The organism is Janthinobacterium sp. GW823-FHT01H08 (genome assembly GCF_058797855.1).
On sequence record NZ_CM179504.1, the window covers coordinates 5523560 to 5752922 of the forward strand.

Below are 229363 nucleotides of genomic sequence, written 5' to 3' on the forward strand. Positions count from 1 at the left end.
CTCGCCCGCGTGCTGGCGCCGCGCCCCATCATCCTGCGCCTTCAGAAAGGGCAGCAGGGACTTTTCAAAGCGCCCGCGCCAGGCAGGATAGTCCGCCACGGGCGGCGTGTCGGCCAGCGCGATGGCCTGCCCTTCCAGCATGGCGGAGGGCGGGAAAAACAGGTCGGCCGGGTGGATGCGCTCGGCGCCCAGCAGGGTTTGCAGGTCGCGGTAGTAGGGGAACAAACGCGCCGGCTGCGGCGGCGTGCCGGCCACCAGGTCTTCCAGATATTCGGTCAGGGCCTGATACAGTGCGGCGATGATCTGCGCATGGTCCAGCGTGTATTCGAGGCTGCCGTCGCGAAAGCGCGCCAGCGCCCGTTCCGCGCCGTCCGTCAGCAGGCTGGCGCCGGCCACGTCCACCATCACCAGCGCGCCATGCGCCTGGTGCAGGTGCGAGCGCGCATGCTGCAGGGCCGTGGCGCGTTCCTCGCGTTCGCGGCCGCCCGCTTCGAACAGGGCCGTTTTCGAGCGGCCCAGCGCTTCGCGGATTTCCACCATCACCCAGGACAAAGGTTCGCTGTCGAACGGCTTGGACTGCTGTGGACTATCTGGTGTGCTCATGCATGCCTCGGTAAGGAAATCGCCCTGGCTTGGCGCGACGTTCAGGCGGCGACGCGGAAGCGCGACACCGAGTTTTTCAGTTCCTGCGCCAGCATCGACAGTTTATGGATCGACTGCGCCGTTTGCTGCGTGCCGTCCTGGGTCTGCTCCGTCACGCTCAGGATATGCTGGATATTCAAGGCCACGCCGCTGGCCGAACCGGCCTGCGTACCAGTGGCGAACGAGATGCCCTGTATCAGTTCGGCCAGGTGTTTCGACACCTGGCTGATGTCGTTCAAGGCCGCGCCGGCCGCGTCGGACAGGCGCGCGCCCTCGACCACGCCCTGCGTGGACGTTTCCATCGCCCGCGTCGCATCCTGGGTATCGGCCTGGATGGTGCGCACCAGCGCGCCGATCTGCTTGGCGGCCGCGGCCGAGCGTTCGGCCAGGCGCTGCACTTCCTCGGCGACGACGGAAAAGCCGCGCCCCGCCTCGCCGGCCGATGCGGCCTGAATGGCGGCGTTCAGCGCCAGCACATTGGTCTGCTCGGTGATGTCGGAAATGAGCTCGGTGATTTCGCCGATTTCCTGCGACGATTCGCCCAGGCGCTTGATGCGCTTGGACGTATCCTGGATCTGCTCGCGGATTTCATGCATGCCCTTGATGGCGTTTTCCACCGCCGTCGAACCCTGCTGCGCCGCCGCCACCGACTGGCGCGCCACGTCGGCCGAGACGCTGGCCGACTTCGACACGTCGGTAATCGCATTGGCCATCTTGACCACGGTGGCGCTGACGCCCTGGATTTCGCGCGACTGCTGCTGCGACGCGATCAGCAGCTTGCTGGAGATGCTTTGCGCCTGCGTCGAGGCGCGGTTGACCTGTTCGGCCGTCGCCGTCACCCGTCCCACCAGGCCGCGCAATTCCTCGACCGTGTAGTTGACGGAATCGGCGATGGCGCCCGTGATGTCTTCCGACACGGTGGCCTGCACCGTCAGATCACCATCGGCGACCTTCTGCAATTCGTTCATCAGGCGCAGGATGGCCGCCTGGTTCTGGTCATTCCTGGCCTTCGCCGCTTCCTCTTTTCCCTGCGACTGGAGGCGCAGGATTTCCGCCTCCTGGCGCCGCCGCTCGGCGTCGCGCGTGCGGTTGACGGAGTCCTGCAGCAGCACCCTGCCGATGCCGGCCGCCGCGATCAGGGTCAGCAACACGCCGCCGACCATCATCCAGAAGGCCATGCCCAGGGTTTCCTGGTTCACGTGGTACATCTGCTGCAGCAGGGTCAAACGCTGGCGCAGGTCTTCGTTCTCGTTGAAGATCAGCTGTTCGGCGCTTTTCGCCGAACTGAATTTATCGAGCCGGTCGAGTATCGACGACACCAGCTTCTGGTAAGTGTCGAAACTGGCTTTCAGCGCCACCAGCCGGTCGCGCAGTTCGGCGTCGCGCGTGGGCGCCAGTTGCAGCGGCACGCTGCCATTCAGAAGCCCTTCGACGGCGGTGCGGAAATACGTCGTGTCGCGCCCCAGCGAAAACGCCGTTTCCGAGCTGATGCTGCCCGACGACAGGAACTCGCTGGCGCTGCGGCTCATGCGCTGGCTCAGCATCATCAGGCGGCCGATGACGGCCAGGTCGCGCGCATTGCCGCCGCGCTGCACCTTCAGGGCCGCGACTTCCTCGGTCTGCGCCAGCAGCGCCGGCGACAGCGCGTTCAATTGCTGCAAGGTCTTGTCGAATTCGCCCAATTCAGGTTTCAGGCGCAGGATGGTGCTGGCCGCGCGGTCGCTGCTGGCCCACTTCTTGCGCGCGTCGGCCACGGCCGCCAGCAGGGCGGAACGCGACTCGCCGATATCGCGGCCGTGATACGTCCCGCCGCGCAGCATCAGGCGGAAATCCTGGTTCAGTTCATTGCGGCTTTCCTCGAGCTGGCGGAACGCTTCCGGATTGCCTTGCACGGCGTTCGGCGCGGCCTTGCCGATGCGCTGCGAATGCATCAGCGCATCGCTGGCCAGCTGCGTCTGCGCCGAGGCGATATTGCCGCTGCGCGTGTTCAGTCCCACGAACAGCAGGCTGGCGGCCAGACTCAGGGCCATCACCGTCGACAGGATGCTCAGCTGCTTTTGCAGCGGCAAATGGCCGATCAGCGGCAGCTTCAAGTCGCGTACCGGCGTGCTGGCCAGCGACTTGCGCCGTCCCAGCGCGTCGCGCAGGCGCAGCGGCAGGTCGGCCGCCGATGCCGGCTCGCCGGGCGCGTGCTCCGCTTCGGGCATGGCGGCCGCCAGGATGGGGGAATGGGCGCCCATCAGCAAATATCCTTGTAGTCGGCGAGGCCGCCAAAGCCGGCATCGAGGAAGCGCTCCGCTTGCGCCAGCTGCGCCAGGTCCAGGCGCAGCCACTGCTGCCCTTCGCTGTCGCGCAGCGCCTGCGCCGCCCACGACGCCGGTGCATGCGGCACGGAGACGGGCTGCATCGTGCGCAGCTGGCGCAAGCCCAGTACGCGCTCGACCAGCAGTGCGCAATTGAGGCCCAGGCGCGGAGAAAAAGTGATGATGCGGCAGTGATTGCCGGGTGCGCAAGCCGGTTCGCCCATGTAGCGGGCCAGGTCGACGACGCCCGTCAGGCGTCCGCGCATGGCCGCCAGGCCCAGGTACCAGTCCTGCGCCAGCGGCACGCCCTGGATCTGCACACCGGCGGCAATGACGATTTCACCAAGCTGCGTCAGGTCGAGCAGGCAGGGCCGGCCACCGAGCATCACGCCCAGTTCCTTGCGCGCCGCCAGCGCGCCGCTGCGCGCAGCCTGTATCCGCTCGATCAATTGCAGCTGATACTGGCGCAAGCGCCCCTGCCGCGCGCCCGACTCGAAGGATGGCACGGCGGCAGCGGCAGGCGCAAAGGCCGTTGTGGACACGCCGAGACCTGGCATCGTTTGCATGCTCAGGAAAGCGCGGCGATCTTGGCCAGCAGCTCGGCTTCGACCACCGGCTTGACCAGGTAATCGCGCGCGCCCTGGCGCAAGCCCCAGATGCGGTCCGTTTCCTGGCTCTTGCTGGAACAGATAATCACCGGCACGTCCTGCAGTTCGGGATCGCGCGCAATCGCGCGCGTGATCTGAAAGCCATTCGCACCGGGCATCACCACGTCCATCAGGATCAGGTCGGGCCTGGCCTCTTTGAGTTGCGCCAGCGCGTCGGCGCCGTCCTGCGCCGTGAGGACGGCATAACCGGCACGCACCAGCATCTCGCTCAGGTAGTAGCGTTCTGTCGGCGAGTCATCGACGATCAGAATTGTGTGTATGGCCATCTGCTTCCTTGCTGCGTTGTCAATCAATAAAAACACTTACTCAAAATGCCCGGCCAGGTGCAGCCGCACGGCCTCCAGCAGCGCCTCGCGCGCCAGCGGCTTGACCAGGCAGGCGCTGGCGCCCGCCATGGCGCCGCGCGCCCGGTCGAACAAGCCTTCCTTCGACGACAGCATCAGCACCGGCGTGGCGTGATACGCGGCGCTGGCCTTGATCAGCGCACAGGTGCGGTAGCCGTCCAGGCGCGGCATCATAATGTCGCACACGATCAGCGCCGGCTGGCAGTCGGCGATCTTGGCCAGGGCCGCAAAGCCGTTTTCCGCCACCACCACGCGATAACCGGCCTCGCCCAGTATCTTCGCGGCCGCGCTGCGTATCGTCGCGCTGTCGTCGATGACGAGTACCGTGACGCCGGCACACACGGCATCGGACGGCGCCTCTGGCAAGGAAGATCGCGTCATGTGATTATTCGACAATTTTTCATACCATAGCACAGGCAGCCGCGACACCTGCGTGCGGCAGCGGCATCCCGTGGACCTGATTGATTACAGCGCTACCATCTCGAAATCATCCTTGCGCGCACCGCATTCAGGACAGGTCCAGTTCATCGGAACATCGGCCCAACGCGTGCCGGGAGCGATGTCTTCGTCGGGCAAGCCGGCCGCTTCATCATAAACCCAGCCGCAAATAAGACACATCCACGTTTGGAATTGCTGCGTTGTTTCGTTGCTACTCACGTTCTGCCACCCTTCAATCAAGTAAAATGCTGAATTAGGTATCTTAATCTACCCGCCGTGCAAAACCAAACTTCTCCCCTCATATTAAGCTTCGGCGTGTCCGATCCGGTCGGCGCGATCGGTATCCAGGCCGATCTGGCCACGTTTTCAGCCTTCGGCTGCCATGGCCTGTCGGTCACCACGGGCCTGCTGATCAGCGATACGGCGCGCGTGGAAGACGTGCAGGCGGTCGACCCGGACTGGGTTTCCGACCAGGCGCGCGTGCTGCTGGAAGACATGTCCGTGGCCGCCATCAAGATCGGCGCGCTGGGCAGCGTGGAAAACGTCACGGCCATCGCCGAAATCGTCTCCGACTATCCAAACGTGCCGCTGATCCTCGATCCCTTCATTTCGGCGCTGCCGGAACAGGGCATGGACGACGAGGACATCCTCACGGCCGTGCGCCAGCTGCTGATCCCGCAAACGACCCTGCTGGTGCTCTCGCCGGTGGAGCTGGAGCGCCTGGCCGAGACCTGGCGCGACGCCGACCCGGACGACACCCTGCAAAACGACGTCGATTACCTGGTGGCGCTGGGCTGCGAATACGTGCTCGTCACCGGCATGCCGGCCGATGCCAGCAAGTCCGGCACGGGCGAAGGCAAGCTGCGCGCCAATACCCTGTTCGGCGAGGACGGCGTGGTGCGCCACGACGAATGGCAGCACTTGCCAGGCATCTTCAACGGCGCCGGCAGCACCCTGTCGGCGGCGGCCACCGCCCTGCTGGCCCTGGCCGAAAACGAAGACGACGTGCCGCAGGTGGTCGTGGCGGCGCAGGAATTCACGGCCGGCGCGCTGGCGCACGCGCAGCGCCACGGCATGGGCAAGCTGGTGCCGAACCGGCTGTTCCGGCAGCAGCGCCAGCGCGGCGCCCAATAATCCCGTCCAGACAAACACAGACGACACAGACAACGATCCACTCTCAAGGCACGATTATCATGACGACGACTTCACAGAACGACATCCTGTTTGCCCGCGCACAAAAAACCACGCCAGGCGGCGTCAACTCGCCCGTGCGCGCCTTCCGCTCCGTGGGCGGCACGCCGCGCTTCATCACGCGCGCCGAAGGCCCGTACTTCTGGGACGCGGACGGCAAGCGCTATATCGACTACATCGGCTCCTGGGGCCCGGCCATCGTCGGCCACGCCCATCCGGAAGTGGTAAAGGCGGTGCAGGATGCGGCCGCGCTGGGCCTGTCGTTCGGCGCGCCGACCGAAGGCGAAGTGTTGATGGCCGAGGAAATCACGCGTCTGGTGCCGTCGATCGAGCAGGTGCGCCTGGTGTCGTCGGGCACGGAAGCGACCATGAGCGCCCTGCGCCTGGCGCGCGGCGCCACGGGACGCGACAAGATCGTCAAGTTCGAAGGCTGCTACCACGGCCACGCCGATTCGCTGCTGGTCAAGGCGGGCAGCGGCCTGCTCACCTTCGGCAATCCGACGTCGGCCGGCGTGCCGGAAGATTTTGTCAAGCACACCCTGGTGCTCGACTATAACAACGTGGAACAGCTGAAGGACGCCTTCGACAGCTTCGGCGCGGAGATCGCCTGCGTCATCGTCGAACCGGTGGCCGGCAACATGAACCTGGTAAAAGCCACGCCGGCATTCCTGCAGGCGATGCGCGAGCTGTGCACGCAGCACGGCGCTCTGCTCATTTTCGATGAAGTAATGTGCGGCTTGCGCGTGGCCCTGGGCGGCGCGCAGGCGCTGTACGGCATCCAGCCCGACCTCACCGCGCTGGGCAAGGTGATCGGCGGCGGCATGCCGGTGGCGGCCTTCGGCGGCAGCGCGGCGCTGATGCACAACATGGCGCCGCTGGGCGCCGTCTACCAGGCCGGCACCTTGTCCGGCAACCCGGTCGCCGTGGCGGCCGGCATGGCCACCCTGAAACTGATCCAGCAGCCTGGCTTCTACGAGCAGCTGGGCGCCACGGCCAAGCGCCTGGCCGAAGGCCTGACCGCCGCCGCCAAGGAGGCAGGCGTGGTGTTCTGCGCCGACTACATCGGCGGCATGTTCGGCATCTACTTCAGCGAAACACCGCCGACCAGCTACGCGGAAATGATGGCGGGCGACCGCAGCAAGTTCAACGCCTTCTTCCACGCCATGCTGGACGAAGGCGTGTACTTCGCGCCCGCCGCCTTCGAGGCGGGCTTCGTCTCGGCGCAGCACGATGACGCCGTCATCGACGCCACCATCGCTGCCGCGCGCAAGGTCTTTGCTAAATTAGCATAAGCACAATCAGACGGTCGCGGTGTCCATAACCGCGGCCACCAGCGCCGGCAGCCTGGCCATGTCGTTGAACACGACATGCGCGCCGGCCGCTTTCAACCTATCTTCCTGGCCGGCGGCGATATGCCCGCCGCCGATGAATCCCAATACCGTCATGCCCGCCGCCACGGCGGCCGTCACGCCCGTCACGCTGTCTTCCAGCACCAGGCACTGGCTCGGCGGCACGCCAAACGCGGCAGCCGCCGCCAGGTAGACGCCCGGATGCGGCTTGGCATGGCCCACCAGGTCGGGCGTAAACACGCGCTTGTCGAACAGCGGCGCCATGCTGGTCCGCTCCAGCGCCGACAGCACGCGCGCGCTGACGCTGTTCGAGGCCACGGCCTTGGGCAGCGCAATGGCGGCCAGCGCCTGCGCCACGCCGGGCACGGCGCGCAATTGCGCGTCGCAAGCGGCATCGACGGCGTTGCCGATGGCCATGATCTCGTCGGCCGGCAATTGCGGCAAGCCCAGCTCCTTGTAGATATCCTGCATCAGCGGCACCAGGCGCTGGCCCAGGCGCGGCTCGATCAAGCCTTGCAGGGTGACGCCCTCGGGCAGGTTCGGCAGGCGCGGCCCCAGCAACTCCAGCAGCGCTTGCAGGGCCACGGCTTCGCTGTCGATCAGCACGCCATCGCAGTCGCTGATCAGATGGGTAAAGCGCGGTGGGGTGATGGCGGTATCAGGCATGGACTCTCCAGAAGACAACGGTGACGGGAAATGCGGCGGCCGGCCGGCCAAGGCTGGCATCGCAACGATCATAGGTGGAACAGGCGGACGCTGCCACGCAGAAAATGGCTCAATGACGATACTTTTCTGCAAAAGGCAGACTACGGGGAAAAGACTGGCTCAACACAGGCAACGTAGATACCAATTCAATACCACGCAATACCAGTGATTATCGCTGATTTTTGAATTTGCTGCGCTCGCCTTGAAACCGGGACGCGGGAGCGTCCCGGCAAGAGGGCTTATTTCAGCCAGCCGCGGTGGCGGAAGTACAGGAAGGGCGCGATGGCGCTGGTGATCATCAAGCCCCAGGCCCATGGATAGCCGAACGACCATTCCAGCTCCGGCATCAGCTTGAAGTTCATGCCGTACACGCTGGCGATCAGGGTAGGCGGCAGGAAGGCCACGCTGGCCACCGAGAATATCTTGATGATCTTGTTCTGGTTGATGTTGATGAAGCCGACGGTGGCGTCCATCAGGAAGTTGATCTTGTCGAACAGGAACGAGGTGTGGCCATCGAGCGATTCGATGTCGCGCAAAATCTGGCGCGCTTCCTCGAACTGCTCGGAATTGAGCAAACGGCCGCGCATCAGGAAGCTCACGGCGCGGCGCGTATCCATCATGTTGCGGCGGATACGGCCATTCAAATCTTCCTCGTGGGCAATGGCATTCAGCGCTTCGGCCGCGTGCGCATCGGTAAATTCCTTTTGCAGCACACGCGTGCTGACTTCTTCCAGGTTCTGGTAGATGCCTTCGAGCACGTCGGCCGAATATTCGGCATCGGTGGCGTACAGGTCGAGCAGCACGTCCATGTAGTCGGCAATCGAGCCGGGCCGCGAACGGGCGCGCATGCGCACCAGGCGGAACACGGGCAAGTCGTCCGTATGCATGGAAAACAGGATCTTGCGGGCCAGAATGAAGGCCACGGTGATGACGCGCGACGGGCCGTCGTCCTCTTCGCGCAAGAAATCCGTGCGCAGGTGCAAGTCGCCGTTTTCCGCTTCGTAATAGCGGGCCGACGCCTCAATATCCTTGACTTCGTCTTCGCCCGGCAGGGTGACGTTGTAGATGGCCTTGACCCAGGCCCGTTCATCATCGGTGGGGTCGGTCAGGTCGACCCACACCGGTTCGGCATTTTCGAGGTCTGCGCGGCTGTCGATCGGCACCTGGTTGAGCCGGCCATTCTGTAATACAAAGACATTGATCATGCGCGCTCTCAGCCGGATGTGGGGTTATCGTGATGTGCTGGCGCTGGCGCCAAAAATGAAAACAGCGCAAGTGTACCCGCAAAGGCCTTTTCACGACCACCCCCGGCACGGCTTTTTCACGGAAAAAGTGCGGCGGTGCACCAAGGGAGGCGATTAAGATCGCTGCGCCGCAATAGTACCAATCAGGCAGCTTTAACTTTATGCAAAGGAATCGCCCCGCCATCAAGGCAATTCCGCCGCCCCCATGCGGCGCAGAATCACGCCCGTGCGCCGGTTCAGATAACCGGTGTCGCGGTGACGGTCGTAAAAGCGGGGGTTCGGCAGCATCACGGCCAGTTTCGCCGCCTGCGCCGCGCTCAAGCCCGCCGCGCTGACCTTGTAATAGTGGCGTGCGGCCGCCTCGGCGCCGAAGGTGCCCATGCCAAATTCCACCACGTTCAGATAAATCTCGAAAATGCGCTGCTTTTCCATCAGGTTTTCCAGCATATACGTGATGATCAGTTCCTGGCCCTTGCGCACATAGCTGCGCGAACCGGACAGGAACAGATTCTTCGCCAGCTGCTGCGTGATGGTGGAGCCGCCCGCCACGACTTTCTGCTTCTTGCTGTTCTTTTCATATGCCTTTTGCAAGGCTTCCCAGTCCACGCCTTCGTGCTCGGAAAAATTCGCGTCTTCCGAGGCGATGATGGCCCGTTTCAGATTGTTCGAAATGCGGTTGTACGGCACCCACGTCTGCTGGATCGTGGCATTCGGATTCTTTTCCTGCAAGACAGACAACTGTTCGCGCATGAAAGCCGTGCTGGACGGGTTATGGTCGACCCACCACCAGATTTGCAGGAAGAAATACAGTTGCACGACGATAAAGGCCAGCACGGGCACGATGAACAGCCACTTGATCCAGCCGTAGCCACGGCCGCTCTTGCGCGCGCCCTTCTTGCCGGCGCTCACAGGCTGCCCCGCAATTGCGCCAGCAAGTCCTGCGTCTGCGGCCGCACGCCGCGCCACACGTAAAACGCTTCAGCCGCCTGCTCCACCAGCATGCCCAGGCCGTCGCGCACCTGCGCGCCATGCTGGGCGGCAAAGTCCATGAAGACGGTGGGCTGGGCGCCATACATCATGTCCAGCGCCAGGGTGTGGCTGCCGAAGATACCGGGCGGCACGGGCGGCAAGTCGCCCGCCAGGCTGGCCGAGGTGGCATTGATGACGATATCGAAGACGCCGTCGGGCTGCGTGAAGCCGCCGGCGCGCAGTTGCTCGGGCTGCGCCAGCGCATCGGCAAACTGCGCCACCAGCGCTTCGGCCGTGGCCACGGTGCGGTTGGCAATGAACATTTCCTGCGGCCCCTGTTCCAGCAAGGGCAGCACGACGCCGCGCGCCGCGCCGCCCGCCCCCAGCAGCAGGACGCGCTTGCCGGCAATGCTCACGCCCGCATTGCGCACGATGTCGGCCACCAGGCCCGCGCCATCGGTATTTTCGCCAAGAATGATGTCGCCATCAAAACGCAGGGTATTGACGGCGCCGGCGGCCCTGGCCCGCGGCGTCAGCGCGGTGGCCAGCGCGCACGCGTCGAGCTTGAAGGGCACCGTCACGTTCGCGCCCTTGCCGCCCTCGGCCGCAAACGTCCGGGCGGCCAGCGCAAAGCCGTCGAGCGGCGCCAGCCGGCGCTCGTAGACCAACGCTTGTCCTGTCTGCAGGGCAAACGCGGCATGGATCAGGGGGGACTTGCTGTGGGCGATGGGATTGCCGAAGACGCAATATTGATCGGGGTTCATCTCTTGCTTGTTCAATTGCTGCCGCCAGTCAGGTTAGCTTCCATTTTTTCTTCGCGGGTAAATTTGAAACGGGTGATGACGACCCACAGGTCATCTTTATCACTCGACAACATATTCGGCGGGAAACGGCCGAACGGCGCAGCGCGGCGCACGATGGCCAGGGCCGCCGCGTCCAGCGCGGGATTACCCGAGCTTTTCTCCACGCGGACGCCGCCCTCTTTCTGGTAAATCGTGCCGTCCTGAAAGATGGGGATGTAGACGACCAGTTCGCCATACATCTTGCGGCCATTGTTTTGCGGGAAATTCAGGGTGCCGATTTCCTCGATACGCTTTTGCAGGGTCTTGTAATACATGGCATAGCCGACCTCCTGCGTACTGGGCGTAATAAAGGTCTTGCGCGGGCGCTTGTTCTGGTCTTCCACGGTCTGGCTGATCTCGGCTGCCATGCGGGCGATGGCCTTGCTGCTTTCCATCAAGTCCGAACCGGAGGCCAGGGGATTGGGCTTGTCTTTTTCCGTGACGGGCGCGGCGCTGTAGGGCGTCGGTTTGGCCGCCTGCGTCAGCAGTTCCTGCTGCTTCTGCTCCAGCTCGGCGATGCGCCGGGCGCTGGCCTTGACGCTGTCGCCCTCTTCCACCTTGCGCATGTCGGGCAAGGGCGACTTGGCGCGGCCCTTGTCGGCCTGACCACCGCCATCGAGGTTGGCTTGCGCCAGGGCATCTGCCTTCAGCGGCTTGTCCGCATGCTTGGCATTGACCAGTATCACTTCCAGGCCGGGATCGGTGGCGACGGCCCGCTGCGGGGCCGGGGCGACAAAATGCATCGCCAGCAAGGCGCCGTGCGCCAGCAGCGATACCGCCACGGCGATCATCAGGAAACGATTCTCTCGAAAAGACTTCACGCGCAACCCAGTTAGCAACAAGCACACCATACAAGATGGCTGAATTCTACGTCAAAGGGCGACGCGGGAAACAGTTTTAGTCCCGTTTTTCACGCCGCCCCGCAGCCTTACTTGACCTCGGGCTCGCTGACCACGTCTTCGCTGGCCAGTTCCGCCACTTCCGCGTCCGCGTCGCTGACCTGGTTCGCCGCTTCCGGCGAAGCTTCTGCCGCCGCGTCGCCCTCTTCCGCACCTTCGTCGCCCGATTCCTCTTCGTAGTCGAGCTCGGCATCGGCCGCCGCATCGGGCACGGCGGCGATTTCCAGCAACCGCGCTTCGATGCTCAGGTCGACTTCATCCCAGCGCAAGAGATCCAGCTTGACCTGCGCACCGCGCGCCACCGATGGCATGCCCGGCAGCTTGATGACCAGCGGAATGTCAACCAGGCGCAGGATTTCATCTTTCAGCACGACGGCATCGACCTGGCGCGCGTTTTCCTGGTGCAGCCAGCGCAAGCACCAGTAGCGTTCCATATTCGACTGGAAATCGCCATACGCGGCATACGCGGCGTCGAAGGCCGAGACGATGGCGAACAGATTCGCATCGCGCGGCTTGAACGGGGCCACCAGCGGCGCCGTCACGCCATGCTCGGCGCAGGCGATGATTTGCCACTGGTTCACCAGGTCCGTGTAGCGGCGCAAGGGCGAGGTGCTCCACGCGTATTGATCCACGCCCAGGCCCTGATGCGGCGCCGCATGGGTGACCATGCGCACCTGCATCTTTGCCGCCCAGCTATTGCCGCTGCCGCCGCCCTGACTGCGGTAGATGCCAGGCACGCCATGGTCGTGCAGCATCTTGCCCCAGGTACTGTTGGCAAAGATCATCAATTCGGCGACGATCTTGTCCAGCGGCGCGCCACGCTTGCGGCGCGCCACGGTGACGATGTCGTTTTCCACATAAAAGTTGAAATCGACGCGGTTATTCTGTTCCGGCTTCAGGCCAAACGCTTCGCGCTTCTTCATGCGGCCCTGTTCCAGCTGCTGCGCCCATTGCCACAGGATGGCGAAGTCGGCCTTGTGCGGATAGTCGCCTTCGCCGCTGGCCAGGGTTTCCTCGTTGACAAGGTCGTCGAGCTGGTTGTGGCGCAAGTTGCTGGCAATCGGCACCAGCTCGGCGCGCGTCTGCGTGCTGACGACGGCCCAGTCGGCTTTCGGGTCCAGGGTCGCGTACAGCGACAGGGCCGGGCACGTCGTGCCTTCCGCCAGGGTAAACGCATTGACGATTTCGTCCGGCAGCATGGTGATCTTATCGCCCGGCATGTAGACGGTCGACATGCGCTGGCGCGCCATCTTGTCGATCACGTCTTCCGGACGGATGCCCAGGCCCGGCGCGGCGATGTGAATACCCACTTTCACGGTGCCGTCCGGCAAGGGCTGCACGGAAAACGCATCGTCGATCTCGGTGGTGGTTACGTCGTCGATCGAGAAGGCGGCCACGTCGGCCAGCGGCAGCTTGGCTGTCACGGACGGCACAGGGACGCTCGGGAAACCGGCGCCCTTGGGGAAATTTTCGAAGAGGAACTTCGACAGGTGCAAGTCTTTCGGCGAAGCGATACCACCGACGGCCAGCATCAGGCGCGGCGGCGTCGTGTGCAATTCCGTGCACGCCGCTTCCAGCGCCTTGTATTCAATCGTGTTCTTGTCCGGCTTGAACAGCAATTGCAGCACCATGGGCTGCATCGAGGCGGGCAAGCGGTTCTGTTTCAGTTCTTCCACATAGCCTGCCTGCACCAGGGCCTGCTGCTTTTTCTTTTCGATGCCGGCCAATGCCGCCTTCAAGGACGCTTCCGGCGCCGCCTTGTAGCGGCCACGGCCCTTCTTGTAGAAATACACGGGCGCCGAATGCAGGGCGAGGATCAGGCCGGCCGCTTCCGGCGGCAAGGGGGCATGGCCGAAATACTCGGCGCCCAGCTCGGCAAAGCCGAACTCGTCTTCGCCCGCCACTTCCCACAGGAAATCGAGGTCGATTTCGGCGGCAACGGCCTTGGCTTGCTCAAGCAACTCGGCCGGGGCCGGCTTTTCATACTGCAGCAGCACATCCTTGACCTTGACCTTGGTGCGCTTGCCGCTGGCCATTTCGACCTGGTACGCTTCACCCGCTTGCGACAGGACCGTGCCGACCTTGAAATCGCCGGATTCTTCAAAAAATAGATTCATTATTATGCTTTGTTTATTAGTGTGTCGGTTGCAGCGGTGCGAGCGACGGACGTCAACTCGAGCACCGCCGGCAAAAATACTTCTGTTACCAGCAGCAAGCCCTGGTGACGCTGGTACAGGCAGCGGCGGGCAAAAAACAGCGACTTGGCATCAAAGCGCCGCCCTTCCAATGCCAGTGCCGCCTGCGCCCGCTGCACCAGCGGGTGCCCGGCACGCAAGCGGGCAAATTCCAGTGCACCGCGGCGTACCATGCGGTCGCCAAACAGCGTCGTGCCCAGCGAGCGCTCGCCCAGCGCCGAAAACAGGGGCCAGTCCGTGGCCGTCGCCTGCATGGGCACGACGGTATGGCCAAACACGGCCGGTCTGTTATCACAACGCAACAGCACTTCGCGCTCCCATACCCGGCCCGCGCGGTGCAAACCAATGATGGCGGCCTCGTCGCTCAAGCAGCGTGCCGTTTCCTGATGCAAACATTGCACGCGGAACGCCTGGCTGTGCGCTTTCAGCTTGGCCGTCAGCGAACCGCCGCCCGTGAGCCAGTGGCGCAGGGCCGGCGGCGCATTGACGGCATTGACGTGCGCATGCCATTGCGCCTGCCGCAGCGAACCCGGCCTCACTGGGCAGAGTCCGCGTCGATGCCGCAAAAGGCCAGCACGGGCGCCACGTATGCGGCAAATTCGCTGATGCCATGGTCGCTGCCGTCGATGACGCACTGCCGCGCCCCCTGATAATGCGCCACCATGTCGCGGTAGTCGAGCACTTCATCGCCGGTGGCGGCAATCAGGAAATAGCGTTGCGGCTCAGTAATTTTCTCTACAGCAAAGGTTCCCAGCTCGGCGATGTATTCGCGCTTGAACTCGAATGGCTTGTCCGAATGGAACTCCGTCGTCACGCCCACATGCTGCTCCAGGTCGATCAGGGGCACGATGGCAGGATTGAGCAGCACGGCGCGGCAACCGAGCCGCTCGGCCAGCCAGGTGGCGTAATAGCCGCCCAGCGAGGAGCCGATAATCGTCAGGTCGGCCGGCGCCACGTCTTTCACTAATGACAAAGCCAATTCAATGGCCAGCTTGGGCGAGGCCGGCAACTGCGGGCACAGCCATTCAGCTTCGCGGCCCAGCGCCTGCATCTGCGCGGCCAGCAGGCGCGACTTCATCGACAGGGGCGACGAGCGAAATCCATGCAGGTACAGAATCATCGGCCCAGCGCCTCCAGCAATTTCTGGTGCACGCCGCCAAAGCCGCCGTTGCTCATGACCACGATCTGGTCGCCTGGACGGGCGCTGGCGGCCACGGCGGCCACGAGGGTATCGATGTCTTCAAAGGCGCTGGCAATCTTGCCCAGCGGCGCCAGCGCGTCGCCCAGGCTCCAGCCCAGCGCGGCATGACCGCCAAAACCGAAGACCAGGTCCGCATCCTTGAGGCTGCCCGGCAACGCCTCTTTCATGGCGCCCAGCTTCATGGTGTTCGAGCGCGGTTCCAGCACGGCCAGGATGCGGCCGCTGTCGCCAATTTTTTGGCGCAGACCGCCCACGGTGGTGGCAATGGCCGTCGGATGGTGCGCGAAATCGTCGTACACGGTGATGTCGTTGACCACGCCGCGCACTTCCATGCGGCGCTTGACGCTCTCGAACGTGGCCAGCGAAGCGCACGCCTGGGCAATGGGCACGCCCACGTGACGCGCGGCGGCGATGGCGGCCAGCGCATTGCTGCGGTTGTGCTTGCCCGTGAGTGCCCACGCCACATGGCCTTCCTGCCGGCCATTGAAATACACGTCGAAGCTGCCATCGGCCTGCTCTTGCAGTTGCCAGTTGGCATCTTGACCAAAACTTTCCTGTTCGCTCCAGCAACCGCGCGTCAGCACGCGCTGCAGCGACGCTTCGTCGCCGTTGTACACGAGGCGGCCGATGCCGGGCACGGTGCGCACCAGGTGGTGGAATTGCGTCTCGATCGCGTGCAGATCGGGGAAGATGTCGGCGTGATCGTATTCCAGGTTATTCATGACGGCCGTCTTCGCGTGGTAATGCACGAACTTGCTGCGCTTGTCGAAGAAGGCCGTATCGTATTCGTCGGCTTCGATGACGAAGAAGTCCGACTCGGCGCTCTTGCCGTCGATCTTGCCGGACAGGCGGGCGGAAATGCCAAAATTCATCGGCACGCCGCCGATCAGGAAGCCCGGCGCGTAGCCCGCGTCTTCGAGTATCCAGGCCAGCATGGCTGATGTTGTCGTCTTGCCATGCGTGCCGGCCACTGCCAGCACCCACCGATTGCGCAGAATGTGTTCGCCGATCCATTGCGGGCCCGATACATAGGGCAGGCTGCGGTTGAGGATTTCTTCCACCAGCGGGTTGCCGCGCGAGACCACATTGCCAATCACATACAAATCCGGGTTCAGCTTGGTCTGTTCCGGATCGAATCCTTGGATCAGTTCGATTCCCTGCGATTCCAGCTGAGTGCTCATCGGCGGATAGACGTTGGCATCGCAACCGGTGACTTTATGGCCGGCTTCCTTGGCCAGGACAGCCAAGCCGCCCATGAAGGTACCGCAAATACCGAGAATATGAATATGCATGTGATCAGTGCGAAAGGTGCACGCTTAAGTAAGTAAGACGGTGAGATAAAAAACAGCAAGTGCAGGATTTTACCTGACGCCATGACTTTTTCCGCTTCGGAGTATCATCTCGCTCATGACGAACGATGCATTTGACGATAGCGCGCAGTTGCGCCTGGAAATCGCCGCCGCTGCCGCGCGCCTCGTGGCGCAGGATGGCGCCGACTATGGCAGCGCCAAGCGCAAGGCGGCGCGGCAAGTCCTCGGTGACGCGCCGAACCTGACCAATGTACTGCCTGACAACGACATGATCGAAGAACAGGTGCGGCAATACAATGCCCTGTTCCTGGCCGACAGCCAGCCGGCGCGCCTGTTCCAGCTGCGCACGATTGCGCTGCAGGTCATGGAAGCGTTGCAACAATTTCATCCCCTGCTCAGCGGCCCCGTGCTCAATGGCACGGCCGGCCCCCATGACGAGATCTATCTGCAGCTGTTTGCCGAGAGCGCCAAGGAAATCCACATCTTCCTGCTGAATAAAAATGTCGTGCTCGACATGTCGGAAAGCCCGCATTTCAAGGGAGCGCGTTATGATGCGGTCGAGACAGCCAGTTTCTTGTGGAAAAACGAAGGCGTGCACGCCGCCATGTATGAGCTCGACGATATGCGCGGCGCGCTGAAAGCCAAGGCGGACGGCAAGGTGCTGCGCACCGATATCGCCGGGCTGCGCAGCCTGCTGGCCGCCAGCCTTGCCGATGGCGTGCCGGCCGCCGACTAACATTGATATAGATAAAGTTATGACAAAAAAGAATTGGATCGCCTGCGCCATCGTCGCGCTGATGTTTGGCGGCATGGGCGCCTACGTCGGTTTAAGCAAGGAAAAAGCGAAAGCAGCGGGACCGCTGACGACCACGATCGCGCCAGGCGCGACGGGCCCCGTCAACGAGCTGTATGCGCTGTCCTTGCCGGACGCGGCGGGCGCCACGCAAGCCTTGTCGCAATGGAAAGGCAAGAATTTGCTGGTCAATTTCTGGGCGCCGTGGTGCCCTCCTTGCGTGGAAGAAATGCCGGAGTTATCCGAAGTGCAAGGCCACTATGCGGCAAAAAACCTGCAGGTGATCGGCATCGGCATCGATTCGGCCAGCAATATTGCTACTTTTGCCAGCAAGTTCAAGATTGCCTATCCCGTGTATGTCTCCGGCATGAGCGGCACCGACCTGTCGCGCCATTTTGGCAATGCCACGGGCGGTTTGCCCTTTACGGTGCTGATCGGCGCCGATGGCGAAGTCAAAAAGACCTATCTGGGCCGCTTGAAATTTGATCAGTTACGCGCCGATCTGGATAAATTGTAAATTCGGAGCGTGCTTTTTTCTCTTGCCAATGCGTATCTTTGGCGGCAAAATGCGGAACTTTCGCTAAAACGGTCTTCCATACATGGCAAAAAACCTCCTTCTGCTCAACGGTCCCAACCTGAATTTGCTGGGAACGCGCGAGCCTGAGGTCTACGGCGCCAGCACCTTGGCCGATATCGAACAGGCAGCAATGGCGCAAGCCATGGCGGCCGGTGCCGACCTGGTCTGCTTTCAAAGCAACCACGAAGGCGCGCTGATCGACCGCATCCATGCCGCGCGAGCGGAAGGGATCGATGCCATCGTCATCAATCCGGGCGGCCTGACCCATACCAGTGTTGCCTTGCGCGATGCGCTGGCCGGGGTCGCCATCCCGTTCGTGGAAGTCCATATCTCGAATATTTATCAACGCGAAACGTTTCGACATCACTCATTTCTCAGCGCGATCGCGCAGGGGACGATCTGCGGGCTAGGTATCGATGGATATCGGTTTGCCATCGACTTTGCGCTTAAAAAACGTTAATCTACGCGATCTGCACGCATTTAGCGCGGCGATAGGCTCTTGGACATCACCGCATCACTCATAAAACAAACTACATTCCTAGGGGTTTTACATGGATCTACGAAAACTCAAGACCTTGATCGACCTGGTCGCCGAATCGGATATCGCAGAGCTGGAAGTTACCGAAGGCGAAAGCAAGGTTCGCATCGTCAAATCGTCGGCCATGCCGCAAAACCAGATGGTCATGATGCAGCCGCAAGGCATGCAAGCCCAATACCAGCCAGCCGCGCCAGCCGCCGCTCCCGCTGCGGCACCTGCCGTCGTGGTCGCCGCCGAGCCAACGGGCTATGTGGTCAAGTCGCCGATGGTCGGTACCTTCTACCGTTCCTCCGCTCCTGGCAGCGCCGCCTATGTTGAAGTGGGCTCGACCGTCAAGGAAGGTGATACCCTGTGCATCATCGAAGCGATGAAGCTCCTGAATGAAATCGACTCCGATAAAGCCGGCGTCGTGACCCAGATCCTGGTCGAAAACGGCCAACCGGTCGAATTCGGTCAACCCTTGTTTGTGATCGGCTAAAACCCAGTCCACACGGCCGGCAACGGCCGTTTGCAGTTTTAGCCCCTCACACTTGTTGTTTCGCCGGCTCGCCGGCTCTCACAGACATACGCGAACCTACCATGTTTGAAAAAATCCTGATTGCCAACCGTGGTGAAATTGCCCTCCGTATTCAGCGCGCCTGCCGCGAAATGGGCATTAAAACGGTTGTAGTCCACTCCGAAGCCGACAAGGACGCGAAATACGTCAAGCTGGCCGACGAATCCGTTTGTATCGGTCCGGCACAGTCGACCCTGAGCTACCTGAACATGCCCGCCATTATCAGCGCCGCTGAAGTGACGGATGCGCAAGCGATTCACCCAGGCTACGGCTTCCTGTCGGAAAATGCCGACTTTGCCGAACGCGTCGAGAAATCGGGCTTCGTCTTCATCGGCCCCCGCTCCGAATCGATCCGTCTGATGGGCGATAAAGTATCGGCCAAGCAAACCATGATCAAGGCTGGCGTACCGTGCGTACCCGGCTCCGAAGGCGCGTTGCCGGACGATCCGAAAGCGATCGTGCAAATTGCCCGCAAGATCGGTTACCCGGTCATCATCAAGGCCGCCGGCGGCGGTGGCGGACGCGGCATGCGCGTGGTGCACACGGAAGCGGCCCTGATCAACGCCGTGGCGATGACCAAGACGGAAGCGGGCACGGCTTTCGGCAACCCTGAAGTGTATATGGAGAAGTACCTGGAAAATCCGCGCCACGTGGAAATCCAGATCCTCGCCGACGAACACAAGAACGCCGTCTGGCTGGGCGAGCGCGACTGCTCCATGCAGCGCCGCCACCAGAAAGTGATCGAAGAAGCACCAGCGCCGGGCATCCCGCGCAAACTGATCGAGAAAATTGGCGACCGTTGCGCCGAAGCATGCCGCAAGATCGGCTACCGCGGCGCCGGCACGTTTGAATTCCTGTACGAAAACGGCGAGTTCTATTTCATTGAAATGAATACCCGCGTGCAAGTGGAGCATCCCGTCACCGAGATGATCACCGGCATCGACATCGTGCAGGAACAGATCCGCATCGCCGCCGGCGAAAAACTGCGTTTCCGCCAGCGCGACGTCTTGCTGTCGGGTCACGCCATCGAGTGCCGCATCAATGCGGAAGACCCGTTCAAGTTCACGCCATCGCCAGGCAAGATCGTGTCCTGGCATGCGCCGGGCGGCCCTGGCATCCGCGTCGACTCGCACGCCTACGCCGGCTACTATGTGCCGCCGCATTACGACTCGATGATCGGCAAAGTGATCGCTTACGGCGCCACGCGCGAACAAGCGATCCGCCGCATGCAGATCGCCCTGTCCGAAATGGTGGTCGAAGGCATCAACACGAATATCGCCCTGCACCGCGAACTGATGATCGACGCGCGCTTCATCGAAGGCGGCACCAACATTCACTATCTGGAACAGAAACTGGCCGACATGCCGGACCTGGGCAAGAACCTGAATGGCGGCAGCCCCAGCATCGCCAAGAAGTCCGAAATCAAGGCGGGCGCATGAGCTGGACGGAAATCGTCATCGAAATCGCCCGTGACAACGCCGAGGCCATGTCCGACGCGTTGATGGAAGCGGGTGCCCTGTCGGTATCGGTGGAAGACGCCGATGAAGGCACGGATGCCGAGCAGCCGCTGTTTGGCGAGCCCGGCATGGAACCGAAGGAAGCGGCGTGGGAACGCAGCCGCGTGGTGGCGCTGACGGACGTCGACGCAGACCAGGCCGCCATCGTGGCCGCCGCTGCGCAAGCGGTCGGCATGACGGAAGTGCCCGCCTTTAGCATGCGCCCCGTGGAAGAGCAGGACTGGGTGCGTTTGACCCAGTCGCAATTCGCCCCGATTCACATCGGCAAGAATATCTGGGTCGTGCCCAGCTGGCACGAGGCACCGGACCCAAGCGGCCTGATCCTGGAACTGGATCCGGGCCTGGCCTTCGGCACGGGCAGCCACCCGACCACGCGTCTGTGCATGGAATGGCTGGAAGCCCATCCTGCCCCAGGCAAGACCGTGCTCGACTACGGTTGCGGTTCCGGCATCCTGGCCATGGTGGCCAAGAAACTCGGTGCGCAAACGGTGGCCGGCGTCGATATCGACCCGCAAGCGATCGAATCGGCGCGCGACAATGCCGAGCGCAACCAGTGCGAGATCGAATATTTCTTGCCAGACACGTTTGCCACGTCGGCACACGCCACGGCCAAGTTTGACATCGTCGTCGCCAATATCCTGTCGAGCCCATTGAAGCTGATGGCGCCGATGCTCTCGGGCCGTGTCGCCGACGGCGGCGCGCTGATCCTGTCCGGCGTGCTGGCACGCCAGGCGGAAGAAGTGGCCGCTGCCTACGCGCCATTCATCGAGCTGGGCGTATGGGCCGAGCAAGACGGCTGGGTGGCCCTGCATGGCCGCCTGGGTGCAACGCAAGCGCCTGCGCCCCGCGCGGAAGGTGCATAAGCACAGCAATGGCCCTCGCCACCAAATGCCCCCATTGCAACACGATATTTCGGGTCGCTGCTGACCAGTTGAAGTTACGTGGGGGCATCGTGCGCTGTGGCACGTGCAGGGAAGTGTTTGACGGCAATGCCGCGCTGGTCGATCCAGCCGCGGCATCGCCGTTTTTAACATCCGCTCCCGGTACTGCCGCCCCGCCGTCAAGCAGTTATCTGGCCGACAACAGCCTGCCGTCCGCCACGGACGACGAACCCATCTACTCCCTCGACTTCGACACCTCGTTTGACCCGTTTGGCATCCTGCCGGAAACGGCGAAGCTCAAGGACGACGCGGACGATGGCGAGCACATCGAGCTGGACCTCGACGTCAGCCTGCCTGAAGAGGCAGCAGCCGACGCACCGCCCGAACTCCCCGAAGAAACACCGGCAAAAACACCGGCCGAGCTGCCCGAAGCACCGTTGCCCCAGCCAATGGCGCCCTTCAAGCGCCGCCAGGTCGATGACGCGCCCGCCTTTGCCACGTATTTGCGCGACAGCCGCCGCGAACCGAATCTGGAAACTGGCGCCGCAGCGGCGGCGCCCGCGACCGAAAAAGTCAGCCTGGACAAGCCCATGCCGCCTGCGCCTGCCGCAGCCAGCCCCGCGCGCCGCGAACCCACGCTGGCCGACCATGCCTTCACGCCGCGGCCCGCCGCCGTTGCGCCGGCGCCAGCCGATGAGCAGGAAGAACCGGTCCTGCCGCCAGCCGACGACGAACCGGCTTTCGTCACCCAGGGCCGGCGCCGCGAACAGAGCAGCAAGGCCCTGCGCGTGGCCATGGCCGCCGGCTCGGTGGTACTGCTGCTTTTATTATTCCTGCAGGTAATGACCACCTTCCGCAATCCGCTGGCGGCGCAATTTCCGCAGTGGAAGCCGACCCTGGTCACGCTGTGCAAGCTCAGCGGCTGCCAGGTCGACTTGCCGGCGCAGATCGAGGCGCTGGCCATCGAGCAGGGCGAGCTGCAGACCCTGAAGGAACAGACGTTTTCCTACGTCTCGCTGCTGCGCAACCAGAGCCGCAGCGTGCAAGCCTGGCCCAGCATCGAACTGATTCTCAACGACGCGAACGACAAGCCCCTCTTGCGCCGCGTGATCGCGCCGCGCGACTATCTGCCGGCCGCTATCGACGTGAACACGGGGTTTGCGCCGCGCTCGGAACAAACCATCAAACTGTATTTTGCATTAGACCAGCTCACGGCGTCTGGCTACCATATCGCCATCTTTTACCCTTAACAGGCACTATCATGACCAAAACATCGCTGATCTGCGGCTCGCTTGCCACCGACACCATCATGCAATTCCCTGGCCGCTTCGGCGAATCCCTGCTGGCCGACCAGCTGCACAAGGTGAACGTCTCCTTCCTCGTGCCCACCATGCGCACGGAGTTCGGCGGTTGCTCGGGCAACATCGCCTACAGCCTGAAAATGCTGGGCGGCGACCCGCGCATCGTCGGCGTGATGGGGCAAGACAGTGCCGCCTACCTGGAGCGCCTGCAAAAGCTGGGCATTTCCACCGCCAACATCCTGATCAAGGCCGACAGTTACAACGCGCAGTGCTTCGTCACGGCCGATGCGGACAACAACCAGATCAACGCCTTCCACCCGGGCGCCATGTCGTTCGCGCATGAAAACCCGATCGCCAATGCAGGCCCGGCCAAGGTCGCCATCATTTCACCGGACGGCGACCAGGGCATGCTCAAGCACGCCGCCGACCTGGCCGAGCTGGGCATTCCCTTCATGTTCGACCCGGGCCAGCAGTTGCCACGCTTCAATGGCGAACAGTTGATCGACTTCATCAACAAGGCCACGTATGTATCGGCCAACGATTATGAGATGGAAATGTTGATGGAACGCACGGGCTTGACCCTGCCGGACATCGCCAGCCGCCTGGAAGCGCTGATCGTCACGCGTGGCGAAAAAGGGTCGGAGATCTATACGGACGGCAAGCGCATCGACATTCCTGTCGTGACCGCCAAGGAAGTGCTGGACCCGACCGGTTGCGGCGACGCCTACCGTGCCGGCTTGCTGTTCGGCATCACCAACGACCTGGGCTGGGAAACCAGCGGCCGTCTGGCCAGCTTGCTGGGCGCCATCAAGATCGCCACCCAGGGCGCGCAAAACCATGTGTTTACGCCGGAGAGCATCGCCGAGCAGTTCGAAGCGGCATTCGGTTACCGCTATTAATATGTAGGTCGCAGGTCGGGTTGGCGCGGTAAACCGCGCGTCATCCGACAACATCGCTGGCATGGCAAGTGGGGATGTCGGCTTACGCTACGCTAAGCCAACCTACGCCCTCACATCACCATCATCGCAGCACAATAATCATCCCCACCAGCACTTGCGCAATCTGCAACAGGATCAGCGCCACCAGCAGCGACAAATCCAGACTGCCCACCAGGGGCACCACCTTGCGGATCGGACGCAGCAGCGGCTCGTTCAGGGCCCGTACGAACGGCGCCAGCGGCGCATGCGGGTTGACCCAGCTGAAGATGGCTTCGATGATCAGCAAGGCCATGAAACCGTAGAGTATCCATTGCAGGAAGCGTTGCAGCGACTTGAGCAGCACCACTTCGACGGGAGCGCCGGAAATAAACAGCACCGAGCTGGCCAGCAGCACGATCAGGAAGGCGCCGATCAGGCTGGCCCAGTCATACCCGCCCACGCCCGGTACCACGCGGCGCAGGGGGCGCACCAGCCAGTCGGACAATTGAAACGTGAATTGCGCCACCGACGAGGGCGGCCGCACGCGCACCGCCTGCATCCAGAAGCGCAGCAGCAACACGCCGCCCAGCAAGGTGGCGATGGTATCAACGATCAATGTAAGGATAACGATCAGCACGACTAATTCTCCAAAAAAAAACCGCTGTGTGATTGAGTCACACAGCGGCGTGTTGCCTCATCCAGGCACCCGTATCGTTGGAATTACGATGGGCGGGTGCTGGTTGGGAATGGCCAGGCTGCAGCCGGTGCCAACACGGTTTTTGCTACAGGTGCGATAGGTGCCGATGGCTTGGCGACAGGAGCTGCCTTCTTCGGTGCGGCCTTTTTAGGCGCGGCCTTCTTGGCGGCTGGCTTGGCGGCCACGGCGGCTGGTGCCGCTGGAGCTGCTGCCGGCGCTGCTGCTGGTGCGGCTGCCACGACTGGTGCTGCGGCTGGCTTGGCGGCAGGTTTCGCTGCTGCTTTTGCTGCCGGCTTGGCCGCTGGCTTGGCTGCAACTTTTGCTGCCGGCTTCGCTGCTACCTTGGCCGCTGGCTTGGCTGCAGGTTTTGCTGCTACCTTGGCGGCAGGTTTCGCTGCTGCTTTGGCGGCTGGCTTCGCTGCGACCTTGGCCGCTGGCTTGGCTGCCGCTTTTGCTGCCGGCTTCGCTGCCACCTTGGCTGCTGGCTTGGCTGCGGCCTTCGTTGCTGCCTTGGCTGCTGGCTTCGCCGCTACCTTGGCCGCTGGCTTGGCTGCTGCCTTAGTTGCTGGCTTGGCTGCCGGCTTCGCTGCGACCTTGGCCGCTGGCTTGGCTGCCGCTTTTGCCGCTGGCTTCGCTGCTGCTTTTGCTGCTGGCTTGGTCGCTGCCTTGGCTGCTGGCTTGGCTGCTGCCTTGGCGACGACTTTTTTCGCTGCTGGCTTGGCGGCCGCTTTGGCGGCCGGCTTCGCTGCTGCCTTGGCTGCAGGTTTCGCTGCGGCTTTTTTCACTGCTGGCTTGGCGACAGCTTTTGCTGCTGGCTTCGCTGCGGCTTTGGCGGCCGGCTTGGCTGCAGGTTTTGCTGCGGCTTTTTTCGCTGCTGGCTTGACTGCTGCCTTGGCGGCCGGCTTGGATGCTGCCTTGGCTACAGGTTTCGCTGCGGCTTTTTTCACTGCTGGCTTGGCCGCTGCTTTGGCGGCTGGTTTTGCCGCGGCTTTTGCTGCTGGCTTGGCCGCTGGTTTGGCTGCGGCTTTTTTCGCTACAGGCTTGGCTGCTGCCTTGGCTGCAGGTTTTGCTGCGGCTTTTGCTGCTGGCTTGGCCGCTGGTTTGGCTGCGGCTTTCGCTACTGGCTTGGCAGCCACTTTTGCTGCAGGCTTGGCTGCGGCTTTGGCGGCCGGTTTTGCTGCTGGTTTCGCTGCGGCTTTGGCAGCTGGTTTAGCGGCAACCGTCTTCGCTGCGGCTGCCGGCTTCTTCGCGGCAGGAGCAGCCTTGGCGGCTGGTTTCTTTACTTCTGATTTCTTAGCGGCTGTTGCCATTTGTCTCTCCTTCATCTGAGATGAGAAATTTAAGCTACAAGATTTAAACCCGTCCGACCCACCACAGGGATAGGCCAGGCGAATTATTCATCGGCACAAACGGTCGTTTGCGCTAATGAATTCGGCACCAGCTGAACTGCTGCAACTCCTCACGTTTGCAGCACTTCAGCCATCGTCGGTGCCACCCTGCTTTATCTCGCAGCTGGTGGCAAAGTCTGAATTCGGTCATTCGTTTTCGATGCCGTGCGTTTTTTCGCTCCTCGCATCGCGCTCGCCACAACACCGATGCGTCAAATAAAAAACCGCCATGCCTGAAAAAATTCGGGCACGGCGGCAGACGAAAACGGTGTGGTTTTGTGCATATCCGTGTAAATCTGTATCCCTGTTTTGCGAGGTTTTTTCGCTACCGCGCTGGTTAAAAAACCCCGCATTCTAACGCTCGCATTTGCAATCTCATAAAGTACACGAAAACCTTGTCAATGCGCAACCGGCACGACACGTTTTCGCCCGCTTTTTTGCACGATACGCGTGCTATCGCACAATCGCGCGGCAAATGCCGCCGCCAGCGTCTCCGGAAATGCTTTTTCGGGTGTGCGATGCGGCCATGCGCGGCATCCGGAAATCCTGGCGCAGGCCTCGTCGCATGCACCGATGATGCGCGCATTTTTGCGCCGCCACGCACGCAAAAAAAAAGCGCCGTCACGATGACGGCGCTTGTTGGCGTAGCCTGAAAAAGGATTACTCCCAGTTCAGCGCACCACCCGTTTGATACTCGGTCACGCGGGTCTCGAAGAAGTTGCGTTCCTTCTTCATGTCGATCATCTCGCTCATCCACGGGAATGGATTTTCTTCCTGGGCGAACAGCGGCTCGATGCCGATCTGCTGCGCGCGGCGGTTGGCGATGAAGCGCAAATAGCCCTTGAACATCGGCGCGTTCAGACCCAGCACGCCGCGCGGCATGGTGTCTTCCGCGTACGCGTATTCCAGTTCCACGGCCTTCATGAACAGGTCCTTGATCTCTTCGCGGAAGGCGGCCGTCCACAGCTGCGGGTTTTCCATCTTGATCGTGTTGATCAAGTCGATGCCGAAGTTGCAGTGCATCGATTCGTCGCGCAGGATGTACTGGTACTGCTCGGCCGCGCCCATCATCTTGTTCTGGCGGCCCAGCGCCAGGATCTGCGTGAAGCCGACGTAGAAGAACAGGCCTTCCATCAGGCAGGCAAACACGATCAGGGATTTGAGCAGCTTCTGGTCGTTTTCCACCGTGCCGGTAACGAAGGCCGGGTCGGTCAGGGTGTTGATGAACGGGATCAGGAATTCATCCTTGTCGCGGATCGACTTGACTTCGTTGTAGGCGTTGAATATCTCGCCTTCGTCCAGACCCAGCGATTCGACGATGTACTGGTAGGCGTGCGTGTGGATCGCTTCCTCGAACGCCTGGCGCAGCAGGTACTGGCGGCACTCGGGCGCCGTGATGTGGCGGTAGGTGCCCAGCACGATGTTGTTGGCGGCCAGCGAGTCGGCGGTAACAAAGAAGCCCAGGTTGCGCTTGACCAGGCGGCGCTCGTCGTCCGTCAGGCCGTTCGGGTTTTTCCACAGCTCGATATCGCGCTGCATGTTCACTTCCTGCGGCATCCAGTGGTTGGCGCAGCCGGCCAGGTATTTGTCCCACGCCCACTTGTACTTGAACGGCACCAGCTGGTTGACGTCCGTCTTGCCGTTGATGATGCGCTTGTCGTCGGCATTCACGCGGCGCGCCACTTGCTCGGCGTTCGCTTCGGACGGCTCGGCGCCGGCCGGCAGGTTCAAATCGGTATTTCCCAACGGCGCTTGCTGCGCCGGACGCGGCACAGCTGCCGACGTGGTTTCATCATCCCAAGACAACGACATATTCTTCTTCCTTTCCATGCCGGCGAGCCGGCGATCCGCAACAGGCCCGTTGAATCGGACAATGCGGACATTGACAACATTGAATCAGCCCAGAAGTTCTGGGCTGACAACTAAAATCTTACTGGCAGGCTTCGCACTCTTCGAAACCGTCATCACCGGGACGCAGATAGCAGGCTTCGCCATCGGCGTCATCCGCCGCCGCTGCCACTACCGGCGCCACGGTCACTGCTGCTGCCGCCACAACGGCTGCCTGGGCGCTCTGTGCGCTGGCCGACATGCCGCCGTCGACTGCCACGGCGTTCAGCGCGCCCGTCTTGGAAGTCGATTTCTCCATGTGGGTGGCGGCGATGGTGCGCAGGTAGTAGGTGGTTTTCAGGCCACGCAGCCATGCCAGCTTGTAGGTCTCGTCGAGTTTCTTGCCCGAAGCGCCAGCCATGTAGATGTTCAGCGACTGGGCCTGGTCGATCCACTTCTGGCGACGCGAAGCCGCTTCCACCAGCCAGCTTGGCGACACTTCAAAGGCGGTGGCGTAGATGTCGCGCAGGTCTTGCGGGATGCGGTCGATCTTCACCAGCGAGCCGTCGAAGTATTTCAGGTCCGAGATCATGACTTCATCCCACAGGTCGCGCGCCTTCAGGTCGCGCACCAGGTAACCGTTGATCTCGGTGAATTCGCCCGACAGGTTCGATTTCACGTACAGGTTCTGGAACGTCGGCTCGATACAGGCCGAGACGCCGATGATGTTCGAAATCGTCGCCGTCGGGGCGATCGCCACGCAGTTCGAGTTGCGCATGCCGAACTTGGCGATGCGCTCGCGCACCGGCGTCCAGTCCATGGCCGACGAGGAATCGACTTCCAGGTAACCGCCGCGCTCTTCGGCCAGCAATTTGACCGAGTCTTGCGGCAGGATGCCGCGGTCCCACAGCGAACCGGCGTACGATTCATAGCGGCCGCGCTCTTCGGCCAGTTCCGTCGACGCCAGGTAGGCGTAGTAGCAGACGGCTTCCATCGAGGTGTCGGCAAACGACACGGCGGCGTCCGAGGCGAACGGCACGCGCATCATGTGCAGGCAGTCCTGGAAGCCCATGATGCCCATGCCGACCGGACGGTGGCGCATGTTCGAGTTGCGCGCCTTGCCGACGGCGTAGTAATTGATGTCGATGACGTTGTCCAGCATGCGCATGGCGGTGCGGATGGTCTTGGCCAGCTTGACGTGATCGAGCTTACCTTCCTTCATGTGCGCCGGCATGTTCACGGAACCGAGGTTGCAGACGGCGATTTCGTCAGGGCCCGTGTTCAGCGTGATTTCCGTGCACAGGTTCGAGCTGTGGACGACGCCGACGTGCGACTGCGGGCTGCGGATGTTGCAAGGATCCTTGAACGTGATCCATGGGTGGCCCGTTTCAAACAGCATCGACAGCATCTTGCGCCACAGGTCCAGCGCCGCGATCTTCTTGAAGACGCGGATTTCGCCGGCGGCGGCCTTGGCTTCGTAGCCCAGGTAAGCCTGTTCAAAAGCCTTGCCGACCTTGTCGTGCAAGTCAGGCGTGTCCGACGGCGAGAACAGGGTCCAATCGCCTTTTTCCATGACGCGCTTCATGAACATGTCGGGAATCCAGTTCGCCGTGTTCATGTCGTGCGTGCGGCGGCGGTCATCGCCCGTGTTCTTGCGCAGGTCGAGGAATTCCTCGATGTCCATGTGCCAGGTTTCCAGGTAGGCGCAGACGGCGCCCTTGCGCTTGCCGCCCTGGTTGACTGCCACGGCCGTGTCGTTGACCACTTTCAGGAACGGCACCACGCCTTGCGACTTGCCGTTGGTGCCCTTGATGTGGGCGCCCAGGGCGCGCACCGGCGTCCAGTCGTTACCCAGGCCGCCGGCGAACTTGGCCAGCAGCGCGTTGTCCTTGATGGCGTCGTAGATGCCTTCGAGGTCATCGGAGACGGTGCTCAGGTAGCACGACGACAGCTGCGAGCGCAGGGTGCCCGAATTGAACAGGGTCGGGGTCGAGCTCATGAAGTCGAACGAGGACAGCAGGCTGTAGAACTCGATGGCGCGCGCTTCGCGGTCCGCCTCGTTCAGCGCCAGGCCCATGGCCACGCGCATGTAGAACGCCTGCGGCATTTCGATGCGCACGTCCTGGATGTGCAGGAAGTAGCGGTCGTACAGGGTTTGCAGGCCGATGTAGCCGAATTGCAAGTCGCGGTCGGCGACGATGGCTTTGGCCAGGCGCTCCAGGTCGAAACTGGCGAGCACCGGATTCAGCAGCTCGGCGGCGATGCCCTTGGCGATATATTGCGGGAAATACGTCAGGTATTCGGCGGCGGCGGCCGCTTGCGGCACTTCCTTGCCGAACACTTCCTTGCGCACCGTGTGCAGCAGGATGCGGGCCGTGACCTGGCTGTAGGCCGGGTCTTTTTCCATCAGCGCGCGCGCCGCCAGGATGGCCGACTTGTGCAGCTCTTCGACGGGCACGCCGTCGTACAGGTTCTTCACCGTTTCAGCCAGGATGGCGTCGGCATCGACGTGCTTTTCCAGGCCGGCGCAGGCGGCGTTGATCAGGTCGCGCACTTCCTGCATGTCCAGCAGGCGGCGCACGCCGTTGTCGGTGACATTTAATTGTGGTGCGGAAACTTGTGCGGACGCGCCTTGCGCTTCCTTCTGCAGGCGGCGCTCTTCCATGTGCTTGGCGCGGTACAGCACGTAGGCACGCGCCACGTCGTGCTCGCCCGAACGCATCAGCGACAGTTCCACCTGGTCTTGCACGTCTTCGATATGGAAGGTGCCGCCGCCCGGATGGCGGCGCACCAGCGCGGCGACGACGCCGTCCGTCAGTTGCTCCACCAGTTCGCGGATGCGTGCCGAGGCGGCGCCCTGGCCGCCGTTAACGGCCAAAAACGCCTTGGTCATGGCGATGGCGATCTTCGAAGGCTCAAATGCCACCACCGCGCCGTTGCGGCGGATGATGCGATAGTCGCCCAATGCCGCGCCCGTGCTCGCCACGCTGTTGGCCGCGCCTGGCGCTGGCGATACTGGCGTTGGATGGATGGAAATATCTTGTGGTGATTGCATTGAAGCTCCCGTTGTCAGCTAAAGTCAGCCTGCAGTTTTGCTGCCGCGTGTGTTGTTGAATAGAACGCCCGATGGTCAGGGTTTTTTCAGGTATTTGTTGCTAAATAGTAAATTTATAATGCATAAAACAGGTCAGTATCCATAGCGCCACACCGTACTGCCCGGCTGGCGCGAAACACGATCAAGGGTGATAAACCGCCAGTTCCAGTGCTTTATCAGCAATCTGGGTAGCTTTGATAATAATTCTGAAAACGTCTGTGATGGCACTAGATATAGTCTTTACATCCAACTTCTGCACTAATTGTAGTGCCCATCGAAGGGCGATGCAATAGTTTTCCAGCATCCGCCGGCGTAATTTTTTGTATTTTCATATACGATTTCGGTTGACTTTTCAGGGCATGGATGGAAAGCCCAATCCCCGCGAAGTAAGCGCTAACGCAGGCTGCCCGCGCAGGGTTTCCAGCCAGCACTCTTGATAAAAATGCCAGTCAAAAAACGGCCCCGGATCCGTCTTCCTTCCCGGTGCGATATGCTCGTGGCCGCGCACATGGGACAGCCCGTGGCGCGCCACCAGCGCCGCCGTCAGCGCCGCCAGCACATGGTATTGCCGCCGCTGGAAAGGCACATCGTCCGCGCCCTCCATTTCGATACCGATGGAATAGCCATTGCACTGCGGGCGTCCTTCGAACACGGACGCGCCCGCATGCCAGGCACGTTGATCAGTAGAAACATATTGCAACAACGCACCATCGCGCCGCACAAAAAAGTGCGCCGACACCTGCAAGCCACGCAGGTCGGCGAAAGAAGGATCGGCATTATAATCTACCCGGCCCGTAAACAAGTCCGACACATGCGGCCCGCCAAAGCGGCCACCCGGCAAGCTGATGTTATGAATCACCAGCAAGTCGACTTGCGCACCGTCCGGACGCGCATCACAGTACGGCGAGTCATAGCGCAGCGCGCCGTCGCACCAGCCGTCTTCATCTATCGTCCATCCGCTCATCAAGTAATGCTTCCTGTATCGTCAATTTCTGCATGCGGTAACGCAACTGGCGCACGCTCAGGCCCAGCTGACGCGCCGCCCGCGCGCGGTGATAACGCGCCTGGACCAGCGCCTGCATGATCATGTCGCGCTCGGCCTGACGCAAATACACGTCCAGCGGCAGGACCGGGCCCACGCCATATGCCGCCATGCCGGGCAGGCACAGTTGCCGTTCCGGCAAGTCCGGCAATGCCGGCGCCGCCCGCAACGGCATGCTGCCCGGCGCGGATGGCAAGGCCAGCCCGTCGAGCGCGATCACGCCGCCGTCGGCAAAGGCCAGCGCCCGCTCCAGCACGTTTTCCAGTTCGCGCACATTGCCGGGAAACGCATACGCGGCCAGGGCCGCCAGCACGGGCGGCGCCAGGCTCACGGCCCGGCGTGGCGACAGGCGCGCCAGGATCACCTCACATAATACCTGCAGATCGCCGCGCCGTTCGCGCAACGGCGGCAGCGCCAGTTCGATCACATTGAGGCGGTAAAACAGATCCTGGCGAAAGGTGCCGGCGGCCACGCCGCGCGCCAGGCCATGCTGGCTGGCGCACAGGATGCGCACATCGACGGCTTCGTCGGCACTGCCGCCCAGCTTGCGCACGCGGCGCTCCTGCAGCACGCGCAACAGTTTCACCTGCATGGCCAGCGGCAGGTCGTCAACTTCGTCGAGCAGCAGGCTGCCGCCATGGGCCGCCTGGAACAAGCCCTGGCGCTCGTGCAGCGCGCCCGTGTAGGCGCCCGGGCGGCAGCCAAAGAATTCCGCTTCCATCAGCGCTTCGGGTATGGCGCCGCAGTTGACGGCGATAAACGGGAAGCCGGCGCGCGCGCCCTGCGCATGGATGGCGCGCGCCGCCAGTTCCTTGCCCGTGCCCGATTCGCCGCGGATGGCCACCGGCGCGCCGCAGCGGGCGATGCGGCTTATCTGCGCGCGCAGCGCCTGCATGGGCAAGGAATTACCGCTCAGTTGCGGCGCCGGCGGCATGCCGGTGGTGGTCACGGTCTGCTGGCTGGTGCGGGGACTGGACATGGGAGCGCGCCTTTCTGCAATGGCGGTGGCGAACCGCCTGCTGCAGATGCTACGCCGGACGAATGCCGGAGGTCGTTACGATACGGATGAGCAACGCGCGCGAAGCTGCGCGCTTGCCCTTACACGGTGGCGTGCGCGTGGCTGCAGTAATCGTGACCCTTGGCCTGCACGTTTTCCGAGGCCGGATAGTAGACGCCGCAATGGGCGCAGCACAGCATCAGCTCGGCATCGGGCAATTCCTGCGGCCGGCCCGGCGGCGCAAACGGATTCGGCGGCTGCTGCGCGCGGGCGCGCTGCTGCATGCCCCGGATCTTGCTGCGGATAGCAAACAGCACCAGGAACACCAGCGCCAGCCAGAATAAAACACGTGTCATGCGAATCCTCGGTGTAAAACCACTTCCAGTACAAAACGGCTGCCGACATAGGCCAGCAGCAAGGTGGCGAAACCGGCCAGGGTGAAGCTCAGGGCCGTCTTGCCGCGCCAGCCGCGAAAGCGGCGGCCCGCCAGCAGGGCGGCAAACAATAGCCACGACAGCATGGTAAACACGGATTTGTGATCCCAGTTGAGCGCCTTGCCAAATAATTGCTCGGAGAACACGATGCCCGACAGTACGGTCAGGCTGAGCAAAATAAAACCGAGGCCAATCATGCGGAACAGCAGCTTTTCCATCGTCAGCAAGGCTGGCAGCTGGTCCAGCGCGCTGCCGATGAAGCCGCGGCTTTCACTGCGCGTATGCAGCCGCGATTCCTGCAGCGCCATCAGCACGGCGTGAAAGGCGGCGATCGTCAAGGTGCTGTAGGCGAGCACGGCCACGGCGATATGCCAGCCGAAGACAGCCGACTTGCCTTCCATGCTGACCTGGCTGCCGGGAAAGGCCCAGGCCAGGCCGATGGCGATGACGGCGCTGGGCATGACCATGCGGCGCAGTCCGTCCAGGCTGAAATTGCGGTTCTCTATCCAGTAGGCGCCGACCGAAACCCATAGCGCGGCCGACAGCATGGCGGAAAAACCGAAGCGCAAGGTGCCCGGCGCCATCAGGTCGAACCACAGGGTGGCGGCGTGCGCCAGCCAGGCGACGCCGGTCAGGCCGGCAATGAGCCGGGCACGGGACGAGGGAAGCACCGCGCACGCCGCATACAACAGGGCGGCGATGAAAAAGAAATAGATCTGCATAGTTTAAGTTTACACCATAGCCGGCAAGCGCGATTCAAGCGACAGTATGGGCTGCAGGCAATTCGCCACCAGCCGATACCGCAAGCCTGCCATGATATCGTGCCTCGGGCGCGGCGGGGTGGCGCACCCTCAAGATTTCGGCAATCTTTCCTTCCATGTACGGTCGCCGCGTCGCGGCCACGTTGCCATCTGGATGAGCCAGCCCTATAATTATGTCCATAGAGCAACAATCTTTCACTTTTCGCCACCTGCCCCCATCGCCATGTTTTCTTTCAAAAAAATTTCCTGGACCTGTCTGCTGCTGGCCGCCTGCACTATATTAAGCGGCTGCATGAAAGATGCGCCGTCACAATCCACGTACGAAGAGTATTTCCGTACCTCGATCCAGGGCTATGACCTGTACAAGGAGTACTTCGACATCGCGAAGCTGGAAAAGCTCAATGGCTGGAAAGAGAACGAGCAATATGAAATCAAGGGCTCGGCCGTGCTGCGCGCCAAGGTGAGCTACCTGGAATTGCTGGCCGACGTGGCCGACAAGCTCGAAGCGCAGGCCAAGACGGACGGCTCCGTGGGCATGACCATGGGTTTGGGCCTGATGGCGCGCGGCATGGGCGGCGAAAACAAGGTGTTCCGCGAATTCTGGACGCAGCAGCAGGAAAAGAAGGCGATTCCCGCGCCGCTGCTGGCGCGCCAGGCGGCGATGACGGCCGAGCGTTTCGAGAACCTGCTGCAATGGTCAGACCAGCTCGTGCAAGACAATTACGGCGCCATCATCAGCCGCCAGCTCAAGAAGGGCGATGAACTGACGCGCATCTACACCTTGAGCTTCCGGCAGACGGAAAAAGGCTGGATGGGTTTTAACGCCCGCTAAGGCCACGCCTCCACAAAAAAAACCTCCGCGCCATCGCTGGCACGGAGGTTTTTTACATGGTTGCCTGATTTACTTCACGTTCAGGCTCTTTTTCGCCTGCTCCAGCAAGTCCGTCTTGACCCAGTCCTTGGCCACAGGCGGTTTCGTCATGCGGCCCACGCCCGTTTTCACCATCACGTCCGTGGTGACCTGGATATGCTCGGGCGAGATGTCGTACGAATACGGCGAATTACTGATCGCGTCGTCGAAGTCATCCTTCGTGATCTGACCGCGGAACACGACTTCACGCACATACTTTTCCGCCGTCGCCTTGTTGTCGATAAAGGTTTTCGTCGCTTCGACGAAGCAGCGCATGAATTTTTCCGCCACGGGACGGCGTTCCTTGTAGAACTTTTCCGTCATCACCATGGTCCGCACGGGCTCGCCGATCGGCGTGTCGTACGGTTTGATGACTTCGGTGCCAAAGCCCTTGTTGATCGCCTGCGACGATTGCGGCTCCGACTGCATCATGGCGTCGATATTCTTGCCCATCAGCGCCTGGTTCAAGTCGGCGTAGGCGAGGAACACCAGCTGCACGTCCTTGCCCTTGGTTTCCGAATACGTCAGGCCCGCCTGCGACAGCTCGGCCAGCAGCAGCACTTCCTGGATGCCGCCGCGCGTCACGCCCACGCGCTTGCCCTTGAGTTCCTTGACGCTGGCGATCTTTTGCCCGGCGCCCGCCACCAGGCGCGCGCCACCCTTGGCAAAACCGGCCACCACATAGATCGGCGCGCCGCCGGCGCGGCCGGAAATGGCCGCTTCGGATGCCGTCGCGCCCACGTCCAGCTCGCCCGCGATAATCGCCTGCATCACATCGAGGCCCTTGGCGAAGACATGCTCTTCGACCTTGATGCCGCACTTGGGCGCGATTTCCTTGATGTACGACACGGCGCCGTAATGGGCGAATTTCAAGTTACCCAGGCGCACGACTTCCTGCGCCTGCGCCTGCACGGCGCCCATGCCGAACGCCAGCATGAGGGCGGCGGCAATACCGGTCTTCAAGGTTGATTTTTTCTGCATCGGGTTCTCCTGTGGTGGTTGGTATGTGCCCGCAAGGGCACAGCTATGCGAAACACGGCTTCTTATTATGGGGAGATAGTACCGTGTGTTGAGTCAGGAGCAATCTTTTTTATGGAAAGCCTGCCTTGGCGCTGTTGCAGCAGCGCAAAGACAGGCGAATCCGGGAGCAGCAAGCCCGGCTGCATGAAGCGTTACTGTCCCGCCAGCGCCACCACCGGATCGAGTCCCGACGCCTTGCGCGCCGGCATGAAGCCGAACACCAGCCCCGTCACCACGGCGCAGGCAAAGGCCCCGGCGATGGCGCTCAGGGAAAAGATCACCGGCACGTCCCAGACCAGCAGCAGGCCTGCCACCGTCACGCCGACCACGATGCCGGCCACGCCGCCCACCACCGACACCAGCACGGCTTCGGTGAGGAACTGGCGCAGGATATCGCGCCGGCGCGCGCCCGTCGCCATGCGGATGCCGATTTCGCGCGTGCGCTCGCGCACCGTCATCAGCATCACGTTCATGACGCCGATGCCGCCCACCACCAGCGAGACGGCGGCGATCAGGCTGAGCATCATGGTCATGTTGTCCTGCGTCTTGGCTTCGGCGGCGATCGACGCGGCCGCATTGCTGATGCCGTAGTCGCGGATGCGGTGGCGCTCGAACATGGTGGCGTCGACCGCCGCCTCCACCTCCGTCACGCGCTTGACGTCGTCCACGGCCATCACCGTGTACGTCGGCTCGCGCTGGCCGAAGACGCGGATGCCGGCCGTGGAAAACGGCAGCAGCAGCACGTCGTCTTCATCCTTCTCGCCCGTCAGCGCGCCTTTCGCGCTCATCACGCCGATCACCTGGAACGGCACGTTGCCGATCAGGATGCTCTGCCCCACGGGGTTGGGCACGTCGGGCATCAGCTTTTCGGCCAGGTGCGCGCCCAGCACGGCCACGGTGGCCATCTCGCGCTCGTCTTCCTCGGTAAAGAAACCGCCCTTGGCCACGGGCCAGGTCTGGATCTGCGGCAGGGCCGGCCCCGTGCCGCGCACATAGGTCTGCACGTCGAGGTTACCGTGGCGTATCACCTTGTTGCCCGTGACATTCGGCAGCACGTGGGAAATGCCCGGCACGTCCTTGAGCGCATCGAGGTCGGCCAGGGTGATGCTGCGCCCGGGGATGCGCGAGCTTTCGCCGCGCGACGCCATGTACAGCAGGTTCGAGCCGAAGGCGCCCAGTTGCGCCATCACTTGCTGGCGCGTGCCCAGGCCGATGGCCAGCATGACGATCACGGAAGCGACGCCGATGACGATGCCCAGCAAGGTCAAGCCCGTGCGGAAACGGTTGATCCACAGCACGCGCCAGGCGGCGCGCGCCGCGTCGAGCAATTCCGTGCCCAGCGACGCGCCCGTGTCATGGGCGGCGCGCGACATGTCCAGCGGCGGCAGGGCCGTCGATGTGGCGGGAATGGCGATGGCGCCCGAGTCCGCGATGATTTCGCCGTCGCTGATCTCGATCACGCGGCGCGCCTGGGCCGCCACCTTGCGGTCATGCGTGATGAGGATGATGGTATGGCCCGCGTCGGCCAGTTCGCCCAAGAGGGCCATGACTTCGGCACCGCTGCTGCTATCTAACGCCCCCGTCGGTTCATCGGCGAGGATGATGCGCCCGCCATTCATCAGGGCACGCGCGATCGACACGCGCTGCTGCTGCCCGCCCGACAATTGATTCGGCCGGTGGTCGAGCCGCTCGCCCAGGCCCAGGCGCTTGAGCAGCGCTTCCGAGCGGGCGTGGCGGGCCGCGGCCGGCATGCCCGCGTACAGGGCCGGCACTTCCACGTTTTCGCGCGCCGATTCGGTGGCGATCAGGTGATACCCCTGGAAGACGAAACCGAACGCTTCGCGCCGCAGCCACGCCAGTTCATCGGGATTCAGGCTGGCCACGTCCTGGCCGGCGAAGCGGTAAGTGCCGTCGCTGGGCCTGTCCAGGCACCCAAGCAAGTGCATCAGGGTCGATTTGCCGGAACCGGACGCACCGACGATGGCGACGAATTCGCCGGCGCCAATCGACAAGGTCAGACCGCGCAGCACTTCCACGGCCGGCGCGCCATCGTGGCCGCCGTAGCGCTTGCGGATGCCTTGCAATTCAATCAACGGCGCCGCTTGGTCCGGCTGTCCCGCTTGTCCCAGCGACGCGGCCTCACTCATGGCACTCATAGCTGGAACCTGCTGCTGCCGCTGCCGGCCGGCTGTTCGCCCGTGACCAGCAATTCGCCTTCGCGCAAGCCTTGCAGCACTTCCGCGCTGAGGCGGTTGCGCACGCCCACGGTGACGGCGCGCGTATCGACCTTGCCGTCCGCATCCATCACGCGGGCCGTGAACTGCCCCGGCTTGGCGCCTTCTTCCGTCGATGGTTTCAGGGCCGGCAAGGGCACGGCCAGCACATTGTTCGCCGCGGCCGTGACAAACACCACTTGCGCCGTCATCTGCGGCATCAATTCGCCATCGGCGTTATCGACGTCGAACAGCACGGTATACAAGATCACCTTGCTGGTCGACGGCGCCAGGGCCGTGCCGGCGGCGGCACCACCGGGCACCGGCGGCGCGGGCAGCACTTGCCGCACCTTGCCGCTCCAGCGCCGCTGATCGCCGCCCAGGGTGGTGAAGTAGACGGGCATGTCCGGGCGCACGCGGCGCACGTCCGCTTCCGACACTTCCGTCCATACCGTCATGGCCGACAAATCGGCGATACGCAGAATGTTCGGCGTCTGGTAGGTGGCGTTCAGGGTTTGCCCTTCCTTCGCGTCCAGGCCCACGACCTTGCCGGCCATGGGCGCGTAGATGCGCGTATAGCCGAGGCGCGCCTCGTCCGCCTTCAGGCTGGCCTGCGTCTGGTCGATCTGCGCCTTCAGGTGGTCGATCTTGGCGCCGGCCGAGGCCAGGGTGGCTTCGGCCGTCTCCAGGTCGGCCAGCGGCGTCGAATCGAACTTGGCCATCTGCTTCTGGCGCACGTGCTGCTGGCCCGCCAGGCGATGCTGCGCCTGCTGGTCGGCCAGCTGCGCGCGCAAGCCCGCCAGCGCGGCACGGCCCGCGTCGACCGTGGCTTGCTGCACGCTGGGGTCGATCTCTGCCAGCAACTGGCCTTTTTCCACGGCGCTGCCGGGCTGCACGTGCAGGCGCGTGATCTGGCCCGACACCTGCGCACCCACGTCGACATAGGTTTGCGGCTGCAGGGTGCCGATGGCCGTGACGCTGGCCTCGATATTGCCGCGCTTGACGGGCGCCGTGTCGAACACGGTTTTCGGACCGCGCGTTGCCCATAGAAAGCCGGCGCCGAACAGCGCCAGCAAGACCACGCCGCCGAGGATGCGGGCGCGGCGCGAAGGCAGGCGGGCCGCCATCAGGAAGCCGCCTTGCGGTTACAAGTACAGTAAAACGGTGTCGCCAAACGTGAAAAATACATCGGTCTATCCTTGAAAATAGCGGTGGACATCACCGCAGGAACGTCACAAGACCTGCCAGCGCGGCGACGGCTGCCAGCAGGGAACTACGCAACAGCAATCGGGGCGCATATGGCAGCAGCAGGGCCACCAGCAGCGCGCCGGCCGAAATGAACCCCAGCCAGGCGACGACGCCGACGGTGGCGCTCCAGCCGGCCACGCAAGGCCAGATGGCCAGCGCCAGCAGGACGGCACCCGCCAGCTGCAGCGCGCGCCGCACGTTCGGCGCCGCGTCCCTGCCCCAGACCTGGCCATGGTGGCGGTCCATCGCCAGGGAGAGGCTGGCCATGCCCGCATACGACAGGCCTAGCGCGCACAGGATGGTGTTAATCATGACTGTCCTTCCGTAGTGACGTGCAGGCTGACCGATGGTGTTTCCTTGCTTGCCGTCTTTTTGAGCGGTTTTTCCTTGCGCTGGTGAACTTTCCACGCGCCCCAGGCGGCCAGCAGGCCGAAGGCCATGCTGGCCAGCTCCACGCCGGCGCTTTCCCAGTCGCCGCGCGCGATCTGCGCCGCCAGGTTGTCGCCCGTGCTCAGGACATTGAGCACCGGCAGCAGCAGGCACAGGGCGGCCAGCAAGCCCAGTTGCTCGATCCACGCGCGCTTTTCCGCGCGCACGCAGGCGTGCACGAGCATCAAAAACCACACGCCGAAGAAGGCGCGCACTTCCCAGCCGGCGCGGTGCTCGAGGCCGACGGGGATCAAACGGTTCGCCCACAGGAAGCCCACGCAGGCGATGGACAGGCCGGCAATCGCCGCCACGTTCAGGCATTCGATGACGCGGTAGACGCGCTGCGTGTAAGCGCCGAACTCGCCGCCCGACTTCTGGCGGCGCTTGACCATGAACATGATCGCGCCCGTGCCCATCATGGCCGTGCCGGCCAGGCCGCAGAAGAAGTACAGCCAGCGCATGGGCGTGCCGCCAAAACCCACCATGTGCAGATTCGACATGACGGAGCGCGTCAGGCCCGCGCCGCCCGTGTCGGACGCTCCGGGCAGGCGCAAGGCGGTCTGCTCGCCCGTGGCCAGCGCATAGCAAGCCCTGCCCGTGTTGGCGCTGATGCGTTCCATCGTGTCCGTCTCTTCATTCCAGCCGTACATGCACACGCGCATGGAGGCGTCGTTCGGATTGTCCAGCACCACGGCGCGGATTTCCTGGCCGATGGACTGTTCGGCGCGCAGCGCGAACGCTTCCAGCGCGGGAATGGCCAGCGGCTGGCCCGTCTTCACGGGTTTGCCCGCGTCGTTCCAGTCGCTCAAAAAGGCTTTCTTGGGATTGTCCATGCCGTATTGCGCGGCCACGGGGGCCGGCACATAGTCATCGCTGAAGAATGACAGGCCCGTGTAGGCGATCATGAACTGGAACGGCAAGGTCAGCACGGCCACGGCGTTGTGCGCGTCGAGCCACGAGCGCTGGCCCTTGGCCGGGCGGAAGGTGAAGAAATCCTTGAAGATGCGCTTGTGCGTGATGACGCCGCTCACCAGCGCCACCAGCATGATCATGGTGGTGATGCCGACGATCCAGACGCCGATGCGCCCCGCGTGCAGCTCGTAGTGGAAATCGACGAAATGGTGGCCGCCGATGGTTTCCCGTTCCGTTGCCTCGCGCGCATGTTCGATGACGGCGCCCGTCAGCGGATCGAGCTCCGCCGAGCCATAGCCGCCGCTGGGCTGGAACCAGTAGGCGGACAGGCCGTGGCCGGGACGCTGCACGGGCCAGATTTCCCACATGTCCGCCTTCGGATGTTCCTTGGCCATGAAGTCGAGCGCCAGCTCCAGGCGGTGGCCACGGTCCGTGACCTTCGGCAACGGCGGATCGTTCGCATGCGCCGCTTCTTCCAACGCGTGTTCGGGCGTCATCCAGTGCCCGATCGGGTCGTCGAAGACGGCCAGGGTGCCGGTCAGGAAGATGGCGAACAGCAGCCAGGAAATCCACAGGCCGCTCCACGTATGCAGCCAGGCCATGGCCTGGCGCAGGCCGCCCTGCTGCGGCGTTTTCACCACTTTGTCTGCCTTGACGGCGTTCATGCGGCACCCCGCGACAGCAGCAGGCCGATGCCGCCGCACAGGATCGCTGGCAACAGCATGCCCAGCCAGGCGCGGCGCAGGTCCTGCACGGCAAAGACCCAGATCACGGCGCAGGTGTAGACGACAAAGGCGCTCAGGGTCGCCGTCAGCACGGCTTCGGCGCGCGACAGCGGCAGCACGGCCGCCAGCAGCACGGCCACGCCGGACGTGAGCGCATAGCCGCCAAAGACGGCGGCAAGCACGCGCGAAAACAACATCATGTTGGCCGACTTCATCATCGCGGCACTCCCCGTGGCATACGCCGGCTCACGCCATTACTGGCGTGGGCCAGATTCAACTGCACATCCATAAGCCATGCATCCTTCATCAAGATAGGTCATTCAAAAGTGATTGTTTACAGTTTGTAGTTCAATGTCAGCATCACGTTGCGCGGCGCCCCGACCAGGTTGCCGAAGACATCGGAATAGATGCTCTGGTAATAGTGCTTGTCCAGCGCATTGTTGACGTTCAGGCGCAGCTCGGCGCGGCTGTCGATCTGCCAGGCCGCGTTCAGGCCCACGATCGCGTAGCGGCCCTGGCGCAGATGGTAGGTGCCGTCGCTCGACTCGGTCGCGCCCTGCCCGTACACCGACGCGCCGACGCGCCAGCCCTGTGCGGCGCCGGACAGGCGGTAGCTGGTGGCCAGCTTGAGCTGCTGGCGCGGATAGCGGCTGTTGAAATCCTTGCCGATATTGGCCGGATCGCTGTCGCGCGTGAATTGCGCCTTCACATACGTAAAACCGGCCGACAGCTGCCAGTCCGGCGTCAGCGCGCCCGCCACGTCCAGCTCCACGCCTTCGCTGCGCACTTCGCCCGACGCGCGCTGGCAATAGCCCCAGGTGCTGCCGGGGCAGGGATTCGGGCCGGCCAGGTCGTCCACGCCGCGGTTCTGCTGGCGGATCTGGAACACGGCCGCGCTGGCATTGAGGGCGCCGCCGAAGTATTCGCCTTTCACGCCCGCTTCATAGTTGGTGCCGCTGATCGGTTTCAGGGGCCGCGCATTGGCATCGGTGGACGCCTGCGGCTGGAAGATCTCGGTCCAGCTGGCGTACACGGAATGCTGCTTGTCGAGGTCATACACGACACCGGCGTACGGCGTGAATTCGCGCGCCACCGAGTAGCCGGCATCGTCCTTGTACCAGCTCACGCGCCCGCCCAGCACCAGCGACAGCGGCTCGGTCAGGCGCAGGCGCGTGCCCGCATACACGCCGCTTTGCTCGGTAATGCTGGCCGTGCGCCACTGCGCGTAATTGATGACGGGGCGCGCCACGCTGCCCGCATCCCAATTGAACGGGTCGAGCACGGGCGCAGCCGCGCCCCAGCTGTACGGCGCCCAGCCGCCATAGCTGTTTTTCGACGAACGGCGGTGGCTGGCGCCGACCGTCAGCTCGTGCTCGCGGCCGAACAGGCTGTAGCTGCCGCTGGCATAGGCGTCATAGCTGGTGTTGGCCAGTTCGGCGCGGTAGCTTTGCGAATTGAAACGCAGGGTGTCGCCGCGGCGGTTGATGCCGGAAAACGTCGTGTCGATCTCGGGCGTCTTGCGCGTGGCCGCCAGCTTGGCCTTCCAGCCGTTGGCGAAGCGGTGTTCCAGTTCGGCGAAGATGGTTTTATCGGTCTGGCGCCAGCCGTCGAAATCGCTGCCCAGGTAGGTGGAACGGGGCAAATTCAAAAAACGGCCGTCGGTGGCCGTCACCACGCCCGTCGAGACGCCGTCGTTGTCCGTCTTGCGGTAATGCGCGCCCACCGTCAACGTGGTATCGGGACGCAGATCGGCCTCGATGATGCCGTACAGCTGGTGATTGCGTCCATGCAGCACGTCGACAAAATCCTTCTTGTCCTGCACCGTGACGACCATGCGCCCGCGCAGGGTCTTCGCTGCGTTGAGCGCGTTGGCCGCATCGGCTTCCAGGCGGTAGTTGCTCCAGCTGCCGATGCTGGCCGAGAACGACGCTTGCGGCGTGGCCGTCGGGCGCTTGCGCACCATGTTGATGGCCGCGCTGGGCGTGCCGCTGCCCGTCATCAAGCCCGTGGCGCCGCGCACCACCTCGATGCGGTCATAGATGGCCAGGTCGTCATTGTCGCCATTGAACGTGCCGTTCGCGCCCAGGCTGGTAGGCAAGCCGTCGAACAGGATGTTGTCGATTGGAAAGCCCCGCGCGCTGAAACTGCCCGAATCGCCCGTAAAGTTGCCTTTTTGCATGACCAGCCCCGTGATCGACTGCACGGCGTCGTCCAGGGTCGTGATGCCCAGGTCGTCGATCTGCTGGCGCGTCAGCACGCTGACCGACTGCGGCGTTTCGCGCAGCGACAGGTTCAGCTTGGTTGCCGTGTTGCTCACGCCCGTCGTGTAGGAGCCGCTGCCTTCCGTCGTCGCATCGCGCCCCGCCGTGACGGACACGCCGAGCATGGTTTGCTCGGTCGCGGGAATGGCTGGCGCCTGCTGCGCCAGCGCCGGCAGGCTGGCGGCCAGGCACAGGGCCGCAGCGGCTTGCGCCAGCGGACGCAGTGAGGAGTGAGAGGATGGCAAACTGACAAAAGGCAAAGCGTGCGACATGAAAGTTCCTGATAGTAATGGCGTCATGAGACGGTAAAAAACAGGCGCCTACCTTGTAGGTGCCGCGAAAACGAAAAACGGGCAGCCGGATGGCTAAATATTTCTGCGCAGCGTGCTATGACGCCGGCTCGACGCTGACCCAATAGCGCGTGCGGCTGCGGACCTGCACCGGCAGCGAGTTGGGCAGCATGTTCAAAATGCGCTGCGTGTCGGCCAGCGGGAACACGCCCGACAGGCGCAGCTGGGCCACTGCCGGCGCGCAGTCGATCACGCCGGGGCGGTAACGGGCCAGGTCGGCCAGGAAATCGCCCAGGGTCACGTCGTCGACGATCAGCTGCCCGCGCGACCAGGCATGCGCATACGCAGCGATGGCGTGCGGCGCGTCCAGCGTCTGGCGGGAAAATGCCACGCCGCGCCCGGCCGCCAGCAGCATTGGCGCGCCGGCACTGTCGCGGGGACGGATTTCCACGGCGCTTTCCAACACGTCCACCGTGCTGTAGTCATCTTGCTGGCGCACGGCAAAGCGCGTGCCCAGCGCGCGCACCAGGCCTTCGCGCGTGGCCACCACCAAAGGCGCGGCGCTGCCGGCACCGTGGCCGCTGGCCACGAGGATCTCGCCGGCCAGCAGTTCGATCAGGCGGCGGCTGGCGTCGAAACGCACGTTGACTGCCGATCCCGTATTCAGGCTGAGCACGCTGCCATCGTCCAGCACCACCTCGCGCCGCTCGCCCGTGGCCGTGCGGTAGTCGGCACGCAGGGTGCGCACGCCGTCCCAGGCGCCCGTCTGCGCGGCCAGCATGCCGCCGCCGGCCGCCACGCCCAGCCACGCCAGCACCTGGCGCCGCTTGCCGTTGACGGCTTTGCGCTGCGTGCCGGCCAGCGCCTGCGCGGCCGCGCCACGGTGCAAGCCGTTGAAGCGCCGCGATACCGCTTCGATATGCCGCCAGGCCCGTTCATGTTCCGGGTCGGCGGCGCGCCAGCGCTGCCAGGCGGCCTGCTGCGCTTCGCTGGCCTCGCTAGACATCAGCACGGTCAGCCACTCGGCCGCCTGCTGCTGCACGTCCTCGCGGATGGCTGGCGGTGCCGCCGGTTCTGCCGCCGTGCTCATGCCGGCAGCGAGAAAAACACCTGGCGGTTGGCGCGCGTCAGGTATTGCTTGACCGAGCTGGCCGATACGTTCAGGCGCGCGGCGATCTCGGCATAGCTGAGGCCTTCGAGCTGCGCCAGCAAGAACGCCGTGCGCACGGGACCCGGCAAGCCGTCGAGGGCCAGGTCGATCTCCTGCAAGGCTTCCAGCGCCAGCAGCCGCGCTTCCGGCGCGGGCACCACCTCGGGCGGCAGGCAGGCGAGCGCCTCCAGGTAGGCGTCTTCCAGCACTTGCCGGCGGTAGCGGTGCGCCACCAGGCGGCGCGCGACGGTGGCGAGAAAAGGCCGCGCTTCGCGGATCTGCGGCGCGGCACCGTTGGTGAGCACGCTGATAAAGGTGTCTTGCGCCAGATCCGCCGCGTCGCCCGCATTGCCCAGCTTATGCCGCAGCCAGCCCTGCAGCCAGCCGTGATGGCTGCTGTAGAGCGCGTGCAGGTCTTGTTGCTGTGCAAAATCGGCGGCCGACATGGCATCCCTTTCCGGTCTGGCGCGACGCGCCCACGAATGTAAATAAGAATTATTCTCATTTTAACCGTGTTTTTGACTTTCATGCAATCGCGGCATTGGCAGAAATACCAACTCATTCAAAAGCCGGCCAACCGCCAGGCGCTGCTGCGCGGGACCGCCAGCCACCCGCGATAAGGTAAAATGACGGCCATCGTCCGGCTTGCGCCGCCCACTCCCAAGCTTTTCATTGCAGGTTCATCATGCTAGATAATCTCACCCAACGGCTTGCCAAAGTCGTCAAGACCATGCGCGGCGAGGCGCGCCTGACCGAAGCGAACACCGCCGACATGCTGCGCGAAGTGCGCCTGGCGCTGCTCGAAGCCGACGTCGCCCTGCCCGCCGTGCGCGAATTCATCGCCAAAGTCAAAGAAAAAGCCATGGGCGAGGATGTCATTTCCTCGCTGACGCCAGGCCAGGCCCTCGTTGGCGTGGTGCAGCGCGAGCTGGCCGCCCTGATGGGCGCCGACCTGGGACCGGAAGCGTCGCAGATCAGCTTTGCGCAGCAGCCGCCCGCCATCATCCTGATGGCCGGTCTGCAAGGTGTGGGTAAAACCACCACCGTCGGCAAGCTGGCGAAGTACCTGAAGGAAGAAAAGAAGAAGAAAGTGCTGACCGTCTCGGCCGACGTGTACCGTCCCGCCGCGATCGCCCAGCTGCAATCGGTCACCGCCCAGGTCGGCGCCGACTTCTTCCCGTCCACCAGCACGGACAAGCCGGTCGATATCGCCCTGGCCGCGCTGGACTGGGCGAAAAAGCACTACCACGACGTGCTGATCATCGATACGGCGGGCCGTCTCGGTATCGACGAAGAGATGATGCGCGAAATCGCCGCCATCCACGGCGCCGTGAAACCGATCGAAACCCTGTTCGTTGTAGACGCCATGCTGGGCCAGGACGCCATCAACACGGCCAAGGCCTTCAATGATGCGCTGCCGCTGACCGGTATCGTGCTGACCAAGCTCGATGGCGATGCGCGCGGCGGTGCGGCCCTGTCCGTACGCCACATCACGGGCAAGCCGATCAAGTTTGCCGGTGTGTCGGAAAAACTCGACGGCCTGGAAGCATTCGACCCGACCCGCATGGCCAACCGCATCCTCGGCATGGGCGACATCCTCGCCCTGGTGGAAGAAGCGCGCAAGGGCGTCGACAGCAAGGCGGCAGCCGACCTGGCGCAAAAGATCAAGGTCGGCGGCAAGTTCGACATGAACGACTTCAAGGCGCAGCTGGGCCAGATGAAGAAAATGGGCGGCATGGCCAACCTGATGGACAAGCTGCCGGCCCAGTTCCAGCAGGCGGCAGGCGGCAAGAACATGGATCAGGCCGATAAACAGGTGCGCCGCATGTGCGGCATCATCGATTCGATGACGCCGCAGGAACGCGCCAAGCCTGAACTGATCAAGGCCACGCGCAAGCGCCGCATCGCCGCCGGCGCCGGCGTGCAGGTGCAGGAAGTGAACCGCATGCTGACGCAATTCGAGCAGATGCAGACGATGATGAAGAAATTGTCGGGCGGCGGCATGATGAAGATGATGCGTTCCATGAAGGGCATGATGCCTGGCATGAGGTAGTAGAAGGCTTCAAAATCCGCTGCGCGGTGGTCCTTGCGGCCGGCGATGCTCACCGTACTAAAGTACGGTTGCGCTTCTCCGCCACAAATCACCTCCGCTCGCTGTGATTTTGAAGGCCTTTTTTACGCCGCGTATCGAAAGTCGATAGATCAAAAAACACCGTTTCAAATAATGCCGGATTGCATTTTCATGTGTCCGGCATCACGCTTCCCGCCCTCCGCAGCGCCCCTCCCCGCATAGCCAGCAACCATGCCATTTACGGGTAAAAACCCCGTTCTGCGCTCCCAAGCGGTGCGCCCGGGCGACAGCATTGCCATTTCCCTGCTTTTTCCTCGTGAAAACGTGAAAAACACTTGCATACAAGGTAAATCCACACCAATATTAGCCGTGCGATTAATTGCGCAATTTCCCATGTGTTTGTTAAGGAGGCTCGAAGATGGCAACAGCCAAAAAAACCCCAGTAGCAGCGCCAGCCAAAGCAGCAGCAGCCAAGCCTGCAGCCGCCAAGAAAGCAGCACCCGCAGCCAAGGCAGCAGCTAAACCAGCAGCGGCGAAGAAAGCGGCAGCACCGGCAACACCACGCAAGCCAAACGCAGCATTCATGAAAGCAATGACGCCATCGAAAGATCTGGCCGCCGTTGTTGGCGCAGCACCACTGCCGCGCACGGAAGTGACCAAAAAGGTATGGGATTACATCAAAAAACTCGATCTGCAAGATCCGGCCAACCGCCGCATGATCAATGCGGACGACAAGCTGAAAGCTGTTTTCGGCGGCAAAGCCCAAGTCTCCATGTTTGAAATGACGAAACTGATCTCCGATCATTTGAAATAATCAGATACGCACAGGGCGTCTACGCCGTGTGAGTGCCCCGCCGCTTTACTGCGAGCGGGGCATTTTTTTGCTGCGGGGTCAACCATGTTGTCGGATGACGGTCTTTCAGACCTAATCCGACCTACGTCCGCCCCATTCACCCGGGGTCAACCCCTCAACACCGTTAATACAGAGCCCTGCGCCAACGCTGCCGGGGGTCTGACCCCAGCCTTTATTTGACTTCCCACTGCTTCCAAGCCGCCCTTACCGCATTCGGATACTCGGCCCGGCCCCGGCTGCCGTTATACCGGCCCAGCGCCAGGTACAAATCGCCCTTTTCCATATCCAGGTACATGCGCAGGATCGCGCAGCCGTAGCGCAGATTCGTCTGCATGTGGAACAGCTTGCTGCGGTCGCTATCACCGATGACGCCCGTCCAGAACGGCATCACCTGCATGTAGCCACGCGCGCCGGCCAGCGAGACGGCATATTTGCGGTAGGCCGACTCCACCTGGATCAGGCCCAGCACCAGCGCCGGTTCCAGGCCCGCGCGGCGCGACTCGTACCACACGGTTTCCAGGAATTCCGTGCGCAGCTGCGCGTCCGGCAGCTTGCGCTGCAGACGTGACGACATCTGCGCCAGCCATTGCTGGTAGCGCTGCAGGTCGGCGGGCGTGACAAATTTGGGCTGCGGCGGGCGTTCGTCGCGGATCGCATGCGACAGGGCCAGGCGGACGGAGTCGGCCAGCGCCTCCTCTTTCTGGTTGCCGGCCTGCGCAAAGGAAACGCAGGCCAGGCCGGCGGCCAGCGCGAGCGCGCCGGCCGCCTTGCTTACCGATAAGCGCTTCACTGCGCCATTTGGCCCTGGATGAAGGCAACGATCTCGTCCGGCGCAACGCCGGTCGCTTCCGCATCGCGGCGGCCCTGGTATTCCAGCTTGCCTTCTTTCAGGCCCCGCTCGCCGATGACGATGCGGTGCGGCACGCCAATCAGTTCCCAGTCAGCGAACATGGCGCCAGGGCGCAAGCCGCGGTCGTCGACGATGACGTCCACGCCGGCGCCTTGCAGGGCCGCGTACAGCTTCTCCGTCTCTTCCTTGACCAGTTCGCTGCGGTCCATGCCCATCGGGCACAGCACGACTTCGAACGGCGCGATCGAGGCGGGCCAGATGATGCCCTTGTCATCGAAGTTCTGTTCGATGGCGGCGCCCAGGATGCGCGTCACGCCGATGCCGTAGCAACCCATCTGCAGCGGCGCAGGCTTGCCGTTTTCGTCGAGGAAGGTGGCTTTCATGCTTTCCGAGTACGCCGTACCCAGCTGGAACACGTGACCCACTTCGATGCCGCGCTCGATGGCCAGGGCGCCCTGGCCGTCCGGCGACGCGTCGCCGGCGACGACGTTGCGCAAGTCGGCCACGATGGCAGGCTCGGCCACGTCACGGCCCCAGTTGGCGCCCGTGTAGTGGAAACCGGCGTCATTCGCGCCGCAGACGAAGTCGCTCATGTGGGCGACCGTGCGGTCCGCCACCACGGTGACCGGTGCCTTCGTGCCGATCGGGCCCAGGTAGCCGGGAATGGTGCCGTAGACTTCCAGGATTTCCGCTTCCGTCGAGAAACGGTGACCGGCCAGGCCGGCAACCTTGCCCACCTTGATCTCGTTCAATTCATGGTCGCCGCGCAGCAGCAGCATGAAATGCTGTTTCGTGATTTTTTCATCCTTGCCCGTCGTTTCCACCGTCAGGGCGATGGTTTTCACGGTGCGCGACAGCTCCAGGCCCAGCAGGGCGGCCACGGTTTCGCACTTGACGGTGTCCGGCGTGGCCGTTTTCGTCAGCGCCTGGCTGGCAGCCGGGCGCTCGCCCGCTGGCGGCAGCGCTTCGGCCGCTTCCATGTTGGCGGCGTAGTCGGAGGTCGGGCAGTACACAAGCGCGTCTTCGCCCGTGTGGGCGATGACGTGGAATTCATGCGAACCGGAACCGCCGATGGCGCCGTTGTCGGCCGCCACGGCGCGGAATTTCAGGCCGAAACGCGTGAAGATGCGCGTGTAGGCGTCAAACATGACCTTGTACGACGCCTGCATGCCGGCCAGGTCGCGGTCGAACGAATACGCGTCCTTCATGGTGAATTCGCGGCCGCGCATCAGGCCGAAACGTGGGCGGCGCTCGTCGCGGAACTTGGTCTGGATGTGATAAAAGTTCAACGGCAACTGGCGGTAGGACTTGATTTCCGTGCGCACGACGTCCGTGATGACTTCTTCCGACGTGGGCTGGATCGCGTATTCGCGGCCGTGGCGGTCTTTCACGCGCATCAGTTCGTCGCCCATCTTGGTCCAGCGGCCCGTTTCCTGCCACAGTTCGGCCGGCTGCACGAGCGGCATCAGCAGTTCGATACCGGCGGCTTTGTTCATCTCGTCACGGATGATGGCTTCCACCTTGCGGATCACGCGCAAGCCCATCGGCATGTAGGTATAGATGCCGGAACCGAGGCGTTTGATCATGCCTGCACGCATCATCAATTGGTGGCTGACGATTTCCGCGTCAGAAGGTGCATCTTTAAGTGTGGAAATAAAAAAACGGGAGGCGCGCATAACGGTGAATTCTTTTTAAAAAGAGAGGGTTATAATCAACCTAATTTTAAAGGATTAGCTGGCTGATGCGTCCATACTTTACACAAATGCGCTCAATTGGTGCGATTCCGGCGCTTTTCGCACCCCGAAAAGGTCACCGGCTTGCGAAGTTGTGGGTAATTATGTAAAAAAGGACGCTCGGTCGCAGAAAGTTTGAGGTGCATTATGCTCGACCGTGAAGGGTTTCGGCCCAACGTCGGCATCATCCTGCTAAACGCCCAGAACGAGGTGTGGTGGGGCAAGCGGGTGCGCGAGCACTCATGGCAGTTTCCGCAAGGCGGTATCAAATATGGCGAAACACCGGAACAAGCCATGTTTCGCGAACTTGAAGAGGAAATCGGACTCAGACAGGAACACGTCAAAATTGTCGGCCGCACCCGCGACTGGCTGCGCTATGAAGTGCCAGACCACTTCATCAAGCGCGAGATTCGCGGCCATTACCGTGGCCAGAAGCAGATTTGGTTTCTGCTGAGAATGTGCGCGCGCGATAACGACGTCAATCTGCGCCTGACCGACCATCCCGAGTTCGACGCCTGGCGCTGGCATGAATACTGGGTCCCGCTCGATGTCGTCATTGAATTTAAACGCGATGTGTACCAGCGCGCCTTGCAGGAGCTGTCCCGCTTCCTGACCTGGCCCGTGCATGGCAACGCACAGCAAGCGCATCGCCACACGTCGCGCTACCTGCGCCAGCCCCATGCGCCACGGGCACAGGACGGCGCGGCACTGGCCAAGCCTTGCGACGGCATCGCCGCCGAAGGGTGTACGCCGGAGCTGATCTTGCCGGGCAAGGAGTAGTCCGCCGCAATGAACGCACGCTCCCACGCAAAAGGGGCAGCCTGAACAGGCTGCCCCTTTTTTCATGCCGGCAGGAAACTCCCCTGCCGGTCAGGCTGGCTTAGTTTGCCGCCGGCGCTGGCGCAGCAGCGGGAACGTCGAGCGTGATGGCTTTCAAGCCCAGGATATTGCTGCTGTAATGGCGGATCTTGTTGGCCAGGGCCGGGTCGTTGTTCAGCTTTTGACCGTACGACGGCACCATTTCCACCATCTTCGCTTGCCATTCCGGCGTGGCCAGGCGGCTCTTGAAGGCCGTTTGCAGCACCTTGATCATGATGGGCGGCGCGGTCGAGGCGCCTGGCGAAGCACCCAGCAAGGCGACGATGCTGCCATCGGCGGCGCCGACGACTTCCGTGCCAAACTGCAGCAAGCCGCCTTTGACAGGGTCATCCTTGACGATCTGCACGCGCTGGCCGGCGTTTTGCAGGGTCCAGTCTTCCATCTTGGCGTTCGGCAAGTATTCGCGCAGGGTCTTCAGGCGGTCTTCCGGCGTATTCATGACCTGTTCCACCAGATACTTCGTCAGCGGAATATTGTCGTAGCCGGCTTGCAGCATCGGTTTCACATTGCCCGTGCCGATCGAGGCAGGCAAGTCGATCCACGAGCCGTTTTTCAGGAACTTCGTCGAGAAGGTGGCAAACGGTCCAAACAGCAGGGCTTTCTTGCCATCAATGATGCGCGTGTCCAGATGCGGCACGGACATCGGCGGCGAACCGACGGACGCCTTGCCGTAGACCTTGGCCGCATGCGCCGCCACCAGTTCCGGATTGGTGGTCACCAGCCATTGGCCGCCCACCGGCACGCCGCCGTAGCCCTTGGCTTCAGGAATACCCGATTTTTCCAGCAGCGGCAGAGAACCGCCGCCGGCGCCGATGAAGACGAACTTGGCGCGCATGGTCTTTTCCTTGCCGGCAGCCAGGTCTTTCACCGTCACGTTCCACACGCCGTCGGCGCCGCGCCGGATGTCTTCCACCTGGTGGCGCAGGTGCAGCACCATGCCGTGGCTGTCCGTCAGGTATTTCACGAGACCGCGCGTGAGGTTGCCGAAATTGACGTCGGTACCGATCTCCATGCGCGTCGCCGCCACTTTCTGGCCCTTGTCGCGCCCTTGCATGACGAGCGGCGCCCATTGCTCGATCTGCGCCTGGTCTTCCGAGTACAGCATGCCCTTGAACAGGTTTTCCTTTTGCAGCGCGGCGTAGCGCTTCTTCAAAAAGGCAATATTGTCGTCGCCCCACACAAAGGCCATGTGCGGCACGTTGTTGATGAAGGTTTGCGGCGCACCCAGGTGCTTGTTGGCCACCTGATAGGCCCAGAATTGCTTGGAAATTTCGAATTGCTCGTTGATGGCAACGGCTTTCTTGGTCTCGATGCTGCCGTCGGCCGCTTCGGGCGTGTAGTTCAGTTCGGCAAATGCCGAGTGGCCCGTGCCTGCGTTGTTCATCGCGTCCGAGCTTTCGGCGGCCACGGAATCGAGGCGCTCGACCATTTCCATCGTCAGCGAGGGATCGAGTTCCTTGAGCATGCTGCCCAGGGTGGCGCTCATGGTGCCGGCGCCGATCAGCAGCACGTCGACCGGTTTTTCGGACGAGGCCGGAGGGGTCTTGTTACATGCCGCCAGGATCAGGCACGACATCAAAAGTAATAGCGATTTACGCATACGTAACTCCGTTTATGAATACTGAAGGATGATTCTTGCGCGCCACCGTGGCGGCACCATCGCTGTGTTGAATGAAAAACAGCCGGCCAGCCGGAACGCCAGGGCGGCCGGACAGGTCAAGGTTGATGGTGATAGGCATGCTGCCGCGCTCCGGGATAAGCCAGGAGCAAGATCTGGTGGCAAAGGTGCGGGCAATGGAAGCACGCAATGGCAACAAAATCGCCGTCGTGTCCAGAGCAAATATCAAGAGCGGCGATTTTATCACCGTTATTTGGCGCCGCCGGGCCGTGGCGGTAGTGGATAATACTTACTGCAGGGTATTAAATTGCGGTGACTATCGGGTCACGAAAGCGGACGCCGGACGGCAAAAAGGGCATCCCCGATGCCTTGAATTGACGTACGCGGTACAATGCCGGCTGCCCCTTAGCCACAGTCCTACAGCCATGTTCAACCCCTCTTCCGACGACGTGCGCCGCTTCTTTTGCGACACCTTGCGCAAGCACCGCGCCCACGAAATCCTCACGCCGATGGAAGCCATCGCGCTCGACTGGATCCTCGAACATCCCGAGTATGAAAACGAGCTCTCCGACGTCGAAGCGGCGCTGGCGCGCGATTACTCCGTCGAAGGGGGCCAGGCCAATCCTTTCCTGCACCTGTCCATGCATCTGTCGATCACGGAGCAGGTACAGGTGGACCAGCCGCGCGGCATCCGCCCGGCCGTCCAGCAACTGACCCAGCGCCTCGATTCGGCCCATGCGGCCCAGCACGAAGTGATGGAATGTCTGGGCCAGATGATCTGGGCTTCGCAGCGCTCGGGCTTGCCGCCGGATACGGACGCGTATATCGACTGCGTGCGGCGCCGCTGATCAGGTAGTATCATGTTGCCAAGAAACTCAGCCACTGAAGGATATCTTGGCCCATCACACCATTCTCGTACTCGGCGGTTACGGTTTTTTCGGCACGCGCATTTGCCAGGCGCTAGCCGGCAACCAGGATATCCATCTGCTGGTGGCCGGGCGCGACGCCGCCAGGGCCAGGGCACTGGCGGCGCAATTGGGCTTGCCGCCGCGGCAAGCACTGGCGCTCGATGCCGATGCACCTGATCTGGCGCGGCGCCTGGCCGAACTGGGCGTCGATACGCTGATCCATACCGCCGGCCCGTTCCAGGGCCAGGATTACCGCGTCGCCGATGCGGCGATTGATGCCGGCGCCAACTATATCGACCTGGCCGACGGCCGCGATTTTGTCGCCGGCATCGCCAGCCTCGACGACCTGGCGCGCCAGCGCGGCGTGTTCGTCACCAGCGGCGCCAGCTCGCTGCCAGCGCTGTCCTCAGCCGTGGTAGACCGCTACCTGCCGCGCTTTCGCCAGCTCACATCGATCCGCCACGGCATCGCCTCCGGCGCCCGCGCGCCGGGCATCGCCACCATGGCCGGCATCTTCTCGTACTGTGGCAAACCGTTCCAGCGCCTGGTTGCCGGCACCCAGCAGACCACGCACGGCTGGCTCGACCTGAAGCGCCACCGCTTTGCCGCGCCCGTGGGACGGCGCTTGCTGGGCAGCTGCGACGTGCCCGACCTGGCGCTGTTCCCGCAACGCTATCCGGGCCTCGACACCGTCACTTTTCACGCCGGTTTTGCCGGTGCGCCCGGCCATCTGTTCGTCTGGGCCGCCGCGCAACTGGTGCGCCTGGGCCTGTTGCGCAGCCTGCTGCCGCTGGCCAGGCCATTGCACGCCATCAGCCAATGGGTGGAACCGCTGGTCAGCGACAAAGGCGCGATGTTCGTGACGCTGCAAGGCACGGGACTCGATGGCCTGCCGCTGACGCTGACCTGGCAATTGCTGGCGGCGCAAAACCACGGCCCGCATATCCCGTGCGGCGCGTCGATCGCGCTGGCGAACCGGTTGGCCGGCGCCAGCAGCGGTGGCGCGCCGCTACCGCGCGGCGCGATGCCCTGCGTCGGCCTGCTCACGGTGGAAAATTACCTGGCCGCGCTGCAAGGCCATGACGTGACCGAGGTACCGGCATGAGCTGGTACCTGTTCGTCAAATGGCTGCACATCCTCAGCGCCACCATCCTGTTTGGCACTGGCATCGGCATCGCTTTCTTCAAGTGGATCAACGACCGGGATGGCGAGGTGCGTGCGATCCGCCTGTCGGCCGAAAAGACCGTGCTGGCCGACTGGCTGTTCACCACGCCGGCCGTCATTGTCCAGCCGCTGTCCGGACTGGCCCTGGCGCACCTGGCCGGCTATCCGATCCTGTCCGGCTGGGTCCTCGCCTCGATGCTGCTGTATGCGGTGGCCGGCGCCTGCTGGTTACCCGTGGTATGGCTGCAGATCCGCATGCGCAGCCTGGCCCGCCTGGCTGATGACACGGGCACACCGCTGCCGCGCCTGTACTGGTTCTATGCGCGCTGCTGGTTCTGGCTTGGCGTGCCCGCATTTGCCGCGCTCATGCTGGTCTACTGGCTGATGGTTGCCAAGCCCGCGCCATGACGCCAGCCAAGCTGCAAGGGCTGTACTGGGCCATGCGCCTCGGCATGGCCTTTATCTGGCTATGGACGGCGTTTGTGTCCTGGTATCTGTATCCGCATGCCGAATCGCTCGCATGGCTGCGCCGCAGCGGCATCACGCTGCATACGGAACACGTGTTTGCCGCCTCCTGCCTGGCCGACCTAGCCATGGGCATCGCCTCGCTGTTCCATGCCAGGCCGTTGCTATGGTGGACGCAGTGCGCGCTGGTGGCCGGCTATACACTGGTGATCGCCGTCTTCCTGCCGGAATTCCTGATACACCCTTTCGGGCCGCTGACGAAAAATATCCCGCTGGTCGCCGGCCTCGTCTTCCTGGCCATATATGAAAAAAGCCGTGGCTAGCACGGCTTCGGGAGATCGATCAACAACACTCGGCGGCGCAGCAACCGATCAGGCTGGCCGTACCGCCTGTGGCAGCGCGGGTGCCTTCGCCTTGTCCAGCAAGCCCAGCACCACCTGCAGCGCCATGGCGACGGCGCCGACGATGAACACCACGTCGCCGAAGGTGCGTATCCAGCGCAGGTTCTGCAACAGCGGCTGCTGCATGAAGCCTTCGCTGCGCGCATACCACAGGCCTTCCGTCACGCTGGCGTGGAACTGGATGATGCCAATCGGCAGCAAGCTGGTAAAGATCATCAGCGCCAGTCCCCCGTTCAAACCCCAGAACGCCGTCTTCATCAACGCAGGGCTGAAGCGGTAGTCGGGCCGCAGATAACGCAGCACCAGCAAGGTAAAGCCCAGCGCCAGGAAGCCGTACACGCCGAACAGCGCCGCATGCGCATGCACGGGAGTCGTGTTCAAGCCCTGGATATAGTACAAGGCCACGGGCGGGTTGATCATGAAGCCCAGCACACCGGCGCCCAGCATGTTCCAGAAGGCGACGGCGACAAAGCACATCATGGGCCAGCGCAGGTTTTCCATCCATGGCGCGCGCTCCTTCAGGCGCCAGTTTTCCCACGCTTCATGGCCCAGCACGATCAACGGCACCACTTCCAGCGCGCTGAAGCTCGCGCCGATGGCCATCACGGGCGTGGTGGTGCCGGCAAAGTACAGGTGGTGGAAAGTGCCGGGTATGCCGCCGAGCATGAACAGCGAGGCCGACGCCAGGCTGGCCGTCGTGGCCATGCGCACCGACACCAGGCCCAGGGTCGAGAAGATGAAGGCCAGCGCCGTGGTGGCGAAGACTTCGAAGAAGCCTTCCACCCACAGGTGCACCACCCACCAGCGCCAGTACTCCATCACCGATAAATGCGTGCGCTCGCCGTAGAACAGGCCGGCACCGTAGAACAGGCCGATGGCGCCCACGGACGCGGTCAGCAGCGCCAGCAGGTTCCTGTCGCCGCCCGGCTGGCGCAGGGCCGGCACGACGCCGCGCAACATCAGCACGAGCCACAGCAGAATGCCGACGAATTTGCCGATTTGCCACAGGCGTCCCAGGTCCACATATTCATAGCCCTGGTGGCCGAGCCAGAAATTCCACTCGGGCGGCATCACTTGCGCGATGGCCAGGTAATTGCCGATGAACGAGCCGACGACGACCGCGACGAGGGCCCAGAACAGCACGTCGACACCGAGGCGCTGCCACTTGGGGTCCTTGCCGCCATTGATCAGCGGGGCGAGGAACAGGCCGGCGGCCAGGAAGCCGGTGGCAATCCAGAACAGCGCGGCCTGGATATGCCAGGTGCGCGTGAGCGCATACGGGAACCAGCGCGACACGTCGATGCCGTAGAACTGCTGTCCTTCCACCGTGTAGTGCGCCGTAAAGCCGCCGATGAAGACCTGGAAGATGAACAGCGCCACCACGAGGAACAGGTACTTGCCCAGTCCCCGCTGCGAAGGCGTCAGCGCGAAAGTGGTGAGTGGATCGCGCGGACCGGCCGCCGGCAGCGCTTCGTCGTGGTCGCGCAAGAAGGCCCAGCCCCAGACGAGGAAGCCCACGCCGGCCAGCAGCACCACCACGCTGGCGACCGACCAGACGAGGTTTTCGCCACTTGGCTGGTTGCCGATCAGCGGTTCGTGCGGCCAGTTGTTCGTATAGGTCACTTTCTGGCCCGGACGCTCGGTGGCGGCGGCCCACGCCGTCCAGAAGAAGAACTGCGTCATCTGCGCGCGCCGCGCGGCGCTGGGCAAGGTGTTTTCCTTCATGGCGAAATGCTCGCGGCTGGCGTGCAGCGCAGGCGCGTCCGAGAACAGCTGGTCGTAATAGTGCGCCGTGCTGGCGATGGCTTGCACGCGGCGCGCCGACAGATGCAGCACTTGCGCATCATCGGTACGGTTGCCGCGGTATTCCAGCTTGAGCGCTTCGCGCAGCGCCGCCTGCGCGGGGCCGTCGAGCGCCGCGTATGCCTTGCCATGCTGCTCTTGCGCGGCCAGTTCCAGCCAGGCCGTCAATTCGCGGTGCAGCCAGTCGGCCGTCCAGTCGGGCGCCTGGTAGGCGCCGTGGCCCCAGATGGAGCCCAGCTGCATGCCGCCGACGGATTGCCAGGCCGTCTGGCCGTCGAGGATGCCCTCGCGGTCGAACAGCTGCCGGCCATCCTGCGCCAGCACTTGCGCGGGAATCGGCGGCGCGTGCCGATACACTTCCGTGCCGTAGTAGCCGAGCAGCAAAAACGTCACGATCAGCACACCGATCAGGGTGAACCAGAGTTTTTTGTAGGGACCCATGGGTCTTTCCTTTGTCAGTGCACCACGGCCGGCGCAAAGCGCTCGAACAGGATATTGTTTTCAGTATGGATGTGCGCCATCAGATCTTCGCGGAAGGTGCGCAGGCCCGTGTACAGCGCGCGCCAGGTGGTGCAGGCGCCACCTGGTGCGGTGATATCGTTCGTCATCGCCTCCATGGCGCGCAAGGCCACGCCATGGTCGTCGTGCTCCATGCGCATCACGTTGATGGGCGCGCCGGCCCGGGGGCCCTGGCCGCGCACGATCATGGGGAACAGCACGTCTTCCTCCTTGCGCATATGGCTTTCCAGTTCCTGCGCCATGGCCGACAGGTGTTCCGCCAGCCCGTGCGGACAGTCGGCGCGGTCGCCATGCACCTGCTCGACCTTGCGCGCCAGGCGTATCAGCTCGGGCAGCTGCTCGCGGTGCACGGCGTGGTAGCGCGCCAGGATGTGTTCCACCAGCTCGGCGGCCGGGGCGTCCTGCCAGTCACGCTCGCCGCTGGCGTCAATCCGTCCGGCCAGCACTTGCAGTTCCTCGACGATGGGCGCCGTGTCCACGCCGGCCGCTTCAGCCGCCGCGCGCAGGGTCTTGTTGCCGCCGCAGCAGAAATCGAGGCGGTGCGCATCGAACAGGCGCGTGGCGCCGGGGATGCGGCGGGCCAGCTGGCCCAGGGATAGGTCGATCATTTCCATAGCAATTCCTTGATGATGAATGGGGGGTTGTTTTATTGGACGGCGCCCGCGTGGTAGACGCCGGGCACGGCTTCGCCCGTCACTTCCAGCACGCCCACGGCGCCCTTGCCGGCGCGCGACAGCGCATGGTCGACCAGCAGATAGCTGCCAGGGTGCTGCACCTTGAGTTCGACGATGGTCGCGCCGCCCGGTGCGACGAGCGTGGTTTGCACGTCGTTTTTCGGGCTGCTGATCGAGCCTTCGCTGTACACCTTGTCGAAGATCTCGCCGATGATGTGGAATGATGAAATCTTGTTCGGGCCGCCGACACCGAAATAGATGCGCACGGTCTCGCCGACTTTCGCCTGCAGTTTGTGCGTCTTGCTCAGGGCGCCCACTTCGCCGTTGAAGACGTAGTAGTCGGGCAGCTCATTGGCCATTTTTTCCAGGTTCGGTTCCTGGTGCACGGGGGCGCCGTGCGGACGGCCCGTGTACATCTCGCCCTGCATCACGTAATACTCGCGGTCGACTTTTGACAGGCCGCCTTCCGGTTCGACGAGGATCATGCCGTACATGCCGGCCGCGATATGCTGCGGCACCAGCGGCGTGGCGCAGTGGTAGACGAACAGGCCCGGATTGAGCGCCTTGAAGGTCACCGTCTTTTCCTACCCCGGCGCCACCTGCGTGTGCTGTCCGCCGCCATGGCCGCCCGTCACCGCGTGCAGGTCGATCGAGTGGATCATCTTGCTGTCCTTGGCGTTGAACAGGGTCAGTTCCACCGTGTCGCCCACCTTCGCGCGCAGCATCGGGCCCGGCACTTGCCGGTTGAAGGTCCAGTAGGTAAAGCTGGTGCCGTCATCGAGCTTGCCCGGCAGTTCCACCGTCTCCATCCGGTATTTCAGGGTTTGCGGCGCGCGCGCGCCGATGGCGGAAGGCACCTGCGCCGGATTGGCGGCCACGCTGACGGCCGATGGATCGGGGCCGCGCATCGGCGACGGCGCGGGCGTGTACAGGGCCAGCGCGGCGGCCTGGCTCGATTCGCCGGCAGCGCTGCCGGCGCCAGCGGCCTTCGGTGCCCCGGCTTCGGCCAGCGAGGTGCCGGCGACTTCCAGCTTGCCTTCCATGCCGATCTGGCGGTGGCCGGGAATCGAGCAGTAATAGGTGAACGTGCCGGCGCGCGTGACCTTGAAGCGCACGGTGGTGCTGCCGCTATTGGCGCTGAACTTGTTTGATGCCACGTTCAGTTCCGGGATCAGCAGATCGTGCTCGGCGCCTTCGCCGCTTTTCAGCACGAGTTCGACCGTGTCGCCCACCTTGGCCGCCAGCACGGGGTTGACCTGGCCCTTGGCATCGATGAACACCATCTTGCCGTCGACGATATTGGTTTGCAGTTCATAGCGCTTGACCACGGCGGCGGCAGAGGGTTGGCTGACAGCGGCCGCAGTGGCGGCGGCGCTGGCCGGCAGGCTCACCTGGGCTTGCACGGACAGGGGTATGGCCAGTACGCAGACGGCGGCGGCAATGGCGCGGAGGGAGGGAGTCGTTTTCATCAGGCTTTCCTTGGTCTTGTATGCCGGTTCGGCACCCTTACCTAGGCAAACGGTGTGCCAGGAAAAACTTGTTTTAAATCAACGATTTGAAAAATGCAGGGTCGATATGACCCTTTTCAAGCGTGGTCCGTTGTACCCTGCATGGTACTTATGACCACCACCGCCATCCACCTGCTGCTGCTCACCGACCTGGTCGCCGACCTGCCCGTGGCCGTGCGCCTGCAGCGCCTCGTGGGCAGCCTGCGCGCGCACTTCGGCTGCGAGGCCGTGGCCTTGCTCAAGCTCGATGGCGAGCACCTGCGCCCCGTGGCGATGGCCGGCCTGGCCAGCGACGCGCTGGGACGCCGCTTCGCCGTCGCCGACCATCCGCGCCTGGCCGCCATCCTGCAGCGGCGCGGCGTGCTGTGCTTCCATCACGACAGCTCGCTGCCCGATCCCTACGACGGCCTGATCGCCGAGCGGGCCGGCGAACCGCTGCCCGTGCACGACTGCATGGGCATGGCGCTGGACCTGGAAGGCGAACGCTGGGGCGTGATCACGCTCGACGCGCTGCGGGTGGGCACCTTCGATACGCAAGCGCAGCGCGACCTGGGCGAGCTGGCCTGCGCCATCGAGGCGGCCGTGCGCGTCACGCGCCTGGAGACGGAAATCCGCGCCCTGCGCCTGTCGGGCGGCGCCATGCTGGCCGATGCGCAGGCCCCGCGCGAGGAACACGACTTCGTCGGCCAGAGCAGCGCCATCACGCATTTGCTGCACGAATTGCAGGTGGTCGCCGATGCCGAGCTGCCCGTGCTGCTGCTGGGCGAGACGGGCGTGGGCAAGGAATTGTGCGCGCACCGCCTGCACCGGCTGTCGCGCCGCGCCGGCAAACCATTGATCCACGTCAATTGCGCGGCCTTGCCGGAATCGCTGGCCGAGAGCGAATTGTTTGGCCATGTGCGCGGTGCGTTTTCCGGCGCCGTCAGCGACCGGCCCGGGCGTTTCGAGGCGGCCGAAGGGGGCACCCTGTTTCTCGATGAAGTGGGGGAATTGCCGCTGTCGATACAGGCCAAGCTGCTGCGCACCTTGCAAAATGGCGAAATCCAGCGCCTGGGCGCGGACCGGCCGCGCCGGGTCAACGTGCGCGTGATCGCCGCCACCAACCGCAGCCTGCGCGAACATGTGCGCGACGGCTCGTTCCGCGCCGATCTGTACCACCGTTTATCCGTCTATCCCGTGCCGATTCCGCCGCTGCGCGAGCGGGGCAACGACGTGCTGCTGCTGGCGGGCGGTTTCCTGGAACTGAACCGCGCGCGCCTGGGCTTGCGCAGCCTGCGCCTGTCGGCCGCGGCGGAAAACGCCCTGTGCCACTACCGCTGGCCCGGCAACGTGCGCGAACTGGAACATGTGATCAGCCGGGCCGCGCTGAAAGCCGTGATCCGCGGCGCGGACCGCAAAGAGATAGTAACGCTGGAAACGGATATGCTCGACCTCGATGCGCTGGAAGCGCCGGCCGGCGCGGACGCGCTGCCGCCAGTGCTAACTGCGTGCACGATGCCGGCGGCGCCGCTGTCCATGCATCAGATCGTCGAAGCGAGCCAGCGCCAGGCCATCCGGCAAGCGCTGGCGTTGCATCAGGATAACTGGGCCGCCGCGGCGCGGCAACTGGGGCTCGACGCCAGCAATCTGCACAAGCTGGCGCGCCGGGTCGGACTGAAAGCCTGAACCGAACTCAAACGTAAATTCAAACTCAGCGGTGGGTCACCAGGGTGGTCGGCAGGCTGTGCAGGTAGGCGGCCAGGTCCTTGATGTCCTGGTTGCTCAGCGGCTTCACCTGGCCCGTCATGATGGCGTTGTTGCGGCCGTTGGCCTTGTCGCCCCGTTTATACGCCGTCAAGGCGTGTTCCAGGTAATCCCTGTGCTGGCCCGCCAGTTTCGGGTAGGACGGGTCGATGGGCGAACCGTAATCCTTGCCGTGGCAGGTGGCGCAGCTGTATTTTTCGGCCAGGGCCTTGCCCGTGTTGATATTACCGGCGGCGCTGGCGGAAAACGAGACGGTGGCGCAAACGAGGGCGGCGAGTAGTGTTTTCATCATCTGGCTGGTCCTCAGTTCGGCTTGGCTTGTTGCGCATAGTACGCGGCGACATCGGCGATATCCTGGTCGGACAGGCTGCTGGCGATGCCCTTCATGCTGGGGTGCTTGCGGTCGCCCTTCTTGTAGGCTTGCAGCGCATTCTCGATATATTTTGCCGGCTGGCCGCCGATCATCGGCACCTGGAACACTTCGGGGAAGGTCGCCTTGTAACCGGGGATGCCGTGGCAGCCGATACACATTTCCACCTTGGCAGGGGCTGCCTTGGCGTTTCCTACAATGTCAGCCGCTGTGACGGCATTTGCTATGCCGGCAAGCACGAGAAGTGCAAATATTTTTTTCATAGTGGCAATGTGAACAAAGGTAATCGGAGAAACGCCAGAGCTGGTTTTTATTGATTTTATGTGTTGACAATTAAGGTTGACAATTAATCTGCTGCTTGCCGATTCTAGCCAAGATATTCTTGCAAGTCCACCTATAAAACCCGCATTGTCGGCAGGCAGGCACAGGCCGTCCGCGTGGCAGCGCGCCACAGTTCTGTTTATACTCACCATTTCCCTACTTTGGCAGACCGCTCATGCAAGCACAGCACACCCAGCAAGGCCAACGCTTCGAAGGTTCCGACAGCTATGTCGCCACCGCCGACCTGAAACTGGCCGTGAATGCGGCGCTGACCCTGCAACGCCCGCTGCTGATCAAGGGCGAACCGGGCACGGGCAAGACCATGCTGGCCGAGGAAGTGGCCGCCGCGCTGAACATGCCGCTGATGCAATGGCATATCAAATCGACCACCAAGGCGCAGCAGGGCCTGTACGAATACGACGCCGTGTCGCGCCTGCGCGATTCGCAGCTGGGCGACGAGCGCGTGCGCGACATCCAGAACTATATCGTCAAGGGCGTGCTGTGGCAGGCATTCACGGCGCCCGAACCGGTGGTGCTGCTGATCGATGAAATCGACAAGGCCGACATCGAATTCCCGAACGACCTGCTGCGCGAACTGGACCGCATGGAATTCTATGTGTATGAGACGCGCGAAATGGTCACGGCGCGCCACCGACCGCTCGTCATCATCACCTCGAACAACGAGAAGGAATTGCCGGACGCCTTCCTGCGCCGCTGCTTCTTCCACTACATCAAATTCCCGGACAAGGACACGATGGAGCAGATCGTCGCCGTCCACTACCCGCACCTGAAACAGGAATTGCTGGCGCAGGCGCTGCAAACCTTCTATGAAGTGCGCGACGTGCCGGGCCTGAAGAAAAAGCCGTCGACGTCGGAATTCCTCGACTGGCTCAAGCTCCTGCTGGCCGAGGACATCCCAGCCGAAGCGCTGCGCAGCAAGGACAACAAGGCCGTCGTGCCGCCGCTGCACGGGGCGCTGCTGAAAAACGAGCAGGACGTGCACCTGTTCGAGCGCCTGATGTTCATGTCGCGCACCAACCGCTAAGGAGCGCCGGTGAACGATATCAGCTCCGACAAGGTCTTCGTCCCCCTGGAACTGCACGGCATCCGCCTCGAGGCACTGGCGCCGCACCACGCGCCCGGCTTGCGCGCGGCGGCCATGGATGGGGAACTGTGGAATCTGCGCGTCACCTCCGTGCCCGAGCCGGACCAGGTGGACCAGTACATTTTCAAGGGCATCGAGATGCGCCCCACGCGCTTCGCCTTTGCCGTCATCGACGCGGCCAGCGGCGAGGTGCTCGGCACCACCAGCTATCACGACGTGGTGCCGGCCATCGGACGCCTGGAAATCGGCTACACCTGGTATGCGAAGCGCTGCCAGCGCAGCCACGTCAACACCACCTGCAAATTGCTGCTGCTGGCGCACGCCTTCGATAACCTCGGCTGCGCGCTGGTGGGCCTGCGCACCGACAATTTCAACCACGCCTCGCAGGCGGCCATCGAGCGCCTGGGCGCGAAAAAGGATGGCGTGCTGCGCCACCATGCGCTGCGACGCGACGGCACCGTGCGCGACACCGTCATGTACAGCATCACGCGCGGCGAGTGGCCGGAAATTGCCGCCCACCTGCGCTACAAGCTGGCGCAGCGCCCCATCGCCGCACTGCCCCGCGCGGGAGAGCGGGCGCCATGCTGATCGATTTCTTCTTCACGCTCAAGGATGCGAAGATTCCCGTCTCGATCAAGGAATTTCTGACCCTTCTTGAAGCGCTGCAAAAGAACGTCATCGACGCCTCGATGGACGATTTCTACTATCTGGCGCGTTTGACCCTGGTCAAGGATGAAGCCCATTTCGACAAGTTCGACCGCGCCTTTGCCCAGTACTTCAAGGGCGTCAATGCGGCCTTCGACACGAACGCGGCGATTCCCCTCGACTGGCTGCTCAAACGCATGCAGCGCGAGCTGTCCGAGGAACAAAAGGCGCAGCTGGAAAAATTCGGCTACGACAAGCTGATGGACCGCCTGAACGAGCTGCTGAAGGAGCAGAAGGAGCGCCACGAGGGCGGCAGCAAGTGGATCGGCACGGGCGGCACCTCGCCGTTCGGCAATGGCGGCACGAATCCGGAAGGCATCCGCATCGGCGGCAAGGGCAGCAACCGCACGGCCGTGAAGGTGTGGGAAGCGCGCAGCTACAAGGATTACGACGGCGAGCGCGAACTGGGCACGCGCAACATCAAGGTAGCCTTGCGCCGCCTGCGCAAATTCGCGCGCGAAGGCGCGGAAGATGAGCTGGCGCTCGACGCCACCATCGCCGCCACGGCCAACAACGCGGGTTACCTCGACATCAGGATGCGGCCCGAGCGCAAGAACCGCATCAAGGTGCTGATGCTGTTTGATGTGGGCGGCAGCATGGACGACCATATCGAGCGCACCGAGGAACTGTTTTCGGCGGCGAAGACGGAATTCAAGAACATGGAGTTCTTTTACTTCCATAACTGCGTCTACGACTATCTGTGGAAGAACAACCGGCGCCGCAATGCCGAGCGTTTTCCCACCTGGGACGTGCTGCGCAAATATCCGCCCGACACCAAGCTGATTTTCGTCGGCGACGCCACCATGAGCCCCTATGAAATCCTGCAGCCGGGCGGCAGCGTGGAATACAACAACGAGGAAGCGGGATCGACGTGGCTGGCGCGCTTTACCCAGGCGTTCCCGAAATTCATCTGGCTCAACCCCGAAGCGGAAGGATTGTGGCAGTACCGCCAGTCGATCGGCGTGATGCGGCAGTTGATGAACAACCGCATGTTCCCCCTGTCGATCGACGGGCTGGAACGGGGCATGCGTCTGCTCAGTAAATAAAAGCACGCAACAAAAAGTCCATGGCGGCATGAGGCCGCCATGCCGTACACTGCGACACGGCACTACCGTGCGGAGCATCTCCGCCGCGGGCGGGTACCATACGCCGATACCAGCCCTGCCCCACCCTGCTGCATCCCGTGCGCGGCCGCCATGGTCGCGACACTGTTCGATTGCGCACATCGTGCGCGCCTTCTGCTCCGGTAGAATCGGCGCATCGCTCTGCGCAAACCATGCACCACCGCTGCACCAAGACCTTGCCGCGCCAGCCCCCGTGCTGCCGGCCGGTGCCAGCGCCATTTTCAAAGGAATGAGCATGCAAAGTCTGATCTCGATCGCCGCCGACCTATCCTGGCCGTTCGCCATTACCCTGGCCTGGGTAGTGGGCGAATTCGGCCACCGCTGGACGGGCCTGCCGCGCATCAGTTTTTACGGCGTGATCGGTTTCGTCCTCGCGCAGACGCAGGTAGGCATCCTGCCGCAGACGGACGCCGGCCCCATGCTGGTGCTGGCCGACGTGGCCTTCGGCCTGATCCTGTTCGAGGTCGGCTACCGCATCAACCTGCGCTGGCTGAAGAACAATCCGTGGATCGCCGTCACGGGCCTGGTCGAATCCCTGCTGACCTTTGCCGTCGTCTACTTCATCGGCATCGAATTCGGCAGCACCTCGATGACGGCGCTGCTGCTCGCATCTCTCGCCATGTCCACCTCGCCGGCCACCATCATGCGCGTCATCAACGAGGAACGCAGCTCGGGCCAGGTCACGGAACGCATCGTCCACCTCACCGCCCTGAACTGCGTGCTGGCCGTCTTCACGTTCAACATCATCGTCGGCTTCTGGATGTTCCAGAGTTCCACCGACCTGATCGAGGCGAGCAGCAGCAGCGCCGCCGTGCTGGCCGCCTCCGTGGCCGCCGGCACCGTCTTCGGCATCGTCGTGCCGGCCATGCTGCGCCGCCTGGGCAACATGGCGCAGGACGCCACCGTGGCGTTCGCGCTGTCGGTGATGCTGCTCGTCGCCCTGACCTACACCACCAGCCTGTCGCCGCTGCTGGCCACCCTCACCTTCGGCCTGGTGGCGCGCCACCGCAGGGTCGCCTTCAGCCAGGCGCAGCGCAATTTCGGCGCCATGGGCGAGCTGCTGACGGTGCTGCTGTTCGTGTATGCCGCCTCGACCCTGGAATGGGCCAGCGTGACGGCCGGCGCGGGACTGGCCCTGGCCGTCGTCGGCGGACGATTGCTGACGAAGGTCGCCGGCGTAGCCGCGTTCTCGCATGTGAGCGGCATTTCCTGGCGCAAGGGCGTGCTGACGGGCGTGGCCCTTACGCCCGTCTCCGTCTTCATCATCCTGCTGCTCGAACACGCGCGCCAGCACGGCGTGAACTTCGGCGACGAATTGAACGCCCTGGCCGCCATCACCCTGGGCCTGGAACTGATCGGCCCCGTGCTGGTGCAGCGCGTGCTGATGCTGGCCAAAGAAACCCACGAAATCAAGGAGCGCTAAATGCCGCTGGAACCCTTTGGCCAATCGGCCGCGCTGACCTTCGGCGTCGAACTCGAACTGCAACTGGTGAACCTGTCGGACTATGACTTGACGGCCGCCAGCCCCGACCTGCTGCATCTGCTGAACAAGAAACCGTTTCCCGGCAACGTCACGCCGGAAATCACCGAGAGCATGATCGAGATTAACTCGAGCGTGCACACGCATCACGGCCCCCTGCTGGAGCAATTGCAGGAAATCCGCGACACCTTGATCACGGCCGGCGACAAGCTCAATATCGGCATCGCGGGCGGCGGCACGCACCCGTTCCAGCAATGGTCGTCGCAAAAGATCTTTTCCAAGCCCCGCTTCCAGGAGATTTCGGAACTGTACGGCTACCTGGCCAAGCAGTTCACCATCTTCGGCCAGCACGTGCACATCGGCTGCGCCTCGGGCGACGACGCCATGTTCCTGCTGCATTCGCTGAACCGCTACATCCCCCACTTCATCGCCCTGTCGGCTTCCTCGCCCTATGTGCAGGGCCGCGATACCCTGTTCGATTCGGCCCGTTTGAATTCCGTGTTCGCCTTCCCCATGAGCGGGCGCGCGCCGTTCACCCTCAGCTGGGACCAGTTCTCCAACGAGTATTTCGCCAAGATGGAGAACACGGGCATCATCAAGAGCATGAAGGATTTTTACTGGGACATCCGTCCCAAGCCGGAATTCGGCACCATCGAACTGCGCGTGTGCGACACGCCGCTGACGGTGGAGCGGGCCGCCGCGCTGGCCGCCTACCTGCAGGCGCTATGCCGCTACCTGCTCGAACGCCGCGAAACCCCGCCCGTGGAAGACGATTACCTCGTATATAACTACAACCGCTTCCAGGCCTGCCGCTTCGGCCTCGATGGCGCCATCACGCATCCGAAAACCTACGAAACGATGTCGCTGCGCGAAGACATCATGACCACCCTGCGCAAGATGGAACCGCACGCCGAGGCGCTGGGCAGCACGCCGGCCCTGAAACACCTGTCGGACGTGGCCAAGCAGTGGAGCGACGCGCAATACCTGCGCAAGCAGCACAGCCTGCAGGGCAGCGCCGAGGGCATGGTCGATTCGGCCATCCGCTGCTTCCGTGGCGAGCCGATGAACTACTGACGTTGCTGCCTGGTAACGTTGGTCGGATTAGCGGCGTAGCCGCGTAATCCGACAACATCGTTAGCGCCGGTGGTGGCGTCGGATTACGCGCTTGCGCGCTAATCCGACCTACCGGTCATCAACCAAAAAACCACAGCGCGCCTGCCCGTCATTTACAGCCGCCGTCCCCGCTTGTTACAATGAGAATGATTCTTATTATTGTTTAAAAACGCAAGGGGAATGCGATGCCGCTGGCAGAGCCGCTACAACGCCAGGACATCGCGACACTGTATGCCGATCACCACGGCTGGCTGCAGGGCTGGCTGCGCAAAAAACTCGGCAGCACGGCGTGCGCGGCCGATGTGGCGCACGATACTTTCATGCGCCTGCTCGACCGCGAAGACGCCATCGCCGCGCGCGAGCCGCGCGCCTTTCTCGCCACCGTCGCCCAGCGCGTGCTGTTCAACCATTACCGCCGTCAGAAACTCGAACAGGCGTACCTCGACGTGCTGGCCCAGCTGCCGCCCCTGCATGCGCCCTCGCCCGAGGAGCGCGCGCTGCTGCTGGCCACCGTGTTTGAACTGGACCGCATGCTCGACGGCCTGCCGCCTCCCGTCAAACGGGCTTTTTTACTGCGCCAGCTCGACGAACTGCCGCAGGAAGACATCGCGCGCCAGCTCGGCATCTCGCTGGCGACAGTAAAACGCCATCTGCAGCGGGCCGGCAGCGCCACGCAGGCGTGGCAGCAGCTGCAAACGCAGCACGAACACCTGCCGCCCGCTATGCACGCGACCCTGCTGCGCGCCTGCGTGCAGGCGAACGCGCCGCGCCGCCATGCCGTCAAGACCCTGGCCCTGCTGCTGGCCTGCGGCGCCTCGCTGTATGCATTCGAACGCCGTGGCCCGTGGCGCGGCTGGACGGCCGACTACCGCACGGGCATCAACCAGCGCCGCGTCGTAACCCTGGCCGATGGCACGCAGCTCACGCTCAACACCAACAGCGCCGTGAATATCGCTTACGACGGCGCACAGCGCCGCATCGACCTGCTGGCCGGCGAAATCTTCATCGTCACCGGCAAGGATGCGGCGCAGCGGCCGTTCTTCGTCGGCACGCCGCACGGCAGGCTGCAGGCGCTGGGCACGCGTTTCACCGTGCGCCTGCACGAGCAATACGCCAGCGCCGGCGTGCTCGAAGGGGCCGTCGCCGTGCTGGCCGGTGACGGCAGCCAGCGCCTGCTGCTGCGCCCCGGCGAAGGCGCCCATTTCGACAGTGACGGTTATCACCGCCAGGCGCTGGCGCCGTATGGCGGCGCGTGGCTGAATGGCATGCTGGTGGCGCGCGACATGCGCCTGGCCGATTTCCTCGCCGAGCTGTCGCGCTACAGCGAGCAGCCGCTGGCCTGCACGCCCGCCGTCGCCGGCTTGCGCGTCTCCGGCTCCTACCCGCTGGCCGACGTCGATGCCATCGTCGACGCCGTCTGCGCCAGCCTGCAACTGCGGCGCAATACTGTCACGCGCTTCTGGGGCCGGCAAGTCGTCAGGATCGAACTCGCGGCGCGCTAAAAAATACTTTCTGCAAAGTGAGCTGTTTCGCCGTGCTCGCGTGACCTGGAAGATAGGCAGTCTCCATCTTGCGCATCCACGAAAGGTTTCATTCCATGCACCACGCTTCGCGTTCCCTCCTCACCCGCACCGTCCTGGCCTGCGCCCTGTCGCAGATCGGCATGGTTCTCATCCTGCCGGCGCTGGCCCAGGCACAAAGCCGGCAAGTGCGCGTCTACAGCATTCCGGCCGGCGCGCTGGGCGACGTGCTGACGCGCTTCGGCAGCGAGAGCGCCATTTTATTGTCGTTTTCCAGCGACGCCACGCAGGGCTTGCGCAGCGCCGGCCTGCAAGGCAGCTACAGCCTGCACGATGGTTTCCGCGTGCTGCTGGCCGGCAGCGGCCTGCAAGCCGTGCCGCAATCGAATGGCGGCTACCTGCTGCAGAAGATCCCCGCCGGCGCGGATACGCCCACGGCGGACAGCCGCGGCATGGCCGTCATGAGCGGCGTCACCGTGGTGGCGGCGGCCGAGCGCAGCGCCGCCACCAGCGGCACGGGCAGCTACACGGGCGGCCCCGCCAGCGGCGCCACGGGTCTGGCCCTGACGCAGCGCGAAACACCGCAGTCGCTGACCATCGTCACGCGCCAGCAGATGGATGACCAGAACAGCAACGCCGTTTCCGACGTCATGAAGAACGTCAATGGCGTGAGCGTGCAAAACTACGACAGCGACCGCTGGAGCTTCCAGGCGCGCGGCTTTGCCGTCACCAATTTCCAGTACGACGGCGTATCGGCCATCTATGACGGCGTCTACGACTGGGGCACGACCAACAGCGACATGGCCATCTACGACCGCATCGAAGTGCTGAAGGGCGCGACGGGCCTGATGAGCGGCTCGGGCGACCCTTCGGCCACCGTCAACATGGTGCGCAAGCGCCCCACCGCCAGCTTCGAGGGTTCGGCGACCCTGGGCGCGGGATCGTGGGACAACTACCGCGGCGAAGCCGATGTCTCTGGTCCCCTGAACGACAGCCGCACGCTGCGCGGCCGTCTGGTAGCCGCCTACCAGGACAAGCACTCCTACCTGGACCGCTACACGCAGAAAAAATCCGTCGCCTACGGCATCATCGAGGCGGATCTGACACCCCTCACCCTGCTGACGGCCGGCTTCACGCACCAGGATTACAAGCCGCGCGGCTCCACCTGGACGGGCTTCCCCGTGCTGTTTGCCGACGGCAGCCGCACGGATTTCCCCACTTCGTGGAACCCGGCCACCGACTGGAGCCGCCGCGACATGCAGAACACCACGCTGTTCACGTCGCTCGAACACAGCTTCGCCAACGAGTGGAAGGTGAAATTGAGCGCCAACCAGCTGCGCAGCAAGCATGACAGCGTGCTCGGTTCTGCCAGCGGCGGCAATCCCGATCCTGTCACAGGCGCAGGCACGTTTTTCTTCATGGGCAAATACAAGGGCGACCGCCGCCAGACCACCGTCAACGTCGACGCCAGCGGCCCGTTCACGGCCTTCGGCCGCCGCCATGAAGCGATGCTCGGCTACTCCACCTCGACGGCAAAGCAGGATGGCCCCGTCTACGAATCGGTCTACCCGCCCGTGGAAGGCAGCTATTTCGACTGGCGCGGCCAGTATGCGGAACCCGCATTTAGCCGCCTGGGCAACGACAACGACAGCACGCGCCAGAGCGGTCTGTATGGCGCCGTGCGCCTGCATCCGGCCGACGCGCTGTCCGTCATCGTCGGCGCGCGCGTGAGCAACTACAAGCAAGAGACGGACCGCAGCTTCTTCGACCCCAAGACTGCGCGCATCACCTCGCGCATCGAGGAAACCAACGTCATCACCCCGTATGCGGGCGTCGTGTATGACCTCGACAAGACCTATTCCGTGTTCGGCAGCTACACCAGCATCTTTGCGCCGCAGAGCAACCGCGACGTGAACCGTAATTTTCTGTCGCCCGTGCGCGGCAAGGGTTTTGAAGCAGGCGTGAAGGCAGAATATTTGGATGGCAAGGTCAATGCCAGCGCCGCCCTGTTCCAGATCCGCCAAAGCAACGTGGCCGGCCCTGCGGGCGAAGTCAACGGTGAGGCCGTGTTCAAGGCCATCGATGGCGTCACCAGCCGCGGCGTGGAAATGGAAGTGACGGGCGAAGTGATGAAGGACGTGAAGCTGAGCGCCGGCTATACCTATGCGCATGTGCGCGACGCGGATGGCAAGGACGTGTTTTCCACCATGATGCAAACCACGCAGCCTGCCCATTTGGTGCGCGTGCAAGGCTCGTGGCGCCTGCCGGCCAGCCTGGACAAGCTGACCGTCGGTGGCGGCATCAACTGGCAAAGCAGCTACGACGGCAATATCTGGAATCCCGCCATCGAGGACAATGCACGCATCAAGCAGGGCGGCTACGCGCTGGTCAACCTGATGGCGCGCTACGAGATCAGCAAGAACGTCACGGCCAGCCTGAACGTGAACAACCTGCTGGACAAGAAGTACTTTACGGGCCTGGGCCTGTTCCAGACGGGCTTTTACGGCGAACCGCGCAACGTGATGTTCACCGTGCGCACGAAGTTTTAACCAGCAAGTTTTAACTCACTGCCGTACAGCGCCAGCGCCCAGGCTGGCGGGCGCAGTTCCAGCGCCAGGGACAGGTAAGCGGGATCGAAGCGCGCCGCCAGCAAATACACATTGGCGGCGCCCTTGGTCTCCCAATTTCCCGTAAATCCCTTTTCGCCGGCCGCCGCGCGCTTGCGGTCGAAGGGCACGGCGCTTTTCGCGAACTCCTCGTGCGTCTTTTTGCCCTGCGCATACGGCGCCAGCCAGGCCAGCGCCTCGGCCAGACGCCGCGCTTCCGGCGCGCCATACCAGTCGTCGCCATGCGCCTGCGCCATCAGGGCCGTCGTCAGCAGCGGCTCCAGGCTGTAGGTGGTGTAGTGCAGGGCGTCGCGCTGCTCGAAGTCGAAGGGCACGCCGCCGGCGCCGATATTGCGCGGCACGTGCGCCAGGAAGCGTTCCTTCGCCCGCGCGACCAGCAGGGCGTCGCCCGTGACATACGCGGCGGCCGTGCCGATCTTGATGCGGTGGCTGTGCCAGTTGTTGCGCGCCGTGGAGGGGCCGCCCACCTTGACGGGATCGCTCAGATACCCGTGCGCCAGGGTGCGGCAAAACGCCTGCACCTGCTCGCGCTCGATGCCGTTCAAGCGCTCCTGTACCAGGTCAAATCCCATCAGCAGGCTGGCCAGTTCCGTCTCGTCGACGGGGCTGAACGAGGGCTGATAGCTGCCGCTCCAGGCCAGCAGCAGCTGGCGCGCCGCCTCGAAATGCGGCATCTCGCCCGACAGCCGCCAGGCCAGCGCCTGCAAGCGCGCCTGGCGCCAGTCTTCCTGCGCCTGCTGGCTGGTCTCGCGCCCGCCCTCTCCCTTCAGCAAGCCGCCCGTGCGCACTTCCGCCATCAGGTGCACGGGCCGCGCAGCGTCCTTGCGCGCCGCCTTGACCACCTGTTCGGCGATGGCCGGCGCCACCCGCGCCTTGAGCATGCGGGCACGCGCGGCGGACGTCAACGCAAACGGCAGCGCGCCCTCGTGCGGGCGCGGCGCCGCGCGCAAGCCCGCCAGGGGCAGCGCCAACAGGCCGGCCAGCACAGCGCGCCGGCGGATCAGGTGCGTACTCAAAACCGCGTCTCCCGCGCCGCGCGCAAAAAATTATCGAGGATGGGCGTGCAATCGAGCAGCTCGACGCCGCCCGCCGAATGGAATTCCGGGTGCCACTGCAAGCCCATGACGAAGCGGGCACGCTGGTAGCGGATGGCCTCGACGATGTTGTCCCCTTGCGAATACGCTTCCACGGTGACGTCGCGCCCCAGATCCTTGACCGACTGGTGGTGGATGGAATTGACGAGCGCCTCGCCCGCCTTCGGAAACATGCCCGCCAGGGACGAGCCTTTCGGGAAGACGATGGTGTGGCGGTGGCGGTCATACAGGTCGTTGACGTGGGAGGCCGCACCTTCCACGTCCGAGGCGATGTCCTGGTACAGGGTGCCGCCAAAGCCCACGTTGATCAGTTGGCAGCCGCGGCAAATGCCCAGCACGGGTTTGCCCGCATCGACGAATTCGTGCAGCAGTTCCAGCTCGTACAGGTCTCGCGCGCGGTCGCCGTTCCATTCGGGCCGCGTGGCCGCCTCGGAATACGTCTGCGGCGAGACGTCGGCGCCGCCCTGCAGCACCAGGCCGTCCAGATGGCGCGCATAGTGGCGCAGGGTGATATTGCTCGGGTGTAGCTGGCCGCTGGTATTGACCGTCGGGATCATGAACACCAGCACGTCGCGCGACATGACCCACTGGGCAATCGACTCTTCCAGGTATTGCAGGTTCTTGCTGCGCAGGCCAGTGGCGCCCGGCTCGGGGTGGAAAATGCGCGCCGAGATGCCGATGCGCAGGGTGCGCCGCATGAAGTCGCGGCTGGCCTTGTCGCGCATGGAGCGGTAGCGCGACGAGATCACACGCCAGGCCAGCGCCAGCGGCGTGTCGTTATCCTTCAGGTAGCGCGGCGCGGCATCGCGCGCGCGGTGCTCATCATCGGGCGCCCGGCGGCCCACCCGGTCGGGCCGGGACGGCGTTGGCGCTGCGGGATCGGTGGAAGGGGGATGCAGGGGATCTTTTTCGTCTGACATGGCAAGGCTGACTGAAAGCGGAGACGTTTTCAATATAAACCCCTGTCTCCGAAAGCACGATTCAATTTTGTAACAAAAGCCCACGCCCGGGGCATCTGCGCAACACAGCGGCGTCCAATGCATACAGTCCGTTTACGCCAGCAGCCCCGCTTTTTAGAGAATCTTTACGCCCCCGCTGCTAATCTTGAACGTACCTCAACCACCGCTGCAAAGCCACCATGGAACCCCATTCACGCATGCCATCGCATCAAGCACTGCCCCACCGCCACCCCCGCCTGCCCACCTTCCTCATGCACATCACAGTCGACAAAGCCTGCCTGGCCGAGCTGCGCCGGCTGGTCGTCAGGACCTGCGGCGGCATGCTGTCGTTCATGCGCATCGAGGCGGTCGACCACGCCGAGCGCATGAAAGTCTGGCTGTGCGTCACGGAACCGGCCCTGCGCCTGACCATGGATGCCGTCATGCGCCTGCTGCCGGCGGCGGAATTTGGCCGCATCAGCCAGGGGAAATCGCTATGAACCAGTACTCCTGCGAGCAGGCGATGTCGTCATCGCGCATCACCGCGCACTTCCAGGGCATCTGGGTGCCGATGGTCACGCCATTTTGCGACGGCGATGGCGACATCGACTTCGATGCGGCCCAGCAGCTCGCATGCGAATTGGCCGCCAGCGGCATCGATGGCCTGGTGGTATGCGGCACCACGGGCGAAGCGGCCATGCTGAGCGCCGCGGAACAGACCATGCTGCTCGACAGCGTGCTCGAAGCCGTCGGCCCCCGTTTCCCCGTCGTGATGGGTATCGGCGGCAGCGATACGCGCAGCGTCGTCTCCACCGTGCAGCGCTACAACGACCATCCGCTGGCCGGCCTGCTCATCTCGGCGCCCGCGTATGTGCGCCCGTCGCAGGACGGCATCGTGCGCCACTTCCAGGCCATCGCCGCCGCCACCGACCAGTCCATCGTGCTGTACAACGTGCCGGCCCGCACGGGCGTCAATATCGAACCGCAAACGGCGGCACTGCTGGCGCGCGACTCGCACTTCGTCGCCATCAAGGAAGCGGGCGGCAAGCTGCAGCAGCTGGGCGAACTGCTGCTCGACACGCGCCTGGACGTGCTGTGCGGCGACGACGCGCTGCTGCTGGCCAGCCTGTCCATGGGCGGCCACGGCGCCATGTCGGCCGCCGCCCAGGTGCGTCCCGACCTGTATGCGCAGCTGTACCACCTCGTCAGGCAGGGCCGCCACGGCGCCGCGGGCGCCCTGTTCAAGACCATGCTGCCCGTCATCCGCCTGCTGTTTGCCGAACCGAATCCCGCTCCCGTGAAGGCAGCCCTGGCCATGCAGGGCAAGGTAGGCGACGCATTGCGCCTGCCGATGACGCCCATGTCGGCCGCCGGCCAGGCCGCCCTGGCCGAAGCGCTGGAGCCCCTGATGGAACTGCCCGCATGGACCGCGAGCGACAGGGATGCGCCGCGCGAAGGCTGTCTGCTGCAGCTGGTTTCCCCCGCCAACATCATGCCAGCCGTGCGCCAAGATGATCATCGCCATCACGGATGAACGCGGGGGCATGGAGAAATCCATCCTGGCCGGACGGCTGGCCGCCTCGCGCGCGCTGGCCGGCCGCAAGGTGCTGCTGCTCGATGCCGATCCGCGTCAGGGCGCCATGGCGCAAGCCAGGAACATGCACGACGGCGCCATGCACGGCAGCCTGACGCGGCCGCGCCTGATGGCGCGCGCCATCAGCGCCAAGGGCTTGCAGCCAGAGCTGGAGCACCTGGTGCACTGCTACCACGACATCGTCATCGACAGCGAAGGCCGCGACTCCATGGGCAGCCGTTCGGCCCTGATCGCCGCGCGCGTGCTGGTGGTGCCGCTAGCCGGCGTCGCCGACGCCGGCGCGCAGGCGGGCCTGGCGCGCCGCATCGCGCACGCGCGCAGCGTCAATCCGGGCCTGCGCGTCCTGCTGGCAGCGGACTCGCAGGCCGCACCCGCCCATGCCCTGGCCGCGCAGATTCCAGCCGCCCGCGTGGTCGGCCTGGGGCAGCTGTATTGCGCCGTCTTCGACAACCATCACCGCGCAGCATAGCTCTCGACAGCTGGGGTCAGACCCGACGGGTCTGACCCCGTGGCGCAAAAAAGGCGGCGCATGCGCCGCCTCTCCCTTCCGTCAATTAAAACGTCTTGCTGACCGTCAGCTGCAGCGCCGTCTTGCCCATGAATTTGCCATTCACGGGCGAGGCATACGCCGCCTTGCCCGCGTTCGTGCCGATCACGGCCAACGCGCCCGAAACAAAGCCGAAGTCGCGCGTGACGCCCACTTTCCAGTCCGTGTAGCTCGATGCATCATTGTTTTTCACTTTCTGGTGGCCCGCATGCAGGTTGCCGGTCCAGCCGTTCGTCAGGTCGATATTCGCGCCGATATCGAAGTAGCCGCTGTTCTTGCTGTTGACGATGCCGAACAGGTTCGAGACGGCGTGCGAATATTTGATATAGGCGGGGCCGTAAGACAGCTGGCCGTAGACTTCCTGCGTGTCCGCGTCGGCCAGGCCGGCGACGTGCTTCAAGCCGTTGTCGGCGTACACATAGGCGAGCACGCCCACGTCATAGCCGACATCGCCGCCCAACTGGCCGCGCTTGCCCGCATACAGATCGACTTCCACGTCGCCGCTGCCGCCCGCATCCTTGGTCCACTTGATGGTGGAAGCCCAGGCGCCCGCATACAGGCCCGTCGGGTTATTGACGTAATCCACGCCGCCCTGCAGCGCGGGCTTCAAGCGCGTCTGCGAGATGCCCCGGTAACGGTAGTCGGACACGCCGGCCACGTTGAAACTGACTTCATTGTCGGGCTTGGCCTCTTCCGCGTGGGCCAGGCTGCCGGTAAAGGCGGTCGCGACGGCAAGTGCAAGTAGCATTTTATTCATGGTTTTTTCTTCTTCATGGGTGGTATGGGCCTTTGCCAACATGGCGCAGCTGGCCCGCCGCTGCAAAAATTCGCTGCAAAAATTTAAAGTAAAGCGTCCCCCCGGCGCGCGCGGCGCCTGTTTTCAAACAGGGGAAATAACAGGAGTTAGAGCGGCAGCAGCAAGCGGTAACCGACGGCCGTTTCCGTCAGCAGGTACTGCGGCTGGGCCGGATCGGCTTCCAGCTTCTGGCGCAGATGGCCCATGTAGATGCGCAGGTAATGGCCGTTTTCGCTGTTCGACGGCCCCCACACTTCGCGCAGCAGCTGCGGATTGGTGACCACCCTGCCAGCGTTCTTTACGAGCACCGACAGCAGGCGGAACTCCGTCGGCGTCATGTGCACCAGCTGCTTGTTGCGCGTCACCAGCCGGTCCTTCAGGTCGACGCGCACGTCGCCGAACTGCACCACGCCATCATCGCTGGCGGCAGGCTGGCGCTGGCGGCGCAAGGTGGCGCGCACGCGGGCCAGCAGCTCGCCCACGCCGAACGGCTTGGTCAAGTAGTCATCGGCGCCGGCATCGAGCGCGCGGATCTTGTCCTGCTCGTCGACCCGCGCCGACAGCACGATGATGGGCACGGCCGACCATTTGCGGATGTCGGCGATGAAATCGATGCCGTCGCCGTCGGGCAGCCCCAGGTCCAGCACGATCAGGTCGGGCCGGCGCGTGCCCGCGTCGATCAGGCCCCGCTGCATGGTGGCCGATTCGAAAATCTGCCAGCCCTCGTCTTCCAGCGCGGCGCGCACGAAGCGGCGGATTTGCGGTTCATCCTCGACCAGCAAGGCGGTGGCGGAAGGTTCGTTCATGTTGGTTTTCCTGTTTCATGGTCGTTGGCGTCATCGAGCTCGATCTCCGGCGGCGCCGGCGGCGTGCCCAGCGGCAGGCTGAAGACGATGGCGGCGCCCTGCCCCGGCGTGTGGGGCTGCGCATGGATGGTGCCGCCATGAGCTTCGACGATGGCGCGGCAAATGGCCAGCCCCAGCCCGACGCCCGGCTTGTTCGATTCGCGCTCGCCGCGCGTGAATTTTTCAAAGATGGCTTCTTCGCGGCCGGGCGGCAGGCCCGGGCCATCGTCAAGCACCGTCACCTGCAGGAACTGGCCATGCACGCCGGCGGCGACCGTGATGGTGCTGCCGGGCGGCGTGTACTTGGCCGCGTTTTCCAGCAGGTTGCACAGCACGCGCTCGATCAGCACGGCATCGTAGCGCACCAGCGGCAGGTCCGGCGCCAACCGTGTCTGCACGGCGTGCTGCTGCAATTGCGGGCCGCTGGCGCGCAGCGCGCTGCCCACCACTTCTTCCAGCGCCTGCCATTGCAAATTCAGGCGCACCTGGCCGCTCTCGATGCGCGCCATGTCCAGCAGGTTCGCCACGAGGGCGCTCATGCGCACGGTTTCGGACTGCAGCGAGCGCGCCATGTCCAGCTGCGCGGGCGACAGCGCAGGCCGGGACAGCGCCAGCGATTCGGCCAGGCCCACCAGCGACGTCAAGGGCGTGCGCAAGTCGTGCGACAGGGCCGCCAGCAGCGAATTGCGCAGCCGCTCCGATTCCATCTGCAGCAGCGCGCCCTGCGCCACGTCGATGTAGTGCACGCGTTCGAGGGCGATGGCCGCCAGCGCGGCAAAGGTATCGAGGTGCTGGCGCTGTTCCGGCACCAGCAGCCAGCGACCATGCGCTGGCGCCTCCAGGGGCAACAGCGCCAGCACGCCCCGCGTACGCATCGGCGCGATCAGCGGCAGGTAGAAAATGGGCGAAGCCGGCAAGGTATCGGTGCCCGTTCCCGCCGCCTGCGCATGGTCGAAGGCCCACTGCGCGATGCCGATATCGAGCGGTTCGCCGCCGTTCGCGGCCTGCAAGCTGCCCTCGTCATCGGGCAGCAGCAAGGTGGCGCGCGCGCGGAACGCCCGTTCGATGGCGCTTTTCGTGATGTCGAAAATCTGCTCCGTCTGCAGCACGCCGGACAATTCGCGCGAGAATTCGTATAAGGCGCGGGCGCGCGCTTCGCGGTGCGAGGCCACGCGCGCCTGGAAGCGCAGACCGGCCGTCAGGTGGCCCGTGATCAGGCCCACGGCCAGCATCACGCCAAACGTGATCACATACTGGAAATCGCCCACGGCAAACGAGAAACGGGGCGGCACGAAGATGAAATCGAAGCAGGCCACGCCCACCAGGCTGGCCAATGCCGCCGGCCCGCGCCCCAGGCGCACGGCCAGCAGCACCACCGTCAGCAAGGACAGCATGGCGATGTTGGCCAGGTCCAGGTAGGGCTGCAGCGGCACCGAGGCGAGGGCCGTGCCCAGGCTGGCGCCAGCGGCCAGGATATAACGCCAGTGACGCGCGGGCCGGCGCGGCGCGTCCGCGTCGTCGCCCGCCGCGCGCCGGGGCGCCGCATCGGCCGGCGGCAAGCCCACCTCGATCAAATCGATATCGGGCGCCAGGCTGGCCATGCGGGCGGCCGGCGGCGCCTGCCACAGGCGCGCCAGCGCACGGCCGCGGCCACGGCCCACGATGACTTTCGAGATATTCGCGCCGCGCGCATACTCGACCACGGCGCCGGCGATGTCGGCGGACGGCACAATGGCCGTGCGCGCGCCCAGGTCCTGCGCCAGTTTCAGGGTTTTCAGGATGCGTTCGCGCTGGCCCGCCGGCAAGCGCTGCAAGCGCGGCGTTTCCACGTACAGCGCGTGCCATTCCGCGTTCAGCTGGCTGGCCAGGCGCGCCGTGCTGCGGATCACGTGTTCGCCCCCCGCGTGCGGTCCCACGCAGGCCAGCAGCGCGGCGCCCGTCTTCCATACGGGGTTGATCGATTTTTCAACGCGGTAGGCCTGCACGTCATCCTGGATCCGGTCCGCCGTGCGGCGCAAGGCCAGCTCGCGCAGGGCGATCAGGTTACCCTTGCGGAAAAAATGCTGCGATGCGCGTTCGGCCTGCTGCGGCTGATACACCTTGCCCTGCTTCAGGCGGCGCAGCAGTTCATCGGCGGGGATATCGACCAGCACCACTTCATCGGCGCGGTCGAACACCGTGTCGGGCAGGGTCTCGGCCACGCGCACGCCCGTGATCCCGCCCACCACGTCGTTCAGGCTTTCCAGGTGCTGCACGTTCACGGTCGACAGCACGTCGATGCCAGCCGCCAGCAATTCCTCGACGTCCTGCCAGCGCTTCGGATGGCGCGAACCGGCCACGTTCGAATGGGCCAGTTCATCCATCAATATCAGCGGCGGCGCGCGGCGCAGGGCCTCGTCCAGGTCGAACTCGTACAGGGTCTTGCCCCGGTACTCGATGGCTTTGAGCGGAAGCACGGGCAAGCCGTCCAGCTGGGCCGCCGTATCCTGGCGCCCATGCGTCTCCACCACGCCCACCAGCAAGTCCTGGCCGTCGGCCAGCAATTTGCGCGCGGCCGCCAGCATCGCGTAAGTCTTGCCGACGCCGGCCGAGGCGCCGAAATAGATGCGCAGCCGGCCGCGCGCGGCTTTCTGTTCCTGCGCCTGCACTTGCGCCAGCAGGGCATCAGGGTCGGGGCGTTGGCTGTCGTTGGGGAGCATGTTGTATTTTAATCTTCTTGGGCATTGTAGGTCGGATTAGCGCGTCCGAAGGGCGCGCGTAATCCGACAACATCGTTGGCCTGGCTGGGGCTATGGGTGATGTCGGCTTACGCTGCGCTAAGCCGACCTACGCCGACCTGCGCCTTATTTTGCCATTGCGTCAAGTAGGTCGGATTAGCGCGCAAGCGCTTCATCCGACGACATCATTGGCCAAGCCGTGCACGATATCGACCTGCACGCCTTTGCCAGCTTACTTTGCCATGGCATCCAACGCCAGATTCAGTTCCAGCACATTTACGCGCGGTTCGCCGAAAAAGCCGATATACGCGGTTTTCTGCACCTTGGCGATGGCGTTTTCCACCTGCGCCAGCGGCACGGCGCGCACGCGGGCCACGCGGGGCGCCTGGTACAGGGCACCCGCCAGGCTGATTTCCGGGTCCAGGCCGCTGCTCGACGCCGTCACCAGATCGACGGGGATCGGCTTGCGGTTGCCGGGATCGGCTGCCTGCAGGGCGGCGATGCGCGCCTTGACGGCGTCCACCAGGGCCGGATTGGTCGGCCCCTGGTTCGAGCCGCCCGAACCGGCGCCGTTATTGGCCATCGGCGCGGTGGCCGACGGCCGGCCCCAGAAATACTTGGGCGAGGTAAAGGACTGGCCGATCAGCATCGAGCCGACGGGCTTGCCCCCACGCTCGACGATGCTGCCGTTGACTTCATCGTTGAAGGCCAGCTGGCCGATACCGGCCGTGGCAAACGGATAGACGACGCCGCAGATCACGGTCAGCGCGGCAAACAGGACCAGGGCGGGACGGACGATAGTGCTCATGATGGTTCCTTTAGACTAAATTGAGGGCGGACAGCAGCATGTCGATCAGCTTGATCCCGATGAAGGGCAAAATAATCCCGCCCAGGCCGTAGATCAGCAGGTTGCGGCGCAACAGGCTGGCCGCGCCGATGGCCCGGTACTGCACGCCTTTCAGCGCCAGCGGAATGAGCACGACGATGATCAGGGCATTGAAGATCACGGCCGACATGATGGCCGAGGCGGGGCTGGCCAAATGCATGATGTCGAGCGCCTTCAATTGCGGATAGGTGCCCACGAAGGCGGCCGGGATGATGGCGAAGTACTTGGCGATGTCGTTCGAGATCGAGAACGTCGTCAGCGAACCGCGCGTCATCAGCATCTGCTTGCCGATTTCAACGATTTCCAGCAGCTTGGTCGGGTTCGAATCGAGGTCGACCATGTTGCCCGCCTCCTTCGCCGCCTGCGTGCCCGAGTTCATGGCCACGGCCACGTCGGCCTGGGCCAGCGCGGGCGCATCGTTGGTGCCGTCGCCCGTCATCGCCACAAGGCGGCCTTCGGACTGGTAGCTGCGAATCAGTTTGAGCTTGTCTTCCGGCGTCGCTTCGGCGAGGAAATCGTCCACGCCCGCTTCGGCGGCAATCGCGGCCGCCGTCAGCTTGTTGTCGCCCGTGATCATGACGGTCTTGATGCCCATGCGGCGCAATTCCGCGAAGCGCTCCTTGATGCCGCCCTTGACGATATCCTTCAGTTCCACGGCGCCCATGACGCGGCCGTCGTCCACCACCACCAGCGGCGTGCTGCCGCGGCGCGCGATGTCGTCGACGGCGCGTCCCACCTCGGCCGGATACGGCTGGCCCAGCGCTTCCACATACTTTTTCATGGAATCGGCCGCGCCCTTGCGCAACTGGCGCACCTGCTGTTCGCCCGGGATATCCACGCCGCTCATGCGCGTCTGCGCCGTGAACGGGACGAAGGTGGCGTGCAGGCTGGCCATCTCGCGTTCGCGGATATTGAATTTCTGCTTGGCCAGCACGACGATGCTGCGCCCTTCCGGCGTTTCATCGGCCAGCGAAGCCAGCTGCGCCGCATCGGCCAGCTGCTGTTCCGTCACGCCGGGCGCCGGCACGAAGCTCGACGCCTGGCGGTTGCCCAGGGTGATGGTGCCCGTCTTATCGAGCAGCAGCACGTCCACGTCGCCGGCCGCTTCCACGGCGCGGCCCGAGGTGGCGATCACGTTGGCCTGCATCATGCGGCTCATGCCGGCCACGCCGATGGCCGACAGCAGGCCGCCGATGGTGGTCGGAATCAGGCACACGAGCAGCGCGATCAGCACGGTGATCGTCACCGGCGTGCCGCTGCCGGCCGCCGCCACGGAAAACAGCGAGTACGGCAGCAAGGTCACGGTGACGATCAGGAACACGATCGACAGGGCCACCAATAAAATCGTCAGGGCGATCTCGTTCGGCGTCTTCTGGCGCTTGGCGCCTTCGACCATGGCGATCATGCGGTCGATGAAGGCTTCGCCCGGGTTGACGGAAACGCGCACCAGCAGCCAGTCGGACAGCACGCGGGTGCCGCCCGTGACGGCGGAAAAGTCGCCGCCCGATTCGCGGATGACGGGCGCCGATTCGCCCGTGATGGCGCTCTCGTCGACGGAGGCCACGCCGGCCGTCACTTCGCCGTCGGCGGGGATCACGTCGCCCGCCTCGACCAGCACCGTCATGCCCTTGCGCAGGTCGGTCGCCGGCGTGGGCAGCCAGGAGGTGCCGTATTTCGGCGTCTGCATTTTCTTCGCCATCACCGTCTGCTTGAGGGCGCGCAGCGAGGCCGCCTGGGCCTTGCTGCGGCCTTCGGCCAGCGCTTCGGCGAAGTTCGCGAACAGCACGGTAAACCACAGCCACACGGCGACGGCGACGATGAAGCCGAACGGCGCTTCACCCTGGCCACCGCTGATCCCGGCCTGGGTCGCCAGCAAGGTCGTGATGATGCTGCCCACATAGACGACGAACATCACGGGGCTGCGCCATTGCGTGCGGGGGTCGAGTTTTTTGAACGCATCGACGATGGCGGGGCCAATCAGTGCGGAATCGAACAAAGTCAGGCTTGTGCGTGACATGGTAGCCTCTTATTTGATGAAAAGTTGCAGGTGTTCGACGATCGGGCCCAGGGCCAGCGCGGGAACGTAATTCAATACACCAACCAGCACGACGACGCCGATCAGCAGGCCGATGAACATGGGGCCGTGCGTGGGCATGGTGCCGGCGTTGGCCGACAGGCGCTGCTTGGCCGCCAGCGAACCGGCCACCGCCAGCACGGGCACGATCACGCCGAAGCGGCCGAACCACATGGCGATCGCCAGCATCACGTTGTAGAACGGCGTGTTGGCGGACAGGCCCGCAAACGCGCTGCCGTTGTTGTTGGCCGCCGACGTGAAGGCGTACAGGATCTCGGAGAAACCGTGCGCGCCCGGATTGGCCACGCCGATCTTGCCCGGTTCGACCATCACGGCGATCGCCGTGCCCGTCAATACGAGGGCTGGCGTAATCAGGATGGCCAGCGACACCATCTTCATTTCATACGCCTGGATTTTCTTGCCCAGGTATTCAGGCGTGCGGCCTATCATCAGGCCGGCGATGAAGACGGCCAGGATGGCGAACATCAGCATGCCGTACAGGCCCGTGCCCACGCCGCCGAAGACCACTTCGCCGAACTGCATCAGCAGCAGCGGCACCATGCCGCCCAGGGGCATGTAGGAGTCGTGCATGGAATTGACGGCACCGCACGACGCGGCCGTCGTCACCGCCGCGAACAAGGTCGATGAGCTGATGCCGAAGCGCGTTTCCTTGCCTTCCATATTACCGCCCGATTGCAGGCTGCTGGCCTGCTGGTCCACGCCCAGCGATTGCAAGGCCGGATTGGCTTGCTGCTCGGCGCTCATCACGCCCGCCGTCATGACGACAAAGATCAGGGTCATCGCGGCCAGCACGGCCCAGCCCTGGCGCATGTCGCCCACCATGCGGCCGAAGGTGAAGCACAGGCCGGCGGGAATGATGAAGATGGCCAGCATCTGCAGGAAGTTCGACAGCACGGTCGGGTTTTCGTACGGATGCGAGGAATTGGCATTGAAGAAGCCGCCGCCATTCGTGCCCAGCAGCTTGATCGACTCCTGCGACGCGACGGGGCCCATGGCGATCGTCTGCGTCGTCGCCACTTGCGCTTCCATCACGGGTTTGCCGGCGGCGTCCAGCACGGGCTGGCCGTCGGCCGTCACCTTCGGCGTTGCATACGCCACGTGATCGAGCAGGGTCACTTCCTTATAGGCGGAAAAATTCTGGATCATGCCTTCGCCCATGAAGACGACGGACAGGGCCAGGGACAGCGGCAGCAGGATGTACAGGGTCGAGCGCACCAGGTCGACCCAGAAATTGCCGATCGATTTGCCCGAGCGCGAGGCGAAGCCGCGCACCAGCGCGAAGATCACGGCGATGCCGGTGGCCGCCGAGAAGAAGTTCTGGCAGGCCATGCCCAGCATCTGCGTCAGATAGCTCATGGTCTGTTCGCCGCCGTAGCCCTGCCAGTTGGTGTTGGCGACGAAGCTGACGGTGGTATTGAACGAGGAATCGGGGCTGACGGCGCCCAGGCCCTGGGGATTGAGGGGCAGGAAGCCCTGCAGGCGCTGCAGGCCGTAGACGAAGACGGCGCCCACCGTGTTAAACACGATCAGGGCGATGGCATAGCTTTTCCAGCCCATGGCCTTGTCGGCGGGCAGGCCGGACCAGCGGTACAGCAGATTTTCCAGCTTTTGCAGCCAGCCCAGGCCGCGCACGGGGCCATCGCCGGCCACCCTGGCCATGTACAGGCCCAGCGGATAGCCAGCGGCCAGCAGCACGGCCAGGAAGGCCACCAATAACAGTATCGATTGCGTCGTCATCACAGTTCCTCCGCCTTCAGCAGCGCCACCAGCAAATACACGAGCAGGCCGGCCGAGACGACGGCGCCCAGCACATAAAACGCGTTCATTTGACGCTCCCTAATTTGTCGCAGGCGACGGCAAAGCCGGCCGCCACGACGAAAAACACGGCAATCAAGCCGAGATACACGAGATCCATTCCCACCCTCATTCAGGTTTGTTTTGATAGTGAGCAGATTAGCCAAAAGGGTCTAAAAAATTCGTAAAGACTGGGAAGGCAGCTGTAAACAAGATGTAAAAAAGGCCGCTTTACCGCATAAAATCCATCACAATTGGCGCAAAACCCCGCGCGCGGCGCACTGTTGTTGCCTTGGAGTAGCGCTATTGCTCGCCGGACAAGATAGAATGCGCGAGCGTCCGCACAAGGACGCCAAGCCTGCCGCACTGCCCTCCCCCAGTGACGCTGGACGGGATATACTGTATATTCATACAGTTATCGCCGCCGCTGTCATTGCGCCCGCAGTGCCCTGGCCTGGCGTTCCAACCACTGTCTTTACTTAGCTTGAACACGTATGGCCACTAAAAAACCAGCATCCGACTACAGCGAATCATCCATCCGTGTCCTGAAAGGACTGGAACCCGTCAAGCAGCGCCCGGGGATGTACACCCGCACTGAAAATCCGCTGCACATCATTCAGGAAGTGATCGACAATGCCTCCGACGAGGCGCTGGGCGGTCATTGCACGCATATCGCCGTCACGCAGAACACGGATGGCAGCATCACCGTCGAAGACAATGGCCGCGGCATTCCCGTCGGCCTGCACCCGGAAGAAGGCGTGCCGACGGTGGAAATCGTGTTTACACGGCTGCACGCGGGCGGCAAGTTCGACAAGGGTTCGGGCGGCGCCTACGCGTTCTCGGGCGGCTTGCACGGCGTCGGCGTGTCCGTCACCAATGCGCTGTCGACGCGCCTGGAAATCACCGTCTGGCGCAAGGAAAGCGACGGCAACGGCTTGCACCACATGGTGTTTGCCAACGGCGACGTGATCGAGCCCCTGAGTTCCCGCCCCGCCCCGCGCGACGGCAAAAAATCCGGCACGCGCGTCACCGCCTGGCCCGATGCGAAATACTTTGATTCGCCGAACATCTCGCAAACGGAACTGCAACGCCTGTTGCGCTCGAAAGCCGTGCTGCTGCCGGGCGTGACCGTCACGCTGACCAACGCGAAGACGGGCGACACGCAAACGTGGCAGTACGCGGAAGGCTTGCGCGGCTACCTGACCGAAACGCTGGCGCAGGTATCGAATGGCGAAACCCTGATTCCCCTGTTCGAAGGCGCGCAATACGCTGGCCCGGACTCGGAAGGCTTTGCCGAAGGCGAAGGCGCGGCCTGGGTCGTGGCTTGGACGGAAGAAGGCGCCATCGTGCGCGAATCGTACGTCAACCTGATTCCCACCTCGAATGGCGGCACGCACGAATCGGGCTTGCGCGACGGCCTGTTCGGCGCCGTGAAAAACTTCGTCGAGATGCACTCGCTGCTGCCCAAAGGCGTGAAACTGCTGCCGGAAGACGTGTTCGCGCGCGCATCGTTCGTGCTGTCGGCCAAGGTGCTGGACCCGCAATTCCAGGGCCAGATCAAGGAACGCCTCAATTCGCGCGACGCCGTGCGCCTCGTGTCGACCTTTACCAAGCCGCCGCTGGAACTGTGGCTGAACCAGCACGTCGACTACGGCAAGAAGCTGGCCGAGCTCGTGATCAAGCAGGCGCAGTCGCGCCAGCGCTCGCTGCAAAAAGTGGAAAAGAAAAAATCCTCGGGCGTGGCCGTGTTGCCGGGCAAGCTGACCGACTGCGAATCGTCGGACATCGCGCGCAATGAACTGTTCCTCGTCGAGGGCGACTCGGCGGGCGGTTCGGCCAAGATGGGCCGCGACAAGGAATTCCAGGCGATCCTGCCCCTGCGCGGCAAGGTGTTGAACTCGTGGGAAACGGACCGCGACCGCCTGTTCGCCAATAACGAGATCCACGACATTGCGGTGGCCATCGGCGTCGATCCGCACAGCGTGGGCGACTCGCCCGACCTGTCGGGCCTGCGCTACGGCAAGATCTGCATCCTGTCGGACGCGGACGTGGACGGCTCGCACATCCAGGTACTGCTGCTGACCCTGTTCTTCAAGCACTTCCCCGTCCTGATCAACAAGGGCCACATCTGCATCGCCCGTCCGCCGTTGTACCGCGTGGACGCGCCGGCGCGCGGCAAGAAGCCGATGCAGAAAATCTATGCGCTCGACGATGGCGAACTGCTGGCCATCGAGGACAAGCTGCGCAAGGAAGGCGTGAAACAGGGCGCCTGGTCGATCTCGCGCTTCAAGGGCCTGGGCGAGATGAACGCCGAACAGCTGTGGGAAACGACGATGAATCCGGACACGCGCCGTTTGCTGCCCGTCACGCTCGGTGAAATCGACCACATGGCCTCGGCGTCCCGCTTCAATATGTTGATGGGCAAGGGCGAGGCGGCAGGACGCCGCGCCTGGATCGAGGAACACGGCAATGAGGCGGAGGCGGATATCTGATGATCATCGGCATCGACCTGGGCACCACCAACAGCCTGGTCGCCATCTGGCGCGACGGCAAGGCTTCCATCATCCCGAATGCGCTCGGTGAACACCTGACGCCGTCATGCGTGAGCATCGATGACGACGGCACCGTGCTGGTGGGCCGCGCCGCGCGCGAACGGCTGCAGACGCACCCGCAGCTGACGGCGGCCGTCTTCAAGCGCTACATGGGCAGCGAAAAGAAGATCACCCTCGGCACGCAGCAATTCCGCCCGGAAGAACTGTCGTCGATGGTGCTGCGCGCGCTGAAGGAAGATGCCGAAGCCTTCCTGGGCCACAAGGTCGAGGAAGCCATCATCACCGTGCCCGCGTATTTCAGCGATGCGCAGCGCAAGGCCACGCGCATCGCCGGCCAGCTGGCGGGCCTGCGCGTGGAGCGCCTGCTCAACGAGCCGACGGCAGCCGCGCTGGCCTACGGCATCCGCGACAAGGAACAGGAAAGCAAATTCCTCGTCTTCGACCTGGGCGGCGGCACGTTCGACGTGTCGATCCTGGAACTGTTCGAAGGCGTGATGGAAGTGCGCGCCTCGGCCGGCGACAATTTTTTGGGCGGCGAAGACTTCGTCACCGTGCTGGTCGACGCTTTCATGGAAGGCAGCGGCCTGCGCGACGCCGTCGGCAGCCGCCTGCTCGACCCGCGCCAGCAGCAGCTGCTGCGCGACGAAGCCGAACGCGTCAAGCGATTGCTGTCGGACCAGCCGTCCGTGCGCATGGCCACGCGCTACCAGGACAAGGAATACAGCTGGGAGATCGGCGAAGACAAGCTGGCGCAGTTGTGCGAACCGCTGCTGGCCCGCCTGCGCCTGCCCGTGGAACGGGCGCTGCGCGACGCCACCATCCGCGTGGCGGAATTGAATGAAGTGGTGCTGGCCGGCGGCGCCACGCGCATGCCGCTGGTGCGTAAACTGGTCTCGCGCATGTTCGGCCGCTTCCCCGCCATCCACCTGGACCCGGACGAAGCCGTGGCGCTGGGCGCCGCCGTGCAGGCGGGCCTGAAGATGCGCGACGCGGCCCTCGACGAAGTGGTCATGACGGACGTGGCGCCGTATTCGCTGGGCATTTCGATTTCGCGCCAGGTCGGCGCGAACCAGTATGAGGGCGGCCATTACCTGCCCATCATCGAGCGTAACTCCGTGGTCCCCGTCTCGCGCACGGAAAACATCACCACCATCCACGACAACCAGAAGGAAATCAACGTGGCGATCTTCCAGGGCGAGTCGCGCCTGGTGGCCGACAACGTCTTCCTGGGCAAGATCAGCTTCCCGATCCCCGCGAAAAAGGCGGGCGAGATCGGCATCGACGTGCGCTTCACCTACGACGTCAGCGGCGTGCTGGAAGCGGAAGTGACGGTGCTGGCCACGCAGGAACGCCACAAGATGATCATCAGCGACAATGCGGGCGTGATGACGCCGGAACAGATCGAGCAGCGCTTTGCGGAACTGGCCGACCTGAAGATCCACCCGCGCGAGCAGATGGAAAACCGCACCCTCGTCACGCGCGCCGACCGCCTGTATGAACAGTCGCTGGGCGACGTGCGCCAGTACCTGGCGGCGCACACGGCCAATTTCCAGGCCGCGCTGGAAACGCAGGACCCGGCCACCATCCGCAAAGCGCGCCAGGCGCTCGACGAGGTGTTGCGCCAGGTCGAGAGCGAGAGCTTCCTGTAAATGGACGGCGGCATGCACAACGGCCAGCGCGGCCTGTGGGAGATCCTGGGCACGGAGCCGACCGGCGACGAGCGCGCCCTCAAGCGCGCGTATGCGAAGCGCCTGAAGGTGACGCGGCCCGAAGACGATCCGGCCGCCTTCCAGGAGCTGCGCGAAGCGTATGAATACGCGCTGCGCCATGCGCACCTGTTTGCTGATGAACTGCCGGAAGCGCAAGCGGCCGAAGCGGCGGTGGCGCAAGCGCCAGAAGCGCCGCCCATGGAACCGGCCGACCTGTGGGGCGTCATCGACGAGCCCGCGCAGCAGGCGCCTGCGGAACTGTGGGGCGTCATAGCCCAGGACCAGGCACCGCCGCCGGAACTATGGGGCGTGCTCGCCACCGATCCGGCGCAGGAAGCGGCCAATCTGTGGCAAGGCTGCCTGGCATGGATGCGGCATGCGGATGCGGGCGACGCGCTGGCCCGCATGCTGCAGGACGACGCCATGCTGAACCTCGACGTGCGCGAGGAATTCGAGCTGTGCGCGCTGCGCTATTGCGCCAGCGCCGGCTATGACCTGGCGCTGCGTCAGGCCCTGTTCGAGCAGCTGGGCTGGGAGCACGACTTTTCCTACCTGGCGCGCAGCCATGCGGACTTGGTGCGCAGTGCCGTGCAGCGCTACCGGGCGGACCGCTCGTTCGCCCATTTCAGCGACAACCGCGACAGCTACCCCGGCCTGGACTGCATCATGTCGCAGCAGGCACCAAGCGCCTATGCGCGCCAGCTGTTCGACCAAAAATTCACGCTGCAGCTGCGCGAACTGCTGCACGCGATACGCTGGCAGCATGGCGAGATGCTGGCCTACAAGCTCGATACGGACCTGTTCGAGCAGTGGGAACACGCCGTGCATGGCAAACGCTACTTCAAGCAGACGGCGCTCGCGTCGGGCGGCCTGGGCTTCGTGCTGCACTTCATACTCGCGGGCGTGCTCGATGCGGCCGGCTTCAAGCTCGGCGACGCGGCCGCCTATGCCAGCCTGCTCGGTTTCCAGGCGCTGGCCTTTACTCTGCTGGCCATGCATGCCTTGCGCTGGCCGGCGCCCCTGTTCGCGCGCCTGGATTCGCTGCAGGAAGCGCTGCAGGACCGCCTGCCCGTGCTGTGGCAGCGGCCCGGCTTGCGGCAACTGGGCTGGATCGCGCCCTATCTGCTGCTGACGCTGATGCTGTTCCTGCCCGAACGCAGCGAGACCGTGCGCCTCGTCACTGCGGCCGGCTTGTGCGCGTCGGCCCTGCTCGCGTATGCGATGAACCGCCAGCTGCTGCATGGCATGCTGCTGCTCCTGGTTCTGGGCATGTCGCTGTTCGCCGCCATGTTCATGAGCGGCAAGGGCCAGTCGGCGCTGGCCATCGGCGACGCCATGCCGATGATGTTTTGCCTGGCGGCGCTGGCTCTGCGCAGCGCCACCGGCCTGTATGGCGATTGCGGCTGGCCGGAGGCGCTTTTGCCCCGCCTGCGCGCGGCATGGCTGATCGGCTGTGCGGGCCTGCTGTCCTTGCTGTATGTGCAGCAGCTGCCGGCCGCCCTCGTGGGCGCCGCGCTGTATGCCTGGTCGTGCGCCGGCCTGCTGTTTTCCCCCACCGATTTCAAATGGAAGACGATCTGGCCGGTGGTGCTGGTGCCGTCCCTCGCCAGCGTCGTGCTGGCCGGCCAGGCCCCGGCCATCCGCGCCATGCAGATGATGCACAACAGCGTGGAACTGGCCCTGGCCGTGCTGTATTTCACCATGTGCTACATCTACAAGACCTACGGCAAATCCTTTTCCAAATCCGGGCTGTCATAATCGCCCCCATGAATTCAACCGCAACCACTTAACACCGAAACAAGCGCCATGTCCACACAAACCAATTTATTTGACGATGCCCAGCCTGAGCCGATCGAGCCGGATGAACCGGTATTCGACGGCGAAGCGCTGACCCTGTCCACCTTTGCCGAGCGCGCCTATCTCGATTACGCCATCTCCGTCGTCAAGGGCCGCGCCCTGCCCGACGTGTGCGACGGCCAGAAACCCGTGCAGCGCCGCATCCTGTATGCGATGAATGAGCTGGGCTTGAATTCCACGGCCAAGCCGCGCAAATCGGCGGCCGTGGTCGGCGACGTGCTGGGTAAATTGCATCCGCACGGCGACCAGTCCGTGTACGACGCGCTGGTGCGCATGGCGCAGGATTTTTCCTTGCGCTACCCGCTGATCGACGGCCAGGGCAACTTCGGCTCGCGCGACGGCGACGGCGCCGCGGCCATGCGTTACACGGAAGCGCGTCTGACGCCGATCGCCAAGCTGCTGATGGATGAAATCGGCATGGGCACGGTGGACTTCCAGCCCAACTATGACGGTTCGACGGAAGAACCGAAGCTGCTGCCGGCGCGCCTGCCGATGGTGCTGCTCAATGGCGCCTCCGGCATCGCCGTGGGCCTGGCGACGGAAATCCCGTCGCACAACCTGGCCGAAGTGGCGAAAGCGGCCGTCGCCATGATCCGCGATCCGAAGATGACGCACGCCGAGCTGATGGCCATCATGCCCGGCCCCGACTTCCCCGGCGGCGGCCAGATCATCACGCCGCCCTCGCAGATCGCCGACATGTACGCGAGCGGCCGTGGCAGCATGAAGGTGCGCGCGCGCTGGAAGATCGAGGAACTGGCGCGCGGCCAGTGGCAAGCCGTCGTGACGGAACTGCCGCCGGGCACCTCCTCGCAAAAGGTGCTGGAAGAAATCGAGGAACTGACCAATCCGAAGATCAAGCTGGGCAAGAAGGCGCTGTCGCCGGACCAGGTGGCCCTGAAGGCGCTGATCCTCAATTCGCTCGACACCATCCGCGACGAATCGGGCCGCGCCGCGCCCGTGCGCCTCGTGTTCGAGCCGAAGTCGAAAAACCAGGACCAGACGGAATTCATGCTGATGCTGCTGGCGCATACGTCGCTGGAATCGTCGACCTCGATCAACCTGGTGATGATCGGCGGCGACGGCCGTCCGCGCCAGAAAGGCCTGGGCGACATCCTGCGCGAGTGGATCGATTTCCGTTTCGAGACCGTCACGCGCCGCACCGGCTACAAACTGGGCAAGGTCAAGGACCGCATCCATATACTGGAAGGACGCGAAGCGATCCTGCTCAATATCGACAAGGTGATCCAGATCATCCGCAATTCGGATGAGCCGAAAGCGGCCCTGATCGAGGCGTTCAAACTGTCCGAGCGCCAGGCCGACGATATCCTGGAAATCCGTTTGCGCCAGCTGGCGCGCCTGGAAACGATCAAGATCCAGCAGGAACTGGCCGAGCTGCGCAAGGAAGAAAAATCGCTGCAGGACCTGCTCGACAACCCGGGCTCGATGAAGCGCGCCATCATCCGCGAAATCGAAGCGGATGCCAAGCAGTTCGGCGACGCGCGCCGTACCCTGATCGAGGAAGCGCAGAAAGCCGTGGCCGAGCAAAAAGTGGTCGATGAGCCGGTCACCGTCATCATCTCGGAAAAAGGCTGGGTGCGCGCGCGTACCGGCATCGGCCACGATGCGGCGCAGTTCACCTTCAAGGCGGGCGACAGCCTGCATGGCGCCTTCGAGTGCCGCACGGTCGACACCCTGCTGGGCTTTGGCAACAACGGCAAGATCTACTCGGTGCCCGTCTCGGCGCTGCCCAACGCGCGCGGCGACGGCGTGCCGATCACGACCTTGTGCGACCTGAGCGGCGGCACGCCGGGCAACGCCGTGCGCATCCTGCACTACTTTGCGGGCAATGGCGCCACCAATTTGCTGCTGGCGTCGAGCGCCGGCTACGGCTTCATCGCCAAGGCGGGCGACATGACGAGCCGCCTGAAAGGCGGCAAGGCCTTCATCACCCTGGACGAGGGCGACGTGCCTTTGGTGCCGAAAGTCATCCCCGAGGCGGCCAGCGCCCTGGCCTGTTTGACGGAAGGCGCGCGCCTGCTGGTGTTCGGCCTCGATGAAATGAAAACCCTGTCCAAGGGCGGCACCGGCGTCAAGCTGATCGACCTCGATGCCAAGGACAAGCTGCTGGCCGTGCAGCCGATCACGCAGCGTGGCGTGGTGGTCTCGGGCATCGGCCGGGCCTCGAAACCGCAGGATGCGTCGCTGGGCGCCACGGCCCTGGCCGAGCACTTCGGCAAGCGCGCCAAGAAGGGCAAGGCGCTGGCGGCCAAGCTGAAGCCTGTCTCCATGGCAGCCATCGGCTGAGCGCCACCCAGCCACACGAAAAGACAGGTTCGCCTGTCTTTTTTTTCGTTCATCGCATCTGGCAGCAGAGAAAATAATTTTACAGATAGGCGCCGTGCTCCCGTTATCCCTGCAGGCATGCCACCGGCATGCCGCTTACGGACAGGAGAGCAAGGATGACACACAACGTTTCAGGCAGGCTGCCATGCGGCGCCTGACGCCGGCAGAACGGCTGGTGGCGGCCATGGCGGCGGAAGGCTTGCCGTATAAAAGCATCGCCAGGGAACTGGGCAAGTCGCCGGCCACCGTGCGCAACCAGCTGCATGCGATTTACCAGAAACTGGGCGTGGGCAACCGCACGGCGCTCGCGCACAAGCTGCGCGGCCAGCCTTAACGCCGCGCCAGGCGCAGCACGTCGGGCGTCGCTTCGACGATGTCGATCACGTCCTGCGCCCCGCCAGCATCACTCAGGGCATAGCGGCCCATGCCCAGGGGCACCAGCTTGGCAACGGGGCCGGCGCGGGGACGGTCGTCGGGGCCGGGCGCCATCGACGTCAATGTCGCCGCCCCTTGCGCCATGGCGCCGGCGGACGGGCCAAACTCCAGCACCTTGCGCCCCTTGCGGCTGGGAGGAAAGGCGAAGGTGGCCGTGGGCCGGTACACCTCGATACCGTCTGCATCCTCCTCGAAGGAATGCGTCCAGCTGCCGCTGGGCAAAGCCGTTGTCATGCCGTGCATGCCGCCTCCCGTTTCACGCATTGACGCATTGACGTCAGAAACACGATACCACGCCGCCCAGGCTTTCATAGCCGCTCACGGAAGGCGACCAGGCCGTGCCGTTCCAGGCCTTGTGGAACAGGGCGCCATTCGTGCCCGCGACAAATACGTCGAGGCGGTTCGCCGCCCAGGCCGTGGCGCGCGGGCGCGAAGTGCACACGCCGCCCAGGCTTTCAAAACCCGTCAGCGACGGCGTCCAGGCGCTGCCGTTCCACGCCTTGTGGTACAGGGAGCTATCGGTGCCGATGACGAACAGGTCGAGCCGGTTGGGCGCCCACGACACGGCTTCCACCTCGCCCACGCAGATGCCGCCCAGCCGTTCGAAGCCGTCGTTGGAAGGCCCCCATTTCGCGCCGTCCCACCACTTGTGGTACAGCGCGCCATCGGTGCCCGTGACAAAGACGTCGAGGCGGTTCGGCCCCCACGCCACCGCCTTCGGCGACGAGGTGCAAATGCCGCCCAGGCGCTCGTAGCCCGTCAGCGACGGTCCCCAGGCCGTGCCGTCCCACCACTTGTGGTACAGGGCCCGGTCCGTGCCGATGACGAAGACGTCGAGGCGGTTCGGCCCCCACGCCACGGCTTCCGGCTGACCCAGGCAGATGCCGCCCATGGCTTCGTAGCCGGTCAGCGACGGCCCCCAGGCGGCCCCGTTCCACCACTTGTGATACAGGCCGCGGTCCGTGCCGACGACAAACACGTCGAGGCGGTTCGGCCCCCACGCCACGGCGCGCGGGTCGCCCACGCACAGCCCGCCCATCGCTTCATAGCCGGTCAGGGACGGGCCCCACACCGTGCCGTTCCACCATTTGTGGAACAAGCCGCTGTCGGTGCCCGTGACGAACACATCGAGCCGGTTCGGCGCCCACGACACCACCTGCGGGGCGCTGGTGCAAATGCCGCCCTGCCCTTCATAGCCGGTGACGGACGGCGCCCAGGCCGTGCCGTTCCAGGCCTTGTGGTACAGCGCGCGGTCGGTGCCCAGCACGAAGACGTCGAGGCGGTTCGCGCCCCAGGCCACGACGGGGGAAGAACTCTGGCGCGGCGTGACGCCCGTGCCGCCCGTCCCCGTGCCCATGCTGGCGCGCGGACCGTCGAGACAGGCCTGCATGCGCGCCACCTGGCCCGCCGTGAACATGAACATGGCGGGATCGTCGACGTAATCCATGTAGTTCATGAACATGTCGCCATTCGGCCCGTTGCTGCAGGAAATGTGGGGGAACGAAGGCTGGCCTGTGTTCGGTCCGCCCTGGTTCGGCGTGTCGGCTACGTTGTCCGTGCCCGAGCAGCCGGTGCCGTCGTCGCCCCAGATATGGTTCAGGTTCAGCCAGTGGCCGATTTCATGCGTGGCCGTGCGCCCCAGGTGGAACGGCGGCGCCGCCGTGCCCGTCGTGCCGAAGGCCGATTGCAGGATCACCACGCCGTCGGTGGCGGCCGGGCCGCCGGGAAATTGCGCGTAGCCGAGCAAGCCGCCGCCCAGCTGGCACACCCAGATATTCAGGTAGGTGTCGGCCGGCCAGGCATCCATGCCGCCCGTCGCCTGCGATTTGACGGCATCGTCGGCGCCAAACGAGGCCACGGTCGTCTGGCGCCGCTCGATGCCGCTGGTGGCCGCGCCATGCGGATCGATGGTGGCCAGCGCGAACTCCACGCGCGCATCGGCCGTCAGCGGCAGGAACGGCGCCGGCGTGCTGTTGACATCGGGATTGACGCGCCGGAAGTCACGGTTCAGCACATCGATCTGGCTGGCGATCTGCGCATCCGAAATATTCTGCGCGGCCGTATTCCACACCACGTGCACGACCACCGGTATCTGCGTCACGCCGGAACGCCCGGCGCTGCTGCCGGCGCCCTCGTACATGCCAGCCTGGTTTTCAATATCGGCGCGGATGTTCGCATACGATGGATCTTCCGTCAGCAGGCGGCGATGCACGTCCATCGTGGCGCAGGTGCGCACCTGCGGCGTGCCGCCGCCCTGGCCGCCGCCGTCGCCGCCCATGCCGCCTCCACCGCCCCCGCCATCGCGGTCGCCCCCCATGCCGCCGCCATCGCCCACGTGCATGCAACTGGCTCCGGCCATGCCCTGCGATGCCTGCTGCATGCCGCCGCCCGGCATGTCGCCGCCGTTCGCCGCGGCCGCGCCCTGCGCGAGCGCCGCCTGATCCGCGTACGACATGCCCAGGCGCGGCCCCGGCATGGCCTCGGCGCCCGCCGCATCAGTACCGGCATGCACGTCACCCTCGACCGGCATGGACTGCATGGACTGCATGGCCGGCGCGCCTTCGGCCGAACCGGTGGCCGGTAATTTTTTCGTTTTAGCGGTGCTCATGGTGCCTCCTTCGTCTGTTTGCCAATTCACTATGGCACGGCGAAAAGAGGAGCATTTGTGCCAGATCAAGACTGGCAAGCGGTGCCCGAAAAAAGTGGCAGACGAAAAAAAGACAGCCGAAGCTGTCTTTTTGGCTTGCGGGCCGTGGCCCGCAAACGGGGAATTACTTGGCGGCGGCGGCCTTGACTTCAGCGTCGGCTTTGGCTTTGGCTTCTTCCGTCTTGGTGGCGGCGAGGGCTTTGTCGGCATTCGCTTCCACTTTTTCCTTGGCGACCTTGGCGTTCGCTTTTACGGCAGCCTTGGTGGCTTTCGCATCGGCCTTGGCATCGGTTTTGTCTGCCTTGGCTTCCGCTTTCAGCTTGTCTTCCGCATCGGCGTTGACGACTTTGTCATGGGCCTTGGCTTTGGTTTTGTTCGCCTTGTGATGGGCGTCAGCTTTCTTTTCGTCAGCCTTCATCTCGGCCTTGGCGACATTGGCGTCAGCCTTGGCATCGACTTTGGCTTCCGAAGCGGCAGCCTTGTTGACGTCTTTTTGCGCGGAAGCCTGGGCTTTCACGACAGCTTCCGTGGCCGGCGCGGTTTGAGCGAAGGCGGCGGTAGCAAACAGGGTAGCGATCAGTGCGGCGAGTAATTTGTTCATGATGAGACCTTTCAATATGGTTTAATTTTATTCTTACTAAAGGCGGGCAAAATGTTCAAAATTTGCCAGGCATCGCGCTGTTTCTTGATGTAGCGCAATGGCATGACTTCATAGTAAAGATAACTGGCAAACCACACAGTGCGGTAGCGCACTCAACGAGAAATATATGCAAATCGGCAAATTTCCCATCGAGCGCGGCCTGACGCTTCAGATCCTCATGCGCCCACGGCCAGCGCCGCGTGGCGCGCCGCCACCCACTCCTCGTTGGCCGGCTCCACGCCCACCACGATGCGGCTGGCATCGGTGGAGATACGGCTGGCGTTGCGCGCATTGGCCTGCGCGTCGAGCACGGGGCCGATAAAACCAAGCTCGGCGCAGATGCGCTGGCGCAATTCGGCGCTGTGTTCGCCGATACCGGCCGTAAACACCAGCATGTCCAGTCCCCCCAGCACGGCCGTCAGGGCGCCGATCTCGCGCACGATGCGGCGGATATATAAAGCCAGCGCGGCGCGGATGCGTTCGCCCGTCGCATCCTGCCGGTCCTGCTGCGCCAGCAAGACCGGCGGGTCGGCCGACACCCCGGACACGCCCAGCAAGCCCGACTCGTGGTACAGCACATGCGCCACTTTTTCCAGCGACAGCTTTTCGATTTCCATCAGGTAGATCACGGCGCCAGGATCGAGCGAACCGCAGCGCGTGCCCATCATCAGGCCGTCGAGCGCGGAAAAGCCCATGGTGGTGGCCACGCTGTGCAAATTGTCCATGGCGCACAGGCTGGCGCCGCTGCCCAGGTGGGCCACGATGACCTTGCCGCGCGCGACAGCGCCAAAACGCTGTTCCAGCACCAGCGACTGGTATTCGTAGGACAGGCCGTGGAAACCATAGCGGCGCAAGCCCCGCTCCCACGCATCGTAAGGCAGGGCCAGCATCTGCTCGACCTGCGGCACCGTGTGGTGGAAGGCCGTGTCGAAGCACGCCACCTGGGCGATGTCGGGCCGCGATGTGAGCAGCACCTCGATCGCCTCGAGCGCGAACGGCTGGTGCAGGGGCGCCAGCGGCACATAGCTTTTCAGGTCGGCCAGCACGGTGAAATCGATGCGCACGGGGGCGAAGTACTTGCTGCCGCCATGCACCACGCGGTGCGCCACGGCGCGCAGCGCACGCCCGTCCAGCTGCGCCACCACTTGCGCGCGGATGTATTCGAGCGCCGCGTGATGCGGCTGCTCCGGGTCCAGCTGCAAGGCGACCGCCGGCAGGCCGCCGGCGCGGTAGGTGGCGCTTTCGCGGCCGATGCCTTCGACCTTGCCGCTCCATTGCGCCTGCTGCGGCAGCACGCCGCCCGCCTGCTCGAACAGGGCGAACTTGATGCTCGACGAGCCGCAATTGAGCACCAGGATCAAGGCACCGTCGGCGTGGGTGATTGGCGCGTTCATGGCGGCGTGCTCCGGTAATGGTTGGCCAGCATCACGGCGATGGCGCACGAGGCGATGCGGCTGGCGCGCGAATCGGCGCGGCTGGTGAGGATGACGGGGATCTTCGCGCCCAGCACGATGCCGGCGCTGTCCGCGTCGCCCATGTACTCGAGCTGCTTGGCCAGCATGTTGCCGCTTTCCAGGTCGGGCACCAGCAGGATGTCGGCGCGACCCGCCACTTCCGAGACGATGCCCTTGACGGTGGCGGCGGCGATCGACACGGCGTTATCAAAAGCCAGCGGGCCGTCGAGGATGGCCCCCGTGATCTGTCCGCGGTCGGCCATCTTGCACAGGGCGGCCGCGTCCAAAGTCGCCGGCATGTCCGCGTTCACCGTTTCCACGGCGGCCAGGATGGCCACGCGCGGGCAGGCCACGCCGATCACGTGCGCCAGGTCGATGGCGTTGCGCACGATGTCGGCCTTCATGGCCAGGTTGGGCGCGATATTGATGGCCGCGTCCGTGATGATGAAAGGGCGCGGATAGGCGGGCGTCTGCATCAGGAAGCAGTGGCTGATGCGGCGCTTGGTGCGCAGGCCGGCGCTGGCCGACAGCACGGCCGACATCAGTTCGTCCGTATGCAGGCTGCCCTTCATCAGCGCCTCCACTTCGCCCTTGCCCGCCAGTTCGGCGCCGCGCGCGGCGGCAGCATGGCTATGCTCGACGTCCTCGATGGCGATGCCGGCCAGACTCAGGCCCGCTTCGGCCGCCACCGCTTCCAGGCGCGCGCGCGGCGCCACCAGCACGGGCGTGATCAGGCCGGCCGCATGCGCGTCCAGCGCGCCAGACAGACTCAGTTCATCGCAGGGGTGGATCACGGCGACCCGGATCGGCCCCAGCGTACGTGCGTGCTCGAGCAGGCGCCGCGTGCCGTCGCCGTTATGCAGGCGCACTTCGGGCAAGGTGGCGCGCGCCCGCTCGATCTGCTCGGCCGGCGCGATCACCTGCGCCTCGCCGTCGAGCACCACGGCGCCATGCTGGTTGACGCAGCGGCAAGCCAGGGTCACGTGGCGGCTGCGCGGCTCGCGCGCCGTGACGGTAACGCTGATGGCCAAGGTATCGCCCACGCGCACGGGTTGCAAAAAACGCAGGGTCTGGCCCGTATAGACGGTGCCGGCGCCGGGCAGGCGCGTGCCCAGCACGGCGGATATGAGGGAAGCGCCCCACATGCCGTGCGCGATCACGCCTTGGTAGCGGGTGGCGGCGGCAAATTCCGTATCGAGGTGCTGCGGGTTGTCATCGCCCGACATCACCGCGAACAGGGCGATATCGTCCATGCTCAGGGTGCGCGTGATGCTGGCGGTGTCGCCGATGGCGATCTGGTCGAAGGTGCGGTTACGCACGATATTCAGATCATCGTCTTGGGTAGTAGTCATCGTGGTCTTCTAGGCAGAGGTAATGTGTTTGGCCGGTTTGGCTTTTGGTCCGGCATGGGAGGCGCGCGCGTCCGGCGGCAGCGCCTGCGCCTGCGCCTGCTGCTTGACTGCGCGGTCGAAGACGTCCAGCATCTGCTGCAGGCTCGCTTCCTCGTCCGGCGTCGGCGGCTCGGGCACCTGCAGCACTTGCTGCAGCCATTCGGCCAGCGCGCCGATGTCGTCCGGATCGGCGCGCGACAGCAAGGCCGGCAAGGCGGCGATGGCGGCATCGAAATCATGCAGCATCAGGCGCGCCTGCTGGCGCACGATGCCGCGGAATTCCTCCATGCTGACCTCCTGCCGGTATTGCGGCTTGATCAATTTGAGGGCCAGGTTGACCCTGCGCTCGTCGGCGATCATGCGGAAGCGGTAGATGTAGAACAGCGCGCGCACGGCCGCTTCCACCAGGCCGCCCCGCTGCATGTCCTCGTCCATCTTGCGCGTTTCGCAGCGCACGTATTCGCAATGCTCGGGCGAGATGCCGGGATGGGGGCGCGGCGGCGTGGCATCGCCGATGGACTGTCCCGTCAGCGCCTGCACCAGGGGCGAGCCGTACACCAGGTCGAAGGTGGTTTCCTGCACAGTATCGCGCCAGTCGCGCCAGCCGTTCAAGCCGGCCGTGATGGCGCCGGAGACGGCTTCCTGCATGGCCAGCAGCGGATTGTCGGGCGATACCGGCTGGCGGTGGGCGCGCACTTTTTCCGCCTCCCTGGCCACCAGCCTGGCCAGCGGATTGTGGTCGGTCCAGCGCTCGTACGACACGCGCAGCGGATGCGCAAGCTGCAGGAAGCGCGCGGTCTGCGGCGTGACCATGGCGCGCACCCACGGCTGCGCGAACGTGCGGTACAGGGCCAGGTTGACCTCGGATACGCGCGCGGCGGCGGCGAACTTGCGGTCGTTTTCCACGCTCGGCTGCACGATGGCGCGCACGTCCTCGATGCCGCGGTGCTCGACCTGCAGCACATAATCGCCGCTGGCCAGGTCGGCATTCGGCGTGTCGGGCGTCTTGTCGACGATCCGCGCTTCGTAGATACCGGCCGGCAGCAGGTTGATCAGGTCGATATTGCTGGCGAATTTCTGGTGTTCCTTGTGCCCCACCTTGGCCGAGACGAAGATGCCCAGGTGGCCGATGCTGTCATGCACGGCATAGACGATGGTCTGATCGTGCATCAGCACATCCTTGTCGTCGCGGTACAGGTCCGTGATCCAGCCCAACGCCTGCGGCGGCGGCGTGATGTTGTCGCCATTCGAGCAGAACACAACGATGGGCGAACGGATATTGCGCAAGTCCAGGCGCACGCCGTCGGAGGTGATCAATTCGGCCGTGGCCAGGCGGTTGCCGATGAACAGATTGTCGACGATGTACTGCATCTCGACGTCGTTGAGGAAGACGTGGCCGCCCCAGTATTTTTCAAATTCCAGGTAACGGGGCGCTTCCGTATCGATGTTCGCGTACAGGTTGTACTGCTTGCTCCACAGGGTATTGGCCGGGTTGAGCTTTTCGAAATTCTGCACCAGGCTGGCGCCGTCGAAACGGCCGTTGCCCAGGTCGCCCGCCAGCGCCGTGGCCCAGCTGCCGCCCATCAGCCCGCCCGCGTAGCGCATCGGGTTGCGGCCATGCCAGCCGGCCCAATAGGACACGGGCGCGCCGGCCACGATGATGGGACCGAACAATTCCGGGCGCATGGCCGCCGTCATGAGGATTTGCCAGCCCGCCTGGCAATTGCCGATGACGACGGGCTTGCCTTCGCTGAGCGGATGCAGGGCGATGACTTTTTCCAGGAAGGCCGCCTCCGCATGCATCACGTCTTCCACCGTCTGTCCCGGCACGGGATCGGGCAGGAAGCCGATGAAGTAGCACGGATGGCCGGCGCGCAGGGCCACGCCGATCTCGCTCTCGGCCTTGAAGCCGCCGATGCCGGGACCGTGGCCGGCGCGCGGATCGACGACGACAAACGGCCGTTTCGATGGCTCAGGTTCGGGCGCATCGGGCGTCAAAATGCGCGCCAGGCCGTAGTTGACGGGGCGCGCCAGCTCCAGGCCCGACATCACCAGTTCGGCGGGGAAGTCGAGCACGTTCGGCACTTCCTCGGCCAGGTGCTCCTGGTACTGGTTGCCGCGCCGGCGCATCACGTCCGCGTACAGCACGATGCGCTGCCACGAGTCGCGCGCATAATCGCCCAGCATGCCCAGGGACGGCAAGCCGCCGGTGGAGAAAAATGGTGCAGCTTCGATCTTCATGGCTATCCTTTTCATGCAAAAAAACGCCGGACCATTCCGGCGCGGGGGCTACGCCATCTGGCTGATGGTCTTGCGAAAGCGCGCCAGCGCGAAGGTAAACAGGGCCGTGCCGATGGCCAGCAGGGCCAGGAACGGTTTCCACACCACGTCGATGCCGGCGCCCCGGTACAGGATCGCCTGGCTCAATTCGACGAAATGCGTGGTCGGGGCGATCAGCATGATGTTCTGCACCAGCTCGGGCATGCTTTCGCGCGGCGTGCTGCCGCCCGAGAGCATCTGCAGCGGCAGCAGCACGAGGATCAGGAGCATGCCGAACTGCGGCATGCTGCGCGCCACGGTGGCCAGAAAAATGCCCATCGAGGTGGTGGCAAACAGGTGCAGGGCCGCGCCGCACAGGAACAGCGCGATCGAGCCTTCGATCGGCACGTGCAGCATGCCGCGCACCACCAGGTTCAGCGACAGGGCGGCGGCCAGCAGCACCACCAGGCCCATCGACCAGACCTTGCCCAGCATGATCTCGGCCGGCGTCACGGGCATCACCAGCAAATGCTCGATGGTGCCATGTTCGCGCTCGCGTATCAGCGCCGCGCCCGTGAGGATGATCGACAGCATCGTCACCTGGTTGATCAGCTCCATCAGCGAGCCAAACCACGCCTGGCTCAGCGAGGGATTGAAGCGCGCGCGCATCACCAGCTCCACGGGCGAGACGGTCGCGCCCCGGTAGCGCTTGGCGAATTCCGATATCTCGCCAGCGACAATCTGCTGGATGTAGCCGCTGCCGCTGAAGGCCTGGCTCATGCGCGTGGCGTCGACGTTCAGCTGCAGTTCCGCCTGGCGCCCGCCCAGCACGTCGGCCTGCAGCTTGGGCGGGATCGTCAGCACGAAGGTGTACCGGCCCGCATCGAGGCCCGCATCGACCTGGCTCTGGTTGATCATGGCCGGTGGCGTGAACTGGGGCGGGAAGAAGGCCGAGGCGATGCGCGCGGACAGCGGCGAGCCATCCTCGTCGACGATGGCGATCGAGGCCATGTGCAGGGTTTCCGGCTTGGCCGTGGCGGCCACGTAGATGGCCAGGGTGAACGTGTAGAGGATCAGGATCAGCATCATCGGGTCGCGGATCAGGCTCCAGATTTCCTTCACGCCCAGGCGGTAGATGTTTTCAAGGTGGCGCATGTCAGCTCTCCTGTTTCTTCAGCAGCGCCACCGTCACGCCGAGGATCACGGGAATGGCGACGAGCAGGGGCCAGAACGAGGCGTGCAGGTCGCCGAAGCCCAGCGCCTTGTTGAATACGCCGCGGCTGATATTGAGCATGTGCGTGGCCGGGTACATCAGGCCGATGGCCTTGCCCACGCCTTCCATCGACGAGACGGGATTGAGCAGGCCGGAAAACTGGATGGCCGGGATCATGGTGCCGATCATGGTCACGAACAGGGCCGCGATCTGGCTGCGCGTAAAGGTCGAGGCGAACAGGCCGATGCCCGTGGCGCAGATATTGAAGATGAAGGTGGCGCCGATCAGGGTCGGCAAGCTGCCCTTGATCGGCACGCCGAAGGCGGTGACCGCCAGCAGGGCCATGAGGACGAAGTTGAACATGGCCAGCACGACGTAGGGCACCTGCTTGCCGAGCAAGAATTCCAGGCGCGTGACGGGCGTCACGTACAGGTTGATGATGGAACCGAGTTCCTTTTCGCGCACCACGGACAGCGCCGCCAGCATGGCCGGCAGCATCAGCAGCAGCAAGGGAATCACGGCCGGCACCATGGCGGGCAGGCTTTTCACGTCCGGGTTGTAGCGGTAGCGCGTCTGGATGGCGACGGGATTGCTCATCGTGATGCCGTAGCGGTGCAAGGCCTGGTCGGCCAGCCACAGCTGATGCATGCCCTGCACGTAGCCCTGCACGGTTTCGGCGCGCATCGGCATGGCGCCGTCGATCCACGCGCCCACCTGCGCCGGCGCGCCGCGCTGCACGTCGCGCGCGAAGCCGGGCGGGATCTCGATGGCCAGCGACAGTTCGCCGCTGCGCATGCGCTTGTCGATATCGGCATAGTCGCGCAACGGCGGGCGCTCGACGAAGTAGCGCGAGCCGGCCAGGTTGTTCGTGTAATTCTGGCTCAGGGTCGTCTGGTCGTGGTCGAGCACCGCATAGCTCAAGTCTTCGACGTCCAGACTGATGCCGAAGCCGATGACGAACAGCAGCAGCACGGAGCCGCCCAGCGCCAGGGTCAGGCGCACGGGGTCGCGGCGCAATTCCAGCGCCTCGCGCCACATGTAGCTGAGCATGCGGCCCAGGCTGAAACGGCTGCGCCGGTGCTGCGGCGCCGGTGCCGTTTCCTGCGGCACGGATGCCGGCGTTTCCTGCACTGTTGCCGCTGCCGTACCGCCGCCCGCCTCTTCCAGGTAGGCGATGAAGGCCGCCTCCAGCGACGGCGCGCCCTTCTTGCGCACCAGTTCGGCCGGCGCATCGCTGACCAGCACTTTACCCGCGTGCATCAGCGAGATGCGGTCGCAGCGCTCGGCCTCGTTCATGAAGTGGGTGGAAATGAAGATGGTGACGCGGTCGCGCCGCGCCAGCTCGATCATCAGACGCCAGAAATTGTCGCGTGCGATGGGGTCGACGCCGGACGTCGGTTCGTCGAGGATCAGCATTTCCGGCTTGTGCACCATGGCCACGGCCAGCGACAGCCGCTGGCGTATGCCCAGCGGCAGGCTGTCGGGCAAGTCGTCCATCACGGCGCGCAAGTCGAAGCGCTGCGCCATTTCGTCGATCCTCGCCGGGATCTCGCCCTCCGGCACGTGGAACAGGCGCGCGTGCAGCACCAGGTTCTGGCGCACCGTCAGTTCGCTGTACAGGGAAAACGCCTGCGACATGTAGCCGACCCTGCGGCGCGTGTCGATGTCGTTGGAATCGACTTCCTTGCCGAACAGCCAGGCCTTGCCTTCCGTGGCCGGCAGCAGACCCGTGAGCATCTTCATGGTGGTCGATTTGCCGCAGCCGTTCGAACCGAGAAAGCCGAAGATCTCGCCGCGGCCGATGCGGAAATTCACATGGTCGACGGCGGTAAAATCGCCGAAGCGCATGGTCAGGTCTTTGGCCTCGATGGCGACGTCCTGCGCGCTGGCGGCGTCCAGCGGCGTGATCACGACGGGCTGGTGGCCGGCGCGCTTGGCTTCGGGCAGCAGCTTGATGAAGGCCGCTTCCAGGTTGCCGCTTTCGGTACGCGCCAGCAGTTCGGCCGGCGTGCCCGTATCGAGCACCTTGCCGTCATCCATGGCGACTAACCAGTCGAAACGCTGCGCCTCGTCCATGTAGGCGGTGGCCACCATCACGCTCATTTGCGGGCGCTGCACCCGGATGCCGGCGATCAGGTCCCAGAACTGGGCGCGCGCCAGGGGATCAACGCCGGTGGTCGGCTCATCGAGAATGAGCAGGTCGGGATCGTGGATCAGGGCGCAGCACAGGCCCAGCTTCTGCTTCATGCCGCCCGACAGCTTGCCCGCCGGGCGCGCGAGGAAGGGTTGCAAGCCCGTGCTGCGGGTCAGCTGGTCGATGCGGCGGCGGCGCTCGGCCGCGTCGTGGCCGAACAGGCGCGCGAAAAACTGCAGGTTTTCCTCGACCGACAGGGTCGGATACAGATTCTTGCCCAGGCCTTGCGGCATGTAGGCGATACGCGGGCAGACATCGTCGCGGTGGCGCGCATCGCGCATGTCGCCGCCCAGCGCCATCACGCTGCCCTGCTGCACGGCGCGTGCGCCGGCCACCAGCGACAGCAAGCTCGATTTGCCCACGCCATCGGGGCCGATCAGCCCCACCATGCGGCCGGCCGGCACGTCGAGGTCGATGCCGTCGAGCGCCACCGTCTTGCCGTAATGCTGGCTGACGCCCTTGATGCTGACGACAAAGGAAGTCACGTCCATGCTCACTGCGGAACCTTCGCCGTCAGTTCAGCGGGCCATGGCTGCTTCGCATCGAGGCGCACCCAGGCCACGCCCGGCAAACCCACTTTGACCAGGGCCAGGTGCTTTTGCAGCAGCTCGCGGCTGATCTGCGCCTTCACGCGGAACATCAGTTTTTGGCGCTCGCTGGCCGTTTCCACCGTCTTCGGCGTGAACTGCGCGCTGGCGGCGACAAACGAAATCGTCGCGGGAATCACGTAATTGGGCGCCGCGTCGAGGATGAGGCGCACCTCGCCGCCCATCGCCACCTTGCCGGCCGCCGTCTCGGGCAGGAAGAAGGTCATGTAGACGTCCGACAGGTCGACCAGGTTGAGCACCTTGCCGCCACCGGCCAATACTTCGCCCTGCTGCGCCACCAGGTATTGCACGCGGCCGTCGCGCGGCGCCGTCAGCTGGCCATCGGCCAGGTCGGAATCGATGCGCGCCGTGGTCGCCTCGGCGGCTACGACGGCGGAACGCGAACCGACCACCTGCGCTTTTGCCGCATCGATGGCCGCCTGCGCCGCCGTCACCTGCGCCTTGGCCGCATTCAGGGCGGCGGCCACGCTGCGCACGCGGGCGCGGTCGTCGTCGAGTTCCTGCACCGAGGAAGCGCCTTCCTTCGACAGGGTTTCGGAACGGGCCAGGCGGCGCCTGGCCGCATCGAGTTCGCTTTCGCGCTGCGCCACCATGGCCAGCGCGGCCGCCTTGTCGCTTTCGCGCACGGCCACCTGCGCCTGCGCGCCGACCACGGCATCGGACGCCTGCTGCTGGCGCGCGCGCGCCTCGTCGCGCTGGGCCGTCAGCGAGTCGACCTGCATGGTGGCCAGCGGCTGGCCCGCCTTGACGAAGTCGCCCTCGCGCACGAGGATCTCCTTGACCCGGCCGGCCAGCTTGGTGGCGACGTCGACTTCCGTCGCCTCGATGCGGCCATTGCCGCTGACAAAACCTTCGCCAGGGCCCGTGGGGCGCATTTTTTGCCAGGCCACGTAGCCCAGCACGAGAACGGCCACGACGAGCGCCGCGGGGATGAGTTTTTTCTTCAGTTGAGCATTCATGGTATCGGGGCGATCAAATTAGTGGGTGGAAGCGGCGGCGGGTGCGGGTGCGCCGCCGCCCAGGGCCGCGTACAGGCTGACCTGGCTGGACAGCAGCGCGCGGCGCGTCTGCACCAGCTGCTGCTCGACCGTCAGCAGGTCGCGCTGTGCATCGAGCACTTCCAGGTAGGGCGCGGCGCCATTGTCGTAGCGCAGCTTGGCCAGGCGCGCGCGTTCGCTCTGCGCGGCCAAGGTGGTCTTGCCGATATCGACCTGCAGCGCCAGCCAGCGCCGGTTCGACAGCGCGTCGGCCACTTCGCGGAAGGCGCCCTGCACGCTCTTTTCATAATTGGCCACGGCCACGTCGCGGCGTACCTCGGCCAGGTCCATATTGGCGCGGATGCGGCCCGCGTCAAAAATCGGCAGCACCAGGCGCGGCGCGAAATTCCAGGCGCCGCTGCCCGAGTCGAACAGGCCGCTCAATTCCGCGCTGGCCGTGCCATAAGCCGCCGTCAGCGAAATGGTGGGGAAGAAGGCGGCGCGCGCGGCGCCGATATTGGCTTGCGCGGCGCGCAGCTGGTGCTCGGCCGCCATCAGGTCGGGACGCTGCGTCAGCAAGGCCGAAGGCAGGCCCGCATGCAGCGGCTGCAGCACGCTGGCGTCGTCAAAGCGGCGCACCTCGCCAGCCACTGGCGTCAGGTCGACGGGGCCGCCCACCAGCTGGGCCAGCGCATGCGCCTGCACGGCGCGCGCCTGCTCCAGCTGTGCCGACAGCGACAGGGCCTGGCTGAGCAGGGTTTCCACCTGCGTCAGGTCCAGCTTGGAAATCGACCCCACCTCGAAGCGGCGCGTGAAGATGCGCAGCGATTCGGCGCGGCTGTCGACCGTGGCGCGCGCCAGTTCCACGCGCTCGTCGAGTTCGCGCAAGCCCAGGTAGCCATTGGCCACCTGCGCCACCAGGGCCACGCCGACGGCGCGGCGCGCCTCGTCGCTGGCCAGCAGGGTTTGCAGCGCGCTGTCCTTCAGGCTGCGCACCCTGCCCCAGAAATCGAGTTCCCAGGCGCTCACGTTCAAGCCCGCCTGGTACTGCGCGCTCGTCATGGCGCGGCCCGTCGGACTCAAGTCGTCTGGCACGCGCGCGCGGCTGCCGGAGGCGCCCAGCGCGATGGTGGGGAATTGCTCCGCGCGCTGGATGCCATACGCGGCGCGCGCTTCTTCCACGCGCAGGGCAGCGATGCGGATGTCGCGGTTGCCGGCCAGCGCCTGCGCAATCAGCGCCTGCAGACGCGGGTCGGCAAAGTAGGCTTGCCAGGCGACGTCGGGCGCCTGCGCGCCGGCCGGATCGGCTTCCGGATACTGCGCCGCCACGGGCAGCGGCGGCGGCGCGTACGGCGGCGCCAGCGAGGCGCAGCCGGCCAGGGCCAGCGCGGTGGCCAGCGCGGCCATCCTGGCGCGGTTGGACAAAGTAGAAACAGCCATGGTCATCTTCTTCCAGTCAATTCAGAATGTTGTAGCCGCCATCGACATACAGGGTGCCGCCCGTGATGGCGCGCGCGCCGTCGCCGGCGAGGAAGGCGCACAGCGCGCCCACGTCCTCGATGGTGGCCAGGCGGCGCATGGGCGAGCGTTCGATGGCGTCGGCCATCAGGCGGTCGAAATGGGCGATGCCGGAAGCGGCCCGCGTCTCCAGTGGGCCCGGCGAAATGGCGTTGACGCGGATGCCTTGCGGCCCCAGTTCGGCGGCCAGGTATCGCACCGACGCTTCCAGCGCCGCCTTCACGGGCCCCATCAGGCCGTAGTCGGCAATGACTTCCTCGGCGCCCAGGTAGCTCATGGTCATCAGGCTGCCGCCGTCCCGCATCAGGGGTTCGGCCAGCTTCGCCATGCGCATGAAGGAATGGCAGGAAATATCCATCGCCTGCGCGAAACCGTCGGCCGAACTGTCCGTGACCCTGCCATGCAAATCGTGTTTCGGCGCGTAGGCAATGGAATGGACGACGAAATCGATGGCGCCCCACTGCCGTCCGATCTGCGCGAACAGCGCCTCCAATTGACCCGGCACGGCCACGTCGAGCGGTGCCATGATGGCCGCCTGCACTTGCTGCGCCAGCGGCTCCACGTGCGCTCTGGCCTTGTCATTAAGCCAGGTCACGGCCAGTTCGGCACCGGCCGCGCGCAGCGCGCTGGCGCAGCCCCAGGCGATGCTTTGCGCATTGGCGATGCCCACCACCAGCCCACGCTTGCCCTGCAAAGGCAAGTGCGGGTGCAAGCCGGCCGTCATGCCTGGACCGGACGCAAGGCGGGCCACGGCGTGGCCGCCTGCACGCAGCGCACCGCGCCGGCACGCGTGGCGGCCGCGCTGATGGCCAGGGTCACGCCGCCGGCGCGCGCATACGGCAAGGCAATCGGTGTGTGGGGATGGAGGGTATTGCACGCGTCAGGCGCGGGGGTGTGCATCTTCATGAATCGGCTTCCGTCACTGAAATTCGAGGCCGGCACCAGTGCATTCTCGGGGAACTGGTACAGGGCGAAAATTACTCTACAGCATTTAGATACGTGATTCGCGATGAGTCCGGTCCGCATGCTTATCGTTTTTGAGCTAGGTCAACTATAAGTGCGATTGCGGCGATGCAACATTGATATACATCAAATTCTACATCAATATTATTTAAATGAACTAATTGACAAGCAATCGAATCGCGGTGCTTATTTGATAATATCGCGGGGCTGGCGCACAGAAAGGCGGCCGAGCAAAAGAAGGGGAATTGCCTGAAAAACAAACTACGCGGCGCCGTGGCGGGCGGCGCAAGGCGGGGAACGGTGAAACGGGGGGCCATGCTATTGCGATGCAACATGGCCCGCCATGCTTACTCCAACGACATGAACGGCATTATTTTCCCGCTGCCGGGGCGGGACGCGAATACAAGTCGATGATGGTGCTGATCCCATCCTGGCATACGGAACAGAAGGTCTCGCTGCGGTCGAACATGATGCACTGCATCTGGGGACGGTAGTAGCCGGACGATTCATAGTTCGCGCCTTCGAAGGCGCCCACCGCATGGCGCTGCGGCGCCTTCGAGAACAGCTGCTGCGTGTATGCCAGGTCGGCCTTGAACAAGCCGCTCATCTCGCTTTCCGGGCGGTTGGCCGCGCGCAGGGCGGCGCGCTGCTTCTGGTATTCACGCGCATGGCTGTCGTACGCTTCCTTCGGCCAGGGTGTCGGCAGCGGCGTGCCGGCCTTGACGTGGCTCTTCCATTTCAGCTTGGACGGATCGCGCAGCGCCGTGGCGTTCGGCTCCCATGGCTCCTGGCGCTCGCCGTTCGACTGGTAGGCAACGGGCGAAGTGTAGTACTCGTCGGCCAGGCCGGCGAAATGGTGGCCGAATTCATGCACGAACAGGTAATTGGCCCAGTCGTTGTTCGCTGCCGCCGTGCTGAACTGGCCGAAGATGCCGCCCCCGCCGTAGGTATCGTTATTGACGAGGATTTCGATGAATTCGTACGGCGCGTACTGCGCCAGGTCGCGCAGCGCGCGGTTGTCCGTCGTCAGCACATAGCGCTCGCTGCCGAAGATGTCGTAGCGCGTGCCCAGCGGCGAGGCGTGATGCACGCCCGTCGATGGACGCGACACGCCCGATTCCTGCGTCGGCGCGGCCATGGCCCAGACGTTGAAATCATTGGCCCGCTCGCGAAATGGCGAGACGGTAAACAGGTGTTCGGCCAGCTTGCGCGCCGTCGCTTCGAACTTGCCCATTTCGGCGGCCGTGTAGCCATCGCCCATGATCAGCAGGTCGACCTTCTCGGACGAGGGGCCTTCGACACGGATCGGGATCGGCTTGACGGGCGCCGGCGGCTGCTTGCGGATCACGTCCTGCGCGGCAGGATCGACATCGGTGCTCCACACAATGGAAAACAGGCCGCGTTCGTCGCGTTTGAGGATGCGCACGCGCACGGGGTGCTCGGGCTGCGGGAAGCGCACGGACTCCTGGAACGCGCGCGTGGTGGTTTTCGCTTCGTCGGTGCTGGCCCACTCGCCGAAGATGGTGGAAAAGCCGCGCGAGTACAGCACCTTGCCCGACTTGATGTCGACCACTTCCAGCATATTGTTGCCGCGGTTGCTGTCGTCGATGGGACGCGCCAGGTTGCCCGGCCATGGCAGGGGCTCGACCAGCACGCGCTCGACCGCATAGTGCTCGCCCAGCGCATTGCCGCTGTGCTGGTAATCGAGGCGCATGGTGGCCGGCTGGGCAGCATTGGCCGCTTGCGCGGCAGGGACGATGCCGGCGGCCAGCGCCAGCGCGCACAGGAAGGATCGAATCGGGGTCTGCTGCATCTCATTCCTAACACGGTAGAAAAACGGGTAAAAGAAGCGGTTTTCCGAACAAACAGCGGCGCCAGCGGCGGGCATGGAAAAATCCGGTGCGGCACATTGTAGCGACAGGAATCGGCACTGCAAAGCATCCATTTCACGCCCCGCTTGACCGCGCCGCGCAATCCATTTATATTAGACTGACTAGTCGATTAAATAAAAGGACAGCCAACCACCATGCGCACCATCGATCCCGATAAACACGCGGCCCGCCGCGACGCCATTCTCGCCGCCGCGCGCCACTGCTTCGCGCGCAAGGGCTTTCACCAGACCAGCACCGCCGCCATCTGCACGCAGGCGGGCATGAGTCCCGGCAACCTGTTTCACTATTTCCCCACCAAGCAAGCCATCATCGCCGCCATCGTCGACCAGGAAGGCAGCGAGACGGCCGCCTATTTCGCCGGCGTGCAAGGCAGCGCCGATGCGTACGGCGCCCTGCTCGACTTCATGGACCTGGTGCTGGCGCTGGCGGCCGACGGGGACTTTGCGGGACTGGCGCTGGACATTGCCGCCGAGGCGATGCGCGACACGGACATCGCGGCCAGGGTGGCGCGCAACGACGCCAGCCTGCGCGGCGGCCTGCAAACCTTGCTGGCAGAGGCGGCGGCGGCAGGCCAGATCGACGCCGCGCTGGACGCCGCGCAAACGGCCGGCTGGATCGCCGCGCTGATCGACGGCATCTTCAACCGGGTCGCCGTCGATCCCGATTATGCACCGCTGGCGCAGCGCGCCAGTTTGCACCTGCTGCTGGCGCGCTTCCTGCGCCCTGCCCTGGCATGAGCGCCGCCATGCCAACCCCGCCCGCGCGCATTGCCGATGTCGACGCCCTGCGCGGCTGCGCCCTGTTCGGCATTTTGGTGGTCAATATCGGCGCCTTCGCCACACCGTGGTTCGGTCTGGGCATGACCGATCCCGCCTTTCACGGCGGCGTCGACCGCGCTACGCATTTCCTCGTCGCGCTGCTGTTCGAGACCAAGTTCTACCTGCTGTTTTCCTTCCTGTTCGGCTACAGCTTCACCTTGCAGATGCAGGCGGCCGCGCGCGCCGACGCGCCGTTCGTGCCGCGCATGCTGCGCCGCCAGGCGGGCCTGTGGCTGATCGGCGCCCTGCATGCCGTGTTCCTTTTTCATGGCGACATACTGACCACCTACGCCGTGCTGGGCATCGTGCTGCTGGCGCTGCACCGTTGCGGCGAACGCCAGGCACTGTGCCTGGCCCTGGTGCTCGTCACCGTCTGCGCCGCGTTCTGGGCAGGCATGGCCTGGCTGCAAAGCCTGCAGCCGGCGGGCGACGCGGCGGACAACGCCGTGGCGATGGCGCAAAAGGCGGCAACGGCGCTGGCCGCCTACCGCGCCACGCCGGCCGCCGTCGTCAGTCAGCACTTGCGCGAACTGAGCGACATCTGGATCGTCCTGCTGCTGGTGCAGGCACCGTGCGCGCTGGCCATGTTCCTGTGCGGCCTGGCCGCCGGCAAGCGCGAGATGCTGCTGCACGCGGCCGACTATCTGCCGCTGCGCCGCCGCCTGCTGTGGGCCGGCGCGCTGGCAGGCCTGCCCGGCGCCGCCGTATATGCGTGGACCTCCGTGTATGGCGAGAGCCAGGCATGGCAGGTGGCGGGACTGGCCGCGGGCCTGGCGAGCGCGCCGCTGCTGGCGGGCGCCTACCTGGCATGCGCGCTGACCCTGTTCGAACGGCTGCGCGACGGCACGCTGTTTGCGCTGCTGGCCGATACGGGCCGCATGGCCCTGTCGAACTACCTGCTGCAGTCAGCCGTCTGCGCCTGGCTGTTCCTCGCGTATGGCGCACGCTTGATGGGCAGCGTCTCGCCGCTGGGCGCCCTGGCGCTGGCCGTCATCATCTTCAGCCTGCAGCTGCCCCTGAGCCGCTGGTGGCTGCGCGGCCACGCCTATGGCCCCGTCGAATGGCTGCTGCGGGCCCTGACGATCGCCGCGTGGCCGCGCTGGCGGCGCGCCAGTGCAAGCTACTTGTAGCGGTACAGCGGCTGGCGCAGCTGGATGGGGCGGATGTCGAGGCGCAATTTCAGCACCGAATACGCTTCCGCCTCGGTCGAGCTGTAGCCGACGCTGTTGACCGTCTTGCTGAAGCGGAATTCGAAGCCCAGGTCCGGGTACGGATCGCGCGGGTTGCCGAAGGCGATGCCGATGGCTTCCTGCTGCGCGTTGTCGATCAGGTTGCCCATCAGGTCCAGCACGGCGTTGTTGCCGAGGATATCGTTGGTAAACACGGGTTCGCGCATGTCGGGCTGGTTCGGATCGAGCTTGTTGTCGGCCTTGTCCGGCGAGGGCGTAAACACGCGCGTGACGAGGTTGAATTTGTCGCCCCGGTCCAGATAGCTGATGGCAGCATTGCTGATATTGAAATTTTTCACGCCGCGGTCGCTGATGGCGCCCGACAGGTCGATCAGCAGGGCGCCGCTGTAGCCGATCACTTCCACGTCGCGCATGGCGTCGACCACCATGGCGCTGTTTTCATCGATACCCAGTCCCAGGTGATAGCCTTTTTTCAGCATCACGGGAATCATGCGCGCAAAGCGCCCGCGCACCAGCAGATGCTGGTCCACAAAAACGTCGCTGCCGATGAAGCCCAGTCCAGGCGCGATCTCGCGGCCATCCGTGACGCCCATCTTGAGCATGTCGAGCACGGGTTTGGCATCGTAGAACATGGTCGTGCTCATGATGGCCGCGCCGGCGCTGGAACCGGCGATCACGCCGCCGTTGCGGTAGACCGACCAGATGGCTTCCAGCGCGGCCGTGCGGCTGCCGTCCGGGCGCAGCAAGGCTTGCGTGATGCGCCCCTGGTCGCCGCCGGCAAAATAGATGCCGGTGGCCGACTTGATCTGCGTGACGATGGCCGGATCTTCGGCCGCCTTGCGGTAATCGCGGTTGGCCAGCTTGACGGCCAGCGGCACGAAAAAGGCGTCCGCGCCATATTGATTGAGCTTCCTGATGATGCTTTCACCCGATTTTTCCGGGTTCATCGCGGCCGAGGCCAGCACGGCGATGCGCGCGCCCGGACCGCCCGACAACTTGACGATGCGCTGCCACACTTCGGCATTGTCGGCGCGCAGGCCGCCGCCGATGATGACGAGCGTACCCTGCGGCGCGCTGCCGATGGCGCTGCCGCCGGGCGCCGCCACGGCATGGAAGCTGCACAATGCCAGCGCGAACAGCAGCGCGGCGCAAAAGGTGTGGTACCGCCTTGAGAATAATTTCATGATGCCTTTCGAATACAAGGAAAGGGGCGCGCACTTGTTGATACCGGCGCGCGCCCTTGCTGCCAAAACTGCTGCCTGCCACCCAACTGCATCGAACTACGATACTACTTGCCGCATATGACAGCGTTGTTGCGCTATCTCCACGCTTCTATGTAAAACTGCTTACTTGAAGCTGTAATTGGCGCTGGCGTAGAAGCGCCGGCCGCGCGGGTCGGCGTAGCTGGGGTCATAGCCGGACAGGAAGAAAAATGCCTGGTTCGAGTATGGCGGACTGGTATTGAACAGATTCTGTATGCCGGCGCGCAGCTTGAACTGCTGGCTGACCGCATACGCGCCCGACATGTCCCACAGCGTGTAGGCCTTCACGCGGTTCGGCTTGACCACGCTGCCGTCGTCGGTATTGATGGCCGAGTTCTGGTCATCGTAGCCGCTTGAGTACGTGTTCGACAGGCTGGCCGAATACGGGCCATTGTCCCAGTCGAGGGTGATCGTATGGCGCCAGCGCTGCACCACGCCGTCCGTGACGAACTTGTTCAGATTGCTGATGAAGACATCGCCAGGGCTGGTCTGGATTTTTGATCCGAGCACATAGGTGCCGCTCAGATGTCCGCCAAAGCGTCCCCACGCCGTTTTCACGCCATGCAGATCGGCCGTGATATCGATGCCCGAGGCTTTTTGCGCACCGCGGTTTTCCTTGCGCAGCTCGATGTAGCGGATTCCATTGTCTTCGTCGCGGTGTACGAGGTTGCCGTACTTGGACAGGTTGGACAGGATGATGTCGTCGCCGATTTCGCTGATCAAATCCGTGCGCCTGATGTTCCAGTAGTCGGCACTGAAGGTCCAGTGCTGGCCGGGCTCGAGCACCACGCCGGCCGTGAACTGGCGGCTGCGCTCCGGTTTCAGCTTGTCGTTGCTGTAGCGGCGCGTACGCCAGTTGTCGGCGCAGACGGAGTAGTCGTTGTTCTCGGCTTCGCAGTACACGGGATCAGGCAGGGTCGCCGTCTGGCTGTAGACAGTGGGCCGATGCAGGTCCGACATCGACGGCGCGCGGAAGCCCTTGCCGGCCGAGGCGCGCAGCAGCACCTCCTTGCTGGGCATGTAGGTCAGGCCGATCTTCGGACTGAGGGCGCCGCCCACTTGCTGGTAATGGTCATAGCGGCCGGACAGCTGCGCCTGCCATTGCTTGCTAAACGGCAATAGCAATTCACTATAGATGGCCTGCACGTTGCGGCTGTCGCTGGTGGCCACGCCGCCTTCGGGCGCGTCATCGTTGGTGATGTTACCGCTCATTAGCAATGCGGATGGCCGGAAATCCGTGCGCTCGCGCCGCACTTCGCCGCCCACCGCCAACGCCATGTCGCCGCCGCCCATGGACATCAAGGCACGCGACACCTTGAAATCGAGCGCATCCATGACGCCGCGCGCGTGCCGCACTTCGTCGTTGACCTGGATGCTCTCGAGCAGCGCCTTGCCCGCCGCACTGGAGGGGCCGAAGGGATTGATGGTGCCATCCGTGATGCCCTTTTGTAGCTGGTCTGCCAGGAGGTAGCCGTGCGTGTCCTTGTCCCTGACCACATTGACACTGTGATTCAAGCCCACGTCGTAATCCCAGCCGCCCACGGTGCCGGTGGCGCCCACCACGTAACGCTGGCTTTCGCTGGTCAATTCGCTGGTGCGCATGCCCGCTTCGTTCAGGCGGATGCGCAGGGCCAGCGTGCCGGTCAACCCGGCAGCGTTCAGCTGCGGCACCATGCTGGCGTCGATTTCGCCATCCGGCCGCGCTGTCGATCCCACGTAATAGCTGCGCGAGCGGCTCAGCGCCACCTCCGCATACAATTGGTGATCGTTATTCAGTTTCAGCACGCCGCGCGTGAGCAGGTTCTGCTTGTCCGTTTTCGGATACAGCTCGGTGTCGCCCATGTAGTTATAGGTACACGCATCGACGCCGCCCGTGCCGGCAGGCAGGTACACATTGGCCGGTCCGCTGCAGCCCGGAATCGACAGATTAATCAGGCGATTCGTGATCGGCTGGCCATTGAGCAGGAAGCCCTGCTCCTGCAGGTAGTCGCGCTGGTCGCTGGAGAGGCGGATATTTGCCGGACTGGTGTAACTGGACAGCAAATGGCCGAGGCGTTCCGGCACCTGCAGGTGCGGAATGAACTTGCGCTGCGAGGTGCTCAGACGGTCGGTTTTTTGCAGGTCGACCACGGCAAAGATATTGTAGCCATCCGTGGCCAGGTCGCCCGTGCCGGCCGTGATGCTGGCCGTGCGCTTGCCGGCGCCGCCTTCCTGCGTGCCGCTGCCGTAGGCGTTCAGCTCCACGCCCTGGTAATCCTTGCGCGTAATAAAATTGATGACGCCGCCGATGGCGTCCGTGCCGTACAGGGCCGAGGCGCCGTCGAGCAGCACTTCCACGCGCTGCAGGGCGGCGGCGGGAATGTTATTGAGGTCCACGCCCGCATCGTCGCCGGGCGAGGCAAAGTTGGCCATGCGCCGGCCATTGAGCAGCACCAGGGTCGACGAGGTGCCCACGCCGCGCAGGTTGGCGCTGTTGAAGCCGCGCTGGTCGCCGCCCACGTTGATGCTGACGCCATCGGTCAGGCCGCCCACGTTGGCCGACACGCGTGCCATCAGCTCGGCCGCCGTCGTCACGCCCGCCTTTTCGATCTCGGCCCGCGTGATGATCTGCACGGGCAGCGCCGTCTCCGACTCCAGCCGCTTGATGGCCGACCCCGTGATTTCCACGCGCTGCATTTTTTTCGGCGCCGGCTCCACATCCGGCCCCTGCTCTTGCGCCTGCGCGCCGCCGGCCAGCATGCCCAGCGCCGCCGACACGCTCAGGGCCCCCAGCGCCAGCCGCACGCCTTGCGCCAGCACTGATTCGCGTGGCAAGGAGCCGCCGTCCTGTTTTTTCATCTGCATTGTCATTCTCCCCGGATGTTGATGCCTGATTTTTATAATGATTTTGGGACTGCCTTGCGTTGCTTTGAAGCTGTTTTCCGCGCGCCCTGCACCCCATGTTCGCCGCCATACAGATAGGCGGAGATGACTTCGCTCAAGCGGGCCGCTTTTTCTACGTTCTTCCTGTTCGATACCATCAGCGCCACGGCCAGTGCCTCGATCATCGCCAGCGCCGTGCTGGCGCTGCTGGGCAGGACGGGATGCGTGCTTTGCGCATACAGCGCGTGGTCGGCCAGTTCGGCCAGGGGCGACGCGGGCGAGTCGGTAAGCGCCACGATGCAGGCGCCGCGGTCGCGCGCAAAGCTGGCCAGGCCGATGCAGTCGAGCGTGTAGCGGGGGAACGAGATCACCACGAGCACGTCCTGCGCCGTCAGGTTGACCAGGTGACCGGCTGCCACTTCCGAGCCGCCGATGCCCACCACTTCCACCACGTGCGGGCAAAACGGCTGCAGATGCTGCACCAGCATGCCCGCCAGGTTGGCCGACAGGCCGAAACCCATCACGTACACGACCTTGGCGCGCGTCAGGCGGCGCACCACGGCCAGCATGGCGGGCGGCGACAGGGCATCGGACGTGGCGGCGATGTTCGCGGCCGCATATTCCAGGCTTTCCGTGATCGGCGAGGTGGCGCGCGCGCGCCGTTCTATCGTGCGGCGCAGTTTGTCGACCGGCTGCAGCAGCGATTGCAGGGTTTCGGCCATGGCGCCGCGCATGGCCGAGTAATTCTTCTGACCGATATCGCGCGCGAAGCGGCTGATGGTGGCCGTCGACACCTGGCAGCTGTCGGCCAGTTCCTCGATGCCCAGCGCCGTCACGCGCATCTGGTTGCGCAGCAGGTAATCGGCGATCTGCCGCTGCGAAGCCGAGCCGCCGGCCAGCACGTGCATCAGCGCCTGCCCCAGCGGCGATTGCGCGAAGGCGGCATCGGGCGACGCCAGCGTGGTGGCAAGTGGCGGGGGGGCGCTGCTTCTGGCAGGACTGGCGGATGCTCTCATATCACTGGCGGCCTGTATTCTTGGGCACTGCTGATCACTGGCGGAGGGGGAAATCGGGTCGCTGGAACTTACTGTACTCATATCAAAAAGAAAACTCAACAAATATTTGTAAAAGGATTTTCATTGATTTACTTCGTGAAAATATTGCTACATAATCGACCGGAATCCATCAACCATGCACCTTTTCGGGGCGCCCACCATGCAAGTACAGCAGCATTCCATCTCCACCGCGCACGCCAGCATGTCATGCCAATTGAGCAGCTTCCACTTCGGCACCGCGGCCGCCACCAGCCGCAGCGGCAAGAAGGTCTACATCCAGGCGGCCCTGCACGCGGACGAGGTACCGGGCATGCTGGTGTCGCAATTTTTGCGCCGCGAACTGCTGGCGCTGGAAGCGGCCGGCAAAGTGCACGGCGAAATCATCCTGGTACCGGCCGCCAACCCGATCGGCCTGGCGCAAGCCATCCATGGCGCGCCGTTCGGCCGTTTCGACCTGACCACCGGCATCAACTTCAACCGCGCCTACCGCCACGTGGCTGATGAACTGAAAACCACGCTCGATGGCCAGCTGGGGCAGGATGCGCAAGCCAACGTGGCGCTGATACGCGAGCACGCGCGCGCCGCCGTCGCCGCCTGGCGGCCGGGCACGGATGCGGAGACGCTGAAGAAAACCCTGCTGGGCATGGCCATCGACGCCGACATCGTGCTCGACCTGCATTGCGATAACGAGGCAGCCCTGCACATCTATACGGGCACGCCGCTGGCGGCACAGATCGCGCCCCTGTCCGCGCTCCTGGGTGCGCGCGCCGTGCTGCTGGAACTGGCGGCAGGCGAAGAGCCGTTCGACGAAGCCTGCAGCCGCTTGTGGTGGGATCTCGACGCGCACTTCCAGGGCCGCTATCCGATTCCCGCCGCCTGCCTGTCGACCACCGTCGAACTGCGCGGCGAGGTGGAGGTGAGCTACGCCCTGGCCGAACGCGACGCCGCCGCCCTGCTGCGCTTTCTCGCCATCGAGGGCGTGCTGGACATCGCCGGCGCCGGCGACGACCTGCCCGCGCCGCAATGTACGCCAACGCCGCTGGCGGGCGTGGAACCGATTCTCGCGCCGCATCACGGCGTGCTGGTCTACCTGCGGGAAATGGGCGACGTGCTGGCCGCCGGCGACGCGGTGGCCGACCTGATCGACCCCGTCAGCGGCGAGACGACGACCTTGCGCTGCACCGTCGCCGGTGTCTTTTTTGCGCGCAGCGCCCACCGCCACGTCCTGCGCGGCATGAACGTCGGCAAGGTCGCAGGCAGCATCGCCTTCCGCGGCGGCAGCCTGTTGAGCCAATAAATGTCACAAAAAAGCGCCATGAGAACATTCAAGCTTCCCAATACCTTCGTCCTGCTGTGCGCCATCCTGGCCATGATCGCCCTGGCGACCTGGCTGGTGCCGGGCGGGAAATTCGACACCCAGCTGGTCAACGGCAAGCAGCTGATCATCCCCGGCACGTTTCATTACGTAGCCAACAAGCCGCAGGGACTGGCCGCGCTGATGATGGCGCCCATCAAGGGCTTCGTCGACGCCAGCCTGATCATCGGCTTCGTGCTGATCGTCGGCGGTGCCTTCGCCGTGCTGCAAAAAACGGAAGCCTTCGACTCGCTGATCAAGGCCATCGCCAAGGCCCATACCAGTTCGCGCTTCGTGCGCGCCGCCATCATCCCCGTCTTTTTCACGATGTTTTCGCTGGGCGGCGCCACCTTCGGCATGAACGAGGAAGCGATTCCCTTCATCCTGATCTTCGTGCCGCTGGCCCTGGCCCTGGGCTACGACACCATCACGGGCGTGTCGATACCCTTCATCGGCTCGCAGGTGGGCTTTTCCGCCGCCTTTTTAAATCCGTTCAACGTCGGCATTGCGCAGGGCATTGCCGGCGTGCCGATCTTTTCCGGCATCGGCTACCGCCTGATCGTGTGGGCCATCGCCACTGCCGTCAGCATCGTGTTTTTGATGTGGTATGCGGCGCGCATCAAGCGCCATCCGGAAAAAAGCCCGACCTACCTGCTCGATATCGAAAAGCGCAGCGAACATTCGATGGACCTGGACAGCTTTGCCGGCATGACGCGCACGCACCGCGCCGTGCTGTGGATCTTCATGGCGACCTTGCTGACGATGGTCGTCGGCGTCGTCAAGTACGACTGGTTCATCGATGAAATCGCCGCCCTGTTCCTGGTGATGGCCATCATCGTCGGCCTGGTCGGCCGGCTCGACATGGACAGCCTGGTCGCCTCCTTCGTGCAGGGCGCGCGCGACATGGTCAGCGTGGCGCTGGTCATCGCGCTGGCGCGCGGCACCATGATCCTGGCGCGCGACGCGCAGATCATCGACACCATACTGCATGCATTGACGCCCCTGGTGGCCTCGTCGAGCCCCGTCTTCGCCGCGCAAAAGATGTTCTTCATGCAGTCGGTGATCAACTTCTTCATCCACTCGGGCAGCGGCCAGGCGGCGCTGACCATGCCCATCATGGCGCCGCTGGCCGACCTGGTCGGCGTGACGCGCCAGACGGCCATCCTGGCCTTCCAGTTCGGCGAATTCACCACGCCGATGATCCCCACGTCCGGCATCACCGTCGGCGTGCTGGCGCTGGCGCGCGTGCCCTGGATCACGTGGGCCAAGTGGATGATCCCGCTGCAGCTGATCTACCTGGTGCTGGCGCTGCTGCTCTTGATTCCGCCGTGCCTGATGCACTGGCAGTGAGCGCCGGTCCAGCTGCTCAGGCAATCAACGCTGGTAGATATCCGGCACATACCGCTCCATCAGCGTCTCCGGCCTGAGCGGCGCCGTAAAGCCGTAGCGCGCATACAAATCATGCGCCGTGCTGGTGGCCAGCATGAAACGGCGCAGGCCCTGCAAGCCGGGATGCGCCGTCACGGCCTCCATCAGGCGCTGGCTGTAGCCGCGGCCGCGGTATTCTTCCAGCACATACACGTCGACCAGATAGGCAAACGTGGCGTAGTCGGTGACCACGCGGGCGAACGCCACCTGACGGCCGTCCAGCGTGCCGCCAAAGCAGAGCGAATGGTCGATCGCGCGCTGTACGGTGGCCAACGGGATGCCGATGGCCCATGTCGATTGCGTGCTGAGAAAATGGTGGATGGCTGGAACGTCGAGTTCCGCCTTGTCGGTGCTGATCATCAAATGTGACATCGCGCTGGCCCTGCTATCGTTGAAAAACACGATCATCGGCCTTTTTGCTGCGGCTGTCACCAGGGCTCGATAGAACCGGGGGCGCCGCCCGTTCTGCCCGTCCGTGATGCGGTGTTGCTGTTTGCTGCCGATGCTTCTTGTACTGCCTGCAATCCCATCGCCACGCTTACAGGGCGGCTTTTTCTTCGGCGCTCAAACGCTTGGCGCTGACGTACACGGTGTGCATGGTGGCTTGATCGGCGCTGGCGGCGATGGGGGCCGGCGCGGCGCGGAACTTCGGCACGGCAGCGGTGGCCAGGCTGGTGGCGGCGGCGACGGCGATGATGGCAACGAAGATGGCTTCCATGTTTTTAGCGATGTTCATGATGGTGTCCTTTGGGTGGCTGGTTGTGTGCTGCGATGATTGAACTGTAGGCCGATCCTCCCTGAACCGCCATCGGATTGCGACCAAACGCACGATTCGCGGGACAGAATACAAAAAGCCCGGATGAAACGCACAACAGGCACCCGGCGTGGCATTTGAGGCTGGCCAGCCCCATTCCTGGCCATTTCGGCGCCCTGCAAACCCCTAAAAGCCCTACCGCCGGCCAACCTTGTTTATAATCGCCGTACACTAAAGGACTTCTTTCATGACTGATCAATTCTCCAAAAAGGGCGAAGCCTGGTCGGCCCGGTTTTCCGAACCGGTCTCGGACCTCGTCAAGCGCTACACAGCTTCTGTATTTTTTGACAAGCGCCTGGCGCTGTTCGACATCGAAGGTTCGCTGGCCCATGCGGAAATGCTGCATGCGCAAGCCATCATCAGCCCGGCCGACTACGCGGAAATCCAGCGCGGCATGGCGCAAATCTCGCAGGAAATCGCCGCCGGCCAGTTCGAATGGCTGCTGGACCTGGAAGATGTCCACCTGAATATCGAAAAACGCCTGACCGAACTGGTGGGCGATGCGGGCAAGCGCTTGCACACGGGCCGTTCGCGCAACGACCAGGTGGCCACCGACATCCGCCTGTACGTGCGTTCCGCCATCGACGACATCAGCGCCCTGCTGGCGACGTTGCGCAGCGCGCTGACGGACCTGGCCGAACAGCATGCCGACACCATCATGCCGGGCTTCACCCACATGCAGGTGGCCCAGCCGATCACTTTCGGCCACCACATGCTGGCGTACGTCGAAATGTTCGGCCGCGACGCCGAGCGCATGGCCGACTGCCGCAAGCGCGTCAACCGCCTGCCGCTGGGCGCCGCCGCCCTGGCCGGCACCACCTTCCCCATCGACCGCCTGCGCGTGGCAAAAACGCTGGGCTTTGACGACGTGTGCCACAACTCGCTCGACGCCGTCTCGGACCGCGACTTCGCCATCGAATTTTGCGCCGCCTCCGCCGTGCTGATGATGCACGTGTCGCGCATGGCCGAAGAGCTGGTGATCTGGATGAGCCCACGCATCGGCTTCATCGACATCGCCGACCGCTTCTGCACCGGCTCGTCGATCATGCCGCAAAAGAAAAACCCGGACGTGCCGGAACTGGCGCGTGGCAAGACGGGCCGCGTCTACGGCCACCTGATTGGCCTCTTGACCCTGATGAAAGGCCAGCCGCTGGCCTACAACAAGGACAACCAGGAAGACAAGGAACCGCTGTTCGACACCGTCGATACCGTCATCGACACACTGCGCATCTTCGCCGACATGGCCGGCGGCATCACGGTGAAACCGGAAGCGATGCGCGCGGCGGCCCTGCAAGGCTACGCCACGGCGACCGACCTGGCCGACTATCTGGTCAAGAAAGGCTTGCCATTCCGCGACGCCCATGAAGCGGTGGCCCTGGCCGTGCGCGCCTGCGTCGACGCCGGTTGCGACCTGGCCGACCTGTCTTTGGCCCAGCTGCGCGCGTTTTCGCCGCTGACCGGCGAAGACGTTTTCGAGGTGCTGACCCTGGAAGGCTCCGTTGCCGCGCGCGACCACGTGGGCGGCACCGCGCCACGCCAGGTACGCGAAGCGATCGCCCGCGTGCGCACGCAGCTGGAAAAATAAAACCGGTTCTTGCCGGCAAGCGCCCCGCTGCAGCGATGCAGCGGGGCGTTTTTCATTGGCTATGTCACCATCAGATGTGGGAATGCTCCCAGAGTTGCCTTCAATAATGTTTCCGGCGACCGGATACGCCCGGCGTCCAGTATCCAGCGCCAGCCCAGGTAATTCGGCAGATAGCGCGTCGCCACGCCGTGAAAGGGGCGTAGCCATGCCCGCAGGCGGCTGTGATATGCATTGACGTTCTGTACATGCGCGGCGCCCTGCACGCGGATGCCTGCGCGCAAATTGACGGCCTGGTGGCTGATCCCCGCTTCCTTGGCAAAGGCGCGATAGGCGGCATGGCCATCGGTGAGCAACAGGATATCCTTGTCGATCATGGGCAACAAATAATGGCGCACCTGCGCCTTCGTCAGCGCCCCTTTTCCGGTGACGAAATCGAGGGTTTGTCCCGTACGGTCGCGCGCCACCAAGATGCAGACCTGCTCATTGGAAATGCCACGCCGGCGGGCATGACCGCCACGGCGGCGCGCCGGACGGGTCAGATGCCGCGATCCCTTTTCCGACTCCAGCACATACAGCTCGTCCGCTTCGGCGATGCCATGCAGGCAATGGGGCCGGTCCGTCTTGGCCAGGCTTAAAAACCGGTGGCGCCAGCGAAAGGTGGTGTTGCGGTGCACGCCCAGCTGTAACGCCGCCTTGCGCACGGAATCTGATGCCAGCAGGCAATCGGCGTAATCAAGCCACAGTGATTTATGGCGCAAGCGCGCCAGCGGCGTGCCGGTGAGTGCATTGAAGGTGCGGCCGCACGGCACGCAACGGTAGCGCTGCAGTCCGTGCGCATGACCATGCAGGTGAGCATGACTGCTATTGCAGGCAGGACAGTGCAACCGCTGCCGGGCCACGCTTTCGATCAGTGCCGCGGCAGCGCCCTGCGGTGCGCTTCCTCGCAGCAGAGCGATGCCCGCCAGGCGCTGGCGACGGTTCAGTACGGCGAACTGGGCGATGAAGGTTTTCCATTGAGCTATCTGCATGAAAGGCTCCCGTTTGTCCGCGATGCACAGTCAGACAGCAGGGATACAGGAAGATTCCTGAACTTCCCCTACTTAACGGGGACAGAGCCTTTTCATTGTGCGACGATTTTCGACAATACGGAAAAGGCCGCGCCCGTCTGCGACGCTTCCAGCAGCAAGGTCAGTTCCGTATACGTGCAGATGATGTTGATCAGGTTGATGCGCTCCCAGGCCAGGCGCTTGAGGATGGCGTGATACACGCCCGGCGTATAGCAGGTTTCGGCCGCCAGGTGCAGGGTCACGGCCGTCACCCGCTCCAGGCGCGCCAGTTCCTGCTCTTCACCGAACACCTCCTCCACCAGCGCGTGCAGCGAACGGCTGCAGATCACCATCACCTCGTTGACGCCGCGCGTAATGGTGATGAATGTGCCCCGCTGCGGCGCTGCCAGCGCCAGCAACTGGCGCTGGCAGGCATACGTCTGGTCGGAATAGCGGTAGGTAACAACCATCAATTCGCTGCGCGTGGACAGTTCGCCCGCGCGGTGCGCCAGCACAATCTCGCCGTTTTTCTGCTGCGGCATCCGCTCGGCCAGGCGGCGCAGCGCCATCACCACGGCGGCCTGCCCCACCGGTTTCCATAAGTCGGTCTGCAATTGCGGCTGCAGCTGGCGCGCCAGCTCCGACAGGTTGAGCAAGCCACGGCCCAATCCCTCGCTGAGAAAGGCCGATTCCATCACGATCTGTTCCACTTTGGTCGCTATCGAAAGCATAGTTCGTCGGGCCGGTGATTCCGGTGCACGCACCAGGAGCCGGCAACCCTTCCTGAAAAAAAGATGCACTGCGCCAGCGGCCGCGCCGGGCGGCACGGTCGGACTTACAGAAAAGAATCCCCTCGCGGGGGAAGAGCCGGCTGGCGGCCGCTAGGAAGGCGGATGCAGCATGAGTGCCGCTCCAGAGGGGAAATGGCTGAAACCAACAGCAGAAAACAGAACTGACGTCATGTGAAACTCCCGATTTTTTTCCCGATGCGCTGTATCTGGACGCGGTCATTGCCGCGTGCGCTTTTTTTGTCTTCGCGTGCTCCGCTGGGGGGCAATGCGAAGAGCTAGTGTAGATCGCAACATTTAGAAAAGGCAACAGTGTTTTTCCAACAGAGCGCGCCAATAGGGGTAGTAGTCCAAAACAAAAGTTGCAGCTTGTGGTAGATCAAACTTTCCAACGATGCGACGCCGATAAATGTTCAATTCTTAACAAAAAATCGCCTGGTGACCCATTTCTTGAATTTTTTGACATGGCGATCTCGACAAGTTTAGTGTCCCCCTACCCGGCGTCATGCCATCACAAAACGGCAGGCTATCCGCCCACCGCCAGGCGCGCCGGGGTGGCCATCAGGCATCGCGGCCAGCTCATTCACCATTTCCTTAACCGATACCATGGAGCAGAAATGAATTTACGTTTGACGATAGTTGCCGCATCCATCGCCGCCCTGCCGCTGATGGCCACCACGGCCGATGCCGCCACCCCGCTGCCACAGACCCTGATGGCCGCGCCGGTCGCCCTGGCTTCTCCACAAGAGACCGCCAGCCTGGTCAACAAGCTGGCCGCGCAGGCACGCAGCCGCGGTCTGAATACCGAGCATGGCTTTGCCGTCGGCGCCCAGCATCCGGGCGTCAGCGGCACGCGCGTGAGCCGCGTACAGCACACCTACAAGGGCTTGCCCGTCTTCGGTTCCGAGACGGTGGTGGTCAGCAACAGCGCCGGCGACATCGTCAGCGAATCCGTGTCGGACCGCGCATCGGGCCTCGGCAGCGGCGGCGTCAATTCCGTCACCCGCAGCGCCACCACCGATATCGACACCACGCCGGCCGTCAGCGCCGCCGCCGCCATCGCCGCTGCCGTAAAAAGCATTGGCGTGCCGGCCGTCGACCATGTGCCGCCGCATGCGCAGCTGCTGATCTATCCCGTAATGAAAACCGTGCGCGTGGCCGGCGCCGAGAACAAGTCGGAAGCCGCGCTGAACGCCCTCGACGTGCAGGACGTGGTCGACCACTACGAGCTGGCCTACCTGGTGCAGACGCGCATGATCAGCGGCAGCAAGCCCGTCTACTACGACACCATCGTCAGCGCCAAGGATGGCCGCATCCTGCGTCAATGGAAAGCCCTGAAAACCGTCGCCGGTATCGGCAACAGCCAGTACAACGGCCAGGTGCCGCTCAACACCACGCTCACGGGCAGCACCTACACCATGAAGGACCCCAGCCGCGGCACGGGCGGCAGCTTCGGCGGCATGGCCATCACGAATGCCAACCACGGCACCACCTCGGGCAGCGTGTACAGCAGCACCAGCAATACCTGGGGCGACGGCCAGCAGTACATCAACGGCGGCAGCACCACCAACGCCAACGGCCAGACGGCGGCCGTCAACGCGATGTGGGGCTTGATGAACACCTACGACACGCACAAGAATGTACTGGGCTGGTCCAGCCTGGACGGCAACAACACGGCCACCCACATCGCCGCCCACGTCAACACGGCCTACGACAACGCCTACTACGACGGCAACTGCAAATGCATGTACATCGGCGACGGCGGCAGCTCGTTCAACAACCTCGGCTCCATCGACGTGATCGGCCATGAGATGGGCCACGGCATCACGGACGCCACCTCGGGCCTGATCTACTCGCAGGAGTCGGGCGGCTTGAACGAATCGAGCTCGGACATCGCCGGCGAGATGGTAGAAGCGTATGCGCGCGCCGGCGGCACGGGCACCACGATCCCCAACACGGGCAACGATTGGATGACGGGCAAGGAGATCGCCAAGAATGGCCAGCCGCTGCGCTGGCTGTACAAGCCGAGCAAGGATGGCAGCAGCCCGAATGCGTGGAGCAGCACCATCAAGAACCTCGACGTCCACTACAGCAGCGGCCCGAACAACCGCATGTTCTACTTCCTGTCGCAAGGCTCGAATTCCACGTCCAGCAGCGACTACTACAGCTCCTACCTGAACAAAAGCCCGCTGGCCATGACCGGTATCGGCAGCGACAAGGCTTACCGCATCTGGTTCAAGGCCGCCACCACCAAGTTCACCTCGTCGACCAACTATGCCGACGCGCGCAACAAGGTGCTGCAGGCAGCCGAGGAACTGTATGGCGTGGGCAGCGCGGAATCGATCGCCGTCAAGCGCGCGTATGCGGCCATCAACGTGGGTACCGACGTCGATGAATCGACGACGGGCGGCGCGGTAACCATCACCAGCCAGCCGGCCAGCATCACCGTCGCACCGGGCGCCACCGCCTCGTTCGCCGTGGGCGCGGGCGGCGGCACGGCGCCGTACACCTACAAGTGGTACCGCAACGGTGCCGTGATCAGCGGCGCCACGTCGCCGGCCTACAGCTTCACGGCCGTGGCGGCCGACAGCGGCGCCGTCTTCAAAGCCACGGTGACGGATTCCTCGTCGCCCGCCGTGACGGCCACGTCGAACAACGCCACCTTGACGGTGGGCACCAGCAGCGCCACCGAAAGAGTGACGAACGGCGGCTTCGAGGCCGGCGCCACGGGCTGGAGCGGCACCACCGGCGCCATCGGCACATTTACGGGGCAAACCGCGTACGAAGGCACGCAGTACGCCTGGCTGGGCGGCAATGGCGTCACGGCCAGCGAATCGCTGACGCAAAGCGTGGCCATTCCGGCCGCCGCCACGTCCGCCAGCTTGAGCTTCGCGCTGCATATCGACACGGCGGAAACGGGCAATACCGTGTACGACAAGCTGGTCGTCACCGTGAAGAACAGCGCCGGCACGGTGCTGGGCACCCTGGCCTCGTACTCGAACGTGAACAAGGCGGCCGGCTACCAGATCCGCACTTTCGACCTGATCGCCTACAAGGGCCAGACCGTGCAGATCTCGTTCGCCGCCACCGAGGACGCGTCGCTGCAAACCTCGTTCGTGATCGACAAGGTCAGCCTGGTTACCCAGTAAGCGGCTGAACATGCGGGCAAGCCATCGAAACGAGGCTTGCCCGCACAGCACGATTGATTTCCTGGCAATTCCAGTCTACCCTGAGGCAGTGATTGCATCTTGCCTGCTGCCGGTACCCGCGACGAATTGAACTTTTTTGGATGGTTCCTGACCGATGCCTACTTCGACCTTGTCCGCACGCGCTTTCCCCCATTCCAGCCTGTCCATTTTTACGCCTGCCACCATGCTCGCCTGAGCCGGCCATGCAGTTCCACCTCCAGGTGCAGGGCCCGGCGGGCAGCCAGGCGCTGGCCATCGACGCCGCCAGCGAGGCCGAGGCGATCCGCGCGGCCGTGCGCGGCGGCTGGCGCGTGCTGGCCGTCGATGACGGCGCCGCGCCGGACGCGGGCGCCGCGCTGCGCCCCGGCAAACAGGGCTTGCCCCTGCTGCAATTCAGCCAGGAGCTGCTGGCCCTGCTCGAAGCGGGCCTGAACCTGGGCGAGGCCATGGCCACCCTGCACAACAAGGAAACGCGCCCGGGCGCGAGGAGCACCCTGGCCGCCATCGTGCTCACCCTGCAGCAGGGGCAAAGCTTCTCCGACACCCTGGCCGATTTCCCCGATATCTTCCCCGACATTTACATCGCCACCGTGCACGCGGCCGAACGCTCGGGCAACCTGCCCGAGGCGCTGGCGCGCTTCGTCGCCTACCAGCTGCAGTTCGACGCCATCCGCAAAAAACTCATTTCCGCCGCCATCTACCCGTGTATGCTGCTCGTCGTCGGCGGCCTGGTGACCCTGTTCCTGCTCGGCTATGTGGTGCCCAAATTCAGCGTCGTCTACGAAAGCTCGGGCCGCGAAATTCCCTGGATGTCGCAGATGCTGCTCGGTTTTGGTCAGACCCTGGCCGCGCATCCGCTGCTGTGCGCCGGCGCGCTGGCCGCCGCCGTCGGCGCCGTGGTCTTCGGCATCGCCAATGCCGGCGCGCGCCAGGCCCTGGTCTTGCGCCTGCTGCGCCTGCCCGTGCTGGCCGGGAAGGCGGCCGAATTCCGCCTGGCGCGCTTCTACCGCGCCCTGAGCCTGCTGCTGCACGCGGGCATCCCGCTGCACAGGGCGCTGGCCATGGTCGGCCCCATGCTGCTGCCGGCGCAGCAGGAGCAGCTGACGCAGGCGCGCCGCGCGGTGCAGGAAGGCATGCCGTTTTCCACCGCGCTGGAACAGGCCGGCATGGCAACGCCGGTGGCGCAATCGCTGCTGAAGGTGGGCGAGAACACGGGCCGCCTGGGCGACATGCTGGAACGCTCGGCCAAGTTCCACGACGAGGAATTCGCCCGCTGGGTGGACTGGGCTTCGCGCCTGCTTGAGCCGCTCTTGATGACCATCATCGGCGTGGTGATCGGCGGCGTGGTGGTGCTGATGTACATGCCGATCTTTGAACTGGCGGGGAGCTTGTCTTGAACCTTATCGTGAAGGTGCTGCCATGAACGCGCGCGACGAAGAACGGGCCGTGCTCGATGCGGCCATGCTGCGCCGCGCCCACGCGAGCGCACTGGAACAGGGCCGTCCGCAGATGGCCGTGCTGCAGGAAACGGCGGCCCTGCCGCCCGAAGTGTTTTTGCGCCAGCTGGCCGCCCTGTTCCGCTACCCGGCCTGGACGATGGCCGAACTGCAGGCCGCCCTGCCCGCCTTTTCCCTGCTGCCCTACACGGATTGCGCCCAGCGCGACTGCGTGCTGCTGCAACCTGGCGTTCCGGGCGCGCCACCCGTGCTCGTCATCGGCAATCCCTTCAGCGAGGACCTGCTGCAATGGGCCGACTTCGCCCTGTCCACGCCCTTCACGGTGGCGCTGGCGCATCCGGACGACCTGGCCGCCTACCTGCAGCAGCAGGAAAGCGTGCAGCAGGCGATGCAGGAAATGCAGCACGGGGATGACGTGCCAGGACTCGACCAGAGCATCGAAGACATCTCGCTCATCCGCATCAGCGAAGACAGCAGCCCGGTCGTGAAACTGGTGAACTCCACCATCTACGACGCCCTGAAATTCCAGGCCAGCGACATCCACCTCGAATGCGACGTGGCCAGCCTGGTCATCAAGTACCGCGTCGACGGCGTGCTGGTGCAGGCGGGCCAGGTGCAGGGGCTGCAGATGGCCGAACAGATCATCTCGCGCATCAAGGTGATGGCCGACCTCGACATCGCCGAGCGGCGCATCCCGCAGGATGGCCGCTTCAAGGTGCGCGTGAAGGGGGCGGAGATCGACTTCCGCGTCTCCATCATGCCCAATATCTTTGGCGAGGATGCCGTGCTGCGCCTGCTCGACCGGCGCGCGCTGACGGAAGCGGCGCAGGCGCTGCGCCTGGAAAGCCTGGGCCTGAACGAGGATGCCATCGAACAGATCCGCCGCCTGGCCGCCAAGCCGCACGGCATGCTGCTGGTGACGGGGCCCACCGGTTCCGGCAAGACCACCACGCTGTACGCGGCCATCACGGAAATCAACACGGGCCGCGACAAGATCGTCACCATCGAAGACCCCGTCGAATACCGGCTGCCGCGCGTGCTGCAGATACCCGTCAACGAAAAGAAGGGGCTGACGTTCGCGCGCGGCCTGCGTTCCATCCTGCGCCACGATCCCGACAAGATCATGATCGGCGAAATCCGCGACGATGAAACGGCGCAGATCGCCGTGCAGGCGGCGCTCACGGGCCACCTGGTATTTACCACCGTGCACGCGAACAACGTGTTCGATGTGGTCGGCCGCTTCCTCCACATGGGCGTCGATGCCTACAGCTTTGCGGCGGCCCTGAACGGCATCGTGGCGCAGCGCCTGCTGCGCCTCAATTGCGCCCATTGCGCCGTCGACGCCAGCGCCGAGGTGCTGGCCGACGCGCAGCAGCTGCGCGACAGCGGCCTGGCCCTGCATCAGGTGCAGGACTGGCAATTCATGGCCGGCAAGGGCTGCGGCCACTGCCGCGGCACCGGCTACAAGGGCCGCAAGGCCGTCGCCGAGGTCTTGATGCTCAGCGATACGATGCGCGAAATGATCTGCACGCGCGCGCCCCTGAGCCAGATGAAGGAAGAGGCGGCGCGCAACGGCTTCCGCCTGGCGCGCGAGGCGGGCCTCGACCTCGTGCGGCGCGGCGAAACCACTTTAGCGGAGCTCAATCGTGTCACTTATTGAACGCCTTACCCGCGCCACCGTGTGCCTGCACCTCGCCCCGCACGGGCTGCACGGCGTGCAGCGCCGCGCCGGCCGTCCCCTGCCCGACAGCGCCTTCCACCTGCCCATTGCGAATCCCGACGCCAGCTGGGAAGTGGCGCTGGCCGCCCTGCGCGGCTGGCTTGAACACGATGGCGGCAAAAAAATTCCGCTGGCCGTCAGCCTGGCCAGCCGCTGGTGCGCCATGCTGATGGTACCGTGGAGCGGTGCCTTGCTCGACCGGAGCAGCGCCCAGCGCTTCCTGCACAGCCAGTTCGGCGCCGTGTATGGCGAGGGTGCGCGCGCCTGGCGCCTGGTCGCCGACGACGCCCCATACGGCACGCCGCGCCTGGCCTGCGGCATCGATACGGCCCTGCTGCAAGGCGTGCAGGACGCGGCGGCCGCGCATGGCCGGCGCTGCCTGTCCATCGAACCGATCGCCGGAGCGGCCTGGCGCAGCATCGCCGGTGCCAAGCCCGACGCCTTCGCCCTGGTGGAAGCGGGCCGGCTGCTGCTGGCAACGACGGGCGGCGGACGCATCACGGCCCTGCACAGCCAGTCCTGCGCCGCGGCCTGGGGCGATGAACTGGACCGGGCATGGCGGCGCTGGAACTTGCGCGCGCCGCAGCTCGACGCCATCGAACACGTGGCCCTGATCGACTTGAGCGGCGCGCCGCAGGCGAACGTGCCCGAACGCTTCGCGCCCATCGCCGTGGCCGGCCCCGCCCACCTGATGCGGGAGGCCGCATGGGCCTGAGCCGCCTGGAATTCCTGCCGCCCGGCGCCGCGCAGACGTTCAAGGGCTGGCGCCTGGCCCTGTGCCTGGCGGGCGGCTTGATGCTGCTGCCGGCCGCTGTGTACTGGCTGGTGCAGGCGCAGGAAACGCGGCGCCTGGAAGCGCAGCTGGCGCAGCTGCAGCCCGCGCGTCCCGTGCGTGCTCCGCTCTCGGCGAACCAGCAGCGCGAGCGCGACCTCGAACTGAAACAGGTGGCCGCCGCCGTGCGCCAGCTCAACCTGCCCGTCACGCGCCTGGTCAGGACGGTGCAGGCGCCGCGCGACGTGCGCGTGGCCCTCCTGGGGCTGGACCTGAACGCGCAGCAGGGACAGGATGGCGCCAGCGTGCTGAAAATCGCCGCCGAGGCGGAAACCCCGCAGGACATGCTCAATTACCTGGCCTTCCTGAACCAGCAGCCCATGTTCAGTTCCGTGTATCTGCTCAAGCACGAGATGAACAGTCACGCGAACGCGCCCGCACACCCTTACCGTTTTCAGCTGGAGGCGCAATGGCGGCAATAAAACCCGTGTTAAAAGCCGGCACGCCCGTGGCCCGGCCGCGCCTGCAACTGCGCCTGCCCCCGCGCCTGGCGTGGGAAACGGCGCGTCTGTGGCGTGCCCTGGGCTGGCCCAGCGCCATCGGCGCGGCAAGCCTGGCGCTGGCCGCCGTCGCCATGCAGCAGGGCGAGGCGCTGGCCGGACGCCAGCAGCCATTGCGCGCGCAACTGGCCGTGATGGCGAAACAGGCGGCGCTGCCGCCGGCGCCCGTCACGCTCGACGCCGATGCGGACAGCCTGGCCGCCTTTCACGCCTACCTGCCCGCGCACGACAGCATTCCCGAGCAGCTGAAGGCCTTGCTGGAAGTGGCGCAAAAGAGCGGCGTCACCCTGGCCAAGGCCGACTACAAGCCGCAGGAAGACGGCAACACGGCCTTTTTGCGCTACCAGATCACCTTGCCGGTAAAAGCCGAATACGCGCAGCTGCAAACCTTTATCGTCGACGCCCTGCAAGCGTTGCCCACGCTGACGCTCGACTCCGTGCTGTTCAAACGCGAGCAGATCGAAGCGGGCGAGATCGATGCGCGCATCCAGTTCATCCTGCTGGTCAAGAAGCCGGAGGCGCGCCGATGAAAAAAGCCGTACTGGGGGGCGCCGCCGTGGCGACCTTGCTGGCCGCCCTCTTCGCCCCGGAGGACGAAGGCAGCATCGTGGGGCCGGCCACGGCCACGCCGCGCCAGGTGGAACGGGTGGCGGTCGCGCCCCTCGTCGCCGCCACTGCCGCTGCGCCAGCCAATCGCGCACTGGCCATCGAACCGCGCCGGGTGCTCGACGACGAAGAAGCGGCCACCCTGTTCGCCAAGCAAAGCTGGCAGCCGGAGACACCGAAAAAGATCATGCTCGACCAGCAGGCCGCGCAGGCCACGCGCACTGTCGCCGCCGTCGACGCGAACGCACCGCCGCCTTTGCCCTTCCAGTTCCTTGGCCGTTTCGTCGACGAAGGCAAGGCCGCCTATTTCCTGCAGGCGGGCGAACGCAACGTGGTGGCGCGCCCCGGCGACACGCTCGAAGAGCGTTATCGCTTCGACGGCGTGGTGCAGGGAGCCCTGCAATTTACCTATCTGCCGCTCAACCTGAAACAGACACTCGCCGTAGGGGATATCAATTGAAACGACGCACACCACGTACTGGCATCACCCTGCTGCCGATGCTGTCCCTGCTGGCCGCCTGCGCCGGCAACCAGGCCTATACCGACGGCCAGGCCATGCTGGGCGCCGGCCGCACGGAACAGGGACTGGCCCTGCTGGAACAGGCGGCGCAGGCCGAACCGACCAACGCCAAGTACCGCATCGCCGTCACCAACGGCAGGATGCGCGCGCTGAACAACCTCAATAGCCGCGCCGAGGCGCTGCGCCAGCAGGGCAAGCTGCCCGAAGCGCAAGCGCTGTACCAGCAGGCGCTGGCGCTGGACGCCAGCAACGACGTGGCGCAGCGGGGCCTGGCCGGCGTGGCGCAGGATGAACGGCACCGCAAGCTGGTGCAGGAGGCGCAGTCCAGCTACCAGCGCGGCGGCGAAGCGAATGTCGCGCAGGCGCAGGAAGCCTTGCGCCAGGTGCTGCAGGAGCGTCCCGCGCAGCGCGAGGCGCTGGCCCTGAAAGGCCGCATCGGCGACGAGCTGGCCAAAAGCCGTCCGGCCGGCGGCAAGCTGGCGGCTGCCTACCGCAAACCCGTGACCCTGGAATTTCGCGACGCGCCCCTGCGCTCCGTGTTCGATCTTCTCAGCAAGGTGTCGGGCCTGAACTTCGTCTTCGACAAGGAAGTCGATCCCGCCCTGCGCGCCACCATTTCCGTGCGCGACACCAGCATCGAGGAAGCGATCGCCATGCTGCTGGGCGCCAACCAGCTCGAGCAAAGCGTCACCAGCGACAAGTCGATCACGATCTACCCGAACACGCCGCAAAAGGTAAAGGATTACCAGCAGCTGGTGGTACGCACTTTTTTCCTCGCCAATGCGGACGTCAAGACGGTGGCGTTCTCCATCAAGACCCTGCTCAAGGCCAAGGATGTCGTCACCGACGAGCGCCTGGGCATCATCATGCTGCGCGATACGCCGGAAATGGTGCGCATGGCCGAGCGCATCATCAACGTGCAGGACCTGGCCGACCCGGAAGTGATGCTGGAAGTCGAGGTGCTGGAAGTCAAGCGCACGCGCCTGATGGAACTGGGCGTGCGCTGGCCCGACCAGGCCAGCCTGACCCTGGCCGGCGTCGCAGGCAGCACGGGTGGCCTGGGCGGCCTGAAGGTGGCGGACCTGCACCGCATCAATGGCGACAATATCAACCTGGGCATCGGCGGCGTCACCCTCAACGCCAACAAGACGGACAGCGACAGCAATATCCTGGCCAACCCGCGCATCCGCGTGCGCAACAAGGAAAAGGCGAAGATCCTCATCGGCGACCGCGTGCCCGTCATTACCGTCACGACGAACAACGGCGTCAGTTCCGACAGCGTCAACTACATCGACGTGGGCCTGAAACTCGACGTGGAACCGAACGTCTACCTGGATGACGAGGTGGCCATCAAGATCAACCTGGAAGTATCGAACGTCGTCAAGGAAGTGATCAGCAAAACGGGCACGCAGGCTTACCAGATCGGCACGCGCAGCGCCTCGACCGTGTTGCGTTTGAAAGATGGCGAGACGCAGGTGCTGGCGGGTCTGATCAGCGACGAAGACCGGGGCACGGCCAACAAGGTACCCGGCGTGGGCGAACTGCCCGTGCTGAACCGCCTGTTCGGCAGCCAGAAGGATGACGCCATGCGCAGCGAGATCGTGCTGTCGATCACGCCGCGCCTGCTGCGCAGCATCCGCCGCCCGGACCTGATGACGGCCGAATTCAACTCGGGCACCGAGGCGTCCGTGGGCGGGCGCGCGAGCGTGGGCGGCACGCCGGAAGCCATCGCCGCGCCCGAGCAAGCCCCTGCGCGCGCAGGCTCGCCCATGACGGGCGGCGACGAGGCGCCCGCGGCAGGCGACAAGTCCGGCAAAGGTGGCCAGTGAGGTGGCCAGTGAAAGAGCGGGGCTTTACCTTCATCGAACTGATGATCACCCTGGCCATCATGGCGACCCTGGCCACGGTGGCCGTGCCCATGGCGCAGGTGGCCTTGCAACGGGCCAAGGAGCAGCAATTGCGCAGCGCCCTGATCGAGATGCGCGAAGCGATCGACGCCTACAAGCGCGCGTCGGACAATGGCCGCATCAAGCTGTCGCTGGGCGCATCGGGCTATCCGAAAAAACTCGAGGAACTGGTTGAGGGCGTGCCCGACCAGCGCAGTCCGTCGAAGCAGAACATCTACTTTTTGCGCCGCCTGCCGCGCGACCCGTTCCAGTCCAGGGAAGCCGGCAGCGCGGCCGACAGCTGGAGCAAGCGCGCCTATGCCTCGCCGCCCGACAATCCCAGCGAAGGCGAAGACGTGTTCGACGTCGCCTCGCGCTCGACCAAGGTGGGCCTGAACGGCGTGCCGCTCAATCAATGGTGACGGCCATGCATACCCCGACCATACGCCGCGGTTTTACGCTGGTCGAACTGCTGGTGGTGCTGGCGATCATCTCGCTGCTGCTGACGATCGCCATCCCCCGCTATTTCGGCTCCGTGGAAAAGTCGAAGGAAGTCGCCCTGAAGGAAAACCTGCAGGTGCTCAGGAGCGGCCTCGATAAATACTATGCCGACAAGGGAGAATATCCGGCCGCCCTGGCCGACCTGGTGACCCACCATTATTTCCGCAGCGTGCCGCTGGACCCTGTCACGGAATCCAGCGCCACCTGGCAGCTGATCCCTTCGCCCAATGGCGAGATCGGCGGCGTGGCCGACGTGCGCAGCGGCGCCAAGGGCAAGACGCGCGAGGGCATCCCCTTTGAACAGCTCTAGGAGAGTGCGGCGGCGGGCGGCGGGTTTCGCCTACATCTGGACCCTGATGCTGGTGGCATTCATGGGCGTGGGCCTGGTGCTGGCCAGCGAACTGTTTGCCACGGCCGCGCGGCGCGACAAGGAGCGCGAGCTGCTGTTCATCGGCCATGAATTCCGCAACGCGCTTGGCCGCTACTACGACAGCACGCCGGGCGACGGGAGGCCCCGCTATCCCTTGACCCTGCAGGAACTGCTGCGCGACCCGCGCTTTGCCAACGCCCGGCGCCATTTGCGCCGCCTGTATGCGGACCCCGTCACGGGCAAGGCGGAATGGGGCGTGCTGCGGCAGGAGGGACGCATCGTCGGCATCCATTCGCTGTCGCCGCAGCTGCCCATCAAGCAGGACAACTTCCTTGACGAAGACGCCAGCCTGCGCCGCAAGCAGCGCTACGCGGACTGGCACTTCACGTATCCGCACGACCTGGTGCTGGCTCCGCCCGATGCGGCCGGCGGCGCGCCCGGCCTCAAGCCAAAAGGCGCGAACTGATATCATGCCCGCATTCCATATTCAGCATCGAGCAAAGGAGCAGGCATGAGCATAGGTGGCACTTCCATCGAACAGGCATTGGCATCGCTGTCGGACATGACGGGCGGCATGGTCGCCATTGGCAAGGAGGAACATGCGCAACGCATCGCCAGGGCGCAAGCGTTCATGCGCGAACAGGGCATCGCCGCCATCTACCTGAACGCGGGCGCCAACCTCACCTATTTCACGGGCACCAAATGGTATGCCAGCGAACGCATGGTGAGCGCCATCCTGCCGGCCAGCGGTGACATCGAATACATCGCTCCCGCCTTCGAGGAAAGCACCCTGCAAGGCTTCATGCTCATCGAGGGCAAGGTCAATTGCTGGGAAGAGCATGAAAGCCCGTACCAGCTGTTCGTCGACGTGCTGGCGCGCATGGGAATCGCCCAGGACGCGAATCAACCGCCGCGCGTGGGCATCTGCGAAAGCGCCGCCTTCTTCATCTACGACGGCATCAAGCCGCTGGCCCCCGGCTACGCGCTGGAAAACGCGCGCACCGTCACCGCGTACTGCCGCAGCAGAAAATCACAGGCGGAAATCGCCCTGATGCAGCGCGTGATGGACATGACCCTGGCCGTGCACGTGGCCACGGCCAGCATGCTGTACGAAGGCATCACGACGGTGGAAGTGGAGGAGTTCATCCAGCGCGCGCACCGCAAGGTGGGCGCGCCCCGCTCGTACTTCTGCATCGTGCTGTTCGGCGAGGCGACCGCCTATCCGCATGGCGTCAACTACGTGCAGACCCTGAAGGCGGGCGACACGGTGCTGATCGACACGGGCTGCCAGGTGATGAACTACATCTCCGACATCACGCGCACCTATGTTTTCGGACAGATCAGCGAGCGCCAGCGCAGCGTATGGAACAGCGAAAAGGCCGCGCAAGCCGCCGCATTCGCGGCCGCCCAACTGGGCGTGCCGTGCGGCGACGTGGACCGCGCCGCGCGCGTCTCGCTGGAAGCGGACGGCTACGGCCCCGGCTACAAGCTGCCCGGCCTGCCGCACCGCACGGGCCACGGCATCGGCCTCGATATCCACGAGTGGCCTTACCTGGTGGGCAACGACACGACGCCGCTCGACGTGGGCATGTGCTTCTCGAACGAGCCGATGATCTGCATCCCCGGCGAATTCGGCATCCGCCACGAAGACCATTTTTATATGACGGAAAACGGACCGCGCTGGTTCACGCAACCGGCGCACAGCATCGACGATCCGTTCGGCTTGCGCACGTAAGCCGGCGCTCCTGTGTTGGATTACGCTGCGCTAATCCAACCTACACCGCTGTGTTGGATTACGCTGCGCTAATCCAACCTACACCGCCAATACCTGGTAGGTCGGATTAGCGCGCAGCGCGTAATCCGACACAGCACCCTGCGCCAGCTTGAACACGGCCAGCGCCGTGCCCAGCTGCACGGCCTGTTCCTGCAGCGATTCAGCCGCCGCCGACGCTTCTTCCACCAGCGCGGAATTCTGCTGCGTCATCTGATCCATGCTGCCGATGGCCACGCCGATATCGCCGATGCCGGCACTCTGCGCCTGGCTCGCGGCACTGATCTCGGCCATGATGTCGGCCACCTTTTTCACGGAATCGACGATCTGGCCCATGGTCAGACCCGCCTCGTCCACCAGCTTCGAGCCGACATTCACCCTGGCCACCGAATCGCCGATCAGTTGCTTGATCTCGCGCGCCGCCGCCGCGCTGCGCTGCGCGAGGTTGCGCACTTCGGACGCCACTACGGCAAAACCACGCCCCTGTTCGCCGGCGCGCGCCGCTTCCACGGCCGCATTCAAGGCCAGGATGTTCGTCTGGAAGGCGATGCCGTCGATGACGCCGATGATGTCGACGATGCGTTTCGATGCATCGTTGATCTCGCCCATGGTGGTGACCACCTGCCCGCCCTTCACGGCAACCGACGATGCCGACACCACCAGCGCATGCGCCTGGCCCGCGTTGGCGGCGTTGTCGCGCACGGTGGAAGTCAGGCTGTCCATGCTGCGCGCCGTCTGGTCCAGGCTACCCGCCTGCGATTCCGTGCGCGCGGCCAGGTCCGCATTGCCCTGGGCGATTTCCGCGCTGGCCACCTGGATGGTTTCGGCCGACGCCTTGATATCGGAGACCATGCCGCCAAGCTTGGCGCGCATGTCCTTCAGCGCCGCCAGCAGGCTGTCCTGGTCGCCCGCCTCGGTCACGATGTGCATCGACAGGTCGCCATCGGCCACGGCGCGCGCGATCTGGCGCGCATATTCGGGTTCGCCGCCCAGCTGCTGCCAGATGGCGCGCACGACGAAATGCGACACGGCCACCAGGCAAACGATGACGGCCAGCGCCACGGCGATGCTGGTATTGAGCGCATTGCGCACATTGGCCGCGCTGCGTTCTATGCCCTGCCTGAACTGCGCTTGCGCCTGTTCGTTGGTCTTTGCCAGGTCGGCATTGAGCACCGCCAGCGCGCCCTGCATGCGCGCCACGGTCGCTTGCGGGTCGCCCTCTTCCATTTCCAGCATGATGCGCGCCGCGCTCAGGGCCGGCGCATAGTAGGCATCGAATTCGCTGGCCAGCCGCGCGCCGTGCTCGCGCTGGCCGGGGATCGCAGCAAAGGCGGCCAGTTTTTCGCGCAGCTTGACGGCCTGGCCGGCGACTTGCCCGATACGTTCCTTGTCGCCTTCGCTGACGGCGTCGCGCAGGGCGTCGCCGACGGCGGCCACGTCCAGGGTCAGCGACTTGGCCATGTCAAGCACGGGATAGTCCGCGCTTTCCGTGGCGTGGATGGAATTGAGCGTGGCCGTGGACAGGTAGGCGCTGACGGCCAGTCCCAGCCCGAAAATCACGGCCGAGACGACAGGCAGCGCCCATATCTTGCGTTTGATGCTCATTGCTGTCTCCTGATGTGGATGATTTATCGGGCCGCCGCATGGCGCGCGGCCCGAACCGGCTTTATGGCGCCGTCAGCACCACTTTGACGGTGCCGTCGACGGCACTCTTTTCGATATAGCCGATGGCTTTCGGATCGGCCGCGACGGCCTTCTTCACGTCGGCGCTATTGGCCACTTCCTTCGGCAAGGTGGCCTTGCCCGTGAAGACCAGCTTGGACCACAGGGCCTTCGCTTGCGAGGGTTCCTTGTCCGTCACCTTCTTGTAGAACTCGGCGCGCACGGGGGCGCTTTCCGGCTGGTCGATCGGCGTCATGGCCGTCGATTTACCGAGGAAGAATTGCGCCACCTGTTCATTCGTCATGGCGCCAGCGGCGCTTTTCGGATTGACCACCACGACCACTTCGGCCATGGCGGGAACGGCGGTCGACAGCGCCAGCAAGGCAGCCACATTCAAGATCAATGGTTTCATGCGGCGCTCCTCAGAAAACGAAATCGATGGCGGCGGCAGCCACCGTGACGGGACCATGGAAGCCCGGCTTGGCTTGCACGAACAGGCCAGGGCCATTCTTCGGCTTGATGCGGTCGATCTGCACTTTCAGCGCGGCCGAACGGTGGAAGTCCCAGCGCACGCCGATGCTGTCCGTCGATTGCTCGAGCTGGTTGCGCATGGTGGCCAGAGTCTCGACGCCGGCCGACAGGGCGCGCAGGGTCGGCGTACAGGCGGCCGGATAGCCGGCAGGGCAGGATGCGGGCACGGTGTTGTTCACGCGGCCATCGGCCTTCAGGCTGGCGTGGCTGTAGTAGGGCAGGAAGGCACCGATGCGGTAGCCGCCCATCACATACCACGAGGTGCTGTCGCTGACATAGCTGTCCGTCTTGCGCTTCGCATATTCCGACTGCAGCAGCACATTGTTCCAGTCCAGGCCCAGGCCTACGGAGGTAAACGACGCCTTCTTGTCCTTGACTTCCAGCGCATCGGCCAGGGCGCCCAGCTGGGCGATCCGGTAGCCGCTGCCGGCCGCGCGCAAGCTGCCCATCAGGGTGTTCAGGCTCGGCGAATCGTTGATCGTCAACCTGGTCTCGGCCCGGCCGAAGCGCACGGTGACGGGGCCATGCTCGGCCACCACGTTGAGGGCGACGATGGACTTGCCCTCCACCTGCACGGTCGAAGCGGGACCCGTGGCCAGGGTGGCCTTGGTGCGACCCAGCGCCAGCTGCGTGGTGATGCTGGTATCGCCCGCGCTGAACTGGTAGGTGGCGTCGATGCCGTCGATGCTGTTCAGCGGTACCTGCGAATACATTTCGCCGGGCGGGCGCAGCATGGTGTTGGCATAGCCCACGTTGCGATAATCGGAAATCATGAAGACGGGCAGGCCCATGCGGCCGACGCGCACGCTGAAGCTGTCCGATACCTTGGCCTTGGCGAAGGCCCACGCCAGTTCGGCGCCGACATCATCTTCGCCATCCTTGCGCGCCAGGCCCTGCACGGTGGCCGACAGCCACGGGTTGACGGTGACATTGGCCTGCAGTCCCAGGTTGGAATCGACGCCCGTGCGGGCGGTGCGGCCGGCGCCGGCAGCCTGGTTCGGGCGCGCGAACTGCGCGTTGTCCGTATCGGCCATGGTCAGGGCGGCCGTGCCGTAACCGCTGATCTTGACGGCGGGACCAACGGCCTCTTCGGCGTAGGCATGGCTGATGGCCAGGGGCATGGCCAACAGGAAAATCAGGACGTGTTTATTCATAGTAATTAAATACCCGTAGCGGTGAACGTTAATCGTGGAATGGAACTCGCGGTCGAGGGTTCACCAGCCGCAAAAGGCCGGGTCCGTTTTTTTTCGCGCCACCATCGCCTTGGGCGTGCATGGCGGCGTGACCAGTGAGTAAAACCATGCTACATAGAAAAGGTTTTACGTTGGAAAGTTTTCTTGCGGCAATGAGCGAATTCGCCGCTTTTGATGAAAAAAGCACGCGTTCTAGAGGGGTTTATCTAAATAGCACGCTGTGCAAAACCACACTTAGCCTATATTTTTCATACACTTATGGATAATTCAAGAGCAAAAGAACCCCCATAAAAAAAGCGCCACCCGCGCGAAGTTCGCGGGTGGCGCCATTCACACCGGTCCTGCCGGAGACGCTTACTCTCGGACTTACTCGCGCTTGGAGACCAGGGTCAGGATGTCATAGCTGGCCACCAGTTCCTCGTTCTGGTTGGTCACCTGCACGTCCCACGCGACCACGCCCTGGCCCACGCCAAACACGTCCTTGCGGTTGCGGTCGACCTTGCGCTTGCACGTGAGGCGCGCGCGGATGGTGTCGCCAATCGCCACCGGCGCGACGAAGCGCAGGTTGTCCAGACCGTAGTTGGCCAGCACGGGACCGACGCCAGGCGAGACGAACAGACCGGCGGCGGCCGACAGCACGAAGTAGCCGTGGGCGATGCGCTTGCCGAACTGCGATTCCTTCGCGGCGATTTCATCGAAGTGCATGTAGAAGAAGTCGCCCGAGATGCCGCCGAAGGCGACGATGTCCGCTTCGCTGACCGTGCGGCGGTGCGTGAGCAGCGAGTCGCCCGTCTTCAAGTCCTCGAAGTGCTTGCGGAACGGGTGGATCGGGCTTTCGTTGACGTCCGCGCCGCGCACGTATTCGCCGGTGATCGCCGCCAGCATGGTCGGCGAGCCTTGCACGGCCGCCCGTTGCAGGTAATGGCGCACGGCGCGCACGCCGCCCAGTTCCTCGCCGCCGCCCGCGCGGCCAGGGCCGCCGTGCTTCAGTTGCGGCAGGGGCGAGCCATGGCCCGTCGAATCGACGGAAGCCACGCGCTCGAGCACGTGCACGCGGCCATGCGTGGCCGCCACTTGCGGCACCACGCGCGCGGCGATCTTCGGATCGCGCGTCACCAGGGTGCTCACCAGGCTGCCCTTGCCGCGCGCGGCCAGGGCCAGCGCCTCGTCGATATCGTGGTAGCCCATCATGGTGCTGACGGGGCCGAACGCTTCCACGTCATGCACGGCATCGTTGCCGAAGGCATCGCGGCACATCAGCAGGGTCGGCGAGAAGAAGCTGCCGTCCTGCGCGCCATCGCCGAGCGGATTGAATCCGTCGGCCGCGCCGAACACCACTTCATTACCCTGCGACAGGGTGGCGACCCGTTCGGCCACGTCGTTTTGCTGCTCTTTCGACGCCAGCGCGCCCATGCGCACGCCTTCGATGGACGGGTCGCCCACCACCACCTTGGCCAGGCGCTCGCGCAGGCGCGAGCCGACGGCGTCCATCAGGTGCTCGGGCACGATGATGCGGCGGATCGCCGTGCACTTCTGGCCCGACTTGCCCGTCATTTCGCGCACGACTTCCTTGACGAACAGGTCGAATTCCACGTCGTCGGGCGTGACGTCCGGTGCCAGGATAGCGCAATTGAGCGAATCGGCTTCGCCGTTGAAAGGCACGGACTGGGCGATCAGGTTGGAATTCGTGCGCAGCTTGGCGGCCGTGGCGGCCGATCCTGTAAACGTGACGAAATCCTGGCCATTCAGGCGGTCCAGCAAGTCGCCCGTGGAACCGATCACCAGCTGCAAGCTGCCGGCCGGCAGCAAGCCCGATTCATGCATCATGCGCACGACGGCCTGCGTCAGATAGCTGGTCGCCGTGGCCGGCTTGGCGATGCAGGGCATGGCCGCCAGGAAGCTGGGCGCGAATTTTTCCAGCAGACCCCAGATGGGGAAGTTGAAGGCGTTGATGTGCACGGCCAGGCCGCCGCGCGGCACCAGGATGTGCGTGCCGGCGAAACCGCCTTTTTTACCGAGCGCGATGGCCGGGCCTTCGTGCAGCACGTTCGACGACGGCAGCTCGTTGCTGCCCATGCTGGCGTAGGCGAACAGGGTGCCCGTGCCGCCTTCGATGTCGACCCAGCTGTCGGCGCGCGTGGCGCCCGACAGGTGCGAGATCGCATACAGTTCTTCCTTGCGCTCGACCAGGTACTGGGCCAGCGCCTTCAGGCGCGCGGCGCGCTGCTGGAAATCGAGCGCCATCAGGCCCGGCACGCCCGTCTTGCGCGCATACGTGACGGCTTCGTCGAAGTCGATCTTTTCCGCATGCGTATGATAGATGACGCGGTTGTTCAAGGCACTGTGCAGGGGCACGGCGGCGCTTTCGCCCAGCCAGCGGCCGGCGATCAGGCTTTGCAGGGTGGATATGTGAGCCATGTGGTTTCTCCGTAAAACGAGGGTGTTGGTGACGTTGGTGGTGGTGTCGGATGACGCGGGGCGCTGCCCCGCTAATCCGACCTACGCTCATATGGTTTATTGCGCCGTGGCGTTCTTGTGCAAATGCAGCGGCAAGGCCGATTCGAAATTGAGGCGCTGGCGGTTCGCCTCGACTTGCGTCAGCGCCTCCACTTCGCGCATCGTCTGCATGGAGCGCACGGCCAGTTCGTGGTACTGGCCCGTGCCCGAGCTTTTCCATTTGATTTCATCGTCGGTCAGCGTGCGGATCACCTTGGCGGGCGTGCCCACGACCATGCTGCGCGGTGCGACGACCATGCCCGCCTTGACGAAACTCATGGCGGCGACGATGGATTCCTCGCCGATGACGGCGTTGTCCATCACCACGGCGTTCATGCCGACGAGCGCATTGCGGCCGATGCGGCAGCCGTGCAGCACGGCGCCATGGCCGATATGGCCATCGACTTCGACTACCGTGTCGCAGCCGGGGAAGCCGTGCATGACGCAGGTGTCCTGCAGGTTCGCCCCCTCTTCCAGGATCAATCGGCCGAAGTCGCCGCGAATCGAAGCGAGCGGACCGATATAGCAGCGCGGACCGACGATCACGTCGCCGATCAGCACGGCCGATGGGTGCACATAGGCGCTGGGGTGGACGACGGGGGTGACGCCGTTGATTTCGTAGACTTTGACCATGCAAACTCCTATTCATCTGCGCGCCATGCACGCTATTACTAGACGCAGCGGAAAACTGGGGTCAAACCCGGCGGGTCTGACCCCGGCCCTCCGCTGCTGTCTTCACATACCCAGGTACGCGCTTTGTACCTGCTCGTTGTGCAGCAATTCGGGGCCGGGACCGGACAGGGTAATCGCGCCCGTCTCGATCACATAGCCCACGTCCGCGATCGACAAGGCCGCATGCGCGTTCTGCTCGACGAGGAAGATGGTGATGCCCTGGTCGCGCAGCTCGGCCACGATGCGGAAGATTTCCGCGATCAGGAGCGGCGCCAGGCCCATGCTCGGTTCATCGAGCAGCAGCAGTTGCGGGCGGCCCATCAGCGCGCGCGCCATGGCCAGCATCTGCTGCTGTCCTCCGGAGAGCGTGCCGGCCAGCAGCAGGCGCTTTTCCTTCAGGATCGGAAACAGGCCGTACATGCGCTCCATGTCGCCCGCCACGTCCTGTGCGGGGCGTGTAAACGCGCCCAGGCGCAGATTGTCTTCCACCGTCATGGGGCCGAACACTTGCCGCCCTTCCGGCACCTGGCAGATGCCGGCGCGCACGCGCTTGTCGGCGCTCATGCGGCTCACGTCCTGGCCGGCGAAGGCGATGCTGCCGGCGCTGATCGGCTGCACGCCGGAGATCGCCCGCAGCAAGGTCGTCTTGCCGGCGCCATTGGCGCCCACCAGCGCCACCAGCTGGCCCTGGCGCACCTGCAGGTCGATGCCGTGCAGGGCCTGGATGCGGCCGTAATGGCTGGTCAGGCCGGCGATATCGAGCACCAGCGGTGTCTGAGGTTTTTCCATCTTCATCATGCCGCCACTCCCAGGTATGCCGCCACCACGTCGGGATTGGCGCGCACTTCGGCGGCGGTCCCTTCGGCCAACTTCTTGCCATAGTCGAGCACCAGGATATGGTCCGACAGATTCATCACCAGTTTCATGTCATGCTCGACCAGCACCACCGTCACGCCCGATTGCGCCACCTTGCGGATCAGGGCTTCGATCTCGCCCGTCTCGGTATGATTCAGACCTGCGGCCGGCTCATCGAGCAGCAGCACCTTCGGCTTGGCCGCCAGCGCACGGGCGATTTCCAGGCGCTTCAAGGCGCCATACGACATCTGCCCCGCCTCGTCATCGATATGCCGGCCCACGCCGACAAATTCCATCAGGCCCGCCGCCTCGTCGCGGCAAGCCGCATCGGCGCGACGCACGGACGGCAAACGCAGCATGGATGCAAACAGGTTCTGGTTCAGGCGCAGGTGCGCGCCCACCATCACATTGTCGATGGCCGTCATGTTCATGCACACCTGCAGATTCTGGAAAGTGCGGCTCATGCCGCGCCGCGCCAGCGCATCGGGCGACATGGCGGCCACGTTCTCGCCATTGAGCAGGATCTCGCCTTTGGTCGGCGTATAGACACCGGTGATCAGGTTGAACAGGGTCGTCTTGCCGGCGCCGTTCGGCCCGATCACGGAGTGGATATTGCCTTCCTTGACGGTAAAGCTCACGTCCTGCACCGCATGCACGCCGCCGAAGCTCTTGCTCAGGTTGTTAATCGTCAGCATCTCACACCTCCCGTGCAGATTGAGGCGGTGCTTTCGGCGTGGCAGAACGCTTGCGCGAACGGCTGGCCAAGCTCGGCACCAGGCCCTTGGGCATGAAGATCATGGTCGCCATCAGGATCACGCCGAACACCACCGTTTCCCAGCCTTCAAAACTGGACAGCAGTTGCGGCAAGACCGTCAGCAGCGCGGCGCCGATGATGGAACCGAAGATCGACGCCATGCCGCCCACCACCACCATCGTCACCAGCTCGATCGAGTGGAAGAAGCCGGCCAGGTTGGGCGTGATGAAACCGATGTAATGGGCGCTGATGCTGCCCGCGATGCTGGCAATCACCGCCGACAGCACGAACACGCGCACCTTGAAGCGCGTCGTATCGACGCCGACCACGCGGGCCGCCACTTCCGAACCGTGGATGGCCTGCAGCGCGCGGCCGACGGGCGAATCGATGAGGTTCAGGGCCAGCCACGTGACCAGCAACAGCAGCACGGCGCACACCAGGTACCATGATTTTTCGCCGGCGATTTCCAGGCCGGCGACACTGAAGGCGGAGACGCCGATGCCGTCCGGACCGCCCGTCCATTGCGTCTCGTTGTTGATGACGATGGAAATGATGATGCCCAGTCCCAGCGTCGCCATGGCCAGGGTATGGCCCTTGAGTTTCAGTACGGGACGCGCCAGCAGCAGCGCCAGCAGGCCCGTGGCGACGGCGCCGGCGGCCAGGGCGGCCAGCGGCGGCCAGCCATAATGCGTGGTCAGCACGGCCGACGCATACGCGCCCAGGCCATAGAAGCCCGCGTGACCGAGGCTGATCTGGCCCGTATAGCCCATCAAGAGGTTCAGGCCGATGACGACGATGGCGTTCAGCGCGATGCGGATCGCCACGTCATAGTAGAACGCATTGCTGAGGAACAGCGGCAAAATGGCCAGCACCAGGGCCAGCAAGAGCAAGCCGCCATGGCGCGAGCGGGTAAGGAAATTCTTCATACACGCTCCGAATTTTTAGCGCCAAACAAGCCTTGCGGCAGGAAGAACAGGATCAACAGAATCAGCACGAACGGGACCGCATCCTTGTAGGCCGACGAGATGTAGCCGGCCGTCATGGCTTCGGCGATGCCGAGGATCAGGCCGCCGGCAATGGCGCCCGCGCCGCCACCGAGGCCGCCGAGGACGGCGGCGACAAAACCTTTCAGGCCCAGCATGATGCCCGCGTCATACGAGGTATACGTGATCGGTGCGACGAGGATGCCGCCCGCCGCGCCCAGCAGGGCCGACAGGCCGAACGAGAACAGCAGGACCTTGCGCGTGTTGATGCCCACCAGTTGCGCAGCCAGCTTGTTGTGCGAGGTGGCCAGCATGGCCTTGCCCATCAGCGTGCGGCCGAAGAACCAGCCCAGCACCAGCACGATGACGACCGTCACGCCCAGCACCCACAGGCTTTGCGGCAGCAGGCTGGCGCCCAGAAATTCGATCGGCGCGTCGCCGGAAAAGGCCGGCAGCGAGTGCGTATCCTTGCCCAGCCAGATTTGCACGAGACCGCGCAACACGAGCGAAGCGCCGATGGTAATGATCAAGAGGGTGATGACCTGCGCGTTTTGCGCCGGTTCGATCACCGCTTTTTCCATCAACAGGCCAACGATGCCGGTGGCGATGACGGCCAGGATGATGGCCAGCGGCAGCGGCACGCCGGCGGCCGACATCACGGCGGCCAGCATCCCGCCCAGCATGATGAATTCGCCTTGCGCGAAATTGATCACGCCGCTGGTGTTGTAGATGATGGTAAAGCCCAGCGCCGCCAGCGCGTAGGCGGAACCGACCGTCATCCCGGAATACAGAAATTGTAGAAATTGAGCGACTTCCATGGTGTCTCCATTATGTTCGGCTATGCGCGGGCAGCCTTCGAGGGCGGCCTCGCGCAGGTACTCTGGCTTACATCACTTCGACAATTGCCACTCGCCGTTCTTCACTTCCACCATGCGGAAAGCCGACAGGTCCAGACCCATGTGGTCTTTGGCCGACATGTTGAACACGCCGGTGGTGCCGACAAAACCCTTGGTCTGTTCCAGCGCCGTGCGCACTTTTTCGCGGTCCGTGCCGCCGGCGCGCTTGATGGCGTCCACCGACAGGTTCAGGGCGTCGAGCGCATAGCCGCCAAAGGTCGACGGATCGATCTTGTAGCGCTCTTTATACGTCTTGTCGTAGCCGACGACGACTGCCTTCTGCGCGTCGCTGTCGGGCAGCATGGCGCCGATCAAGAGGGCCGGCGTCGGCAGACGCACGCCTTCGGCAGCCTTGCCCGACAGCTTCAGGTATTCGTCCGACGCCACGCCATGCGACTGGTACAGCGGCAGCGCGGCCATGCCCAGCTGGCCGTAGTTCTTCGTCACGACCGCCGGGCCCTGGCCCAGGCCGAAGACGAAGACGGCCTGCACGCCAGCCGTATTCTTGATGCGCGTGAGCTGCGCCGTGATGTCCGTGTCTTTCGGGCCGTAGGTTTCATCGGCCACCAGGGTGATGCCATACTTCGAGGCGACGATCTGCGACTCCTTGCGGCCCGAGGCGCCGAAGCCGCTCGTTTCCGACAGCAGGCCCACCTTGCTGATGCCGCGCTTCTTCATGTCCTCGAACACCTTCTCGGCCGCCATGCGGTCCGTATGCGGCGTCTTGAAGACCCATTTCTTGACCGGATCGATGATGACCACGGCGCCCGCCAGCGAGATGAACGGCATGCTGGCGCGCTCCACCAGCGGCGCCATCGCCATCGTCGCGCCGGTGGTGGTGCCGCCGATCAGCACGTCGACCTTGTCCGACTCGATCAGGCGCTTGGTAAAACCGTTGGCCTTGGCCGCATCGCTGCCGTCGTCGTAATGCACGAGTTCCAGCTTGCGTCCCAGCACGCCGCCGGCCGCATTGATTTTCTCGATATACAGCTGCAGGGTTTTCAGTTCCGGGTCGCCCAGAAAGGCGGCCGGGCCCGTGACGGACAGCACGGAACCGATCTTGATGTTGTCGGCCGCGTACGCACCCGCGGCAGTCATGGCCAGCACGCCGGCGATCAGGGTTTTCTTGAAGATATTGGCAATCATTATGGTCTCCACCAGGTTGGCACTACGGTCAATTATGGTTGGCGCTTTTTTGCAAGCCTGCGCCTTTTTTGTTGTTTTACTTTTTTATACGCGTTCAATGACGACAGCAATACCCTGCCCCACGCCGATGCACATGGTGCACAGCGCATAGCGCCCGCCCGTGCGTTCCAGCTGGTTCAGCGCGGCCATCACCAGGCGCGCGCCCGATGCGCCCAGCGGATGGCCGATGGCAATCGCGCCGCCATTCGGGTTCACGTGGGCCGCATCGTCGGCCAGGCCCAGGTCGCGCGTGACGGCCAGCGCCTGTGCAGCAAACGCTTCATTGAGTTCGATCACGTCCATCTGCTCAATGGTGAGGCCGGTCTGCGCCAGTACCTTGCGCGAGGCCGGCGAGGGACCAAAGCCCATGATGCGCGGCGCCAGGCCCGCCGTGGCCATGCCCAGCACTTTTGCGCGCGGCGTCAATTTGTATTTATCCACGGCGGCGGCGGACGCGAGCAAGATCGCGCAGGCGCCGTCGTTCAAGCCCGAGGCATTGCCGGCCGTGACCGTGCCATCCGCCTTCACCACGCCTTTCAGTTTCGCCAGCATTTCCAGCGAGGTGTCCGGACGCGGATGTTCATCCATCGTCACCATCTTCGGCTCGCCCTTTTTTTGCGGCACGGCGACGGGCACGATTTCGCGATCGAACACGCCGGCCGCGTTGGCGGCGGCCCAGCGCTGCTGGCTGCGCAAGGCCAGCGCGTCCTGGTCGGCGCGGCTGATGCCAAATTCCACGGCCACGTTTTCCGCCGTTTCCGGCATGGTGTCGATGCCGTACTGCGCCTTCATTTTGCCGTTGACGAAGCGCCAGCCCAGGGTCGTGTCTTCGATTTTCGCCGCGCGCGAGAACGCGCTGTCGGCCTTGCCCATCACGAACGGTGCGCGCGTCATGCTTTCCACGCCGCCGGCGATGATCAGTTCCGCCTCGCCCGCCTTGATCGAGCGGGCGGCCATGCCCACGGCGTCCAGGCTGGAGCCGCACAGGCGGTTGATGGTATTGGCCGGCACTGCCGCCGGCAAGCCCGCCAGCAGCGCGGCCATGCGGCCCACGTTGCGGTTGTCTTCGCCCGCCTGGTTGGCGCAGCCGTAGAACACGTCGTCGATGGCGGACCAGTCGACGGACGGGTTGCGGGCGATCAGCGCGGCGATCGGCAGCGCGCCCAGGTCGTCGGCGCGCACGCTGGACAGCGCGCCGCCATAACGGCCAAACGGGGTGCGCACGGCGTCACAGATAAAGGCTTCGTTCATGTTTGCTTCCTTGTTCGGGCTATCAGGAGAAAATCTTCGGGCGCTGGTCGACCACGCGGCGGGCCTTGCCCGTCAGCGTGCGTTCGATGCCGGCGGCGGCCACCAGGCGCACGCGCGTGCTCACGCCCACGTGCGTCTTGATGCGGTGCTCCAGCTCGCGCGCCAGGGCGTCCGTTTCGCTCGCCGAGAGGGTGGCCGTCAGGTCGATGCGCAGCTCGGCGATCACTTCGAGCTTGTCGAGGTGGCCGTCGCGCGTGACGACCAGCTGGTACTGCGGCGCCAGCTTCGGCATTTTGAGGATCAGCTCTTCGATCTGCGTGGGGAAGACGTTCACGCCGCGAATGATCAGCATGTCGTCGGAGCGGCCCGTGATCTTGCCGATGCGGCGCATCGAGCGCGACGTCGGCGGCAGCAAGCGGGTCAGGTCGCGCGTGCGGTAGCGGATGATGGGCAGCGCCTCTTTCGACAAGGAGGTAAACACCAGTTCGCCCTCTTCGCCGTCCGGCAGCACTTCGCCCGTTTCCGGATCGATGATCTCGGGGTAAAAATGGTCTTCCCATATGACGGGACCGTCCTTGCTCTCGATGCATTCGGACGCCACGCCAGGCCCCATCACTTCGGACAGACCGTAGATGTCGACGGCGTCGATGCCGGCGCGCGCTTCGATTTCCGAACGCATGGCGTCCGTCCACGGTTCGGCGCCGAAGATGCCCACCTTCAGCGACGATTCGGCCGGGTCCAGGCCCTGGCGCGTGAATTCCTCGATGATGTTGAGCATGTACGATGGCGTGACCATGATGATGGACGGCTTGAAATCCTGGATCAGCTGCACCTGCTTTTCCGTCTGGCCGCCGGACATCGGGATGACCGTGCAGCCGAGGCGCTCGGCGCCGTAATGCGCGCCCAGGCCGCCCGTGAACAGGCCGTAGCCATACGAGATATGCACCATGTCGCCCGCGCGGCCCCCGCCGGCGCGGATCGAGCGCGCCACCACGTTGGCCCAGGTGTCGATGTCGTTCTGCGTGTAGCCGACCACCGTGGCCTTGCCCGTGGTGCCGCTCGAGGCGTGGATGCGCACCACCTGCTCGCGCGGCACGGCAAACAGGCCGAACGGGTAATTGTCGCGCAAGACTTTTTTGTCCGTGAACGGGAATTTGGAAAGATCGGACAAGGATTTGAGATCGTCCGGATGCACGCCCGCTTCGTCAAAAGCGGCACGGTAATGGGGCACGTTGTCATAAGCGTGCTTGAGCGTCCATTTCATGCGTTCGAGCTGCAGCGCCTGCAGTTCATCCTTGCTGGCGCGCTCGATCGGCTCGAGGTCATTCGGGGAAGGCGTACGTTGGACCATCATTGTCTCCTCTAGTAACGCCTGACCAAACCTGCTGCGCGTCGTGATTTGCGGCCTGCGATGCTCACTGTGCCACAGCACAGTTGCGCTTCTCGGCCACAACTCACTTCCGCTCGCGACGGTTTTGTCGAGGCGTTTTTAATCTTAAAAAAAATCTAAAACAGTTCCGGCAGTTCAAGCCTGCTCTTGTATGACTTCGCCCGCCACGCGGATCGACTTGCCCCGGAAGAGCGCGACGGCGCGGCCTTCCTGGTTGCTGACCTTGACGTCATAGACGCCGCTCTTGCCCGCCAGCGCCTGTTCGACGGCGTGCGCCGTCAGCACGTCGCCTTCGCGGCCCGGCGCCAGGTAGTCGATGGTGCAGCCGGCACCCACGGTATTCATGTTGTAGCTGTTGCAGGCGAAGGCGAAGGCGCTGTCGGCCAGGGCAAAAATGAAACCGCCGTGGCAGGTCTGGTGGCCATTGAGCATGTCGGCGCGCACCGTCATCGTCATGCGCGCATGGCCGGGACCCACGTCGGCCAGGGCGATGCCCATGGCGGCGGTGGCGTTATCGCGCGACAGCATGGAGGCGGCAGCCGCTTCGGCCAAAGCCTGAGCAGCGTGAATATGGTCTTCCTTATGCATGAAACGGTGCTCCATTGGCGAGTTTGCGGCGCAGCAGCGGCGAGACCCTGTAGCGGTCTTCGCCATAGCCTTGCGCCAGGTGGTGCAGCACGGTCACGATCTGTTGAACGCCGACCGCATCGGCCCAGGCCAGCGGTCCGCGCGGATAATTGACGCCCTTCTGCATGGCGATATCGACGGCATCCGCCGTGCACACGCCCTGGTTGACGGCGTCGGCCGCCTCGTTGGCCAGCATGGCGACGGTGCGCATGACGGCCAGGCCAGGCACGTCGTCCAGGCGCGTGACGGTGAAACCGGCTGCCTGGAACAGGCCGACGACGGCCGCGTAGGCGTCGTCGCTGCACTGGTCGGCACGGGCCACGGCGATGCGCTTTGCACTGGCGTAATCGAGCGCCAGGTCGAACAGCACCGTGTCCGGATGCTGGTTGTCGTGCGCGCGCTGGGTGGCGCTGCGCCCATCGGTCAGATAGATCGCGGCGCCATGGCAATGCAGGGCCGGCGCCTCGTCATGCGCCTGGCCTTCCTGCATGACGCGGCGGCTGACGGTGACGCCCGCCTGCTCCAGCCGCTGCACCAGGCTGCGGATGATGCCGCTGTGGCCACGGCCATCGCCGCCGATGGCGGCCGACAGGGCGACGAATTCCGGGGCCGCTTGCGCGCTTTCCGCCTGCGCCACGGGTGCAGCCGCGCCTTCGCCGTACAGATAAAAGCCTCGGCCCGATTTGCGGCCAAGGAATCCCGCGTTGACCATTTCCTGCTGCAGCACGGATGGCGTGAAGCGCGGGTCGTTGAAGTAGGCGCCGAACACGGATTGCGTGACGGAGAAATTCACGTCGTGGCCGATCAGGTCCATCAGCTCGAATGGCCCCATGCGGAAGCCGCCCGCTTCGCGCAGCACGGCGTCGATGGTGGCGGGGTCGCCCGCCTGCTCGTTCAACAGGCGCCAGCCTTCCGCATAAAACGGACGGGCGACCCGGTTGACGATGAAGCCCGGTGTCGATTTCGCATGCACGGGCTTCTTGCCCCAGGCGATGGACGTGTCATACAAGGTGGCAGCGACCTGCTCGCTGGTGGCCAGGCCACTGATCACTTCCACCAGCGCCATCAGGGGCACGGGATTAAAGAAATGCATGCCGACCAGGCGTTCCGGCCGGCGCAGCTTGGCGGCGATGGCCGTGACGGAGATCGACGAGGTATTCGTCGCCAGGATGCAGTCGTCGCTGACTAACGCTTCGAGTTCGGCGAACAGGCCGCGCTTGACGTCGAGGTTTTCCACGATGGCTTCCACCACCAGGGCGCAATCACTCACATCGGCCAGGCTGCCGGCCGCCTGCAGGCGCGCGGTGGCGGCCGTGGCTTCGTCCAACGTCATGCGGCCCTTCTCGGCCAGCTTCGCATACATCTTGCCGATATCAAGCAAAGCCTTGCTCACCGCTTCCGCGCGCGTGTCGTACAGTTTGACTCTATAGCCGGCGGCAGCGGCCACCTGCGCGATGCCGGCGCCCATGGCGCCGCTGCCGATGACGGCGACGATACTGTTGTTGTCCAAAGCTGCCATATCAATGTCCCTTGAATTGCGGTGTGCGTTTTTCCATGAAGGCGGCCACGCCTTCGCGGTAATCGTCGCTGTTACCGAGATCGCTCATCATGCGCGCTTCCAGCGCAAGCTGCTGCGGCAGGGTATTGGCGCCACTGAGAGCCAGCGCCTGCTTGGTGTACGCCAGGCCCTTGGTCGGTGCCGTGGAAAAGTGCACGGCCAGCTTGCGCGTCTCTTCCGCCAGCTGCGCGTCATCCACGCATTTCCAGATCAAACCCCAGTCCTCGGCCTTTTCCGCCGTCAGTTTTTCGCCGAGCATGGCCAGTCCCATGGCGCGCGCGGAACCGATCAGACGCGGCAGGAAGAAGGTGCCGCCCGTGTCCGGGATCAGGCCCAGCTTGCAGAACACTTCCACGAAGCTGGCCGACTTGCCGGCGATGACGATGTCGCAGGCCAGCGCCAGGTTGGCGCCCGCGCCGGCAGCCACGCCGTTGACGGCGCAGATCACGGGCATAGCCAGGGCTTTCAAGGCCAGCACCAGCGGCGCGTAGTTCTTTTCCACCGATTCGCCCAGGTCCACGCCCTTCGAACCGGGTTCCACGGCGCGGTCGGACAAGTCCTGGCCCGCGCAAAAACCACGGCCCGCGCCCGTCAGCACGAAGACGCGCACGGTGCTGTCGGCGTTCACTTGCGCAATCGCGTCGCGCACTTCCTCGTGCATGGCTTGCGTAAAGCTATTGAGCTTGTCGGGACGGTTCAGGGTGAGCGTCGCGATACCCTGCTCGATGGTGAAGAGGATGTTTTGGTAGGTCATGGCATCTCGCTATTTTTATTTATTGGCCCGCAGCGGAAATCTGGGGTCAGACCCGGCGGGTCTGACCCCGGCTTTTATTCTGCCTGATCGAAGTCGACGACGACCTTGTCGGTCAGCGGAAAACTCTGGCAACTGAGGACGAAGCCGCGCGCCACTTCGTAGTCTTCCAGCGCGTAGTTGACGTCCATCTCGACCTTGCCGTCGAGGATCTTGCAGCGGCAGGTCGAGCATACGCCGCCCTTGCACGAGTAGCGCATGTCGATGCCCTGACGCAGGCCCGCGTCGAGGATGGACTCCTTGTCCTTGTCCATCATGAACGTGGTGTGGTTGCCATCCATGATGACGGTCACTTCCGTTTCCTGCACGGCATCCGCAGCCAGCTGGGCGCGCGGCTTGTGGGCGTTTTTCGGGATGCTGGCGGCGAACAGTTCGATCTTGATATTCTGCTTGGGCATGCCGGCCGCCTGCAGGGCAGCGGACACGCCGAGCATCATGTCTTCCGGGCCGCAAATAAACGCGTTGTCGTAGTCTTCGACTTTGATCCAGTGCTGCAGGAACTGCTCGCATTTTTCCTGCGTGATGCGGCCGTTGAACAATTCGATGTCCTGCTGCTCGCGGCTCATCACGTAGACGAGGTTCAGGCGCTCCAGGTACACATCCTTCAGGTCCGTCAATTCTTCCTTGAAGATGACGGAGGACGAGGCGCGGTTGCCGTAGAACAGGGTGAAGCGGCTCAGGGGTTCCGTCAGCAGGGTCGTCTTGATGATGGAGAGGATGGGCGTGATACCGCTGCCGGCCGCGAATGCCAGGTAGTGCTTGCGGTTGACGCAGTCGAGCGGCACGTTGAAGTGGCCCATGGGCGGCATCACCTCGATGGTGGCGCCGGCTTTCAGGGTGTCGTTGGCCCAGGTGGAGAAAGCGCCGCCGGGCGTGCGCTTGATGGCCACGCGCAGGGTGCCGTCCTGCACCGCCGAACAGATCGAGTACGAACGGCGCACGTATTCCGCGTTGATGTTGGCGCGCAGGGTCAGGTGCTGGCCCTGCTGGAAGCGGAACTGCTGCTGCAGTTCAGACGGCACGTCGAACGTGACGGCGATGGTGTCGCGTGTTTCGTTGCGCACGTTCGCTACGCGCAGCGGATAAAATTTACTCATGCTTCATCTCCAGTTTCTTCGGAACGTGTGCCTGATTTTTTTAGTGGCACTTGAAGTAGTCAAACGGTTCGCGGCAAGCCAGGCATTTGTACAGGGCCTTGCACGGCGTGGAGCCGAACTGGCTGGTCAGCTGCGTATGCGTGGAACCGCAATTCGGGCAGATCACGTCCAGCTTGGGCATCGGTTGCCGTTTCACGCCACCACGCAAGCCGCTGATGTCGATCACCTGCTGCTGCGGCGGCGCGATGCCGTAGCCTTTCAGCTTGGCCTTGCCCGTCTCGCTCATCCAGTCCGTGGTCCAGGCGGGCGCCAGCTGGTTTACCAGCGTCACCCTGGTCACGCCATGGCTGCGCAAGGCATCGGTGACGGCGTCGGCGATCACTTGCATGGCCGGACATCCCGAATACGTGGGCGTGATCGTCACGATGCAGGCATCGCCATCCGTCACTTCGACGGCGCGCACGATGCCCAGGTCCACCACCGAAATGACGGGGATTTCCGGGTCCGGCACATCGCCGAGCCAGGCCCAGACCTGGGCCGCGTCCAGCGCTGCCGTAGCCGTGTTCATTACCACTCCGCCCCGGGATAGGCGCGCTGCAGGAACTGCATCTCGGCCAGAATAAAACCCAGGTGTTCCGTGTGCGTGCCCTGCTTGCCGCCCTTTTGCATCCACGCGTCGGGCGCCGGCATGGTCAATGTCGCTTCGGCGAAGATCTCGGCCACGTGCTCGAGGAAGGCCCGGCGCAGCACGTCCGATGGCGGCGCGATGCCGGCGGCGACCATGGCCTGGTCGACGGCGTCGTACTTGAACATCTCGCCCGTGTACATCCACAGCTTGTCGGCGGCCGCCTGCGTTTTCGCATGGCTGTCCGCCGTGCCGTCGCCGAGGCGCACGATCAGGTCACCGCTGCGGCGCAGGTGATACGTCACTTCCTTGATCGACTTTTGCGCCACATCGACGATGCGACCATCCGTCGATTTCGTCAGTTCCAGCAGCTGGAAGTAGTGCCAGCTGTCGAAGAAGAACTGGCGCATCATGGTGTCGGCGTAATTGCCGTTCGGCTGTTCGACCAGCAGGCAGTTCTTGAAATCGTGGGCGTCGCGCAAGAAGGCGATGTCGTCCTCGTCGCGGCCCGCGTTTTCCAGTTCCGCCGCATAGCTGAACCACAAGCGCGTCTGGCCCAACAGATCGAGCGCCACGTTGGTCAGCGCCATGTCTTCTTCCAGCGCCGGTCCCTTGCCGCACAGCTGCGACAGCTGCTGGCTGAGGATCAGGGCGTTGTCGCCCAGGCGCAAAAGGTAGTTGACCTTGTCATCCATTGCAGGCGCTCCCATCACAGGTTCTTGACTTCTTCCGGCATCGGGAAGAAGGTGGGATGGCGGTACACCTTGCTGTTCGACGGTTCGAACAGGGCGCCCTTGTCGCCGGGGCTGCTGGCGACGATATCGGCCGCGCGCACCACCCAGATGCTCACGCCTTCATTGCGGCGCGTGTAGACGTCGCGCGCATGGTTGACCGCCATCGCGGCGTCGGAAGCGTGCAGGCTGCCTACATGCTTGTGCGCCAGGCCGTGCTGGCTGCGGATGAAAACTTCCCACAAAGGCCATTCTTTGCTCATGTTGCTATCCCCTATCTGTCTTATGTAATTACGCTGCTGCTTTGTTAGCGGCTTGCTTGTCGGCATAGGCGACCAAGGCATCGCGGAACCATGCACCGTCTTCATACGCTTTCACGCGCGTTTGCAAACGTTCGCGATTGCACGGGCCATTACCCTTCAGGACATTGTTGAACTCGGCCCAGTCGATCTCGCCGAATTCATAGTGGCCCGTCTCCGCATTGAACTTCAGGTCGGGATCGGGCACGGTCAGGCCCAGGTATTCGATTTGCGGCACGGTCTGGTCGACCATACGCTGGCGCAATTCATCGTTCGAGAACAGCTTGATGCGCCATTGCGCCGATTGGGCGCTGTTGACGGAGGCGGCGTCGGACGGGCCGAACATCATCAGCGATGGCCACCACCAGCGGTTCAAGGCATCCTGCGCCATGGCTTTCTGTTCGGGCGTACCCTTGCACAGCGACATCATGATGTCGTAGCCCTGGCGCGCATGGAACGATTCTTCCTTGCAGACGCGGATCATGGCGCGCGCATACGGACCGTAGGAGCAGCGGCACAGGGGAATCTGGTTGATGATGGCGGAGCCGTCGACCAGCCAGCCGATGGCGCCCATGTCGGCCCACGACAGGGTGGGATAGTTGAAGATGCTGGAATATTTGGCTTTGCCCGAGTGCAAGGCAGCGAGCAAATCGTCGCGCGAGACGCCCAGGGTTTCCGCGGCGCTGTACAGGTACAGGCCGTGGCCCGCTTCGTCCTGGATCTTCGCCAGCAGGATCGACTTGCGTTTCAGGGTCGGTGCGCGCGTGACCCAGTTACCTTCGGGCAATTGGCCGACGATTTCCGAGTGCGCGTGCTGCGAAATCTGGCGGATCAGGGTCTTGCGGTAGGCGTCCGGCATCCAGTCCTTGGCCTCGATCTTGATGCCTTCGTCGATGCGCGCCTGGAAAGCGCGCTCTTCCTGGCCCATGTCGTCGATGGAGCGGACGTTCTTGAGGCCGGTTTCAACCATTTGTGCGTACATGATGTGTCTCCCATGTCTTTGATTTTGCGCAGCAACGCGGTGCGATAAACAGATAATACGATACAAAAAACGATTTGCATACACTTGATGTGAATCATTTTAAAAAATCGTATCTTGTGCAGCTTTTTTGTGCGTATGATATTGCTTATGAGAAAACACCATGGGGCGCTACCCGCGCTTCCGGCAAATTATTGCCGCGCTACCCGCGCAGCCAAGTAAACTGCTGCTTTTATTGAACCGACCGCAACACGGCCAGACCGGAACCACATGAAGAACACCCGCTGCACGGCATGGATAGCCGATTTCCTGGAAAGCGACCCACCGCGCTCGAAGTCCCTGGTGATGACCATCTTCGGCGACGCCATCGTGCCGCGCGGCGGCGCCATCTGGCTGGGGAGCCTGATCGAACTGCTGGCGCCATTCGGCGTCAATGACCGGCTATTGCGCACCAGCGTGTTCCGCTTGGCGCAGGAAGGCTGGCTCAGCTCGCAGCGCGACGGCCGCCGCAGCGCCTATGCGATACGCCCGGAGGCGCTGGCCCGCTTCGAACGCGCCTACCGCCGCATCTACGCGCCGCTGGTCGTGCACTGGGATGGCAGCTGGACCCTGGTGATCGGTCCGGCCGGCAGCATCGGCGCCGCCGAACGGGGCGCGCTGCGCAAGGAATTATTGTGGGCGGGCTACGGCTTGATCTCTCCCGGCATCTTTGGCCATCCGGCCAGCAATGCGGAGGCGCTGGAAGATATCCTCGTGCGCAACGAGGTGCAGGGCAAGCTGTATGTCTGCCACACAACAGAGTTGCCGGGTGTCAGCACGCGGCCCCTGCGCGACATGGTGGGCGACTGCTGGGACTTGTCGGAAGTGATGGCCGGCTACGAAAAATTCATCGCCAGCTTCCAGCCGCTGCTGACCCTGCTGCAGGAAGAACCCGTGTTCGATGCGGAGCAGGCGTTCGTCATCCGCTCGCTGCTGACGCACGCCTACCGCCGCGTGCAATTGCACGACCCGCAACTGCCCGTCGAGCTGCTGCCCGAACCGTGGCCTGGCACGCAAGCCTATGCGCTGGCGCGCGACCTGTACCGCATCACGTATGCTCCTGCAGAGGAACACATCCTGGCCACCCTGCGTCGCGAGGATGAGCACGCGCCGGACGTGGAGCCGTGGTTTTACGAACGCTTCGGCGGACTGAACACCTGATAAAACGTCCATGGCGGCGTTGCAGGGCCTGGGCGTACGTTCGTACTGCCTGCGGCCCTGCGCCTTGCCCTGGCCATTTTTCAGGTGTTCAGGAATAAGAACACCTATCAAAACCTACTGCGCGTCGGTATTTGCGGCCTGCGATGCTCACTGTACCTTCGTACAGTTGCGCTTCTCAACCACAACTCCCTTCCGCTCGCTACGGTTTTGTTAGGTGTTGTAAGTCACCGCCTGCTCACTGTTTTGCCACCACCTGCTTGGCCCCCGCCAGCAAATCCTGCCCCAGCTTTTCCAGCGCATTGGCCTGCACCAGCATGGTGTCGAGGATGGCGACGTTGAAGCTGAATTCGGCCGGCGTCGTGTAGCCGGGGAAACGTATGATGCGCAGCAATTCCTGCAAGGTCGTGCCCTTGCCCAGGTGCGCCAGCGCGTCGCTGAGGGCGCTGATTTTCTTTTCCAGTTCGCGTATGTGGTTGCTATGGTCGTCCATGATGCTCTCCCCGTGTCGGAGCTTCCACGTTAGCAAAGCATGTCCGTCATCGTTTGCGCCAGCACAAAGGCCACCGCAAAACAGGTATCATCGCGCCATTGCACACGATGCAAAACCCATACGTTTTTATCAGGAACACTCATGACCATTAAAATCAGCCAGCAATTCGACGCCGGCGCGATCGAGGTGCTGCGCGCCGACGATGCCCAGTCCATCGAACTGAACATCCGCAAGGATTCCCATGCCGACATCACGCAGTGGTTTTACTTCCGCCTGCAAGGCGCGCAAGGCGAGGCGTGCACGATCCGCTTCATGAATGCCGGCAAGTCCGCCTACCCGGACGGCTGGAAAGACTACCAGGCCGTGGCCAGCTACGACCGCGAAACCTGGTTCCGCGTGCCGACCAGCTTTGACGGCACGGTGATGACCATCGAACACACCCCCGAGGAAGAAAGCGTCTACTACGCCTATTTCGAACCGTACCCATGGGACCGCCACCTGGCCCTGATCGACAGCGCGCAAGCGTCGCCGCTCGTGCGCCTGATCGACCTGGGCAGCACGGTGGAAGGCCGCGACATGAATCTGCTGGTCGTCGGCGACGCCGATGCCGAGAAAAAAGTCTGGGTCATCGCGCGCCAGCATCCGGGCGAGACGATGGCCGAGTGGTTTGTCGAAGGCATGCTTGAAGCCTTGCTGGACCAGGCCAATCCCTTTGCCCGCCAGTGCCTGCAGGACGCCGTCTTCTACGTGGTGCCGAACATGAACCCGGACGGTTCCGTGCACGGCAACCTGCGCACCAACGCGGCCGGCGCCAACCTGAACCGCGAATGGATGACGCCGACCATGGAGCGCAGCCCGGAAGTATTCCTGGTGAAACAGAAAATGCATGAAATCGGTTGCGACCTGTTCCTCGACGTGCATGGCGACGAAGGCTTGCCCTACGTCTTCGTGGCCGGCAGCGATGCGCTGGAAAATTTCACGCCAGCACAAAAAGCCGAGCAAGAGCGCTTCATCGCCGACTTCAAGGTGGCCAGCCCCGACTTCCAGGATGAGCATGGCTATGAAGACGGCCCGTTCACGCCGGAAGTGCTGACCATGGGCTCGCCCCACATCACGCACGCTTTCGGCTGCCTGTCGCTGACCCTGGAATTGCCGTTCAAGGACAACGCCAACGATCCCGACCCGCAAACGGGCTGGAGCGGCGCCCGCAGCGCCGCACTGGGCGCGGCCGTGCTGCAACCTATCCTGTCCACCTTGCGCGCCTGAGCGCCTGGGCCGACACGGCCTGCCTGATCCCTTGCCCCGCTCGCCGGGGCATTTTTTTTGACCGCACGACAAGCGTTGCTGGCCGAGCGGATTTTTTTCCTAATATCTTGCCTGTCAGAAATTATCGTCCTACACTAAGCAACAGAATCGGGCCGCGCCACGCTGCGCTGCCCCGCAAGAATATCTCGCCGGGCGGGTCGCCAATGACTTCCCGGCCACCGGCAATACGCATCCACGGCCCTGTCCCTGCCGAATTAGCTTTCTGTAACGCAAACTGACCGCATCAGCATCGTCTTGAATGGACACAGCCTGTCCGCGGGACGATTCCCTGCGCACGCTTTCCGCTTTTCGCCGAGGATGAATGACCTATGTATAAGCTTAAAATCAGTACCCGCCTGGCCGTCAGTTTCGGCTTGATCATTGTCCTGCTTGCCATGGTGGCATTTGTTTCCATCAGCCGCATTCGCAACATCAACACCTCGACGGAAAAAATTCTCAACGACCGCTATGTCAAGGTCATGTTGTCGAATACGATACAGTCCGAGGTCAATATCCAGGCCCGCCTGCTGAGCATCGCCATCATCGGCGCCAACGATGCCGACGAAGTCAGCAGTTCCGTGACCAAGATTCAGGCCTCGATCAAAAAGAATACGGAGCTGCTGGCGCGCCTGAAAACCATGATCAACACGCCCAAGGGCCAGGAACTGCTCCAGGCCGTGATGAGCAGCCGCGAAAGCTATGCCAGGACGCGCGATGCGAACATCAAGCTATTACAAGAAGGCAAATCAGAAACGGCGGGCATCTTCCTGTTGACGCAGTTGCGCTATCCGCAAGAAAAATTCTTGACGGCCCTGGCGGCCATGACCAGCTTCCAGGAATCGCTGATGGAAAGCGAAGGCAAGCAAGCCGCCGCCGATGGGCGCATGGCCATCATCCTGACCTTGTCCCTGTCCATCGCGGCGACGGCCATTGCCATCGCGCTGGCCATCCTGATCAGCCGTTCCATCAGCCGGCCCATCGCCGAAGCCGTCCAGGTGGCGCAACGGGTGGCGGCCGGCGACTTGTCGGTCAGCATCGACGCGCGCGGCAACGATGAAACGGGCCAGCTGCTGCGCGCCTTGAAAGAGATGAATGACAATCTGCAAGGCATCGTGGCCCGCGTGCGCCATGGCACGGACGCCATCGCCCACGGCTCGCGTGAAATCGCCTCCGGCAATATGGACCTGTCTTCGCGCACGGAACAGCAGGCCAGCTCGCTGGAAGAAACGGCCTCGTCGATGGAAGAACTGACGTCGACCGTCAAGCAGAATGGCGAAAACGCGCGCCAGGCCAACCAGATGGCGCAATCGGCCTCCAGCGTGGCCAGCAAGGGCGGCCAGGTGGTGGCGGAAGTAATCACCACCATGGATTCCATCAATGCCTCGTCGAAGAAAATCGTCGACATCATCAGCGTTATCGACGGCATTGCCTTCCAGACCAATATCCTGGCGCTGAATGCGGCCGTGGAAGCAGCCAGGGCAGGCGAACAGGGACGGGGCTTTGCCGTGGTCGCCACGGAAGTGCGCAACCTGGCCCACCGCTCCGCCTCCGCCGCCAAGGAAATCAAGATCCTCATCGACGATTCCGTGCACCAGGTCAGTCTTGGCAGCACCCTCGTGAACCAGGCGGGCAGCACCATGGAGGAAATCGTCAATAGCGTGCGGCGCGTCACGGATATCATGGCCGAGATCACGTCCGCCAGCAACGAGCAGGAAGCGGGCATTGAACAGATCAACCAGGCCATCACGGAAATGGACGCCGTGACCCAGCAAAATGCAGCCCTCGTGGAAGAGGCGGCCGCCGCGTCCGAAGCGCTGCAGGATCAAGCGGGCATCCTGGCCGAAGCCGTCAGCGTGTTCAAACTCGACGGCACACAGGCGCTGGCGCCAGCCGCGCCAGCATCGCGGCCGGAGCCAAAGCCGGCGCCACGGCCCGCAGCCGCCACGGCGGCCCAGCCACGGCTCGTCGCCAACGCCCCCGCCAGCCGCAAGAGCGCCGCGCCCGCCATGGTGGCGGAAGGCGAGTGGGAACAATACTGACCGTACTGACCGTGCCGCGGCCAGCCGCCCGTGCCGCCCTCCGGCACGGCGGGCGGCATCGCTATGGCGCAGCGCAGCATCGCAAATCGTTGCCACGCCGGCTATTGCTGCCTATACTGGGCGCAGCATTGTCTGTCCCTCCCCTTGCCGATAGCGACCCCACCTATGACCATCAAAGACCAGCCACGCGCTGAGGCGCGATTTTCACCGACCCGATTTGCACACGTGTGCATATCTTTGTTGCTTGGCTTGCCCGGCATGCCAGGCGCAGCGGCCGAACTCAGCCCTGCCGCACAGCTGGGGCGGCGCATCTTCCACGATGCCAGCCTGTCCGCCTCGGGCAAGCAGTCGTGCGCCAGTTGCCATGACCCGGCCCATGCTTACGCGCCAGCCAACAAGCTGGCCGTGCAACTGGGGGGCGCCGACGGCCAGGCGCACGGCTACCGCGCCACGCCATCGCTGCGCTACCTGGAACACACTCCGCCCTTCCGCTTTGATAGGGAAGGCGCCCCCAACGGCGGCATCAACTGGGACGGCCGCGCCGCCAGCCTCGCGGAACAGGCGGAACGGCCTTTCCTGGCACCGCACGAAATGGCCAATGCCAGCACGGATGAAGTGGTGGAACGGCTGCGCAACGGCAGTTACGCGGAAGCATTCCGGCACGTCTTTGGCGCTGCCATCTTTACGCAACCGCAACAAGCATTCCGCCGCATCACCTATGCCTTGCAGCAATTCCAGCAGGAAGAGCCGGACTTCCACCGCTACGATTCCAAATATGACCTCTACCTGGCCAACAAGGTTCCGCTGGAGCTGGCGGAATTGCGTGGCCTGGCCCTGTTCAACGATGAACGCAAGGGCAATTGCGCCGCTTGCCACCCCAGCGGGCGGGGCGAACATGGCGCGCCGCCCTTGTTTACGGACTTCAGTTTCGACAATCTGGGCGTGCCGCGCAATACGCGCATTCCCGCCACGGCCGACCCCGCGTATTTCGATCTGGGCTTGTGCGGTCCCGACCGCACGGACCTGGCGCTGAGAGGCGAGCTGTGCGGCGCCTTCAAGGTGCCCAGCCTGCGCAATGTGGCCACGCGCCAGGTGTTTTTCCACAACGGCGTGTTCGACAACCTGACCGATGCCCTGCGCTTCTATGTGCGGCGCGATACGCATCCGCAAGAATGGTATCCGCGCGACCAACGAGGGAAAGTGCAGAAATTCAATGACGTACCCGCGAGATACCGCGTCAACGTCAACGTGAGCGAAGCGCCGTTCGACCGCAAGCGCGGCATGGCGCCGGCGCTGACGGCGGGCGAGATCGAAGATATGGTGAAATTTTTGGCCACCCTGACGGATGGCTATCAAGTCCAGCAGTAAAGCATGGGGCGCCTGCGCGGCGTTGCCGCGGCGGGTCCCCAAGCACTCAGCCGCCGGCCACCACCATGCTCTCGATGAGGATGGAACCCGTCTCTTTGGTGCCGCGACGCAGCACGTCGGCGCCTACGGCAACGATGTTGCGCAGCATGTCCTTCATGTTGCCGGCAATCGTGATTTCTTCCACCGGATACTGGATCACGCCATTTTCCACCCAGAAACCGGACGCGCCGCGCGAATAGTCGCCCGTCACGTAATTGGTTCCTTGTCCCATCAGTTCCGTCACCAGCAAGCCCGTGCCCAGTTTTCTCAGCATGGCGCTGAAATCGTCGCTGGCGGCCGTCAGGCTCGAGGTCAGGTACAGATTGTGTGAACCGCCCGCGTTGCCCGTCGTCTGCATGCCCAGCTTGCGGGCCGTATAGGTCGACAGGAAATAGCCTTGCACCACGCCATCCTTGACGACGTCGCGGCTGACGGTTTTCACGCCTTCTTCGTCGAACGGCGCCGAACCGACGCCGCCGATCACGTGCGGATCTTCAAAGATCTGCACGTGCGACGGCAGCACCTGCGTGCCCAGTGAATCGTTCAGGAATGTGGATTTGCGGTACAGGGCGCCGCCCGAGGTCGCTTGCACATAGGTACCGAGCAAACCGGCCGCCAGCGGCGCCTCGAACAGCACGGGGCAAGTGCGCGTGCCCAGCTTGCGCGCGTTCAGGCGCGACAGCGCGCGCTCGGCGGCATAGCGGCCGATGGCTTCCGGGCTCGACATCTTGGCGGCGTCGCGCACGGACGAATACCAGTCGTCGCGCTGCATCTTCGCGCCCTTGCCGGCGATGGGTGCCACGGACAGCGTGTGGCGCGAAAACGGGTAGCCGCCGATGAAGCCGCGCGAATTGGCGGACACAAAGTGCGATTGCTGCACGTGCACGCTGGCGCCCTCGCTGTTCGTGATGCGCGGATCGACGGCAAACGCGGCCGCCTCGGCACGTTGGGCCAGTGCGACGGCTTCCTCGGTCGAAATGAGCCAGGGATAGAACAGTTGCAAATCGCGGGGGGACTTTTCCAGCATGTCGGCGTCGGCCAGGCCCGCGCAATCGTCCTCGGCCGTGAAGCGCGCGATATTGTAGGCGGCGTCCACCGTGGCGCGCAGGGCGGACGGCGAAAAGTCGGAGGTGCTGGCATTGCCGCGTTTCTTGCCGACAAACACGGTCACGCCCATGCCCTTGTCCTTGTTTTGCTCGATCGTCTCGATCTTGCCTTTTCGTACAGAAACGGACAGGCCGCCGCCTTCGCTGACCTCGACGGCAGCGTCGGTGCCGCCCGCTTCCCGCACAAAAGACAACACATCACGGGCCAGTTGCTGCAATTGCTCTTGACTATGGGTAAATACGGAGTCGTTCATGCGCTGTTTTCTTCGGAAAGCCGCTAAAAAGGTTATCATAGCAGTCGTTTACAGTTTACAGGTGCGGCCTACGCGGCCAATCCCGCCTTATCATGCCAAATCCAAACCGGGGAGCTTGCGGCTTCCAATCCACCGAATTCGAACAGGAATATGAACGTCCGTCGAAATCGGAACTCAAACGCCAGATGACCGTCCTGCAAAAGCTGGGCGAAGAACTCGTCAATGAGGCACGCGACCGCGTCAAGCGCGTCCCGATGCCGGAAGACGTGCGCGACGCCATTCTCGAATGCCAGCAAATCAAGGATCACGAAGGCCGCCGCCGCCAGCTGCAATACGTGGGCAAGAAAATGCGCACCCTGGACGAGGAAGAAGTTGCAGCCATCCAACGCACCATCGATAGCTGGAAAGGCTTGTCGAAAGCCGACACGGCCAATATGCACGCGATGGAACGCCGCCGCGACAAGCTGTTAACGGATGACAAGGCGCTCACCGTCTTGCTGTCGGAAAACCCGGAGCTGGACGTGCAGCACCTGCGCACCCTGATCCGCAATGCCCGCAAGGAGCAAGCCGAGAACAAGCCGCCGAAAGCCTACCGCGAAATCTTCCAGATCTTGAAAGAGATCGCCAAGAAGAACAACAGCGGCAAGAAAGATGCCGATGAAGATGGCGTTGAGCAAGAAGAAGACGAATAAGCAACTGGGGTCAGACCCGGCGGGTCTGACCCCGAAAGCAGCGAAAAACCGGGATCAGCCCGGTTTTTTTACGACATAGAGAGGTGCCCATGACCACGATAGAAGACGAATTGATTATCGGCCTCGTGTCGATCTCGGACCGCGCCAGCGGCGGCGTGTATGAAGACCTGGGTATCCCCGCCCTGGAAAGCTGGCTGTCCGCCGCCATCCGCACGCCGTTCCGCCTGGAAAAGCGCCTGATCCCGGACGAGCGCTCGCAAATTGAAAACACCCTGATCGACATGGTCGACCTGAACCACTGCCATCTGATCCTGACGACGGGCGGCACTGGCCCGGCGCGGCGCGACGTCACGCCGGACGCCACGCTCAGCGTGGGCACCAAGGAAATGCCCGGTTTCGGCGAACAGATGCGCCAGATCAGCCTGCAATTCGTGCCGACGGCCATCCTGTCGCGCCAGGTGGCCGTGATCCGCGAAACGCCCGAGCGCGCTTGCCTGATCATGAACTTGCCGGGCCAGCCGAAAGCCATCAAGGAAACCCTGGAAGGCTTGAAAGACGCCGACGGCGTGCAACTGGTGAACGGCATCTTTGCCGCCGTGCCGTATTGCATCGACCTCATCGGAGGTCCCTACATGGAAACCGACCCGGCCATCTGCAAGGCCTTCCGTCCCAAATCGGCGCTGCGTCCGGCGCAACCACTACCAGAGGAAAATACATGAGCACCTTGCTGGAAACCATAGAACTCGACAGCGCACCGAATCCCACCGTCTCCATCATCTGGATGCACGGCCTGGGCGCCGACGGCAACGATTTCGTGCCCCTGGTGAAGGAACTGGACCTGCGCGGCTGCCCCGCCATCCGCTTCATCTTCCCCAGCGCCGGCACCATGCCCGTCACCATCAACAACGGCTATGTGATGCGCGCCTGGTACGACATCCTCGTAAACGACCTCGTGCGCCGCGAAGACGAAGGCGGCTTGCGCGCCTCGCAGGCGCAGATCGAAGCGCTGATCGCGCGCGAAAAAGCGCGCGGCATTCCCGCCAGCCGCATCATCCTGGCCGGCTTCTCGCAAGGCTGCGCCATGACCTTGCAAACGGGCTTGCGCCATGCGGAACCGCTGGCCGGCCTGATGTGCCTGTCCGGCTACCTGCCCCTGGCCGACAAGACGGCTCTTGAGCGCACGCCGGCCAGCCTGGAAACACCGATCTTCATGGCGCACGGCACGGCCGATCCCGTGGTGCCGATCGGCCGCGCGCAGCAGTCGCGCGACTTGCTCACCGGTATGGGTTACAAGGTGGAATGGCATGAATACATGATGCAGCACTCGCTGTGCCAGGAAGAGATCGACGCCATCGGCGCCTGGCTGAAAAAAGTGCTGGCTTAAAATAAAACAGGCGCGGTGTACGCCGCGCCTGTTGTCAAACGAAGCGCCGGGAACGATCAGTTCGCCGGCGTTTTTGCATTCCATATCTTCAACATGTCGGCCGACGCTTCCGAGCGGATGCCGTTGTCCGTCAGCACCGATTCCGTCGCCGCCAGCATGTCCTTGCGGGGCACGACGACCATTTCCGCATCGCGCTGCTGGAAGCGGAACGTCAGCAATTCATCGGTCTGGTCGCGCAGCAAGGCCACCAGGTGCGCCAGGCTGCGCACGCGCACGCCATTGACGGAATCGACGACCGAGAAGAAACGGGTGCTGTAGCCATTCATCAGCTTGTGCGGGAAGAACGGCGCGGCGATCACCACCAGCTCTTCGCGCTCGGCATCGGGCGCATCGCCACGCCGCGTGGCCAGCGGATTGCCGGCGAACGCCATGCCGCCCAAGATCGCCGGGTTGCCATTGGGCGCCGCCATGAATTCCGTCGTGGCGCGCGAAAACACCATGGGGCCGAAGATGAAATAGGAAGGATAACTGCCCTGCAGGCCGCTGATGAGCATCGGGTGCGCCGCCGAGACGGGCACCTTGATTTTCAGGGGCGCGCCCTGGCGCACCACCGTCAACGGCAATTCGCCGTCTTTCGCCAGCTGCTGCACGCGGTACTGGAAGCGCACGCGGCTGTTGGCATTCAGCTTGACCATGCCTTGGTTATCGACCGGAAAATCGCCGATGTGCGTGATGACATCCCACTCCTTGAGCGGATAGCCGGCATCCTTGCTGGCCGGCGTCATCACGACGGCGCCCTCGACACCCTTGGCCAGTTTCAGGTAGGTGCGCAACGCGGGGTTTTCCAGCGTTTGCGTCACGTCGCGCATGGCCGGCTTGCCCTTGGGCGCGCCGCCTTCCTGGTCGCGCAGGAACAGCTCGATTTCCTCGTTGGGGATGATGTAGCCGATGTTTTGCGCATTGAGCATGCCCGCAAAGGCCAGGCCGATCATCTTGTCGCCGGCAATCACGGGGCCGCCGCTATTACCCGGGTTGATGGCCGCATCGATCTGGATGCGCAGGCCGGAGACGGGGAAGTTGTAGCGCACGAATTCGATGCGCGACACGATACCCTTGGTGATCGACAGCGAGGTGCCGCCCGTCGGATAGCCATACGCCAGCACGGCATCGCGCACGTCCGGCAAGACGTTGGCGCGCGGCACCGCCTTGTGGCTGGCGAAAAAACTGTCGTCGTCGATCTTCAGCAAGGCCAGGTCCATGCCGCGCGAAATGGCCAGCACGGTGGCCGGTATTTTGTCGCCCGCGCCATTGGCCTGGATCTGCACCTGGCTGGCATAGCCGACCACGTGCGCATTGGTGAGGATGCGGCGGCCTTCGATGACGACGCCGGAGCCCGTCACTTCCTGCGGCGCGGCCTTGCTCCAGGGTTTATACGGGTCCGGCCCGCGCAGCGTGGAAAACACCTTGACGACGGAATTTTCCAGCGCCGAAGCGCTGGCGGTGGTCTCGGCGGCCAGCGCCCGCAGCGTCATCAACGGACAAAAAGAAAGGGCCAGCGCCAGGAAGGCGCGGCCCATCAGGGTGATGCACGGACGAGTTTTCATTGAGCTAATTGGCAATGGAAGGGAAGTAAAATTATATATTGAATAATTGCAACTTCATTACACTTTGTCCATCTTTGCCGAAGAACTATTCTAATCGGGCAAAGGCGTGACGCCCAAGGCCGGCACGGCCGTCTGCGCGCCATTCATCACCATGGCCAGGAAGGTGTAATAGCCATTGATGCCCATCAAGTCGACCACGCCATGCTCGCCGAACAGCGCCAGCGCGCGCGCATACGTGACGTCGCTGACGCGCTTGTTTTGCTGCAGCTCGATACAGAAGTCATGCACGGCTTGCTCGTCTTCCTTCAGGACAAGCGGCGCGCGCCGCGCGGCGATGGCGTCCACGGCCGCTTGCGCGATACCGTTCTGCACGGCCAGCGGCGCGTGGATGGCCCACTCGACCTGCTGGTCCCACTGGCGCGCCGTCACCAGGATCGCCAGCTCCGACAGCCGCGTGCCGATGGCGCTGCGGTAGCGCAAGTATTCGCCCATGCGCTGCGCCGTTTCCATCAGCTCGGGGCTGCGGATCAGCGGCACGAAGGGGCCGTACAGGGCCCCGCGCGGACCATCGATGATGGCTTGCGCGGCGGCGCGCTGCTGCTGGTCCAGCTGCGCCAAAGGCAGCGCGGGCAAGCGGTCGATATCGCTACCGGCCATCAGGCAGTCCAGGCGACCACGTCCTGCTGCTGTTCACCCAGGCCGGCGATGCCCAGGCGCAGGCTGTCGCCTTTTTTGAGGAAGCGCTGCGGCTTGCGGCCCTGGCCCACGCCCGGCGGCGTGCCCGTGGCGATGACGTCGCCCGGTTCCAGGGTCATGAATTGCGACAGGTAGCTGACGATCTGCGCCACCGTGAAGATCATGGTTTGCGTATTGCCAGTCTGCATGCGCTTGCCGTTGACTTCCAGGTACAGGTCCAGGTCCTGCTCGTCGATGACTTCATCGCGCGTCACCAGCCACGGGCCGACAGGGCCGAAGGTGTCGCAGCCCTTGCCTTTATCCCATTGGCCGCCCCGTTCCAGCTGGAACGAGCGCTCGGAAATGTCGTTGACGACGCAATAGCCGGCCACGTATTTCAAGGCGTCCTCTTCGCTCACGTACTGCGCGCGCGTGCCGATGATCACGCCCAGCTCCACTTCCCAGTCCGTCTTTTTCGAGCCTTTCGGCAGCACGACATTGTCGTCCGGACCGTTCAGGCAAGTGATCGCCTTCATGAACACGATGGGTTCGGCCGGGATCGGCATGCCCGATTCGGCCGCGTGGTCCGCGTAATTGAGGCCGATGCCGATGAACTTGCCGACCTTGGCCAGCGGCACGCCGAAGCGCGGGTTGCCGCGCACCAGGGGCAAGGTCTTTTCGTCGAGCTTGGCCAGCTTGCGCAAGGCCTTGTCGGACAGTTGTGCGCCGTCAATATCGGCAATCACGCCGGACAGGTCGCGCAGTTTGCCTTCTTCATCGATCAGGCCCGGTTTTTCCTTGCCTGGACGTCCATAACGAACGAGTTTCATAGTCTTCCTTGGAGTTGATCATTGCCGCTGTGCAGGCTGCCATTTTACCGGATGGCCCGGCACGCCTGTAGCGGTTGATGAAAAACATCGCAAGTCCTGGCAGTTGCAAGGCCGCCAGCACGCCAAACGCCGCCTGATACGCCTGCGGCGGATACTGCTGCTGGCCGTTCAGGGGCCAGCAGCCGAGGATCAGGCCAAAACCCGCCTGCACTAGGAAGGCGCCCGTAAAAATGAGCAAATTCAGACAGGTGGCCGCCCTGCCCGTCAGGCTGGTCGGCATGCTTTGCGCGACGATCGCATACTCGAGGCCCGTCACCGTGCCCAGCAAGGTAAACAGCACAGACAGCAACGGCAGGCTGGGCACCACATTACACGCCATCGCCGCTTGCACGGCGACAAACAGGATGATGCCCACGGCCGCCACTTGCATGGGCGCAATGCCACGCCGCCCGGCCCATTCCGTCAGCATGCCCATGCCGATGGCGCCGAAGATGACGGCCGCCATGCCCAGGTACAGCAAATACGCCACGTTGTCATCGGACAAGCCGCCCACGTCGGCCAGCCAGCGTCCCACCCACAAGCCCTGCACGCCAAAGAACACCGTGTGCGGCAACAGGATCAGCGCGATGGTGCGGCGAAAGCCGGGATCGCGGTACACGCTCCAGACGCTGACCTTGCTCACCTTGTGCATGCCTGCGGCAGGCGCGGGCATGGCCGGCGACAGCAGGCGGATCAGCAAGCCGACGGCCAGCGCCGCCAGCGCCAGCCCCAGGAACACGCCGCGCCAGTCCGTGTAATGCAGGGCCAGCTTGACGGGCATGGTGGCCGTGGCCGCGCCCAGGCCACCCACGGCGATCAGATAGCCGTGCACGGAGGGCAGCCGCGACGGCGCGATGGCGCACGAGATCGCTTTCACGGCAGCCATGAAACAGCCGCCCAGCCCCGCCCCCATCAGGGCGCGCGCCCACATCAGCTCGGCAAAGCTGTGGCCCCGGCTGAACAGCCACACGGCCAGGGACGCCAGCGCCAGCAGCCACAGTTGCACGGTGCGGGGGCCGTAACGGTCCAGCGCCATGCCGACCGGCAATTGCACCAGCGCAAAGGCGAGAAAAAAGGCGCTGGTCAGCAGGCCCAGCTGGGCTGGCGTCAGGGCGATGGCGCCCAGCAATTCCGCCGTCAGCACGGCATTGACGCCGCGCAACAGGCACGACAGGTAATGCCCGAGCGCGAATGGCAGGAACACCAGGCAAAACACGGCCACGCCGGAACGGGCGGGCGCACCGGCGGCAGGCATGCTCAGGCAGCCTGCGCCAGGCGGATGATTTTATGCGGCAGCTGCGGCACAGGTTCATCCGTCTCGAAGAAGAATTTATCGTGGCCGAACGCGGGCTTCAAATCGTCCATCCACGTCGCTTCCGCATCGAATTTCGCAAAGAACGGCCGGCGCACCCAGTCCGGGTTGCGTGCCTGCAAGAATTGCAGGGCAAACAGTTTTTCGCCATTGATGGTGACGATGCCGTCGATGACGATCTTGCCGGGAAAGGCGCTCATGGACGGTCCCCGCACCGTGCGCGACAGGCCCGACACCATCTGGTAGGCGGCCTGGAAAATTTCGTGCGCCTTCGCCAGCGGCAACTCGAAATAGCCGCGCGGGCCCGTGTCCCGCTCCACAAACATGTAATACGGAATCGCCCCCAGGCGCGTGCCCGTCTGCCATAGCTCGGCCCAGCTTGCCGGGTCTTCGTTGATGTGGCGGATCAGCGGCCCCTGCATGCGCAAGGTGGCGCCCGTGGAAACGATGCGTTTCACGGCTTGCTGCGCGATGTCCTGGCGCAACTCGACGGCATGGCTGTAATGGCCCATCACGGCCAGGTTCTTGCCCGCCTTGACGATGCGCTCGAACAGGCGCATCAAGTCATCCGCATCGCGGTCCGAGACAAAGCGCTGCGGCCAGTACGCCACCGCCTTGGTGCCGATGCGGATGTTCTGGATGTGTTCCAGGCCCGGCGCCAGCAGCGGCTCCAGGTAGGCCGCCAGTTGCCGCGTGTTCATGATCATCGGATCGCCGCCCGTGATCAGCACGTCCGTCACTTCCGGATGCAGTTTCAGGTAGGCGGCCAGCTCGTTCGATTCGCGCGCATCGAACTTCATGTCGTCCATGCCGACGAACTGGGGCCAGCGAAAACAGAAGGTGCAATACGCGTGGCAGGTCTGGCCCGCGCTGGGAAAAAACAGCACCGTCTGCGCATACTTATGCTGCAGGCCGCGCACGGGCGCATCGTTGACCCTCGGCACGTTATGCGTCATCTGCCCGGCAGGATGGGGATTCATTCCCAGGCGCAAGCCATGCACATAGGCGTCGATGGCCGCCTTGTCCCGCTGCACCAGCACCAGGTCGCGCAGGTGCGCGTACTGCTCCGGCGGCAGCATGTCGCGGTGGGGAAAGACGAGGCGGTAGATGGGATCGTCAGGGATGTTGTTCCAGTCGATCAATTGATCAAGCACATATTCATTGGTGCGAAACGGCAAGACGTGCGAGACCACCTGTACGGCTTCACGCTGCTCTTCCGGCAGCCATTCCCACTGCCGCGCCTGTTGAATGGTTTGCCGCGTGTACGGCTTGAACTTGGGTGCAGACGGCTCGGTAATGAGTGCGGACACGATCAGCTCCTTGCCTGTAAATGGCGACAACTTTCATTAAATCGGCCGTATATCGGCCAATTCCAGCTTTTTCCTCTCCATGCCAGTCCAGCTCGGCATGCTGTGAAAGTCATCATAGTTCTTGCCTATAAGAACCAAATTGCTACATATCAACAAGCAGTCGATACGTTGCATGCTGCCTACAAGCAACACCTAAGTTTGTTCCACCGCAATTTGATGGGACTGTCGGCGACGTAAATTACGGCTTGGCAACACATCCCTCGATATCACAAGGAGCTTTCATGAAACGCTTATTCACGGGTAGCCTGCTGTGCCTGGCATTTGCCGGCGGCAGCGTCAGTGCCGCGGTCGAACCAACGGAAAAAGACGCCATCGCCATGGCCGAACGGGGCGCCGCCTTCATGAAGGCGCATGGCAAGGAAGAAATGATGAAGAAAATCACGGCGAAAGACCCGGACTTCGTGCAGGGCTCGCTGTACGTGGACATGCGCGACATCAAGACGGGCATCGTGCTGGCCCACCCGATCAATCCTTCCATCGTGGGCAAGGATTTGACGGATGTGCCGGACGCGAATGGCAAGAAATATCGGCGTGAAATCATCGAGCTGGCGCAAAAACAGGGCAAGGGCTGGGTCGATTACCAGTACAAGAATCCCACCAGCGGCAAGATCGAGCCGAAGACCACGTACATCCTGCGCGTCAACGATGTGGTGCTGGAAGCGGGCATCTACAAAAAATAAGGCAGGGGCGGCGTGCACGCCGCGCGCCGCCTGCGGTTTGATCAGCCATAGCCAGGAGTCAAGCATGCTCAATCAATTACGCATCGGACCAAAATTATTGCTGGCGCCCACCCTGGTCTTGCTGTTGCTGATACTCAGCTCGAGCGGTGCCTGGTATGGCATGGTGCGGCAAAATGCCTCGCTGGAAAACATGGTGCGGGTGCGCATTACGCATTTGAAGGCGGCCGCGGACGTACTAGGCGAGGCGAAGCACGTACATGGCAATATGTACCAGTTGCTGTCATGGACGAATGGCAGCTTCGCCAAGGCCCGCCTCGATGCGCTGGAGCAACAGATCAAGGCGCGCCACGCGGCCATCGGCGCCCAGCTGGGCACGCTGCGTTCCACGGCCACGGGCGCCGAGCGCACCCTGGTCGATGCGGCCATCACGGCCCTGGCCGGTTATCGAAAGGCAGTACTGGAAACCATGGAAATGGCGCAGATGGACCAGTCGATCGCCACCAACTCCATGCTCAAGGCGGAAACCCAATTCGTCCAGTTCAATACGCAGCTGGCGCAACTGTCTGCCCTGGAAACAACGCTCAGCAGCCAGGCCCACGCGACGGCCAGCGCCGAGTTCCGCAGCCTGGGCTGGAGCCTGCTGCTGACGGTGGCGCTATCGATCCTCGTCTCCATCGTGGTGACCATGCTGGTGCGCCGCGCCATGCTGGTGGAAATCCGCGGCATTGCCGACGCCGTGCAAGACCTGGCGGCGGGCAAGCTGATGGCCGGCGCCCCCAAGCCGGGCAATGACGAAATCGCCGCCACGTCGCGCGTGCTGGACCAGACCATCGCCCACCTGAACCAGACCTTGCGCACCATCACGGGCGCCGTGCAATCGATCGACACGGCCTCGCGCGAAATTGCCACCGGCAATCTGGACCTGTCGGCGCGCACGGAAATGCAAGCCAGTTCGCTGGAAGAAACATCGAGCGCCATGGAAACCTTGACGGCAGCCGTCAACAACAATGCGGACAATGCCCAGCTGGCCTGCGAGCTGGCGGGACAAGCGTCGACCCTGGCCGTGCAAGGGGGAGCATCGATGCAGCAAGCGGTGGCGACAATGGCGACGATACGCGCCAATTCGCGCCAGATCGTGGAGATTATCGGCGTGATCGACGGCATTTCCTTCCAGACCAATATCCTCGCGCTGAACGCGGCGGTGGAGGCGGCGCGCGCGGGCGAACAAGGCCGGGGCTTTGCCGTGGTGGCGTCGGAAGTGCGCACCCTGGCGCAGCGCTCGGCGCAGGCGGCCAAGGAAATCAAGACCCTGATCGCCACCTCCGTCACCACCATCGACGGCGGCAGCGTGGCCGTGCAGCAGGCGGGCGACAGCATGGGCGCCATCGTGGCCTCGGTGCAGCAAGTCAACGAGATCATCCAGCGCGTGAAAGAGGCCAGCGCCGAGCAGGCGTCGGGCATCACGGAAGTAAATCAGGCCGTCGCGCAAATGGATGACGTCACGCAGCAAAACGCGGCCCTGGTGGAGCAGGCGGCAGCGGCGGCGGCCAGTTTGCAGGACCAGGCCGTCAAACTGTCTGCGGCGGTCAGCGTCTTTACCCTGGATCCAGCCGCGCCGGCCACGCCCGCCGGCGCGGACGACGACGCCTTTCAAGACCCCGCCAGGACGCCGCCCCAGGACCGGCGCGCGCTGCACAGTCCGCTGCGCGGCAAGCCCGGCATGCGTAACGTCAAGGATGCGCCCCAGCGCCGGCGTGGCTAGCGAGGTAACTCGATGACAGGCGCGCGCATCGGCTTGCTCAGGTAGGGCGAGCCTGCCAGCACGAAACGCCACGGCGTCTCCATCGCCTTGGAAATGCCGATGCGCGGCCCCGCCCGTACCGCAACCTCATCCTCGCGGGCCAGCAGCATGAACGGCGGCGCATCGAGCGCCAGCCGGTTCTGCAGATGGCTCACACCGAGCGCCTGGCACACCTTGCCCGGCCCAGAACACAGCTGCCGGGCATCCTCGACGCCGCGCCGTTCGCGCATGGTATCGAGTCCCACGAGCGGTTCGATGGCGCGGATCAACACGCCCGCGCCATGGCCCGCTTCGCGGCACACAAAGTTCAGGCACCAGTGAATGCCGTACGAGCGGTAGACATAGGCGTGCGCGGGCGGGCCGAACATGGCCGCATTGCGCGGCGTCATGCCGCCATACGTGTGCGAGGCGGGGTCCAGCCGGTCATACGCTTCCGTTTCCACGATGCGCCCGCCCACGCCGTCCACCAGCACGGTCACGCCGATCAACTGACGCGCCACGCTGCTGGAATCGTCCGCAAAATCGATACCCGCGAGGATTTTTTTCATCCGGCAATTGTACTGCCGCACTGTCCGCAGCACGCCTGGCCCCACCTTGAAAACAAATAAAACTTGATTTTTCCATCATGAGTATCGGGATAGGGAGCGTCGTAAAATGTGGAAAATAGGGGATGGAGCAAGCCAAAACGGGGATTTTTTCCAGAATAATTTGCAGAGACGAACTATTGCCATGCATAAACAGCGATAATCGTCGGGCACTGCACCAGACGCCCACGAGGCCGGCAGCGGCAGTGCGCAACAGAATAACCACAGGCAAGGCAATGATGATGAGAGCGGCAGCGCAAAAGCAGGTAGTGCAGGAAGATCCGGTTGACGCCCTGATGCGTTCCATCCGTATCCCGCCGCGTCCCAGCCTGCTGGTCGACCTGCAGCGCGAACTGGCCGAACAGGACCCGTCGCCGCGCCGCATCGCGCGCATCATCGCCGACGATGTCGGCATGTCCGGCGCCCTGCTGAAACTGGCGAATTCGCCGTTCTATGGCGCCGCGCGCAAGGCCAAATCCGTCGAGCAAGGCATCAACTTTCTCGGCATTAACCAGTGCAGCGCCATGATGACGGGCTTGCTGGCGCGCCAGGCGCTGGAAGCGGAAGGCGTGGAACTGACCCACTTCTGGGATGTGTCGGCCAAGCGTGCGCGCGCCCTGGTATTTACCTCGCGCAAGCTGCGCATCGCCCCGCCCGACATCGCCCACACCTTCGGCCTGTTCTGCGACATCGGCGTGCCCCTGCTGATGAACCGCTTCGCCGACTACGTCAACACGTACGCGGCGGCGGCCAACGATGCGCACAATTGTTTTACGGCCCTGGAAGACGCGCGCCACCAGACCAACCACGCAGCCATCGGCTGCTTGCTGGCACGCAACTGGGGCCTGTCCTCCGACGTTTCCTGGGCGATTTTGCACCACCACGACTACACGGTGCTGGCCGACCCGTCCACGGACGATGCCATCCGCTCGCTCGTCGCCCTGTCGCTGCTGGCCGAAAAGGGCATTCAGCGCTACCATGGCAACAGTACCTCGCTCGAGTGGGACAAGGGCGGTGAGCTTGCATGCCAGCATCTTGGCCTGTCGCAGGAAGAAGCCGCCGACCTGCTCGACGAGCTGCACGAGATGTTCGATACCGACCATTGAAGTATCAGGCGGCCGCGTCCGCCTGTATGATCTGTCCCGGCGCCAGGCAAAGCCTTGGCGCCCGTTTCCGTTTGCCTGACCCGTATTCCTTAACCTGTTGATCGCCATGCCCAAAAATAAGCGCCCTGTCCCCCGTAAATCCGCCAACACGCCTGAAGACAAGGACGAATCCGTCACGCGCATGCTGTGCACGATGGCCCTGAACCTGGCCGAGCAGGAAGACAGCGAATCGCAGGGCACGGTGCTGGCCGAGCAAGCCGTCGAATTCGGCCGCCTGATCCGCAAGGCCTTGAATCAAAAGAAGGATGAAATCCTGTACGACGCCATCGAGCGTTCCAAGTACGAAGACGTGGGCGCCTACCAGTATTTGCGCAGCCATATCGAGGAAGCGGCGTCCATTTCCGTGATCCGCCGCGAAAACGCCCCGGCCATGGAAATCAACGCCTTCGTCGTGCCCTTGCTGGTGCAAAGCACGGGCGGCCTGAAAGAAGCGGACAGTTTCCAGGACCAGGACGCGTTCGAAGCGCTGGTGAAAAGTTTCCAGCAAGCAGAACTGGAAAGCGCCAAGGCCAAGGTGGTATTGATGAGCCATGCCTATGACCTCGATGAAATCGACCGCATTACCTATAGCCATCTGCATGAGATGGTGCGCGATGCCTATTCGTCGATGACAGACAAGAAAATCGTCGCCACGCCGGGCCTGGAAAGCAGCATCGTCGGCTGGAGCGAGACGGCTTTCGGCCCGCAGGACACGGCCGTCGAACTGCGCTTCCTGCTGGGCTTTGCCCTGAAGCGCGTAGACGACCCGTTCTATACGGAACCGAAGGACGAAGCGGCGCTCGACGCCTGGTTTGATGCGCGCATGGCCCGCTACCAGCAGTGGACGACGGAAGTGGGCGACCTGGTGAAACGCTGCCTGGCGCCGGCCGGCAGCGCGCTGGAAGTGAGCTTCCTCTACCAGGACTTGTTCCACGGCGGCAAGGAACAAGGCATGAGCGAATATGCGATGCTGCAGATGATGTCCGGCATCAACCATGCACTGGCGGAAAACAAGGTGGACGCGGGTGACGTCTCGGTGGTCGTCGGCCCGGCCGATGAACACGGTGAAATGCTGCTGCGCGTCAACGTCAGCACGGCGGGCGGCGCACTGCTGCACAGCGCCGACAAGCCGCTGGACCTGGCCGCCGACCTGCAGGACGAAGTCGACGACATCTGCGACGCGCTGGCCACCATCGGCGTCACCAACTTGTCCGTGGCGCTGAGATTCGATGCCAAGGGGCAACCACTGGAAGCGCAGCCGTACGCGCCTGCGTAAAGGCCGGCAACACGATTAACGCGCGGCCGGCTCCGGTTGGCCACGCAACGACAGCCACGCCTGCAATTTCTGCGCATACGCGAGCGTGTACGCCGGGCTGCTTGACGGCAAGCTGACGATGCGGTAACGCTGCGCGTGCTCGCCCAGCACCGTGAGGCCCAGCTTGGCGGCCGTGCCGCCGTTGAAGGCAATCGTGTGCAGCCGCGGCAAGCTGGCGGCCAGGGCCACCAGGTCATTGTCGTCGCGGGCGCGGATATTGCTGTCCAGGCTGCCCGTGCGCTGCGCCTGCGCCACCACATCCCACAGGCCCACGCCGTGCGCCAGCAAGGTGGCCAAACGCTCTTCATAGGGCAGGCTCTTCAACTCCACGCCCAGCACCTCGCCCAGCAGCATCCAGAACTTGTTTTGCGGATGCGCATAGTACTGGCTGTGCGCCAGCGATTTTTCGCCGGGCAGGCTGCCCAGTATCAGCAGGCGCGTGCCGGCATCGACGACGGGGGCGAAACAGCGCTTGCGCGGGTCCGGCATGGCCGGTTCAACAGACAATAAGCGGGTCAAAAGCGGCATCCTGCAGGATTGGGGACAGCGTCTATTTTACTGGGGCCATTGCACGGGCACAGACATGATGCCCTTGTCATCCCACACCAGTACCTGTGCCGTATGAAATCTGCCTTGCGGTGTGACGGCATTGCCGACGCCGTTGACATGGTATTGGTAGCCCGATCCATAGCGTTGCGCCACGATCGCACGCGCCTGCGTAGCCGTATCTCCATGCGAGGCATGCAGCTGGAAAGCCACGCCAGCCATGCCGAGGATCAGGCCGCAGATGGCAGGGATGCGCAGATCGCGTCGCTTGTAGCCCCTGGCAACGCAGGCGGCCATGACGGCAGGCATACCCAGCTGACGATACAGGTAATGAATGACCCACAATGACAGCACGGCTTCCAGCACCGACCAGATACGATAGCCGGGTGCGAGCTTGAATTGCATCACCGTCAGGGACATCGGCTGCAGAAACAGGAAATCGATCGCCAGCACGGCAGGCACGATCCAGAATACCGCCAGCCAGCGCAGCCAGACTGCCGCGCGCAGCTTGCCGCGCACCAGGCAGGCACCAAAGATCAACAAACCGAGATTGCCAAACACATAGGTCCGGCTACCTGTCTGCAAGGTTTCCAGCAAGCCCGCCACTCGCAACACCACCCATGCGAACAGCAACACATAGCCCGCAGACCGCAGAAAGGGGCCGGCTGCTTCCTTGAGCGCGGCAGTGGCCGGATCGAGCGGCTTGTCCTGCGGCCGCGCTGCCCACTGGCGCTGTTCTGCCGCATGGTCATCCTGCTGGCGCTGGGCAATTTCCGCTTCGATGCGCTGGCGCCGTGCCGCATCGGCTCCGTCGGCGCCGGACAGGGCTTGTTGCAGGGACGCCATCGAATAGCGCTGGTAATCAGGGTGGCTGGCTTGCAATGTCACGGATACCTTTATTCCATCTGTGCAGTGAGTGAAAACATTTCCAATTGGAAATAATAGCCCAGAATTTCCAATACAACAATTCTGCGGGCGGTTCGCTGCGTTCGGTTGCCTGAGTTCCGGTGTAGAATTTCCAGCCAGAACACCACACAAGAGACCGCCCATGCGCACCATCGACACCCTGCTGGCCCAGTATGGCGAAAGCCACCGCAACCACGTCAATGAATGGGTGCACATCGTGTGCGTGCCGCTGATCGTTTTCAGCTTGCTGGGGCTGCTGTGGAGCGTGCATCCCAGCGTGGCGCTGCTCGGCAGTATCCTGGCCTTATACTATTACTACAAGCTGTCGCGCCCGTTTGCGGCGGGCATGCTGGCGATGCTGGCCGCCATGCTGGGCCTGCTGCTGCTCATGCCGCCGCTGACCATCCTGCCCGCGTCGCTGGCGCTGTTCGTGCTGGCCTGGATAGGCCAGTTCATCGGCCACCAGATCGAAGGCAAGAAGCCGTCGTTTCTCGACGACTTGCGCTTTTTGCTGGTGGGTCCGCTCTTCGTGCTGGGATTTTTGTACCGGCGCCTGCGGCTGGCGTATTGAGCGGCAGGCGGTCACGTGGCCACTCGGTCACGCGGGGCCAGTAACAGATTTTTACTATTCGCAACTAGTTATCTTAGGAAAGTGTCCTTATGATAAGTCATCATCTGCCGGTCGACGCAATCGGCAACCAACTTTTGTCCAAGGGAGTCCTACATGAAAGCACCAATTATTGCAGTGGCATTGCTCGCCACCCTGGCCGGTTGCGCCGTACAACCGAACTCGGCAAATGTCTACAACGCGCGCCAGGCGCAGAATGAACAATCGGTTCGCATGGGCACGGTTGAATCCGTGCGCCAGGTAACCATCGACAAGGGCGAAACGGGCACGGGCGTGCTGGCTGGCGCGGCGCTGGGCGGCGTGGCCGGCTCGACAGTCGGGGGCGGCAAGGGCGCCATTGCGGCCAGCATCCTCGGCGCCGTCGCCGGCGGCATGGCCGGCAAGAGCATCGAAGCGAACGCGTCCAACAAACCCGGCCTGGAAATCACCGTGCGCCTGGACAATGGCGACATGCGCGCCATCGCGCAAGACGCCGACGAGCTGTTCCGCCCCGGCGAGCGCGTGCGCCTGCTGTCGGACGGCCGCAAGACCCGCGTCACCCACTGATCTGCTTGCCGGCGCATGCGCTCAGCCGAATGCGCCGGCAGCGAGCAAGGCAGAAGGGTGCAGCCAGATGGCAATCACAGCAGTCACGACGACATACACAAGCACGCTCCATACTTTGATGTGCAGTGAGGCTGGCATGGCGGTCCCCTTCAAAGATGCAATCCGGAAAATATTTACTTGATATTAATGTAAATATTTTCATAAATTCAATATTTTTCAGAAGCACTGCGCTGGCTCAATGCCTGGTGTTTCTTGGCAACACATCGAGCAAGCTCGACCGCACTCGCCATCGCTGCACGATGCCCGCTCGCCATCGCTGCGCGATGCCCGTATACTTGCGCGATGTCCTCTCCTCTCCTGTTCATCATTGCCTGCCTGATCTGGGGCTCCACCTTCTGGGCCATCACCTTGCAGCTGGGCGACGTCGCCCCCGCCGTTTCCGTCGTCTACCGCTTTGGTCTCGCGTCCGCCACCCTGTTTGCCTGGTGCGCCCTGCGCGGCGACCGCCTGCGCCTGCCCTGGCGCGCGCAAAAATGGATGCTGCTGCAGGGCCTGGCCTCGTTTGCCCTCAGCTATGTGTGTACGTATAGTTCGGAGCAATACCTGGTGTCGGCCCTCGTCAGCGTGCTGTTCGCGCTGATGGTGTTCTGGACGCCCTTGCTGAACCGCATTGCCTTCGGCACACCGATCACCTGGAGCACCTGCTGCGCGGCGTTCGTTGCCATCTGCGGCATCGTGCTGCTGTTTTACCAGTCCATCGGCGCGGCGCTGCACGATATGCTCGGCGGCGGCAATGGCCATTTCCTGCTCGGATTCATGCTGGCCCTGGTGGCCACCGTCTCCAGCACGGCAGGCAACGCCCTCGTCATGAAAGTGCGCGAACAGTCGGGCAATGTGATGCTGACCATGGCCTGGACCATGCTGTGGGGCACCTTGATGGTGGCTTGCTGGGCCATCGCCACGGGCCAGTCCTGGCAGCTGCCCGCGCGCGCCAGTTACTGGATGGGATTGCTGTACCTGGCCCTCTTCGGCTCGGTGATCGCCTTCAGCGCGTATTTCACCCTGATCGCGCGCATCGGCACGCAAAAGACCGTGTATATCGGCGTCGTCACGCCCGTCATTTCCGTGCTGCTGTCGGTGCAGTTCGAACATTACCGGCCCGCCCCCATCGAATGGGTGGGCATGGTGCTGTGCCTGTCCAGCGTGGCCTGGGCGCTGACGTCGGGCGCGCGCAAGACGGCTGCCGTTTCCTCTCTTTCCACCACTTCATCCGCAAAGGCAACATGAGCACCTCTCCCTCCCTCGCCATCCGTCCCGCGACCGCATCCGACGTGGCCGCCATCTTCGGCATGATCCATGAACTGGCCGTGTTTGAAAAACTCGAACACATGATGATCGCCAAGGAATCCATGCTGCACGACAGCCTGTTCGGCAAGCACCCCGCGTGCGAAGCGCTGGTCGGTGAGGAACATGGTGAAGTAGTGACGTTCGCCCTGTTCTTCCACAACTTTTCCACCTTCCTGTGCCGCAAGGGCCTGTACCTGGAAGACCTGTACGTGAAGCAATCGGTGCGCGGCAAGGGCTATGGCAAGCAGATGCTGGTGGCGCTGGCGCAACTGGCCGTCGAACGCGATTGCGGCCGCTTCGAATGGTCGGTGCTGGACTGGAATGAAAACGCGATCAACTTCTACCAGGGCATGGGCGCGGACGTGATGCCGGACTGGCGCATCTGCCGCGTGGCTGGCGATGCCTTGACGCAATTGTCGGCGGGCACGCCGAAAGCCATTGCATTCGAACCGTCAGAGTAAGTTCCCCAAAAAAAATCCCCGCGGGCTAGCGGCACCGCGGGGTGAACCCATTGTCAAGTGGGAGGGGGAGAATGCAATCAACGGTTATCAATATAAACGCAGCCGCTTGCGATGGCGCAGACCTTTACATTTGCTTACCGGGCCTTACATTTGACTTAAATCTGCTAACCAAGTGTCACCAAGTGTCGCTCGGATGACACTGATTATTTCCGTGGTTCAATCAATGTGCCGTGCAAGCCGATATGTTGTTGCGCAACCCCACTGCCACCCTGCGAATTTTTATAGATTTGGTACACTGTCAGGCAGGCGATGCAGCCAGCAACCACGGCAAAAATGACCATGCGACGCTCCTTGAGTATGCTTGATGGGATCAGGGCTCGCGGCTGATGATGTCCAGGCGAGCAGGGAAGATTCAGTGTGGCATCTGCGACGTTGGGGGCATTGCGCAATGTCAAACGCGCCAATTTGACGGGGTCATGCCGTTTGATATGACGCAAAGTGGCGGCATTCCGCTCACACAAAATGAACGCATCATTTCGCATCCGGGAGCCACATCATGAATGTCTCTGCCAAACCGCTCGTCATGAAGATCTACCGCGCCTACCTGCGTTCCCGCCTGGAACGCTACACGCGCGACTTGCAAGCCATCGCCGAACAGCGCGAAAACGACTTCCAGGCCGAACGCATCCTGCACCAGGCCGTCGTCTCGGTGCGCTCGAAACTGCACTCGCTGTAACCGTGATGCCGTCAGCGCTGCCGGCCGGCCACGGCCCAACGCTCCACCAGTTCGAACAGGCCTTGCGTCAGCAGGGCCAGCACGGCTGCGGGGATCGCGCCGGCCAGCAGCATGTCGTTGTCATTCAGCGCCAGGCCGATGGTGATGCGTTCGCCATAGCCGCCCGCGCCGATGAAGGCGGCGATGGTGGCCGTGCCCACGCTCATCACGGCCGCCGTTTTCACGCCCGCCAGCATCACGGGCAAGGCCAGCGGCAAGTCCACATGCAGCAGGCGGTCGCGCCGGCTCAAGCCCAGCGCCAGCGCCGCCATGCGCAAGCCTTGCGGCACCTGCAAGATGCCCGTGCACGTGTTGCGCACGATGGGCAGCAAGGCGTACACGAATAGCGCCACCAGCGCCGGCACCAATCCGATCATGCCCAGCACGGGAATCAATATCGCCAGCAGGGCCAGCGACGGCACCGTCTGCAGCACGCCGACGAAGGCCAGCACGGTTTGCCGCAGCGGCGCCGAAAACGCCGCCAGCACGCCCAGCGGAATGCCGATCAGGCACGCCAGGGCCACCGACAGCAGTACCAGCGTCAGGTGCTGGCGCGTCAGGGTCCACAGATCGTCGCCGATGATTTTATCGAGCAAACCGCTGCGCGCGGCGGCCGGTGTGTTCGCCCGCGTGCCCGATGCCAGCCACTGCCGCGCCACGCCGGCAAAGCTCTTGCCGTCGATTTCCACGGCCGCATTCATGGCGATCATGTCGCCCTCGCTGATGCGCCCCTGCAACCCTTGCAAGGCTTGCCAGGCAGCAGGAAAGCGCTGCGGCACGTCGAGCCGGTACAGCAGCATGGCGTCGTAGCGGGGAAAATACTGCTGCGTGTCAGCCAGCACGCGCAAGCCATACTGGCGGATCTTCGCGTCCGTCGAATAGATGTCGATCACATCCACCTGGCGCTGCGCCAGCGCTTCATAGGCGATGCCGTGATCGAGTCCGCGCGGGCGCTGCGGCAGTCCATAGCGCGCGGCCAGCCCCGGCCAGCCATCGATCCTGCCGATGAATTCATGCGACAGGCCGAATGTCAAGGCCGGGTGCTGCGCCAGCTGCGCCAGGCTCGTGATGGATGTTTCATCGCCGCGCATGGCCAGCGCATACGTATTGTTAAAGCCCAGCGGCACGGCCACGCCCAGCCCCAGCGCCGCCAGCTCGCGCCGCATCTGCGCCAGGTCGATGGCTTTGTCGTGCTTGAGAATTTCGCTGGCGATGGTGCCCATGTATTCGGCATATACGTCGATGCTGCCTGCCTGCAGCGCGGCCAGCACGATGGCCGTGTTGCCCAGGCCCTGGCGGTGCTGCGCCCTGACGTGCGGCGCGGCGCTCTGCTGGATGATCTCGCCGAGGATGTACGATTCCGTAAAGCGCTTCGAACCCACCTTCAGGGTGCCGCCGTCCATGGCAAGGGAGGACATGGGCGCGGCGGCGAAGACTAGTAACAACAGCAAGTAAAACGGCAAATAAGCAGCACGCACGCGGCGCTCCAGGACGGATGATCAATCCGGCAAGCTTACCACCGGCGCGCGCCAGACACCGCCGTACACCACGCCCGCGCACGGGTTCAGGCCCAGTGCATACGCCAGGTCGGCCGGGCGCGCGATGCGCCACAGGGCGAAATCGGCGCGCTTGCCCACTGCCAGGCTGCCCGTTTCCTGCTGCAAGCCCAGCGCGCGCGCCGCATGGCACGTAACACCGGCCAGCGCTTCCTGCGGCGTCAAGCGCCACAAGGTGCACGCCATGTTCATCGCCAGCAGCAATGACGTCATCGGCGACGTGCCCGGATTGCAATCGGTGGACACGGCCATCGGCACGCCGGCCGCGCGCAAATCTGAGATGGGAGGTTGCTGTACTTCGCGCAAAAAATAATAGGCGCCCGGCAGCAGCACGGCCACCGTGCCATGCCGCGCCATGGCGGCGATGCCCTCGTCCGACAGGAATTCCAGGTGGTCGGCCGACAGGCCGCCGTAGCGGGCCACCAGCGCCGCACCGCCCAGGTCCGACAGCTGCTCCGCATGCAGTTTGACGGGCAGGCCCAGCGCCTGCGCCGCCTCGAACACCGTTTCGGTTTGCGCCGGCGTAAAGCCGATGCGCTCGCAAAAGGCGTCGACGGCATCGACCAGGCCATCGCCGGCCAGCCGGGGCAGCATCTGCGCGCACAGCAGCTCGATATACGCATCGGCCTGTCCCGCGTATTCGGGCGGCAGCGCGTGCGCGCCAAGAAACGTGGTGCGCACGGATACGGGCAGCTCTTGCCCGATGCGGCGCGCCACGCGCAGCATCTTCGCCTCGCTGTCCGCATCGAGGCCGTAGCCGGACTTGATCTCCAGCGTGGTCATGCCTTCGGCCAGCAGCGCCAGCACGCGGGGCAGGCTTTGCCGCAGCAATTCATCGTCGCTGGCCGCGCGCGTGGCGCGCACGGTGGACATGATGCCGCCGCCGGCGCGGCTGATGTCTTCATAGCTGGCGCCATTCAGGCGCGCCTCGAATTCGTCGCTGCGGTTGCCCGCGTGGACGATGTGCGTATGGCAGTCGATCAGGCCGGGCGTGAGCCAGCAGCCCTGGCCGTCGTGCAGCACCGCGCCGCTGGCCGGCAGCTCGTCGCCGGGACCGAACCAGGCGATGCGGCCATCCTTGACGGCGATGGCCGCGTCGAGCAGTTCGCCATAGCCATGTTCCATGGTGGCCAGGTGGACGTTGTGGATGACCATATCCCAGTCTTGCATCGCTTTTCTCTCCTAGATGAACAGGTCGACGCGGAACACGGCCGTGCGCTGCAAGGCGTCGAGCCGCCAGTCCGGCGCGTCGTCGGCGTCCAGCAGCAGCGCGTCATGGCGGGCCAGCGCGAACTGCTGCTCGCCACCGCGCGCCAGCACGTGGCCTTCGCCGGCGACGAACAGCAGGGTCGCCGCACTGCGCCGTACCAGCCTGCCCGGCGCCGTGATTTTTTCCAGCTGGTGGCGGCAGCGGTCGCGCCGCGTCATCACATTGAAATCCGTCGTCGGCCCCTTGACCTGCGCCTCCACGGCGGCCTCGCCGGGAAACCACAGCATCGGTTGCGCCGCGCTCAAAACCACCTTGCGCGTGCCGTCGAGCGTCAGCTGCACGCTGTCGCCATCGACCAGCATCAGGCTGCGGTCAATGCCGGGAAAGCTGGAAAACGGCCCGCTGGCCGTGATCGTCGCCAGGCTGATACGCCAGTCAAAATCGTCGAAACCGGCGTCCGGCGGAGAAATGGCGATTTCCGTCGTGCTGCCGCCGCCGTTTTTCCACGGCGCGGCGCGCAGGTATTCCTGTGGGATGAAGGTCGCCATCAGAGCGCCCTCAGTTGTGCCAGGGTGCGCTTGTAGGCGGTGGCGATGGCGTCCTGCGCCACGTGGCGCCCGTCGCGCACCTGCCACTGGCCGCCGCACAGCACGTCGCGCACCAGCTTGTCGTTGCCGCAGAAGATAAAACTGCCCAGCACGTCGGCGATGTCCACGCCGCACAGGTTCACATGCGCGTCGTCGAGCACCAGCACATCGGCGCGGCAGCCCGGTGCCAAAGCACCGAGCTTGCGTCCGGCCGCCTGCGCGCCGCCCCGCAAGGCTGCCTGCCACAGATAGTCGCCCACATGGCGCTGCTCCGGCGTGGCGGCCACATTGCGCTGCTGGCGCTGCAAGCGCTGGCCGTATTCGAGCCAGCGCAATTCTTCCACGGGCGACTGCGACACGTGGCTGTCGCTGCCGACGCCGAAACGCCCGCCGGCGGCGATGAATTCCGCCAGCGGGAACAGGCCGTCGCCCAGGTTCGCCTCCGTCGTCGGGCACAGGCCCGCGACAGCGCCGCTGGCGGCCATCCGCGCCACCTCGTCGGGCTGCACATGCGTGGCATGCACGAGGCACCAGCGCGCATCGACGTCGACCTGGTCGTACAAATACTGCACCGGGCGCCGGCCGCTGTAGTCGAGGCACTGCCGCACCTCGCCCTGCTGCTCGGCGATGTGGATGTGGATAGGGCGATCTGCGGGCAGCGCTTGCGCCACTTCGCGGATCTGCGCCACGCCGGCGGCGCGCAGCGAATGCGGCGCAAAGCCCACTTCCACCTGCCCGCCGCGCTGCGGCGCCAGCGCCTCGACGATGCGCAAGACATCGTCCGCACCCGTGCGGAAGCGCGCCTGCTCGGGTTTGAGGGGCTGCTCGCCGAAGCCCGCATGGCTGTACAGCACGGGCAGCATGGTCATGCCGATGCCGCTGACGCGCGCCGCGGCCAGCACCCGTTCAGCCGTTTCGGCGGGACGCGCATACAGGGCGCCAGCCGCATCGCGCTGCAGGTAGTGAAATTCGCACACGGACGTGTAGCCATGGCGCAGGCATTCGGCAAACAGCTGCGCGGCGATGGCTTCCATCTGTTCCGGCGTGATGCCGCGCGCGAAGCGGTACATCAGCTCGCGCCAGGTCCAGAAGCTGTCCGCTACCTGATTAACCTCGTCACCCGCAACCTCCGTCATGCCGCCCAGCGCCCGCTGGAAGGCATGCGAATGCAGGTTGACCATGCCGGGCAAGACATACTCGGCCACTTCCGCGCCGGGCGGCACTGTGGCGCCCTCCGTCACCGCCGTCAAGTCACCGGCCGCATCCCATTCCAGCAGCACGTCGCGGCGCCAGCCTTGCGGCAGCAGCGCGTGGCGCGCGAACAGACAGGTACTCAACGCGCCACCCATGCCACGGCCGCTTCCATCATCTGGCGCAGCAGCGGCTGCACCCGGGCCGCCAGGTCGGGCCGGTAGCCGAATGGCGCCGCCTCGTCCATGCCAGGTTCATTCATGTACAGGCACTGGCACATCTCGAGCTGGATCGCATGCACGCGCTTGTCCGGCTGGCCGTAATGGCGCGTGATATGCCCGCCCTTGAAGCGGCCATTCAAGGCCACGGTAAATGCATCCTGCGCGCGCGCGATGTCCACCACGGCGGACGTCAGGCCCGCATCGCAGCTGGCGCCATCGGCCGTGCCGAAGTTCAGGTCGGGCAGCTTGCCGTCGAAGAAGCGCGGCACATGCGAGGCGATGGAATGGGCATCCCACAGCACCACGGCGCCATGCACGCGCAGCAGGCGGTCCAGTTCCGCGCGCAGCTGCGCATGATACGGCGCCCAGTAGCGCTGCAACCGGCGCTGCACGTCGGCCGCATCGGGCTCCTTGCCGGCCAGGTACAGCGGCTCGCGGTGGAAGGTATCGTTGGGCAGCAAGCCCGTCGTATCCTGCCCCGGATACAGATTCGTGTCTTCCTGCGGGCGGTTCAAGTCGATGGCGTAGCGCGACCAGCGCGCCGACAGTACTGACGCGTCCATCTCCTGCAAAAAACCGTACAGCTCGCGCAAATGCCAGTCCGTGTCGGCCTTGATCAGGGCCTGCGGCGTCATGCGCGCGGCGATATCGTCCGGTATGTCGGTGCCCACGTGGGGCATCGACACGAGCAGCGGGATGCTGCCTTCGTTGAAGCGGAAATCCATGCTTGTCTCCTTGCGCCCGCTCAAGCGTACAGCGGGGCGAACAAATTCTTGCAGGTGCTGCTCAATTCGCCCTGCAGCACCATCTGCTTGGCCGCCTCGATGTCGGGCGCGAAGAAGCGGTCGGCGTCGAAGAACGGCACCTTCTGGCGCAGCTGGTGGTGCACGTGTTCGAGGTGCGGCGAGGTTTTCAGCGGACGGTGGAAATCGATGCCCTGCGCGGCGGCCAGCAGCTCGATGCCGACGATGACGGCCGTGTTGTGCGCCATGTCGTCCAGGCGGCGCCCGGCGAACGTGGCCATGCTCACGTGGTCTTCCTGGTTGGCGGACGTGGGCAGGCTGTCGACGCTGGCCGGATGGGCGAGCGACTTGTTTTCCGACGCCAGCGCGGCGGCCGTCACGTGGGCGATCATGAAGCCGGAATTGACGCCCGGGTCGCGCACGAGAAACGGCGGCAAGCCGGACAACGTGGCGTCGATCAGCAGCGCGATGCGGCGCTCGGCCAGCGCGCCGATTTCGGCAATTGCCAGCGCCAGGGTATCGGCGGCAAAGGCGACCGGCTCGGCATGGAAGTTCCCGCCCGAGACGATTTCCGCCTGCCCGTTCGGGCCATCCTGGAAAATCAGCGGATTGTCCGTGACGGCATTGGCTTCGATCAGCAGGGTACGGCCCACGTTGCCGATCAAATCCAGGCAGGCGCCCATGACTTGCGGCTGGCAGCGCAGGCTGTACGGGTCCTGCACGCGCTCGTCGCCCTCCAGGTGCGAGGCGCGAATGGCGCTGTTGGCTACCAGCTGGCGGTACATCTGCGCGGCCAGTATCTGCCCCGGCTGTCCCCGCACGGCGTGCACGCGCGCGTCGAACGGCGCATCGCTGCCCTTGGCCGCATCGAGCGACAGCGCGCCCGTGACCATGGCCGCTTCCAGCAGGCGCTCGGCCATGAACAGGCCATGCAGCGCCAGCGCGTTCGACACCTGCGTGCCGTTGATCAGCGCCAGGCCCTCTTTCGCCGCCAGCACGACGGGGGCGATGCCCGCCTGCGCCAGCGCCTCGGGCGCCGCCATCAATTCGCCGTTGACGCGCACCTCGCCCACGCCCAGCATGGCCAGGGTCATGTGCGACAGCGGTGCCAGGTCGCCCGAGGCGCCGACGGAGCCCTTGGCGGGAATGGCCGGCATGATGCCCGCGTTGTACAGGGCGATCAAGGTATCGACGATCAGCGGGCGCACGCCGGAAAAGCCGCGCGCCAGGCTGCCGATCTTCATCAGCATGATCAGGCGCACGACGGCGTCCGACAGCAGCTCTCCCGTGCCGACGGAATGCGACAGGATCAGGTTGCGCTGCAATTGCTCGAGCTTTTCATCGGGGATGCGCGTCTTGGCGAGCAGGCCGAAGCCCGTGTTGATGCCGTAGGCCGCATCGCCCTTGGCGACGATGGCCTGCACTGCGCCGGCCGACGCCTCGATGACGGGATAGGCCTCGGCGGCGAGGATCAGTTTGGCGGGCGCGGCCCAGACGGCGCGCAGGTCGCCCAGGGTCATCGCGCCCGGTTTCAGGGTCCAACTTTTGGCATGCTGTGTCATAGTCATTCGCGTCTAAGTCTCAAGGAAGCATGGGAAGAATCAGGCCGTTGCGCTTGGCGCAGGCGGCCGCGGTTTCATAGCCGGCATCGGCATGGCGCATCACGCCCGAGCCGCTGTCGTTGACCAGCACCCGGGCCAGGCGTTTCGCCGCGCTGTCCGTGCCGTCGGCCACGATGACCATGCCCGCATGCTGAGAATACCCCATTCCCACGCCGCCGCCATGGTGCAGCGAGACCCAGGTGGCGCCGCCGGCCGTGTTCAGCATGGCGTTCAGCAACGGCCAGTCGGAGACGGCGTCCGTGCCGTCCTTCATGCTTTCCGTCTCGCGGTTCGGGCTGGCGACGGAACCCGTGTCCAGGTGGTCGCGGCCGATGACGATGGGCGCCTTCAGTTCGCCCGTGCGCACCATCTCGTTGAAGGCCAGGCCGGCGATGTGGCGCTCGCCCAGTCCCAGCCAGCAGATGCGCGCCGGCAGGCCCTGGAAGGCGATGCGCTCGCGCGCCATGTCCAGCCAGTGGTGCACCTGCTTGTGGTGCGGGAACAGCTCCTTGATCTTCGCATCCGTTTTATAGATGTCTTCCGGGTCGCCCGACAGGGCCACCCAGCGGAACGGCCCCCGCCCTTCGCAGAACTGCGGGCGGATATACGCGGGCACGAAACCGGGGAAGTCGAAGGCGTTCTGCACGCCCTGGTCGAACGCCACCTGGCGGATGTTGTTGCCGTAATCGACGGTGTGCACGCCCATGGCGTGGAAATCGAGCATGGCCTGCACGTGGGCGGCGCAGGAATCGGCGGCGGCCACCGTCAGGCGCGCGTGGCGCTGCGGGTCCTGCTGCGCCGCCTTCCAGTCCGACACGCTCCAGCCGCGCGGCAGGTAGCCGTTGACCAGGTCGTGCGCGGACGTCTGGTCCGTCACCAGGTCCGGCACCAGGCCGCCCGCCTTGGCGCGGCGCACCAGTTCCGGCAGCACTTCGGCCGCGTTGCCCAGGAGGCCAATGGAAATGGCTTCCTTGCGTTCGGTGTGATATTTCACCAGCGCCAAAGCTTCGTCCAGGCTCGCCGCCTGCTTGTCCAGGTAGCGCGTGCGCAGGCGGAAGTCGATGCTGCTTTGCTGGCATTCGATATTGAGCGAGACGGCGCCCGCCATGGTGGCGGCCAGCGGCTGCGCGCCGCCCATGCCGCCCAGGCCCGCCGTCAAGATCCAGCGCCCGCCCCAGTCGCCGCCGAAATGCTGGCGTCCCGCTTCGGCGAAGGTTTCATACGTGCCCTGCACGATGCCCTGCGTGCCGATGTAGATCCAGCTGCCGGCCGTCATCTGGCCGTACATGAACAGGCCCTGGCGATCGAGTTCGTTGAAGTGTTCCCAATTCGCCCATTTCGGCACCAGGTTGGAATTGGCGATCAGCACGCGCGGCGCGTCCGCGTGGGTCTGGAACACGCCCACCGGCTTGCCGGACTGGATCAGGAGGGTCTGGTCGTCTTCCAGCTCGCGCAGCGAGGCGAGTATCTGGTCGAAACAGGCCCAGTTGCGGGCGGCGCGGCCGATGCCGCCGTAGACGACCAGGTGCTGCGGATTTTCCGCCACTTCCGGGTCCAGGTTGTTTTGCAACATGCGGTAGGCCGCCTCGGCCTGCCAACTCTTGCAAGCCATGACCGTGCCGCGCGGCGCGCGGATGGTACGGCTGGCATCAAAGCGTGGATCGGTGTCCATTGTGCTGTTCATGCTGTCTCCTCGTAGGGTGCGAGCGGGCGTACCTGGCCCGCTCTGGTACTCCCAGCATAGGTTGTCTATACAACCAAGTCAACAGATTTTCTTTTGGGGTCAGACCCGACGGGTCTGACCCCGGCCCTCATTTTTTCTCGAACACGCGCTTGCCCGCCACCCACGTCTGCAGCACCTGCGTCTTGCCGATGGCCTTGGGCTCGACGGTGAACAGGTCCTGGTCGACGACGATGAAATCCGCCCATTTTCCCGCTTCCAGCGTGCCGATGACCTTTTCCTGGTGCGCCGCCCAGGCCGCGTCCAAGGTGAAGCAGCGCAGCGCTTGCGTCACCGTCATGGCCTGCTGCGGATACCAGCCGCCGGCCGGGAACCCCTCGCTGTTTTGCCGCGTGACGGCCGCGTGGATGCCCTCGAACGGGTTCGGCGACTCGATGGGGAAGTCCGAACCGCAGGCGATGCGCGAACCCTGCTTGAGGAAGGTGCGCCACGCATATGCGCCCTTGATGCGTTCGTGGCCCACGCGCTGCTCAGCCATGTTCTGGTCGGACGTCGCGTGCGTGGGCTGCATCGACGGCACGATGCCCAGCGCCTTGAAACGGGGGATGTCGGACAACTGCACCACCTGCGCGTGCTCCATGCGGTGGCGCAGGCCCGCGCTATGGTATTGCGCGATCAAGGCTTCATAGGCGTCGAGGATTTGATGGTTGCCCGCGTCGCCGATGGCGTGCACGTTCACCTGGTAGCCGGCGCGCATGGCTTTTTCCATTTTCGCGCGCATGGCGGCGTCCTTGTAGAACAGCAGGCCGCGGGTGGAAGGATCGTCGCTGTACGGCGCCAGCAGGGCCGCGCCGCGGCTGCCCAGGGCGCCGTCGGACAGCAGTTTGACGGCGCGCAAGGCGTACATGTCGCGCGCATAGCCTTTTAATGGGCCGCTTTTCGACAGCGCGTCGAAATCTTCGGTGGTATCGGCAATCATGCCGTAGACGCGCACCGTCAGCTTGCCGTGGTCCGCGTAGTCGCGGAACAGCCGGTCCTGCATCTGGCCGATGCCCGCATCGTGTACGCTGGTCAGGCCCGCCTGCGACAGCTGCGACAGCGCGCCATCGAGGGCGGCGCGGTTTTCCACGTCGCCCGGCTTGGGCAGCACGGCATCCATCAAGTCCATGGCGCTGTCGACCAGCACGCCGGTGGCGTTGCCGTCCGCATCGCGGACTATCTTGCCGCCGGCCGGGTCTTGCGTGGCGCGCGTGATGCCGGCCAGCGCCAGCGCGCGGCTGTTGGCCCAGCCCGCGTGGCCATCGACCCGGCGCAGCCACACTGGCCGCGCGCTTTCCACCGCATCGAGTTCCGCCGCCGTGGGAAAGCGGCCCAGCTTCCAGATTTCCTGGTTCCAGCCGCTGCCGACGACCCAGCTGCGCTCGGGATGCGCGCGGGCGAAGTCGCCCACGGCCTGCACGGCGGCCGGCAGCGACGACGAACCGTACAACATCACGCCGCTGGCGATCGTCCCCAGGCCGAACACGTGGCCGTGCGCGTCGATCAGGCCGGGGAGCACAGTCTTGCCCTGCACGTCGATGTGCAGGGCGCCCTTGGCCGCCTTGCGTTTCACCTGCGCGGCGCTGCCGACGGCGAGCAGCTTGCCCGCGTCGTCAAATGCCAGCGCCGTAAAACGCCGCACCTTGCCGTTGGCATCGAGCGTATAGCCGTTGGCATTGCCGATGACGGTATCGGCGTGAGCGTGGCCCAAGGTGCCCAGGCAGGCGAGAACGAGCAGGGTACGGCGCAGTGGCAGGGTCGGCATTTCCATCTCCAGGTCTTTTAATAAATGAGTGAAAAGACGAGTGTATAGAAATTGGCAAAATGGTCAATCAGGCAGCAGTGGGTTGCCGCAGCATCAGCCAGTAATCGCAACCTGTGACGGCTTCCGCATAACGCCCTGCCACCACGAAGCCCAGGCGGGCATAAAACGGCAGGCTGCGCTCGTTGTAGGTCTCCAGGAAGCACGCGGCGCCCGCCGCATCGACGGCCGCCAGGCCAGGCGCCAGCACGGACGCGCCCAGTCCCCGCCCCTGCGCGTCCGGGGCGATGCCGGCGATCGACAGATACCACGCGTCCTGCAGGGCATGCGGCGCCAGCGCGTGCTCCATGTTCCCGACGATGGCCGTGAAATGGGTGTAGCCCTGCTCTCCCAGCAGCACGCGCAAGGCATCCTCGCGCTGCGCGTAGGCGGCCTGACGCTGGGCTGCCGGCGCATCCGTCGTCCAGATGGCGGCGCCATTGCCACCGTCATCAGCCAGGTCGACGCGCCCCGCCTGCTCGCCCTCGGTCAGCGCCAGCGCAAAATACGCTTCCAGCATGGCCAGCCGTGCCGTTTCGTCGTCGCCGCAGGCCACCGTGACGGCGCGGTAAAACGGGTCGCCGATCAGGGCGGCGGCCAGGCTGCGGGCGGCTTGCGCTGCTTGAGTATGGGGTGCGCTGGGCATGGATTCTCTTTCTGTTCGTTGTATCTTTTCATTGCGACGCCCGGCATCTTAACGCAAGCGCCCAAGCCTTGCGCCCAGTCAATACCTCCCCGCCGCCGCTGGCCTACGCTGGCGTTTTATCGCGGAGGTTCCATGGCCAGGCACCATGTCATCAGCACCACCGCGTGCGACGTGTTCTTCAAGCTCGTGGCCCACCAAAAGAAAAGTCTGGGCGCGCGCTTCGACAGCATGATCGTCACCTTCAGCGCCGACGGCCAGCCCGTGCTGGGCGCCACCCTGCGCAACGCGACAAGCGGCTGCGAACTGCACCGCCTGGCCGGCCAGCCCGACGAATGCTGGTGCTGCGGCTACGACGAACAGCTGGAATTCGTCTCGCAAAACAAGGTGCCGCTGGCGCACGCCGACTACCGGCTCACCTTGAGCAATGGCGAAACGTGGACGGGCACGACGGATGCGAAGGGACGCACGGGGCGCATCGCCAGCAAGCGGGAAGAGCAAATTACCCAGGCCGAATTCCTGCCGCACGCGGACAAATCGCCATGCTGCGCCGCCGCCCCGAAACACGCGGCGCCAGCCGTCAAGCTCGTCCCGCTGGAAGGCATCAAGACGACCGACAAGGACGTCGGTTCGTCCGTCAAACAGGTGAAAGTGAAGGACAAGGTTCGCCCGCTGACCAGGGGCGAGATCGACATGGCGTGGATGCTGTTCCAGGATGCGATCGACTATAGCAAGGTCAAGGTGCATGGCGAGCCGTATCTATGGTTTGGCTTGCAGCCGAAGAACGTGGCCATGACGCCGGATGGGGAGATTTATTTTCATGAGTCGGAGTATCGGGAGGATTTCTCAAAGGAGGATGATCATCGGAAGCATTGGTTCATCCACGAAATGGTTCATATTTGGCAGTATCAACTCAACTATCCAGTAAAGATACGTGGTGCCATTCGTCTCGGCCTGGACTATACATACATTTTGCTAGCAAATCAAAAACTGGCCGATCACAATATGGAAGCTCAAGGAGATTTAATTGCAGACTACTTTGTGCTGAAATTTTTAGACTCTACTGAAGCAATGGTCCAACAGAAATATAAGAACTCTCAAAAAACTTTTGAAGAGGTACTCGGTGATTTCTTTAAAAATCGGAAAAGTCCAAAAAATCTTCCTGGTAATAATATCGACCATGAGCCTTTATTCGATATCCCCTGACGGATCCGCCTTTTCACGTATGGCATATGCTGTCGTCACTACTTCAAACGGAATACCGTGCTTTTCCATTACAAAAAAGGAGGAGGCACGCAATGGCACACCAATGCTCGGGGCATTAATCGTTTCCGATCTGTCCGTTCAACCCGTCAAGAAGGTATGGTCTTTCTCTGTACCTCCAGATTGGCCTATTCCAATCCATGCAGATTCGTGCATTCGTTATGGAGATTTGCCCCCTACTGCTACAGGAATTAAACCAAAAATTCTTATTCCAGGACATTTCTATAGCGTATTTCTGAATGGCCGCCCTAAAGATCCGTCCGATCCAACCTATGGCTATCAAGGCAAATTCTGCGTGAAAACTACGGCGACTGGCGGCCAGCAAATCATTCCCATCAACAGCGACATGCAGGCCTGGATCGATGAAGTCTGCCCAACGCCCCGCTAGCATCAATCCAACGCTGTTCATACTGCTCGCGCTCTCAAGTATGAACGGCTACGCGCGCTCACGCATGGCCGATGCCGAAGTTACCTCGATCAATGGCGTGCCCTGCTTTAGCATTTCCAAACAGGAAGAGAGGCGCAACGGCCAGCCCTTCCTCGGCGCCTTGAGCGTGTCCGACGTGACGGTCAAGCCAACGACGGAAATATGGGGGTTTCTCATGACGGACGCTAAGAAAATTCCGCTGTCTTCAACAAATTGCATTACCTATGGGAATATTCCGGCACATGCCGACGCCGTGCCCGCGCCTGAATTGAAGACCGGCAGGGTGTACGAGGTATTTCTGAATGGCAGGCCAGCCGATCCTGCCGATCCTACCTATGGATATGTGGCAAAGTTCTGTCTCGTACAGCAGGTCTCTGCCAAGCCACGCCTCGTCGTCATCAAAAGCGATACACAAGCCTGGATGGATGATACGTGCCCAGCCAGAAATTCTTCCCGATAACGCAAGGCATGCCATGAATCATCGCCACCTTATTCTTTGTCTGCTGGCGACCTTGACGAGCATGGATGCCTCGGCGTGGTCGCGCATGGGCACTGCCGCCGTCATGACGGAGGCTGGCCTTCCCTGCTTCAAAATTGCCAGCGAAGAGGAACGCTCAAGGGGGCCAGTCAGCCTGAAGATGCTGACGATCAGCACGCCTGGGCCGAATGGCTGGAAAGATGTATGGACGGTCATGTTTCCGAATGCCTCGTTTGGCGATCCCAGCTATCGTCTGCCAAACAAGGGATGCGTGCGCTATGGCAAGGCTCCCGAGGGGGCCGAGAGCAGCGCTGCCGCGCCGCTGGTGGCGGGAAAAGTGTATGGCGTATCCTTCCTGGGAAGGCCGCCATCCGCGTCCGATCCCACTTCGCGCTACTCGGCAGATTTCTGCCTGCTCGCGGCACCCGCCGGGGGATTCCAGGTGATTCAGCTGACAAATGGCAAGAATACCTGCGCTCCCGAGGAAAAACCAAGATAGCGCGTGCCATTGCATCCGTCACGCACAGACCACGCCTCGCGTTCAAGACTTGGGCGGAACCACCTCAATCGATTCCTCCCCCCGCTTCGCCGGCGCCCTGAACCATTCACCGGGCGGCACCACCTGCGACTCTTTCGGGTCGTCGATGTAGTGCGGCGAGGTGATCTGCACGTCGAACTCGTTGAAGACGTCGATGATGTTCTGGTGCAAGCGGTTCAGCACTTCGGCGCGTTGGCGGGGGACTTCGGCGCTGGCGTAGGCGACGAGGCGGTATTGCACGTAGTAATCTTGCAGGGCCAGCTGCATCACGTACGGTTTCGGCGTGGTCGACAGTTCCGTTGTGCGCGACGCTGCCAGTTCCAGCATGGCGTGCACTTGCCGCCACGGCGTGGCGTAGCCGATGGTGACGGTGGAGTCGAGCACGAAGCCGCCGCCGGGCTGGGCGCGCGAATAATTCTTGGTCGTTTGCGACATCACCCAGGCGTTCGGCAAGGCGACTTCTTCGCCCAGGCCCGTGCGCAGGCGCGTCTCGAACATGCCCAACTCGACCACCGTGCCCTCGCAGTCACCCACGCGCACATATTCGCCCTTGCGCAGGGCGCGCGTGTACATCAGGATCAGGCCGCTGGCGCCCTGGCCCACGATGCTCGACGCGCCGATCGACACCATCAAACCGACCAGCACGGACAAGCCCTGGAAGGCGGCCGTGTGCGAGCCGGGCAAATACGGATACGCCATGGCCAGCGCGAACAGCCAGATCACCACGCTGGCGATGCGGCGCGTGGGCAGGGCCGTGTCCTTGTCGAGCCAGCCGATCTGCAATTCGCCGCTTTCCACGCGCTTGAACAGCGAGGCGGCCGTGGCGGCGATCAGGCGCGCGATGGCGAAGATCACGCACACCAGCACCAGCCCCGGCAAGGCACCGATGATGGCGTGGAAGACGTCGGCCGCCACGTCGAACAGGTAGCCGCTCAGGCTTTCGCCCCAGGAGCGCGTGTAAGGCAAACGGCCCAGCACGAAGGCGGCCCACAGATACGTGGCCATCAGACGCAAGCCCCACAGCACGGCGCTGAGCAGTTGATACGCGAAGGCGATGTAGTGTTCGGCGTCGAGCACGCGCACATTTTTCAGGCGCACGTCGCGCAGGCGCGAAGCGAGCAGGATGCCGCTGCGGCGCTTGGCCCAGCGGTACAAGCGCGTCAAGCCCATCCACACCAGCCAGAACACGAGGGTGGCGGCCGCGCACACGGCGGCGGCGATCGCCAGGTAGCGCCAGCTGCCCTGTTCACGATAGTCAAACACGGCCTTGCTCAACTCGCCGGCGGCCGTTTTCGCCACGCTTTCCGTCGTGTCACCGGCCAGCAAGTTGACGTCGCCAGGCACGACGACGAACAGCTGCACGCCGTCGAGCAGCACTTGCGTGCCTTCTGGAATCATGCGCGTGCTCGCCTGCAGCGGACCGTTTTTCGCCAGCACGCTTTCCAGGCGGCGCTGCGCGCCGATGGCCCGTTCATCGGGCGGATAGCCGGCCAGCGCGGCGCGGAAGACGAATACCTTGCGGTTGGCAAACATCAATGGCGCCGTCTTGACGGGGGCGGCCTGCGACGGCGCGATGGCGGTCGCGGCTTCCGCAACGAGCGAGGATGCGCCCTCGTCCGCATGGGCTGCGGGCAGCAGGAAGATGATCAACAGGCATAACAGGCGGAGCAACGCGGACATGGCAACAGTGAAAAGTGACAGGGAGTAACCATCATGCCATGTAATTGCGGAAACTCAAGCGCCGCACCTATCGTTCAGCTCGCATCATGAAAAATGATGCCCAAGGTGTGGCGCATGCCCGAACGCAGGCGCGACACGCCATGGCGCATGTTAACGCGGTAACTGCCGCGCGCGCCGTTGACGGGGCGTTGCGCCACGGGAAAGATCACCGCGTCGCCCTGCGCCAGCGGCACGACCTCGGCACGCGACTGCATGCGCGGGCGCTGCTCCGTCAGCACGAATTCGCCGCCCGTGAAATCATCTTGCGGGCGCGACAGCAGCACGGCCAGCTGCAGCGGAAACACGTGCTCCCCATACAGGTCCTGGTGTAGGCAGTTGTAATCGTCCTTGCGGTAGCGCAAGAGCAAGGGCGTGGGCCGCGTTTGCCCCGCCGCATGGCAGCGCGCGAGGAAATCGGCGTGGCTGGAGGGAAAGCGCGCTTCCAGGCCCATGCTGGCGTGCCAGCGGTTGGCAATCGCCGCCAGCGGTCCGTACAGCTGTTCGCGCAGGCCGGCCACCACATCGGGCAGCGGATGCGCCCAATACTGGTACTCGCCCTGTCCAAAGCCATGGCGCTGCATCACCACACGGCTGCGAAAGCGCGACGCATCGTCATACTGCGCTGCCAGCGCCGCGCACTGCGCAGGATTGAGCAAGCCCGGCACGACGGCGCAGCCATATTGATTCAGCTCATCCTCGCTCTGCCGCCAATCGAGCGCCCTCACCGTTCGCCCTCGCGTTCCAGCAACGCCTGCTTGCGTTCCACGCCCCAGCGGTAGCCGGACAAGGCGCCATCGTTGCGCACCACCCTGTGGCAGGGGATGGCGACGGCCAGGGCATTGGCGGCGCAGGCGCCCGCCACGGCGCGCGCGCCTTTCGGCGCGCCGATGCGGCGGGCCAGCTCGGCATAGCTGACCGTGCTGCCGGCGGGAATTTCGCGCAAGGCTTGCCACACGCGCTGCTGGAACACGGTGCCGCGCACGTCCAGCGGCAAGTCCAGTCCGATCGCCGGCGCCTCGACCAGGCCCACCACCTGCGCCACCGTCTGTTCATAGTCAGGCTCGGCGCCGCGCAGCTCGGCTTGCGGAAAGCGGTCCTGCAAGTCGCGCAGCAGCAGTTCCGGGTCGTCGTCGATCAAAATGGCGCAGATGCCCTTGTCCGTGCTGGCCACGAGGATGGCGCCCAGCGAACAGGCGCCGATGGCAAAGCGGATCACGGCGCCGCTGCCGCCGGCACGGAATGCGCCCGGCGTCATGCCCAGCAAGCCGGGCGTGGCGGCATACAGACGGCCGCTGGAGTTGAAGCCGGCCGCATATAACGTTTCCGTGACGTTCGCCGCGCCTTGCAAGCCGGCCTTCAGGCGCTCGCCGCGCCGCGCCGCCGCGTAGGCTTTCGGCGTGATGCCCGTGTGCGCCTTGAAGACGCGGTGAAAGTGAAAGCGGCTCATGCCGGCCGCCTGCGCCAGCGCGTCCAGGTCGGGCAGCTCGTCGCTGGCATCGATCAAACGGCAGATGTCGGCCACGATGGCCGCCTGGCGCTGGGCCAGAGGCGGCAAGTTCGGCTTGCAGCGCAGGCAGGGGCGAAAGCCGGCCGCCTCCGCCTGCTCGCACGTGGCGTGAAAAGCCACGTTGCGGCGCAAGGCGGGACGCGCCGCGCAGGAAGGGCGGCAATACACGCCCGTCGTGCGCACCGAGTAATAAAAGACGCCGTCGGCATCGGGCGCGCGCCGCTGCAGGGCGTCCCAGCGTTCATCGTCAGTCAGGTAAGCGTGTTCCATGGCGAACTCCGTGCAAATCAATAATAAGTCACCAGCATAGCCAGCACCCGCGCGCGCCACACTCCGGCGCTTGCTTTTGAATTCAAAAAAGGCTGGCGGCGCCTGCCTTGCTCGGTGCTAAAATCGGCCATCGCGCCTCCAGCCGGCGGCGCGCCCTGCCCGCGCCCCGGAGAAACCGCATTGGACGATCATACTACCCAGGAAAATACGCCCATTTTCCAGCGCATCAAGGATTTTCTGCTGGCCGGCATCGCCGCCGGACGCTGGAAGGAAGGCGACGTGATTCCCTCCGAGCAAGCCCTCGTGAAACAATTCGGCGTCTCGCGCATGACGGTCAACCGCGCCGTGCGCGAACTGACCAGCGAACAGGTGCTGACGCGGCGCCAGGGTTCCGGCACCTATGTGGCGCAGCAAAAATACCAGGCGACCTTGTTGGAAATCAAGAGTATCGCCGATGAAGTGCGGGCGCGCGGACATATCCACCGCAGCAGCCTGCAATTGCTGGAACGTACGAAAGCCTCGGATTTGCTGGCCAAGCAATTCGGCCTGCCGCCGGAACACCCGCTGTTCCACTCGCTGATCGTGCATTTTGAAAACGGCGTGCCGATCCAGGTGGAAGACCGCTGGGTCAACCCCGAGTGCGCGCCCGACTACATGACGCAGGATTTTTCCAGCATCACGCCGAACGAATACCTGATGGCCGCCGCGCCCCTGCAAGGCGCCACCTACAGCATCGAAGCGCTGTCGGCACCGCGCGACATCGCGGAAATGCTGGCCATCGACACGAAACAGGCGTGCCTGGTCCTGCGCCGCCAGACGCGCTCGGGCGGCAAGATCGCCTCGATCGCCACCATGTGGCATCCCGGGCACCGATATCAGTTTGCCGGCAGTTTCACCTGAGAACACCTGAAAAAACCTACTGCGCGTCGCGCTTTGCGGCCTGTGATGCTCACCGTGCTCAAGCACGGTTGCGCTTCTCGGCCACAAATCGCTGCCGCTCGCTACGGTTTTATCAGGTGTTCTACAGATCGCTGATTCCGTAGCACGATTTCGCGCCGACTTTCTCTCAGATTCTCACCAAATCGCGAAAAAAACAGCCATTCCGGGGCAAAAAAAATCCCGTTTTGGCTGTTTCAGAACTTAAATACCCCGAGCAAATATTCGATGCTATAGTTGCCGCCAGAAAGCGCCGCAGGCGTTTATTTGAGCGCGCATCATGCACTGTCAGCCCAGTTCCATCATGCCCCAGAAAGGGATGCATTTGTCGTATTGCAGCCACACGAGTTTCAGCGCATCACGCCGACGGCGCCCTGCGCTGCGTCGTCTCGCTCATACGATGCTGGCGGCAGGCATGACGCTTTCCTTGCCGGTGCAGGCGGCGGTACACGGCATGGCGCCAACACTGCTATGGCCTTACGCTGCCGCCAGCGCCACCGCCCTGGCGGGAGTGGCTTGCTGGCAAGCCTGGCGGCTGCGGCAACAGTTGCGCCGCCTGCTGCTGCCCGCGCATGCCCTGGCCGAACAGGACGCCGGGCAAGCCTTGCGCGGCGCGGCCATGGCTGGCTGGACCTGGCGGCGACAGGCCGACCGGCTGCAGTTCGCGCCCCAGTACCAGGACGTGCTGGGCGACAAAAGCGCCAGGCTCGACCATGCACTGGACGAGTGGCTGGCCGAAGTGCACCGCGACGACCGCGCGCGCCTGAGCCTGGCCTTTCGCCAGCATCTGGATGGCCAGGCGCCCGGCACCTTCAATTGCGAATTCCGCTTGCGCCACAGCGACGGCCACTGGCGCTGGCTGCTGGCGCGCGGCGCCGTGCTGACACGCGCCTCGGATGGCGCCGCCACGCAGGCCAGCGGCATCGTCTGCGATATCAGCGAACGCAAACAGGATGAGCAATCGCGCATGCGCTCGATGCTGGAAGCGGCACCCGAAGCCATGCTGGTGGCCGACGTCGAAGGCAAGGTGCACTACGCCAACCAGATCGGCGCGCGCTGCTTCGGCTATCCGCTGGCCGAATTGACGGGCATGTCGTTGGAGCAATTGGTACCGGAAAGCACGGCCAGCCACTCCGTGGGCGACCCGCAAGCGCGGCACAGCCTGCCGGGCCGGGTGATGATGGCGCGCCGCCGCGACGGCACGCACTTCCCGGCCAAGGTCAGCCTGTCGCCGCTGCGCATGGCCGGGCAAGTATTTTCCATCGTCTCGCTGCGCGACATGACGCAGCGGCAACGCGCCGAGGAAGCGCTGCACGCCAGTTCCGAACGCTACCGCCTGATCGTGCAGACGGCCGCCGAAGGCATCTGGATGACGGATGCGGATGGCAAGACCACCTTCGTCAACCCGAAGATGGCGCACATGCTCGGCTACACGGTGCAGGAAATGCTGGGCCGTCCCCTGCTCGACTTCATGGACCGCGACAGCCAGCTGCTGATGCAGCGCCGCCTGGCCAGCCACGGCAGCGCCGCCAGCCAGCCGGACCAGGTCGATTTCCGCTTCTTCCGCAAAGATCAGTCGAGCCTGTGGGGCTTGCTGTCGAGCACCAGCATCCAGTCGGACAACGGCGAGCCGGGCGGCACCCTGGCGATGATCACCGACATCACGGAGCGGCGCCAGGCGTCGATCGCCCTGTCGAACTCGAGCCAGCGCATGGCGTCCGTGTTCGGCGCCGTGACGAACGGGCTGGTGGTGCAGGACAGCCACGGCCACATACTGGAAAGCAATGCCGCTGCCGAGCGCATGCTGGCGGCCAGTCCAGCCGGCAACAGCCTGTGGCAAGCGATCCACGAAGACGGTTCTCCCTTCGACCAGCGCAGCCATCCCGTGCACATCACCCTGTCGACGGGTGTCGCCATGCGCGACGTGCTGATGGGCGTGCAACAGCCCGACGGCAGCCTGTCGTGGCTGTCCGTAAATACCGAGGCCATCCGCGATGAATACGGCAAGGTGGGCATGGTGGTGGCCAGCCTGACGGACATCACGTATCACAAGCGCAGCGAGAGCGCCTTGCGCGAACTCAATGAACATCTGGAAGAGCGCGTGGCGCAGCGCACGGAGCAGCTGGACCAGGCCAAGCAGGTGGCCGAAGAAGCGAGCCTGGCGAAGGGGCAATTCCTGGCCAACATGAGCCATGAAATCCGCACGCCGATGAATGGCGTGATCGGTATGGCCTATCTGGCCCTGAAAACGGACCTGGAACCGCGCCAGCGCGATTACCTGGAAAAAATCCGTTTTGCCGGCGAACATCTGCTGGGCATCATCGACGACATTCTCGACATTTCGAAAATCGAGGCGGGCAAGCTGGAAATCGAGCGCGTCAACTTCAGTTTCGACCACGTCGTGCAAACGCTGATGACGGTAGTGGCGCCGCGCGCCGCCGGCAAGAACCTGGAGTTGCTGTTTGAAATCGACCCGCAATTACCGGCCGTGCTCGTGGGCGACCCGCTGCGCCTGGGACAAGTGCTGATCAACTACGCCAATAACGCCATCAAGTTCAGCGAACAGGGCAGCATCACCGTGAAAGTGCGCAAGGTGGTGGCGGACGCCAGGCACTGCCTGGTGCGCTTTGAAGTATGCGACCACGGCATCGGCCTGTCGCAGGATGAAATGAGCAAGCTGTTCCAGTCCTTCCAGCAGGCCGACACGTCCACCACGCGCGAATATGGCGGCACGGGCCTGGGCCTGGCCATCTGCAAGCAGCTGGCGCAGCTGATGGGCGGCGACGTGGGCGTCGACAGCCGTCCCGGCGCCGGCAGCACCTTCTGGTTCACGGCCAACCTGGGCATTTCCGACCAGGCGGCACCCGCCATGCTCGACAGCATGGTGCAGACGGCGGCGGCCATGCGCGCCAGCGCCGACGCGGCCCTGGTGATGCGCACGCTCAAGCATGCGCGCATCCTGCTGGTGGAAGACAACACGTTTAACCAGCAGGTGGCGCTGGAATTGCTGGAAGAAGCGGGCGCCTCCGTCTGCCTGGCCAACAATGGCGAGGAAGCGCTCGACCTGCTGCGCCAGACCCAGTTCGACTGCGTGCTGATGGACGTGCAGATGCCGCTGATGGATGGCTTGCAGGCGACGCGCCACATCCGCGCCGACCCGCAGCTGGCGCACCTGCGCGTGCTGGCCATGACGGCCACGGCCACCAGCGAAGACCGCGTGCGCTGCCTGGACGCGGGCATGGACGATTTCATTTCCAAGCCCATCCAGCCGGCCATGATGTACCAGACCATCGCCAGCTGGCTGCCGGCGCGCGACACGCCCCCGCCGCCCGCACGCAGCCGCGCCGCGCCCGCCTTCAAGACCACGCTGGCGGGCGACCCGCAGGTGATCGACCTGTCGATCCTGGCCAAGCTGCTCGGTTATAACCCGGAAAAGGTGCGCAAATTCGCCTTCAAGTTCCTGCAGACGACGCAGGATGGCTTTGGCGACATCGATGCGGCCCTGGCGCGCGGCGACGTGCACCAGGTGCGCGAACTGGGACACCGCATCAAGTCGTCGGCGCGCACCGTGGGGGCCCTGGGACTGGCCGAGCTGTGCCACAACCTGGAAACCCTGGCGCCGGGCGAAGCGGCCGACGAGGCGGAGCGGGCCCGGCACATCGTCGCGCGCCTGTGGCCCCTGCTGGAACAGATTACCGAACAAATCATGAATAACACCAGCTTTGCCAATGACGATTAGCTACCGCCAAATTCCGTTAAGGCAAGGTATCGGCATCGACAGCGATGCAGCATATCAATAGGAAGACAGGACGATGACTACTGTATCAAACCAAGCAAGCCGTGAACACAGCGAAGCAGGCCTGGCGCCATTGCGCGTATTGCTGCTGGACGACGACGTGTTCATGCTCGACGTGCTCAGCGACATGCTCGAGCAGATGGGCCCGTTCGACATCCGCTGCGAATCGCACAGCGAACAGGCGCTGGCCACCCTGAAGCAGCACCAGCCCGACCTGCTGATCTGCGACCTGTCCATGCCCGACATCGACGGCATCGAATTTTTGCGCATGGCGGCTGAAAACGGCTTTCGCGGCGGCGTAGTACTGCTGTCGGGACTGCATTCGGCCGTGCGCCTGGCGGCCGAACGCCTGGCCATGGCCAACGGCCTGCATATATTAGGCACCTTCCGCAAGCCGATGGAAAGCGCGGAATTGCAGCTCATGGTGAACTTGCAACTGCAGCACACGGCGCGTCAGGCCGGCGCGCAAGCCTGAGCGCGGAGCCAGGCCGGGAGGCGGGACACGGCGCCGCAAGCCAGCAGGCATGCGGCTTTGCCGCCCTGGCGGCACGCGCTGGAGCGATATGCTGGCGATATGCCTCAAGTTTTTCTGCAATAATCGCCACGCTTTGAAAAAATGGGTTATTATTTCAGCCATCCCCGCCTGCATACCTCTGGTCGCACCTTCCAAGAACATTGAATTTGTGCCCATTGCCCCCATCTTCTCACTGCATTCCAGGAAGCATGGATGGCGAACCAGCGTATGGTGAATTCCAGGCATTATTGATCCCACCCTCATTTGAGGAAAATATGAGCGAAAATATCAAACACATTAGCGATGCATCTTTTGAAGCAGACGTCCTGAAATCCGAGTTGCCAGTACTGGTCGACTTCTGGGCAGAATGGTGCGGTCCCTGCAAGGCCATCGCCCCGATCCTGGAAGAAGTGGCCAAGGAATACGCCGGCCGCATCGTGATCGCCAAGATGGACGTGGACGCCAACCAGGCGGTACCTGCCAAGTTCGGCATCCGCGGCATCCCGACCCTGATCCTGTTCAAGGATGGTGCTGCAGCTGCTCAAAAAGTGGGCGCCATGGCCAAGGGCCAGTTGACCGCTTTCGTCGACAGCAACATTTAATGTATGATGGGCAGCGCTGCGCCCGCAGCGCCGCCTGACTGGATAGACCGGGAAGCGGCTTTGCCTCATTCGTGCACAGCCTTCCCCAATAATTAATCAACGCCACGCAGTCCCCTCCCCTACCTTTACATCCCGTCTCGGGACACTCAACACATATGCATTTATCCGAACTAAAGGCCCTACACGTATCCGCCCTGCTTGAGATGGCGATCGGTCTTGACATTGACAACGCAGCCCGCTTGCGCAAACAGGAGCTGATGTTCGCTATCCTGAAAAAACGCGCCAAGTCCGGCGAACAGATTTTTGGCGACGGCGCCCTGGAAGTGCTGCCTGACGGCTTCGGCTTCCTACGCTCGCCTGACGCCAGCTACATGGCGTCCACCGACGATATTTACATCTCCCCTTCGCAAATCCGCCGCTTCAATCTGCACACCGGCGATTCGATCGAAGGCGAGGTACGGACCCCGAAAGATGGCGAACGCTATTTCGCACTGGTCAAAGTCGACAAGGTCAACGGCGAATCGCCGGAGATGTCGAAACACCGCATCCTGTTTGAAAACCTGACGCCGCTGCACCCGAACGAGCCGCTGCGCCTGGAACGTGAAATGAATGGCCAGGAAAACATCACCGGCCGCATCATCGACCTGATCGCCCCGATCGGCAAAGGCCAGCGCGGCTTGCTGGTGGCGTCGCCGAAATCCGGCAAGTCCGTAATCCTGCAGCACATCGCCCATGCGATCACGGCCAACCACCCGGATATCACCCTGATCGTGCTGCTGATCGACGAACGTCCGGAAGAAGTGACCGAAATGCAACGCTCGGTACGCGGCGAAGTCGTCGCCTCGACCTTCGACGAGCCGGCCACGCGCCACGTGCAAGTGGCCGAGATGGTGCTGGAAAAAGCCAAGCGCCTGGTCGAAATGAAAAAAGACGTGGTCATCCTGCTCGACTCGATCACCCGCCTGGCACGCGCCTACAATACCGTCATCCCTGCCTCGGGCAAGGTCCTGACCGGCGGTGTCGACGCGAACGCGCTGCAACGTCCAAAACGCTTCTTCGGCGCCGCGCGCAATATCGAAGAAGGCGGCTCGCTGACCATCATCGCCACGGCGCTGATCGAAACGGGTTCGCGCATGGATGACGTGATCTTTGAGGAATTCAAGGGTACCGGCAACATGGAAGTGCATCTGGAACGCCGTTTGGCCGAAAAACGCGTCTACCCGGCAATCAACCTGAACAAATCGGGTACCCGCCGCGAAGAACTGCTGATCAAGCCGAACGAGCTGCAAAAAATCTGGATCCTGCGTAAGTTGCTGTACTCGATGGACGAGATCGAGGCGATGGAGTTCATTCTCGACAAGATGAAGGCGACCAAAAACAACGCCGAATTCTTCGACATGATGCGCCGGGGCGGCTAAATTCCCCTGCCGTGTATCGTAGGTCGGATTAGGCCCGCAGGGCTGCAATCCGACAACATTGTTGGCGAAGACGGTGGTGGTGTCGGATTACGCGCTAGCGCGCTAATCCGACCTACGTTGCGCCCGGCGTAAGCACACGCGATCATGCAAAGCCGCTCATTGAGCGGCTTTTTTATTGCCTGCGCCCCGAAAGCGCTATATAATCGACGGTTGCATTATTTTAAACCTGGCAAGTGATCGGCAATCGGGTCAAGAAGCAGGACGACCGACGAAGTGCTGTTTGGCTACCAAACTAGAGAGAAGACCATGAAAGTCGATACCCATCCAGAATACCGCGAAGTTGTTTTCCACGATCTGTCGTGCGATTTCAAATTCGTTACCCGCTCGACCATCCAAACCCGCGAAAAAATCACCCACGACGGTAAAGAATACCCGCTGGTGAAGATCGAGGTTTCGGCTGAATCGCACCCATTCTTCACGGGCAAGCACAAAATCGTCGATACCGCAGGTCGCGTCGAGAAGTTCCGTCAGAAGTTCGGTTCGGTTGGTTCGAAAACCGCAGTCGCAGCAGGCTGATTTTTGCCGCTTTGCGGCAAAACAGGGCAGCTCCGGCTGCCAGAGAAAAGGCAGCCACGGCTGCCTTTTTTGTCTTTGGCCGCTTTACTTTATACTCGCGCATACCCGACGCCATTCGTCGCGTCTTGCCACTATTCTGATACCGATTATCGATGAAGCCAGTCCGCCTTCCCGCCGCTGCCACACTCGCGCTGCCACGATGGGCCTTGTTTGCGCTCGGCCTGCTGTACATCCTGCCTGGCCTGATCGGCCGCGAACCGTGGAAGAACGATGATGCCGCCAGTTTCGGCATCATGTGGACCATGGCGCATGGCGGCCTGAACGACTGGCTGTGGCCCAACATCGCCGGCCTGTCGCTGCTTGATGAAGGGCCGCTGGCCTTCTGGCTGGGCGCCATCTTCATCAAGCTGTTCGGCTGGATCGACGGCGACGTCTTTGGCGCACGCATGTCGACCATCGGCATCTTCGTCGTCAGCACCCTGTCCGTCTGGTACACCGCCTTCAACCTGGGCCGGCGCAACGACGCCCAGCCGCTGCGCCTGGCCTTCGGCGGCCAGCCGGAGCCGGACGACTTCGGCCGTACCCTGGCCGATGCCGCCGTGCTCATCTACCTGGGCTGCCTGGGCCTCTTGCAGCACAGCCACGACATCACGGCCGAAGCGCTGTACGTGTCCCTGATGGCCTATTTGCTGTACCGCGCCGTGCGCTACGTGGAAGGCCCGTCCGTGCGCAATGCGGCCCTGCTGGGCCTGGCGCTGGGCGGCCTGACCCTCGCGCGCGGCTGGATCACGCCGGCGGCGCTGAGCATCGCCTTGCTGCTGTGCATCGTCTTCCTGCGCCTGCCGCTGCTGCGCAGCGTGCGCCACTTGGCGCTGGCCATCCTGATCGGCATCGCGCTGACCCTGGTCTGGCTGTTGCCGGGCGAACTGCTGCAGCCATACGGCCATTCGCCGCTGCAAGCGTGGATGGAATGGAATTGCCGCCAGTTCAGCGCCCCCAGCCTGAAGAGCCTGCAATACTTCTGGCGTGTGGGCATCTGGTTCTTCTGGCCCGCCTGGCCGTTCGCCGCCTGGGCCGTGTATGCCTGGCGCCGCCAGCACCACGTGCTGCACATCGTCGTGCCGCTGACCTTTGTCGCCATGCTGGCCATCCTGGGCCTGTGCCATCCCGATCCCGACCCGAGCCAGCTGCTGCCGCTGCTGCCGCCGCTGGCCGTGATGGCCGCGTTCGGCTTGCTGACCATGAAACGGGGCGCCATCAACGCCATCGACTGGTTCTCCGTGATGGTGCTGACCATCTGCGCCCTCGCACTGTGGCTGTTCTGGTTCGCCATCCTGACGGGCTGGCCTCCAAAACTGTCGCATAACGCCCTGAAACTCATGCCAGGTTTCAAGCCCGAACTGGACTTGCTGGCCTTCTTCGTCGCCGCCTGCGCCAGCGCGGGCTGGGTGGCGCTGGTGCACTGGCGCATCTCGCGCCAGCCAGCCGTGCTGTGGCGCGCCGTGGTGCTGTCGTCCGGCGGCCTGATCCTGATCTGGGTGCTGATCATGACCCTGTTCCTGCCGCCGCTGAACTACAGCAAGAGCTACGCCAACGTCGCGCACCAAATTTCCGTCCACCTGCCGCCGGGCACTACTTGCATCAACAGCAATGTCGGCGCCGCCCAGCGCGCCTCGTTCGCCTACTACGGCCACCTGCCGTTTGCCAATGTGGGCCAACAGCATTGCGACGTGTTCTTGTTGCAAGACAGCATTAAAGTTCCGGATAACAAGGAAAAGCTGCCGGAACACCACGGTGCGGATTGGATCAAGCTGTGGGAAGGACGCCGCCCCACGGATGACGTGGAACGCTTCCGCCTATACCAGCGCGTCAGATAAACAGCAAAAAACCGGGCCAGCCCCGGTTTTTTTATGTCCGCAAGACAATTGCTGACCATAGGAAAAGTGTTGCCTTAAAATATAGTTAATTACCTAAATTGAACTAACATTGTTTTTTATATTATAATAGCCGGCTGCGCGATGGCGGTGTGTTGCTTTCCCGCCCGAATCGTCCCCTAATTGACTATGAGATTGTCCATGAAATTATTTGCTACCCGTACCTTGCCGCTCATCAGCGCCGCCCTGTTCGCCTTCTCCTTCAGCGCTTCGGCACAAGCCACCGTGGTCGACCTCGGCGTCGCCAATGGCTACTCGGCCTTTATCTTTGGCAACATCGGCAGCAGCGGCGCCAGCGGTTTTACCAGCGTCGGCGGCAGCATTGCCGCTGGCGGCAATATCTACCTGGACAACTACAATGTCGGCACGAATAAAAAGCCAGGCAGCGCCGTCAATTCGGTCGTTGCTGGAGGCAATCTGAACACGGGCTGGGGCACGCTCAGCGGTTCGGCCGTGTACGGCGTCAGCAACCCCAACGCCACCCTGACGGCGCCACAGTGGTTTCCAAAAGACAACATCAGCAAAGGCAATGCCTCCACCCTGGACTTCGCAGGCGCCAAGCAGCAACTGACGACCCTGTCGGGCGACGTGGCCAAGCTGCAATCGAACGGCACCGTGATCTCGCAGTACGGCAACATGACCCTGGTCGGCAATGTCAACGCCGACGTGAATATTTTCAACATCGATGCGTCGAACCTGCATAACCTGACGCTGGACCTGTCCTCGCTGAAAAGTACGGCCAGCATCATCATCAACGGCACGGCCACCGACATCACCATGAGCGGCGGCTTCGACAATTTCGCCAGTTTCGCCAACCGCACGCTGTTCAACTTCGCCAACGCCACCACCACTAACCTGCAGAACGTCGGCATCAACGGCAGCATCCTGGCGCCGCACAGCGCGTTCTCCGGTTCGGGCGACATGAACGGCACCCTGATCGCCAATTCGGTCAGCTCGATCAATCGTGGCCACGTCGCGATGAACGGTTCCGGCTTCAACACGGTCAACGTGTCGGCCGTACCTGAGCCAGGCACCTACGCCATGCTGCTGGCCGGCCTGGGCTTGCTGGCCTTCATGCGCCGCCGCACGCCAGCGCGCGCACCGCAAGCCGCGATGGCCTGAGCTTGACGCCGCATCAATAAAAAACACCGGGCCGCGCGAGCATCCCGGTGTTTTTTTATGGGCGGGCGAAAAACTTATTCCGTGCTCAAGCCCAGATCCGTCGCCACCTGCTTGCGCAATACATATTTCTGGATCTTGCCCGTCACCGTCATGGGGAATTCCTCGACGAAGCGCACATAGCGGGGAATCTTGTAATAGGCGATTTGCCCGTCGCAAAAGGCGCGGATATCCTCGCTGGTGGCCTGCGTGCCCGGGCGCAGGATGATGCAGGCGCACAGTTCTTCACCATACTTGGCGTCCGGCACGCCCACGCATTGCACGTCGAGCACGCTCGGGTGGCGGTACAGGAATTCTTCGACTTCGCGCGGGTAGATGTTTTCGCCGCCGCGTATCACCATGTCCTTCGAACGGCCGACGATGCTGCAAAAGCCGTTTGCGTCGATAACGGCCAGGTCGCCCGTGTGCATCCAGCGCGCCGCGTCAATGGCTTCGCTGGTTTTTTCAGGATCGCCCCAGTAGCCCTGCATCACGGAATAGCCGCGCGTGAGCAATTCGCCCTTTTCGCCGCGCGGCACGATGCGGCCTTCCGCATCGATGATTTTCACTTCCAGGTGCGGGTGAACCCGGCCGATGGACGAGACGCGCATCTCGCGCGGGTCTTCGATCGACGTCTGGAAGCTGACGGGCGACGTTTCCGTCATGCCATACGCAATCGTGATTTCCGCCATGTGCATCAATTCGATAACACGCGTCATGACTTCCATCGGACAAGGCGAACCGGCCATGATGCCGGTGCGCAAATTCGACAGGTCGTATTGCTTGAAATCAGGATGGTCGAGGATGGCGATGAACATGGTCGGCACGCCGTGCAGTCCCGTGCAGCGCTCGGCCTGCACCGTTTCCAGCACGGCTTTCGGGTCGAAGCCTTCACCGGGAAACACCATGGCCGCGCCATGCGTGACGCAGGCCAGGTTGCCCAGCACCATGCCGAAGCAGTGGTACAGGGGCACGGGAATGCACAAGCGGTCCTGCTGCGTCAGGCGCATGGCTTCGCCGATGAAGAAACCGTTGTTCAGGATATTGTGGTGCGTCAAGGTGGCGCCCTTCGGCGCGCCCGTGGTGCCGGACGTGAACTGAATGTTGACGGCGTCGTCAAACTGCAAGGTGGCGCTCATTTCTTCCAGGTGCGCCAGGTCGGCGTCGGCAATGCCGTCCATCACCGCGTCGAAATTGTGCATGCCGGGGGTGGCGGCCGCGCCCAGGCGGATGACGTGGCGCAATTGCGGCAGGCGCGGCGACTGCAGGGCGCCGGCGCGCGAACGGGCGATTTCCGGCACCACGTCTTGCACGATGGCCAGGTAATCGCTGGACTTGAAGCTGGGCGACAGGATCAGCGCGCTGCACTGCACCTTGTCGAGCACGTATTCGAGTTCCGAGCGCCGGTAGGCGGGGTTGATGTTGACCATGATCAAGCCGGCTTTCGCCGTGGCAAACTGGGTCAGCACCCATTCGGCGCAGTTTTGCGACCAGATGCCGACCCGGTCGCCCGGCTGCAAGCCCAGTTTCAACAGGCCGGCGGCCAGGCGGTGCACGCGCTGCTGGAATTCCAGATACGTCCAGCGCACGTTCTGGTGCGCCACGATCAGGGCGTCGTGCTGGCCGTAGCGGGCGGCGATGCCGTCCAGGTAAGCGCCTATCGTTTCGCCGATCAACGGCGTCTCGTGGGCGCCATGTACATAACTCATTGCTTGCATGCTGTCTCCAGGGTAACGGCGCGACGCGCTCTTCTTATGGTCATCGACTACAAAAATTATAGCCGCAACCGCCCCCGCCCTGCACCAGCTTGCTGTAATGTGCAGGCCAGCACACCCGACATTCACGGCACCATGACAGGCAACACGCAGCACCCGCCCGAACAGGGCTTCATCCTGACCCGCCACTGGCGCGACACGCCCGCCGGCACGGAGGTCGATTTCTGGCTGGCAACGGACGCCGGGCCCCGCCACGTGCGCCTGCCCGTGCAGACGGCCGTCGCCTTTATCCCCATGGAGCAGCAGGAGCAAGCGCAACAGCTGCTGCGCGGCGAGCGCCATGCCGAACTGCGGCCCCTGTCGCTGTGCGATTTTCACCACCGTCCCGTGCTGGGCCTGTACTGCAAGCAATACCGGCATTTGCTGAAGCTGGAAAAGCAGTTGCGCGCGCACGGCATCGACGTGTACGAAGCGGACATCCGCCCGCCCGAGCGCTACCTGATGGAGCGCTTCATTACGGCGCCGGTAACGTTCAGCGCGGAAACAGGGCAGGACGTGCAGCTGAAACCGGCGCCCGGCTACCGGCCAAGCTTGAAACTGGCCTCGCTCGACATCGAGACGACGGCCCATGGCGAGCTGTATTCGCTGGCCCTGGAAGGCTGCGGCCAGCGCCAGGTCTACATGCTGGGGCCGCAAAACGGCGGCGATGAGCTACTCGACTTCGACCTCGAATACTGCGACAGCCGCGCACAGATCCTCGAGCGCCTGAATACGTGGATGGAGCGGCACGATCCGGACGCCATCATCGGCTGGAACCTGGTGCAGTTCGACTTGCGCGTGCTGCGCGAACACGCTGAGCGCTACCAGGTACCGTTGAAACTGGGGCGCGGCGGCGCCGTGATGGAATGGCGCGAGCATGGCGGCAAGCAAGAGCATTACTTTGCCGCCGCTGCGGGACGCCTGATCATCGACGGCATCGAAGCCCTGCGCTCGGCGACGTGGAATTTTTCCTCGTTCAGCCTGGAAAACGTGGCGCAGAGCTTGCTGGGTGAAGGCAAGTCCATCGACAATCCCTATCAGCGCATGGCCGAGATCGACCGGCGTTTCCGCGAAGACAAGCCCGCGCTGGCCCGTTATAACCTCAAGGATTGCGAGCTGGTCACGCGCATCTTCGCCAAGACCGAGTTGCTGACCTTCCTGCTGGAGCGGGCCAGCGTGACGGGCCTGGCGGCCGACCGCAGCGGCGGCTCCGTGGCCGCCTTCGAACATTTGTATTTGCCGCTGATGCACCGGCAGGGTTATGTGGCGCCCAACCTGGGCGATATCTCGGGCGAAAACAGCCCCGGCGGCTTCGTCATGGATTCGCAGTCGGGCCTGTACGATTCCGTGCTGGTGCTCGACTATAAAAGCCTGTACCCGTCCATCATCCGCACTTTCCTGATCGACCCCGTGGGCCTGGTGGTGGGCACGGGCGGCGACGAGGCCGATACCGTGCCCGGCTACCGGGGCGCGCAGTTTTCACGCGTAAAACATTGCCTGCCCGCCATCGTGAAACAGGTGTGGCAAGGGCGCGAGACGGCCAAGCGCGAGCGCAACGCGCCCTTGTCGCAAGCGTTAAAGATCATCATGAACGCGTTTTACGGCGTGCTGGGGTCGAGCGGCTGCCGCTTCTTCGATCCGCGCCTGGCCTCGTCGATCACCTTGCGCGGCCACGACATCATGCACCGCACGCGCGAACTGATCACCGAACAGGGTTATCAGGTGATCTATGGCGACACGGATTCCACGTTTGTGTGGCTCAAAACAGCGCATACGGATGAAGAGGCGGGCAAGATCGGCCGCGCCCTGGTGGCGCATGTGAACGCCTGGTGGGACGCCCATCTGCGCGAAGAATTCGGCCTCGAGAATGCGCTGGAACTGGAATTCGAGACCCATTACCGGCGTTTCCTGATGCCCACCATCCGCGGCTCGGAAGAAGGCAGCAAGAAGCGCTACGCGGGCCTCGTCGGCAAGCCCGACGGCAGCGAACAGATGGTCTACAAGGGCCTGGAAACGGTGCGCAGCGACTGGACGCCGCTGGCGCAGCAATTCCAGCAAGCCTTGTACCTGCGCATCTTCCAGCGCGCCGCCTACCAGGACTATGTGCGCGACTACGTGGCGCGCACCGTGCGCGGCGAGTTCGACGCCTTATTGGTCTACCGCAAGCGCCTGCGCCGCCCGCTCGACGATTACCAGCGCAACGTGCCGCCCCACGTGCGCGCGGCGCGCACGGCCGACGCCTACAACCTGGCGCAGGGCCGACCGCTGCAATACCAGAACGGCGGCTGGATCAGCTATGTCATCACGGTGGCGGGGCCGGAACCGCTGGAAACGCAGCGCTCGCCCATCGACTACCAGCATTACCTGACGCGCCAGCTGCAACCGGTGGCGGACGCGATATTGCCGTTTCTGGGCGACGATTTTTCGCGCCTCGTATCGGGCCAGCAGGATTTGTTTTAGATCAATTTTGCTGACCAGCATGGCCAAGCTGGGGTAATATCGGCGCCTGCCGGGCTTATCTGGCCCTGTCTGCGGGCGTTGTACGCTGCGGCAGCGTAAAATACGCCATGGCGAAAGAATAAGAACTGCACGAAGAAGAAGATGCCATTCCAGACGAGAATCGTTCGCAACAGGATTTTCCACGCTGAAATGGCGCATAATTTCACACTATGTTGAACCAGCGGACAGCGCGTTTAGCCGTCTGCCCCGCTAATTTTTGAATGAATTGATACCATGACCGAGATCACGTCCTTAAGAGACATCCCGCAAAAAAATATCTTCCGCAAGGGCGACACCTTTGTGCTGTTCGGCGAGCTGTTCGGCCGCGGCTATGTGAATGGTTTGCTGGACGAAGCGCGCAAGGCGGGCATGAATATCGTCGGCATGACGGTCGGCCGCCGCGATGAAAACATGGCGCTGCGCCCGCTGAACGCGGAAGAGCTGGCCGAAGCCGAAGCCAACCTGGGCGGCCGCATCATCAATGTGCCGCTGATGGCCGGTTTCGACCTCGACGCGCCCGCCGGCGAACCGACGCCGACGGCCCTGCTGGCCGACATGACCCTGAAAAGCTGGCAAGAAGACAAGCTGGACTGGGCGCAGATCGAACGCTGCCGCGAAGCCGGCATCGCCCGCTTCAGCGCGTCCGTGGCCAAAGCCATGGCCGAGCTGGATAGCCTGATTCCTGACGGCAGCAATGTGTATTTCGCCCACACCATGGCCGGCGGCATTCCAAAGGTCAAGGTCTTCCTGGCGATCGCCAACCGCATCTACAAAGGCCGCGGCGAGCGCTTCATGTCTTCGCGCGCCCTGCTCGACAGCGACCTGGGTAAATTGATCCTGATGAACTTCGACGAAGTCACGGCCAACACCCTGCAGCACCTGATCGACGGCAGCGCCGCCATCCGCGCCCGCATCGAGCAAACGGGCGGCCAGGTGCGCTACAGCGCCTACGGCTACCACGGCACCGAGATCTTGATCGACGGCAAATACCAGTGGCAAACCTACAGCAACTACACGCAAGGCCTGGCCAAGATGCGCCTGGAAAACGTGGCCAAGGCCGCGTGGGAAAAAGGCATCAAGGCGACCGTCTTCAATTGCCCGGAAATCCGCACGAATTCGTCCGACATTTTCGTCGGCGTGGAACTGTCGCTGTTCCCCCTGCTCGACGCGCTGAAAAAAGAAGGCGGCGCAGCCTGGGCCGAAGAACAGTGGAAAATCTGCCAGGGCTTGCTGGAAGACGGCGTGTCGCTGCAAGACTTGCTCGACCGTATCGCCGCCTACAACGGCGACGCCACCAGCGTGCAGTTCCGCAACTTCGCCGCCTGGCCGATGGACAACACGCCAGAGCTGGCCGACGTCATGATCGGCACCTCGGACGACATCACCAAGCTGCACAAGGACCGCAAGGAACTGATCACCGACCACCTGAGCTCGCTGGTGCTGGAAGGCACGGGCCCGCTGATGTTCCACACCATGTCGGAACCGCCAGCGCCCGTCATCTGGCTCAACCACGACATCATCGCGCGCCAGCTGAACTCAGTTCACAACTGAGCTTGATGTAGCGCACACCACCGACGGCCCGGCTCATCCCCGGGCCGTCGGCGTTTCTGCGCGTGCTTTATGCGCGCACGATGGACACGCCGCCATCGGCCAGCAGCGCCGTGCCGGTGGTGAAGCTCGAGGCATCGGACGCCAGGTACAGCGCCGAGCGGGCGATCTCGTCCGGCGTAGCCAGACGTTTTAACGCATGCAAGCCCGCCACGAAGGCCAGCGCTTCGGGCGTATTCGCCACTGCGCGCCCCATGGGCGTATCGGTGCCGCCCGGCAGCAGGGCATTCACGCGGATACCCGCCGTGCCATACTCGGCCGCCAGGGCCTTGGTCAAGCCGATCACGCCCGCCTTGCTGGCCGCATACGCGGCCATGCCGGACATGCCCAGCGTATGGCCGACAAAGGTCGAGGTAAAAATCAGCGAGCCGCCGCCGCGCGCCGCCATGGCGGGCAGCTGATATTTGGCGGCCAGGAAGGCGCTGGTGAGATTGGTGTCGACCGCCGCCCGCCAGTCTTCCAGGGCAACTTCCTGCGTGGGCCCCATGGGTCCCAGGGTGCCCGCATTATTGAAGGCGATATCGAGGCCGCCAAAGCGTTGCAGCGCCAGCGCCACGGCCGCTTGCGCGCATGCCGCGTCGGCCACATCACCGGCACAGGCCACGGCTTGCGCGCCGCCGTCCGCCAGCTGCGCCACCAGCGCATCGAGTTCCTTCCGCCGCCGCGCCACCAGCACCAGCCGCGCCCCCTCGCGCGCGAACAGGCGCGCCGCCGCATGGCCGATGCCCGAGCTGGCGCCCGTGATGATGGCGACCTTATTTTCCAGTTGTAGCATTTGCTTCCCCTTCATGTGGTTGAAAGGGAAAAGATAGGCCGGCAAGCCGGGCGCGGCACTCCGCTTCTTGCGCTGGAATCGGCATCGTCACAGATTCTGCAGGCTTGGGCAAAACACACGCCAAGCATAAAACTTGCCAGATTGTGACAAATCAGTGATAATGCGTCTCGCGTTGCCGGGATGGCGGAATAGGTAGACGCACGGGACTCAAAATCCCGCGCTGGAAACAGCGTGCCGGTTCGATTCCGGCTCCCGGCACCAGAACACAGCAGTAGAAGCTCGAAAAACATCCAGGAACCCGCCTTCGTCATAGGAGAGCGGGTTTTTTGTCGTCCGTGTTTGTCCATCGGCGTACATTAAAAGCCATGAATTTTGTTGGTACTTTTTGCTGGATTTAGTATTTTCTCTAAAAAAATACCATCAGGGAGTGCACCATGCCACTGTCCGATCTGCTTATCCGCCAGGCCGTCTACAAGGGTGCGCCCAGCGGCGACAAATATCCCGACCTGTACGGCATGTACCTGCTAGTCACCCGTTGAAGCTAGCGCGCCAGTGGCTGCTCACCATCGAACGCAACGGCACCGCCAGCACGCAAAAGAAAGTCGGCAATTGGCCCCAAGACGATGTCATCCCATACCTAGACAAGATGCCACTCAACAACATCCGCCCGCATGCAGATGCGTTCCGCGCAATGGCTGGAGCAAAGCATGAGCCGACGTGGAAACTGTCACGACAATGCTGTCGCTGAGAGTTTCTTCCAGCTTTTAAAGCGTGAGCGCATCAAACGCAGGACCTATGCAGCCAAAGACGGTGCCAAGCAGGACATCGTCGACTACATTGAGATATTCTACAGTCCCAAGCGCCGTCACAATTCTAATGACAGGCTTTCGCCAGCAGAGTTTGAGCAAAGGTATTTTGAACGCCTCGCGGGGTATCTAGCAGACTCGTGGCGATTCAGCAGCAAGCAGCATCGACATGCGTTTGCGTTGATCCGCGCGCTGCCGATAGAGAGCAACGCGACAATTTTGCATTGCGTGGATATTAATCCATGATCCAGCGGACCATACCGAGAAGAAAATGCCCTCTTCACCGTATTTGCATTGCATTAAGTCTACATTTGCCTATAATCATTATTGCTGGTCAATTTTTCCGAAGGCAGCGATTATACCCACGAAGCGCCAGAGTGGCCTCTAACTCCAAGGATTTTTGGAAATGCAAAGTGTGCAAAAAACGCAGTTTTCAGCTTTGATGGAACTAATAAAAGCACATAGTTGGATAAGCCCTCGCGCCCATAGCCTTACGCAATTGTATCTCGAGGACTGCTCCTCCGAGGATGAACAAAATCTAGTGGCTGAATTGCTTTCGCGGTTTACATATGTTTCTGCAAAAAGCTATGTTGAAAGGCTCAATGATTTAGTTTTAGAAATAATTACAATGCCCGGCATTACGGCTGAAGACACGATAATCGCAGCAGTCGCAGCTGACTCGTCCCCAGATAGTTCGCAGGCTTTAGTACAAGCAATTAAGGTTAAATTTCAAGAGCATGGCTGGAATAATATTTCAATAATCAATACATATGGCACTGCTTACAAAAAATCGAAAAGCGAAACCTTCAAGAGAAAGAATATAATCTTAGTTGACGAATTTATTGGTTCGGGACGAACCGCAATTGGTCGAGTTACGTCAATAAGATCTCAGTTCAACAGCGTTGGGGAGAGCGTAAACATTTTTGTTAAGGTTATCTTCTCATCGATTGTCGGTATCGAAGCCTTAAAAAAAGAAGGCATTAGCGTCTCCTGTCTTGAAATAATCCCACGGGGCATTTCTGATTTTGAATCACAGGATCAAGTGTCGCTAAAATTAGAATCAATGATTAGCATCGAAAAAAAACTATCATTAACGTATGGAAAATACAAACTAAACGAATACTCCTTGGGCTACGGAAAGACTGAAAGTCTTATTGGCATCGAGAATGGAAATATTCCAAATAATGTTTTTCCAATATTTTGGTGGCCCAAAAATTCTAGAGGGGATTCCAGAAACCCTCTATTCACTCGTTTCTTAGGTGACTGACTCATGGAAAATCACAGTGATTTAAAGAAGATTATTCTTAAGGCTATTCTAGAAAAAAAAGGGAAAATTGGAAGCTACACCCTCTTCCGAAAATTGAAGGTTCCTATGGCCGATTACATGCAGGCAATATTTGAACTGGAGGGCAATCAGTTTATCGGATTCGATGGGGATTGGTTAGAAATTACTGGCCAAGGAAAATCATTTCTCCTGGAGTTAAAACCATCCAATAAAGATGCCAGTATCAATGGAATACCGTCAGGAATTTTGCGCAACATGAAATTAATGCCGGGCGAACCTTACATCCCATCAATCTCAAGACTGGATTTAAGCTTGCGTCAGAAGATTTCCTATGGTAATGTTAAAGATGAGGGGGCATAGCAATAGTAGCTAGTGCTAAGGAGCGGAGTCGCTCCGGTTGTTAAGGTGAATTTATGCCTGCACCGGGAATTTTCATCGCAAATAGGATTTGCTCTGCAAATTCCCGGTGTGTGAAATTGGCTTCGCCAATTATCACGTATTCGACTACGCTTGTATGTCGTTCCGACATACAAACGCATTCGAATATGCAGCTCGCGTACAGTAGGTAGCTTTAAAATTATGCTCTCTCACCTTCTCCTGATAAAATGAATTTTTCTTCTTGGCACCCTTATTTTCAAGATCGAGGAATCCCTCTCGCTCTAACTGAAATTTATGTGGAATACGCTAACCGTCTGCAAAAAAACAACTTTCCTGTCATATACGAGTTTGAACATCTTTCTTTATTACTAGGTGTCAATATTCATCCGCTGGCGGACATGGTGGCATCATCAAGTAGTTTTTACCGAGAATTCTCTATTCCCAAGCGAAGTGGTGCGCGCCGAAAAATATGCGCACCGCATAAATCTCTATTGCATGTTCAGCGATGGATATTGCTAAATATTTTATACCGCGTAGAGATTAACGATGCAGCCCATGGATTCCGCCGGAATCGATCAATAAAAAGTAACGCAGCAGTTCATCTAGGATCAAAAAATCTTTTGAAAATGGATATCAAAAATTTTTTTCCGTCTATTGGTATCTCCTGGATTATTAATGTATTCAAGGATATGGGCTATGCGCCAAATGTGGCGTACTATCTTGCGTCGCTGTGTTGCCATCAGGGATTTTTAGCTCAAGGTGCAGCCACCAGCCCGGCACTATCTAACATAATTTTTAAAAGTCTTGATAAGCGACTTAGCCGGCTCGCAAAAAAATGTTCGTTGCAGTACACAAGATATGCTGATGACCTAACATTTTCCGGAGGAAGCATTCATCATTCGTTTTGCACATTGGTTGAAAAAATCGTCAACGACTACGGACTTGAAATTAATAGTGATAAAACTCGAATTAAAATTGATGGCGGAGCACGGATAATTACGGGAATTTCAATTTCAACAGGAAAGCTATCCATACCAAACAAATTTAAACGGGATTTGAAAAATGAAATCTTCTTCATTAAACGATTTGGGTTGCTATCACATATGTCAAATAAAAAAATAAGCAACCCGAATTATTTAAGTTCACTATTAGGAAAAGTTAATTTTTGGATTGATGTAGAACCAGAAAACGAAAATGCACTGTCCGCAAAGCGCTTAATAATAAATATTATGAACTCCTAAAATGAAACTATTTTTTCCCAAACGCTAGATATCCCACCAAACATGTTCGTGTAGACGATTTCGTCGAGGACATCTTGAAAGTCGTTCTGTCAACGATGTAGGTCCCAGCTAAAGACTAAGCTCTGTCGCATCGGATGAACTTGAAAGCCACTACAGATTTTCGAAGGGGCGTAAGTTTTGAAATTAATACAATTCAGTGCTGGATTACAAAAATTGTGGAATCCCACTTACAAACAAGTCACAATTAGATGGATCCATGATTAATTTTTTGATACTTTTAGTGTCGCTGTCATAGGTAATTCGATTCTGGCTCCCGGCACCACAGAACACTTACTGTACTCGCTCAAACCCGACCATCGCCACATGCTGCGGGCTTTTTATATTAGCGCCCCAACCTGCGCTCCCGCCCCGGCGGCATCCCCCGCAGGCGCACAATGGCGGCGCCCGATTTGTCGCTTAGCTCGTCGCAGGCCACGCCACGCGCAAGCCGATCTCCCTCGCTTGCTCCATCCCGCTATCCAAACGGCCGCACGCCAAACAGCACGCCGTGCAGCCAGAATGCCAGCAGCAGCCACAGCGCACAGCCCGCGACTATGGCGATCAGCGTGCCTTGGATGGTGCCGCCCTGGTATGCCACGCCGGCCGCGCGGTCGCGCTGCACGGCCGAAACCAGATCCACGGACGCCCAGACGAGGAAGCCGCCGAACAGCAGCACGTCGGCCACGTTGCCATTGGCCAGCAGATGCGCGACGGCCCACAGTTGCGTGCCGAGCAGCATGGGATGGTGCACCAGGGTCTTGATGCGGTTGCGCGGCACATTGGCCGCCGCCAGCAAAATCAGCGAGAACAGCATCAGCAGGCCGCTGGCGTGGCGCAAGCCCATGGGCGGCGTCCACAGCACCTGCGGCTGCTGGCGCGCCAGGGAGTAACCCCAGATGATCAGGCCCAGGCCGGCAAACGCCACGAGCGAGTACAGCCCCTTCCAGCGCTTTTCGCCGAGGCGAGCCAGCTGGGCGCTGCGCCAGCCGTCGGCGACGATGCGTACCGAGTGCAAGCCCAGGAACAGCAGCAAACCGAGTATCAGCACCGTCATCTTATTCTCCCCCAGTCAATGCCCGCTATCGAGCATACGCGACGCCGTGGCCGGCGCCGTCCGCGCAGATCAACGTTCTTCGCGATAGTAGTCGCAGCCCTCGAACGTGGTGCGCAGCGCCTGCTGCAGCTGGGCGTAGCGCTCGGGCGTCAAGTTGAAACGCACGTCGATCTGGCCGTCGTCATCCATCTGCATGGCGGCCTCGGCATCCATCTGCACGGACAGGCGGTTCGGATGCAGGATCACGGCGTGCATGTGGCCATACCACGCAAATTCCTGGCCGCCATATTCAATATACGGTTCGTCCATGCCCGTAGCGACGTCCTGCTCGTCGTATTCATCGGCGCGCTGCAGCATCAGGTAGACGGGCTCGCCTTTGCCCGCTGGCGCGGCCAGGGTGGTGATCAGGGCGTCGTCTTCATGGATGACGGACAACTCGGTGGCGGTAAATCCTGCGGACATGGCATGCTTTCAACAAATAAATGAATGACGCCACCATAGCGCAAAAGCGCCGCGCACGACATAGGGCGCGGCGAATAAAGCGTGCCGCCGCCGGCCGCGCTCGCCGCCTATAATGGCCATTCCATCCATATTGCACAGGAGACCGTCTTGACTGCCGCATCGCCCTACACCACCCGCCTGGCCATTCCCTCCATCGCCACCTATCAGCAGCTGCGCGTCGCCGCCGGGCTGAGCGCAAAAACCGCGGAGGCGGCGGCCAAGGGCTTGCCGAATTCCCTGTTTGCCGTGCAAGTGCTGCATGGCGACGAGGTCGTCGGCATGGGCAGGGTCATCGGCGATGGCGGCTGTTTTTACCAGGTCGTCGATATCGCCGTGCTGCCGGCCCACCAGGGCAAGGGCTTGGGCAAGCTGATCATGCGCGAAATCCGCCAGTTCATCGACAGCGACGTGCCGGAAAGCGCGTACGTCAGCCTGATCGCCGATGGCCAGGCGCAAGACCTGTATGCGCAGTTCGGTTTCAAGCATACGGCGCCCGCCTCCGTCGGCATGGCGCTGAAACGTTAGGCGCCCGATGCCGGTCTGGCTGCTGTGCTGCATGGTGCTGGCGCTGCTGTTGAGCGCTGCCGCCTGGCGCGCCGAGCGCGCGCGGCAACGGCGCGGGCGCACGACACGCTGGCTGTGGCTGGCGGCCATCGCCGCGTCCGTCATCTTGCCCCTGGCGTGGCTGCCCGGCGTGCTGGCGGCCATGCCGTCGGAGCAGGCGCAGCTGAAACTGGGCTGGTTTGCCTTATCGAGCGGCATACTCTTGCTGCTGGCGCTACGCAGCATCTGGCTGCTGTCGCACCAGCGGCGCTGGCAGAAAACATCGCTGCTGGGCACGCCAGTGTACTTGAGCGGCGGCATCGGCCCCTGCGTGGCGGGACTGCTGCGGCCGCGCATCGTGATGCCCGTCTGGCTGCAACTGATTCCTCCCCAACAACAAGCGCTGCTGCTGGCGCATGCACAATGCCGGCTGGCCACGCGCGATCCGCAGTTGCTGGCCCTGGCCTACGGCTTGATCGTGATCATGCCGTGGAATGTGCCCCTGTGGTGGCAGCTGCACCGGCTGCGCTTTGCCATCGAGGTCGATTGCGATGCGCGCATGCTGGCACGCGGCCACGCGCTGCACGACTATGCCTTCGTCCTGCGCCGGCACGGCCAGTATTATTCGGGCTTGACGGGCGCCTCGCCCATCGTGCTGAACGATCCGCTGGCGCTGCGCCGGCGGCGTCATCTGATGGCCAGATTTACCCGGGACCGGGCGGCGAACTTGCTATAGTAGCGGCAACGCCGCGCGGCATGCCCGCGATCCCGGCTTCCCCCTTAGAAATCAGAGAGATACCATGCTTTACCTGCTTGCCATCGTGATCGTCATCGCCCTGCTGTACTACGTCTTCAGCGGCCGCACGCCCGTCAAACCGCTGCACAAGCCACTCGTGTCCGTGCGCCAGTACGTGCCGGCGATCCCTGCGGGCGCACCGGCGCACCACTGGAGCGACGAGGGGCGCTTTGCGTCGGAAGTGGAAAACGAAGCGATGTACCAACCCGCCATCGCCAAGCTGGCCGGCGAACACGGCCCCGGCAACGCGGAAGAAAAATGCCTGGCCCTGCTCGTCTGCGACGATGCCAATCCGTTCCAGGACAAGGCCATCGCCGTCTTCATCGACGGCCTGCTGGTGGGCTACCTGTCGCACAACGACGCCCTGCGCCTGCGCCGCAACCTGGGCCGCATGGATCTGGTGGGCCAGCTGACCTCGTGCGACGCCGTCATCCGCGGCGGCGGCCTGTGGAACGGCAAGCGCCTGTCGTACGCCGTCTGGCTGGACTTGCAGCCGTACAACTAATGATCGCTATAGCGCGCGCGCCAGCCTGACGGCCCGCGTGGCAATAAAGCTGGGCAGGAATTTTTCAATTTCAAAGCGCGGGTGGGGATGCATTTCCTCGTGGTAACCGGCCAGCACGAAGCCCGCCGCCAGCTGGCCGCCGATCTGGCTGTCCAGGCCGTGGCCGAAGACCAGCGCCTCGCCCTTTTCCATGCGCGCCGCCAGCGCATCGGCATCCATATCCTCCACATCCGAATACGGCAGCACGAAACGTGGCCGTATCAAGCCCTGCTGTGCCCATTGCGGATCGCG

205 protein-coding genes, 1 tRNA gene and 4 pseudogenes (2 of these 210 cut by a window edge) are annotated in these 229363 nt (G+C 63.6%); 92 read left to right on the forward strand and 118 right to left on the reverse strand.

Annotated elements, in window-relative coordinates:
• The 6 genes from AC3RCG_RS24760 to AC3RCG_RS24785 all read right to left on the reverse strand — a co-directional run.
• On the reverse strand, positions 1-603 hold the 5' portion of the coding sequence (locus tag AC3RCG_RS24760) for an Hpt domain-containing protein (RefSeq protein WP_492402335.1). 4584 nt of this gene lie to the left of the window's left edge; only the first 603 of its 5187 coding nucleotides appear in the window; it begins with the start codon at positions 601-603; the stop codon falls past the left edge of the window.
• Positions 604-644: 41 nt separating this feature from the next.
• A complete protein-coding gene (locus AC3RCG_RS24765; RefSeq protein WP_070308405.1) occupies positions 645-2882 on the reverse strand; it encodes a methyl-accepting chemotaxis protein in 2238 nt (745 codons plus the stop codon).
• The gene (locus AC3RCG_RS24770) at positions 2882-3487 is read right to left on the reverse strand and encodes a chemotaxis protein CheW (protein WP_492402334.1); all 606 of its coding nucleotides are present in this window, start codon (positions 3485-3487) and stop codon (positions 2882-2884) included. Before AC3RCG_RS24770 ends, AC3RCG_RS24765 begins: the two co-directional genes overlap by 1 nt.
• 26 nt (positions 3488-3513) lie before the next feature.
• A complete protein-coding gene (locus AC3RCG_RS24775; RefSeq protein WP_070222135.1) occupies positions 3514-3879 on the reverse strand; it encodes a response regulator transcription factor in 366 nt (121 codons plus the stop codon).
• A 36-nt stretch (positions 3880-3915) separates the two neighbouring features.
• Positions 3916-4338 (reverse strand): response regulator, encoded by a 423-nt coding sequence (locus tag AC3RCG_RS24780; RefSeq protein ID WP_070222136.1) that lies wholly within the window; start codon positions 4336-4338, stop codon positions 3916-3918.
• Positions 4339-4422: 84 nt separating this feature from the next.
• The gene (locus tag AC3RCG_RS24785; RefSeq protein WP_010401308.1) at positions 4423-4575 is read right to left on the reverse strand and encodes a rubredoxin; all 153 of its coding nucleotides are present in this window, start codon (positions 4573-4575) and stop codon (positions 4423-4425) included.
• 96 nt (positions 4576-4671) lie between these two features.
• On the opposite strand from AC3RCG_RS24785, the gene thiD reads away from it, so the two are divergent.
• Both thiD and hemL read left to right on the forward strand, forming a co-directional pair.
• Complete coding sequence (thiD, locus tag AC3RCG_RS24790) at positions 4672-5529, forward strand: bifunctional hydroxymethylpyrimidine kinase/phosphomethylpyrimidine kinase (protein ID WP_035822099.1); 858 nt, start codon at positions 4672-4674, stop codon at positions 5527-5529.
• 59 nt (positions 5530-5588) lie between these two features.
• On the forward strand, positions 5589-6878 hold the full coding sequence (gene hemL, locus AC3RCG_RS24795) for a glutamate-1-semialdehyde 2,1-aminomutase (RefSeq protein WP_070222138.1): 1290 nt from the start codon (positions 5589-5591) through the stop codon (positions 6876-6878).
• A 6-nt stretch (positions 6879-6884) separates the two neighbouring features.
• On the opposite strand, the gene AC3RCG_RS24800 is transcribed toward hemL, so the two are convergent.
• From AC3RCG_RS24800 to mpl, 9 genes are all read right to left on the reverse strand, one after another.
• On the reverse strand, positions 6885-7601 hold the full coding sequence (locus AC3RCG_RS24800; RefSeq protein WP_070222139.1) for an HAD family hydrolase: 717 nt from the start codon (positions 7599-7601) through the stop codon (positions 6885-6887).
• Positions 7602-7879: 278 nt separating this feature from the next.
• Complete coding sequence (gene corA, locus AC3RCG_RS24805; RefSeq protein ID WP_034746658.1) at positions 7880-8845, reverse strand: magnesium/cobalt transporter CorA; 966 nt, start codon at positions 8843-8845, stop codon at positions 7880-7882.
• 222 nt (positions 8846-9067) lie between these two features.
• The gene (mtgA, locus tag AC3RCG_RS24810) at positions 9068-9808 is read right to left on the reverse strand and encodes a monofunctional biosynthetic peptidoglycan transglycosylase (RefSeq protein ID WP_492402367.1); all 741 of its coding nucleotides are present in this window, start codon (positions 9806-9808) and stop codon (positions 9068-9070) included.
• Positions 9790-10617: a shikimate dehydrogenase gene (aroE, locus tag AC3RCG_RS24815; protein ID WP_492402333.1), complete on the reverse strand. Its 828-nt coding sequence runs from the start codon at positions 10615-10617 to the stop codon at positions 9790-9792. The genes mtgA and aroE overlap by 19 nt, the downstream gene beginning before the upstream one ends.
• Positions 10618-10628: 11 nt before the next feature.
• On the reverse strand, positions 10629-11486 hold the full coding sequence (locus AC3RCG_RS24820; RefSeq protein WP_492402366.1) for an energy transducer TonB family protein: 858 nt from the start codon (positions 11484-11486) through the stop codon (positions 10629-10631).
• A 137-nt stretch (positions 11487-11623) separates the two neighbouring features.
• Entirely contained in the window at positions 11624-13711 is a 2088-nt protein-coding gene (locus tag AC3RCG_RS24825; protein WP_492402332.1) for a ribonuclease catalytic domain-containing protein, read from the reverse strand.
• Between the two features lie 2 nt (positions 13712-13713).
• A complete protein-coding gene (locus tag AC3RCG_RS24830; RefSeq protein WP_070222145.1) occupies positions 13714-14328 on the reverse strand; it encodes a chorismate--pyruvate lyase family protein in 615 nt (204 codons plus the stop codon).
• The gene (locus AC3RCG_RS24835) at positions 14325-14909 is read right to left on the reverse strand and encodes a YqiA/YcfP family alpha/beta fold hydrolase (RefSeq protein WP_492402331.1); all 585 of its coding nucleotides are present in this window, start codon (positions 14907-14909) and stop codon (positions 14325-14327) included. The genes AC3RCG_RS24830 and AC3RCG_RS24835 overlap by 4 nt, the downstream gene beginning before the upstream one ends.
• Positions 14906-16282, reverse strand: a complete 1377-nt coding sequence (mpl, locus tag AC3RCG_RS24840) for a UDP-N-acetylmuramate:L-alanyl-gamma-D-glutamyl-meso-diaminopimelate ligase (protein ID WP_492402330.1) — start codon at positions 16280-16282, stop codon at positions 14906-14908. Before mpl ends, AC3RCG_RS24835 begins: the two co-directional genes overlap by 4 nt.
• 115 nt (positions 16283-16397) lie before the next feature.
• Here mpl and AC3RCG_RS24845 point away from each other — a divergent pair, with 115 nt between their 5' ends.
• The 8 genes from AC3RCG_RS24845 (at position 16398) to AC3RCG_RS24880 (ending at position 23362) form a co-directional block, all read left to right on the forward strand.
• Positions 16398-17036: a hypothetical protein gene (locus tag AC3RCG_RS24845; RefSeq protein WP_070222151.1), complete on the forward strand. Its 639-nt coding sequence runs from the start codon at positions 16398-16400 to the stop codon at positions 17034-17036.
• Between the two features lie 19 nt (positions 17037-17055).
• Positions 17056-17610, forward strand: coding sequence for a TlpA family protein disulfide reductase (locus AC3RCG_RS24850; protein WP_070222153.1), 555 nt, complete (start codon positions 17056-17058; stop codon positions 17608-17610).
• Positions 17611-17692: 82 nt separating this feature from the next.
• Entirely contained in the window at positions 17693-18130 is a 438-nt protein-coding gene (gene aroQ / locus AC3RCG_RS24855; protein WP_034746628.1) for a type II 3-dehydroquinate dehydratase, read from the forward strand.
• 91 nt (positions 18131-18221) lie between these two features.
• Complete coding sequence (gene accB / locus AC3RCG_RS24860) at positions 18222-18686, forward strand: acetyl-CoA carboxylase biotin carboxyl carrier protein (RefSeq protein WP_070222155.1); 465 nt, start codon at positions 18222-18224, stop codon at positions 18684-18686.
• Between the two features lie 101 nt (positions 18687-18787).
• A complete protein-coding gene (gene accC / locus AC3RCG_RS24865; RefSeq protein WP_070222157.1) occupies positions 18788-20203 on the forward strand; it encodes an acetyl-CoA carboxylase biotin carboxylase subunit in 1416 nt (471 codons plus the stop codon).
• A complete protein-coding gene (prmA, locus tag AC3RCG_RS24870) occupies positions 20200-21144 on the forward strand; it encodes a 50S ribosomal protein L11 methyltransferase (RefSeq protein ID WP_070222159.1) in 945 nt (314 codons plus the stop codon). Before accC ends, prmA begins: the two co-directional genes overlap by 4 nt.
• An 8-nt stretch (positions 21145-21152) precedes the next feature.
• On the forward strand, positions 21153-22412 hold the full coding sequence (locus AC3RCG_RS24875) for a DUF3426 domain-containing protein (RefSeq protein ID WP_070290495.1): 1260 nt from the start codon (positions 21153-21155) through the stop codon (positions 22410-22412).
• Between the two features lie 11 nt (positions 22413-22423).
• Positions 22424-23362: a carbohydrate kinase family protein gene (locus tag AC3RCG_RS24880; protein WP_034780255.1), complete on the forward strand. Its 939-nt coding sequence runs from the start codon at positions 22424-22426 to the stop codon at positions 23360-23362.
• A gap of 121 nt (positions 23363-23483) precedes the next feature.
• Here the strand turns inward: AC3RCG_RS24880 and AC3RCG_RS24885 are convergent, their stop codons facing one another.
• Positions 23484-24017 (reverse strand): YggT family protein, encoded by a 534-nt coding sequence (locus AC3RCG_RS24885; RefSeq protein WP_227742044.1) that lies wholly within the window; start codon positions 24015-24017, stop codon positions 23484-23486.
• Positions 24018-24383: 366 nt separating this feature from the next.
• Between AC3RCG_RS24885 and AC3RCG_RS24890 the strand changes: the two genes are divergently transcribed.
• Positions 24384-25406 (forward strand): hypothetical protein, encoded by a 1023-nt coding sequence (locus tag AC3RCG_RS24890; protein ID WP_409027843.1) that lies wholly within the window; start codon positions 24384-24386, stop codon positions 25404-25406.
• Positions 25407-26125: 719 nt separating this feature from the next.
• Here AC3RCG_RS24890 and AC3RCG_RS24895 read toward each other — a convergent pair.
• The 6 genes from AC3RCG_RS24895 to AC3RCG_RS24920 all read right to left on the reverse strand — a co-directional run bounded on the left by AC3RCG_RS24895 (position 26126) and on the right by AC3RCG_RS24920 (position 33581).
• Positions 26126-27277, reverse strand: a complete 1152-nt coding sequence (locus tag AC3RCG_RS24895) for a ribonucleotide-diphosphate reductase subunit beta (protein ID WP_070218582.1) — start codon at positions 27275-27277, stop codon at positions 26126-26128.
• A 118-nt stretch (positions 27278-27395) separates the two neighbouring features.
• Positions 27396-30347, reverse strand: a complete 2952-nt coding sequence (locus AC3RCG_RS24900; protein WP_492402329.1) for a ribonucleoside-diphosphate reductase subunit alpha — start codon at positions 30345-30347, stop codon at positions 27396-27398.
• Positions 30348-30738: 391 nt separating this feature from the next.
• A complete protein-coding gene (ampD, locus tag AC3RCG_RS24905) occupies positions 30739-31350 on the reverse strand; it encodes a 1,6-anhydro-N-acetylmuramyl-L-alanine amidase AmpD (RefSeq protein ID WP_070310136.1) in 612 nt (203 codons plus the stop codon).
• Positions 31328-32407 (reverse strand): sigma 54-interacting transcriptional regulator, encoded by a 1080-nt coding sequence (locus tag AC3RCG_RS24910; protein ID WP_070288602.1) that lies wholly within the window; start codon positions 32405-32407, stop codon positions 31328-31330. The genes ampD and AC3RCG_RS24910 overlap by 23 nt, the downstream gene beginning before the upstream one ends.
• Before the next feature lie 119 nt (positions 32408-32526).
• Positions 32527-32781 carry a PP0621 family protein gene (locus tag AC3RCG_RS24915; RefSeq protein WP_070218586.1) on the reverse strand — a complete coding sequence of 85 codons (255 nt, stop codon included), beginning with the start codon at positions 32779-32781 and terminating at the stop codon, positions 32527-32529.
• A complete protein-coding gene (locus tag AC3RCG_RS24920) occupies positions 32778-33581 on the reverse strand; it encodes a cytochrome C assembly family protein (RefSeq protein WP_070218587.1) in 804 nt (267 codons plus the stop codon). Before AC3RCG_RS24920 ends, AC3RCG_RS24915 begins: the two co-directional genes overlap by 4 nt.
• A 331-nt stretch (positions 33582-33912) precedes the next feature.
• On the opposite strand from AC3RCG_RS24920, the gene AC3RCG_RS24925 reads away from it, so the two are divergent.
• A complete protein-coding gene (locus AC3RCG_RS24925; RefSeq protein ID WP_141749858.1) occupies positions 33913-34452 on the forward strand; it encodes a hypothetical protein in 540 nt (179 codons plus the stop codon).
• A gap of 69 nt (positions 34453-34521) precedes the next feature.
• On the opposite strand, the gene AC3RCG_RS24930 is transcribed toward AC3RCG_RS24925, so the two are convergent.
• The 9 genes from AC3RCG_RS24930 to AC3RCG_RS24970 form a co-directional block, all read right to left on the reverse strand.
• Positions 34522-35511: an ABC transporter substrate-binding protein gene (locus AC3RCG_RS24930; RefSeq protein ID WP_373632506.1), complete on the reverse strand. Its 990-nt coding sequence runs from the start codon at positions 35509-35511 to the stop codon at positions 34522-34524.
• Between the two features lie 191 nt (positions 35512-35702).
• The gene (locus tag AC3RCG_RS24935) at positions 35703-37697 is read right to left on the reverse strand and encodes a MacB family efflux pump subunit (RefSeq protein WP_070218589.1); all 1995 of its coding nucleotides are present in this window, start codon (positions 37695-37697) and stop codon (positions 35703-35705) included.
• Between the two features lie 5 nt (positions 37698-37702).
• Positions 37703-38890, reverse strand: a complete 1188-nt coding sequence (locus tag AC3RCG_RS24940; RefSeq protein ID WP_070218590.1) for an efflux RND transporter periplasmic adaptor subunit — start codon at positions 38888-38890, stop codon at positions 37703-37705.
• A gap of 91 nt (positions 38891-38981) precedes the next feature.
• Positions 38982-39323, reverse strand: a complete 342-nt coding sequence (locus tag AC3RCG_RS24945; protein WP_070218591.1) for a DUF3325 domain-containing protein — start codon at positions 39321-39323, stop codon at positions 38982-38984.
• The gene (locus AC3RCG_RS24950; RefSeq protein WP_492402328.1) at positions 39320-41017 is read right to left on the reverse strand and encodes a PepSY-associated TM helix domain-containing protein; all 1698 of its coding nucleotides are present in this window, start codon (positions 41015-41017) and stop codon (positions 39320-39322) included. The genes AC3RCG_RS24945 and AC3RCG_RS24950 overlap by 4 nt, the downstream gene beginning before the upstream one ends.
• Positions 41014-41295, reverse strand: coding sequence for a hypothetical protein (locus AC3RCG_RS24955; RefSeq protein WP_083287002.1), 282 nt, complete (start codon positions 41293-41295; stop codon positions 41014-41016). The genes AC3RCG_RS24950 and AC3RCG_RS24955 overlap by 4 nt, the downstream gene beginning before the upstream one ends.
• A gap of 116 nt (positions 41296-41411) precedes the next feature.
• Complete coding sequence (locus AC3RCG_RS24960) at positions 41412-43610, reverse strand: TonB-dependent siderophore receptor (protein WP_492402327.1); 2199 nt, start codon at positions 43608-43610, stop codon at positions 41412-41414.
• A gap of 115 nt (positions 43611-43725) precedes the next feature.
• Entirely contained in the window at positions 43726-44718 is a 993-nt protein-coding gene (locus AC3RCG_RS24965; protein ID WP_492402326.1) for a FecR domain-containing protein, read from the reverse strand.
• On the reverse strand, positions 44715-45224 hold the full coding sequence (locus tag AC3RCG_RS24970; protein WP_492402325.1) for a sigma-70 family RNA polymerase sigma factor: 510 nt from the start codon (positions 45222-45224) through the stop codon (positions 44715-44717). The genes AC3RCG_RS24965 and AC3RCG_RS24970 overlap by 4 nt, the downstream gene beginning before the upstream one ends.
• A gap of 239 nt (positions 45225-45463) precedes the next feature.
• Here AC3RCG_RS24970 and ffh point away from each other — a divergent pair, with 239 nt between their 5' ends.
• Both ffh and AC3RCG_RS24980 read left to right on the forward strand, forming a co-directional pair.
• Positions 45464-46831, forward strand: a complete 1368-nt coding sequence (ffh, locus tag AC3RCG_RS24975) for a signal recognition particle protein (protein ID WP_492402324.1) — start codon at positions 45464-45466, stop codon at positions 46829-46831.
• Between the two features lie 436 nt (positions 46832-47267).
• Positions 47268-47663, forward strand: a complete 396-nt coding sequence (locus AC3RCG_RS24980) for an SWIB/MDM2 domain-containing protein (protein ID WP_071650146.1) — start codon at positions 47268-47270, stop codon at positions 47661-47663.
• 211 nt (positions 47664-47874) lie between these two features.
• On the opposite strand, the gene AC3RCG_RS24985 is transcribed toward AC3RCG_RS24980, so the two are convergent.
• Both AC3RCG_RS24985 and AC3RCG_RS24990 read right to left on the reverse strand, forming a co-directional pair.
• Positions 47875-48492 carry a lytic transglycosylase domain-containing protein gene (locus tag AC3RCG_RS24985; protein WP_070310115.1) on the reverse strand — a complete coding sequence of 206 codons (618 nt, stop codon included), beginning with the start codon at positions 48490-48492 and terminating at the stop codon, positions 47875-47877.
• Entirely contained in the window at positions 48489-50228 is a 1740-nt protein-coding gene (locus AC3RCG_RS24990; RefSeq protein ID WP_492402323.1) for a proline--tRNA ligase, read from the reverse strand. Before AC3RCG_RS24990 ends, AC3RCG_RS24985 begins: the two co-directional genes overlap by 4 nt.
• 204 nt (positions 50229-50432) lie before the next feature.
• On the opposite strand from AC3RCG_RS24990, the gene AC3RCG_RS24995 reads away from it, so the two are divergent.
• Positions 50433-51065 carry an RNA pyrophosphohydrolase gene (locus tag AC3RCG_RS24995; RefSeq protein WP_070218597.1) on the forward strand — a complete coding sequence of 211 codons (633 nt, stop codon included), beginning with the start codon at positions 50433-50435 and terminating at the stop codon, positions 51063-51065.
• Positions 51066-51165: 100 nt separating this feature from the next.
• On the opposite strand, the gene mqo is transcribed toward AC3RCG_RS24995, so the two are convergent.
• Positions 51166-52764 (reverse strand): malate dehydrogenase (quinone), encoded by a 1599-nt coding sequence (gene mqo, locus AC3RCG_RS25000; protein ID WP_409027833.1) that lies wholly within the window; start codon positions 52762-52764, stop codon positions 51166-51168.
• Positions 52757-52903 (reverse strand): hypothetical protein, encoded by a 147-nt coding sequence (locus AC3RCG_RS25005; RefSeq protein ID WP_409027832.1) that lies wholly within the window; start codon positions 52901-52903, stop codon positions 52757-52759. Before AC3RCG_RS25005 ends, mqo begins: the two co-directional genes overlap by 8 nt.
• Positions 52904-53207: 304 nt before the next feature.
• Between AC3RCG_RS25005 and AC3RCG_RS25010 the strand changes: the two genes are divergently transcribed.
• The 4 genes from AC3RCG_RS25010 to AC3RCG_RS25025 are packed head-to-tail and all read left to right on the forward strand — an operon-like array spanning position 53208 to position 55642.
• Entirely contained in the window at positions 53208-53630 is a 423-nt protein-coding gene (locus AC3RCG_RS25010) for a DUF1841 family protein (protein WP_070218599.1), read from the forward strand.
• A gap of 46 nt (positions 53631-53676) precedes the next feature.
• A complete protein-coding gene (locus AC3RCG_RS25015) occupies positions 53677-54795 on the forward strand; it encodes a saccharopine dehydrogenase family protein (protein ID WP_492402322.1) in 1119 nt (372 codons plus the stop codon).
• A complete protein-coding gene (locus AC3RCG_RS25020; RefSeq protein ID WP_492402321.1) occupies positions 54792-55262 on the forward strand; it encodes a DUF2269 family protein in 471 nt (156 codons plus the stop codon). Before AC3RCG_RS25015 ends, AC3RCG_RS25020 begins: the two co-directional genes overlap by 4 nt.
• Positions 55259-55642 carry a DoxX-like family protein gene (locus AC3RCG_RS25025; protein ID WP_492402320.1) on the forward strand — a complete coding sequence of 128 codons (384 nt, stop codon included), beginning with the start codon at positions 55259-55261 and terminating at the stop codon, positions 55640-55642. The genes AC3RCG_RS25020 and AC3RCG_RS25025 overlap by 4 nt, the downstream gene beginning before the upstream one ends.
• 48 nt (positions 55643-55690) lie before the next feature.
• Here AC3RCG_RS25025 and AC3RCG_RS25030 read toward each other — a convergent pair whose 3' ends face one another.
• Genes AC3RCG_RS25030 through AC3RCG_RS25045 form a run of 4 tightly spaced genes read right to left on the reverse strand, consistent with a single transcriptional unit; the run spans position 55691 to position 60185 of the window.
• Positions 55691-57964: a nitric-oxide reductase large subunit gene (locus AC3RCG_RS25030; protein WP_492402319.1), complete on the reverse strand. Its 2274-nt coding sequence runs from the start codon at positions 57962-57964 to the stop codon at positions 55691-55693.
• A gap of 14 nt (positions 57965-57978) precedes the next feature.
• Positions 57979-58656, reverse strand: coding sequence for an iron-sulfur cluster repair protein YtfE (ytfE, locus tag AC3RCG_RS25035; protein ID WP_099410754.1), 678 nt, complete (start codon positions 58654-58656; stop codon positions 57979-57981).
• A gap of 32 nt (positions 58657-58688) precedes the next feature.
• The gene (locus tag AC3RCG_RS25040) at positions 58689-59291 is read right to left on the reverse strand and encodes a multicopper oxidase domain-containing protein (protein ID WP_492402318.1); all 603 of its coding nucleotides are present in this window, start codon (positions 59289-59291) and stop codon (positions 58689-58691) included.
• A gap of 9 nt (positions 59292-59300) precedes the next feature.
• Positions 59301-60185: a multicopper oxidase domain-containing protein gene (locus AC3RCG_RS25045; RefSeq protein WP_492402317.1), complete on the reverse strand. Its 885-nt coding sequence runs from the start codon at positions 60183-60185 to the stop codon at positions 59301-59303.
• A 150-nt stretch (positions 60186-60335) separates the two neighbouring features.
• Between AC3RCG_RS25045 and norR the strand changes: the two genes are divergently transcribed.
• A complete protein-coding gene (gene norR / locus AC3RCG_RS25050) occupies positions 60336-61889 on the forward strand; it encodes a nitric oxide reductase transcriptional regulator NorR (RefSeq protein WP_492402316.1) in 1554 nt (517 codons plus the stop codon).
• Positions 61890-61914: 25 nt separating this feature from the next.
• On the opposite strand, the gene AC3RCG_RS25055 is transcribed toward norR, so the two are convergent.
• Positions 61915-62256: a c-type cytochrome gene (locus tag AC3RCG_RS25055; protein ID WP_099410807.1), complete on the reverse strand. Its 342-nt coding sequence runs from the start codon at positions 62254-62256 to the stop codon at positions 61915-61917.
• A gap of 14 nt (positions 62257-62270) precedes the next feature.
• On the reverse strand, positions 62271-62600 hold the full coding sequence (locus tag AC3RCG_RS25060) for a c-type cytochrome (protein WP_046684254.1): 330 nt from the start codon (positions 62598-62600) through the stop codon (positions 62271-62273).
• 233 nt (positions 62601-62833) lie between these two features.
• Here AC3RCG_RS25060 and AC3RCG_RS25065 point away from each other — a divergent pair, with 233 nt between their 5' ends.
• The 8 genes and pseudogenes from AC3RCG_RS25065 to AC3RCG_RS25100 all read left to right on the forward strand — a co-directional run bounded on the left by AC3RCG_RS25065 (position 62834) and on the right by AC3RCG_RS25100 (position 72254).
• Complete coding sequence (locus tag AC3RCG_RS25065; RefSeq protein WP_034746522.1) at positions 62834-63703, forward strand: AAA family ATPase; 870 nt, start codon at positions 62834-62836, stop codon at positions 63701-63703.
• Between the two features lie 9 nt (positions 63704-63712).
• The gene (locus AC3RCG_RS25070) at positions 63713-64351 is read left to right on the forward strand and encodes a GNAT family N-acetyltransferase (RefSeq protein WP_492402315.1); all 639 of its coding nucleotides are present in this window, start codon (positions 63713-63715) and stop codon (positions 64349-64351) included.
• The gene (locus tag AC3RCG_RS25075) at positions 64345-65514 is read left to right on the forward strand and encodes a vWA domain-containing protein (protein ID WP_492402314.1); all 1170 of its coding nucleotides are present in this window, start codon (positions 64345-64347) and stop codon (positions 65512-65514) included. The genes AC3RCG_RS25070 and AC3RCG_RS25075 overlap by 7 nt, the downstream gene beginning before the upstream one ends.
• A gap of 313 nt (positions 65515-65827) precedes the next feature.
• A complete protein-coding gene (locus AC3RCG_RS25080) occupies positions 65828-67015 on the forward strand; it encodes a cation:proton antiporter (protein WP_070218615.1) in 1188 nt (395 codons plus the stop codon).
• Positions 67016-68146 (forward strand): YbdK family carboxylate-amine ligase, encoded by a 1131-nt coding sequence (locus AC3RCG_RS25085; protein ID WP_034780287.1) that lies wholly within the window; start codon positions 67016-67018, stop codon positions 68144-68146.
• 224 nt (positions 68147-68370) lie between these two features.
• Positions 68371-68853: pseudogene (locus AC3RCG_RS25090) on the forward strand (sigma-70 family RNA polymerase sigma factor); the annotation flags it as partial.
• A 54-nt stretch (positions 68854-68907) separates the two neighbouring features.
• Positions 68908-69687 carry a FecR family protein gene (locus tag AC3RCG_RS25095; RefSeq protein ID WP_256267142.1) on the forward strand — a complete coding sequence of 260 codons (780 nt, stop codon included), beginning with the start codon at positions 68908-68910 and terminating at the stop codon, positions 69685-69687.
• 95 nt (positions 69688-69782) lie between these two features.
• The gene (locus AC3RCG_RS25100) at positions 69783-72254 is read left to right on the forward strand and encodes a TonB-dependent siderophore receptor (RefSeq protein WP_492402313.1); all 2472 of its coding nucleotides are present in this window, start codon (positions 69783-69785) and stop codon (positions 72252-72254) included.
• Here AC3RCG_RS25100 and AC3RCG_RS25105 read toward each other — a convergent pair.
• Together AC3RCG_RS25105 and AC3RCG_RS25110 are read right to left on the reverse strand one after the other, a co-directional pair.
• The gene (locus tag AC3RCG_RS25105; protein ID WP_492402312.1) at positions 72251-73348 is read right to left on the reverse strand and encodes an alginate lyase family protein; all 1098 of its coding nucleotides are present in this window, start codon (positions 73346-73348) and stop codon (positions 72251-72253) included. The genes AC3RCG_RS25100 and AC3RCG_RS25105 overlap by 4 nt on opposite strands.
• The gene (locus AC3RCG_RS25110) at positions 73345-74346 is read right to left on the reverse strand and encodes a gamma-glutamyl-gamma-aminobutyrate hydrolase family protein (protein ID WP_070288617.1); all 1002 of its coding nucleotides are present in this window, start codon (positions 74344-74346) and stop codon (positions 73345-73347) included. Before AC3RCG_RS25110 ends, AC3RCG_RS25105 begins: the two co-directional genes overlap by 4 nt.
• Before the next feature lie 236 nt (positions 74347-74582).
• Between AC3RCG_RS25110 and AC3RCG_RS25115 the strand changes: the two genes are divergently transcribed.
• The 3 genes from AC3RCG_RS25115 to AC3RCG_RS25125 are packed head-to-tail and all read left to right on the forward strand — an operon-like array spanning position 74583 to position 76427.
• Positions 74583-74864, forward strand: a complete 282-nt coding sequence (locus AC3RCG_RS25115) for a hypothetical protein (protein WP_492490389.1) — start codon at positions 74583-74585, stop codon at positions 74862-74864.
• Positions 74861-75898: a 4-hydroxy-tetrahydrodipicolinate synthase gene (gene dapA / locus AC3RCG_RS25120; protein WP_121670469.1), complete on the forward strand. Its 1038-nt coding sequence runs from the start codon at positions 74861-74863 to the stop codon at positions 75896-75898. Before AC3RCG_RS25115 ends, dapA begins: the two co-directional genes overlap by 4 nt.
• Positions 75899-75908: 10 nt before the next feature.
• Positions 75909-76427, forward strand: coding sequence for a P-loop NTPase family protein (locus tag AC3RCG_RS25125; RefSeq protein WP_240453450.1), 519 nt, complete (start codon positions 75909-75911; stop codon positions 76425-76427).
• Positions 76428-76512: 85 nt separating this feature from the next.
• Here AC3RCG_RS25125 and AC3RCG_RS25130 read toward each other — a convergent pair whose 3' ends face one another.
• The 7 genes from AC3RCG_RS25130 to kdpF all read right to left on the reverse strand — a co-directional run bounded on the left by AC3RCG_RS25130 (position 76513) and on the right by kdpF (position 85670).
• Complete coding sequence (locus AC3RCG_RS25130) at positions 76513-77262, reverse strand: TorF family putative porin (RefSeq protein ID WP_121671206.1); 750 nt, start codon at positions 77260-77262, stop codon at positions 76513-76515.
• A gap of 146 nt (positions 77263-77408) precedes the next feature.
• Entirely contained in the window at positions 77409-78107 is a 699-nt protein-coding gene (kdpE, locus tag AC3RCG_RS25135) for a two-component system response regulator KdpE (protein ID WP_034746496.1), read from the reverse strand.
• On the reverse strand, positions 78104-80845 hold the full coding sequence (locus tag AC3RCG_RS25140; RefSeq protein ID WP_492402311.1) for a DUF4118 domain-containing protein: 2742 nt from the start codon (positions 80843-80845) through the stop codon (positions 78104-78106). The genes kdpE and AC3RCG_RS25140 overlap by 4 nt, the downstream gene beginning before the upstream one ends.
• 250 nt (positions 80846-81095) lie before the next feature.
• Positions 81096-81671, reverse strand: coding sequence for a potassium-transporting ATPase subunit KdpC (kdpC, locus tag AC3RCG_RS25145; protein ID WP_070288621.1), 576 nt, complete (start codon positions 81669-81671; stop codon positions 81096-81098).
• A gap of 10 nt (positions 81672-81681) precedes the next feature.
• Complete coding sequence (kdpB, locus tag AC3RCG_RS25150) at positions 81682-83766, reverse strand: potassium-transporting ATPase subunit KdpB (protein WP_070224295.1); 2085 nt, start codon at positions 83764-83766, stop codon at positions 81682-81684.
• A 9-nt stretch (positions 83767-83775) separates the two neighbouring features.
• The gene (gene kdpA / locus AC3RCG_RS25155) at positions 83776-85581 is read right to left on the reverse strand and encodes a potassium-transporting ATPase subunit KdpA (protein WP_492402310.1); all 1806 of its coding nucleotides are present in this window, start codon (positions 85579-85581) and stop codon (positions 83776-83778) included.
• Positions 85581-85670 (reverse strand): K(+)-transporting ATPase subunit F, encoded by a 90-nt coding sequence (kdpF, locus tag AC3RCG_RS25160; RefSeq protein WP_034746483.1) that lies wholly within the window; start codon positions 85668-85670, stop codon positions 85581-85583. Before kdpF ends, kdpA begins: the two co-directional genes overlap by 1 nt.
• 462 nt (positions 85671-86132) lie before the next feature.
• Between kdpF and AC3RCG_RS25165 the strand changes: the two genes are divergently transcribed.
• The 5 genes from AC3RCG_RS25165 to AC3RCG_RS25185 all read left to right on the forward strand — a co-directional run bounded on the left by AC3RCG_RS25165 (position 86133) and on the right by AC3RCG_RS25185 (position 94433).
• Entirely contained in the window at positions 86133-88130 is a 1998-nt protein-coding gene (locus tag AC3RCG_RS25165; RefSeq protein WP_326457346.1) for a DNA topoisomerase IV subunit B, read from the forward strand.
• Positions 88130-89839 (forward strand): molecular chaperone HscC, encoded by a 1710-nt coding sequence (locus AC3RCG_RS25170; RefSeq protein WP_492402309.1) that lies wholly within the window; start codon positions 88130-88132, stop codon positions 89837-89839. Before AC3RCG_RS25165 ends, AC3RCG_RS25170 begins: the two co-directional genes overlap by 1 nt.
• Before the next feature lie 12 nt (positions 89840-89851).
• Entirely contained in the window at positions 89852-91657 is a 1806-nt protein-coding gene (locus tag AC3RCG_RS25175) for a hypothetical protein (RefSeq protein WP_492402308.1), read from the forward strand.
• A gap of 48 nt (positions 91658-91705) precedes the next feature.
• Positions 91706-94060 carry a DNA topoisomerase IV subunit A gene (gene parC / locus AC3RCG_RS25180; protein ID WP_492402307.1) on the forward strand — a complete coding sequence of 785 codons (2355 nt, stop codon included), beginning with the start codon at positions 91706-91708 and terminating at the stop codon, positions 94058-94060.
• Between the two features lie 184 nt (positions 94061-94244).
• Complete coding sequence (locus AC3RCG_RS25185; protein WP_492402306.1) at positions 94245-94433, forward strand: helix-turn-helix domain-containing protein; 189 nt, start codon at positions 94245-94247, stop codon at positions 94431-94433.
• Here the strand turns inward: AC3RCG_RS25185 and AC3RCG_RS25190 are convergent.
• From AC3RCG_RS25190 to AC3RCG_RS25250, 13 genes are all read right to left on the reverse strand, one after another.
• Positions 94430-94777, reverse strand: coding sequence for a hypothetical protein (locus AC3RCG_RS25190; RefSeq protein WP_099410734.1), 348 nt, complete (start codon positions 94775-94777; stop codon positions 94430-94432). The genes AC3RCG_RS25185 and AC3RCG_RS25190 overlap by 4 nt on opposite strands.
• Positions 94778-94811: 34 nt before the next feature.
• Entirely contained in the window at positions 94812-97142 is a 2331-nt protein-coding gene (locus AC3RCG_RS25195; protein ID WP_492402305.1) for a DUF8189 domain-containing protein, read from the reverse strand.
• A gap of 163 nt (positions 97143-97305) precedes the next feature.
• Positions 97306-97782, reverse strand: a complete 477-nt coding sequence (locus AC3RCG_RS25200; protein WP_070224288.1) for a hypothetical protein — start codon at positions 97780-97782, stop codon at positions 97306-97308.
• A 215-nt stretch (positions 97783-97997) separates the two neighbouring features.
• Positions 97998-99215, reverse strand: coding sequence for an acetate/propionate family kinase (locus tag AC3RCG_RS25205; RefSeq protein WP_492402304.1), 1218 nt, complete (start codon positions 99213-99215; stop codon positions 97998-98000).
• Entirely contained in the window at positions 99212-100627 is a 1416-nt protein-coding gene (locus AC3RCG_RS25210) for a bifunctional enoyl-CoA hydratase/phosphate acetyltransferase (RefSeq protein WP_099409175.1), read from the reverse strand. The genes AC3RCG_RS25205 and AC3RCG_RS25210 overlap by 4 nt, the downstream gene beginning before the upstream one ends.
• 9 nt (positions 100628-100636) lie before the next feature.
• Positions 100637-102907 carry a DUF3141 domain-containing protein gene (locus AC3RCG_RS25215; protein WP_492402303.1) on the reverse strand — a complete coding sequence of 757 codons (2271 nt, stop codon included), beginning with the start codon at positions 102905-102907 and terminating at the stop codon, positions 100637-100639.
• Positions 102908-102955: 48 nt separating this feature from the next.
• Positions 102956-104080: an ABC transporter permease gene (locus AC3RCG_RS25220; RefSeq protein ID WP_070224284.1), complete on the reverse strand. Its 1125-nt coding sequence runs from the start codon at positions 104078-104080 to the stop codon at positions 102956-102958.
• Position 104081: 1 nt separating this feature from the next.
• On the reverse strand, positions 104082-106823 hold the full coding sequence (rbbA, locus tag AC3RCG_RS25225; protein WP_070311594.1) for a ribosome-associated ATPase/putative transporter RbbA: 2742 nt from the start codon (positions 106821-106823) through the stop codon (positions 104082-104084).
• A gap of 2 nt (positions 106824-106825) precedes the next feature.
• A complete protein-coding gene (locus AC3RCG_RS25230) occupies positions 106826-107899 on the reverse strand; it encodes an HlyD family secretion protein (RefSeq protein ID WP_070224282.1) in 1074 nt (357 codons plus the stop codon).
• Positions 107900-107917: 18 nt separating this feature from the next.
• Positions 107918-109363: an efflux transporter outer membrane subunit gene (locus AC3RCG_RS25235; protein ID WP_492402302.1), complete on the reverse strand. Its 1446-nt coding sequence runs from the start codon at positions 109361-109363 to the stop codon at positions 107918-107920.
• A 10-nt stretch (positions 109364-109373) separates the two neighbouring features.
• On the reverse strand, positions 109374-110159 hold the full coding sequence (fabI, locus tag AC3RCG_RS25240; protein WP_492402365.1) for an enoyl-ACP reductase FabI: 786 nt from the start codon (positions 110157-110159) through the stop codon (positions 109374-109376).
• Positions 110156-110341 (reverse strand): hypothetical protein, encoded by a 186-nt coding sequence (locus AC3RCG_RS25245; RefSeq protein ID WP_121670486.1) that lies wholly within the window; start codon positions 110339-110341, stop codon positions 110156-110158. Before AC3RCG_RS25245 ends, fabI begins: the two co-directional genes overlap by 4 nt.
• A 427-nt stretch (positions 110342-110768) precedes the next feature.
• Positions 110769-112211, reverse strand: a complete 1443-nt coding sequence (locus tag AC3RCG_RS25250) for an IgA Peptidase M64 (protein WP_492402301.1) — start codon at positions 112209-112211, stop codon at positions 110769-110771.
• A 213-nt stretch (positions 112212-112424) separates the two neighbouring features.
• Here AC3RCG_RS25250 and AC3RCG_RS25255 point away from each other — a divergent pair, with 213 nt between their 5' ends.
• Together AC3RCG_RS25255 and AC3RCG_RS25260 are read left to right on the forward strand one after the other, a co-directional pair.
• A complete protein-coding gene (locus tag AC3RCG_RS25255; protein WP_409027807.1) occupies positions 112425-113027 on the forward strand; it encodes a TetR/AcrR family transcriptional regulator in 603 nt (200 codons plus the stop codon).
• Between the two features lie 8 nt (positions 113028-113035).
• On the forward strand, positions 113036-114238 hold the full coding sequence (locus tag AC3RCG_RS25260) for a DUF418 domain-containing protein (protein WP_492402300.1): 1203 nt from the start codon (positions 113036-113038) through the stop codon (positions 114236-114238).
• Here the strand turns inward: AC3RCG_RS25260 and AC3RCG_RS25265 are convergent.
• From AC3RCG_RS25265 to AC3RCG_RS25275, 3 genes are all read right to left on the reverse strand, one after another.
• Positions 114229-115482, reverse strand: coding sequence for a cyanophycinase (locus AC3RCG_RS25265; protein WP_492402299.1), 1254 nt, complete (start codon positions 115480-115482; stop codon positions 114229-114231). The genes AC3RCG_RS25260 and AC3RCG_RS25265 overlap by 10 nt on opposite strands.
• A gap of 162 nt (positions 115483-115644) precedes the next feature.
• On the reverse strand, positions 115645-118404 hold the full coding sequence (locus AC3RCG_RS25270) for a TonB-dependent receptor (protein WP_070288637.1): 2760 nt from the start codon (positions 118402-118404) through the stop codon (positions 115645-115647).
• Positions 118405-118436: 32 nt separating this feature from the next.
• Positions 118437-119438, reverse strand: a complete 1002-nt coding sequence (locus AC3RCG_RS25275; RefSeq protein WP_492402298.1) for a MurR/RpiR family transcriptional regulator — start codon at positions 119436-119438, stop codon at positions 118437-118439.
• Positions 119439-119637: 199 nt separating this feature from the next.
• Here AC3RCG_RS25275 and AC3RCG_RS25280 point away from each other — a divergent pair, with 199 nt between their 5' ends.
• Together AC3RCG_RS25280 and AC3RCG_RS25285 are read left to right on the forward strand one after the other, a co-directional pair.
• Entirely contained in the window at positions 119638-120774 is a 1137-nt protein-coding gene (locus AC3RCG_RS25280) for a succinylglutamate desuccinylase/aspartoacylase family protein (protein ID WP_492402297.1), read from the forward strand.
• 18 nt (positions 120775-120792) lie between these two features.
• On the forward strand, positions 120793-122181 hold the full coding sequence (locus AC3RCG_RS25285) for a YfcC family protein (RefSeq protein WP_162995779.1): 1389 nt from the start codon (positions 120793-120795) through the stop codon (positions 122179-122181).
• A gap of 24 nt (positions 122182-122205) precedes the next feature.
• On the opposite strand, the gene AC3RCG_RS25290 is transcribed toward AC3RCG_RS25285, so the two are convergent.
• Together AC3RCG_RS25290 and AC3RCG_RS25295 are read right to left on the reverse strand one after the other, a co-directional pair.
• Complete coding sequence (locus tag AC3RCG_RS25290) at positions 122206-122631, reverse strand: GNAT family N-acetyltransferase (protein WP_070311750.1); 426 nt, start codon at positions 122629-122631, stop codon at positions 122206-122208.
• Between the two features lie 166 nt (positions 122632-122797).
• Positions 122798-122995: a hypothetical protein gene (locus tag AC3RCG_RS25295; RefSeq protein ID WP_070288640.1), complete on the reverse strand. Its 198-nt coding sequence runs from the start codon at positions 122993-122995 to the stop codon at positions 122798-122800.
• Between the two features lie 265 nt (positions 122996-123260).
• Here AC3RCG_RS25295 and argH point away from each other — a divergent pair, with 265 nt between their 5' ends.
• A complete protein-coding gene (gene argH / locus AC3RCG_RS25300; protein ID WP_070224270.1) occupies positions 123261-124658 on the forward strand; it encodes an argininosuccinate lyase in 1398 nt (465 codons plus the stop codon).
• A 59-nt stretch (positions 124659-124717) separates the two neighbouring features.
• On the opposite strand, the gene AC3RCG_RS25305 is transcribed toward argH, so the two are convergent.
• Complete coding sequence (locus AC3RCG_RS25305) at positions 124718-125686, reverse strand: IS1595 family transposase (protein ID WP_070308408.1); 969 nt, start codon at positions 125684-125686, stop codon at positions 124718-124720.
• 92 nt (positions 125687-125778) lie between these two features.
• The gene (locus AC3RCG_RS25310; RefSeq protein WP_070224268.1) at positions 125779-126435 is read right to left on the reverse strand and encodes a hypothetical protein; all 657 of its coding nucleotides are present in this window, start codon (positions 126433-126435) and stop codon (positions 125779-125781) included.
• Between the two features lie 674 nt (positions 126436-127109).
• Here AC3RCG_RS25310 and AC3RCG_RS25315 point away from each other — a divergent pair.
• From AC3RCG_RS25315 to AC3RCG_RS25370, 12 genes are all read left to right on the forward strand, one after another.
• Positions 127110-129641 carry a M4 family metallopeptidase gene (locus AC3RCG_RS25315; RefSeq protein ID WP_492402296.1) on the forward strand — a complete coding sequence of 844 codons (2532 nt, stop codon included), beginning with the start codon at positions 127110-127112 and terminating at the stop codon, positions 129639-129641.
• A 242-nt stretch (positions 129642-129883) separates the two neighbouring features.
• Positions 129884-131077: a type II secretion system F family protein gene (locus AC3RCG_RS25320; protein ID WP_121670492.1), complete on the forward strand. Its 1194-nt coding sequence runs from the start codon at positions 129884-129886 to the stop codon at positions 131075-131077.
• Positions 131078-131099: 22 nt separating this feature from the next.
• Positions 131100-132797, forward strand: a complete 1698-nt coding sequence (locus AC3RCG_RS25325) for a GspE/PulE family protein (RefSeq protein WP_492402295.1) — start codon at positions 131100-131102, stop codon at positions 132795-132797.
• Positions 132784-133572 (forward strand): hypothetical protein, encoded by a 789-nt coding sequence (locus tag AC3RCG_RS25330; protein WP_230502017.1) that lies wholly within the window; start codon positions 132784-132786, stop codon positions 133570-133572. The genes AC3RCG_RS25325 and AC3RCG_RS25330 overlap by 14 nt, the downstream gene beginning before the upstream one ends.
• Positions 133563-134111: a hypothetical protein gene (locus AC3RCG_RS25335; protein ID WP_492402294.1), complete on the forward strand. Its 549-nt coding sequence runs from the start codon at positions 133563-133565 to the stop codon at positions 134109-134111. Before AC3RCG_RS25330 ends, AC3RCG_RS25335 begins: the two co-directional genes overlap by 10 nt.
• Complete coding sequence (locus AC3RCG_RS25340) at positions 134099-134719, forward strand: type 4a pilus biogenesis protein PilO (RefSeq protein ID WP_230502012.1); 621 nt, start codon at positions 134099-134101, stop codon at positions 134717-134719. Before AC3RCG_RS25335 ends, AC3RCG_RS25340 begins: the two co-directional genes overlap by 13 nt.
• Complete coding sequence (locus AC3RCG_RS25345; RefSeq protein ID WP_230502010.1) at positions 134716-135255, forward strand: hypothetical protein; 540 nt, start codon at positions 134716-134718, stop codon at positions 135253-135255. The genes AC3RCG_RS25340 and AC3RCG_RS25345 overlap by 4 nt, the downstream gene beginning before the upstream one ends.
• Entirely contained in the window at positions 135252-137144 is a 1893-nt protein-coding gene (locus AC3RCG_RS25350) for a secretin GspD/PilQ domain-containing protein (RefSeq protein WP_492402293.1), read from the forward strand. Before AC3RCG_RS25345 ends, AC3RCG_RS25350 begins: the two co-directional genes overlap by 4 nt.
• Entirely contained in the window at positions 137141-137623 is a 483-nt protein-coding gene (locus AC3RCG_RS25355; protein ID WP_492402292.1) for a type II secretion system protein, read from the forward strand. Before AC3RCG_RS25350 ends, AC3RCG_RS25355 begins: the two co-directional genes overlap by 4 nt.
• A 5-nt stretch (positions 137624-137628) precedes the next feature.
• Positions 137629-138012 (forward strand): type IV pilin protein, encoded by a 384-nt coding sequence (locus tag AC3RCG_RS25360; protein WP_217494543.1) that lies wholly within the window; start codon positions 137629-137631, stop codon positions 138010-138012.
• The gene (locus AC3RCG_RS25365; RefSeq protein WP_492402291.1) at positions 137999-138538 is read left to right on the forward strand and encodes a type II secretion system protein; all 540 of its coding nucleotides are present in this window, start codon (positions 137999-138001) and stop codon (positions 138536-138538) included. The genes AC3RCG_RS25360 and AC3RCG_RS25365 overlap by 14 nt, the downstream gene beginning before the upstream one ends.
• Positions 138539-138583: 45 nt before the next feature.
• Positions 138584-139807 carry a M24 family metallopeptidase gene (locus AC3RCG_RS25370; RefSeq protein ID WP_492402290.1) on the forward strand — a complete coding sequence of 408 codons (1224 nt, stop codon included), beginning with the start codon at positions 138584-138586 and terminating at the stop codon, positions 139805-139807.
• A 78-nt stretch (positions 139808-139885) separates the two neighbouring features.
• Here AC3RCG_RS25370 and AC3RCG_RS25375 read toward each other — a convergent pair whose 3' ends face one another.
• The 20 genes from AC3RCG_RS25375 to paaA form a co-directional block, all read right to left on the reverse strand.
• A complete protein-coding gene (locus AC3RCG_RS25375; protein ID WP_492402289.1) occupies positions 139886-141448 on the reverse strand; it encodes a methyl-accepting chemotaxis protein in 1563 nt (520 codons plus the stop codon).
• 61 nt (positions 141449-141509) lie between these two features.
• Entirely contained in the window at positions 141510-141917 is a 408-nt protein-coding gene (locus tag AC3RCG_RS25380) for a type 2 periplasmic-binding domain-containing protein (protein ID WP_289917425.1), read from the reverse strand.
• A gap of 10 nt (positions 141918-141927) precedes the next feature.
• The gene (locus tag AC3RCG_RS25385; RefSeq protein ID WP_070291041.1) at positions 141928-143190 is read right to left on the reverse strand and encodes a hypothetical protein; all 1263 of its coding nucleotides are present in this window, start codon (positions 143188-143190) and stop codon (positions 141928-141930) included.
• 405 nt (positions 143191-143595) lie between these two features.
• The gene (paaZ, locus tag AC3RCG_RS25390; protein ID WP_409027792.1) at positions 143596-145647 is read right to left on the reverse strand and encodes a phenylacetic acid degradation bifunctional protein PaaZ; all 2052 of its coding nucleotides are present in this window, start codon (positions 145645-145647) and stop codon (positions 143596-143598) included.
• Between the two features lie 96 nt (positions 145648-145743).
• Entirely contained in the window at positions 145744-146358 is a 615-nt protein-coding gene (gene paaY, locus AC3RCG_RS25395) for a phenylacetic acid degradation protein PaaY (protein ID WP_492402288.1), read from the reverse strand.
• A 102-nt stretch (positions 146359-146460) separates the two neighbouring features.
• On the reverse strand, positions 146461-147192 hold the full coding sequence (locus AC3RCG_RS25400) for an ABC transporter ATP-binding protein (RefSeq protein WP_070291038.1): 732 nt from the start codon (positions 147190-147192) through the stop codon (positions 146461-146463).
• Complete coding sequence (locus AC3RCG_RS25405; protein WP_070311613.1) at positions 147192-147947, reverse strand: ABC transporter ATP-binding protein; 756 nt, start codon at positions 147945-147947, stop codon at positions 147192-147194. The genes AC3RCG_RS25400 and AC3RCG_RS25405 overlap by 1 nt, the downstream gene beginning before the upstream one ends.
• A gap of 1 nt (position 147948) precedes the next feature.
• Positions 147949-148932: a branched-chain amino acid ABC transporter permease gene (locus AC3RCG_RS25410; protein WP_070224250.1), complete on the reverse strand. Its 984-nt coding sequence runs from the start codon at positions 148930-148932 to the stop codon at positions 147949-147951.
• Positions 148929-149807 carry a branched-chain amino acid ABC transporter permease gene (locus AC3RCG_RS25415; protein WP_070224249.1) on the reverse strand — a complete coding sequence of 293 codons (879 nt, stop codon included), beginning with the start codon at positions 149805-149807 and terminating at the stop codon, positions 148929-148931. Before AC3RCG_RS25415 ends, AC3RCG_RS25410 begins: the two co-directional genes overlap by 4 nt.
• A gap of 72 nt (positions 149808-149879) precedes the next feature.
• Positions 149880-151031, reverse strand: a complete 1152-nt coding sequence (locus AC3RCG_RS25420; protein ID WP_230501986.1) for an ABC transporter substrate-binding protein — start codon at positions 151029-151031, stop codon at positions 149880-149882.
• Positions 151032-151115: 84 nt separating this feature from the next.
• Complete coding sequence (gene pcaF, locus AC3RCG_RS25425; protein WP_070291034.1) at positions 151116-152321, reverse strand: 3-oxoadipyl-CoA thiolase; 1206 nt, start codon at positions 152319-152321, stop codon at positions 151116-151118.
• A 22-nt stretch (positions 152322-152343) separates the two neighbouring features.
• The gene (gene paaK, locus AC3RCG_RS25430; protein WP_070311615.1) at positions 152344-153672 is read right to left on the reverse strand and encodes a phenylacetate--CoA ligase PaaK; all 1329 of its coding nucleotides are present in this window, start codon (positions 153670-153672) and stop codon (positions 152344-152346) included.
• A 174-nt stretch (positions 153673-153846) separates the two neighbouring features.
• A complete protein-coding gene (gene paaI / locus AC3RCG_RS25435; protein WP_070224245.1) occupies positions 153847-154299 on the reverse strand; it encodes a hydroxyphenylacetyl-CoA thioesterase PaaI in 453 nt (150 codons plus the stop codon).
• Positions 154292-155857 carry a 3-hydroxyacyl-CoA dehydrogenase PaaH gene (paaH, locus tag AC3RCG_RS25440; protein WP_492402287.1) on the reverse strand — a complete coding sequence of 522 codons (1566 nt, stop codon included), beginning with the start codon at positions 155855-155857 and terminating at the stop codon, positions 154292-154294. Before paaH ends, paaI begins: the two co-directional genes overlap by 8 nt.
• Position 155858: 1 nt before the next feature.
• Complete coding sequence (paaG, locus tag AC3RCG_RS25445) at positions 155859-156650, reverse strand: 2-(1,2-epoxy-1,2-dihydrophenyl)acetyl-CoA isomerase PaaG (protein ID WP_070224243.1); 792 nt, start codon at positions 156648-156650, stop codon at positions 155859-155861.
• A gap of 74 nt (positions 156651-156724) precedes the next feature.
• Positions 156725-157804 carry a 1,2-phenylacetyl-CoA epoxidase subunit PaaE gene (gene paaE, locus AC3RCG_RS25450; protein WP_492402286.1) on the reverse strand — a complete coding sequence of 360 codons (1080 nt, stop codon included), beginning with the start codon at positions 157802-157804 and terminating at the stop codon, positions 156725-156727.
• Between the two features lie 40 nt (positions 157805-157844).
• The gene (gene paaD / locus AC3RCG_RS25455; RefSeq protein WP_492402285.1) at positions 157845-158372 is read right to left on the reverse strand and encodes a 1,2-phenylacetyl-CoA epoxidase subunit PaaD; all 528 of its coding nucleotides are present in this window, start codon (positions 158370-158372) and stop codon (positions 157845-157847) included.
• Positions 158372-159124 (reverse strand): 1,2-phenylacetyl-CoA epoxidase subunit PaaC, encoded by a 753-nt coding sequence (paaC, locus tag AC3RCG_RS25460; protein ID WP_070224240.1) that lies wholly within the window; start codon positions 159122-159124, stop codon positions 158372-158374. Before paaC ends, paaD begins: the two co-directional genes overlap by 1 nt.
• A gap of 14 nt (positions 159125-159138) precedes the next feature.
• Positions 159139-159423 (reverse strand): 1,2-phenylacetyl-CoA epoxidase subunit PaaB, encoded by a 285-nt coding sequence (paaB, locus tag AC3RCG_RS25465; protein ID WP_070224239.1) that lies wholly within the window; start codon positions 159421-159423, stop codon positions 159139-159141.
• Between the two features lie 28 nt (positions 159424-159451).
• Positions 159452-160441 (reverse strand): 1,2-phenylacetyl-CoA epoxidase subunit PaaA, encoded by a 990-nt coding sequence (gene paaA / locus AC3RCG_RS25470; protein ID WP_070311619.1) that lies wholly within the window; start codon positions 160439-160441, stop codon positions 159452-159454.
• A gap of 267 nt (positions 160442-160708) precedes the next feature.
• On the opposite strand from paaA, the gene paaX reads away from it, so the two are divergent.
• A complete protein-coding gene (gene paaX, locus AC3RCG_RS25475; RefSeq protein WP_070224237.1) occupies positions 160709-161638 on the forward strand; it encodes a phenylacetic acid degradation operon negative regulatory protein PaaX in 930 nt (309 codons plus the stop codon).
• Between the two features lie 235 nt (positions 161639-161873).
• Here paaX and AC3RCG_RS25480 read toward each other — a convergent pair whose 3' ends face one another.
• Positions 161874-162128 carry a hypothetical protein gene (locus tag AC3RCG_RS25480; RefSeq protein ID WP_070291026.1) on the reverse strand — a complete coding sequence of 85 codons (255 nt, stop codon included), beginning with the start codon at positions 162126-162128 and terminating at the stop codon, positions 161874-161876.
• A gap of 141 nt (positions 162129-162269) precedes the next feature.
• On the opposite strand from AC3RCG_RS25480, the gene AC3RCG_RS25485 reads away from it, so the two are divergent.
• From AC3RCG_RS25485 to AC3RCG_RS25495, 3 genes are all read left to right on the forward strand, one after another.
• Entirely contained in the window at positions 162270-163394 is a 1125-nt protein-coding gene (locus AC3RCG_RS25485; protein ID WP_086137170.1) for a M14 family metallopeptidase, read from the forward strand.
• A 368-nt stretch (positions 163395-163762) separates the two neighbouring features.
• A complete protein-coding gene (locus tag AC3RCG_RS25490) occupies positions 163763-165472 on the forward strand; it encodes a methyl-accepting chemotaxis protein (protein ID WP_492402284.1) in 1710 nt (569 codons plus the stop codon).
• Positions 165473-165730: 258 nt separating this feature from the next.
• Positions 165731-166840: a cytochrome-c peroxidase gene (locus AC3RCG_RS25495; RefSeq protein ID WP_492402283.1), complete on the forward strand. Its 1110-nt coding sequence runs from the start codon at positions 165731-165733 to the stop codon at positions 166838-166840.
• Between the two features lie 46 nt (positions 166841-166886).
• Here AC3RCG_RS25495 and pmbA read toward each other — a convergent pair whose 3' ends face one another.
• Positions 166887-168239 carry a metalloprotease PmbA gene (gene pmbA / locus AC3RCG_RS25500; protein ID WP_492402281.1) on the reverse strand — a complete coding sequence of 451 codons (1353 nt, stop codon included), beginning with the start codon at positions 168237-168239 and terminating at the stop codon, positions 166887-166889.
• 92 nt (positions 168240-168331) lie between these two features.
• On the opposite strand from pmbA, the gene yjgA reads away from it, so the two are divergent.
• The 3 genes from yjgA (at position 168332) to AC3RCG_RS25515 (ending at position 170315) form a co-directional block, all read left to right on the forward strand.
• Positions 168332-168931 carry a ribosome biogenesis factor YjgA gene (yjgA, locus tag AC3RCG_RS25505; RefSeq protein WP_070224233.1) on the forward strand — a complete coding sequence of 200 codons (600 nt, stop codon included), beginning with the start codon at positions 168332-168334 and terminating at the stop codon, positions 168929-168931.
• Between the two features lie 89 nt (positions 168932-169020).
• Positions 169021-169650 (forward strand): molybdopterin adenylyltransferase, encoded by a 630-nt coding sequence (mog, locus tag AC3RCG_RS25510; RefSeq protein WP_070224232.1) that lies wholly within the window; start codon positions 169021-169023, stop codon positions 169648-169650.
• Positions 169647-170315, forward strand: coding sequence for an alpha/beta hydrolase (locus AC3RCG_RS25515; RefSeq protein WP_070224231.1), 669 nt, complete (start codon positions 169647-169649; stop codon positions 170313-170315). The genes mog and AC3RCG_RS25515 overlap by 4 nt, the downstream gene beginning before the upstream one ends.
• Positions 170316-170371: 56 nt before the next feature.
• Here AC3RCG_RS25515 and AC3RCG_RS25520 read toward each other — a convergent pair whose 3' ends face one another.
• The 5 genes from AC3RCG_RS25520 to AC3RCG_RS25540 all read right to left on the reverse strand — a co-directional run bounded on the left by AC3RCG_RS25520 (position 170372) and on the right by AC3RCG_RS25540 (position 176085).
• On the reverse strand, positions 170372-171919 hold the full coding sequence (locus AC3RCG_RS25520) for a S1C family serine protease (RefSeq protein ID WP_492402280.1): 1548 nt from the start codon (positions 171917-171919) through the stop codon (positions 170372-170374).
• A gap of 90 nt (positions 171920-172009) precedes the next feature.
• Positions 172010-172576, reverse strand: a complete 567-nt coding sequence (locus AC3RCG_RS25525) for a carboxymuconolactone decarboxylase family protein (protein WP_492402278.1) — start codon at positions 172574-172576, stop codon at positions 172010-172012.
• On the reverse strand, positions 172576-173424 hold the full coding sequence (locus AC3RCG_RS25530; protein WP_070291020.1) for a fumarylacetoacetate hydrolase family protein: 849 nt from the start codon (positions 173422-173424) through the stop codon (positions 172576-172578). The genes AC3RCG_RS25525 and AC3RCG_RS25530 overlap by 1 nt, the downstream gene beginning before the upstream one ends.
• The gene (locus AC3RCG_RS25535; RefSeq protein ID WP_175445218.1) at positions 173369-174718 is read right to left on the reverse strand and encodes an MFS transporter; all 1350 of its coding nucleotides are present in this window, start codon (positions 174716-174718) and stop codon (positions 173369-173371) included. Before AC3RCG_RS25535 ends, AC3RCG_RS25530 begins: the two co-directional genes overlap by 56 nt.
• Positions 174719-174720: 2 nt before the next feature.
• Entirely contained in the window at positions 174721-176085 is a 1365-nt protein-coding gene (locus AC3RCG_RS25540) for a KamA family radical SAM protein (protein ID WP_070291074.1), read from the reverse strand.
• Positions 176086-176366: 281 nt separating this feature from the next.
• Between AC3RCG_RS25540 and AC3RCG_RS25545 the strand changes: the two genes are divergently transcribed.
• Both AC3RCG_RS25545 and AC3RCG_RS25550 read left to right on the forward strand, forming a co-directional pair.
• Complete coding sequence (locus AC3RCG_RS25545; RefSeq protein ID WP_034780434.1) at positions 176367-176825, forward strand: cache domain-containing protein; 459 nt, start codon at positions 176367-176369, stop codon at positions 176823-176825.
• A gap of 64 nt (positions 176826-176889) precedes the next feature.
• Positions 176890-178587 carry a methyl-accepting chemotaxis protein gene (locus AC3RCG_RS25550; protein WP_492402276.1) on the forward strand — a complete coding sequence of 566 codons (1698 nt, stop codon included), beginning with the start codon at positions 176890-176892 and terminating at the stop codon, positions 178585-178587.
• Here AC3RCG_RS25550 and AC3RCG_RS25555 read toward each other — a convergent pair.
• Positions 178584-179174, reverse strand: a complete 591-nt coding sequence (locus AC3RCG_RS25555; protein ID WP_492402275.1) for a DNA-3-methyladenine glycosylase — start codon at positions 179172-179174, stop codon at positions 178584-178586. The two genes, AC3RCG_RS25550 and AC3RCG_RS25555, sit on opposite strands and share 4 nt — an antisense overlap.
• 275 nt (positions 179175-179449) lie before the next feature.
• Between AC3RCG_RS25555 and AC3RCG_RS25560 the strand changes: the two genes are divergently transcribed.
• Positions 179450-180316 (forward strand): HDOD domain-containing protein, encoded by an 867-nt coding sequence (locus AC3RCG_RS25560; protein ID WP_070291073.1) that lies wholly within the window; start codon positions 179450-179452, stop codon positions 180314-180316.
• 106 nt (positions 180317-180422) lie between these two features.
• Positions 180423-181631 (forward strand): hypothetical protein, encoded by a 1209-nt coding sequence (locus AC3RCG_RS25565; RefSeq protein WP_070291072.1) that lies wholly within the window; start codon positions 180423-180425, stop codon positions 181629-181631.
• Positions 181632-181646: 15 nt separating this feature from the next.
• Here AC3RCG_RS25565 and AC3RCG_RS25570 read toward each other — a convergent pair whose 3' ends face one another.
• The gene (locus AC3RCG_RS25570) at positions 181647-182159 is read right to left on the reverse strand and encodes a DNA-deoxyinosine glycosylase (protein WP_070291016.1); all 513 of its coding nucleotides are present in this window, start codon (positions 182157-182159) and stop codon (positions 181647-181649) included.
• Between the two features lie 66 nt (positions 182160-182225).
• Positions 182226-183104, reverse strand: coding sequence for a hypothetical protein (locus tag AC3RCG_RS25575; protein ID WP_492402274.1), 879 nt, complete (start codon positions 183102-183104; stop codon positions 182226-182228).
• Positions 183105-183264: 160 nt separating this feature from the next.
• Between AC3RCG_RS25575 and AC3RCG_RS25580 the strand changes: the two genes are divergently transcribed.
• The 4 genes from AC3RCG_RS25580 (at position 183265) to AC3RCG_RS25595 (ending at position 186104) form a co-directional block, all read left to right on the forward strand.
• Positions 183265-183693, forward strand: a complete 429-nt coding sequence (locus tag AC3RCG_RS25580; protein WP_070224221.1) for an Mpo1 family 2-hydroxy fatty acid dioxygenase — start codon at positions 183265-183267, stop codon at positions 183691-183693.
• 153 nt (positions 183694-183846) lie between these two features.
• Positions 183847-184296: an outer membrane lipoprotein gene (locus AC3RCG_RS25585; protein WP_492402273.1), complete on the forward strand. Its 450-nt coding sequence runs from the start codon at positions 183847-183849 to the stop codon at positions 184294-184296.
• A 342-nt stretch (positions 184297-184638) separates the two neighbouring features.
• Positions 184639-185583 (forward strand): DMT family transporter, encoded by a 945-nt coding sequence (locus AC3RCG_RS25590; protein ID WP_492402271.1) that lies wholly within the window; start codon positions 184639-184641, stop codon positions 185581-185583.
• Positions 185580-186104 (forward strand): GNAT family N-acetyltransferase, encoded by a 525-nt coding sequence (locus tag AC3RCG_RS25595; RefSeq protein WP_492402269.1) that lies wholly within the window; start codon positions 185580-185582, stop codon positions 186102-186104. The genes AC3RCG_RS25590 and AC3RCG_RS25595 overlap by 4 nt, the downstream gene beginning before the upstream one ends.
• A 203-nt stretch (positions 186105-186307) precedes the next feature.
• Here AC3RCG_RS25595 and AC3RCG_RS25600 read toward each other — a convergent pair whose 3' ends face one another.
• Positions 186308-186445: a hypothetical protein gene (locus AC3RCG_RS25600; RefSeq protein WP_409027780.1), complete on the reverse strand. Its 138-nt coding sequence runs from the start codon at positions 186443-186445 to the stop codon at positions 186308-186310.
• Between the two features lie 215 nt (positions 186446-186660).
• Between AC3RCG_RS25600 and AC3RCG_RS25605 the strand changes: the two genes are divergently transcribed.
• Positions 186661-186840, forward strand: coding sequence for a hypothetical protein (locus AC3RCG_RS25605; RefSeq protein ID WP_034746290.1), 180 nt, complete (start codon positions 186661-186663; stop codon positions 186838-186840).
• A gap of 11 nt (positions 186841-186851) precedes the next feature.
• On the opposite strand, the gene AC3RCG_RS25610 is transcribed toward AC3RCG_RS25605, so the two are convergent.
• The 9 genes from AC3RCG_RS25610 to AC3RCG_RS25650 all read right to left on the reverse strand — a co-directional run bounded on the left by AC3RCG_RS25610 (position 186852) and on the right by AC3RCG_RS25650 (position 198155).
• Entirely contained in the window at positions 186852-188297 is a 1446-nt protein-coding gene (locus tag AC3RCG_RS25610; RefSeq protein ID WP_492402364.1) for a glycine betaine ABC transporter substrate-binding protein, read from the reverse strand.
• 81 nt (positions 188298-188378) lie between these two features.
• Positions 188379-189605 (reverse strand): imidazolonepropionase, encoded by a 1227-nt coding sequence (gene hutI / locus AC3RCG_RS25615; protein WP_070311633.1) that lies wholly within the window; start codon positions 189603-189605, stop codon positions 188379-188381.
• Positions 189606-189617: 12 nt separating this feature from the next.
• The gene (locus AC3RCG_RS25620; protein ID WP_070224217.1) at positions 189618-190193 is read right to left on the reverse strand and encodes a HutD/Ves family protein; all 576 of its coding nucleotides are present in this window, start codon (positions 190191-190193) and stop codon (positions 189618-189620) included.
• Entirely contained in the window at positions 190193-191581 is a 1389-nt protein-coding gene (locus AC3RCG_RS25625) for a formimidoylglutamate deiminase (protein ID WP_492402265.1), read from the reverse strand. Before AC3RCG_RS25625 ends, AC3RCG_RS25620 begins: the two co-directional genes overlap by 1 nt.
• Complete coding sequence (hutG, locus tag AC3RCG_RS25630; protein ID WP_409027777.1) at positions 191566-192369, reverse strand: N-formylglutamate deformylase; 804 nt, start codon at positions 192367-192369, stop codon at positions 191566-191568. The genes AC3RCG_RS25625 and hutG overlap by 16 nt, the downstream gene beginning before the upstream one ends.
• A 20-nt stretch (positions 192370-192389) precedes the next feature.
• Positions 192390-193949, reverse strand: coding sequence for a histidine ammonia-lyase (hutH, locus tag AC3RCG_RS25635; RefSeq protein ID WP_492402264.1), 1560 nt, complete (start codon positions 193947-193949; stop codon positions 192390-192392).
• Positions 193950-193968: 19 nt separating this feature from the next.
• The gene (gene hutU / locus AC3RCG_RS25640; RefSeq protein WP_121670522.1) at positions 193969-195672 is read right to left on the reverse strand and encodes a urocanate hydratase; all 1704 of its coding nucleotides are present in this window, start codon (positions 195670-195672) and stop codon (positions 193969-193971) included.
• 127 nt (positions 195673-195799) lie between these two features.
• A complete protein-coding gene (locus tag AC3RCG_RS25645) occupies positions 195800-197473 on the reverse strand; it encodes an amidohydrolase (protein ID WP_492402263.1) in 1674 nt (557 codons plus the stop codon).
• A 67-nt stretch (positions 197474-197540) separates the two neighbouring features.
• The gene (locus AC3RCG_RS25650) at positions 197541-198155 is read right to left on the reverse strand and encodes a GNAT family N-acetyltransferase (RefSeq protein ID WP_492402261.1); all 615 of its coding nucleotides are present in this window, start codon (positions 198153-198155) and stop codon (positions 197541-197543) included.
• Positions 198156-198287: 132 nt separating this feature from the next.
• Here AC3RCG_RS25650 and AC3RCG_RS25655 point away from each other — a divergent pair, with 132 nt between their 5' ends.
• Genes AC3RCG_RS25655 through AC3RCG_RS25670 form a run of 4 tightly spaced genes read left to right on the forward strand, consistent with a single transcriptional unit; the run spans position 198288 to position 200819 of the window.
• The gene (locus tag AC3RCG_RS25655) at positions 198288-199358 is read left to right on the forward strand and encodes a hypothetical protein (RefSeq protein ID WP_492402260.1); all 1071 of its coding nucleotides are present in this window, start codon (positions 198288-198290) and stop codon (positions 199356-199358) included.
• Positions 199333-199803, forward strand: a complete 471-nt coding sequence (locus AC3RCG_RS25660; protein ID WP_492402259.1) for a hypothetical protein — start codon at positions 199333-199335, stop codon at positions 199801-199803. Before AC3RCG_RS25655 ends, AC3RCG_RS25660 begins: the two co-directional genes overlap by 26 nt.
• Positions 199778-200302, forward strand: coding sequence for a hypothetical protein (locus tag AC3RCG_RS25665; protein WP_492402258.1), 525 nt, complete (start codon positions 199778-199780; stop codon positions 200300-200302). Before AC3RCG_RS25660 ends, AC3RCG_RS25665 begins: the two co-directional genes overlap by 26 nt.
• Before the next feature lie 13 nt (positions 200303-200315).
• Complete coding sequence (locus AC3RCG_RS25670; RefSeq protein WP_492402257.1) at positions 200316-200819, forward strand: hypothetical protein; 504 nt, start codon at positions 200316-200318, stop codon at positions 200817-200819.
• 42 nt (positions 200820-200861) lie between these two features.
• On the opposite strand, the gene AC3RCG_RS25675 is transcribed toward AC3RCG_RS25670, so the two are convergent.
• The 3 genes from AC3RCG_RS25675 to ada all read right to left on the reverse strand — a co-directional run bounded on the left by AC3RCG_RS25675 (position 200862) and on the right by ada (position 204354).
• Complete coding sequence (locus tag AC3RCG_RS25675; RefSeq protein WP_492402256.1) at positions 200862-202538, reverse strand: mechanosensitive ion channel family protein; 1677 nt, start codon at positions 202536-202538, stop codon at positions 200862-200864.
• A 74-nt stretch (positions 202539-202612) separates the two neighbouring features.
• Positions 202613-203302, reverse strand: coding sequence for a 2OG-Fe(II) oxygenase (locus AC3RCG_RS25680; RefSeq protein WP_492402255.1), 690 nt, complete (start codon positions 203300-203302; stop codon positions 202613-202615).
• The gene (ada, locus tag AC3RCG_RS25685) at positions 203299-204354 is read right to left on the reverse strand and encodes a bifunctional DNA-binding transcriptional regulator/O6-methylguanine-DNA methyltransferase Ada (RefSeq protein WP_070224302.1); all 1056 of its coding nucleotides are present in this window, start codon (positions 204352-204354) and stop codon (positions 203299-203301) included. The genes AC3RCG_RS25680 and ada overlap by 4 nt, the downstream gene beginning before the upstream one ends.
• Positions 204355-204534: 180 nt before the next feature.
• Between ada and hutC the strand changes: the two genes are divergently transcribed.
• The 9 genes and pseudogenes from hutC to AC3RCG_RS25730 form a co-directional block, all read left to right on the forward strand.
• Entirely contained in the window at positions 204535-205254 is a 720-nt protein-coding gene (gene hutC, locus AC3RCG_RS25690; RefSeq protein ID WP_070224202.1) for a histidine utilization transcriptional repressor HutC, read from the forward strand.
• Between the two features lie 451 nt (positions 205255-205705).
• Positions 205706-209029, forward strand: coding sequence for a PAS domain-containing hybrid sensor histidine kinase/response regulator (locus AC3RCG_RS25695; RefSeq protein WP_070224301.1), 3324 nt, complete (start codon positions 205706-205708; stop codon positions 209027-209029).
• A gap of 73 nt (positions 209030-209102) precedes the next feature.
• On the forward strand, positions 209103-209561 hold the full coding sequence (locus AC3RCG_RS25700; RefSeq protein ID WP_070224201.1) for a response regulator: 459 nt from the start codon (positions 209103-209105) through the stop codon (positions 209559-209561).
• A gap of 314 nt (positions 209562-209875) precedes the next feature.
• On the forward strand, positions 209876-210202 hold the full coding sequence (trxA, locus tag AC3RCG_RS25705) for a thioredoxin TrxA (RefSeq protein ID WP_070224200.1): 327 nt from the start codon (positions 209876-209878) through the stop codon (positions 210200-210202).
• Positions 210203-210357: 155 nt separating this feature from the next.
• Entirely contained in the window at positions 210358-211620 is a 1263-nt protein-coding gene (rho, locus tag AC3RCG_RS25710) for a transcription termination factor Rho (protein WP_034746249.1), read from the forward strand.
• Positions 211621-211926: 306 nt separating this feature from the next.
• Complete coding sequence (locus AC3RCG_RS25715) at positions 211927-212196, forward strand: type B 50S ribosomal protein L31 (protein WP_034746247.1); 270 nt, start codon at positions 211927-211929, stop codon at positions 212194-212196.
• Between the two features lie 152 nt (positions 212197-212348).
• Positions 212349-214073, forward strand: a complete 1725-nt coding sequence (locus AC3RCG_RS25720) for an ArnT family glycosyltransferase (RefSeq protein ID WP_492402252.1) — start codon at positions 212349-212351, stop codon at positions 214071-214073.
• Positions 214074-214271: 198 nt separating this feature from the next.
• Positions 214272-215087, forward strand: a pseudogene (locus AC3RCG_RS25725) (choice-of-anchor A family protein); the annotation flags it as partial.
• A gap of 45 nt (positions 215088-215132) precedes the next feature.
• A pseudogene (locus AC3RCG_RS25730) lies at positions 215133-215252 on the forward strand (PEP-CTERM sorting domain-containing protein); the annotation flags it as partial.
• Between the two features lie 74 nt (positions 215253-215326).
• Here AC3RCG_RS25730 and AC3RCG_RS25735 read toward each other — a convergent pair.
• Positions 215327-217006, reverse strand: coding sequence for an AMP-binding protein (locus AC3RCG_RS25735; protein ID WP_492402251.1), 1680 nt, complete (start codon positions 217004-217006; stop codon positions 215327-215329).
• A 132-nt stretch (positions 217007-217138) separates the two neighbouring features.
• On the opposite strand from AC3RCG_RS25735, the gene AC3RCG_RS25740 reads away from it, so the two are divergent.
• Positions 217139-219502 carry a DNA polymerase II gene (locus AC3RCG_RS25740; RefSeq protein WP_492402250.1) on the forward strand — a complete coding sequence of 788 codons (2364 nt, stop codon included), beginning with the start codon at positions 217139-217141 and terminating at the stop codon, positions 219500-219502.
• 273 nt (positions 219503-219775) lie between these two features.
• Entirely contained in the window at positions 219776-221092 is a 1317-nt protein-coding gene (locus AC3RCG_RS25745) for an enoyl ACP reductase FabMG family protein (protein WP_070224195.1), read from the forward strand.
• Between the two features lie 67 nt (positions 221093-221159).
• Here the strand turns inward: AC3RCG_RS25745 and AC3RCG_RS25750 are convergent, their stop codons facing one another.
• Entirely contained in the window at positions 221160-221924 is a 765-nt protein-coding gene (locus AC3RCG_RS25750) for an SDR family oxidoreductase (RefSeq protein ID WP_492402249.1), read from the reverse strand.
• Positions 221925-222098: 174 nt separating this feature from the next.
• Here AC3RCG_RS25750 and AC3RCG_RS25755 point away from each other — a divergent pair.
• The 5 genes and pseudogenes from AC3RCG_RS25755 (at position 222099) to AC3RCG_RS25775 (ending at position 225634) form a co-directional block, all read left to right on the forward strand.
• A tRNA-Leu gene (locus tag AC3RCG_RS25755) sits at positions 222099-222185 on the forward strand.
• A gap of 434 nt (positions 222186-222619) precedes the next feature.
• A pseudogene (locus AC3RCG_RS25760) lies at positions 222620-222841 on the forward strand (IS3 family transposase); the annotation flags it as partial.
• Positions 222842-223136: 295 nt separating this feature from the next.
• A complete protein-coding gene (locus tag AC3RCG_RS25765) occupies positions 223137-223997 on the forward strand; it encodes a phosphoribosyltransferase-like protein (protein ID WP_492402248.1) in 861 nt (286 codons plus the stop codon).
• A 3-nt stretch (positions 223998-224000) separates the two neighbouring features.
• Positions 224001-224375, forward strand: coding sequence for a hypothetical protein (locus AC3RCG_RS25770; protein WP_492402247.1), 375 nt, complete (start codon positions 224001-224003; stop codon positions 224373-224375).
• Between the two features lie 245 nt (positions 224376-224620).
• On the forward strand, positions 224621-225634 hold the full coding sequence (locus AC3RCG_RS25775) for a reverse transcriptase family protein (protein WP_492402246.1): 1014 nt from the start codon (positions 224621-224623) through the stop codon (positions 225632-225634).
• A 514-nt stretch (positions 225635-226148) separates the two neighbouring features.
• Here the strand turns inward: AC3RCG_RS25775 and AC3RCG_RS25780 are convergent.
• Both AC3RCG_RS25780 and AC3RCG_RS25785 read right to left on the reverse strand, forming a co-directional pair.
• The gene (locus tag AC3RCG_RS25780; RefSeq protein WP_492402245.1) at positions 226149-226727 is read right to left on the reverse strand and encodes an NnrU family protein; all 579 of its coding nucleotides are present in this window, start codon (positions 226725-226727) and stop codon (positions 226149-226151) included.
• A 69-nt stretch (positions 226728-226796) separates the two neighbouring features.
• Positions 226797-227189, reverse strand: a complete 393-nt coding sequence (locus tag AC3RCG_RS25785) for an Imm10 family immunity protein (protein ID WP_070290944.1) — start codon at positions 227187-227189, stop codon at positions 226797-226799.
• A gap of 147 nt (positions 227190-227336) precedes the next feature.
• Between AC3RCG_RS25785 and AC3RCG_RS25790 the strand changes: the two genes are divergently transcribed.
• The 3 genes from AC3RCG_RS25790 to AC3RCG_RS25800 all read left to right on the forward strand — a co-directional run bounded on the left by AC3RCG_RS25790 (position 227337) and on the right by AC3RCG_RS25800 (position 229072).
• Entirely contained in the window at positions 227337-227753 is a 417-nt protein-coding gene (locus AC3RCG_RS25790) for a GNAT family N-acetyltransferase (RefSeq protein ID WP_070220730.1), read from the forward strand.
• A gap of 7 nt (positions 227754-227760) precedes the next feature.
• A complete protein-coding gene (locus AC3RCG_RS25795; protein WP_492402244.1) occupies positions 227761-228507 on the forward strand; it encodes a M56 family metallopeptidase in 747 nt (248 codons plus the stop codon).
• 64 nt (positions 228508-228571) lie between these two features.
• The gene (locus AC3RCG_RS25800) at positions 228572-229072 is read left to right on the forward strand and encodes a hypothetical protein (RefSeq protein ID WP_070290942.1); all 501 of its coding nucleotides are present in this window, start codon (positions 228572-228574) and stop codon (positions 229070-229072) included.
• Positions 229073-229078: 6 nt separating this feature from the next.
• Here AC3RCG_RS25800 and AC3RCG_RS25805 read toward each other — a convergent pair whose 3' ends face one another.
• On the reverse strand, positions 229079-229363 hold the end of the coding sequence (locus tag AC3RCG_RS25805; protein ID WP_070290941.1) for a class I SAM-dependent methyltransferase. The gene runs 531 nt beyond the window's last position; only the last 285 of its 816 coding nucleotides appear in the window; the start codon falls outside the window, past its right edge; its stop codon occupies positions 229079-229081.

Bases quoted from the DNA above. Each gene is read 5' to 3' on its own strand.
- AC3RCG_RS25335 (WP_492402294.1), top strand. From the start codon at position 133,563: ATGGGCCTGAGCCGCCTGGAATTCCTGCCGCCCGGCGCCGCGCAGACG.
- kdpA (WP_492402310.1), bottom strand. From the start codon at position 85,581: ATGACGACGCAATCGATACTGTTATTGGTGGCCTTCCTGGCCGTGCTG.
- AC3RCG_RS24780 (WP_070222136.1), bottom strand. From the start codon at position 4,338: ATGACGCGATCTTCCTTGCCAGAGGCGCCGTCCGATGCCGTGTGTGCC.
- AC3RCG_RS24880 (WP_034780255.1), top strand. From the start codon at position 22,424: ATGACCAAAACATCGCTGATCTGCGGCTCGCTTGCCACCGACACCATC.
- paaC (WP_070224240.1), bottom strand. From the start codon at position 159,124: ATGGATGACAAGGTCAACTACCTTTTGCGCCTGGGCGACAACGCCCTG.
- AC3RCG_RS25670 (WP_492402257.1), top strand. From the start codon at position 200,316: ATGAATCATCGCCACCTTATTCTTTGTCTGCTGGCGACCTTGACGAGC.
- AC3RCG_RS25625 (WP_492402265.1), bottom strand. From the start codon at position 191,581: ATGGGTGGCGCGTTGAGTACCTGTCTGTTCGCGCGCCACGCGCTGCTG.
- AC3RCG_RS25380 (WP_289917425.1), bottom strand. From the start codon at position 141,917: ATGAAACCATTGATCTTGAATGTGGCTGCCTTGCTGGCGCTGTCGACC.
- AC3RCG_RS25370 (WP_492402290.1), top strand. From the start codon at position 138,584: ATGAGCATAGGTGGCACTTCCATCGAACAGGCATTGGCATCGCTGTCG.
- AC3RCG_RS25235 (WP_492402302.1), bottom strand. From the start codon at position 109,363: ATGACCATGGCTGTTTCTACTTTGTCCAACCGCGCCAGGATGGCCGCG.
- AC3RCG_RS25060 (WP_046684254.1), bottom strand. From the start codon at position 62,600: ATGAAAAAAATATTTGCACTTCTCGTGCTTGCCGGCATAGCAAATGCC.
- mpl (WP_492402330.1), bottom strand. From the start codon at position 16,282: ATGCATATTCATATTCTCGGTATTTGCGGTACCTTCATGGGCGGCTTG.
- AC3RCG_RS25750 (WP_492402249.1), bottom strand. From the start codon at position 221,924: ATGCTACAACTGGAAAATAAGGTCGCCATCATCACGGGCGCCAGCTCG.
- pmbA (WP_492402281.1), bottom strand. From the start codon at position 168,239: ATGAACGACTCCGTATTTACCCATAGTCAAGAGCAATTGCAGCAACTG.
- AC3RCG_RS25210 (WP_099409175.1), bottom strand. From the start codon at position 100,627: ATGACTACTACCCAAGACGATGATCTGAATATCGTGCGTAACCGCACC.
- corA (WP_034746658.1), bottom strand. From the start codon at position 8,845: ATGATCAATGTCTTTGTATTACAGAATGGCCGGCTCAACCAGGTGCCG.
- AC3RCG_RS25555 (WP_492402275.1), bottom strand. From the start codon at position 179,174: ATGAAAAAAATCCTCGCGGGTATCGATTTTGCGGACGATTCCAGCAGC.
- AC3RCG_RS25275 (WP_492402298.1), bottom strand. From the start codon at position 119,438: ATGAGAGCATCCGCCAGTCCTGCCAGAAGCAGCGCCCCCCCGCCACTT.
- AC3RCG_RS24955 (WP_083287002.1), bottom strand. From the start codon at position 41,295: ATGATGAAGTCGGCCAACATGATGTTGTTTTCGCGCGTGCTTGCCGCC.
- AC3RCG_RS25600 (WP_409027780.1), bottom strand. From the start codon at position 186,445: ATGGTCATTTTTGCCGTGGTTGCTGGCTGCATCGCCTGCCTGACAGTG.
- AC3RCG_RS24950 (WP_492402328.1), bottom strand. From the start codon at position 41,017: ATGAACGCCGTCAAGGCAGACAAAGTGGTGAAAACGCCGCAGCAGGGC.
- AC3RCG_RS25495 (WP_492402283.1), top strand. From the start codon at position 165,731: ATGCCAGGCGCAGCGGCCGAACTCAGCCCTGCCGCACAGCTGGGGCGG.
- fabI (WP_492402365.1), bottom strand. From the start codon at position 110,159: ATGACGGCCGGCTTGCACCCGCACTTGCCTTTGCAGGGCAAGCGTGGG.
- AC3RCG_RS25205 (WP_492402304.1), bottom strand. From the start codon at position 99,215: ATGAACGCGCCAATCACCCACGCCGACGGTGCCTTGATCCTGGTGCTC.
- AC3RCG_RS25580 (WP_070224221.1), top strand. From the start codon at position 183,265: ATGCGCACCATCGACACCCTGCTGGCCCAGTATGGCGAAAGCCACCGC.
- AC3RCG_RS25785 (WP_070290944.1), bottom strand. From the start codon at position 227,189: ATGTCCGCAGGATTTACCGCCACCGAGTTGTCCGTCATCCATGAAGAC.
- AC3RCG_RS24925 (WP_141749858.1), top strand. From the start codon at position 33,913: ATGAAAGATGCGCCGTCACAATCCACGTACGAAGAGTATTTCCGTACC.
- AC3RCG_RS24900 (WP_492402329.1), bottom strand. From the start codon at position 30,347: ATGCAATCACCACAAGATATTTCCATCCATCCAACGCCAGTATCGCCA.
- AC3RCG_RS25305 (WP_070308408.1), bottom strand. From the start codon at position 125,686: ATGCAGATAGCTCAATGGAAAACCTTCATCGCCCAGTTCGCCGTACTG.
- trxA (WP_070224200.1), top strand. From the start codon at position 209,876: ATGAGCGAAAATATCAAACACATTAGCGATGCATCTTTTGAAGCAGAC.
- AC3RCG_RS25735 (WP_492402251.1), bottom strand. From the start codon at position 217,006: ATGCAAGCAATGAGTTATGTACATGGCGCCCACGAGACGCCGTTGATC.
- AC3RCG_RS24960 (WP_492402327.1), bottom strand. From the start codon at position 43,610: ATGTCGCACGCTTTGCCTTTTGTCAGTTTGCCATCCTCTCACTCCTCA.
- AC3RCG_RS25280 (WP_492402297.1), top strand. From the start codon at position 119,638: ATGCAAGTACAGCAGCATTCCATCTCCACCGCGCACGCCAGCATGTCA.
- AC3RCG_RS25590 (WP_492402271.1), top strand. From the start codon at position 184,639: ATGTCCTCTCCTCTCCTGTTCATCATTGCCTGCCTGATCTGGGGCTCC.
- AC3RCG_RS25715 (WP_034746247.1), top strand. From the start codon at position 211,927: ATGAAAGTCGATACCCATCCAGAATACCGCGAAGTTGTTTTCCACGAT.
- AC3RCG_RS24820 (WP_492402366.1), bottom strand. From the start codon at position 11,486: ATGATCGCCGTGGCGGTATCGCTGCTGGCGCACGGCGCCTTGCTGGCG.
- AC3RCG_RS24935 (WP_070218589.1), bottom strand. From the start codon at position 37,697: ATGAGTGAGGCCGCGTCGCTGGGACAAGCGGGACAGCCGGACCAAGCG.
- paaH (WP_492402287.1), bottom strand. From the start codon at position 155,857: ATGGCAGCTTTGGACAACAACAGTATCGTCGCCGTCATCGGCAGCGGC.
- paaI (WP_070224245.1), bottom strand. From the start codon at position 154,299: ATGCATAAGGAAGACCATATTCACGCTGCTCAGGCTTTGGCCGAAGCG.
- AC3RCG_RS25220 (WP_070224284.1), bottom strand. From the start codon at position 104,080: ATGCGCCACCTTGAAAACATCTACCGCCTGGGCGTGAAGGAAATCTGG.
- AC3RCG_RS25745 (WP_070224195.1), top strand. From the start codon at position 219,776: ATGACCGAGATCACGTCCTTAAGAGACATCCCGCAAAAAAATATCTTC.
- AC3RCG_RS24965 (WP_492402326.1), bottom strand. From the start codon at position 44,718: ATGAGCACGGCGGCAGAACCGGCGGCACCGCCAGCCATCCGCGAGGAC.
- AC3RCG_RS25285 (WP_162995779.1), top strand. From the start codon at position 120,793: ATGAGAACATTCAAGCTTCCCAATACCTTCGTCCTGCTGTGCGCCATC.
- hemL (WP_070222138.1), top strand. From the start codon at position 5,589: ATGACGACGACTTCACAGAACGACATCCTGTTTGCCCGCGCACAAAAA.
- AC3RCG_RS24915 (WP_070218586.1), bottom strand. From the start codon at position 32,781: ATGACACGTGTTTTATTCTGGCTGGCGCTGGTGTTCCTGGTGCTGTTT.
- AC3RCG_RS25595 (WP_492402269.1), top strand. From the start codon at position 185,580: ATGAGCACCTCTCCCTCCCTCGCCATCCGTCCCGCGACCGCATCCGAC.
- ytfE (WP_099410754.1), bottom strand. From the start codon at position 58,656: ATGGAAATGATCGACCTATCCCTGGGCCAGCTGGCCCGCCGCATCCCC.
- AC3RCG_RS25320 (WP_121670492.1), top strand. From the start codon at position 129,884: ATGCAGTTCCACCTCCAGGTGCAGGGCCCGGCGGGCAGCCAGGCGCTG.
- AC3RCG_RS25345 (WP_230502010.1), top strand. From the start codon at position 134,716: ATGAAAAAAGCCGTACTGGGGGGCGCCGCCGTGGCGACCTTGCTGGCC.
- AC3RCG_RS25795 (WP_492402244.1), top strand. From the start codon at position 227,761: ATGCCGGTCTGGCTGCTGTGCTGCATGGTGCTGGCGCTGCTGTTGAGC.
- yjgA (WP_070224233.1), top strand. From the start codon at position 168,332: ATGCCAAATCCAAACCGGGGAGCTTGCGGCTTCCAATCCACCGAATTC.
- kdpF (WP_034746483.1), bottom strand. From the start codon at position 85,670: ATGAACGCGTTTTATGTGCTGGGCGCCGTCGTCTCGGCCGGCCTGCTC.
- AC3RCG_RS25310 (WP_070224268.1), bottom strand. From the start codon at position 126,435: ATGCTTTCGATAGCGACCAAAGTGGAACAGATCGTGATGGAATCGGCC.
- AC3RCG_RS24845 (WP_070222151.1), top strand. From the start codon at position 16,398: ATGACGAACGATGCATTTGACGATAGCGCGCAGTTGCGCCTGGAAATC.
- AC3RCG_RS25245 (WP_121670486.1), bottom strand. From the start codon at position 110,341: ATGAAGATGCACACCCCCGCGCCTGACGCGTGCAATACCCTCCATCCC.
- paaX (WP_070224237.1), top strand. From the start codon at position 160,709: ATGAAGAACACCCGCTGCACGGCATGGATAGCCGATTTCCTGGAAAGC.
- AC3RCG_RS25095 (WP_256267142.1), top strand. From the start codon at position 68,908: ATGCACGCGACCCTGCTGCGCGCCTGCGTGCAGGCGAACGCGCCGCGC.
- AC3RCG_RS24785 (WP_010401308.1), bottom strand. From the start codon at position 4,575: ATGTGTCTTATTTGCGGCTGGGTTTATGATGAAGCGGCCGGCTTGCCC.
- AC3RCG_RS25295 (WP_070288640.1), bottom strand. From the start codon at position 122,995: ATGAACATCGCTAAAAACATGGAAGCCATCTTCGTTGCCATCATCGCC.
- AC3RCG_RS25230 (WP_070224282.1), bottom strand. From the start codon at position 107,899: ATGAATGCTCAACTGAAGAAAAAACTCATCCCCGCGGCGCTCGTCGTG.
- AC3RCG_RS25385 (WP_070291041.1), bottom strand. From the start codon at position 143,190: ATGAATAAACACGTCCTGATTTTCCTGTTGGCCATGCCCCTGGCCATC.
- AC3RCG_RS24945 (WP_070218591.1), bottom strand. From the start codon at position 39,323: ATGATTAACACCATCCTGTGCGCGCTAGGCCTGTCGTATGCGGGCATG.
- AC3RCG_RS25045 (WP_492402317.1), bottom strand. From the start codon at position 60,185: ATGAAAACGACTCCCTCCCTCCGCGCCATTGCCGCCGCCGTCTGCGTA.
- hutU (WP_121670522.1), bottom strand. From the start codon at position 195,672: ATGAACAGCACAATGGACACCGATCCACGCTTTGATGCCAGCCGTACC.
- AC3RCG_RS25265 (WP_492402299.1), bottom strand. From the start codon at position 115,482: ATGAAATTATTCTCAAGGCGGTACCACACCTTTTGCGCCGCGCTGCTG.
- accC (WP_070222157.1), top strand. From the start codon at position 18,788: ATGTTTGAAAAAATCCTGATTGCCAACCGTGGTGAAATTGCCCTCCGT.
- AC3RCG_RS25620 (WP_070224217.1), bottom strand. From the start codon at position 190,193: ATGGCGACCTTCATCCCACAGGAATACCTGCGCGCCGCGCCGTGGAAA.
- paaE (WP_492402286.1), bottom strand. From the start codon at position 157,804: ATGAGTAAATTTTATCCGCTGCGCGTAGCGAACGTGCGCAACGAAACA.
- AC3RCG_RS25530 (WP_070291020.1), bottom strand. From the start codon at position 173,424: ATGAAACTCGTTCGTTATGGACGTCCAGGCAAGGAAAAACCGGGCCTG.
- prmA (WP_070222159.1), top strand. From the start codon at position 20,200: ATGAGCTGGACGGAAATCGTCATCGAAATCGCCCGTGACAACGCCGAG.
- AC3RCG_RS25535 (WP_175445218.1), bottom strand. From the start codon at position 174,718: ATGCCTGCCGCCGGTGCGCCCGCCCGTTCCGGCGTGGCCGTGTTTTGC.
- AC3RCG_RS24765 (WP_070308405.1), bottom strand. From the start codon at position 2,882: ATGGGCGCCCATTCCCCCATCCTGGCGGCCGCCATGCCCGAAGCGGAG.
- AC3RCG_RS25490 (WP_492402284.1), top strand. From the start codon at position 163,763: ATGTATAAGCTTAAAATCAGTACCCGCCTGGCCGTCAGTTTCGGCTTG.
- ampD (WP_070310136.1), bottom strand. From the start codon at position 31,350: ATGAGCGGATGGACGATAGATGAAGACGGCTGGTGCGACGGCGCGCTG.
- AC3RCG_RS25255 (WP_409027807.1), top strand. From the start codon at position 112,425: ATGCGCACCATCGATCCCGATAAACACGCGGCCCGCCGCGACGCCATT.
- AC3RCG_RS24850 (WP_070222153.1), top strand. From the start codon at position 17,056: ATGACAAAAAAGAATTGGATCGCCTGCGCCATCGTCGCGCTGATGTTT.
- AC3RCG_RS25270 (WP_070288637.1), bottom strand. From the start codon at position 118,404: ATGCAGATGAAAAAACAGGACGGCGGCTCCTTGCCACGCGAATCAGTG.
- AC3RCG_RS25605 (WP_034746290.1), top strand. From the start codon at position 186,661: ATGAATGTCTCTGCCAAACCGCTCGTCATGAAGATCTACCGCGCCTAC.
- AC3RCG_RS24980 (WP_071650146.1), top strand. From the start codon at position 47,268: ATGGCAACAGCCAAAAAAACCCCAGTAGCAGCGCCAGCCAAAGCAGCA.
- AC3RCG_RS24775 (WP_070222135.1), bottom strand. From the start codon at position 3,879: ATGGCCATACACACAATTCTGATCGTCGATGACTCGCCGACAGAACGC.
- AC3RCG_RS25200 (WP_070224288.1), bottom strand. From the start codon at position 97,782: ATGAACAAATTACTCGCCGCACTGATCGCTACCCTGTTTGCTACCGCC.
- AC3RCG_RS25360 (WP_217494543.1), top strand. From the start codon at position 137,629: ATGCATACCCCGACCATACGCCGCGGTTTTACGCTGGTCGAACTGCTG.
- AC3RCG_RS25420 (WP_230501986.1), bottom strand. From the start codon at position 151,031: ATGATTGCCAATATCTTCAAGAAAACCCTGATCGCCGGCGTGCTGGCC.
- AC3RCG_RS25740 (WP_492402250.1), top strand. From the start codon at position 217,139: ATGACAGGCAACACGCAGCACCCGCCCGAACAGGGCTTCATCCTGACC.
- paaD (WP_492402285.1), bottom strand. From the start codon at position 158,372: ATGAACACGGCTACGGCAGCGCTGGACGCGGCCCAGGTCTGGGCCTGG.
- AC3RCG_RS25085 (WP_034780287.1), top strand. From the start codon at position 67,016: ATGCCGCTGGAACCCTTTGGCCAATCGGCCGCGCTGACCTTCGGCGTC.
- AC3RCG_RS25525 (WP_492402278.1), bottom strand. From the start codon at position 172,576: ATGGCCGGTAGCGATATCGACCGCTTGCCCGCGCTGCCTTTGGCGCAG.
- AC3RCG_RS25030 (WP_492402319.1), bottom strand. From the start codon at position 57,964: ATGGGTCCCTACAAAAAACTCTGGTTCACCCTGATCGGTGTGCTGATC.
- AC3RCG_RS25520 (WP_492402280.1), bottom strand. From the start codon at position 171,919: ATGAAAACTCGTCCGTGCATCACCCTGATGGGCCGCGCCTTCCTGGCG.
- AC3RCG_RS25065 (WP_034746522.1), top strand. From the start codon at position 62,834: ATGCAAGCACAGCACACCCAGCAAGGCCAACGCTTCGAAGGTTCCGAC.
- AC3RCG_RS25010 (WP_070218599.1), top strand. From the start codon at position 53,208: ATGTTCAACCCCTCTTCCGACGACGTGCGCCGCTTCTTTTGCGACACC.
- AC3RCG_RS24875 (WP_070290495.1), top strand. From the start codon at position 21,153: ATGGCCCTCGCCACCAAATGCCCCCATTGCAACACGATATTTCGGGTC.
- AC3RCG_RS25780 (WP_492402245.1), bottom strand. From the start codon at position 226,727: ATGACGGTGCTGATACTCGGTTTGCTGCTGTTCCTGGGCTTGCACTCG.
- AC3RCG_RS25195 (WP_492402305.1), bottom strand. From the start codon at position 97,142: ATGAGCACCGCTAAAACGAAAAAATTACCGGCCACCGGTTCGGCCGAA.
- AC3RCG_RS25375 (WP_492402289.1), bottom strand. From the start codon at position 141,448: ATGAGCATCAAACGCAAGATATGGGCGCTGCCTGTCGTCTCGGCCGTG.
- AC3RCG_RS25115 (WP_492490389.1), top strand. From the start codon at position 74,583: ATGCCATCGCATCAAGCACTGCCCCACCGCCACCCCCGCCTGCCCACC.
- AC3RCG_RS25765 (WP_492402248.1), top strand. From the start codon at position 223,137: ATGCAAAGTGTGCAAAAAACGCAGTTTTCAGCTTTGATGGAACTAATA.
- paaB (WP_070224239.1), bottom strand. From the start codon at position 159,423: ATGAGCAAAGAATGGCCTTTGTGGGAAGTTTTCATCCGCAGCCAGCAC.
- AC3RCG_RS25410 (WP_070224250.1), bottom strand. From the start codon at position 148,932: ATGAAGAATTTCCTTACCCGCTCGCGCCATGGCGGCTTGCTCTTGCTG.
- kdpC (WP_070288621.1), bottom strand. From the start codon at position 81,671: ATGAGCACTATCGTCCGTCCCGCCCTGGTCCTGTTTGCCGCGCTGACC.
- AC3RCG_RS25215 (WP_492402303.1), bottom strand. From the start codon at position 102,907: ATGAAGATCGAAGCTGCACCATTTTTCTCCACCGGCGGCTTGCCGTCC.
- AC3RCG_RS25570 (WP_070291016.1), bottom strand. From the start codon at position 182,159: ATGCCGGACCCGCGCAAGCGCTGTTTCGCCCCCGTCGTCGATGCCGGC.
- AC3RCG_RS24930 (WP_373632506.1), bottom strand. From the start codon at position 35,511: ATGCAGAAAAAATCAACCTTGAAGACCGGTATTGCCGCCGCCCTCATG.
- rho (WP_034746249.1), top strand. From the start codon at position 210,358: ATGCATTTATCCGAACTAAAGGCCCTACACGTATCCGCCCTGCTTGAG.
- pcaF (WP_070291034.1), bottom strand. From the start codon at position 152,321: ATGAACGAAGCCTTTATCTGTGACGCCGTGCGCACCCCGTTTGGCCGT.
- AC3RCG_RS25660 (WP_492402259.1), top strand. From the start codon at position 199,333: ATGAGCCTTTATTCGATATCCCCTGACGGATCCGCCTTTTCACGTATG.
- AC3RCG_RS25005 (WP_409027832.1), bottom strand. From the start codon at position 52,903: ATGCCTATCACCATCAACCTTGACCTGTCCGGCCGCCCTGGCGTTCCG.
- AC3RCG_RS25125 (WP_240453450.1), top strand. From the start codon at position 75,909: ATGGAGAAATCCATCCTGGCCGGACGGCTGGCCGCCTCGCGCGCGCTG.
- aroE (WP_492402333.1), bottom strand. From the start codon at position 10,617: ATGAACCCCGATCAATATTGCGTCTTCGGCAATCCCATCGCCCACAGC.
- AC3RCG_RS24910 (WP_070288602.1), bottom strand. From the start codon at position 32,407: ATGTCCAGTCCCCGCACCAGCCAGCAGACCGTGACCACCACCGGCATG.
- AC3RCG_RS25585 (WP_492402273.1), top strand. From the start codon at position 183,847: ATGAAAGCACCAATTATTGCAGTGGCATTGCTCGCCACCCTGGCCGGT.
- AC3RCG_RS25055 (WP_099410807.1), bottom strand. From the start codon at position 62,256: ATGAAAACACTACTCGCCGCCCTCGTTTGCGCCACCGTCTCGTTTTCC.
- AC3RCG_RS25020 (WP_492402321.1), top strand. From the start codon at position 54,792: ATGAGCTGGTACCTGTTCGTCAAATGGCTGCACATCCTCAGCGCCACC.
- AC3RCG_RS25075 (WP_492402314.1), top strand. From the start codon at position 64,345: ATGCTGATCGATTTCTTCTTCACGCTCAAGGATGCGAAGATTCCCGTC.
- paaG (WP_070224243.1), bottom strand. From the start codon at position 156,650: ATGACCTACCAAAACATCCTCTTCACCATCGAGCAGGGTATCGCGACG.
- AC3RCG_RS24835 (WP_492402331.1), bottom strand. From the start codon at position 14,909: ATGATTCTGTACCTGCATGGATTTCGCTCGTCGCCCCTGTCGATGAAG.
- hutI (WP_070311633.1), bottom strand. From the start codon at position 189,605: ATGCAAGACTGGGATATGGTCATCCACAACGTCCACCTGGCCACCATG.
- AC3RCG_RS25290 (WP_070311750.1), bottom strand. From the start codon at position 122,631: ATGTCACATTTGATGATCAGCACCGACAAGGCGGAACTCGACGTTCCA.
- AC3RCG_RS24970 (WP_492402325.1), bottom strand. From the start codon at position 45,224: ATGTCGGCCGCCGATTTTGCACAGCAACAAGACCTGCACGCGCTCTAC.
- AC3RCG_RS25140 (WP_492402311.1), bottom strand. From the start codon at position 80,845: ATGCTCCCCAACGACAGCCAACGCCCCGACCCTGATGCCCTGCTGGCG.
- AC3RCG_RS25770 (WP_492402247.1), top strand. From the start codon at position 224,001: ATGGAAAATCACAGTGATTTAAAGAAGATTATTCTTAAGGCTATTCTA.
- AC3RCG_RS25165 (WP_326457346.1), top strand. From the start codon at position 86,133: ATGGCCACTAAAAAACCAGCATCCGACTACAGCGAATCATCCATCCGT.
- AC3RCG_RS25700 (WP_070224201.1), top strand. From the start codon at position 209,103: ATGACTACTGTATCAAACCAAGCAAGCCGTGAACACAGCGAAGCAGGC.
- AC3RCG_RS25645 (WP_492402263.1), bottom strand. From the start codon at position 197,473: ATGCCGACCCTGCCACTGCGCCGTACCCTGCTCGTTCTCGCCTGCCTG.
- parC (WP_492402307.1), top strand. From the start codon at position 91,706: ATGTCCACACAAACCAATTTATTTGACGATGCCCAGCCTGAGCCGATC.
- AC3RCG_RS25480 (WP_070291026.1), bottom strand. From the start codon at position 162,128: ATGGACGACCATAGCAACCACATACGCGAACTGGAAAAGAAAATCAGC.
- AC3RCG_RS25170 (WP_492402309.1), top strand. From the start codon at position 88,130: ATGATCATCGGCATCGACCTGGGCACCACCAACAGCCTGGTCGCCATC.
- paaK (WP_070311615.1), bottom strand. From the start codon at position 153,672: ATGGTCCAACGTACGCCTTCCCCGAATGACCTCGAGCCGATCGAGCGC.
- norR (WP_492402316.1), top strand. From the start codon at position 60,336: ATGACCACCACCGCCATCCACCTGCTGCTGCTCACCGACCTGGTCGCC.
- AC3RCG_RS25190 (WP_099410734.1), bottom strand. From the start codon at position 94,777: ATGCACGGCATGACAACGGCTTTGCCCAGCGGCAGCTGGACGCATTCC.
- AC3RCG_RS25250 (WP_492402301.1), bottom strand. From the start codon at position 112,211: ATGCAGCAGACCCCGATTCGATCCTTCCTGTGCGCGCTGGCGCTGGCC.
- kdpB (WP_070224295.1), bottom strand. From the start codon at position 83,766: ATGTCACGCACAAGCCTGACTTTGTTCGATTCCGCACTGATTGGCCCC.
- AC3RCG_RS25675 (WP_492402256.1), bottom strand. From the start codon at position 202,538: ATGTCCGCGTTGCTCCGCCTGTTATGCCTGTTGATCATCTTCCTGCTG.
- AC3RCG_RS24920 (WP_070218587.1), bottom strand. From the start codon at position 33,581: ATGCAGATCTATTTCTTTTTCATCGCCGCCCTGTTGTATGCGGCGTGC.
- AC3RCG_RS24995 (WP_070218597.1), top strand. From the start codon at position 50,433: ATGCTCGACCGTGAAGGGTTTCGGCCCAACGTCGGCATCATCCTGCTA.
- mqo (WP_409027833.1), bottom strand. From the start codon at position 52,764: ATGCGTAAATCGCTATTACTTTTGATGTCGTGCCTGATCCTGGCGGCA.
- AC3RCG_RS25315 (WP_492402296.1), top strand. From the start codon at position 127,110: ATGAATTTACGTTTGACGATAGTTGCCGCATCCATCGCCGCCCTGCCG.
- AC3RCG_RS25655 (WP_492402260.1), top strand. From the start codon at position 198,288: ATGGCCAGGCACCATGTCATCAGCACCACCGCGTGCGACGTGTTCTTC.
- accB (WP_070222155.1), top strand. From the start codon at position 18,222: ATGGATCTACGAAAACTCAAGACCTTGATCGACCTGGTCGCCGAATCG.
- AC3RCG_RS24940 (WP_070218590.1), bottom strand. From the start codon at position 38,890: ATGGCGGCCCGCCTGCCTTCGCGCCGCGCCCGCATCCTCGGCGGCGTG.
- AC3RCG_RS25185 (WP_492402306.1), top strand. From the start codon at position 94,245: ATGCGGCGCCTGACGCCGGCAGAACGGCTGGTGGCGGCCATGGCGGCG.
- AC3RCG_RS25485 (WP_086137170.1), top strand. From the start codon at position 162,270: ATGACCATTAAAATCAGCCAGCAATTCGACGCCGGCGCGATCGAGGTG.
- AC3RCG_RS25720 (WP_492402252.1), top strand. From the start codon at position 212,349: ATGAAGCCAGTCCGCCTTCCCGCCGCTGCCACACTCGCGCTGCCACGA.
- mog (WP_070224232.1), top strand. From the start codon at position 169,021: ATGACCACGATAGAAGACGAATTGATTATCGGCCTCGTGTCGATCTCG.
- AC3RCG_RS25610 (WP_492402364.1), bottom strand. From the start codon at position 188,297: ATGTCCTCCCTTGCCATGGACGGCGGCACCCTGAAGGTGGGTTCGAAG.
- AC3RCG_RS25260 (WP_492402300.1), top strand. From the start codon at position 113,036: ATGCCAACCCCGCCCGCGCGCATTGCCGATGTCGACGCCCTGCGCGGC.
- AC3RCG_RS25665 (WP_492402258.1), top strand. From the start codon at position 199,778: ATGAAGTCTGCCCAACGCCCCGCTAGCATCAATCCAACGCTGTTCATA.
- AC3RCG_RS25800 (WP_070290942.1), top strand. From the start codon at position 228,572: ATGCTTTACCTGCTTGCCATCGTGATCGTCATCGCCCTGCTGTACTAC.
- hutH (WP_492402264.1), bottom strand. From the start codon at position 193,949: ATGACACAGCATGCCAAAAGTTGGACCCTGAAACCGGGCGCGATGACC.
- kdpE (WP_034746496.1), bottom strand. From the start codon at position 78,107: ATGAACGAACCTTCCGCCACCGCCTTGCTGGTCGAGGATGAACCGCAA.
- hutG (WP_409027777.1), bottom strand. From the start codon at position 192,369: ATGGATTTCCGCTTCAACGAAGGCAGCATCCCGCTGCTCGTGTCGATG.
- AC3RCG_RS25400 (WP_070291038.1), bottom strand. From the start codon at position 147,192: ATGAAGATGGAAAAACCTCAGACACCGCTGGTGCTCGATATCGCCGGC.
- AC3RCG_RS25550 (WP_492402276.1), top strand. From the start codon at position 176,890: ATGCTCAATCAATTACGCATCGGACCAAAATTATTGCTGGCGCCCACC.
- AC3RCG_RS25565 (WP_070291072.1), top strand. From the start codon at position 180,423: ATGCCCAAAAATAAGCGCCCTGTCCCCCGTAAATCCGCCAACACGCCT.
- ffh (WP_492402324.1), top strand. From the start codon at position 45,464: ATGCTAGATAATCTCACCCAACGGCTTGCCAAAGTCGTCAAGACCATG.
- AC3RCG_RS25650 (WP_492402261.1), bottom strand. From the start codon at position 198,155: ATGCCCAGCGCACCCCATACTCAAGCAGCGCAAGCCGCCCGCAGCCTG.
- rbbA (WP_070311594.1), bottom strand. From the start codon at position 106,823: ATGGACGTGACTTCCTTTGTCGTCAGCATCAAGGGCGTCAGCCAGCAT.
- AC3RCG_RS25775 (WP_492402246.1), top strand. From the start codon at position 224,621: ATGAATTTTTCTTCTTGGCACCCTTATTTTCAAGATCGAGGAATCCCT.
- aroQ (WP_034746628.1), top strand. From the start codon at position 17,693: ATGGCAAAAAACCTCCTTCTGCTCAACGGTCCCAACCTGAATTTGCTG.
- AC3RCG_RS25545 (WP_034780434.1), top strand. From the start codon at position 176,367: ATGAAACGCTTATTCACGGGTAGCCTGCTGTGCCTGGCATTTGCCGGC.
- argH (WP_070224270.1), top strand. From the start codon at position 123,261: ATGACTGATCAATTCTCCAAAAAGGGCGAAGCCTGGTCGGCCCGGTTT.
- AC3RCG_RS24990 (WP_492402323.1), bottom strand. From the start codon at position 50,228: ATGCGCGCCTCCCGTTTTTTTATTTCCACACTTAAAGATGCACCTTCT.
- AC3RCG_RS25025 (WP_492402320.1), top strand. From the start codon at position 55,259: ATGACGCCAGCCAAGCTGCAAGGGCTGTACTGGGCCATGCGCCTCGGC.
- AC3RCG_RS25695 (WP_070224301.1), top strand. From the start codon at position 205,706: ATGACGCTTTCCTTGCCGGTGCAGGCGGCGGTACACGGCATGGCGCCA.
- paaA (WP_070311619.1), bottom strand. From the start codon at position 160,441: ATGTACGCACAAATGGTTGAAACCGGCCTCAAGAACGTCCGCTCCATC.
- AC3RCG_RS25080 (WP_070218615.1), top strand. From the start codon at position 65,828: ATGCAAAGTCTGATCTCGATCGCCGCCGACCTATCCTGGCCGTTCGCC.
- AC3RCG_RS25325 (WP_492402295.1), top strand. From the start codon at position 131,100: ATGAACGCGCGCGACGAAGAACGGGCCGTGCTCGATGCGGCCATGCTG.
- dapA (WP_121670469.1), top strand. From the start codon at position 74,861: ATGAACCAGTACTCCTGCGAGCAGGCGATGTCGTCATCGCGCATCACC.
- paaZ (WP_409027792.1), bottom strand. From the start codon at position 145,647: ATGGCTCACATATCCACCCTGCAAAGCCTGATCGCCGGCCGCTGGCTG.
- AC3RCG_RS24800 (WP_070222139.1), bottom strand. From the start codon at position 7,601: ATGCCTGATACCGCCATCACCCCACCGCGCTTTACCCATCTGATCAGC.
- AC3RCG_RS25175 (WP_492402308.1), top strand. From the start codon at position 89,852: ATGCACAACGGCCAGCGCGGCCTGTGGGAGATCCTGGGCACGGAGCCG.
- AC3RCG_RS25415 (WP_070224249.1), bottom strand. From the start codon at position 149,807: ATGGAAGTCGCTCAATTTCTACAATTTCTGTATTCCGGGATGACGGTC.
- AC3RCG_RS25340 (WP_230502012.1), top strand. From the start codon at position 134,099: ATGGCGGCAATAAAACCCGTGTTAAAAGCCGGCACGCCCGTGGCCCGG.
- AC3RCG_RS25560 (WP_070291073.1), top strand. From the start codon at position 179,450: ATGATGAGAGCGGCAGCGCAAAAGCAGGTAGTGCAGGAAGATCCGGTT.
- ada (WP_070224302.1), bottom strand. From the start codon at position 204,354: ATGGAACACGCTTACCTGACTGACGATGAACGCTGGGACGCCCTGCAG.
- AC3RCG_RS25515 (WP_070224231.1), top strand. From the start codon at position 169,647: ATGAGCACCTTGCTGGAAACCATAGAACTCGACAGCGCACCGAATCCC.
- AC3RCG_RS25130 (WP_121671206.1), bottom strand. From the start codon at position 77,262: ATGAATAAAATGCTACTTGCACTTGCCGTCGCGACCGCCTTTACCGGC.
- AC3RCG_RS24825 (WP_492402332.1), bottom strand. From the start codon at position 13,711: ATGAATCTATTTTTTGAAGAATCCGGCGATTTCAAGGTCGGCACGGTC.
- paaY (WP_492402288.1), bottom strand. From the start codon at position 146,358: ATGGTCAAAGTCTACGAAATCAACGGCGTCACCCCCGTCGTCCACCCC.
- AC3RCG_RS25110 (WP_070288617.1), bottom strand. From the start codon at position 74,346: ATGTCAGACGAAAAAGATCCCCTGCATCCCCCTTCCACCGATCCCGCA.
- AC3RCG_RS24895 (WP_070218582.1), bottom strand. From the start codon at position 27,277: ATGTCGTTGTCTTGGGATGATGAAACCACGTCGGCAGCTGTGCCGCGT.
- AC3RCG_RS25405 (WP_070311613.1), bottom strand. From the start codon at position 147,947: ATGCTGACGATTAACAACCTGAGCAAGAGCTTCGGCGGCGTGCATGCG.
- AC3RCG_RS25100 (WP_492402313.1), top strand. From the start codon at position 69,783: ATGCACCACGCTTCGCGTTCCCTCCTCACCCGCACCGTCCTGGCCTGC.